This is a genomic window from Kribbella monticola (assembly GCF_003261635.1).
In the GTDB taxonomy this organism is placed as follows: domain Bacteria; phylum Actinomycetota; class Actinomycetes; order Propionibacteriales; family Kribbellaceae; genus Kribbella; species Kribbella monticola.
This window is the reverse complement of the sequence record NZ_QFXK01000009.1, coordinates 286,788-516,404: the sequence shown is the minus strand read 5'-3', so window position 1 is coordinate 516,404 and position 229,617 is coordinate 286,788. Positions and strand designations below refer to the sequence as shown.

202 protein-coding genes (2 of these 202 running past the window's edge) are annotated in these 229,617 nt (G+C 68.2%); 89 read left to right on the top strand and 113 right to left on the bottom strand.

What is annotated here, in order from left to right:
- Window positions 1-968, top strand: partial view of a substrate-binding and vWA domain-containing protein gene (locus tag DIZ26_RS05990; RefSeq protein WP_112238512.1) — the 3' portion only. Its footprint begins 853 nt before the window's first position; the window shows 968 of its 1,821 coding nt (coding positions 854-1,821); its start codon lies beyond the left edge, outside the window; its stop codon occupies window positions 966-968.
- The gene (locus tag DIZ26_RS05985; protein WP_112238510.1) at window positions 965-1,480 is read left to right on the top strand and encodes a hypothetical protein; all 516 of its coding nucleotides are present in this window, start codon (window positions 965-967) and stop codon (window positions 1,478-1,480) included. The genes DIZ26_RS05990 and DIZ26_RS05985 overlap by 4 nt, the downstream gene beginning before the upstream one ends.
- A gap of 4 nt (window positions 1,481-1,484) precedes the next feature.
- Here DIZ26_RS05985 and DIZ26_RS05980 read toward each other — a convergent pair whose 3' ends face one another.
- Both DIZ26_RS05980 and DIZ26_RS05975 read right to left on the bottom strand, forming a co-directional pair.
- Window positions 1,485-3,200, bottom strand: a complete 1,716-nt coding sequence (locus DIZ26_RS05980; RefSeq protein ID WP_112238508.1) for a cation:proton antiporter — start codon at window positions 3,198-3,200, stop codon at window positions 1,485-1,487.
- A 65-nt stretch (window positions 3,201-3,265) separates the two neighbouring features.
- Window positions 3,266-4,177: a GTP-binding protein LepA gene (locus DIZ26_RS05975; protein WP_198675917.1), complete on the bottom strand. Its 912-nt coding sequence runs from the start codon at window positions 4,175-4,177 to the stop codon at window positions 3,266-3,268.
- Window positions 4,178-4,345: 168 nt separating this feature from the next.
- Here DIZ26_RS05975 and DIZ26_RS05970 point away from each other — a divergent pair, with 168 nt between their 5' ends.
- Window positions 4,346-5,563: an MFS transporter gene (locus tag DIZ26_RS05970; protein ID WP_157979600.1), complete on the top strand. Its 1,218-nt coding sequence runs from the start codon at window positions 4,346-4,348 to the stop codon at window positions 5,561-5,563.
- A 32-nt stretch (window positions 5,564-5,595) separates the two neighbouring features.
- Entirely contained in the window at window positions 5,596-6,804 is a 1,209-nt protein-coding gene (locus tag DIZ26_RS05965) for an MFS transporter (RefSeq protein ID WP_112238504.1), read from the top strand.
- Between the two features lie 46 nt (window positions 6,805-6,850).
- Here DIZ26_RS05965 and DIZ26_RS05960 read toward each other — a convergent pair whose 3' ends face one another.
- On the bottom strand, window positions 6,851-8,881 hold the full coding sequence (locus tag DIZ26_RS05960; protein WP_198675916.1) for a S53 family peptidase: 2,031 nt from the start codon (window positions 8,879-8,881) through the stop codon (window positions 6,851-6,853).
- Window positions 8,882-9,120: 239 nt separating this feature from the next.
- On the opposite strand from DIZ26_RS05960, the gene DIZ26_RS05955 reads away from it, so the two are divergent.
- Entirely contained in the window at window positions 9,121-10,095 is a 975-nt protein-coding gene (locus tag DIZ26_RS05955; RefSeq protein ID WP_157979598.1) for a lysylphosphatidylglycerol synthase domain-containing protein, read from the top strand.
- Here the strand turns inward: DIZ26_RS05955 and DIZ26_RS05950 are convergent.
- The 9 genes from DIZ26_RS05950 to DIZ26_RS05910 all read right to left on the bottom strand — a co-directional run bounded on the left by DIZ26_RS05950 (window position 10,089) and on the right by DIZ26_RS05910 (window position 19,266).
- Window positions 10,089-10,508, bottom strand: coding sequence for a hypothetical protein (locus tag DIZ26_RS05950; protein ID WP_112238498.1), 420 nt, complete (start codon window positions 10,506-10,508; stop codon window positions 10,089-10,091). The genes DIZ26_RS05955 and DIZ26_RS05950 overlap by 7 nt on opposite strands.
- A gap of 64 nt (window positions 10,509-10,572) precedes the next feature.
- A complete protein-coding gene (gene groL / locus DIZ26_RS05945) occupies window positions 10,573-12,222 on the bottom strand; it encodes a chaperonin GroEL (RefSeq protein WP_112238497.1) in 1,650 nt (549 codons plus the stop codon).
- 11 nt (window positions 12,223-12,233) lie between these two features.
- A complete protein-coding gene (locus tag DIZ26_RS05940; protein ID WP_112238495.1) occupies window positions 12,234-13,259 on the bottom strand; it encodes an NAD(P)-dependent alcohol dehydrogenase in 1,026 nt (341 codons plus the stop codon).
- Window positions 13,256-14,002, bottom strand: a complete 747-nt coding sequence (locus tag DIZ26_RS05935) for an iron-sulfur cluster assembly protein (protein WP_112238493.1) — start codon at window positions 14,000-14,002, stop codon at window positions 13,256-13,258. The genes DIZ26_RS05940 and DIZ26_RS05935 overlap by 4 nt, the downstream gene beginning before the upstream one ends.
- The gene (locus tag DIZ26_RS05930; RefSeq protein WP_112238491.1) at window positions 13,999-15,042 is read right to left on the bottom strand and encodes an amidohydrolase family protein; all 1,044 of its coding nucleotides are present in this window, start codon (window positions 15,040-15,042) and stop codon (window positions 13,999-14,001) included. The genes DIZ26_RS05935 and DIZ26_RS05930 overlap by 4 nt, the downstream gene beginning before the upstream one ends.
- A gap of 6 nt (window positions 15,043-15,048) precedes the next feature.
- Entirely contained in the window at window positions 15,049-15,384 is a 336-nt protein-coding gene (mimD, locus tag DIZ26_RS05925) for a propane 2-monooxygenase effector subunit MimD (RefSeq protein WP_112238489.1), read from the bottom strand.
- Between the two features lie 2 nt (window positions 15,385-15,386).
- Window positions 15,387-16,493, bottom strand: coding sequence for an aromatic/alkene monooxygenase hydroxylase subunit beta (locus DIZ26_RS05920; protein ID WP_112238487.1), 1,107 nt, complete (start codon window positions 16,491-16,493; stop codon window positions 15,387-15,389).
- Between the two features lies 1 nt (window position 16,494).
- Window positions 16,495-17,529, bottom strand: coding sequence for an FAD-binding oxidoreductase (locus tag DIZ26_RS05915; protein WP_112238485.1), 1,035 nt, complete (start codon window positions 17,527-17,529; stop codon window positions 16,495-16,497).
- 99 nt (window positions 17,530-17,628) lie between these two features.
- Window positions 17,629-19,266 (bottom strand): ferritin family protein, encoded by a 1,638-nt coding sequence (locus tag DIZ26_RS05910; protein ID WP_112238483.1) that lies wholly within the window; start codon window positions 19,264-19,266, stop codon window positions 17,629-17,631.
- Window positions 19,267-19,413: 147 nt separating this feature from the next.
- On the opposite strand from DIZ26_RS05910, the gene DIZ26_RS05905 reads away from it, so the two are divergent.
- On the top strand, window positions 19,414-21,123 hold the full coding sequence (locus DIZ26_RS05905) for a sigma-54-dependent Fis family transcriptional regulator (protein ID WP_198675914.1): 1,710 nt from the start codon (window positions 19,414-19,416) through the stop codon (window positions 21,121-21,123).
- 144 nt (window positions 21,124-21,267) lie between these two features.
- Window positions 21,268-21,843 (top strand): dihydrofolate reductase family protein, encoded by a 576-nt coding sequence (locus tag DIZ26_RS05900; protein ID WP_112238481.1) that lies wholly within the window; start codon window positions 21,268-21,270, stop codon window positions 21,841-21,843.
- Here the strand turns inward: DIZ26_RS05900 and DIZ26_RS05895 are convergent.
- From DIZ26_RS05895 to DIZ26_RS05880, 5 genes are all read right to left on the bottom strand, one after another.
- On the bottom strand, window positions 21,833-22,501 hold the full coding sequence (locus tag DIZ26_RS05895; protein WP_112238478.1) for an NADPH-dependent F420 reductase: 669 nt from the start codon (window positions 22,499-22,501) through the stop codon (window positions 21,833-21,835). The genes DIZ26_RS05900 and DIZ26_RS05895 overlap by 11 nt on opposite strands.
- Window positions 22,498-23,526, bottom strand: coding sequence for an LLM class flavin-dependent oxidoreductase (locus tag DIZ26_RS05890; protein WP_112238476.1), 1,029 nt, complete (start codon window positions 23,524-23,526; stop codon window positions 22,498-22,500). Before DIZ26_RS05890 ends, DIZ26_RS05895 begins: the two co-directional genes overlap by 4 nt.
- A gap of 108 nt (window positions 23,527-23,634) precedes the next feature.
- Window positions 23,635-24,432 (bottom strand): endonuclease/exonuclease/phosphatase family protein, encoded by a 798-nt coding sequence (locus DIZ26_RS05885; RefSeq protein ID WP_157979597.1) that lies wholly within the window; start codon window positions 24,430-24,432, stop codon window positions 23,635-23,637.
- A gap of 24 nt (window positions 24,433-24,456) precedes the next feature.
- Window positions 24,457-24,594, bottom strand: a complete 138-nt coding sequence (locus DIZ26_RS37375) for a hypothetical protein (protein WP_157979596.1) — start codon at window positions 24,592-24,594, stop codon at window positions 24,457-24,459.
- A 60-nt stretch (window positions 24,595-24,654) separates the two neighbouring features.
- A complete protein-coding gene (locus tag DIZ26_RS05880; protein ID WP_112238472.1) occupies window positions 24,655-24,993 on the bottom strand; it encodes a hypothetical protein in 339 nt (112 codons plus the stop codon).
- Window positions 24,994-25,143: 150 nt separating this feature from the next.
- Here DIZ26_RS05880 and DIZ26_RS37370 point away from each other — a divergent pair, with 150 nt between their 5' ends.
- A complete protein-coding gene (locus tag DIZ26_RS37370; protein WP_157979595.1) occupies window positions 25,144-25,311 on the top strand; it encodes a hypothetical protein in 168 nt (55 codons plus the stop codon).
- 74 nt (window positions 25,312-25,385) lie between these two features.
- On the opposite strand, the gene DIZ26_RS05875 is transcribed toward DIZ26_RS37370, so the two are convergent.
- Window positions 25,386-25,595 (bottom strand): CDGSH iron-sulfur domain-containing protein, encoded by a 210-nt coding sequence (locus DIZ26_RS05875; RefSeq protein ID WP_112238470.1) that lies wholly within the window; start codon window positions 25,593-25,595, stop codon window positions 25,386-25,388.
- Window positions 25,596-25,668: 73 nt separating this feature from the next.
- On the opposite strand from DIZ26_RS05875, the gene DIZ26_RS05870 reads away from it, so the two are divergent.
- Together DIZ26_RS05870 and DIZ26_RS37365 are read left to right on the top strand one after the other, a co-directional pair.
- Entirely contained in the window at window positions 25,669-26,643 is a 975-nt protein-coding gene (locus tag DIZ26_RS05870; protein ID WP_112238468.1) for an iron-containing redox enzyme family protein, read from the top strand.
- A 125-nt stretch (window positions 26,644-26,768) separates the two neighbouring features.
- Window positions 26,769-26,939, top strand: a complete 171-nt coding sequence (locus tag DIZ26_RS37365) for a hypothetical protein (RefSeq protein WP_157979594.1) — start codon at window positions 26,769-26,771, stop codon at window positions 26,937-26,939.
- A 6-nt stretch (window positions 26,940-26,945) separates the two neighbouring features.
- Here DIZ26_RS37365 and DIZ26_RS05865 read toward each other — a convergent pair whose 3' ends face one another.
- A complete protein-coding gene (locus DIZ26_RS05865) occupies window positions 26,946-27,644 on the bottom strand; it encodes a hypothetical protein (protein WP_112238466.1) in 699 nt (232 codons plus the stop codon).
- An 87-nt stretch (window positions 27,645-27,731) separates the two neighbouring features.
- On the opposite strand from DIZ26_RS05865, the gene DIZ26_RS05860 reads away from it, so the two are divergent.
- Window positions 27,732-30,449, top strand: a complete 2,718-nt coding sequence (locus DIZ26_RS05860) for an ATP-binding protein (protein ID WP_112238464.1) — start codon at window positions 27,732-27,734, stop codon at window positions 30,447-30,449.
- A 14-nt stretch (window positions 30,450-30,463) separates the two neighbouring features.
- On the opposite strand, the gene DIZ26_RS05855 is transcribed toward DIZ26_RS05860, so the two are convergent.
- Window positions 30,464-31,063, bottom strand: coding sequence for a helix-turn-helix domain-containing protein (locus tag DIZ26_RS05855; protein WP_112238462.1), 600 nt, complete (start codon window positions 31,061-31,063; stop codon window positions 30,464-30,466).
- Between the two features lie 109 nt (window positions 31,064-31,172).
- On the opposite strand from DIZ26_RS05855, the gene DIZ26_RS05850 reads away from it, so the two are divergent.
- The gene (locus DIZ26_RS05850) at window positions 31,173-31,433 is read left to right on the top strand and encodes a hypothetical protein (RefSeq protein WP_232828160.1); all 261 of its coding nucleotides are present in this window, start codon (window positions 31,173-31,175) and stop codon (window positions 31,431-31,433) included.
- The gene (locus DIZ26_RS05845; RefSeq protein ID WP_112238460.1) at window positions 31,430-31,867 is read left to right on the top strand and encodes a hypothetical protein; all 438 of its coding nucleotides are present in this window, start codon (window positions 31,430-31,432) and stop codon (window positions 31,865-31,867) included. The genes DIZ26_RS05850 and DIZ26_RS05845 overlap by 4 nt, the downstream gene beginning before the upstream one ends.
- On the opposite strand, the gene DIZ26_RS05840 is transcribed toward DIZ26_RS05845, so the two are convergent.
- From DIZ26_RS05840 to DIZ26_RS05820, 4 genes are all read right to left on the bottom strand, one after another.
- Window positions 31,864-32,904, bottom strand: a complete 1,041-nt coding sequence (locus DIZ26_RS05840; RefSeq protein WP_112238459.1) for a ferritin-like domain-containing protein — start codon at window positions 32,902-32,904, stop codon at window positions 31,864-31,866. The two genes, DIZ26_RS05845 and DIZ26_RS05840, sit on opposite strands and share 4 nt — an antisense overlap.
- A 91-nt stretch (window positions 32,905-32,995) precedes the next feature.
- Entirely contained in the window at window positions 32,996-33,739 is a 744-nt protein-coding gene (locus DIZ26_RS05835) for an SDR family NAD(P)-dependent oxidoreductase (RefSeq protein ID WP_112238456.1), read from the bottom strand.
- Between the two features lie 103 nt (window positions 33,740-33,842).
- Window positions 33,843-36,356 (bottom strand): X2-like carbohydrate binding domain-containing protein, encoded by a 2,514-nt coding sequence (locus DIZ26_RS05830; RefSeq protein WP_232828159.1) that lies wholly within the window; start codon window positions 36,354-36,356, stop codon window positions 33,843-33,845.
- Between the two features lie 130 nt (window positions 36,357-36,486).
- Window positions 36,487-37,470 (bottom strand): zinc-binding dehydrogenase, encoded by a 984-nt coding sequence (locus DIZ26_RS05820; protein WP_112238451.1) that lies wholly within the window; start codon window positions 37,468-37,470, stop codon window positions 36,487-36,489.
- Between the two features lie 54 nt (window positions 37,471-37,524).
- Here DIZ26_RS05820 and DIZ26_RS05815 point away from each other — a divergent pair, with 54 nt between their 5' ends.
- Window positions 37,525-38,358 carry an AraC family transcriptional regulator gene (locus DIZ26_RS05815; protein ID WP_232828158.1) on the top strand — a complete coding sequence of 278 codons (834 nt, stop codon included), beginning with the start codon at window positions 37,525-37,527 and terminating at the stop codon, window positions 38,356-38,358.
- A gap of 16 nt (window positions 38,359-38,374) precedes the next feature.
- Here the strand turns inward: DIZ26_RS05815 and DIZ26_RS05810 are convergent, their stop codons facing one another.
- Window positions 38,375-39,145: a VOC family protein gene (locus DIZ26_RS05810; RefSeq protein WP_112238447.1), complete on the bottom strand. Its 771-nt coding sequence runs from the start codon at window positions 39,143-39,145 to the stop codon at window positions 38,375-38,377.
- A 174-nt stretch (window positions 39,146-39,319) separates the two neighbouring features.
- Window positions 39,320-39,781: a VOC family protein gene (locus DIZ26_RS05805; protein ID WP_112238445.1), complete on the bottom strand. Its 462-nt coding sequence runs from the start codon at window positions 39,779-39,781 to the stop codon at window positions 39,320-39,322.
- Window positions 39,782-39,872: 91 nt separating this feature from the next.
- On the opposite strand from DIZ26_RS05805, the gene DIZ26_RS05800 reads away from it, so the two are divergent.
- The 4 genes from DIZ26_RS05800 (at window position 39,873) to DIZ26_RS05785 (ending at window position 43,313) form a co-directional block, all read left to right on the top strand.
- On the top strand, window positions 39,873-40,826 hold the full coding sequence (locus DIZ26_RS05800) for a helix-turn-helix transcriptional regulator (protein ID WP_112238443.1): 954 nt from the start codon (window positions 39,873-39,875) through the stop codon (window positions 40,824-40,826).
- Window positions 40,827-40,889: 63 nt separating this feature from the next.
- Complete coding sequence (locus tag DIZ26_RS05795; protein WP_112238626.1) at window positions 40,890-41,243, top strand: hypothetical protein; 354 nt, start codon at window positions 40,890-40,892, stop codon at window positions 41,241-41,243.
- A 107-nt stretch (window positions 41,244-41,350) separates the two neighbouring features.
- Window positions 41,351-42,139 (top strand): GAF and ANTAR domain-containing protein, encoded by a 789-nt coding sequence (locus tag DIZ26_RS05790; RefSeq protein WP_112238441.1) that lies wholly within the window; start codon window positions 41,351-41,353, stop codon window positions 42,137-42,139.
- Between the two features lie 52 nt (window positions 42,140-42,191).
- A complete protein-coding gene (locus DIZ26_RS05785; protein WP_112238439.1) occupies window positions 42,192-43,313 on the top strand; it encodes a MalY/PatB family protein in 1,122 nt (373 codons plus the stop codon).
- Here DIZ26_RS05785 and DIZ26_RS05780 read toward each other — a convergent pair.
- Window positions 43,310-43,630 (bottom strand): cupin domain-containing protein, encoded by a 321-nt coding sequence (locus DIZ26_RS05780; RefSeq protein ID WP_198675913.1) that lies wholly within the window; start codon window positions 43,628-43,630, stop codon window positions 43,310-43,312. The genes DIZ26_RS05785 and DIZ26_RS05780 overlap by 4 nt on opposite strands.
- Before the next feature lie 62 nt (window positions 43,631-43,692).
- Between DIZ26_RS05780 and DIZ26_RS05775 the strand changes: the two genes are divergently transcribed.
- Window positions 43,693-44,640 carry a helix-turn-helix domain-containing protein gene (locus DIZ26_RS05775; protein ID WP_112238435.1) on the top strand — a complete coding sequence of 316 codons (948 nt, stop codon included), beginning with the start codon at window positions 43,693-43,695 and terminating at the stop codon, window positions 44,638-44,640.
- Here the strand turns inward: DIZ26_RS05775 and DIZ26_RS05770 are convergent.
- Complete coding sequence (locus DIZ26_RS05770; RefSeq protein ID WP_112238433.1) at window positions 44,609-45,514, bottom strand: alpha/beta hydrolase; 906 nt, start codon at window positions 45,512-45,514, stop codon at window positions 44,609-44,611. The two genes, DIZ26_RS05775 and DIZ26_RS05770, sit on opposite strands and share 32 nt — an antisense overlap.
- A gap of 123 nt (window positions 45,515-45,637) precedes the next feature.
- On the opposite strand from DIZ26_RS05770, the gene DIZ26_RS05765 reads away from it, so the two are divergent.
- Window positions 45,638-46,507 carry a helix-turn-helix transcriptional regulator gene (locus DIZ26_RS05765; protein ID WP_112238431.1) on the top strand — a complete coding sequence of 290 codons (870 nt, stop codon included), beginning with the start codon at window positions 45,638-45,640 and terminating at the stop codon, window positions 46,505-46,507.
- Entirely contained in the window at window positions 46,504-47,076 is a 573-nt protein-coding gene (locus DIZ26_RS05760) for a GNAT family N-acetyltransferase (RefSeq protein WP_112238429.1), read from the top strand. Before DIZ26_RS05765 ends, DIZ26_RS05760 begins: the two co-directional genes overlap by 4 nt.
- Here DIZ26_RS05760 and DIZ26_RS05755 read toward each other — a convergent pair.
- From DIZ26_RS05755 to DIZ26_RS05745, 3 genes are read right to left on the bottom strand one after another with little or no spacing between them, the layout of a single operon-like run.
- Window positions 47,069-47,536: a GNAT family N-acetyltransferase gene (locus DIZ26_RS05755; RefSeq protein ID WP_112238427.1), complete on the bottom strand. Its 468-nt coding sequence runs from the start codon at window positions 47,534-47,536 to the stop codon at window positions 47,069-47,071. The genes DIZ26_RS05760 and DIZ26_RS05755 overlap by 8 nt on opposite strands.
- Window positions 47,537-47,570: 34 nt before the next feature.
- The gene (locus tag DIZ26_RS05750) at window positions 47,571-48,692 is read right to left on the bottom strand and encodes a DUF6042 family protein (protein ID WP_112238426.1); all 1,122 of its coding nucleotides are present in this window, start codon (window positions 48,690-48,692) and stop codon (window positions 47,571-47,573) included.
- Between the two features lie 22 nt (window positions 48,693-48,714).
- Window positions 48,715-49,107: a PPOX class F420-dependent oxidoreductase gene (locus DIZ26_RS05745; protein WP_112238424.1), complete on the bottom strand. Its 393-nt coding sequence runs from the start codon at window positions 49,105-49,107 to the stop codon at window positions 48,715-48,717.
- 202 nt (window positions 49,108-49,309) lie between these two features.
- On the opposite strand from DIZ26_RS05745, the gene DIZ26_RS05740 reads away from it, so the two are divergent.
- Window positions 49,310-50,119, top strand: coding sequence for a hypothetical protein (locus DIZ26_RS05740; protein WP_112238422.1), 810 nt, complete (start codon window positions 49,310-49,312; stop codon window positions 50,117-50,119).
- A 42-nt stretch (window positions 50,120-50,161) separates the two neighbouring features.
- Window positions 50,162-51,868: an MOSC and FAD-binding oxidoreductase domain-containing protein gene (locus DIZ26_RS05735; protein ID WP_112238420.1), complete on the top strand. Its 1,707-nt coding sequence runs from the start codon at window positions 50,162-50,164 to the stop codon at window positions 51,866-51,868.
- Window positions 51,869-51,921: 53 nt separating this feature from the next.
- On the opposite strand, the gene DIZ26_RS05730 is transcribed toward DIZ26_RS05735, so the two are convergent.
- Together DIZ26_RS05730 and DIZ26_RS05725 are read right to left on the bottom strand one after the other, a co-directional pair.
- A complete protein-coding gene (locus tag DIZ26_RS05730) occupies window positions 51,922-52,152 on the bottom strand; it encodes a hypothetical protein (RefSeq protein ID WP_112238418.1) in 231 nt (76 codons plus the stop codon).
- 24 nt (window positions 52,153-52,176) lie between these two features.
- Window positions 52,177-52,917, bottom strand: a complete 741-nt coding sequence (locus DIZ26_RS05725; protein ID WP_112238416.1) for an SDR family oxidoreductase — start codon at window positions 52,915-52,917, stop codon at window positions 52,177-52,179.
- Between the two features lie 165 nt (window positions 52,918-53,082).
- Here DIZ26_RS05725 and DIZ26_RS05720 point away from each other — a divergent pair, with 165 nt between their 5' ends.
- Both DIZ26_RS05720 and DIZ26_RS05715 read left to right on the top strand, forming a co-directional pair.
- Window positions 53,083-54,279, top strand: a complete 1,197-nt coding sequence (locus DIZ26_RS05720) for a low temperature requirement protein A (RefSeq protein WP_232828157.1) — start codon at window positions 53,083-53,085, stop codon at window positions 54,277-54,279.
- Between the two features lie 9 nt (window positions 54,280-54,288).
- Window positions 54,289-54,663, top strand: coding sequence for a YchJ family protein (locus DIZ26_RS05715; protein WP_112238412.1), 375 nt, complete (start codon window positions 54,289-54,291; stop codon window positions 54,661-54,663).
- Here the strand turns inward: DIZ26_RS05715 and DIZ26_RS38550 are convergent.
- A complete protein-coding gene (locus DIZ26_RS38550) occupies window positions 54,642-55,565 on the bottom strand; it encodes a LysR family transcriptional regulator (RefSeq protein WP_112238624.1) in 924 nt (307 codons plus the stop codon). The genes DIZ26_RS05715 and DIZ26_RS38550 overlap by 22 nt on opposite strands.
- Window positions 55,566-55,707: 142 nt before the next feature.
- Here DIZ26_RS38550 and DIZ26_RS05705 point away from each other — a divergent pair, with 142 nt between their 5' ends.
- From DIZ26_RS05705 to DIZ26_RS05695, 3 genes are read left to right on the top strand one after another with little or no spacing between them, the layout of a single operon-like run.
- Window positions 55,708-56,412: an SDR family NAD(P)-dependent oxidoreductase gene (locus DIZ26_RS05705; protein ID WP_112238410.1), complete on the top strand. Its 705-nt coding sequence runs from the start codon at window positions 55,708-55,710 to the stop codon at window positions 56,410-56,412.
- A gap of 29 nt (window positions 56,413-56,441) precedes the next feature.
- On the top strand, window positions 56,442-57,617 hold the full coding sequence (locus DIZ26_RS05700) for a YbfB/YjiJ family MFS transporter (RefSeq protein WP_198675912.1): 1,176 nt from the start codon (window positions 56,442-56,444) through the stop codon (window positions 57,615-57,617).
- A complete protein-coding gene (locus DIZ26_RS05695; protein WP_112238408.1) occupies window positions 57,614-57,973 on the top strand; it encodes a YybH family protein in 360 nt (119 codons plus the stop codon). Before DIZ26_RS05700 ends, DIZ26_RS05695 begins: the two co-directional genes overlap by 4 nt.
- Before the next feature lie 3 nt (window positions 57,974-57,976).
- On the opposite strand, the gene DIZ26_RS05690 is transcribed toward DIZ26_RS05695, so the two are convergent.
- Both DIZ26_RS05690 and DIZ26_RS05685 read right to left on the bottom strand, forming a co-directional pair.
- Complete coding sequence (locus DIZ26_RS05690; protein ID WP_112238620.1) at window positions 57,977-58,399, bottom strand: hypothetical protein; 423 nt, start codon at window positions 58,397-58,399, stop codon at window positions 57,977-57,979.
- 71 nt (window positions 58,400-58,470) lie between these two features.
- Window positions 58,471-60,600 (bottom strand): hypothetical protein, encoded by a 2,130-nt coding sequence (locus tag DIZ26_RS05685; protein ID WP_232828156.1) that lies wholly within the window; start codon window positions 60,598-60,600, stop codon window positions 58,471-58,473.
- Window positions 60,601-60,831: 231 nt separating this feature from the next.
- Between DIZ26_RS05685 and DIZ26_RS05680 the strand changes: the two genes are divergently transcribed.
- Window positions 60,832-63,051 carry an NADP-dependent isocitrate dehydrogenase gene (locus tag DIZ26_RS05680; RefSeq protein WP_112238406.1) on the top strand — a complete coding sequence of 740 codons (2,220 nt, stop codon included), beginning with the start codon at window positions 60,832-60,834 and terminating at the stop codon, window positions 63,049-63,051.
- Between the two features lie 262 nt (window positions 63,052-63,313).
- Here the strand turns inward: DIZ26_RS05680 and DIZ26_RS05675 are convergent, their stop codons facing one another.
- Window positions 63,314-65,356, bottom strand: a complete 2,043-nt coding sequence (locus DIZ26_RS05675; protein ID WP_112238404.1) for a HelD family protein — start codon at window positions 65,354-65,356, stop codon at window positions 63,314-63,316.
- Between the two features lie 950 nt (window positions 65,357-66,306).
- On the opposite strand from DIZ26_RS05675, the gene DIZ26_RS05670 reads away from it, so the two are divergent.
- Genes DIZ26_RS05670 through DIZ26_RS05660 form a run of 3 tightly spaced genes read left to right on the top strand, consistent with a single transcriptional unit; the run spans window position 66,307 to window position 71,335 of the window.
- Entirely contained in the window at window positions 66,307-67,236 is a 930-nt protein-coding gene (locus tag DIZ26_RS05670; protein ID WP_112238402.1) for an ABC transporter ATP-binding protein, read from the top strand.
- Complete coding sequence (locus DIZ26_RS05665) at window positions 67,236-68,588, top strand: ABC transporter permease (RefSeq protein WP_112238400.1); 1,353 nt, start codon at window positions 67,236-67,238, stop codon at window positions 68,586-68,588. Before DIZ26_RS05670 ends, DIZ26_RS05665 begins: the two co-directional genes overlap by 1 nt.
- 5 nt (window positions 68,589-68,593) lie before the next feature.
- On the top strand, window positions 68,594-71,335 hold the full coding sequence (locus DIZ26_RS05660; protein ID WP_112238398.1) for an alkaline phosphatase family protein: 2,742 nt from the start codon (window positions 68,594-68,596) through the stop codon (window positions 71,333-71,335).
- A 54-nt stretch (window positions 71,336-71,389) separates the two neighbouring features.
- On the opposite strand, the gene DIZ26_RS05655 is transcribed toward DIZ26_RS05660, so the two are convergent.
- Window positions 71,390-72,583 (bottom strand): ROK family transcriptional regulator, encoded by a 1,194-nt coding sequence (locus DIZ26_RS05655; protein WP_112238396.1) that lies wholly within the window; start codon window positions 72,581-72,583, stop codon window positions 71,390-71,392.
- 121 nt (window positions 72,584-72,704) lie between these two features.
- On the opposite strand from DIZ26_RS05655, the gene DIZ26_RS05650 reads away from it, so the two are divergent.
- The 6 genes from DIZ26_RS05650 to DIZ26_RS05625 are packed head-to-tail and all read left to right on the top strand — an operon-like array spanning window position 72,705 to window position 79,410.
- Window positions 72,705-73,637: an ROK family protein gene (locus DIZ26_RS05650; RefSeq protein WP_112238394.1), complete on the top strand. Its 933-nt coding sequence runs from the start codon at window positions 72,705-72,707 to the stop codon at window positions 73,635-73,637.
- A gap of 32 nt (window positions 73,638-73,669) precedes the next feature.
- Window positions 73,670-75,379 (top strand): ABC transporter substrate-binding protein, encoded by a 1,710-nt coding sequence (locus tag DIZ26_RS05645; RefSeq protein ID WP_112238392.1) that lies wholly within the window; start codon window positions 73,670-73,672, stop codon window positions 75,377-75,379.
- A 37-nt stretch (window positions 75,380-75,416) separates the two neighbouring features.
- Window positions 75,417-76,415, top strand: coding sequence for an ABC transporter permease (locus DIZ26_RS05640; protein WP_112238390.1), 999 nt, complete (start codon window positions 75,417-75,419; stop codon window positions 76,413-76,415).
- 7 nt (window positions 76,416-76,422) lie between these two features.
- On the top strand, window positions 76,423-77,358 hold the full coding sequence (locus DIZ26_RS05635; protein ID WP_112238388.1) for an ABC transporter permease: 936 nt from the start codon (window positions 76,423-76,425) through the stop codon (window positions 77,356-77,358).
- The gene (locus tag DIZ26_RS05630; protein WP_112238386.1) at window positions 77,336-78,328 is read left to right on the top strand and encodes an ABC transporter ATP-binding protein; all 993 of its coding nucleotides are present in this window, start codon (window positions 77,336-77,338) and stop codon (window positions 78,326-78,328) included. Before DIZ26_RS05635 ends, DIZ26_RS05630 begins: the two co-directional genes overlap by 23 nt.
- Window positions 78,325-79,410 carry an ABC transporter ATP-binding protein gene (locus DIZ26_RS05625; RefSeq protein WP_112238384.1) on the top strand — a complete coding sequence of 362 codons (1,086 nt, stop codon included), beginning with the start codon at window positions 78,325-78,327 and terminating at the stop codon, window positions 79,408-79,410. Before DIZ26_RS05630 ends, DIZ26_RS05625 begins: the two co-directional genes overlap by 4 nt.
- A 38-nt stretch (window positions 79,411-79,448) precedes the next feature.
- Here DIZ26_RS05625 and DIZ26_RS05620 read toward each other — a convergent pair whose 3' ends face one another.
- From DIZ26_RS05620 to DIZ26_RS05585, 8 genes are all read right to left on the bottom strand, one after another.
- Window positions 79,449-80,762 (bottom strand): ABC transporter ATP-binding protein, encoded by a 1,314-nt coding sequence (locus DIZ26_RS05620; protein ID WP_232828155.1) that lies wholly within the window; start codon window positions 80,760-80,762, stop codon window positions 79,449-79,451.
- 92 nt (window positions 80,763-80,854) lie between these two features.
- Complete coding sequence (locus tag DIZ26_RS05615) at window positions 80,855-82,114, bottom strand: aminotransferase class I/II-fold pyridoxal phosphate-dependent enzyme (RefSeq protein ID WP_112238382.1); 1,260 nt, start codon at window positions 82,112-82,114, stop codon at window positions 80,855-80,857.
- Window positions 82,115-82,174: 60 nt separating this feature from the next.
- Window positions 82,175-82,999 carry a bifunctional allantoicase/(S)-ureidoglycine aminohydrolase gene (locus tag DIZ26_RS05610; protein WP_112238380.1) on the bottom strand — a complete coding sequence of 275 codons (825 nt, stop codon included), beginning with the start codon at window positions 82,997-82,999 and terminating at the stop codon, window positions 82,175-82,177.
- Window positions 82,996-84,339, bottom strand: a complete 1,344-nt coding sequence (gene allB / locus DIZ26_RS05605) for an allantoinase AllB (RefSeq protein ID WP_112238378.1) — start codon at window positions 84,337-84,339, stop codon at window positions 82,996-82,998. The genes DIZ26_RS05610 and allB overlap by 4 nt, the downstream gene beginning before the upstream one ends.
- A complete protein-coding gene (locus DIZ26_RS05600) occupies window positions 84,336-85,553 on the bottom strand; it encodes a glycerate kinase (RefSeq protein WP_112238376.1) in 1,218 nt (405 codons plus the stop codon). Before DIZ26_RS05600 ends, allB begins: the two co-directional genes overlap by 4 nt.
- Window positions 85,553-87,325 (bottom strand): glyoxylate carboligase, encoded by a 1,773-nt coding sequence (gene gcl, locus DIZ26_RS05595; RefSeq protein ID WP_112238375.1) that lies wholly within the window; start codon window positions 87,323-87,325, stop codon window positions 85,553-85,555. Before gcl ends, DIZ26_RS05600 begins: the two co-directional genes overlap by 1 nt.
- Window positions 87,325-88,209 (bottom strand): 2-hydroxy-3-oxopropionate reductase, encoded by an 885-nt coding sequence (locus DIZ26_RS05590; RefSeq protein WP_112238373.1) that lies wholly within the window; start codon window positions 88,207-88,209, stop codon window positions 87,325-87,327. The genes gcl and DIZ26_RS05590 overlap by 1 nt, the downstream gene beginning before the upstream one ends.
- Window positions 88,206-89,051, bottom strand: a complete 846-nt coding sequence (locus DIZ26_RS05585; protein WP_112238371.1) for a hydroxypyruvate isomerase family protein — start codon at window positions 89,049-89,051, stop codon at window positions 88,206-88,208. The genes DIZ26_RS05590 and DIZ26_RS05585 overlap by 4 nt, the downstream gene beginning before the upstream one ends.
- A 199-nt stretch (window positions 89,052-89,250) precedes the next feature.
- On the opposite strand from DIZ26_RS05585, the gene DIZ26_RS05580 reads away from it, so the two are divergent.
- From DIZ26_RS05580 to DIZ26_RS05535, 10 genes are all read left to right on the top strand, one after another.
- Window positions 89,251-90,783, top strand: coding sequence for a PucR family transcriptional regulator (locus tag DIZ26_RS05580; RefSeq protein WP_198675910.1), 1,533 nt, complete (start codon window positions 89,251-89,253; stop codon window positions 90,781-90,783).
- Window positions 90,784-90,925: 142 nt separating this feature from the next.
- Window positions 90,926-92,824, top strand: coding sequence for a 2-oxo-4-hydroxy-4-carboxy-5-ureidoimidazoline decarboxylase (gene uraD / locus DIZ26_RS05575; protein WP_112238367.1), 1,899 nt, complete (start codon window positions 90,926-90,928; stop codon window positions 92,822-92,824).
- Entirely contained in the window at window positions 92,821-94,275 is a 1,455-nt protein-coding gene (locus tag DIZ26_RS05570; RefSeq protein ID WP_112238365.1) for a xanthine dehydrogenase small subunit, read from the top strand. Before uraD (DIZ26_RS05575) ends, DIZ26_RS05570 begins: the two co-directional genes overlap by 4 nt.
- Window positions 94,272-96,668, top strand: coding sequence for a xanthine dehydrogenase molybdopterin binding subunit (gene xdhB / locus DIZ26_RS05565; RefSeq protein ID WP_112238363.1), 2,397 nt, complete (start codon window positions 94,272-94,274; stop codon window positions 96,666-96,668). Before DIZ26_RS05570 ends, xdhB begins: the two co-directional genes overlap by 4 nt.
- A gap of 5 nt (window positions 96,669-96,673) precedes the next feature.
- Entirely contained in the window at window positions 96,674-97,510 is an 837-nt protein-coding gene (xdhC, locus tag DIZ26_RS05560; protein ID WP_112238361.1) for a xanthine dehydrogenase accessory protein XdhC, read from the top strand.
- Window positions 97,507-98,802 (top strand): guanine deaminase, encoded by a 1,296-nt coding sequence (gene guaD / locus DIZ26_RS05555; protein ID WP_112238359.1) that lies wholly within the window; start codon window positions 97,507-97,509, stop codon window positions 98,800-98,802. Before xdhC ends, guaD begins: the two co-directional genes overlap by 4 nt.
- Window positions 98,803-98,805: 3 nt before the next feature.
- Entirely contained in the window at window positions 98,806-99,318 is a 513-nt protein-coding gene (gene uraD / locus DIZ26_RS05550) for a 2-oxo-4-hydroxy-4-carboxy-5-ureidoimidazoline decarboxylase (RefSeq protein WP_112238357.1), read from the top strand.
- Window positions 99,315-99,638 (top strand): hydroxyisourate hydrolase, encoded by a 324-nt coding sequence (gene uraH, locus DIZ26_RS05545; protein WP_112238355.1) that lies wholly within the window; start codon window positions 99,315-99,317, stop codon window positions 99,636-99,638. The genes uraD (DIZ26_RS05550) and uraH overlap by 4 nt, the downstream gene beginning before the upstream one ends.
- 5 nt (window positions 99,639-99,643) lie before the next feature.
- The gene (gene pucL, locus DIZ26_RS05540; RefSeq protein WP_112238353.1) at window positions 99,644-100,549 is read left to right on the top strand and encodes a factor-independent urate hydroxylase; all 906 of its coding nucleotides are present in this window, start codon (window positions 99,644-99,646) and stop codon (window positions 100,547-100,549) included.
- Complete coding sequence (locus DIZ26_RS05535) at window positions 100,546-101,895, top strand: 8-oxoguanine deaminase (RefSeq protein WP_112238351.1); 1,350 nt, start codon at window positions 100,546-100,548, stop codon at window positions 101,893-101,895. Before pucL ends, DIZ26_RS05535 begins: the two co-directional genes overlap by 4 nt.
- Before the next feature lie 225 nt (window positions 101,896-102,120).
- Here the strand turns inward: DIZ26_RS05535 and DIZ26_RS05530 are convergent, their stop codons facing one another.
- Window positions 102,121-103,371, bottom strand: coding sequence for a DUF6986 family protein (locus DIZ26_RS05530; protein ID WP_112238614.1), 1,251 nt, complete (start codon window positions 103,369-103,371; stop codon window positions 102,121-102,123).
- A 140-nt stretch (window positions 103,372-103,511) separates the two neighbouring features.
- Between DIZ26_RS05530 and DIZ26_RS05525 the strand changes: the two genes are divergently transcribed.
- On the top strand, window positions 103,512-104,276 hold the full coding sequence (locus DIZ26_RS05525; RefSeq protein WP_112238349.1) for an IclR family transcriptional regulator: 765 nt from the start codon (window positions 103,512-103,514) through the stop codon (window positions 104,274-104,276).
- 3 nt (window positions 104,277-104,279) lie between these two features.
- On the opposite strand, the gene DIZ26_RS05520 is transcribed toward DIZ26_RS05525, so the two are convergent.
- Entirely contained in the window at window positions 104,280-104,762 is a 483-nt protein-coding gene (locus DIZ26_RS05520) for a MarR family winged helix-turn-helix transcriptional regulator (protein ID WP_112238347.1), read from the bottom strand.
- 57 nt (window positions 104,763-104,819) lie between these two features.
- On the opposite strand from DIZ26_RS05520, the gene DIZ26_RS05515 reads away from it, so the two are divergent.
- From DIZ26_RS05515 to DIZ26_RS05480, 8 genes are all read left to right on the top strand, one after another.
- The gene (locus DIZ26_RS05515; RefSeq protein ID WP_112238345.1) at window positions 104,820-105,905 is read left to right on the top strand and encodes a glutamate-cysteine ligase family protein; all 1,086 of its coding nucleotides are present in this window, start codon (window positions 104,820-104,822) and stop codon (window positions 105,903-105,905) included.
- Entirely contained in the window at window positions 105,902-106,873 is a 972-nt protein-coding gene (locus DIZ26_RS05510; RefSeq protein WP_112238343.1) for an ATP-grasp domain-containing protein, read from the top strand. The genes DIZ26_RS05515 and DIZ26_RS05510 overlap by 4 nt, the downstream gene beginning before the upstream one ends.
- Window positions 106,870-107,268 (top strand): MAPEG family protein, encoded by a 399-nt coding sequence (locus DIZ26_RS05505; protein ID WP_112238341.1) that lies wholly within the window; start codon window positions 106,870-106,872, stop codon window positions 107,266-107,268. Before DIZ26_RS05510 ends, DIZ26_RS05505 begins: the two co-directional genes overlap by 4 nt.
- 38 nt (window positions 107,269-107,306) lie before the next feature.
- Entirely contained in the window at window positions 107,307-108,275 is a 969-nt protein-coding gene (locus DIZ26_RS05500) for a TIGR03885 family FMN-dependent LLM class oxidoreductase (RefSeq protein ID WP_112238339.1), read from the top strand.
- Window positions 108,272-109,945 carry an alpha-amylase family protein gene (locus DIZ26_RS05495; RefSeq protein ID WP_112238337.1) on the top strand — a complete coding sequence of 558 codons (1,674 nt, stop codon included), beginning with the start codon at window positions 108,272-108,274 and terminating at the stop codon, window positions 109,943-109,945. The genes DIZ26_RS05500 and DIZ26_RS05495 overlap by 4 nt, the downstream gene beginning before the upstream one ends.
- Before the next feature lie 37 nt (window positions 109,946-109,982).
- Entirely contained in the window at window positions 109,983-110,945 is a 963-nt protein-coding gene (locus tag DIZ26_RS05490) for a TIGR03557 family F420-dependent LLM class oxidoreductase (protein WP_112238335.1), read from the top strand.
- A gap of 30 nt (window positions 110,946-110,975) precedes the next feature.
- Window positions 110,976-111,842 (top strand): alpha/beta fold hydrolase, encoded by an 867-nt coding sequence (locus DIZ26_RS05485; RefSeq protein ID WP_112238333.1) that lies wholly within the window; start codon window positions 110,976-110,978, stop codon window positions 111,840-111,842.
- 124 nt (window positions 111,843-111,966) lie between these two features.
- Window positions 111,967-112,695 carry a GAF and ANTAR domain-containing protein gene (locus DIZ26_RS05480; protein WP_112238331.1) on the top strand — a complete coding sequence of 243 codons (729 nt, stop codon included), beginning with the start codon at window positions 111,967-111,969 and terminating at the stop codon, window positions 112,693-112,695.
- On the opposite strand, the gene DIZ26_RS05475 is transcribed toward DIZ26_RS05480, so the two are convergent.
- The 5 genes from DIZ26_RS05475 to DIZ26_RS05455 form a co-directional block, all read right to left on the bottom strand.
- Entirely contained in the window at window positions 112,684-113,475 is a 792-nt protein-coding gene (locus DIZ26_RS05475) for a CPBP family intramembrane glutamic endopeptidase (protein WP_112238329.1), read from the bottom strand. The genes DIZ26_RS05480 and DIZ26_RS05475 overlap by 12 nt on opposite strands.
- Before the next feature lie 22 nt (window positions 113,476-113,497).
- Entirely contained in the window at window positions 113,498-114,499 is a 1,002-nt protein-coding gene (locus DIZ26_RS05470; RefSeq protein ID WP_112238327.1) for a Gfo/Idh/MocA family protein, read from the bottom strand.
- A 22-nt stretch (window positions 114,500-114,521) separates the two neighbouring features.
- Entirely contained in the window at window positions 114,522-115,517 is a 996-nt protein-coding gene (locus tag DIZ26_RS05465) for a Gfo/Idh/MocA family protein (protein ID WP_112238325.1), read from the bottom strand.
- 150 nt (window positions 115,518-115,667) lie between these two features.
- Window positions 115,668-116,252, bottom strand: coding sequence for an AMIN-like domain-containing (lipo)protein (locus DIZ26_RS05460; RefSeq protein ID WP_198675909.1), 585 nt, complete (start codon window positions 116,250-116,252; stop codon window positions 115,668-115,670).
- A 144-nt stretch (window positions 116,253-116,396) separates the two neighbouring features.
- Window positions 116,397-117,164, bottom strand: coding sequence for a LysR family substrate-binding domain-containing protein (locus DIZ26_RS05455; protein WP_112238323.1), 768 nt, complete (start codon window positions 117,162-117,164; stop codon window positions 116,397-116,399).
- A 58-nt stretch (window positions 117,165-117,222) separates the two neighbouring features.
- On the opposite strand from DIZ26_RS05455, the gene DIZ26_RS05450 reads away from it, so the two are divergent.
- Entirely contained in the window at window positions 117,223-117,609 is a 387-nt protein-coding gene (locus DIZ26_RS05450; protein WP_112238321.1) for a DUF5997 family protein, read from the top strand.
- 60 nt (window positions 117,610-117,669) lie between these two features.
- Here the strand turns inward: DIZ26_RS05450 and DIZ26_RS05445 are convergent, their stop codons facing one another.
- On the bottom strand, window positions 117,670-118,815 hold the full coding sequence (locus DIZ26_RS05445; RefSeq protein ID WP_112238319.1) for a fatty acid desaturase family protein: 1,146 nt from the start codon (window positions 118,813-118,815) through the stop codon (window positions 117,670-117,672).
- A gap of 55 nt (window positions 118,816-118,870) precedes the next feature.
- Entirely contained in the window at window positions 118,871-119,959 is a 1,089-nt protein-coding gene (locus DIZ26_RS05440; RefSeq protein WP_112238317.1) for a ferredoxin reductase, read from the bottom strand.
- A gap of 86 nt (window positions 119,960-120,045) precedes the next feature.
- Here DIZ26_RS05440 and DIZ26_RS05435 point away from each other — a divergent pair, with 86 nt between their 5' ends.
- Entirely contained in the window at window positions 120,046-121,266 is a 1,221-nt protein-coding gene (locus DIZ26_RS05435) for a PucR family transcriptional regulator (RefSeq protein WP_112238315.1), read from the top strand.
- 12 nt (window positions 121,267-121,278) lie between these two features.
- Complete coding sequence (locus DIZ26_RS05430) at window positions 121,279-121,872, top strand: ArsR/SmtB family transcription factor (protein WP_112238313.1); 594 nt, start codon at window positions 121,279-121,281, stop codon at window positions 121,870-121,872.
- A 66-nt stretch (window positions 121,873-121,938) separates the two neighbouring features.
- Here DIZ26_RS05430 and DIZ26_RS05425 read toward each other — a convergent pair whose 3' ends face one another.
- The 3 genes from DIZ26_RS05425 to DIZ26_RS05415 all read right to left on the bottom strand — a co-directional run bounded on the left by DIZ26_RS05425 (window position 121,939) and on the right by DIZ26_RS05415 (window position 123,921).
- Entirely contained in the window at window positions 121,939-122,733 is a 795-nt protein-coding gene (locus DIZ26_RS05425; protein ID WP_112238311.1) for a helix-turn-helix domain-containing protein, read from the bottom strand.
- Window positions 122,726-123,295 (bottom strand): carboxymuconolactone decarboxylase family protein, encoded by a 570-nt coding sequence (locus DIZ26_RS05420; protein ID WP_112238309.1) that lies wholly within the window; start codon window positions 123,293-123,295, stop codon window positions 122,726-122,728. The genes DIZ26_RS05425 and DIZ26_RS05420 overlap by 8 nt, the downstream gene beginning before the upstream one ends.
- Window positions 123,296-123,450: 155 nt before the next feature.
- A complete protein-coding gene (locus DIZ26_RS05415) occupies window positions 123,451-123,921 on the bottom strand; it encodes a MarR family winged helix-turn-helix transcriptional regulator (RefSeq protein WP_198675907.1) in 471 nt (156 codons plus the stop codon).
- 79 nt (window positions 123,922-124,000) lie between these two features.
- Here DIZ26_RS05415 and DIZ26_RS05410 point away from each other — a divergent pair, with 79 nt between their 5' ends.
- Together DIZ26_RS05410 and DIZ26_RS05405 are read left to right on the top strand one after the other, a co-directional pair.
- On the top strand, window positions 124,001-124,612 hold the full coding sequence (locus tag DIZ26_RS05410; protein WP_112238308.1) for an NADPH-dependent F420 reductase: 612 nt from the start codon (window positions 124,001-124,003) through the stop codon (window positions 124,610-124,612).
- 19 nt (window positions 124,613-124,631) lie between these two features.
- The gene (locus tag DIZ26_RS05405; RefSeq protein WP_112238306.1) at window positions 124,632-125,261 is read left to right on the top strand and encodes a malonic semialdehyde reductase; all 630 of its coding nucleotides are present in this window, start codon (window positions 124,632-124,634) and stop codon (window positions 125,259-125,261) included.
- Between the two features lie 268 nt (window positions 125,262-125,529).
- Here the strand turns inward: DIZ26_RS05405 and DIZ26_RS05400 are convergent, their stop codons facing one another.
- Together DIZ26_RS05400 and DIZ26_RS05395 are read right to left on the bottom strand one after the other, a co-directional pair.
- Window positions 125,530-126,642 (bottom strand): epoxide hydrolase family protein, encoded by a 1,113-nt coding sequence (locus tag DIZ26_RS05400; protein ID WP_112238304.1) that lies wholly within the window; start codon window positions 126,640-126,642, stop codon window positions 125,530-125,532.
- Window positions 126,627-127,868: an MFS transporter gene (locus DIZ26_RS05395; RefSeq protein WP_157979593.1), complete on the bottom strand. Its 1,242-nt coding sequence runs from the start codon at window positions 127,866-127,868 to the stop codon at window positions 126,627-126,629. Before DIZ26_RS05395 ends, DIZ26_RS05400 begins: the two co-directional genes overlap by 16 nt.
- A 93-nt stretch (window positions 127,869-127,961) precedes the next feature.
- On the opposite strand from DIZ26_RS05395, the gene DIZ26_RS05390 reads away from it, so the two are divergent.
- The 6 genes from DIZ26_RS05390 to lexA all read left to right on the top strand — a co-directional run bounded on the left by DIZ26_RS05390 (window position 127,962) and on the right by lexA (window position 135,698).
- Window positions 127,962-128,519 carry a TetR/AcrR family transcriptional regulator gene (locus tag DIZ26_RS05390; protein ID WP_198675906.1) on the top strand — a complete coding sequence of 186 codons (558 nt, stop codon included), beginning with the start codon at window positions 127,962-127,964 and terminating at the stop codon, window positions 128,517-128,519.
- Window positions 128,520-128,621: 102 nt separating this feature from the next.
- Entirely contained in the window at window positions 128,622-130,829 is a 2,208-nt protein-coding gene (locus tag DIZ26_RS05385; RefSeq protein ID WP_112238298.1) for a glycoside hydrolase family 3 C-terminal domain-containing protein, read from the top strand.
- Window positions 130,830-130,978: 149 nt separating this feature from the next.
- Window positions 130,979-132,517 carry an alkaline phosphatase D family protein gene (locus DIZ26_RS05380; protein WP_112238296.1) on the top strand — a complete coding sequence of 513 codons (1,539 nt, stop codon included), beginning with the start codon at window positions 130,979-130,981 and terminating at the stop codon, window positions 132,515-132,517.
- Window positions 132,518-132,529: 12 nt separating this feature from the next.
- Entirely contained in the window at window positions 132,530-133,780 is a 1,251-nt protein-coding gene (locus DIZ26_RS05375; RefSeq protein WP_112238294.1) for a hypothetical protein, read from the top strand.
- A 73-nt stretch (window positions 133,781-133,853) separates the two neighbouring features.
- A complete protein-coding gene (locus DIZ26_RS05370) occupies window positions 133,854-134,978 on the top strand; it encodes a low temperature requirement protein A (RefSeq protein WP_112238293.1) in 1,125 nt (374 codons plus the stop codon).
- Between the two features lie 60 nt (window positions 134,979-135,038).
- Complete coding sequence (gene lexA, locus DIZ26_RS05365; protein ID WP_112238290.1) at window positions 135,039-135,698, top strand: transcriptional repressor LexA; 660 nt, start codon at window positions 135,039-135,041, stop codon at window positions 135,696-135,698.
- Here the strand turns inward: lexA and DIZ26_RS05360 are convergent.
- The 6 genes from DIZ26_RS05360 to DIZ26_RS05335 all read right to left on the bottom strand — a co-directional run bounded on the left by DIZ26_RS05360 (window position 135,684) and on the right by DIZ26_RS05335 (window position 142,208).
- Entirely contained in the window at window positions 135,684-136,751 is a 1,068-nt protein-coding gene (locus tag DIZ26_RS05360; RefSeq protein ID WP_112238288.1) for an acetate/propionate family kinase, read from the bottom strand. The genes lexA and DIZ26_RS05360 overlap by 15 nt on opposite strands.
- Window positions 136,748-139,126: a phosphoketolase family protein gene (locus DIZ26_RS05355; protein WP_198675905.1), complete on the bottom strand. Its 2,379-nt coding sequence runs from the start codon at window positions 139,124-139,126 to the stop codon at window positions 136,748-136,750. The genes DIZ26_RS05360 and DIZ26_RS05355 overlap by 4 nt, the downstream gene beginning before the upstream one ends.
- Window positions 139,127-139,202: 76 nt before the next feature.
- Window positions 139,203-139,958, bottom strand: coding sequence for a class I SAM-dependent methyltransferase (locus tag DIZ26_RS05350; RefSeq protein WP_157979592.1), 756 nt, complete (start codon window positions 139,956-139,958; stop codon window positions 139,203-139,205).
- Between the two features lie 84 nt (window positions 139,959-140,042).
- Entirely contained in the window at window positions 140,043-140,633 is a 591-nt protein-coding gene (locus tag DIZ26_RS05345; protein ID WP_232828154.1) for a YbaK/EbsC family protein, read from the bottom strand.
- A gap of 168 nt (window positions 140,634-140,801) precedes the next feature.
- Window positions 140,802-141,623 carry a hypothetical protein gene (locus DIZ26_RS05340; RefSeq protein WP_112238284.1) on the bottom strand — a complete coding sequence of 274 codons (822 nt, stop codon included), beginning with the start codon at window positions 141,621-141,623 and terminating at the stop codon, window positions 140,802-140,804.
- A gap of 3 nt (window positions 141,624-141,626) precedes the next feature.
- Entirely contained in the window at window positions 141,627-142,208 is a 582-nt protein-coding gene (locus DIZ26_RS05335) for a papain-like cysteine protease family protein (RefSeq protein WP_112238283.1), read from the bottom strand.
- Between the two features lie 194 nt (window positions 142,209-142,402).
- On the opposite strand from DIZ26_RS05335, the gene DIZ26_RS05330 reads away from it, so the two are divergent.
- Window positions 142,403-143,308 (top strand): XRE family transcriptional regulator, encoded by a 906-nt coding sequence (locus DIZ26_RS05330; RefSeq protein WP_112238281.1) that lies wholly within the window; start codon window positions 142,403-142,405, stop codon window positions 143,306-143,308.
- A gap of 79 nt (window positions 143,309-143,387) precedes the next feature.
- Here the strand turns inward: DIZ26_RS05330 and DIZ26_RS05325 are convergent, their stop codons facing one another.
- Entirely contained in the window at window positions 143,388-143,936 is a 549-nt protein-coding gene (locus DIZ26_RS05325; protein ID WP_157979591.1) for a flavodoxin, read from the bottom strand.
- 211 nt (window positions 143,937-144,147) lie between these two features.
- Here DIZ26_RS05325 and DIZ26_RS05320 point away from each other — a divergent pair, with 211 nt between their 5' ends.
- A complete protein-coding gene (locus DIZ26_RS05320; protein WP_198675904.1) occupies window positions 144,148-146,223 on the top strand; it encodes a M6 family metalloprotease domain-containing protein in 2,076 nt (691 codons plus the stop codon).
- 176 nt (window positions 146,224-146,399) lie between these two features.
- Complete coding sequence (locus DIZ26_RS05315; RefSeq protein WP_112238277.1) at window positions 146,400-148,454, top strand: phosphocholine-specific phospholipase C; 2,055 nt, start codon at window positions 146,400-146,402, stop codon at window positions 148,452-148,454.
- 25 nt (window positions 148,455-148,479) lie between these two features.
- On the opposite strand, the gene DIZ26_RS05310 is transcribed toward DIZ26_RS05315, so the two are convergent.
- The 15 genes from DIZ26_RS05310 to DIZ26_RS05240 all read right to left on the bottom strand — a co-directional run bounded on the left by DIZ26_RS05310 (window position 148,480) and on the right by DIZ26_RS05240 (window position 168,203).
- Window positions 148,480-151,146: an ATP-binding protein gene (locus DIZ26_RS05310; RefSeq protein ID WP_232828165.1), complete on the bottom strand. Its 2,667-nt coding sequence runs from the start codon at window positions 151,144-151,146 to the stop codon at window positions 148,480-148,482.
- Window positions 151,147-151,151: 5 nt separating this feature from the next.
- Window positions 151,152-152,327 carry a DUF6923 family protein gene (locus tag DIZ26_RS05305; RefSeq protein ID WP_112238273.1) on the bottom strand — a complete coding sequence of 392 codons (1,176 nt, stop codon included), beginning with the start codon at window positions 152,325-152,327 and terminating at the stop codon, window positions 151,152-151,154.
- 131 nt (window positions 152,328-152,458) lie between these two features.
- Complete coding sequence (locus DIZ26_RS05300; RefSeq protein ID WP_112238271.1) at window positions 152,459-153,226, bottom strand: bestrophin-like domain; 768 nt, start codon at window positions 153,224-153,226, stop codon at window positions 152,459-152,461.
- Window positions 153,223-154,161 (bottom strand): 4-hydroxy-3-methylbut-2-enyl diphosphate reductase, encoded by a 939-nt coding sequence (gene ispH, locus DIZ26_RS05295; protein ID WP_112238269.1) that lies wholly within the window; start codon window positions 154,159-154,161, stop codon window positions 153,223-153,225. The genes DIZ26_RS05300 and ispH overlap by 4 nt, the downstream gene beginning before the upstream one ends.
- A 14-nt stretch (window positions 154,162-154,175) precedes the next feature.
- Complete coding sequence (locus DIZ26_RS05290; RefSeq protein WP_112238267.1) at window positions 154,176-155,225, bottom strand: family 2 encapsulin nanocompartment cargo protein polyprenyl transferase; 1,050 nt, start codon at window positions 155,223-155,225, stop codon at window positions 154,176-154,178.
- 10 nt (window positions 155,226-155,235) lie between these two features.
- Window positions 155,236-156,615 carry a family 2B encapsulin nanocompartment shell protein gene (locus DIZ26_RS05285; RefSeq protein ID WP_112238604.1) on the bottom strand — a complete coding sequence of 460 codons (1,380 nt, stop codon included), beginning with the start codon at window positions 156,613-156,615 and terminating at the stop codon, window positions 155,236-155,238.
- A gap of 11 nt (window positions 156,616-156,626) precedes the next feature.
- Window positions 156,627-158,876, bottom strand: a complete 2,250-nt coding sequence (locus tag DIZ26_RS05280) for a terpene synthase family protein (RefSeq protein WP_112238265.1) — start codon at window positions 158,874-158,876, stop codon at window positions 156,627-156,629.
- Between the two features lie 3 nt (window positions 158,877-158,879).
- Window positions 158,880-160,301 carry a family 2B encapsulin nanocompartment shell protein gene (locus DIZ26_RS05275; protein WP_232828153.1) on the bottom strand — a complete coding sequence of 474 codons (1,422 nt, stop codon included), beginning with the start codon at window positions 160,299-160,301 and terminating at the stop codon, window positions 158,880-158,882.
- Window positions 160,302-160,778: 477 nt separating this feature from the next.
- Window positions 160,779-161,780 carry an alkaline phosphatase family protein gene (locus tag DIZ26_RS05270; RefSeq protein ID WP_112238261.1) on the bottom strand — a complete coding sequence of 334 codons (1,002 nt, stop codon included), beginning with the start codon at window positions 161,778-161,780 and terminating at the stop codon, window positions 160,779-160,781.
- Window positions 161,781-161,836: 56 nt separating this feature from the next.
- On the bottom strand, window positions 161,837-162,754 hold the full coding sequence (locus DIZ26_RS05265; protein WP_112238260.1) for a decaprenyl-phosphate phosphoribosyltransferase: 918 nt from the start codon (window positions 162,752-162,754) through the stop codon (window positions 161,837-161,839).
- Window positions 162,751-163,878, bottom strand: a complete 1,128-nt coding sequence (locus DIZ26_RS05260; RefSeq protein ID WP_157979589.1) for a hypothetical protein — start codon at window positions 163,876-163,878, stop codon at window positions 162,751-162,753. The genes DIZ26_RS05265 and DIZ26_RS05260 overlap by 4 nt, the downstream gene beginning before the upstream one ends.
- Before the next feature lie 48 nt (window positions 163,879-163,926).
- A complete protein-coding gene (locus DIZ26_RS05255) occupies window positions 163,927-164,652 on the bottom strand; it encodes an SDR family NAD(P)-dependent oxidoreductase (RefSeq protein ID WP_157979588.1) in 726 nt (241 codons plus the stop codon).
- Complete coding sequence (locus DIZ26_RS05250) at window positions 164,649-166,019, bottom strand: FAD-binding protein (protein WP_157979587.1); 1,371 nt, start codon at window positions 166,017-166,019, stop codon at window positions 164,649-164,651. The genes DIZ26_RS05255 and DIZ26_RS05250 overlap by 4 nt, the downstream gene beginning before the upstream one ends.
- A gap of 22 nt (window positions 166,020-166,041) precedes the next feature.
- Window positions 166,042-167,196: a glycosyltransferase family 4 protein gene (locus DIZ26_RS05245; protein WP_112238252.1), complete on the bottom strand. Its 1,155-nt coding sequence runs from the start codon at window positions 167,194-167,196 to the stop codon at window positions 166,042-166,044.
- A complete protein-coding gene (locus DIZ26_RS05240; protein ID WP_112238250.1) occupies window positions 167,193-168,203 on the bottom strand; it encodes a lysylphosphatidylglycerol synthase transmembrane domain-containing protein in 1,011 nt (336 codons plus the stop codon). Before DIZ26_RS05240 ends, DIZ26_RS05245 begins: the two co-directional genes overlap by 4 nt.
- A gap of 110 nt (window positions 168,204-168,313) precedes the next feature.
- Between DIZ26_RS05240 and DIZ26_RS05235 the strand changes: the two genes are divergently transcribed.
- The 4 genes from DIZ26_RS05235 (at window position 168,314) to DIZ26_RS05220 (ending at window position 171,923) form a co-directional block, all read left to right on the top strand.
- Complete coding sequence (locus DIZ26_RS05235; RefSeq protein ID WP_112238248.1) at window positions 168,314-169,123, top strand: PIG-L deacetylase family protein; 810 nt, start codon at window positions 168,314-168,316, stop codon at window positions 169,121-169,123.
- Between the two features lie 69 nt (window positions 169,124-169,192).
- On the top strand, window positions 169,193-169,870 hold the full coding sequence (locus tag DIZ26_RS05230; RefSeq protein WP_112238602.1) for a response regulator transcription factor: 678 nt from the start codon (window positions 169,193-169,195) through the stop codon (window positions 169,868-169,870).
- Window positions 169,863-170,570: a phosphatase PAP2 family protein gene (locus tag DIZ26_RS05225; RefSeq protein WP_112238246.1), complete on the top strand. Its 708-nt coding sequence runs from the start codon at window positions 169,863-169,865 to the stop codon at window positions 170,568-170,570. The genes DIZ26_RS05230 and DIZ26_RS05225 overlap by 8 nt, the downstream gene beginning before the upstream one ends.
- 57 nt (window positions 170,571-170,627) lie before the next feature.
- On the top strand, window positions 170,628-171,923 hold the full coding sequence (locus tag DIZ26_RS05220; RefSeq protein ID WP_112238244.1) for an alpha/beta hydrolase: 1,296 nt from the start codon (window positions 170,628-170,630) through the stop codon (window positions 171,921-171,923).
- Here the strand turns inward: DIZ26_RS05220 and DIZ26_RS05215 are convergent.
- The 8 genes from DIZ26_RS05215 to DIZ26_RS05180 form a co-directional block, all read right to left on the bottom strand.
- On the bottom strand, window positions 171,920-173,308 hold the full coding sequence (locus DIZ26_RS05215; protein ID WP_112238600.1) for a sensor histidine kinase: 1,389 nt from the start codon (window positions 173,306-173,308) through the stop codon (window positions 171,920-171,922). The genes DIZ26_RS05220 and DIZ26_RS05215 overlap by 4 nt on opposite strands.
- A gap of 40 nt (window positions 173,309-173,348) precedes the next feature.
- Window positions 173,349-174,158 (bottom strand): SGNH/GDSL hydrolase family protein, encoded by an 810-nt coding sequence (locus DIZ26_RS05210; protein ID WP_112238242.1) that lies wholly within the window; start codon window positions 174,156-174,158, stop codon window positions 173,349-173,351.
- Window positions 174,155-174,970: a hypothetical protein gene (locus DIZ26_RS05205; RefSeq protein WP_157979586.1), complete on the bottom strand. Its 816-nt coding sequence runs from the start codon at window positions 174,968-174,970 to the stop codon at window positions 174,155-174,157. Before DIZ26_RS05205 ends, DIZ26_RS05210 begins: the two co-directional genes overlap by 4 nt.
- 73 nt (window positions 174,971-175,043) lie before the next feature.
- Complete coding sequence (locus tag DIZ26_RS05200) at window positions 175,044-175,913, bottom strand: ABC transporter ATP-binding protein (RefSeq protein ID WP_112238238.1); 870 nt, start codon at window positions 175,911-175,913, stop codon at window positions 175,044-175,046.
- Window positions 175,910-176,740, bottom strand: a complete 831-nt coding sequence (locus DIZ26_RS05195) for an ABC transporter ATP-binding protein (protein WP_112238236.1) — start codon at window positions 176,738-176,740, stop codon at window positions 175,910-175,912. The genes DIZ26_RS05200 and DIZ26_RS05195 overlap by 4 nt, the downstream gene beginning before the upstream one ends.
- The gene (locus tag DIZ26_RS05190) at window positions 176,733-177,608 is read right to left on the bottom strand and encodes an ABC transporter permease (RefSeq protein ID WP_232828152.1); all 876 of its coding nucleotides are present in this window, start codon (window positions 177,606-177,608) and stop codon (window positions 176,733-176,735) included. The genes DIZ26_RS05195 and DIZ26_RS05190 overlap by 8 nt, the downstream gene beginning before the upstream one ends.
- A gap of 5 nt (window positions 177,609-177,613) precedes the next feature.
- Window positions 177,614-178,708, bottom strand: a complete 1,095-nt coding sequence (locus DIZ26_RS05185) for an ABC transporter permease (protein ID WP_112238232.1) — start codon at window positions 178,706-178,708, stop codon at window positions 177,614-177,616.
- Complete coding sequence (locus tag DIZ26_RS05180) at window positions 178,705-180,537, bottom strand: ABC transporter substrate-binding protein (RefSeq protein ID WP_112238230.1); 1,833 nt, start codon at window positions 180,535-180,537, stop codon at window positions 178,705-178,707. Before DIZ26_RS05180 ends, DIZ26_RS05185 begins: the two co-directional genes overlap by 4 nt.
- A 377-nt stretch (window positions 180,538-180,914) precedes the next feature.
- On the opposite strand from DIZ26_RS05180, the gene DIZ26_RS05175 reads away from it, so the two are divergent.
- Complete coding sequence (locus DIZ26_RS05175; RefSeq protein ID WP_112238228.1) at window positions 180,915-181,730, top strand: class I SAM-dependent methyltransferase; 816 nt, start codon at window positions 180,915-180,917, stop codon at window positions 181,728-181,730.
- 135 nt (window positions 181,731-181,865) lie between these two features.
- Window positions 181,866-183,659 carry a tetratricopeptide repeat protein gene (locus DIZ26_RS05170; protein WP_112238227.1) on the top strand — a complete coding sequence of 598 codons (1,794 nt, stop codon included), beginning with the start codon at window positions 181,866-181,868 and terminating at the stop codon, window positions 183,657-183,659.
- A gap of 113 nt (window positions 183,660-183,772) precedes the next feature.
- On the opposite strand, the gene DIZ26_RS05165 is transcribed toward DIZ26_RS05170, so the two are convergent.
- Together DIZ26_RS05165 and DIZ26_RS05160 are read right to left on the bottom strand one after the other, a co-directional pair.
- A complete protein-coding gene (locus DIZ26_RS05165; protein ID WP_112238225.1) occupies window positions 183,773-184,435 on the bottom strand; it encodes a hypothetical protein in 663 nt (220 codons plus the stop codon).
- A gap of 128 nt (window positions 184,436-184,563) precedes the next feature.
- The gene (locus DIZ26_RS05160; protein ID WP_112238223.1) at window positions 184,564-187,662 is read right to left on the bottom strand and encodes a sacsin N-terminal ATP-binding-like domain-containing protein; all 3,099 of its coding nucleotides are present in this window, start codon (window positions 187,660-187,662) and stop codon (window positions 184,564-184,566) included.
- Between the two features lie 102 nt (window positions 187,663-187,764).
- Between DIZ26_RS05160 and DIZ26_RS05155 the strand changes: the two genes are divergently transcribed.
- Window positions 187,765-188,592 carry a PHP domain-containing protein gene (locus DIZ26_RS05155; protein WP_112238221.1) on the top strand — a complete coding sequence of 276 codons (828 nt, stop codon included), beginning with the start codon at window positions 187,765-187,767 and terminating at the stop codon, window positions 188,590-188,592.
- Between the two features lie 112 nt (window positions 188,593-188,704).
- On the top strand, window positions 188,705-189,490 hold the full coding sequence (locus DIZ26_RS05150; protein WP_198675902.1) for an SGNH/GDSL hydrolase family protein: 786 nt from the start codon (window positions 188,705-188,707) through the stop codon (window positions 189,488-189,490).
- A gap of 92 nt (window positions 189,491-189,582) precedes the next feature.
- Here the strand turns inward: DIZ26_RS05150 and DIZ26_RS05145 are convergent, their stop codons facing one another.
- The 3 genes from DIZ26_RS05145 to DIZ26_RS05135 all read right to left on the bottom strand — a co-directional run bounded on the left by DIZ26_RS05145 (window position 189,583) and on the right by DIZ26_RS05135 (window position 191,669).
- On the bottom strand, window positions 189,583-189,972 hold the full coding sequence (locus tag DIZ26_RS05145) for a YciI family protein (protein ID WP_112238219.1): 390 nt from the start codon (window positions 189,970-189,972) through the stop codon (window positions 189,583-189,585).
- Between the two features lie 110 nt (window positions 189,973-190,082).
- Window positions 190,083-190,874 (bottom strand): GNAT family N-acetyltransferase, encoded by a 792-nt coding sequence (locus DIZ26_RS05140; RefSeq protein ID WP_112238217.1) that lies wholly within the window; start codon window positions 190,872-190,874, stop codon window positions 190,083-190,085.
- A 303-nt stretch (window positions 190,875-191,177) separates the two neighbouring features.
- Entirely contained in the window at window positions 191,178-191,669 is a 492-nt protein-coding gene (locus tag DIZ26_RS05135; RefSeq protein ID WP_112238215.1) for a MarR family winged helix-turn-helix transcriptional regulator, read from the bottom strand.
- Between the two features lie 66 nt (window positions 191,670-191,735).
- Between DIZ26_RS05135 and DIZ26_RS05130 the strand changes: the two genes are divergently transcribed.
- Window positions 191,736-192,521: a hypothetical protein gene (locus DIZ26_RS05130; RefSeq protein ID WP_112238212.1), complete on the top strand. Its 786-nt coding sequence runs from the start codon at window positions 191,736-191,738 to the stop codon at window positions 192,519-192,521.
- A 101-nt stretch (window positions 192,522-192,622) separates the two neighbouring features.
- Here DIZ26_RS05130 and DIZ26_RS05125 read toward each other — a convergent pair whose 3' ends face one another.
- Together DIZ26_RS05125 and DIZ26_RS05120 are read right to left on the bottom strand one after the other, a co-directional pair.
- Complete coding sequence (locus DIZ26_RS05125; RefSeq protein WP_112238210.1) at window positions 192,623-193,651, bottom strand: LacI family DNA-binding transcriptional regulator; 1,029 nt, start codon at window positions 193,649-193,651, stop codon at window positions 192,623-192,625.
- A 103-nt stretch (window positions 193,652-193,754) separates the two neighbouring features.
- A complete protein-coding gene (locus tag DIZ26_RS05120) occupies window positions 193,755-195,938 on the bottom strand; it encodes a discoidin domain-containing protein (RefSeq protein WP_112238208.1) in 2,184 nt (727 codons plus the stop codon).
- A gap of 318 nt (window positions 195,939-196,256) precedes the next feature.
- On the opposite strand from DIZ26_RS05120, the gene DIZ26_RS05115 reads away from it, so the two are divergent.
- Entirely contained in the window at window positions 196,257-197,204 is a 948-nt protein-coding gene (locus DIZ26_RS05115) for a DUF1996 domain-containing protein (protein ID WP_112238206.1), read from the top strand.
- Window positions 197,205-197,313: 109 nt separating this feature from the next.
- Here DIZ26_RS05115 and DIZ26_RS05110 read toward each other — a convergent pair whose 3' ends face one another.
- Window positions 197,314-198,225, bottom strand: a complete 912-nt coding sequence (locus DIZ26_RS05110) for a LysR family transcriptional regulator (RefSeq protein WP_112238204.1) — start codon at window positions 198,223-198,225, stop codon at window positions 197,314-197,316.
- A 112-nt stretch (window positions 198,226-198,337) separates the two neighbouring features.
- On the opposite strand from DIZ26_RS05110, the gene DIZ26_RS05105 reads away from it, so the two are divergent.
- Both DIZ26_RS05105 and DIZ26_RS05100 read left to right on the top strand, forming a co-directional pair.
- A complete protein-coding gene (locus tag DIZ26_RS05105) occupies window positions 198,338-198,892 on the top strand; it encodes a dihydrofolate reductase family protein (RefSeq protein WP_112238202.1) in 555 nt (184 codons plus the stop codon).
- Window positions 198,893-198,904: 12 nt separating this feature from the next.
- On the top strand, window positions 198,905-199,666 hold the full coding sequence (locus DIZ26_RS05100) for a maleate cis-trans isomerase family protein (protein ID WP_112238200.1): 762 nt from the start codon (window positions 198,905-198,907) through the stop codon (window positions 199,664-199,666).
- A gap of 78 nt (window positions 199,667-199,744) precedes the next feature.
- Here the strand turns inward: DIZ26_RS05100 and DIZ26_RS05095 are convergent, their stop codons facing one another.
- The 8 genes from DIZ26_RS05095 to DIZ26_RS05060 all read right to left on the bottom strand — a co-directional run bounded on the left by DIZ26_RS05095 (window position 199,745) and on the right by DIZ26_RS05060 (window position 213,867).
- On the bottom strand, window positions 199,745-200,746 hold the full coding sequence (locus DIZ26_RS05095; RefSeq protein ID WP_112238198.1) for a sugar phosphate isomerase/epimerase family protein: 1,002 nt from the start codon (window positions 200,744-200,746) through the stop codon (window positions 199,745-199,747).
- 229 nt (window positions 200,747-200,975) lie between these two features.
- Window positions 200,976-206,363: a ThuA domain-containing protein gene (locus DIZ26_RS05090; protein ID WP_112238196.1), complete on the bottom strand. Its 5,388-nt coding sequence runs from the start codon at window positions 206,361-206,363 to the stop codon at window positions 200,976-200,978.
- Between the two features lie 132 nt (window positions 206,364-206,495).
- The gene (xylA, locus tag DIZ26_RS05085) at window positions 206,496-207,656 is read right to left on the bottom strand and encodes a xylose isomerase (protein ID WP_112238194.1); all 1,161 of its coding nucleotides are present in this window, start codon (window positions 207,654-207,656) and stop codon (window positions 206,496-206,498) included.
- The gene (locus tag DIZ26_RS05080) at window positions 207,653-208,816 is read right to left on the bottom strand and encodes a Gfo/Idh/MocA family protein (protein ID WP_112238192.1); all 1,164 of its coding nucleotides are present in this window, start codon (window positions 208,814-208,816) and stop codon (window positions 207,653-207,655) included. The genes xylA and DIZ26_RS05080 overlap by 4 nt, the downstream gene beginning before the upstream one ends.
- A 19-nt stretch (window positions 208,817-208,835) precedes the next feature.
- A complete protein-coding gene (locus DIZ26_RS05075; protein WP_112238190.1) occupies window positions 208,836-209,879 on the bottom strand; it encodes a substrate-binding domain-containing protein in 1,044 nt (347 codons plus the stop codon).
- Window positions 209,880-209,946: 67 nt separating this feature from the next.
- A complete protein-coding gene (locus DIZ26_RS05070) occupies window positions 209,947-211,014 on the bottom strand; it encodes an ABC transporter permease (protein ID WP_112238188.1) in 1,068 nt (355 codons plus the stop codon).
- Window positions 211,014-212,534 carry a sugar ABC transporter ATP-binding protein gene (locus DIZ26_RS05065; protein ID WP_112238186.1) on the bottom strand — a complete coding sequence of 507 codons (1,521 nt, stop codon included), beginning with the start codon at window positions 212,532-212,534 and terminating at the stop codon, window positions 211,014-211,016. Before DIZ26_RS05065 ends, DIZ26_RS05070 begins: the two co-directional genes overlap by 1 nt.
- Before the next feature lie 52 nt (window positions 212,535-212,586).
- Window positions 212,587-213,867 (bottom strand): ROK family transcriptional regulator, encoded by a 1,281-nt coding sequence (locus tag DIZ26_RS05060; protein WP_112238184.1) that lies wholly within the window; start codon window positions 213,865-213,867, stop codon window positions 212,587-212,589.
- Between the two features lie 256 nt (window positions 213,868-214,123).
- Here DIZ26_RS05060 and DIZ26_RS05055 point away from each other — a divergent pair, with 256 nt between their 5' ends.
- The gene (locus tag DIZ26_RS05055; RefSeq protein ID WP_112238182.1) at window positions 214,124-215,665 is read left to right on the top strand and encodes a lectin; all 1,542 of its coding nucleotides are present in this window, start codon (window positions 214,124-214,126) and stop codon (window positions 215,663-215,665) included.
- 140 nt (window positions 215,666-215,805) lie between these two features.
- Here the strand turns inward: DIZ26_RS05055 and DIZ26_RS37360 are convergent, their stop codons facing one another.
- Together DIZ26_RS37360 and DIZ26_RS05040 are read right to left on the bottom strand one after the other, a co-directional pair.
- A complete protein-coding gene (locus DIZ26_RS37360) occupies window positions 215,806-216,870 on the bottom strand; it encodes a hypothetical protein (protein ID WP_157979585.1) in 1,065 nt (354 codons plus the stop codon).
- 338 nt (window positions 216,871-217,208) lie between these two features.
- Window positions 217,209-217,916: a dienelactone hydrolase family protein gene (locus DIZ26_RS05040; protein ID WP_198675901.1), complete on the bottom strand. Its 708-nt coding sequence runs from the start codon at window positions 217,914-217,916 to the stop codon at window positions 217,209-217,211.
- A 419-nt stretch (window positions 217,917-218,335) separates the two neighbouring features.
- Between DIZ26_RS05040 and DIZ26_RS05035 the strand changes: the two genes are divergently transcribed.
- Complete coding sequence (locus DIZ26_RS05035; protein WP_112238174.1) at window positions 218,336-220,078, top strand: glycoside hydrolase domain-containing protein; 1,743 nt, start codon at window positions 218,336-218,338, stop codon at window positions 220,076-220,078.
- 213 nt (window positions 220,079-220,291) lie between these two features.
- On the opposite strand, the gene DIZ26_RS05030 is transcribed toward DIZ26_RS05035, so the two are convergent.
- Window positions 220,292-220,630, bottom strand: a complete 339-nt coding sequence (locus tag DIZ26_RS05030; RefSeq protein ID WP_112238172.1) for a YciI family protein — start codon at window positions 220,628-220,630, stop codon at window positions 220,292-220,294.
- Window positions 220,631-220,830: 200 nt separating this feature from the next.
- Between DIZ26_RS05030 and DIZ26_RS05025 the strand changes: the two genes are divergently transcribed.
- Entirely contained in the window at window positions 220,831-223,662 is a 2,832-nt protein-coding gene (locus DIZ26_RS05025) for a S8 family serine peptidase (protein WP_232828151.1), read from the top strand.
- A gap of 53 nt (window positions 223,663-223,715) precedes the next feature.
- On the opposite strand, the gene DIZ26_RS05020 is transcribed toward DIZ26_RS05025, so the two are convergent.
- Entirely contained in the window at window positions 223,716-224,135 is a 420-nt protein-coding gene (locus DIZ26_RS05020; RefSeq protein ID WP_112238170.1) for a MarR family winged helix-turn-helix transcriptional regulator, read from the bottom strand.
- 51 nt (window positions 224,136-224,186) lie between these two features.
- Between DIZ26_RS05020 and DIZ26_RS05015 the strand changes: the two genes are divergently transcribed.
- Window positions 224,187-224,597: an SRPBCC family protein gene (locus DIZ26_RS05015; protein WP_112238168.1), complete on the top strand. Its 411-nt coding sequence runs from the start codon at window positions 224,187-224,189 to the stop codon at window positions 224,595-224,597.
- A 291-nt stretch (window positions 224,598-224,888) separates the two neighbouring features.
- Here DIZ26_RS05015 and DIZ26_RS05010 read toward each other — a convergent pair whose 3' ends face one another.
- Window positions 224,889-226,364, bottom strand: coding sequence for an amidohydrolase (locus DIZ26_RS05010; protein ID WP_112238166.1), 1,476 nt, complete (start codon window positions 226,362-226,364; stop codon window positions 224,889-224,891).
- 168 nt (window positions 226,365-226,532) lie between these two features.
- The gene (locus tag DIZ26_RS05005; protein WP_112238164.1) at window positions 226,533-227,177 is read right to left on the bottom strand and encodes an alpha-ketoglutarate-dependent dioxygenase AlkB; all 645 of its coding nucleotides are present in this window, start codon (window positions 227,175-227,177) and stop codon (window positions 226,533-226,535) included.
- 152 nt (window positions 227,178-227,329) lie between these two features.
- On the opposite strand from DIZ26_RS05005, the gene DIZ26_RS05000 reads away from it, so the two are divergent.
- Window positions 227,330-228,166 carry an MBL fold metallo-hydrolase gene (locus tag DIZ26_RS05000; RefSeq protein ID WP_112238162.1) on the top strand — a complete coding sequence of 279 codons (837 nt, stop codon included), beginning with the start codon at window positions 227,330-227,332 and terminating at the stop codon, window positions 228,164-228,166.
- A 197-nt stretch (window positions 228,167-228,363) separates the two neighbouring features.
- Here DIZ26_RS05000 and DIZ26_RS04995 read toward each other — a convergent pair whose 3' ends face one another.
- Entirely contained in the window at window positions 228,364-229,143 is a 780-nt protein-coding gene (locus DIZ26_RS04995; protein WP_112238160.1) for an NAD(P)H-dependent oxidoreductase, read from the bottom strand.
- 145 nt (window positions 229,144-229,288) lie between these two features.
- On the opposite strand from DIZ26_RS04995, the gene DIZ26_RS04990 reads away from it, so the two are divergent.
- Window positions 229,289-229,617 carry the start of a helix-turn-helix transcriptional regulator gene (locus tag DIZ26_RS04990; RefSeq protein WP_198675900.1) on the top strand. 538 nt of this gene lie beyond the right edge of the window, so the window shows 329 of its 867 coding nt (coding positions 1-329); the start codon lies at window positions 229,289-229,291; its stop codon lies beyond the right edge, outside the window.

Sequence of the window (229,617 nt, the reverse complement as noted above, 5' to 3'; positions counted from 1 at the left end):
CCTATCTGTACAACCGGGGCGCTCCCGGCGGCGATCCCGCGAAGATGAGCGCCGAGCGCGTCCCGCGCAACCCACTGCGGGTGGTGCATCCCGAGGACGGCACGCTGGAACTCGACCATCCCTACGTCGTGCTCGCCTCGGCCACGCCCGACCAGCGAGCGATCGCGCGGGACTTCTACCAGTTCCTGATCGATCCCGTTCAGCAGAAGGAGTTCGCGAACGTCGGGTTCCGGCCGCGGGACGACGCGACCAAGCCGACCGAGCAACTCGTGCACACCCTCGGGGTGCCGGCCGATCAGCACCTGAACTTCGTGCAGCCGCCCGACGGTAAACTGCTGGCCGCGATGGTGAACAGCTGGGACAAGGTACGGCGCAAGACCCGCGTGCTGCTGGTGCTGGACGTGTCCGGCTCCATGAACGAGATCGCCGACGATCCCAACCGGGCGCAGGATCCGACGAAGCTGCAACTGCTGATCCCGGCGGCTCAACGCGCCCTCGACCTTCTCGACGATGACGACGAAGTCGGCCTGTGGACGTTCTCGTCCGATCCGCCTTACACGCAGGTGATGCCGGTGTCGCGGGTAGGCGCCGTCCGCGCCCAGCTCAAGGCGAGGATCCAGCACCTGAAGGCGAGCGGGAACACGGCCCTGTACGCCGTGACCGACGCGGCCAGCCAGATGATGGCGAGGTCGCTCGATCCCGAGCGGATCAACGCGATCGTGCTGCTCAGCGACGGACAGAACACCGAGAACTACCCCGGTGGGGCCAAGGCGCTGCTGGACAGGCTGAATCCGGCCGGCCGGGACACCTCGGTCCGGATCTTCACCGTGCCGTACGGAAAGGCCGAGAACGCCGACGTCGCCACGCTCGCCCAGATCGCGAACCGCACCAAGGCCGCGCAGTACGACGCGAGCGATCCGCTCGATGTGGGCGACGCCTTCGTCCAAGTGTTCCGGAACTTCGGGTGAGGCGCGGGATCGGGCGCCGGTTCCGTGACCCCGTCGCCGTGGTCGAGGCGTCCGTGCTCGGTGTGACCGGCGCGATCGTCGCGCTGGCAGGACCGTGGCCGTGGCTCGCCGTACCGGCCGGACCGCTGATCGCCGGGGTGGTGCTGGTGATCGCGACCTGGCGCAGGCGGGTCCCGAAGCCACCCGAGCCCGAACGGAACATCCCGGCCCAGGTTCGCCGCTGGTCGAATCTGCTGGCGGACGACGACCCGGCCCGTGCGCAGGCCGACGAAGCCGTTCGGCTGATGGATCGGATCGAAGAACTGACCCTGCAGTGCAAACGCGCGATCACCCATGCCGACAGCTCCGCACAGGGACCGGCCACTGACAGGCTGGGCGAGATCACCGACTACGTCACCAAGTCCGTGGAAACCTACAGTGCACCGGTGCGCGCGTCCGAGTGGAGCGCGCTGGCCACCCGACTGGACCGGGCCCAGAAGTGGCTCGAGGAAGAACTCGAGGCGCTTCGGTGAGCGTCTACAGACTGGTCAGGCGTTGTTCGAGGCTGTCGAGGAAACCCTCGACCTGGCGGAAGGTCTCGGAGCTGTAGGCGCCGATGCTGCGCTCCGAGACCAGGGCGTCGCGCATCGCGTCGAGATAACGACGCTGGACGATGAGCATCTGCTCGTGACTGTCCGGCCTGGCCGAACGGAGCTGCCGAGTGCCTGCCACGAGGCGCGGCAGTACCCGGTCCTTCATGGTGCTGACCAGTTCCGGGTCGAGCGGTTCACCGTCGACGCTCTGTTCCTCCAGCGGACCGAGCGCGTCGATCGCGGTCTCTCCGACCCGCCGCAACAGCGCTTGCACGGAGTCCCGCTTGTCCTGCGCGTCCTCGGGACTGAAGTTCATCTTCGTGATCACCGCGGGCAGCGTGAGACCGAAGATCAGCAAGGTGATGAGGGCAACGAGGAAGGCGGCGAGGACGACGGTGGCGGCGTGCGGCGTACCGGGCGGGATCGTCTGGACGGCCGCCACGGTCACGACCCCACGCATGCCCGCCCAGGCGAGCACCAGCAGGCCCTTCGCGGTGATCGGCTCGCGCTCCTCGAACTCCACGTCTGCATTGCCGCGGGCCAGCCGCCGGCGCGCCCAGGCCAGCCGGTTCTCCTCCCGCTTGTCGGCCGGATCCATCGAGTCCAGCTTCTCCTCGAACTGGCTCAGCTGCGCACGGGTCTGCTCGGCTCGCTCCTTCCGGCCGAACCAGCTCGCCACCGCCGGCCACGCAAGCCCGAGGAACCTCAGGGCCACCAGCAGCGCGACAACGAGCAGGACGAGACCGGTGATCTCCTTGCCCGTGGTCTCCGACTTGGCAGCGTCGACCAGCTCGGGCAATTGGTAGCCCATGGCAACGAAGACGGCGCTCTCCAGGATGAAGCTGATCGTCGTCCAGGTGGTCGCCTGGGTCTGCCGGTCGCGGGCACTGAACCGCTTGCTTCCCAGCGCGCCGGTCAGCAGGCCCGCGACGACGACGGCGAGCACGCCGGAGGCATGGGCCTCCTCGGCCGGGAAGTACGCGAGGAACGGTACGGCGAACGAGATGGTCGTGTTGAGCACCGGATCGTCGAGCCGCTGTCGCAGCAACACCGTCGCCAGGCCGACGAGCAGCCCGATGATCACAGCGCCGGCGACTGCCCAGACGAAGCTGAGGATCGTGTCGCCGAGGCTGAACCCGGTCGTGGCCGCGATCGCGGCCACCGCCGTCCGCAGTACGACGAGCGCCGCGGCGTCGTTCACGAGGCTCTCGCCCTCGAGCACCGTCATCAACCGCGGCGGCAGTCCGGCCCGGTGGCCGATCGCAGTGGCGGCGACCGCGTCGGTGGGGCTGACCACGGCTCCGAGCGCGGTGGCCAGTGCGAACGAGATGCTCGGGAACAACGCGTGCACCAGGCCGCCGATGGCCAGCGCCGAGACGATCACCATCACCACCGACAACCAGGAGATCAGGCCGAAGTTGCGCCGTACGTCGAGCACGGGCAGCTGGACGGCCGAGGAGTAGAGCAGCGGCGGCAGCACCCCGGCCAGGATGATCTCCGGCTCCAGGTGAATGGCCGGCGTACTCGGCAGGTAGCTGGCTGCGATGCCGAGAGCAACCAGCAGCAGCGGCGCCGCGATGCCCGTCCGCCGGGCGAAGACGGACGCCGCGATCATGATCGCAAGCCCCGCGCCGGCAATCAGCAGAATCTCGTGGTCCACGGGACGACCCTAGAAGAGCACCGCCACCAATTCGCGCAGCCCGGCCGCGCTGGTTCAGCCGGTGCTCAGTTGCCGACGGTGGCGATCCGCTCGGCCGCGGCGAGCCGGGCGGCCGACCTGAGCGAGTCCACGACGTACGTCGGAACTCGCAGGCCTCGCCGCATCGCCCAGAGCAGCTCCATCTCGACCCGCCCGATCTGCTGGGCGTAGCGGGTCAGGCCGCTTTCACCGTCCGTGGTGATGCCGAGGTGGTGCATCACGGCACCGAACTCCGCCCACTGCTTCTTGGTGTAGGCGCCGACTGGTTCGAAGGTGTGCCGCCGGAGCGTTTGCACCAGCCATTTCTGCCAGCCGGTCATCTCGGTCCACAGGCCCTGCGCGGCGATCTTGTAGTAGGCGAAGTGGCCGGGCTCCTGGCGGCGGATCGGCGCCACGACGGTGGTTGCCACCGCGTGCTCGCCCAGCTCCACCAAACCTTGGTGAAGCTTGTTGTAGGCAAGGATCGCCGACTGTTCGGTCGCCACCCCGGTCAGGTAGTAGAGCATCCGGCTCACGTCCTGCACGGAACTCCAGCGACCGAGCGCACCGAGCACCCGGTAGCTGAACGCCATCGACGTGAGATCGGGCTTCGCCGGCGGCAGGCCGGCCAGCGACTGCAGGCGATCCAGCAACAACCCGTGATGGATCTCCTGCGGCAGCCAGACGTCGGCATAGAAATGCCGGTCCACAGCCGGTGGGTCCGGCAGCAGCAGGTTCAGCTCGAGGACGTTCCGTTCGACTTCGAGCTCGACCCGGGACATGTAGGTGAGCACCGGGCCGAACGCCTTGGCGAGCAGTTCCGGTCGCGCCATCGTGTAGTCCGCGCTGTCCACCGGGATCGGCGGATGCTCCTCGCCCAGCCGGTCCACATGCTCGGCCAGTCGCGCCTCGACCGAGAACGGCCGCCGCCGGCCACGTCCCTTGAACCCCTTGATCATGAAGATCCCACCCACCCCAGCAGGCCTCAGCTCACCCCAGGCCAACCGACCATGAGTAAGTCTCACCTTACTTCACCGCCCCAGCACACCCCAGCACTTTTCTGCCCGCGCCCTCCCGCTCCGAAGTGTCTTATTGCGACCTTGTCGCAGATAGCGCACGATGATCCGGTGAGGAAACTGCTTCCGCCCGCCGGCCCGCTGCGGCCACTCGCCTTGGCGACGCTGCTCAGCAGAGTGGGCAACGGCCTGCTGATGACGATCAGTGTTCTGTACTTCACCCGCGTAGCCGGCCTGTCGATCGGCGAGGTCGGTCTCGGTCTCACCGTCGCCGGATTCTGCGGCCTGCTGGCGGGTGTCCCGTTCGGGCACCTCGCGGACCGGCGAGGACCGCGGACCCTGTTCGTCGTCCTGAGTCTTGCCCAGGCCGTGCTGGCGTTGCTCTATCTGCTGGTCGGTTCGTTCTGGCAGTTCCTGGCCGTCGCGATCGTCGTCACCGTGCTGGACAGGGGCGCCAACGCGGTCCGGTTCGCCTTGATCGCCGGCGTGACCGAAGGATCGACCGCCCGGGTCGCCGCGCGCGCGTACCTGCGCTCGATGACCAACATCGGCGTCACCGCGGGCGCCGGGATCGGGGCCGTCGCGCTCGCCTCCGGTACCGCGACGGCGTACCGGATGATGTTCGGCCTGTACGCCGTACTGAGTGTGATCGCCGCCCTCGTCGTACTGCGGGTGGACCGCGTCGCGCCGCAGCCGAAGCAGACCGACGGGCCGGTCTGGATCGCGCTCCGGGATCGCGGCTACCTCGCCGTCGCGGGACTCAACGCCGCGATCTGCATCCACTACTCGGTGATCGACATCGCGATCCCGCTCTGGGTCGTCGAGCACACCGAGGCACCGCGCTGGGCCGCCGCGCTACCACTGTTCGTGAACGCCGCCGGTGTCGCGGTGCTCCAGGTCCGCGCTTCGCGAGGCATCGTCGACACGCGCACGGCCGCGCGCGCCACGCGCACTGCCGGATTGTTGCTGTTGGCATCCATGGTTTTGTTCGCCGGCGCCGGTTCCGGCGACGCAGTTGTGGCGATCATCGTCCTCGCAGTGGCTGCTCTGGTCCAGGTCGCCGGTGAGCTCCTGCAGTCCTCCGGATCGTTCCTGCTGGGATTCGATCTGGCGGCCGACCATGCGCAAGGTCAGTACCAGGGCGTCTGGAACACCAGCAGCTCGGTCAGTTCCATGCTCGCGCCGACCGTGATGGCCCTGCTCCCGCTCGGCCTCGGTGTGCCCGGCTGGCTGATCCTCGGCGCCTGGTTCGCGCTGGTGGGCATTCTCTTCGTCCCGGTAGTCCGGTGGGCGACCGCCCGCCGCGACGCCGTGGTTGCCGGCGGATAGGGTTTGGTGACAATTCTGCTCGTCTGGTGAGGATGCTGATGCTCGACCGGCCCGAGTCCGCGGTGGGCATCGTCGTCCGGTCGCGGGTCTACCGTTCGGCGTTCCTGTCGCTGCTGATCGCCGGGATCGGCATGTCAGCGGCGACGCCCCAGCTGACCCTGTTCCTGGTCCGCGAACTCGGTACGCCGCTGCCCGTGGCCGGCCTGTACTACGTGACGAACCTGGCCGCCCCGCTCGCGGGCTTCCTGGTCGGACGGCTGTCGGACCGCACTCCCGACCGGCTGCTCTGGTTCCGGCTCTGCGCGCTGATCGGTGCCGCCGGCTGGCTCGCCATGGCAGCCGCTCGATCGGTGTGGCTGCCCTTCGTGATCAGCGCGGTTGCGCTCAGCGTCGGCGGCGGAGCGATGGCCCAGCTCTTTGCCGCCTGCCGCGACGAGCTGAGCCGCCATCCGACCAGAGCCGACAACCGGGTCGTCGCCGCGATCCGGATGGCCTTCACGATCGGCTGGATCCTCGGCCCGGTCCTCGGCAGCTGGTACGGCGGTGTCTTCGGCCTCCGTTCGTTGCTGGTGGCAACGGCCGTCTGCGTGTTCGCCCAGGTGATCCCGTTCGGCCGGCAACGGGTGGCCCGTTTCCACAACCAGGCGGTCATCGAGCGTCCCGCGGGCAAGCGGCAGATCGACCACCTGATGCCGTTGCTGGTCTTCACCGCCGTCTGCATCCTGGCGATGACCGGTGACACGATCAAGTTCGGCTATCTGCCCATCTACATGGCCGAACAGTTGCACGTCTCCGACTCGATGCGCGGCGCGGTGATCGGCATCCAGCCGCTGCTGGAACTACTCCTGCTGCCGCTCGTCGCGGGCCTCGCCGACCGGTTCGGATCGCTGACGGTGATGACCGGAGGCGCCGCGATGGGCCTGGCCGGGAACCTCGCCTACGCCATCGGCGGTTCGGTCGGCATCCTGTTCCTCGGTCAGGCTCTGACGGCCGGCCTCTGGGCCTGCGTCGGCACCCTGGGTGTCTCGATCGCCCAGCACCTCTACCCCGAAGGCGTCGGCACGGCCTCTGGCGTGTTCCTCAGCGCCATCCCCGTCGGCTCCGCGATCGGCGGCGCCATCGGCGGGCTCGGCGTCGCGGCCATCGGCCTCCCCCACGTCTTCTTCGTCCCCGCCGCCCTCACCACGCTCGCCACCCTCGCCTTCGCCGTCCTCAGCAGGCGCCTCGAACACCGCGCCTAGAGCCCAGAAGCGGCCCCACCGGTGAGGTGGGGCCGCTCAGAGTCGGTCAGCGTTGGTAGGACTGGGCGTAGGTCGAGCTCGGCGTACCCACGCCGGTCACGTCGTCGTACCCCGTGACCGCCTTGATCGGGCCGTTCAGTCCGAAGGTGTAGAGGCGGGTCTTGATCGGGCTGCTCGGGTCGGTGATGTTGCTGTAGTCGTTGCGGACGACGTTCAGCAGTTCGTTCGGCCCGAAGGGGGTGTCGGTGACGTCGTCGAACGCCTTCGACCCGGCCCGCTGGTACAGCTGCGGATTGGCGAAGCCGATCGGCGAGCGCTGCGCCTGCTGTGCGACCGCTTGCAGACCAGCCATCAGCGGACTCGACAGGCTGGTCCCGCCGAGCCGGACCTCCAGATAGCCCACAGTGCCGTCGGCCTTCAGCCAGGTCTGGCCGACCATCATCCCGCTGTTGTTGTCGCCGTCCATCGCGACGTCCGGCACGACCCGCATTGGGTACGCCGACGTCTCACCGGTCAGCAGCGTCCGCGCCAGCTTCGCCGGTACGACACCGGCCTGGTACGCCGGCTGGCGCACCTTGGCGCTCGTGCCACCGCCGGACCCGCCGGTGAAGGCAGCCGGGTAGCCCGCCCGCGGATCCGGGTCCCAGCCAGTGCCGTCGGCCTTCTTCTCCGAGCGGATGTTGCCCCAGCCGGCCTCGAAGACCTTCCGGTAGTCCGGGCCGAGCGCCATCGTCGTACCGCCGACGCCGGTCACCCACACGCTCTCCGGCGGGTACTCGGTCTGCACGCCGTTGGAGTCCTCGTTGCGCCCGCAGCCCGTGATCGGGTCCTCGACCCCGCAGTCACCCGAGGAGAAGTAGACGCCGATGCCCTGGATCGCGGCCCGCTGGAACACGTCCTCGTACGCCTGCCGGATCGCCTCGGTGGCCGGCCCGTTCGCGCCGTCGCCCCACGAGTTGCTGACCATGTCGGCCAGGTGGTTGTCGACCAGCCGGTTCAGCGCGTCCAGCAGGCTCGGGTCGCTGCAGTCCTTGGCGCCGACGTACGCGACGTCCGCGTCCGGCGCCATCGCGTGTACGGCCTCGATGTCCAGCGCCTCCTCGACGTAGATCGCGTTCGGTGCCCCACCGAAGCAGTCGGGTGATCCGCCGGGCGTCGTGTACTGCTTCAGCTGACCCGGCCGCCAGCCCTGCGAGACATGCTTGTTCGCGTACGCCGCGACGTCGGCCTCGATCGTCGGCGACGCGTAGGCGTCGATGACCCCGACCGTCACGCCGCGACCGGTCAGACTGGTCCGGTCGAGTCCGTACGCCTTGCGCAGTTCCTGCGGGCCGTAACCGCACAACGTCCACGGCCGTGTCTTGCCGTCGGACTTGGGCTGGTCGGTGGCCGGCTTCTCGCCCCAGTAGTTCGAGCACGGCTCCGCGCGGTACAGCGCGGGACTCGGTCCCCACGGGTCCGGTTCGGCCGCCCGCGGAGCCGTCCGCGCCGCGACCTCGTCCGCCGATTTGGTCCGAACGCCTTGTTTTGCAGGGTCTTCCAGCCCGACAACACCCTGTACGGCGCCCGCGAGGCGGCCCGGGACCTTCACCTCACCCGTCGGTGCGCGGTGCAGCCCACGGGCATCGGCGAAGTTGTGCAGCTGCACATCGAACGCCCGCTGCACCTTCTCCACCGACCCACGAAAGCCGACGTAGTGCGAGTCGGTGCTGGTCACCTTCAGGCCGGACGACTTCAGCCACGAGGTGACGGCACGGGTCTGCTCAGGACTCGGCCCGAATCGCCGGTTCACCTCGGCAGCCGACAAGAAGTGCCGGTAGGCGGCATTGTGCGGATCGGTCACCGCCAGGGCGTACGCCGTCATCGCCTGCGGGTCTCGTCCGGCCAGATACACCCGCGCCTCGAGCTCCGTCCCCGGATCGGTCGGCCCCCGGTCGGCCGACGCGACGGCCCAGCTCGGGCGCCCGCCGGACACCTGTTCGTCGGCCGGTGCGGCCGACGCCACCGGCAGCGCGGCGACAGCCACCACCGCCCCGGCCGCCGCGATCGCCAGCGCGGTTCGCCTGGTTCTCTTCACGTCTTCGTCCCTCTCGCTCGAAGTCCCAACCGCGTCATCTTCGAGCGCCCGTCCAGTGGCCTCAACGCTTTCCAGCGCCGTGCAACACCCCGCGAGCGGAACATTTCGGCTCCTGTCCAAGCGTCCGGCGCGCGGACGGCGAGATGCGGGGGTAGTGCGCGGCGGTTATGGTCTGACCGGGTGGCGGGACGGGGAGAGTGCCCCGCCACCGCCGTTCGGTTGGCCGAGAGGAGGCCGTCGTGCGCGTGCGGCAAGAACACATCGGGACATTCCTGCGAGTAGCCAAGGCGGTCGTCACCAATCGCGCCGTTCAAGTCACCGCGCTGCTGGGTGCCGTGCTGCTGTCTCTGTGGAACGTCGAGCGGGTCCCGCACACCTCGGTCCTGCCCGCCGCCATCGGGCTGCTGCCGTTCGCGATCGGTAAGTACGTGCTGTGCCCGTTGCGCTGGCACGCGCTGGCGGCCAGTGGCCGGACCAGGGTCTGGCACGTGCGGGCGTACGCGGAGAGCGAGATCCTCGGCCTGATTTCACCGTGGCACGCCGGCGCCGACCTCTGGCGGGTGCACCGCCTGGAATCCACCGGCGTACGGCGCTCCGCCGCGGTGGCCGCGGTCGCGCTGGACCGGTTCGTCGGTGCCGTCGGACTCGTCGTGGCCGTCGCGGTCTGCGGGATCGCGCTGCCGCCGATCGTGCTCGTGGTCGCTCTCGGACTCGCCGCCCTGGTTCTGCTGGCCGCGATTCTGGTCCGCCGTCGGCGCCCCGGTCTCGCCGGTAGCTGGCCGTGGCCATCGACGGCGGTGTTCGCGGTCGGCGTCGTGTTGTCCATCGGCTACCAGGCCACGATCCTCGGGTTGCTGATCGGGGCGCTCCAAGCCGTCGGCGACTCCGTGTCGGCGTTCCAGTTGGTCGCCGTGTTCGGTGCCAGCCAGCTCGCCGGGGCACTGCCCGGCGTACACGGTGCCAGTCCGCGCGAAGGCGCTCTCGTCGCCGGCCTGGCATCGATCGGTGTTTCGTGGACAGCGGCCTTCGGTGCGGTGGCACTCACCGCCTTGCTCTACTGGGTTCCGGCGTTGTTGTTCGGTGGCGGCTGCTTCTTCCTGCGGTGGCGCGGCTGGTTCACCGAGCCACGGCCGGCGGCGGCCTTGTGCCCGAGCGGCACAGGCACCGGGCTTTTCACCGCGGCGCCTGTGCCCCGAGCGGCCGAAGGTCAGTAGCTGAACGTGCCTTCGACCACGTAGTCGGCGGCCTTCACGTGCTTTTGGAAGAGGATCAGGAAGCAGGTGCCGGCCGGCACCTTGGTCGCCAGCACGTGACTGGGCGCCTGCTTCGTGAAGACCGCGACGTCGCCGAGGTCCCTGCCCTCGCACTCCTCGACCAGCACCTCGGTGGCCTTCGGCAGCGTGGTCAGCTTCAGCTTGATGTCACCGCCGTGAGCGATGTACGTGCCCCCGCTGCCCCAACTGCTGCCCGTGACCAGCTGCTTGTACGGCTGGCTGAAAGTCTTGGCCTGAGCCACCGGGGCAGCGTGCGCGGCCAGCGGAGCCGCCGCCAGCGTCGTCACTGCCAGTACGGACACCACTGCTGCTCGCATCTTCATCATGTTCTCCTTGATCGGATCGATATACATACTCGGTATCTAGATACTAGGTATGCAGAGGGTCATCGATCCGATCAAGGAGAACCGGGGGAAATCAGTAGATGTTGGACGGGCGGACCATGCCCTCGGCCAGGTCGCCGAAGCCGGGAGCCATGATCGCGCCCGGGTTGCCGAGCACCTCCTCGACCACCGCGGTCTCCGTGGTGATGATCAGCGCCGCGATCGAGGCCGCGCTCTCCAGCGCCGCCCGGGTCACCTTGAGCGGGTCCATGATCCCCTCGTCGAACATGTCGGCGTAGTGACCGGTCAGCGCGTTGAAGCCGGTTCCCAACGGAAGCGTCGCCACCTTGGCGACCACCTCGTCGCCGTCGTACCCGGCGTTGATCGCGATCCAGCGCAACGGCTCGGGCAGTGCCCGGCGGACCACCTCACGGCCGACCGCGGCGTCGCCGATCAGCTCGACCCGCGAGACCGCCTCCTGGGCCTGGACCAGCGCCACTCCCCCGCCGGCCACCACGCCCTCCTCGAGCGCGGCCCGCGTCGCGGCCAGCGAGTCCTCGACCCGGAGCATCCGCTCCTTCAGCTCGACGCTGGTCGCACCGCCGACCCGGATCACGGCGACCCGTCCCGACAGCCGGGCCATCCGCAGCTGCAGATTGTCCTGGTCGGCCTCGATCCGGGCCCGCTCGAACTGCGTCTCCAACTGCGCCAGCCGGGCCGAGACCAGGTTCGCGTCGCCGTGTCCGCGGACGATCGTGGTGTCGTTCTCGGTGATCGTGATCCGGTCGCACGATCCGAGGTGGTCCAGCGTGACCTCGGACAGGTCCAGCCCGGTGTCCGTCGCGATCACCTGGCCACCGAGGGCCACCGCGAGATCCTCCAGCTCGGCGATCCGGCGGTGGCCGAAGCCGGGCGCCCGGACGACGACCGACCGCATCGTGTTGTGCATGTTGCCGCCCACCAGCAGCTGCAACGCGGGTCCGTCGACGTCCTCGGCCAGTACGACCAGCGGCCGGTCGGCACGCTTGGCCGCCTCGACGGTCGGCATGATGTCCTGCACCTGGGAGATCTTCTTGTTGGTGAGCAGGATGACCGGGTTGTCGTGCACGGCCTCCATCCGCTCCCGGTCGGTGACCATGTACATCGAGATGTAGCCGTGGTCGAAGTCGATGCCGTCGACAACGTTCACCGACAGGCCGAAGGTCTCGGACTCCTCGGTGGTGACGATGCCGTTGCGGCCGACCCGCTCGACCGCCTCGGCGACGACCTCGCCGATCGACTCGTCGTCGCTGGCCGCCAGCGTCGCGATGTGCCGCAGGTCCTGCGCCCCGCCGACCTCGGCCGCCCACGACCGCAGCGTCTCCACCACGACGGGAACGGTCTGCTCGATACCGCGCCGGACCCGCATCGGGTTGGCGCCGGCGTCGACGGCCCGCAGGCCTTCGCGGACCATCGCCTGGGCCAGCACGGTCGCCGTCGTGGTGCCGTCACCGACCACGCCGTTGGTCTTCATCGCGACTTCCTTGACCAGTTGCGCGCCCATGTTGGCGAACGGCTCGCGGAGCTGGATCTCCTTGGCGATCGTGACGCCGTCGTTGGTGATGGTCGGCGGCCCGGTCAGCTTCTCCAGTACCGCGTTGCGGCCCTTCGGCCCGAGCGTCACCTTGATCGCGTCGGCCAGAGCGTTCACCCCGGACTCCAGCAACCGCCTTGCCTCTGAGTTGAACCTCAGTTCCTTTGCCATGATTCAGCCTTTCAAGGGATGAGAATCGCCCGGCCGCGGACGAGTCCCGCGTCGAGGTCGTCGATCGCCTGCTGGAAGTCGGCCAGCGGGTACTTCGTGGTGTGCAGGGTGACCTTGCCCTGCGCGGCCAGCACCATCAGCTCCTGCAGGTCGTTGTAGGAGCCGACCAGGTTGCCGATGAAGTTGATCTCGGTGGAGATGATGTCGATCGTCGGGAGGTCGAGGTTCTCGCCGTACCCGACCACGTAGTAGTTGCCCGCCCGGCGCAGCATCGCCACGCCCGCGGCGGTCGCGCCGCCCTCGCCGACGAAGTCGACGACGGCCTCGGCGCCCTTGCCGGCGGTCAGTTCCAGCACCTGCTCGATCTGGGTGCCGTCGGCAACGATCCCGTGGTCCGCGCCGATCTCGACGGCGAGCTGGACGGCCGCCGGATTGCGGTCGACCACCACCACGGTGACCGGCGAGATCGCCTTCAGCACCTGGATGCCGATGTGACCGAGACCGCCGGCGCCGATCACCACGCAAACGTCCCCGGGCCTGGTCGCGCGGGCGACCTTCGCGACAGCGTGGTACGCCGTGAGGCCCGCGTCCGCGAGCGCCGCGACATCCGCGGGCTGGAGGCTGTCGTCGATCCGGACCACGCTGCGGGCCGTAGTACGGAGGTATTCGGCGTAGCCGCCGTCGGTATCGATACCGGGGAACCGGCTGTTCTCACAGTGCACGTCGTCACCGAACCGGCAGGCCCGGCACAGGCCGCAGGTGATAAGCGGATGCAGGATCACCTTGTCGCCGACCTGCACGTTGGTGACCGCGTCGCCGATCGCGTGCACCCAGCCGGCGTTCTCGTGACCGATCGTGTACGGCAGCGCGACGCCGCTCTTCTCGGCCCACTGCCCTTCGAGGATGTGCAGATCGGTCCGGCACACCCCGGCGCCACCGATCCTGACGACGACATCGAGCGGCCCGGTGAGCTGCGGCTCCGGCACTTCGGTGAGCTGCAACTTGGTGTGGTAGCCGACGACTTGTACCGCCCTCATGATGCTCTCCTCGTGTCGGTGATGTGAGTGGACAGCCCGCCCGGCTCGTCGTCGTACCTCGTCGCCAGCAGGCCGCGGCAGAAGTGCGCGTTGCCCTCGACGGAGACGCGCACCGCCTTGGCGTACCGAAGCCTTAGCGGTACGGCGGACTGCGCGACCGGCCGGCCGTCCTCGTCGACGACGACCAGGTCGTCCGGGCGGATGCCGAGCCCGATGTCGGTCCGGCGCCGCAACAGGGCTTCTTTGTGCGGACCGCCCGGAAGCTCGCCGAGCGTGAGCTCGTGCAGGTCCTCGAGATTCCGGTCGGTCGTGCGAAGCAGGGCCATCACGCAACGCTCCATGGCGGCCGTGTGCGCCTTGCGCTGGAAGATCCGGCGGAGCTCGTCCAGGCTGTCCTCCGCCTCGGGGCCGAAGGTGCCGCGGTAGCCGGCGTTCAGGGCCAGGCCGGCGTTGATCCGGTCCGAGTCGTGGTGATCGTCCAGCAGCACCATCACCCGGCCGGCGCCCGGGACGCGGCGCAGCGCGTCCTGGGCGTCGGCGGCCATCAGGTAGGCGAAGTTCGGTGCGCAGAACGACGTCGGCAGCCGTAGGTGGACGGTCACCCCGACGTCGTCGATCCGGATCGACCGGACGAATCCGAGGTCGGTGATCGGCTCGTCCAGTTCGGGGTCGACGACGGTCGCCAGGGCCGCCGTCACCTCGCTCGCCAAACCGGTCTGCGCGGCAGGGGTGACCGTACTCATGACGCCACGGCCTCCTTCGCCCCGGCTGCCACCTCGGCGCCGGTGTCACCGGCGTTGGTGGGCAGCCGCAGCTCCGCCGGTACGTCGAGGTCGTACAGCGCGGCCGCGTTCAGCCCGAGGATCTTCTTCTTCTGTTCGACCGTGATCGGCGCGTACTCCGACTGGCCGGCCGGAAGCTGGAAGTCGACGAATTTCTCGACCAGCCACTTGGGTGTCCAGATCGCGTAGTCGCTGGAGAACAGGATCTTGTCCTCGCCGATCCAGTACAGGAGCTCGCCGAGGATCTGGGCGAAGTAGCCGGGCCGGGTGTGGATGAACGGCATCGCGACCGCGAGCCCGCCGTACACGTTGGACTCCTGGGTGGCGATCCAGCAGAAGTCCTCCAGCCTGGGCAGGCCGACGTGCTCGACGATGAAGTTCAGGTCGGTGTAGTCGGTCGCCACCTTGTCGATGTCCGCCACGTCGAAGGCGTCGCGGTCCAGCGGCCGGATGGTGGGGCCCTTGTGGACATGGATGTTCTTGATGCCGAGCTCGAGGCACTCCTCGAGATAGCGACGCGCCCACGGGTCGTCGAGCTTCCAGCCGCGGGAGTCGCCGTGCCATTCCGCGGTGTAGAGCTTCACGCCCTTCAGGTTCATCCGGGCCGCGTCCTCGCGGAGCTGCCTGAGCCCTTCCTCGCCGAAGCGCGGATCCCAGGCGTGGTTGTAGGTCAGCTTGCCCGGGTTCTGCCGGGTCAGCTCGAGTGCTTCCTCGGTCTGACCGAAGCCGGTGCGGTAGAACTCGCCGAGGATGGCCGGCTGGAAGATCGCGTGATCGACGTAGCCGTCCTCGAACAGATCCTTCAGCAGCCGCTGGCCGCCGTAGTACGTGTAGGTGTCGTAGTCCCAGACGGCGTCTTCCGGGCTGAGGTTCTTGTGGTAGTCGTAGAAGCAGTCGATGAACTGCTTGCCGTGGATGTTCTTCTGGTTCGACTCGCGGCCGTCCCACAACGCGATGTGGGCGTCGACGACGAAGTACTTCTCACCGTCGTGCTCGTACATGGGCGATCACTTCCTGACCAGGTCGAAGCCGATGTACTCGGCGGCGTCCTCAGGACTGGCGAACAGGATGGTCTTGTCGTCCAGGTGCACCATCCGGCCGTAGTGGGTGGAGGAGATCTCCTCGAACACCGAGCCGTCGAACTCCGAGCCGAGCGCGTCGGTCAGCTCGGCGTAGTCGAAGTCGAGCAGGCCGGTGCCGTCGACACGGATCATCGACGGATACTCGGTCAGCTCGACGCCCTCCTTGGCGCCCATCACCTCGGCGACGACGCGGCCGATCGGAGTGTTCATCAAGGTGACCCCGCACTTGTTGGAGAACTCGGTGTCGGATCCGAAATGCATGCTCACTGGTCCAGCTCCTTCGGTGAGTCGAGCCCGAGGTCCTCGAGCAGCGAACGGAACTTCTGCTTGGCCGCGTCGAGACTCGACGCGAAGGTGACCGGCTTGTCGGCCGGCTGCGACCAGATCGGCTGCAGCGCCTGGGCCGCGTCGAGACAGCGCGGCACCCAGGTGGCGAGCCAGTCGCCGAACAGCGCCTTGTTGGTCTCGCCGAACTCTGCGTCCCTGGTCAGCAGCCGGAACAGGTTGCGGGTGTAGTTCAGGTCGCGGTCGTAGTCGTACTCGCCGGTGCCGACGATCGTCGGGGTGATGTAGTCGCCGTTGCGGGCCGCGATCTGCATCACCAGTTCGGTCCGGAACAGCGAACCGACCAGCTGCTCGAACACGATGTTGGTGGCGAAGAGCAACTCGCACCAGTCGCCCACCGCGGTCAGCCGCTCGACCACCTCACGCGTCGGCTGCCACTCGGGCGCGTCCTTCCAGACCCCGATGTGAGCGCTGCCGTCGAACGGTACATCGGCTTCCGACAGGTCGAGGTTGAAGAGTGCGAGGTCTTGCGCGAAGCGCATCTTGTGGGCGGCGTTGACGGCGACCGCGGTGTTGATCATGTTGGTCGGGCCGGACCGCTGGATGCTGGTGAAGACGTGCAGGGCCAGGCCGTTCTCGGCGTGCATCCAGGCGCCGAGGTTGCGCTCGACGAACTTGAGCCACGCCGGGTTCCAGCCGTCGTACGCCCTGGCCCGCTTGGCGTTCTGCAGGCACAGGTCGACCTGCCGGACGATCGCGGAGTTGTTCCGGTAGATCGTCTGGTTCCACTCCTCGTTCGGGTCGAGGAAGGCGTGCCAGTTCGACGACTTCGCGGCCGTCCACTCCTTCGGGTAGCCGCCGGGACCGTCGCCGAAGCCGTAGATCCAGCCCTGGCTGAGGTGCCGGTCCGGGTCCGGCTGCACGTCGACCGTGACGTCCTCGTACATCGTCGCGCGCAGCTTGGCCGGCTGGTAGTAGTTGTAGGCCCGGCTCTTCGAGCTCGGGAACTCCAGCGCGCCGGCCTCGGAGTCGGTGAACTCGATCTTCGGGAAACTGCGCTGCTTCGGTACTGCGGATTGCGTCATCTCAGGCTCCATCGGTCGCTGGGCTGGTGAATTTGTCGTAGAAGACCTGGTCGGTCGGCACGTTGCTTGCCTCCAGCAACGTCAAGGCGGCGTCCACCATCGGCGGCGGACCGCACAGGTAGACCTCGCTGCGGTGCAACTCGGCCTCGCGGCGCTCGACCACCTCGGTGACGTTGCCCTGTTCGGCGGAAGCATCGGCACCCTCCATCGACTCCGACAGGCAGGCGACGAACTCGAACCCGGCCAGGTCGGCACCGAGTTCGGAGATCACGTCCAGGTAGAAGAGATCGGCCGCGGTCCGGGCGCCGTAGTAGAACCGGACCGGCCGGGTGCTGCCCGTCTCCCGCAGATGCCGCAGGATGGACAGGATCGGTGCCATCCCCGCGCCACCGGCGATACAGATCACCGGCAGCACGTGGCCGTCCTTGAGCGTCGACGAGCCGTACGGGCCGGTCAGCGACACCACGTCGCCGACCTTCAGCTCGCCGTCGAGCAACGCCGAGAACCGGCCACCGGGGTACTTCTTGATCAGGAACTCGAGCTCGCCCGCGGTCGACGGCGTCGTCGCCATCGAGAACGAGCGGTGGTCTTCGGTCCCGGGGATGGTGATGTCGACGTATTGTCCCGGCTTGAAATCGAAGGCGTGCCCGGCCGTCAGGCGCAGCGAGACGATGTCGCGGGTGACCGGCTCGATGGCGCTGACCTCGGCGCTGACGGTTCCGATCGGGATGCCGCCGAGCAGTTCGTCGGGGTCGAAGTTGAGCAACTCGATCGTGCAGTCGCTGTAGGCGTGCGCCCGGCACAGCAGCACGTACCCTTCGGCGACCTCGGCGTCGTTGCAGGCGAAGGTCGAGTAGCGCTCCATCTGCAGGTCACCTTCGAGGACGTACGACTTGCAGGCAGAGCACTGGCCCTCCCTGCAGCCGTGCATCAGGTGGATGCCCTGCCGGAACGCCGCGTCGAGGATCTTGTCGTCCTCGGTGACGTCCATCTCGATGTCGACCGGTTCGAAGCGAATGCGATGGCTGTCGGCCACGACGGCCTCCTCACGCTGGCTGGTGGTTGGTACGGCTGGATGGAACGGCCGATGGCGCCGGACGACAGGGCAACACAGCGCCACCGGCCGGGTCAGGGGTCAGCCGGCGGCCTTCGTGCCGTTCGCCTTGTACGCCGCGACGTGGGCCTCGCGCTCGGCGTCCGACATCTGGTTCAGCAGCACGTTCGGGCTCATGAACGTGTTGCCGCGGACGTCGTCGAGGGTCCACATCTTCTTCGGGTCGTCCAGGTCCAGGTGCGGCTGGCCGATCAGCGTCTTGCCGTCGTCGCGGACGTAGCCGAGATCCGCCACGATGTCGGCCAGGTCCTTGTTGTGGTGCAGCGTCTCCCACTCGCGGAACCCGGTCAGCCGGCCCATGTTCGGCGTCGGCCGGCCCTCGTACTCGCTGCGGAACGCGACGGCATCGGTCCAGTAGCAGGTCTCCGAGCAGTAGGTGCGCCACTGGTCGTCGACCTTCTCGGTGACCATGTCCTCGCGGATCAGCGCCGGCACCATGCAGGTCCAGCAGCGGTGCGGGTACTGGTACCCGACCTCCTCGAACGCGATCGGCTTGTTCCGGCCCGGGTAGGCGAGCCGGTTGTAGTTCTCCCACCACTTGCCGTACTTGGAGTACCAGCCCGGGTACTTGTGCTCGAACCACTCGAAGTCGGTGTCGGTCATGGCGTCGATCCGCCAGTAGTTCACCGGCCAGCCGGTGGCGAAGAACCGCGCCACCTCGTGCACGTAGCCCTTGTTGGTGATCCGGTTCCAGGCCTCCTCGACCAGGTCGTGCGGGATCGTGAGCCCGTACTTCTCCAGCGGCAGCAGGTAGCTGCGGTAGTAGTCGTCGTAGATCCAGCGACGCCACATCTCCGCATAGCTCTCCCGGTCCTTGCGCCGGTCCTTCGTGCCGTACTCGATGAAGGTGCCGATCGCGGCGTCCACGACGCAGTGGTTGTTCCACCACGCGTAGCGCAGGTCGCGTTCGAGCAGCGGCCGGTTGCGCTCGTCGGCGAGTGCCATCAGCAGGATCGAGTACCCGTTGCTGATGTGCCGCGACTCGTCGGACTGGACCGAGTGGACCACCGTCGGCAGCAGGTAGTCGCCGTTGGCCGCCGCCTCGTCCGGCATGGCGACGAACAGCGTGTTCGTGAACGCGGTCTCGGCGACCACCGTCAGATAGATGTTCGCGGCGGTGATCGCGTCACCGGTGATGAACCCCTCGCCGAACTGCCGGCCGATGGTGCCCGCGTAGTTGTTCGCGAACGCCTTCTCGGTCATGTCGAAACCGGCCGGGTCGATGTAGTTGTTCATGTACAGCTTCTTGAGGTTCATCTGGATCGTCGAGTGCCGGACCTCGTCGATCATCTGCACCGCGAGACCGTTGTGGATCTCCGGGTTCGGGACCGCGTCGATCGCCATCGGCATCGCCCGGGCCGCGGAGATCTCCGGGAACGGGATGATGCTCAGGAACAGCTTCTGCCACTCCAGCCAGCGCTGCTGGACCTGGCGGAACATGTTCCCCCGGATCGCGCCGTCCATGGCGCCGTAGACCCGGTTGTCCTTCTCCTCCTCCATCGGGAAGTAGGACCGCATGATCTGCTTCAGCGGGTCCTTCTTGGGCGCCCGCTCGAACGTGTAGTCCGTCCCGAACCGGGTGGCCGGCGTGGCGAAGGTCGGCTCCCACGAGAGTTCGGTGATCTTGGCATGCGCCTTGGTGAGACTCTGCCTGCTCATCTCTGCCTCCAGAATCGGCTGTGTTGCAGCGATGAAAGCTGTCCGATGAGCGGGCCGCTGTCTCAATGTGAGACGCCGTTCTGCGCCGTGCGACCTACTGTTGGTGATGTTCCGCTGTCCATCAGTCGCCGAGCGGAGGGAGCCGGGATGCCCACCGACCTGCCTGTCCGGAACACGATCCGGATGTCCTGGCAGCGCTCTCAGGCGTCGCTCGTCGACGCCGACCAGCCGGCGCCGTCGTACTTCGCCGGGATCGACTACGACACCACGCTGACCAGGGCCGCCCGGCCGGTCATCGACGCGCTGTCGTCGGAGCTCACCAACGAACCGGTGTGCATCATCCTGACCGACGCCAAAGGGGTGGTGCTGGACCGTCGCGGCGGTGACCGCACGCTGATCCGGCGTCTGGACTCCGTCGACCTGGCCCCCGGGTTCCGCTATGCCGAGTCGGAGGTCGGCACCAACGGCATCGGCACCGCCCTGGAGGTCGGCGGGCCGATCCTGGTCCTCGGCGAGGAGCACTACACCGGCGTACTGCGGGGCTTCGCGTGCGCCGGGGCGCCGATCGCACACCCGGTCACCGGCGGGCTGCTCGGCGTACTCGACATCACCACGCAGGCGAAGAACTCGAATGCCGTGCTGCTGTCGTTCGCCAAGCTCGCGGCCCGGCGGATCCAGGAGCGCATCGTGGAGGAGGCGAACGCGCTGGACCAGGCGCTGCTGAGCGACTACTACGCGGTCTGCCGGCACACCGGCGGCTCCGTGATCGCGCTCGGCGACGAGGTCTTCATGATCAACTCGCACGCCCAGCAGCACTTCGACTCCACCGATCAGGCCGCTCTGATCGATCGCACCCGGGACGCCCGCGGTGGCACGAAACCGGTGACGTTCATCGCCGACCTGCCCAGCGGGACCATCGCCCGGCTCGCCTACAACCCGACGTTCCTGGGCGACACCCTGGCCGGTGGAGTCATCCAGATCAAGGAACAGCGGCCCGGACTGCGTACGACCAGCGAAGGGCGCGTACCGGCACTACCCGGTGTCGCCGGGACCAGCGCCTTGTGGCGGCACACGATCCAGGAGGTGCTGGACGCCACCGCCCGGGCCGAGTGGCTGGTCGCCGAGGGCGAGTCCGGCGTGGGCAAGCTGACTCTCTTGCGCAGCGTGCACGACTACACCTCGCCGAACGGCAGACTGGCGATCGTCGATGCAGCCGACCCCGCCTCGGCGGACGAGTTGCTCAGTCGCGCCGGGAACGAATTGGAGTCCGGCGCGGATCTGATCATCCAGCACGCCCATCTGCTCAGCGGCGAGACCATCGAAGGCCTGACCGAGTTGCTGCAGGGTGCCCGTGACGGCTCGATCGGCCGGGATCCGTGGGTCGCACTCACGATGCTGACCGGACAAACCGGCGGCTCCGAGCAGCTCGGCACCCAGCTCCTGCACTTCTTCCCGCGGACGGTCGCGGTGCCACCGTTGCGCCATCACCTGGAGGACGTCCCGGCGCTCGCGCGGCATCTCCTCAGCAGGGCCGGGATCACCGGCGTGACGATGTCGCCGGCCGCGACCAACCAGCTGATGCGACTTCCCTGGGCCGGTAACGTCACCCACCTGCGGCGGGTGCTGACCGAGGTCGCCCGTCGCCGCCGCTCCGGCGTCATCGAACTCGACGACCTGCCGGCCGAATGCCATGCGACGACGCGACGCCACCTGACCAGGATGGAAGCCCTCGAGCGCGACGCCGTCGTCGGTGCGCTGGCCGCCCACAACGGCGACAAGACCGCCGCGGCCGCCGCGCTCGGCATGTCCCGCGCGACCATCTATCGCAAGATCCGCGACTACGGCATCGTCAGCTGAGTCGTCGGCTCCAGGCCATGCTGCGATGCTCGAGCCGGCCGGTGGAGGTGATCCAGATCACTCCGTGTTGGATGTCCATCCGGGCACTGTGCGCTCGACGCAGTGACGACAGCACACCGGATCGAATCCCACGGAGGACAACAGATGCGCACCCTGATCGCCACCGCGTTCGTTTCACTCGACGGCGTCGTCGAGGCGCCCGGCGGAGAACCGGGCTACCGCAACTCGGGCTGGACCTTCAAAGCCGTCGCGTACGACGAGGCCGCGTACGAACTGAAGGGCCGCGAACAGAACGAGGCCACGGCCATGATGATGGGCCGCGTCAGCTACCAGGCGTTCGCGCCGGTCTGGCCCGGGATGACTGTCGACTTCGCCGGCTACAACGCGATGCCGAAGTACGTCGTATCGACCACCCTGCAGGACCAGGACCTGGTGTCCACCTGGGGCGAGACCACCATCCTGCGGTCGCTGGACGACGTCGCGGCGCTCAAGCAGACCGAGGGCGGTCCGATCATCATCCATGGCAGCGCCACCCTGAACCGCAACCTGTCCGACGCCGGCCTGATCGACCGCTACCACCTGCTGGTCTTCCCGGTCCTGCTCGGCGCCGGCAAGCGAATGTTCAGCGAAAGCGACAAGGACCAGCAGAACCTGACCCTCGTCGAGAGCCAGTCCTACCCGAACGGAATCCAGAAGCTGGTGTACGACGTCACCCGCTGACCGACCTGAGCCGGCCGCGCAGGGTGTCCGGGAAGCGGTCGAGCATTGCGCGGACCTCGTCGGCGTCGACGTTGGCGCCGAACAGTTCGGTGTCGGGGCCGAAGCGCACACCTTCGGCCAACGGACCGGCCGGCACCGGGTCGAAGCCGAGTGCGTCGACGATCCCCGCGACCACCTCGACGTCACCGGGCTCCCCCGCGACCGCGATCGCCTTGCGGTCCGGGGCTCCGGCCGGCCGGGCGCCGTCCTCGAGGTCGTGGTAGCCCATGTGGTTGAACGCCTTCACCACCCGCGCTCCCCGCAGGAACTCCTGGACGATCTCACTGGACGACGTCCGCGGATCGGTCAGGTCGTCGCGGCGGCCGTCGATCTCCCACCAGTAGTTCATCGCGTCGATGACCAGCTTGCCGTCCAGCGCCTCGGCCGGGATGCTCCGGTACTTGCCGAGCGGCAGCGCGAGGATCACCACATCGGCCTGTGCTGCTGCTTCGGCCGCCGTCGTCGCCACCGCACCGGGCGTGACGACCTCGACGATCAGCGCGATCTTCGACACCTCACCCGAGCCGGCGATGAGGACGTGGTACCCGGCAGCGACCGCGAGGCGGGCCAGAACCGTGCCGACCTTGCCGGCGCCGAGGATTCCGATCGTGGGCTTCATGCCAGCAGCTCCCGGACCATCGGGATCACCTTCGCGCCGTACAGCTCGACCGCTTTCAGCCGGGCACTGACCGGCACCGAACCGGCGCTGTAGATCAGGTCGAACCGGCCGACGTCCAGCTTCTTCACCGCGTCGGCGATCCGCTGCGCGACGGTGTCCGGCGAACCGACGTACATGGAACCGTGGGCAACCTCGGCGTCGAACTCGGACCGCTTCACCGGCGGCCAGCCGCGCAGCGCCCCGATCCGGTCCCGCATCACCTTGTACCGCGGCCAGAACACCTCCTTAGCCTCCTCGTCGGTGTCGGCGACGAAGCCCGGCGAGTGCATCCCGACCGGATGCGCGACGGTCCCGAACTGCTCGGCCGCCCGCCGGTACAGGTCGACGTACGACGAGAACCGCTCCGGCGACCCACCGATGATCGCGAGCATCAGCGGCAGCCCGTAGTACGCCGTACGCACGACCGACTGTGGTGTTCCGCCGACGCCGACCCAGGTCGTCAACCGGCCGGACTCGGTCTTGGGATAGACCTCCGCGTTCTCCAGCGCGGCGCGAGTGGTGCCGCTCCAGGTGACCGGCTTCTCCTCGAGCAGCCGCGCGAACAGCTGCAGCTTCTCCTCGAACAGGACCTCGTAGTCCTGCAGGTCGTAGCCGAACAGCGGGAACGACTCGGTGAACGAACCGCGGCCGAGAATGACCTCGGCCCGGCCGTTCGAGATCGCGTCGACGGTCGAGAACCGCTGGAACACCCGGACCGGATCGTCCGAGCTCAGCACCGTCACGCCGGAGCCGAGCTTGATCCGGGACGTGCGCGCCCCGATCGCGGCGAGCACCGTCTCCGGGGTGGAGATCGAGTACTCCGGCCGGTGGTGCTCGCCGAGCGCTATCGCGTCGACGCCGAGCTCGTCTGCGAGCACCGCCTCGTCGATCACCTGGCGGATCGCGGCCGCCGCCGACACCAGCCGGCCCTCGTCGTCCTCCGGAATGTCCCCGAAGGTGTCGAGGCCGAACAACAGCTCGCTCATCAAGCGTCCTTCCCTCTCGTTGGCAGGTCCAGTGTGCAAGATCTGGTTGACATGTCAACACGAGAGGAGGCGTGGTTCATTCCTGCAGGTCGGCCGGCAGGCGGAAGATCAGCGGTCGTGCCAGCGCAGGTCGCAGACGACCGCGCGATGGTCGGACGGGAACACACCGTCGACCGCCTCGCCGGCGATCATCGCCGACTCGACGTTGACCAGCTGGTCCTCGTGACCCGGCCGGTAGAAGATGTGGTCGATCCGCTGGTCGACGAGTTCCGGCCCGGCTTCGAGCGGAGCGCTCGGATGGCTCGACGGCAGCGTGACCGCGTCCTCGGCACCCCCGCCCGCGATCCACGCATCGATCAGCACCTCGCGCAGCGGCCGCAGTACGGCGCTGTCGGCGGCTGCGTTCAGATCGCCCATCGCGAGCGAAGGACACGGCCCGTCCGTCGCGGGATCGGTGGCGAGGTCAGCCAGCAGAGCGGCCTGGGCCAGCCGGTCGTCGCTGTAGGTAGTGGCGTGCTCGAGGCAGGCCACCAGGACGGGCAGCGGCCCGGCCGGATGTTCGACGGTCGCTCTGAGTACGACGGGGTCCCAGGCGCGATGGCGCGATGGCATCGCGATGGCTTCGTACTGCGTGATCGGCCAGCGGCTGAGCAGAGCAACCCCGAGCTCGACGCCTTCCTGGTCCGGATTCTCGGGTGACTCCGGCGCCACCGGATACGAAGGCGCCGCGAAGACAGCCTGCAGACCGAGAGCATCGGCGAGCTCGTCGGCCTGTGTTCCGGCTTCGGTGCCCCACACCTCCTGGAGCGCGATCACGTCCGGAGTGAACCGGCGGAGAGTCTCCAGGATGCCGGGCTGCCGCTCCCGCCAGCGGGGACCGAACCGCCACCAGATGTTCCAGGTCATCGCCCGGAGTTGGTGGTCCACCGGTCAGCGGTCCGACAGCTCGGGGTCCAGCGGGTCGGGCTGATCGTCGGGAGGTGAGCCGACCTCGGGGGTCTGCTCGGGCAGCCGGGTCTCGTCGACGAGGTCGTCGACCAACGGCTCTTCACCGGGGTGGTCGGTCATCACAGCGTCCTCTCGGGGTCGGAGCTCCCAGATTCCGGCGGCAGCGAGGGCTTCGCGGAGCTACCAGATTCCGGCGGTAGCGAGGGCTTCGCGGACCTCGGGGTCCGCGACGGTCAGGTCGAACCGGCGCCGGGCAGCCCAGCACCGCCGCTGCGCAACGTCGACCAGGTGCGGCAGCACATCGTGGTCCGCGGGATCCAGGATCGCCCTCAGATCCAGGATCACCGCGGCCGTCTTCAGTTCACAGGCGTCGACCAGCAACTCGCGAGCAGCCGCCGCGACCGCTTCGGTCAACACACCCTCGACTACGACTCGCGCGGTCTCGGCATCTACCTCGAGCCGTACGGCAGGCGTCGCCGTCGCAGCTTGGTCGTAGGTCTCACCATCGACGATGGTCATTTCCCCCGGCCCTTCCCTCACACATGCAACGAGTACCCGCACACTGCCCGACGAGTAGGAGCCCGGTACCCCGTTCATCCGCTGTCTAATCGGGGGTACTGGACAGGTATGGGAGAACCGCCACGACGTACCGGCAGGATCTCGAGTCAGGTGTGGAGATCGCTGCTGTTCACCGCTCTCGGCTTCACGATGACCGTGGCCGGGCTGATCCTCAGCGCCACCGGTGACGGACCGGTCGGTCTGGCCATCGCGCTGCTCGCCTTCGGCTCGATCCTGGTGGTCGCGGGCGCCTACCGCCGGCAGGGCGAACGGCCGTAGCCCCCGGCCCGGCGGCGCCCGGCCGCTGCGGTGACGTGCCCTGGCGGCTGGACGGCCGTGGCGGTGGGTCGCGGCTAGGGCTCGCGGCGCTTCTTGAGCAGGGAGTGGGTGCCGTCGCACAGCGGTTTGCGGGCCGAGCGCCCGCACCGGCACAACGCGATCGTGGCGCGGCCCGGATCGATCAGCTCGCCGGCCTCGTCGCGTAGTTCGAAGTCGCCGCGCACGAGCAGCGGCCCGTCGGCGTACGCCCGGATCACGGCGCCCTCGCTGTGTTTGTCGTCCATGACCAGTAGGTGCCCAAACTTATGCATACCGGTTTCGGACCGGGTACCGGCCGCTCGAACGAGGAGGGTGACGATGCGAGTACCGCCTGCACGGGGGCCACTGAGCGGCTGGCTGATCAGCCGCCTGGAAGGCCACTCGGATCCCATTCCGCCGGTCGACAGCGACCGCGCGGCACTGTGGGCCGACGAAGATTTCCAGCTGGCGCTGTGGTGCTGCTACGAACTCAGCTACCGCGGCTTCGACGGCGTACCCGCCGAGGCCGAGTGGGATCCGGACGTCCTGGCCTTCCGGGCCAGGCTCGAGGAGCCCTGGTCGGACTGGCTCCGCGCCACCTGGTGGCCGAAGGCAACGAGTGAGCCGGTGTCGACGCAGTTGCGCCGGATGATCGACGCCGACGACGGCCCGTCGCTGGCGGCGTACCTGCATCGGCACGCCGACCTGACCCAGTTCGCCGAGTTCGTCGCCAACCGGTCGGTCTACCAGTTGAAGGAGGCCGACCCGCACAGCTTCGGCATCCCCCGCCTGGACGGGGCGGCGAAGGCCGCGCTGGTGGAGATCCAGGCCGACGAGTACGGCGGCGGCCGGCCCGAGCGGATGCATGCCGAGTTGTTCCGTACGACGATGCGCTGGCTCGGGCTCGACGACAGCTACGGGTACTACGTTCCCGACGTACCGGCCGTGACGTTGGCGCTGTCCAACGTGATGTCGCTGTTCGCGTTCCATCGTCGCTGGGTCGGTGCGCTGGTCGGTCACCTCGCGGCGCTCGAGATGACCTCCACCCTGCCGAACCGCCGGTACGCCGCCGGTGCCGCACGCCTCGGCGCCACCGCGGACCAGGCACGCTACTTCACCGAGCACGTCGAGGCGGACGCCGTCCACGAGCAGATCGCCGCACACGACCTCTGCGACTCCTACGTCGCCGATCATCCCGAAGCGGCACCGGACGTGCTCTTCGGCGCGGCCTGCTCACTCGGCATCGACAATCTGTTCGCCACTCACCTGCTGACCAGGTGGAACGCCATCGGGGAGGAACAGGCAGCAAGCTGAGTTCGATGCCAGCCACTGAGCCAGATGAAGGTCCGTACTACGGTGTGATGGAGCTGTAAGGCGTGGAAACCTACGCACGGGGAACCGGGGAGGCACTGCGCAGCCTCTCTGGGGAAATGAGGACCGTGACCGATTCGTCGGCCGACTCGACCGGCCAGCAGGTGGTGGCCCACGGTCACGAGCTCGTCAGCAACCTCGACGACGGGCTCCTGTACTGCGTGCGCTGTCCCCTGGTCGCCTACGACCTGGACGACGTCGCCACCGAGCCGGAATGCCCCATGCCGCTCGGGAACTAGGGCCGCTCATTTCTGTAGCGCGCCGACGGCGAAGGACACCACCAGCACCGAGAGCATCAGCGCCGAGACCGACTCGACCGCCATCAGCAGCTTGGCGCGAACGCTCAGCGGCATGGTGTCGGTCGGGCTGAAGGCCGACGAGTTGGTGACCGAGATGTACAGGTAGTCGATGAACCCGGGCGCCCAGCCCGACTTGGCCGACGACCGCACCGCGACCTCGCTGATCGCGTCGTGGTCCTCGTCCTGCGGGAACCGGAAGTCGGCGTCGGGCAGCCCCGGCCGGGACACCCGGGCCCGCGTCACCGGACCACCGCGATCCAGCTCCCAGTACGCCAGCGCGAACACCAGGACGTTCGTCAGCCAGACCTGCCCCGCAGCCGCCAGCAGTTGCCCGCCGGCCACCGCGTCCCCGACGACCAGCGAGTGGATCAACAGCACCAGCGCGGTCGTGTTGGACAGCGCGATCAGCAGCACCAGACCGATCGACAGCCTGCGCAGCAACCGGTTCTGCCGGCTCATCCGGCGCGGGTTGGCCAGCATCAGCGGGATGAACAGCAACAACTCCAGGGCCGGGATCACGTAGCGCGGCCCGATCTGGAACGAGCGCGGCAGTACGGCGTACAGCCCGATCGCGACCATCACGCCCGCCGCTGCCGGCAGCCGGGGCTCCCCCGGGTGCGTCTGTCCTGCTCGCTCCTCGGCCATGCCAGCCACCCTGGCACAACCCAGCGCCCGAGGCGGGGCGACGGGGCCGCGTTGCGTCGCGGGTGGACCGGATGCGAGCCTGTCGCGGTGGTGGACACAGGGTTACGCGGCCGGCAGCGGGAACTCGCACTCCTCGACGGCTTGGTCAGTGCGGCCCGGTCCGGCCGGAGCGAGGCCCTGGTACTACGTGGCGAGGCGGGGGTCGGCAAGTCCGCCCTACTCGACTCGTTGGTGGCCCGTAACCAGAGCTGCCGGATCGCCAGGGCCGTCGGGATCGAGTCCGAGATGGAGCTCGCCTACTCCGGCCTTCATCAGCTCTGCCAGCCGTTCCTGGATTCGATCGACCGGCTCCCGCCGCCTCAGCACGACGCGCTCGGGACGGCGTTCGGCCTGCTGACCGGGCCGACGCCGGACCGGTTCCTGATCGGCCTGGCCGTCCTGAACCTACTCTCCGGCGCCGCAGACCAGCAGCCGGTGCTGTGCGTGGTCGACGACGCCCAGTGGCTCGATCTGATGTCGGCACGGATTCTCGCGTTCGTCGCCCGCCGGCTGGAGGCGGAGTCGGTGGTGATGATCTTCGCGGTTCGCGACGGCAGCGAGCACGAACTGACCGGGCTGGCCGAGCTGGAACTGAGCGGTCTCGGCGAGGCCGACGCGGCGGCACTGCTGGACTCCGTGCTGCCGGGGCCGGTCGACCCCCGCGTGCGGGACCGGATCGTGGCCGAGACGCGGGGCAATCCGCTGGCCCTGCTGGAACTGCCACAGAGCTGGAGTGCCGCCGAGTTGGCCGACGGCCTGACGCCGGACTCGCTGGCCGGCCGGATCGAGGACGGCTTCGTGCGTCGCCTCGAATCGCTGCCCACGGAGACCCGGATGCTGCTGCTGACCGCGGCCGCCGAACCACTCGGCGACGCGACCTTGCTCTGGCGCGCCGCGGAACACCTCGGGCTCGGGGCGGACCCGGCGACGCCCGCGATCGCGTCGGGGCTGATCACCTTCGGGCAGCGGGTTCAGTTCCGGCACCCGCTGGTGCGCTCGGCGGCGTACCGGACGGCTTCGCCGCAGGAGCGGCAGGCCGTTCATCGCGCGCTGGCCGAAGTGACCGATGCCGACACCGATCCGGACCGGCGGGCCTGGCACCGGTCGCAGGCGACGTCTCGGCCCGACGAAGAGGTCGCCGCCGAGCTCGAACAGTCGGCGATGCGAGCGCAGGCGCGCGGTGGCTTCCACGCGGCGGCCGCGTTCCTGGAGCGCGCCGCGGAACTGAGCCCGTCTCCTGGTCGCAGAGCCGATCGCGCGCTCGCAGCAGCGGCCGCGAAACGCGGGTCGGGAGCGCTCGAGGCAGCGCTGGCCCTACTCGGCAGTGTGGCCGCCGGGCCTGCCGACGCACTCCGGGCAGCTGAGGCCGAACAGCTGCGCGGACAGATCGCCCTGGACCTCGGCCACGCTCGCGACGCGGCCGGCCTGCTGCTCGAGGCCGCCCGAGGACTCGAACCGCTCGATGCCACCCGAGCCCGGACGGCCCACCTGGAAGCGATGTCGGCGGCGATCTGGGCCAGCGGGCCCGACGCTCCCGGCGTACTGGCTCAGGCTGCGAGCGCCGCTCCTCCCCCGGTGGAACCGGCTACCGCGGCCGATCTGCTGCTGCAGGCTTTCGCGAAGCGGGTCCTGCGTGGTTATACGGCTGCCGCACCGGACCTCACCAAGGCTCTGAGCGAGGCGCGCGATGCCATCGTCCGCGCCGAGGATGTCCGCAGCTGGCTCTGGCTGGCCGGGAACCGGGCCGCCGGGATCATCGCACTGGAGGTCTGGGACTTCGCCGCCGCTCAGGAGCTCGCCGTTCGGCAGGAGCGGATGGCCCGGGAGACCGGCGCGCTCGTCCAGTTGCAGTTCGCGCTCAATTTCCGCGCCAATCTCGACTGCCTGACCGGCGACCTCGCCGCCGTCGCCCGGCTGGTCGAGGAGGGCCGCCAGATCGCCATGGCGACCGGCAAACCCGAGGTCGGCTTCGGCGGACTCCTGCTGGCCGCCTTCCGCGGCACCGAGCAGCCGGCGACCGACCTGATCGAGGCGACCATCGCGGCGGCCACCGAGCGCGAGCAGGGCCGCATGGTCGACTTCGCGTTCGCTGCGAAGTCGGTGCTCTGCAACAGCCTCGGCCGGTACGACGAGGCCCGGGACGCAGCGCTCCGGGTCTTCGAGCAGGACGTCCTCGGGTACGGCGTACTGGTGGTCAGCGAGCTTGCCGAAGCGGCCTCCCGGACCGGCGCCACCGAACTCGTCGAGTCCGCTCTCGCCTGGCTGACCGAACGCACCGCTGCCACGCCGACCGATTGGGGACTCGGCATCGAGGCCAGGGTCCGTGCACTGCTCAGCGCCGACGAGAAGGCCTACCGCCGGTCGATCGAGCACCTGAGCCGGACCACCCTCCGCGTCGAAGTGGCCAGAACACAACTCCTGTACGGCGAATGGCTGCGTCGCGAAGGCCGCCGGGTCGACGCGCGCGAACAGCTCCGGTCGGCCCACACCGTTTTCACCGCCGGCGGACTCGAAGCCTTCGCCGAACGGGCCCGGCACGAGTTGCTCGCCACCGGTGAGACGGTCCGCAAGCGCTCACCGGAGACCAGCAGCGACCTCACGGCCCAGGAGGCGCAGATCGCCGGCCTGGCTCGCGACGGCCTGACCAACCCAGAGATCGCGGCGCAGCTGTTCATCAGCCCGCGCACGGTCGAGTGGCATCTCCGCAAGACGTTCGCAAAGCTCGGCATCACCTCCCGCCGACAGCTCCGCACTGCAGTGTCCTGAGCCTTACGGGTCTTCTACCCCAGCACTGCTGCGGTGCGGACTGTCATACGCTCGCCGGGGCGGGTGAAGATGCTCAGGATCTCCGCGGGCTCCTCACCGGTGCTGCCGAACCAGTGCGGGATCTGGGTGCCGAACTCGGCGATCTCGCCGGGTCCGAGCACCCAGTCCTGGTCGCCGAGAACGATCCGCATCCGGCCGGACAGCACGTAGATCCATTCGTGGCCGTCGTGTGCTCGTAGCTGTGGCGTGACGTTGCCGGAGGGGATGACGATCTTCCACGCCTGCGTGCCGTCCGGCTGGCGCGTCAGCGGGATCACCGTCCTGCCCTTGACCTGGCCGGCCTTGAGGTGGATGCGCGGATCGCCCTGCTCCGGTGCCGCGACCAGATCGCCCAGTGGTACGCGGTAGACGTGCGACAACGCCAGCAGCAGCTCCAGGGTGGGCCGCCGCTGTCCCGTTTCGAGCCGCGACAACGTGCTCTTCGAGATCCCCGTCGCCTCGGTCACCTCCGCGAGCGTGAGCCGGCGCCGGGTCCGGACGTCCTTGAGCCGGCCGGCGACCTGCTCGAGCACGCCGGCGATCTCGGTCGCTGAGGTGTCCTTCACGCGCCTCATCTGACGCCACTTTCCCAGTTTCGGCAACCTTCGTAGCCGAACACCGGCCTTGGCTCCAGCCTGGAAACACCAGCCGGTACGACGTACCGCCCGTTCCCAAGGAGTCCCCGTGACCACGCCCGACCCGACCACCGTCCCCGGCCCACCGAGCAAACATCAGCTCGCGCTGATGATCTGGCTCGCCGTCTTCCCGACCCTGACCGTGCTCAACCTCGCCCTCGGCGACTGGCTGCGGACCCTCACTCCGGTCGTCCGCACGTTCGTCCTCGCCACGATCGCCGTCCCGATCGTCATCTACGGCCTGATGCCCCAACTCCACCGAGCCCGCCGGTACCTCCTCATCCGCACCACCTCCAGGAGTGCATCGTGACCATCGCACCTGTCGTCGACGCGGACAGCACGGAACCGGCACTGACCGTCCGCCGCTCGAACGTCCTGCGGGTCGGCTACGCGTTCATGGGAGTTGGGCTCGCGATCGTCAAGTGGCCGCTGCTGATCCACGACGTTCGGTCGCTTCCGGTGCCGGCCGGAGTCGTCACCTGCCTGCTGACCGGCCTTTCGCTGCTGGTCTTCCTCGGCCTCAGATACCCCGTGAAGCTGCTGCCGATCCTGCTCTTCGAGGTGATCTGGAAGGTCATCTGGGTCGCCACGGTGGCGATCCCCCACCTCGTCGCCGGCGACCTGAACCCCGAGGCCCACGCGGTCTTGATCAACTGCCTCTTCGTGGTGGTCGTCGTGGCGGTCATCCCGTGGCGGTACACGTGGACCCGCTTCGTCCGCGCGCCAGGTGATCCTTGGCACTAAGGCTGTTGTTCGAAGGTGGGTCCGGCGAAGAGGCCGTCGCCGTCCGGGAGCTCCATCAGGGCGACGGCCTTTGCTTTCAGGCCGTACATCGCGCGGGTAGCGGCTCCGAGTAGCTCCGGGCGGCCGTTGAAGGCCTCCTCCAGTTGCCGGAGCAGCGCGCGGTACGTCTCGTTGAAATCCTCCTGGGCGACCCGGATCGGAGTGCCCACCGCGTGATCGGCCAACCGGGGATTGTGGCGCAGTGGGCGGACGCCTTCGAAGTCCACCCGCACGGCCTCACCGGTCGGACCGGACTGTGGCGTGTCACCGCGCTGGTAACGCCGGCCGACCTTCAGTTCCTGGAACCGGTAGTAGTGCGCGACCTCGTCATGGTCGGGATGGAAGATGTCCTGGTCGCCGTCCCAGACCTCACCTCGGGCGGTGCCCTCACCCTCGTCGACGATCTCCTCCAGTGCCGTCAGGGCCGACTCCAGATCCTTGACCGCGGCCACGTGGCCGCCACTGTGCCGGAACGGGCCCGCCGACACCTGGCGCGCCGGATCGCCGGAGAAGACGGCCTCCGCGCCGAGTTCGGTGCACAGGTACCGCAGCCCGTCCTCAATGGCGCTGTAGAACTGCCCGATCGTCTCGTACCGATCCGTTTCGGCCGGGCCGCCGGGCGGCGCGGGGCGTTCGAGGCGCAGGAACATCTCGAGCGCTTCCGGCCCGAACGGCACCAGCGACAACTCCAGGTCGCGATCGCCGTGCGGCAGCCGCCGAGGATGAGGCGGCAATATTCCCGGCTTGTCCAGTCGCGGTTTCCCGCCCACGGCGTTGAGCAGGTTGGCCGCCAGCGCGAGGTGGATCATCTCCTCGACGAAGACCCCGGCCACCGCCTGAACAGCGTCGGGATTGCGCGCTTCGTCGAGCGAGTACAACGCGTACAGATAGGGCGGCAGTGTGGCGTGCTCCAACTCGATCGCCCATTGCAGATGCTCCCGCAGGCTCTCCAACGTCCTGATCGGCGCCAGCACCGCGGTCCGCTCTTGCTGATCCATAAGGGTTTCACTCCGGTGATCGAAGAACGGTGACGCCAAGCGCCACCCGGTCACCAGCTAAGACAGTTCACCCCCGCGTGCTGTGACAGCTTCATTGCTCGAAGAGCATCGCGGTGGTGCCCGCGTCGACGAAGAGTTCGATACCGGTGATGGCGCGCGCCTCAGTGGAGAGCAGGAAGGCGACGGCATTGCCGATGTCGATGGACTCGATCGCGGTGGGGAGCATCTGCTTGGTGGCGACGAAATCGGCCAGCAGGTGTTCGTTGCCCCGGCTCTCCACCGCACCCGGGTGGACGATGTTGCAGCGGATGTTGCGCAGGCCGTAGTCCCGCGCGATTCCCCGGGTCAGCGCGGCGAGGGCGGCCTTCGTCGCGGCGTACAGGGTGAACGTCTCGGCGGCGCCGGCGGCGTGCACCGAACCGATGTTCACGATGCTGCCGCTGCCTCCTGCCAGCATGACCGGCAGGACCTCGCGGATACAGGTCCACGGCCCGCGGTAGTTGATCGCGTGCACGCGATCGAAGTCCTCCGGCGTCGCGTCGGCACCGAGCTTGCGCAACCCGACGCCGGCACTGTTGACCAAGGCATCGATCCGCCCGTACTCCCGCACCGTCGCGGCAACCACTTCCCGCACCGAGTCGGCGTCGGTCGCGTCCAGGAACATCGGTACGGCGTGAGCTCCCGCGCCGCGCAACTCCTCGACCACCGCCTCGGCCGCCGGCAGGTCCTGGTCCGCGACCACGACAGTCCATCCTTTGGCCGCGAGCGCCCGGCAGATCCCGTTGCCGATCCGAACCCCGCCGCCGCCCGTGACGATGCAGACCGACTCACTCATCCCGTATCCCTCCGCCGCTGTCCTGGTCGGCCTCATTCCATCAGGTCGGCACGCGAAGAATGCCCCCGCGGGCAGGCGGGGGCATTCTCCGGGATCGGACCGGCTACTTCGCCAGCGTGTAGCGGATCAGGTCGTTGCGCAGGACCTCCCCGGAGACCTTCACGATGCGCAGCGTGTGCTGAGCATCCGTCAGGCCGGTGCGGCTGAACACCTGCCGCGTCGTCACCCGTACGTCGTTGTGCAGGTTGACCCGGGTGACCAGCTTGCCGTCCAGGTACACGTCGGCCTCGCCCTGATCCGGCGCAAGTGCCGTGATCCAGTCGACACCGGTGCCCCGGAAGGTGAAGGTGATCGCCGCGCCGGCCGCCGTCGAGGCGTGCACGTCGTCGCGGTAGTCACCCCGGAAGCTGAAGTCCAGCTTCGTACTCCCGACGGGCTGCGCCGCCAGGTACGCCTTCTTGATCGTCACCACCTTGCCGTCGACGGTGTAGTCGGTCCCCTTCACGAGGGCCTTGTCACCGTTGGCGATCGAGACGAGTTCGCCCGGGTCCCGCCCGATCTCCGTCGTCACGTCGGTCTGGGCACCCTTGTCGAACGCCGCCGTACCGGGGTTCAGCAGACTCTCCTGCCGGACCACCAGCTTGTCGAGCAGCATGAACTGGCCGGACTTCTTCACCGCACGGATCGTGTGGCTCCCGTTCGGCAGGTCCGAGATGCTGTAGACCACCTGCTGCGCCGAGCGCGAGTCCGCATGGGTGTCCACGGTCGCCTTGAACGCACCGTCGACGTAGATGTCGACCTCGCCCTGCGACGGATCCTTCTCGGTGACGTAGTCGACGCCGTTACCGACGAAGCTGTACGAGAAGGCGTCGCCGTTGGTCTCGGTGTACTGCACGTCGTCCTGATAGTCCCCGAGCCCACGCCCGGTACTCCGGCTCCACGAACCCGTGTAGACGATGCCCGCGTCATCGTTGTTCAAGGCAACAGTCCGTACGCCGGACGTGCCGGCCGGCGTCGGCGCAGGCGCCGTACCCGAGTCGGTCACCGTGACCGTCAGCGGCTCCGAGACCGCGGGCACCTCGTAGTTGTTGTTGCGCTGCCAGGTTCCGTCGTACCCGACCCGCAGGTCGTCGTCGTTGACCCGGATCGCGGCCTGCTTCTGCGGCGTGACCTTGAACAGCCGGACACCGTGCGGAGGCACGACCGCCGCCGTGTAGCTGGAGGTGAACTTGCCCAGATCCTTGCGAGCCCACAGGTCGCGCACGGTCGCCGATCCGTCCAGCCCGAGATCCGCGAAGTTCGCCGTCATGTTCGCTTCGGTGGTCCCGAGGTTGAACAAGGCAACGGTGTACGAGCTGTCCGCGTTCAGCGAGTACCAGACCTGCTTGTTGGTCTTGGTCGACACCGGCTGCGCCGGCCGCCCGGCCTGGTTGACCCCGATCACCTCGGGATTCGTGAGCAGCTGCACGCCGTACGAATCCAGCTTGGTCATGTCGTTGCCGATGTAGAAGGGTGCGGCGGAGACGGCCCACAGCGTTGCCGCCGTACGGCGTTCGTCCTTCGTCAGACCGTCCATCGTGCCGTTGCCGACGTCGAGGGAGTCGAAGTCGTTCCAGCCACCCGGCCCCGCGTGCCGCCACCAGTCGGCCGCCTTCGGGAAGAGTCGCGCGATGTTCGGCCAGGCGGTCAGTGCCTCACCCGGGCAGTAGCACTCCACGTCCCACTCGACCCGCCAGCCGTTGGCCACGGACTTCCAGTAGTCGGCGTAGTTGATGTCGAGCGCCCAGGACAGCTCGAGCCAGATCTGGTGCCGCGCGAGGGCTTGCGACCAGCCCTTGACCTCGTCGCGGGCGTCCATCGACAGGTCGTTGTGCCCCGAGCCAGGCGTCACGCTGTCGAACTTGAGGAAGTCGATGCCCCAGGAGGCGAACAGGTCGGCGATCGAATCGATGTACGCCTGCGCGCACGGCTTCGTCATGTCGATGCGGTAGCCGAAGCCCCAGTAGTCGCCCTGCTGCAACGGCTGCTTGGCCAGGTCGCCGGTCTTGCACTCGGGATGACCGTAAACGGGAAGGTTGGCGTCGAGCATCGCCTTCGAGATGCCGGGGATGCTGTAGAGCCCGACCTTCTGGCCGTTCGCGTGGATGTGGTCGATCACCGCCTGCAGGCCGTTCGGGAACAGCTTCGCGCTCGGGACGGGCCGGCCGTACCCGTCGGTGCCACCGTTCCAGGCCGCGTCGATGTTGATGTACTTGTACCCGTACTGCTGAAGCTTCTGGTGCATCGCGTCCGACTGGGCCATCAACTGGGCCGCGTTGATCCAGCCACCACCGTCGTTGGAGTACACCTGCATGCTGTAACTGCTCCACCCCATGTACGGCTTGGCCGCCACAGCCCCCGCCGGCCCGAGCGAGGCGCTCGACGTGGTGACGTTCGCAGGGGTGGAGATGCTCGCGTTCGTAGTACTGGTCGTGGTCCTGGCGTCAGTTCGCGGCGCGGCCGGCGTACCGCGGGGATCCCGCGCGGCGGACGCGGTGATCCCGACCGGCAGCACAGCGGCGACGGCGACCCCCGCGAGCACGCCCCGCACCGCCTTGTTTCGAAGGAACCTGGTCATCAGGGTGTGACCTCACAAACCACATATCGAATAGGATATTGGAACCTTGTGGCCTGCCGGAGACGATGTCAAGATCCCGGACCCGAGATTCTTGATGAAGTTAACTAACCCCTGGCGCGGCCGACCGACGTCAGGGCAGGACGACCAGTTTTCCGGTGGCTTGGTTGGATTCCATGTAGGTGTGGGCGGCGACGATGTCGTCGAGGTGGAAGACCTGGTCGATGTTGGGGCGGTAGGTGCCTGCCTCGATCTCGCGGACGATCCGCTGGAGCGCCGGAGCGCCCGCGCTGCCCTTGAGGGTGTCGCTGTGGAAGGCGGTCAGCCGGGTGCCGGACGGGATCATCGCGATCGGTTCGAAGTCCTGGATCAGCCAGCCGCTGAGTGAGCCCGCGACACAGACGGTTCCGCCACGGCGTACGACCTGCAGTGAGTCCGCCACGGTGCTCGCGCCCACCAACTCCAGCACATACTCCGGACCTTCGGGCCAGGGCAGGCCCGTCGCCGTCGACCCGTCGGCGTCGATCAGCACGTGGTCGACACCGGCCGCCCTCAGCGCGTCGGCCTTGTCGGGACGCCGGGTCGTCGCTGCGACCTCCATCCCGTAGCCGGACGCGATCGACGCAGCCGCCATCCCCACCGACGAGGTCCCACCACGGATCAGCAACTTTCCCTGGCCACCTGACCCGATGCCCAGCGCCTCCAGCGCGCCGAACGCAGTCAGGTAGGTCTCCGGCAGCGCGGCCAGCACCTCCCACGGCAACGAAGTACTGATCGGCATCAGCAGCGCGTTGGGCAACAACGCGTACTGCGCATAGCCGCCGTCGAACGCACGGCCCATCTCACCCATCACCGCCGCGACCGTCGTCCCCTCCGGCAACGCGGGGTCGGTCGAGGACGCGACGACTCCCACACACTCGATTCCCAGCACCCGCGGAAACGTCACGCTCGGCGAATGACCCTGCCGTGTCCTCAACTCCGACCGGTTCAGCCCCACTCCCTTCACCTGCACCAGACTCCAGCCGTCCCGCACCTTCGGCACGGGCAGTTCACGGATCTCCAGGACTTCCGGGCCGCCCGCTCTGACACAGACCGCCGCTCGCATCGTCGTACTCATGTCTTCACTCTCGCGAGCGCGCCGTCTGACCGGCCACCGGTAAACTGCCAACTTATGCTCGTAGGCCGCCAAGCTCCCCGCTCGTCCCAGCTCTGGGCTTCCGGCGGAATGCACCTGTGGACCTCCGGTGGCACGAGCTCGGCGCACTCACATCGTCGCGGCCATCTCGTGTACGCGGCGAGCGGCGTGCTGACAGTGCACACGGAGCGCGGTACGTCGATCGTTCCGGCCAGCCGGGTCGGCTGGACGCCGGCCGGGTTCACGCACTACCACCGGGCGCACGGCGAGACGGAGATGCGAATCCTCTTCCTGCCGGCGTCGCTGGCCCGGCGGATCCTGGATCGCCCGGCCGTGTTCACGGTGTCCCCGCTCGCCCGTGAACTCCTGCTCGCACTGACCGGCCCGCGCAACTACGACCCCGGCAAACCGCCGTACGACCGGGCCGCGACCGCTCGCCTCAGCCGAGCTCTCGTCGACGAACTGCCCGAAGCACAAGAGCAACCGTTGCAACTCCCGGAGCCGCAGGACGATCGTCTACAAGCTCTCGCCCGCTTGCTGTACGACGACCCGTCGACCAACACCTCACTGGCCGAACTCGGCCAGAAGATCGGAGCCAGCGGCCGCACGCTCAGCCGCCTCCTGCACGACGAACTCGGGATGACCTTCTACGAGTGGCGCACCCAACTCCGCATCTACCACGCCCTCATCCTCCTTGCCCACGGCCACGACACCACGTACGTCGCGCATGCCTGCGGCTGGTCCAACCCCAGCAGCTTCATCACCGCCTTCACCACCCTCCTCGGCACCACCCCCGGCCGCTACCGGGCCCAGGGCCAGCTCAGAGGAACGCGCGAAGCAGACGCCGGCAGCGAACCGGGTCCTCGGTGAGATCGCCCTGGGCAGGCTAGCGGTCGACGGACCAGGGGGTGTCCGAGGTGTCGGCGGGGATGTCCGAGATTTCGGCGGGGGCGGCGGGTTCGCCGGCGGACAGGTAGGTGCAGATGCAGGCTTTGTTGCCGTCCTGGTCGGCGATGACGGTGAAGGACGGCGCCTGGGTGTCGTCGACGACGATGCCGCCGGCGGCGACGGCCGCGGCGATGCGGGACTCGGCGATCTCCGGCGGGACCCAGATGTCGAGGTGGAAGCGCTGCCGGGGCGTCTCGTGCTCGTCGGTCTGCTGGAACCACAGGATCGGTACCCTGCCGGTCGCATCGCGGATGTCGGTGCCGATCGTGCCGCGCCCTTGCGCCTCGGTGCTTCCGGTCAGCAGCGCCGCCCACACCGGCGCGATCGCCGCGGCCTGCGCGGTGTCGATCGCCAGCTCCACCACGGTGACCGCGCTCGGCGTCGCCACAATCCCTTGCTCAGCAGCGATTTCGGTGATCCGTCGCGCGAGCTCGACGTCCTTGCCGGTCACCCATTCGACGACGTGCTCACTGCCTTCGCCGTCGCGGTAGACCGCGTCCTCGCTGATCAGCTTGAGGTCGACGAACCCGTCCCCCATCGTCACCCGCGGATGATGCCCGAGCGCGTCGCCGGCCTGCCCGACGGCGGCGACGAACCGCACTCCCTCGCCGAACCCGTCCACTACGTACCGCGCATGGAACCCCTGCCCGAGTTTCCGCCAGTCCTTGAGGTCGGCCGCCTCGATCTGCTCAGTCGTCAGCATGTCCATGACCGCGACGATAGCCCTCGTTCCGGACGATCGCCGTCGGAAATTCGTCCACCGGCCGGTCATCCGGAGTCCAGGTTTGCCCCGAATGCCGACGGGGTACAGCGAGCGCGGTGGCCGGGGTCGAGCAGCTCACCTCCGGAAGAGCCGCTCGCCACCCCGGCCATCCCGCAGCTGTCAGTCCAGGCAGAACTCGTTGCCTTCCGGGTCGGTCATCACGATGAAGCCGAGGCTCATCGGCGGCGCCGGCTCGCTGCGCCGGACCCGCGTCGCTCCCAGCGCGACCAGCCGGGCGCATTCGGCTTCCAGCGTCGCCATCCGCTCGTCGCCTTCGAGTCCCGGCGCGGCCCGGACATCGAGGTGCACCCGGTTCTTGGCGACCTTGTCCTCCGGCACCTGCTGGAAGAAGAAACGAGGACCTCGCTTGTCGGGATCCTCCAACGCCGAGGCGGTGTTGCGCTCGCTCTCCGGCACGCCGGCCCGCTCGAGGAATTCGTCCCAGGCCGCCAGCGGATCGGCGCCCTCGGGCAGGTCGACCCCGGGCGGCCCCGGGTGGACATAGCCCAGCACGTCCCGCCAGAAGATCGACAACGCGGCCGGGTCGTGGGCATCGAAGGTGACCTGGATTTCACGGCTCATCGGTTCGCTCCGCTCGTAGCTGTCTTCATAGCTTCACCCTGACACCTCAAGCGGACAGAATCGGTCCGCTAGTTCTGGCAGGCTGGACCTCATGGAAGACGAGCTCGGTACGACGGAGCGCGTACTGACCCTGCTCGGGCTGCTCCAGCAGCGCCAGGTCTGGACGGGGCCCGAGCTGGCCGCACGCCTCGGGGTCACGCCACGCACCGTACGACGTGATGTCGAGCGACTCCGCACTCTCGGCTACCAGGTGCACGCCAGCCAGGGCGTCGGCTACCAACTGGGTCCCGGGCAGGACCTGCCGCCGCTGCTCCTCGACGACGAGGAGGCGATCGCCACGGCTGTCTCGCTGCTCGCCGGTGCGGGTGGCGGCGTGGCGAGCGCGAGTGACGCCGCCGTACGGGCGTTGACCAAGCTCGACCGGGTGCTGCCGACCCGGTTGCAGCACGAGGTGCGTGCTCTCGCCGGCTCGGTGGAGTCCTTCGGCGGGGGCCGCGCGCCGGTCGACGCCGAGGTGATCATGACGCTGGCCAGGGCGTGTCGCGACCAGGTCGAGGCCGGCTTCGACTACCCGTCCGGGAACGAGGTACGCCGACGCCGGGTCGAGCCCTATCGCCTGGTCTCCTCCGACCGGCGCTGGTACCTGTTCGCCTACGACCTCGACCGCGACGACTGGCGGAACTTCCGCGTCGACCGGATGACCGAGGTGGCCGCGCGGACCTGGCGATTCCGGCCGCGCCCGGCGCCGGACGCCGCGTCGTACGTGCAGGAAGCCGTGTCGAGCCGGGTCTACCCACACCAGGCCCGCTTCCTCGTGCACGCGTCGGCTGAGACCGTCCGCGCGCAGCTCCCGGCGGCCGCCGCCGTTGTGCGACCGCGTGACGGCGAGCGCTGCGAAGTACTGAGTGGCGGGGGCAGTCTCGACTTCGTGCTGATGCACATGGTCCTGCTGGGGCACCCCTTCGAAGTACTCGATCCGCCCGAGCTGACGGACCGCTGTCGCGTCCTGGCGGAGCGACTGCAGGCAGCGGCACGAAGTACCTGAGGTGTTTTCGGACCCTCCGGCTGGGCACTTGGGACGCGTCCGACAGTGGAGGAGCTGACCACGATGACGGTGAAACTCAACAAGGCCGCCTTCGACCACGCCAAGAGCCTGGCCCGCAAGAACCAGACGGTGATGGACGAGCGCGACGACTGGAGCGAGCACGCGCCGAGCGCCGACGACGAGAACGCGTACGTCGACAAGCACGGCTGGAGCGAGTACGGCAAGTGGTACCTCGGGGTCGACACCGAGGCAAGCGAGGAGACCAAGGGGCGCTACAAGTTCCCGTACGGCGACTTCCGTCGCGTGCACCGCTGCGGCGTGATCAGCGCCGAGTCGCGCGCCGCCCAGAACGACTACGAGGACATCACCAAGGCGGTCGCCGAACTCCACGAACTCCTCGACGGCGACCACGCCTGAGGCCCCCCGCGTAGCTGTTCTGCTACTCCGCGTAGCAGATCATCCGTGGACTGAGCCGGCGTCCGTGTCCGCGCCCGCCTTCGGCGTGGGCTTGGCATGATGTGCCCATGACTCAGTCCCCCCGGGTGGCTGCCGAGCAGGCACCCCTCGATGCAGCCGATCAGGCCGACGGCCAGCAGGTCGCCGACACGTTCGCACGGCTGGCGATCGAGCTGCACGACGCCGACGGCCTGGTGGAGACTGTCGAAGCGGTTGCCCAGTTCGCGCTGCAGGCGCTGAACTGCTCGTACGCCGGCATCGTGCTGAACGTCCGTGGCCGTCGCCCAGAGGTTGCCGCTGTCACCGATCCGGTCGTCGCCGAGGCGTACGAGATGCAGATCTCCAGTGACAACGGGCCACTGGTGACCTCGCTGCGGGAGCGGACGACCGTGCTGATCCCTGACACGAGTACCGAGCAGCGCTGGCCGGAATGGGCGGCCAAGGTCGCGGCGCTCGGAGTACGCAGCGTCCTCGACGTACCGCTGCTGACGGGCGGCACGCGGCCGCAGACCGTCGGCGTACTCGGGCTCTACAGTCCCGAGCCGGACGCGTTCGGTGCCGACGACGAGGCGATCGCCCACATCCTCGCCCGGCACGCCTCGGTCGCTGTCGCCACCGCGCGGCACGAGGTCTCGATGGCGCAGGCGGTGGACGCCCGCAAACTCGTCGGCCAGGCGATGGGCATCCTGATGGAGCGCTTCGACGTCGACGGCGACCGCGCGTTCGCGATCCTCAAGCGCTACTCGCAGGACACCAACACGAAGTTGCGCGACGTCGCCCAGCAGCTGATCGACACCCGCAAACTCCCGGCGGACGGCACGCACGCGGGGAACACCGAGCCGCGGCCGCCGGCCTGAAACCGGCCGGGCTGGGTACGGGGAGAAGCACTCAGCCGATCGAAGGAGGACCATGCCCAAGGTTCCGGCACTGGACGAATTGCAGCAGCGACGGAGCGAGAAGTGGTTCGGCTACGGCGACGGGGTGATCGCCGCGACCGTGGCGGAGATGGACTTCGAGCTGGCGGAGCCGATCGCCGCGGTCCTGCACGACGCGGTTTCGCGCAGCGACCTCGGCTACACGGCCGGAGTACCGGCTTCGCTGGGTGAGGCGTTCGCCGGGTTCGCGCGGCGACGGCTGGACTGGCAGGTCGATCCGGATCAGCTCGCCCTCGTGCCCGACGTGATGCTCGGCCTCATCGAGCTGTGCCGGATCGTCGCGCCGGGCGGCTCGGTCGGCTTCGCATCCGCCGCCTATCCCCCGTTCCTGCTGCAGTTGCCGCCGGCCGGTTTCTCGCTGGTGCCGATCCCGTTGGCCGCGGACGGGTCCTTCGATCTCGACAGGCTCGTCGCGCAGCTGCGGGACGGCCTCGATGTGTTGATCCTTGCCAACCCGCACAATCCGACCGGCCGGGTGCTGCCGCGCGAGGAACTGGAGCAGATCGCCGACCTCTGCGCGCAGTACGGCGCCTGGGTGTTTGCCGACGAGATCCACGCGCCGCTGGTCCTTCCGGGCGGCGCCAAGCATGTGCCCTGGCTGGAGGTGTCGGACGCTGCCCGGTCCTGCGGGATCTCGCTGACCTCGGCGTCCAAGGCCTTCAACCTGGCCGGGCTGAAGGCCGCGATGATGGTCACCGCCTCGGATCGCGCACAGGACGTCGTACGCCGATCGTCGATCGCCTCCGAACAGGCCGGCCTGCTCGGCGTGCTCGCGGCCGAGGTCGCGTTCTCGCAGTGCGACGACTGGCTCGACGACGTCCTGCGCCAACTCGACCGGAACCGCACCGTCATCGACACGGGGCTTCCGGCCGGAGTCTCGTGGACTCCCCCGCAAGCCACGTACGTCGGTTGGCTCGACTTCGCCGGTGCGCTCGACGAGGACCCGGCTCGCTTCCTGCTCTCGAAGGCCGGCGTCGCGCTCAGCCCGGGCACCAGCTACGACCCGGCGGCGACCACCTTCGCCCGGCTGAACTTCGGCACCAGCGAGGAGCTCGTCACCGAGATGCTCAACCGGATCGCCACGGGTCTCGGCTAACCCTCAGGGTAGAAGAGAAACAACGTGCAGCCCTCGGCCGACTGTGGGACATGGGACGAGCCGGCCGGGGCGTGGATGAACGAACCAGTGGGGTAGTCGCGGATCCCGTCGTTGAAGACGCCTTCGACGACGAACACCTCCTCCGGTCCCGGCTCGTGGACGTCGATGCCCTCCCAGCAGGAGCCGGGTTCCATTTGCAGCAGGTGCGCCGACGCGACCTCGCCCTTCCAGAGGGTCCGCAGTTTGATACCGGGGAACACCTCACGGCTCGGTACGTCGTCGGCCACCGCCCATTCGAAGTTCTGCATGTCGTCCATCCTGGAACGCTGCCGTGTCGCTTCCCAGTGTCTGAATAGTCCCGATCCGGTACTTTTCTGCCATGGTCGTGCATCGAGTAGTGGCCCTGGTGACGGCGCCCCAGTCCAGCTTCGAGCTGGGCTGTGTCGCCGCCGTCTTCCGTGACGAGCGCTATTCGTTCAGCGTGTGCACCGAACAGCCTGGCGCCGTTGCGACCCTTGAAGGTTTCGACATGGTGGTGCCGACAGGCCTGCGAAGACTGGAGCGCGCGGACACCATCGTCGTACCGGGCTGGTTGCCGCTCGATCGCGAGCCCTCCCCCGCCGTACTGCGTGCTCTGCGCCGGGCGCATCGGCGGGGCGCCCGCCTCGTCAGCATCTGTTCGGGTGCGGCCGCACTGGCTGCGACCGGGCTGCTCGACGGGCGCCGGATCACCACCCACTGGCGGTACGCCGACGAGCTGCAGCGCCGCTTCCCGGCCGTGCAGGTGGACCCGGATGTGCTCTACATCGACCACGGCGACATCGCGACCAGCGGCGGCTCCGGCACCGGGATCGACCTTTGCCTGCAGCTGATCCGTGCCGACCACGGCGCCGCGTACGCCGCCCGGATCGCGCGCCGGATGGTGATGCCGCCACACCGCGAAGGCGGCCAAGTCCAGTACCGCGCCGAAGCCGCCGTAGTACCGAACGAATCTCTCGGCGAACTCCTCGACTGGGCGACCGATCACCTTGCCGAACCGATCACGGTGGACGATCTCGCCGCCCGGATCAATGTCTCGCCACGAACCCTCGCTCGCCGCTTCGCCGAGCAGCTCGGGACGGCTCCGGGCCAATGGCTGCTCGCCCAGCGCATCGCCAGAACCCGTGTCCTGCTTGAGGAAACCGACCTGCCGATCGAGACCATCGCCACCCGGGTCGGCCTGTCCTCGGCCACCAACCTCCGCCGCCGCTTCCAGTCCGCCGTACGAACCACGCCGAGCGCCTACCGCCGCGCCTTCAGAGCGCAGCGTAGAACTCAGCCAGCTTAGCTACCGCCGGCGTGACGTACTCGTCCTTGTCGTACAGGTCGACGTGGCTCGCACCCTCGATCCAGAACAGCTCCTTCGGACCGTGTGCTCGCTGGAACGCCTCGACGGCCATCCACGCGGTGACGGCTTCGCGGCCGACGATCATCAACAACGGCCTCGGTGTGATCAGATCGGCCGCACGGAAGGCATCGAAGGTGGCGATCCGGTCGACGCTGCTCCACGGCATCGCCTTCGCCGATCGCGGATGCATGCCCCGCGGGCTGCTGTAGTACTCCCAGCCCTCGAAGACATGCGGTCCGCCCCGGCGCGCATCCTGCTCGGTCGCCGGGAAGAGGTCGAAGGTCTGCGGCTCCTTGCCCTGCGCTTCCGCGGTACGGGCTTGTGCTGCCGCGTCGAGCATGCTCTGCAGCACCGCCGGATCTTGGTTGCCATCGGCACCGAACCGGAACTGCCGGGCGATGTCGACACCGCTCACCGTCGCGAGCGCCTTGATCCGATGGTCGGTACCGGCGGCCGCGAGACCGTAGCCGCCGGAGGCGCAGATGCCCAGTACGCCGATCCGCTCCGGGTCAACCTGATCGCGCGTGGTCAAGAACGACACCGCCGCCTTGAGGTCCTCGACCCGCTGCGCCGGATCCTCCAGTCCCCGCGGCTCCCCTTCGCTCTCGCCCTGGTACGCGGCGTCGAAGGCGAGGGTGACGAGACCCTCGGCGGCCAGCCTGGCGGCGTACAGGCCCGCTGCTTGCTCCTTCACGCCGGTGCCCGGATGCCCGACCACGACCGCGGGCCCAGGTACACCCGTGTGCTGGTCGGGGACATAGAGGTGGCCGGCGATTTGCAGGCCGTTGCTCGGGAATGTGACATCAATTCTCATTGCGGCTCCTTGAACTCGGTGGCCACTCCACGGTCGCCGTCGTCGCGGGTGCGTTCCAGGGAGGGTTCTGCCTAGGCAAGCCAGTACCAGGCATTTCTCGCGGATCATGGGGACACTGGTGTCATGAATCAGCTCGGCGACTTCCTTCGGGCGCGTCGCGCCGCGGTCGATCCTCAGCAGGTGGGTATACCGGACGACGGCCGGCTGCGCCGCGTTCCCGGACTGCGCCGCGAGGAACTGGCCCAGCTCGCGCACGTGAGTGTCGACTACGTCGTGCGGCTGGAGCAGGGCCGGAGCCGACGGGTCTCCCGCCCGGTTCTGGATGCCCTCGCCGACGCGCTGGGGTTGGAGGCCGACGAGCGCGACTACCTGTTCGCCGCGGCGGACGTCGTACCAGGTGCTGCCGCACGCCAGCCGGCGCGGGCCGCGGTGTCGCCGCAGTTGCGGCAGCTGCTGGACACCATGCACGACGTACCGGCCATGGTGCTGAGTCGCACGATGGACGTTCTTGCCTGGAACGGCGGGGCCGCGGCACTGCTGATCGATTTCGAGCAGGTCGCGCCGCCACGACGCAACCTGATCTGGCTCACCTTCCTCGACAAGGACTTCAGGGCTCTGTACGCCGATTGGCCGCGCGCCGCGCGCGAGTGCGTCGCGGTACTGCGAATGGAGGCGGGCCGCAAACCCGATGACACCGCGTTGCACGCGCTGATCGACGAGCTGCAGGCCGGGGATGCCGACTTCCGCAACTGGTGGGCGACCCACCAGGTCCGCGGACCGCACCAGCTGACCAAGACCTATGTCCATCCGGTCGTCGGGGAGCTGACTCTCGAGGTCCAGCAGTTCACGGTCGACACCCATCCGGAGCAGTTCCTGATCGCCTACACGGCAGCGGCCGATTCCCAGTCGTCCGAAGGTCTTCGTTTCCTGCTGCAGTGGTCGGTTTCGAGGGCGCCGGCTGACGCTGGTACGTCGTACGATCCCTCGGTATGAGCATCGAGATTCGGCCGGCTTCGGTCTTCGAAGACGTGCGGGCGGTGATCGGGCCGAAGTCTCCGACCGCGACGGTGTGCTGGTGTCTAAGCCATCGGATCCCGTCCAAGCTGAACAACTCGCTGCACGGACCGGCTAGGGGTGAGTTCGTCGCCGAACTGTGCCGGGCGAAGCTCGCGCCGGGAGTGCTCGCCTACGACGGCGAGACCCCGGTTGGCTGGGCCGGTGTCGCGCCTCGCGCCGATACCACCTACGCCCGCAATCGCAGGATCCCCTACGTCGACGACCTACCGGTGTGGTCGTTGTGGTGCATCCGCGTCCGACCCGGCCACCGCGGCCAGGGCATCTCGCACCACCTCATCACCGGTGCGGTCGAGTTCGCCCGCGCCCACCAGGCACCGGCGATCGAGGCCTACCCTCTCGACAACGGCGACGCCAAGGTCGACCTCACGATGGCCTACGCCGGCCTCCGCAAGAACTTCGAACAGGCGGGCTTCACCAAGGCCGCCGACACCACTTCCACCCTGGCAGGCCACCCCCGGATCCTCATGCGCCTCGCCCTCAACTGACGAGCGCCTTCGCGTAGCACCGGGTCAGGGGCTGATCGACGTACTTACCCCAGGACGCAGTACGCACATAACCACTCGACTCGTACAACGCGATCGCCTCGGGCTGCAGTTCCCCGGTCGCCAACCGCAGTACCGGATGCCCACTCCCCCGCGCCAGGTCCTCCAACCCGGCCAACAGCGCCCGCGCATACCCACGCCCCCGCGCCGCCGGCACCACATACATCCGCTTGAGCTCACCATCCCCGGCATGCTCACTCTCATCCCCGAAGACCTGCACCGCCCCACACCCCACTGCCACCCCACCCTCCCCCAACACCACGAGAAACCGAGCCCCCTCCTTCACCCGCGACCGCCCCTCACCCCCATACCGCCCCACCAACTCCGCAAACGCCCCCTCCAGCAACTCACCCAGCTCCCGATCCCCCAGCAACCGCTCTTCACACTCGCCTCCACGCACCATTCACTTCCTCCTCATCACGCGGGGAAACGGCATGCTAGTAGCGCGAGTCCCGCTTGAGTGGCACCAGGATGACTTCGTCGTCCGACACCCACTCAACGCGCGCCTGGCCGACACGCTCGGCGTACCGGAGCGCACGTCGTACGTGGTCTTCGGAGGCCAGCGTGCGACTGGCCAACTCGGCGACGCTCTGCTCGGGCCGGGACCACAAGACGACAGAGATGAGATCCGCGGCGTACCCGGTGTACTGCTGCGCCAGCTGAGTCGCCTCGAGCACCTCCACCAACTTGGCGGGAAGTCGGAGGACCTCCTGCGCCGGCCGCGGTCGCTCGACGCCGACGTACCGAGTGCCTTCGAACCTCAGCAGCCCGAGCGCAACAGCCAGCGGTAGTACGTCGCGCCTGATGGTGGGCTCCGGAACACCTACCTGGGCGGCGATTTCGGCCAGGCTCGGATGGCCCGGGGTGGTGTAGGTCGACAACGGCTGATCGAGCCACTGGTCACCTCGGTAGTGGTCGATCGCCCACTGGCGCAGCTCGTCCATCGTCAAACCGTTCTCGCCACCGGCCCACAGCACCACGTTCGGAATCTCGAGCACCTGGAAGTCGAGCAGCGACCTCCAGCCCGGGTCGAGCGGCCGGACCGCTGGTCTGCGTCGCCGGATCCACTGCGGCGGCTCAGCCGGTTCGCGGACCTGCCAGAAGTCCAACTGCCAGAGTTCGGTCGGCTCCTGGTGCTCTTCGGCTTCCTCGTCGTCCATGTCCGGCATCGGTCCGACAGTTCGCGGCAGCGGGCGATGAGCCACCCGCAGGCGGTACAACCCCGGCTCGCCGAGACGTAGCTGCTCCAGGCCGCTGGAAGTTGTCAGCAACGACAGTTCGACGGCACCGGACAGGCTGCCGTACGGTACTTCGACCAGCTCTGCCCAGTCGTCGTCGTCAGCGGGCCGGTCGGCTTGCAGCCGTAGGCGTACCACGCACGGCCCGTCTCCTCCGCTCGCGTAGAGCCAACCCTGCCCCGTTCGCACGATCGTGCCGCACGGGTGCGCGTCGATCGCGGACCGCTCGTCCGCACCGAACCCGCCGCCTGCATCGCGTACGACGAGAACGCCGTCCTCCGGTGTGTAGTGATCGTTCTCGAACTGCCTCACGATCGTCATCCAGGCACCGTACTGAGTGGTTTCAGGGGAGGTTGCGGGTGGTGCTGTTGGGGAGGCCCCAGGTGAGGATGCGGGTGGGGTGGATTCGGATGATCTCGCGGCTGAAGCCGGGCATCGGTGGGTCGACGTCGGTCAGCGCCTCGGCGCGGCCGCGGAACTCGATGCCGCGGACCTGCCAGCCGTGCTCGGTGGAGAGGTCGTCCACGACCAGGCTGACCTGGGCGGCGAGCTGGACGTTGCGGAACTTCCGGCTGGCACCCATACCGTGTCCACCGATATCGAGGTAGCCCCCCGCCGCGTTGACGAAGTACCCGACGGGATTGTTCTGGAGCGTCCCGTCAGGCGCCTGCGTGGCCAGCCGGCCGAGTTTCTGCTTAGCCAGATAGGCGAGTTCCGATGCGGTGAAGATGCTCATGGCGACAGCCTGCAACCTGAACTGAAGTTGAGGTCAAGCACGGTCGAGCCGGTGCAACCGGAGGGTGAGGTCGTACGTCGTACCGGGCGTCCTGATCGGGTTTGGTCGAGATGGGGTGGCTGGTGGTTTCGGTGTGATCTGGTGAGTGCTGGATTTGACGATCGCCAACCGGCTGTGAGGCCGGGCTCTTGTGGAGGTGGAGATGGGTAGCAGGATCAGCAGGCGGCAGGCGCTCAGGCTCGGAGGTGGAGCGCTGGCCGGGGTCGCGGTGGCCGGGGCGGTGGGCGAGAGTGCCGTTGCGGCCGGTGAGTGGGTGCGGCTCCCGGTGATCACGGCGAACATCGGGCGGAAGAACCTCGGCGCCCGGGATGCCGCGATCCAGGCCGTGCGCAACGGTGACGGGACCAGGCCGTTCGTCGGCTGGCAGGAGATCAGCGAGGGCGACACGGGGGAGCCGGCGATGATCGCGCAGCACTTCGGGCCGTCGTACAACAACTTGTTCCTCAACGATCCGAGCTCGTTCCGCGTACCGATCTCGGTGCCGGCGCCGTGGACGGTCGTCAACTACAACTCGGTCTTCGTGCACGGCGTCGTCCCCGGGGAATCGCCGCCTCGCTGGATCAACGAGGTCGCCGTCCAGTACGGCACGAACTCGGCGCTCAAGTTCGTGCTGATCAACACGCACTACATGCACGATGCCTACAACGGCACGCAGAACCCGAACCTGCGCCAGTACTGGGATCTGCACAAGAAGACCCACCGCGAACGCGTGATGAACTACCACGACCGCGGTACGGCGGTGATCTGGACGGCGGACACCAACAACCCGAACTACGACCAGGCGACCGGCCAGCCGAACGAGGGCAAGGTCTTCGGCAGTGGCATCGACCGCATCGACTGGCTGCCGGGCGACGGCACGGTCCAGCTCGAGCTGCTCAACTCGAAGATCATTCCGCTCAACGTCGACAGCCACGACGCCCACGAGGCAATCTTCCGCATCCGCCTCGCCTGAGCTCATTGCGGCAGCACGCGGTGGCGTGGTGCAGTGTTGGGTGTGACGGGACAGGTTTCGTTCGACGCCGGCCGGTCGCACCCTTCGCTCGTGTCGGTGAACGTCGGCAAGCCGAAGGACGTGACCTGGAACGGGAAGACGGTCTACACCGGCGTCTGGAAGTATCCCGTCGACGGGCCGGCGACGGTCCGCCGGCTCAACCTCGACGGGGACGGCCAGGGCGACACAGCCGGGCACGGCGGCGAACAGCGGGCCGTGCTCGTCTACCAGCTCGACTCCTACCGGTACTGGCAGCAGTACTTCGGGCGCGACGACTTCAGCTACGGCCAGTTCGGCGAGAACTTCACCGTCCACGGGCTGCCCGACGACGAGGTCTGTATCGGTGACCGGTACCGGATCGGTACGGCGGAGTTCGAGGTCACCCAGCCGCGGGTCACCTGCTACCGGGTCGGCCTGCGGATGGGTGAGCCCGAACTGCCCGCCCTGCTGGTCAGCCATCATCGCCCCGGCTTCTACCTGCGCGTCATCGCCGAAGGAGAGGTCGCGGCCGGCGATCAGATCGTCAAGACCGCGACCGGTCCGCACGCCATGACTGTCGCCGCGATCGACGCGCTTCTCTACCTGCCCGACCGTGATCGGGCGGACCTCGTCCGCGCCACCCAGATCCCCGCCCTCAGCCCCGGTTGGCAAGGTTCGTTCCGGGATCTCCTCAAAGCATCCCCGAACGAGCCGTCCTGGAACGGCTTCCGCCCGTTGCAGGTCACCGACGTGGTCGCAGAGAGCGCGACGGTCTCCTCGATCTTCCTGGCCGCGCCCGACGGCACCCCCTTGCCGCCGGCGCTGGCCGGTCAGTACCTCACGCTCCGGATCGCCGACCCCGGCGTACGGGTGCCGGTGCGGAGCTACTCGTTGTCGTCGGCTCCCGGCGGCGAGCGGTATCGCATCAGCGTGAAGCACGAGCCGTACGGCGAAGTCAGCGGCTACCTGACCACCAAGTTGCACAAGGGCGCCGTCGTCGAGGCGGCCGCGCCGCGCGGGGACTTCGTGCTCGACGAACAGGCCGGCCCTGTGCTGCTGATCTCCGCCGGCATCGGAGTCACGCCGGTGCTCGCCATGCTGCACCAGCTCGCGAGCGTCCGCAGTACGCGGGAAGTGTGGTGGATCCACAGCGCCCGCAGTACGCAGGAGCATCCGCTGGCGGCGGAGGCACGTGCGTTGATCGAATCGCTGCCCAACGCGCGGGAACACTTGTACTACAGCGGAACCACTGGGCGGCTGACCAAGGAGAAGCTGCTGGAGCTCCAGCTTCCGGTCGACGCGAGTGCCTACATCTGCGGGCCGGCTTCGTTCATGGCCGACCTGCGGGAAGCGCTGACCGCAGCCGGGCTCGCGCCGGATCACATCCATACTGAGCTCTTCGGCGCCTTGCCGTCGACCAACCCCGGTGTCACCGGCCAGGTCAGCCGTCCACCGCATCAACCACCGGGCGCGCCCGGAACCGGCCCGATGGTGACCTTCGCCCGCAGTGGCATCTCGACGCCGTTCGACGGCACCAGTCTGCTGGAGCTCGCCGAGGCCTGCGATGTGCCGACCCGGTGGAGTTGCCGGACCGGCGTCTGCCATACCTGCGTCACCCCGCTGCTGTCCGGAGAGGTCAGCTACTCCCCCAGCCCACTCGAACCCGCGCCCGAGGGCCAGGCGCTGATCTGCTGCGCCCGCCCCACGGACGACGTCGTGCTCGACATGTAATACCCAAGCCCCGATGCTGCCGTAGCCAACTTGTTGCCTGCAGCATCCAGGAGCTATCGCCAGGGCTGCTGCTGGAGGTCCGCAGCGGTGTCGTGCTCCAGCGCCTCCACGGCACCCAGCAGGCTGTGGAGCGCGACCTCGTCGCGGACGGCGTCGGCCGGGTCCACCAGCCAGGTCGCCGGACCGGCGGTCTCGTCGGGCTGACCGGCCTCGGCCATCGTCACCTCGACCTCGACCTCGGTTTCGAGTTGGTGCAGGAAGTCGTTCTCAGCCGGCATGGTCATCGCTCCTCCCTCTCTCGGCACAGCTCACTTGGCGGCCCAGGCGGCGTAGGTGGTCTCGGCGAGGGTCGCGTCGTCGTCGGGGACGAGGGCGCGTTCGGTCGGCGAGATCCCGTAGTACACGGCGTCGGGGTCGGTGACGACCTCGCGCGGATCGTTGCGCTCGGCAAGTACTGTGCGGAAGAACTCGTCCATCCGGAAGCGCTCCGGGCCGGCGACCTCGACCTGTCCCTTCAGCGGGGTGCCGACCGCGACCCGGCCGACGGCCTGCGCCACGTCCTCGGCGGCGATCGGCTGGAAGAACACGTGCGCCAGCCGGACCGCGGTCCCGTCGAACGCCGCGTCCGCGATACTCGGCACGAACTCGAAGAACTGCGTCGCGCGCACGATCGAGTACGGGATCGAGGAATCCTCGATCAGCTTCTCCTGCGCCAGTTTCGCCCGGAAGTAGCCGCTCTCCTGGAGACGCTCGGTCCCGACCACGGACAGCGCGACATGGTGGCCGACGCCCGCGGCGGCCTCGGCCGCGAGCAGGTTGCTGGTGGAGGTCCGGAAGAACTCCATCACGGCGTCGTCCTCCCACGAGGGCGAGTTCGACACGTCGACCACGACGTCCGCGCCGGCCAGCGCGGCCTCGAGTCCCTCGCCGGTGATCGTGTTCACACCGGTGTTCGGCGAGGCCGCCACCGCGTCGTGTCCGTGTTCGCCGAGTTTCGCGACCAGCTTCGACCCGATCAGGCCCGTACCGCCGATAACCACGATCTTCATGGCACACCTTTCCTGTCCGCCGGCGGCTCTCGTCACCGCCCGGTCACCAGCTAAGACCGGACAGCGCCGGAGCCTGTGACAGCTCCGGCGCTGCGACTTTCGGGTGGCGCCTGTCACAGTGGTGGTCGCTGTGCTGTCTCAGCTGTCGACGACAGGAGAAGACCCTTGCCCGGAGCAAACGCCAGGATCCGGATCCGGGTGCCGATGAGCGCACGGCCGATCGACGAACCGCACCGCGTGTCCAGCCAGCTCGAGTTGCTGTTCGACCTGACCTTCGTGGTCGCGGTCGCGGCCGTCACGGCTGAGCTCGCGCACCAGATCGCCGATGCGCACGCGCTGGTCTCGATCGTGCCGTTCCTGCAGGTGTTCTTCGCGATCTGGTGGGCCTGGATGAACTTCACCTGGTTCGCCTCGTCCTACGACACCGACGACGTGGCCTACCGGCTGCTCACGATGCTGCAGATGGCGGGCGTCCTGGTGCTGGCTGCCGGCGTACCGGCGGCGGCCGACCACTCGGACTTCCGCGCCATCACGATCGGCTACGTGATCATGCGGATCGCCCTGGTCGCGCAATGGGTGCGAGCCGGAATCGAGGACCCGGCCAGCCGGCGTACGGCGTTCCGCTACGCGGCGGGGATCGCCGTCGTCCAGGTGGGATGGGTGCTCCGCCTCGTCCTGCTCGACACCGGTGCGCTGCCACCGTCGACCCAGCTTCCGTTGTTCTTGGTGCTGGCCGTCCTCGATCTTCTCGTCCCGCGCTGGGCCGAACGCACCGCGCCCACCAACTGGCACCCACACCACATCGCCGAGCGCTATGGCCTCTTCACGATCATCCTGCTCGGCGAGAGCGTCCTCGCCGCCGCGACCGGCGTACAAGGCGCCCTGGACGCGACCGGGATCAGCGGGGCGTTCATCACCGTCGCGATCTCGTCACTCGTCTTGTTGTTCGCGCTCTGGTGGCTCTACTTCCTCGAGCCGGCCGGCGAGGCCCTCAGCGCGCGCCGCGAACGCTCCTACCTGTGGGGCTACAGCCACTACGGCATCTTCGCCGCGCTAGCCGCCCTCGGCGCGGGCCTGGAGGTCGCTGTCGGGCAGACCGGCCACCACGTCGAGGCGCCGCCACTCGAAGTCACGTACGCCGTCGCCATCCCGGTCGCCGTCTTCCTCACCTTGCTGTGGGCGGTGCACGCTCCGCTGGTCGACGAGCCGGTCATCCCACCCGTCTTCCTGCTGAGCTGCGTTGCCGTCATCCTCCTGCTCCCCCTCACAGTCAGCTGGATCGGAGTCTCCGCGGTTATCGCCGCCATCGCCACAACCTCGGTGCTCCTGATCGCCGCCACCATCACACTTCGCACCGACTAGATTGTGGGCATGGCCGAACCCTGCCCTTGTGGACTCGACGCCGGTTATGACGACTGCTGTGGGCGCCTGCATCGGGGAAAGGCAGCGATGACCGCCGAGCAGTTGATGCGATCGCGGTACGTCGCTTACGTCGTCCGGGACGCGGCCTATCTGCTGCACACCTGGGCCGCGGCCACCCGCCCGCCGCACCTGACTTTCGAGGACAACCTCGAATGGACCGCGCTCGACATCCTGAACACGGTCGGCGGGACCGCCTTCCATACCGAAGGGACGGTCGAGTTCCGCGCCCACTACCTGGCCGACGGCCGACCCGGCGAGCAGCACGAGAACAGCCGCTTCGTCCGTGCGGACGGCCGCTGGGTCTACCTGGCACCCGCAGCGTAGGGATCCTTCGCCGGCAGCCAGGTCGTCGCCGGATCGAGGTCGAGCGGAGCGACGTCGTGGGTGAGCGCCTGCGCCGCGGCCCGGACGGCGGCCCGCGGCTCGTCCTGGCGCGAGATCAAGGACCACGTCCAGTACGGCGTGGGCGCGACGACCTCACGCTGGACGATGTCCGGCGGCAGCTCGAACGCGGTCCGCTTCGGCGAGTTCAGGACCGGACGGCCGAGTCTGCGGACGTGGTCGAAGAGCGACGGCGGGGTGATGCCACCGTCATCGGTGTACTCCAGCCGCGCACCGGTCGCGTGCGCGAACTCCTCGGCGTACTCGTTCCACGACGACCAGGTCGCCAGGTCGGCGTCGACCGGTACGGCGAGATCCTTCGCCCGGACCGGGCTGTCGTCGGGACCGACGGACAGCGCGTGCAGCCGGTCGACGCTGATGAAACTCGCTTCGAGGCGGTTGGCAGCGAGCGCATCGGTGGTGATCCAGGCGATCGCCAGGTCGACGCTGCCGTCGACGACCCGGGCGGCCTGGGTATGCGACGGCATCACCCAGGTGTCGATGTGCAACTGGGCGACCCCGGTCACCCGGGTGACCAGATCCGGCGGGTACCAGCTGACGTAGCCGAGGCGTACCGGCTCGGCCGCCGACAGCCCGGCCGCTGAGCGACGCAACTCGTCGGCTTCTGCCAGCAGCGCCCTGACCTTGGGCAGCAGGGCGTCGGCCGAGGCGGTCGGCGTGACGGATCGCCGGTTGCGATCGAACAGGCGTACGCCGAGGTCGCGCTCCAGCGCCTTGATCTGCTGGGACAGCGACGGACCCGCGATCTGCAGGCGGGCGGCGGCGCGGCTGAAGTTGAGCTCCTCAGCCACCGCGACGAAGTACCGCAGCTGCCGTAGTTCCATCCGCCGATCGTAGGCCAGTAGGAGCTTCAGCCTCTCAGCAGAGAGCCGATCGGTCGTGGTGAACCCCGGTGCACCGAGCCACCATCGGAGGCAGAGAACGATCGGTCTCCAGACCGGTCCGCAGACAGGAGAAACCACCACCATGAACCAGAAAGTCGCCGTCGTCACCGGCGCATCCCAAGGAATCGGCGCCGCCCTGGTGACCGCCTACCGCAAACTCGGGTACGCCGTGGTCGCCAACTCGCGCTCGATCCAGCCCTCCGACGACCCATGGGTGCTGAACGTTGCGGGCGACATCGCCACCCCCGGCGTGGGCACCAGGATCATCGAGCACGGCCTGGACGCCTTCGGCCGGATCGACTCGCTCGTCAACAACGCCGGTGTGTTCGTCGCGAAGCCGTTCACCGACTACACCGACGAGGACTTCGACCTCGTGGCCGGCGTGAACCTGCGCGGCTTCTTCGAGATCACCCGCCGCGCGGTCGAAACGATGGTCGCGCAGGGCAGCGGCCATATCGTCAACGTCTCGACCAGCCTGGTCGATCACGCCAACACCAACGTCCCGTCCGCGCTCGCCTCGCTGACCAAGGGCGGCCTCAACGCGGTCACCCGATCGCTGGCCGTCGAGTACGCCGCCCGCGGCATCCGGGTGAACACGGTCTCCCCCGGCATCATCAACACCCCGATGCACCCCGAGGAGACGCACGCGGCGCTGGCCGGCCTGCACCCGGTGGGCCGGATCGGCGAGATCAGCGATGTCGTCAACGCCATCACCTACCTCGAGGACGCCCCCTTCGTCACCGGCGAGATCCTCCACATCGACGGCGGCCAGAGCGCCGGCCACTGATCCACCCGCAAACCCGGAAGGAGTCCGCGATGCCAGCCAGCTATCCATCGGTCCGGCCGTGGCGCCTCGCGGGCGAAGCGGCGGCGGCGCTCGCGGTGGGGATGGGTATCGGCAGATTCGTGTTCACGCCGATCCTGCCCCTCATGCAGGCGCAGGCCGGGATGTCACCGCGGCTTGGTGCGGGACTCGCGACGGCCAACTACGTCGGCTATCTGATCGGTGCGCTGGCCGCGATCGTGATGCCGGCCCTGATCCGCTCGCGCCTGGTACTGCGGGGATCGCTGCTGGTGCTGATCGGCACACTCGCTCTGATGCCGATCACCACCAGCGGTGGTCACTGGGTTGTGCTGAGGCTCGTGGCCGGGATCGCCAGCGCGATGGTCTTCGTGATCGCGGTCAGTGGCCTGCTCACGAGTCCCGCAAAGCACCTCATCGGCTGGGCATTCGGCGGCATAGGAGCAGGTATCGCACTCTCGGGCGCAGCCGTCCTCCTACTCCGTACGACGGGTAGCTGGCGGGCCGCGTGGTGGTCAGCTGCGGCCTTGTCGGTCGCACTGACCATCCCGGCCTGGCAGCTCCGCGTTCCTCATCAGGGGAGCAACGACGAAACCCGACGCCGGCCCGGTGGACGATGGTTCGCGGCCCTGGTCACGAGCTACTCGCTGGAAGGCGTCGGCTATATCGTCGCGGGGACGTTCTTGGTTGCCGCGATCAACCAAACGGTCGACGGCCGGGCCGGCGCGGGCGCCTGGGTACTGGTCGGGCTGGCCGCCGTACCGTCCACCGCGCTGTGGGCCACGCTCAGCCGCACCTGGTCGCGTCCGACCCTGCTGTTCGCCGCACTGCTCGTCCAGGCCGTCGGCATCGCGCTACCGGCGATCGCCGGTGGTGTCTCCTCGGCACTCGTCTCGGCGACGCTGTTCGGCGCCACCTTCCTCGGAATCGGCAGTCTCGCCCTCGCGATCGGTGCGCATCTCCAGATCCCGCGGGCGGTCGCCATCCTCACGACCGGCTACAGCATCGGGCAGATCCTCGGCCCGCTCGCGGTCGCCCCACTACTCCACAACGGCTACCACCAGGCACTGCTGATCGGCTCTGGTGTGGTCGCCTTGGCAGCCGTCGCAGCCGGCGTCCTGAGACACCGGTTTCCTCATCACCTCGGCCCGTTGCCGAGCCGCGTTCACCTCAAGGAGATCCAAGCATGAGTACGACAAGCATCCTGCGTTCGGTCCTCGACCAGTGGAAGGCCGGTGTGGACGCCCACGACCCGGCTGCCGTCGGGAAGCTCCTCACCGACGACGCGATCTTCCAGGGTCTGCACCCGTACAGCGTCGGGCCGGTAGGCGTTGCGCAGTACTACGAGTCGCAGCCGCTGGGCATGAAGGCGCAGTACGACATCGTCGAGACCAGGCAGCTCAGCGAGGACCTCGTGCTGGGCTACCTCGAGGTGTCCTTCTCGTTCGTCGATCGCCCGACGCTCGAGGTCAACCTCAGCGTGATCGTCCGCCGGATCGGCGACGAGTGGCGCATCGCCCATTACCAGGTCTCGAAGCTCGCCTGACCGTCAGAGGCCGAGTTCCTCGAGGCGGAGCCGGAGGAGTTCCTTCAGCGGTAGGGATTCGCCGTCGCGAGCGCCGAGGCCGATGATCAAGGGCGGCTCCGACGGCAGGACCTGTACGCCGAGCACGCGGGCCTTCAAACCGGGCTGGACACCGAGGATGTAGAAGTTGCCCTCGGTGTCCAGGCCGAGCGACTTGTTGCGGCGCAAGTACCACCCGGTGATGCCGGTCCGGTAGCTCGTCCCCGATCCGACGACCGGCGCCCGGAGCGGCTGCGGCTCGACCCCCGCCGCCCGCAGCTTCTCGATGAATCCGGCCAGCAGTTCGCGGGCCTGCTGGGTCTCGGCGGCCTTGCGGCGATCGAGGGCCTCGGCGTGAGCGGCAGCCGCCTCGCGCCGTTGTTCGCGCCAACTCGCCTGGTCGTCCACGAACAACACCCTATGCGCAGCTCGTAGGAAGCCCGGCCGGTACCGGGCTCCCTACGACGGGTGGCTGACGGTTACGGGTAACTGACCACGTTCACCGGCACGGTGCCCGGTGGCGTCACCGCGCCGGTGTCGTTGATGACGTGAGTGATCACGCCTTGGTAGTTGAGCGACACGGTGCAGAGACTGTGGAAGCGCACCCCTGTGTTGTTCGGCACCTCGAAGGCGTTGTACGCGCTGACGGACGGGTTGACGTTGAAGAAGTTGTAGCTGCCCAGCCCCCAGGCCTCGTGCGAGGTCACGTTGTCCCCGACCTTGTACGCCGGGTAGCCGTTGCGGCCGCTCGGACGATTCCAGCTGGCCTGGTTCGGTACGTCGTACGGCATCTCGTTCTGGAAGAAGATCGTCTTGCCACCTTGGCCGTTCCAGATCACCTGACTCTTCTGGTAGTGCTCGACGAACAGCCCGCTCGCCAGCACATTGTTGCCGTTGACAAGCAATCCGGTGTCGGCGGTCGCCTGCGTCCAGCCCCAGGTCCCGGCATTGCCGTGGTCGGCCCGCCAGGCCCAGATGTGGTCGACGATCGTGTTGTTGCTGTTGACAACGAGACTGGTGGTCGCGTGGCCGGCGATCGAGCCGCCGATCCGGAAGAACACGTCCTGCAGCGTGGTCGGGTTCGCCGCGTGACTCGCCGAGGAACCGGACGGCCCGACGGTCAGCAGGGCCGCCGAGTTCGTCGTACCGGCGTCGAACAGCAGGCCCTTCAGCCGTACTCCGTCGACGTCGGCGACCTGCATCGCGTTGACGCCGTTGTCCGGGATCAACGTCGGGTAGCCGATGCCGAGGACGACGGTGTTGGCCTTCGTCACGTTCAGCGTCTGGTTCAGGTGGTAGACACCGGGCGTGAAGAAGAGGTTGCACCCCGAGGCCAGGGCCGAGTTGATGGACGACGCGGTGTCGCCGGCCTTCACCACGTAGAACTGGCTCATCGGGATCGACGTACCGGGAGTGGATCCGTTTGCCCAGCTCGCCCCCGACGCGTTGGTGCGCAGCGACGGCGTGAACACGCGATACTTGCCGGCGCCGTCGACGTACAGGTACGGAACATCGCGCGAGACCGGCGTGGTGGCGAGAGTAGTCTCGGGTGGGTTCGGGAACGTGGTCGCCGGAGCGCCCGTAGTACCGGAGAAGACCATGTTCCAGACGCCGCCGGACCAGCTGCCGAGGTTGCTGTCCCGGGTGTACCACTGCTGCTGGGAGATCGAGGCGGTCTGGCCCGACACCTTGGTGTCGGCGATGTAGCCGCCGCTGGCGAAGCCGTAGCTGGCCGGGTAGAGCTGCAGGTTGCCGCGGATGTCCATCCGGCGGAACGGCGCCGCCTGCGCGACCGCCCAGCGATCCGAGCCGCCGATCGGGTTCACGGCCATGTTCTCCGCGGAGCGCCAGAAGTTCTGCAGCGCGACGCCTTGGTCGGATTCGTTGAAGGCGTCGACGGTGATGGCTCCGTTGATGACGACGTCACCAGGGTTCTGGCCGAGACCGGCGACCGAGGTGTAGTAGCCGACGTCGTCGTGCACGCTGTAGCTGCCCGGCTTGAACAGGTGCGCGACCCGTCGGTTGGCCATCTGCGCGGTCAGCGTGTCCTTCTGGGCGTTGAAGTCCGCGTCGAGCTGCGCCTGGATGGTCGCGCTCGACATGCTCGGGTCGAAGATGCGGGTGTTCGGACCGAAGTTCGGTACGTCGGACTGCGTCGGGCAGCTCGTCGGCGTTGTCGGCGGGGTTGTGGGCGGCGTCGTAGGCGGGGTGGTCGGTGGTGTCGTCGGGCCGCCGTGGGTGTAGGAGAAGTGCGGTGTGTCGTACTGCGGGCCGTTCTTCTCGTACGTGAACCAGTAGTCGATGACGGTGCCGGTGGACAGCCCGCTGACCGTCGTCCGCCAGGTGCCGCCGCTGAGCGTCATGCGGACGTTCTGCTGACCCTGGGCGGTGCCGGTGTAGTGGACGTCGACGTACAGCGCCGCCGTGGTGGGGGTGAACGAGATCTGGGCCTGGGTCGCGTTCAGCGAGGTGGCCGACTGGGCGTAGTCGTCGGCAGCCGTCGCCACGCCGACCACCAGGAGGGTCGCGCAGACGGCCAGGACGAGGGCGACGAGACTCGCGCGCAGGCGTGTCCGGTGTGGGTGAGTTGGTGCGGGGCTCGGAATCACAGGTGCCACCTCCAGGGGGCGGAAGAACGAAGGCAGGAGGTGAGAGCGCTCTCACGTACCGCGAAGGTAGACCGTCCCGGCCGTCTGCGGAAGGGCTCGGCCGCTCCCGGTCCGGCCGGGCCGAGACCTTGACCACTCCCCGCCGGGCCCGGCCGGTCCGCCGACTAAGGTGGGGTTGCCTCCCCGGGGTGGCCCGAGGAGCGACATCGACGGAGCAGAGGACAGACGCGAGTGACTGAGTCGACCATCATCTACACCCATACGGACGAGGCCCCGGCCCTGGCGACGTACTCGTTCCTGCCGGTGATCCAGGCGTACGCCGCGCAGGCCGGTGTAGGCGTGGAGACCCGTGACATCTCGCTGGCCGGGCGGATCATCGCAGCCCTCGGCGACTACCTGCCGGAGGACCAGCGGACCCCGGACGCCCTCGCCGAACTCGGCGCGCTGACCAAGACGCCGGGTGCGAACATCATCAAGCTGCCGAACGTGTCGGCGTCGGCCCCGCAACTCAAGGCCGCGATCGCGGAACTGCAGAGCCACGGCTACGCGCTGCCGGAGTACCCGGACGAGCCGAAGACCGACGAGGAGCGCGACATCCGCGCCCGCTACGACAGCACCAAGGGCTCCGCGGTGAACCCGGTCCTGCGCGAGGGCAACTCGGACCGCCGCGCACCTGCCTCGGTGAAGAACTACGCCAAGACCCACCCGCACCGGATGGGCGCCTGGACGCCGGAGTCGAAGACCAACGTCGCCACGATGGGCGCCGACGACTTCCGCTCGACCGAGAAGTCGGCCGTGATGGAGGCCGACGGCTCGCTGCGGATCGAGTTCGTCGCCGCCGACGGCGAGACCTCCGTACTGCGTGAGTCGATCCCGGTACTGGCCGGTGAGGTCGTCGACTCCTCGGTGATGCACGTCGCGGCGCTGGACCGCTTCCTCAGCGAGCAGATCGCCCGGGCCAAGGCCGAGGGCGTGCTGTTCTCCGTGCACCTGAAGGCCACCATGATGAAGGTGTCCGACCCGATCGTGTTCGGGCACGTCGTCCGCGCGTTCTTCCCGAAGACCTTCGAGCAGTACGGCGAGACGCTGGCCGCGGCCGGGCTGTCCCCCAACGACGGGCTCGGCGGCATCTACACCGGGCTGGCCGCGCTGCCGGAAGGCGACGCGATCAAGGCCTCCTTCGACGCCGAACTGGCCGACGGGCCGGCGCTGGCGATGGTCGATTCCGACAAGGGCATCACCAACCTGCACGTCCCGTCCGACGTGATCGTCGACGCGTCGATGCCGGCGATGATCCGGACGTCCGGCCACATGTGGGGGCCGGACGGCAACGAGCACGACACCCTCGCCGTCCTGCCGGACAGCAGCTACGCCGGGATCTACCAGGTCGTCCTCGACGACTGCCGCGAGTACGGCGCCTTCGACCCGTCGACGATGGGCTCGGTGCCGAACGTCGGGCTGATGGCCCAGAAGGCCGAGGAGTACGGCAGCCACGACAAGACCTTCGAACTCCCGGCCGCCGGCACCGTCCGGCTGGTCGATGCCGACGGCAACGTCGTACTGGAGCAGTCGGTCGAGGCGGGCGACATCTTCCGCGCCTGCCAGACCAAGGACGCGCCGATCCGCGACTGGGTCAAGCTGGCCGTCACGCGGGCCCGGGCGACCGGCGACCCGGCCGTGTTCTGGCTGGACGAGACCCGTGCGCACGACGCCAACCTGATCGGCAAGGTCGTCAAGTACCTGACCGAGCACGACACCGAGGGCCTGATCATCAAGATCCTCGCCCCGGTGGACGCGATCAAGTTCTCGCTCGAGCGGATCCGGCGCGGCGAGAACACCATCTCCGTCACCGGCAACGTGCTGCGCGACTACCTGACCGACCTGTTCCCGATCCTCGAGCTCGGCACCAGCGCGAAGATGCTGTCGATCGTGCCGTTGATGGCCGGCGGCGGGCTGTTCGAGACCGGCGCCGGCGGTTCGGCCCCCAAGCACGTGCAGCAGCTGGTGAAGGAGAACTACCTGCGCTGGGACAGCCTCGGCGAGTTCTTCGCCCTGGCCGCGAGCTTCGAGCACCTCGCCCAGACCACCGGCAACGCCCGCGCGCAGGTCCTCGCCGACACCCTCGACCGGGCGACCGCGACGTTCCTCAACGAGGACAAGTCGCCCACCCGTCGCGTCGGCGGCATCGACAACCGCGGCAGCCACTTCTACCTGTCGCTGTACTGGGCGCAGGAGCTGGCCAAGCAGACCGACGACGCCGACCTGGCCAAGTCCTTCACCACGATCGCCGAAACCCTGGCCGCCAACGAGCAGAAGATCGTCGAGGAACTCCTCGCGGTCCAGGGCTCCCCCGTCGACCTCGGCGGCTACTACCAGCCCGACCCCGCCAAGGCCGCGGCCGTCATGCGCCCCTCCAAAACCTGGAACGACACGCTCGCAACCCTGAGCTGACACACCTCGAGAAAGGCGCCCGGTGACCCGTCACCGGGCGCCTTTCTCGTACCACGCCCGCTTCCCACCGACGTCCTGCACGTGGCTGTCGACGGCAAAACGATCCGCACCTTCACCGGCGCCCGATCGCGGCCATTCGTGTCATCGGTCCCATGATCATTCACCTTTCGCGTCAGCAAATCGTTGCCTTATGCAACGGATAACGACGCTGGTACCGGCTTGGAGGGCGAGGTAAACGCTTCGAGCAGAGCCGAGATGACCGTTACCGATCGAGGGCCTTGGGCAACGGTTCCGCGTGCACGATCTGGAGTCCACTGACCGCGCGGGTGAGGACGACGTACAGGCGTTGGAGGCCGCGCGGTTCGGCGGCGACGATGCGGGCCGGTTCGGCGACCACCACTGCGTCGAATTCGAGGCCCTTGGCGAGCGTGGCCGGGACACAGACCAAGCGGGACGAGTCCATCTCCTCCTCGCCCGTACCGAGAAGAGCCGGTTGGAGGCCAGCGGCCGAGAGCGCATCGCGGAGCTCCACGATCTGCGTGTCGGCGGCGATGAGGGCGACCGATCCCTCACCGGTGAGGGCGGTCTTGCAGGCGGTCACCACAGCCGAGGCCAGGTCGTCGGTGGAGACGATCGAGAGAGCATCGGCGACCGTCCGGACGCCGGTCGGTACGCCGAGCGTCGGGGCGATCTCGGGCAGCAGCCTCGCCGCGTAGCTGATGATCTGTTCCGGCACGCGGAAACCACGATCGAGCTCGGCGACGATCCCGTCCGCCTTGCCTAGGTGGCCGAGCACCAGGTCCCATGAGCCTGCGGCCCACGGCGTCGTCGCCTGGGCGACATCTCCGAGCACGGTCGCCGAACCGGTGCGGCAACGGCGACCGAGGGCGCGCAGTTGCATCGCCGACAGGTCCTGCGCCTCGTCCAGGACGAGGTGCCCGAGCGAGCCGGTACGACGCTCGATCAGGTCCTCCAGTTCGTCGAGCAGCACGGTGTCGGCGACCGACCATTTGGCCGACTTCCACGAGCGAGCCGGCTTCGCCCACAACAGCGCAGTACGTTCCTCTTCGGTCAGCTCCTCGGCCGACTCAGCAAGGAACGCGGCATCGGAGAGCAACCGGTGCAACACCTGCTCAGGCGTGACGGTCGGCCATACCGCGGCGAGCAGATCCTTCACCGGCTTCGAACGAGCCACGGCGTTCTGCACCCGATCGTCCGGCGAATCACCGCTCCGCTCCATCTGCACCAGTACGGCGTGCGCGACCCGCTGCGCCAGGGCGTTCCGTCCCGGTGCGTACCGCGTCGAGCCGCGCAAGGCCGAGACGATCTCCGCGAGCTCGTAGTCGTGGACCCGGAAGCGCCGGGATCCCTTGCTGTAAAGGATTCCCTCGACCGGCGTACCGACGTACGACCACAGCGCCCGCTCCAGTACGGCGGCCATCCGGGCGTCGCCCTTGACCCGCGCGGTCTCCGGCTCGTCGGACGCCGTGGTGGGGTGCGTGATCAGCTCCTCGATGGTGATCTGCCGGACGTTGACCTCACCGAGCGCGGGAAGCACCTTGCGGATGTAGGACAGGAACGAACTGTTCGGGCCGACGATGACGACACCGCCACGACTCAGCCACTCCCGCTCGGTGTAGAGCAGGTAGGCCACGCGGTGCAGCCCGACGGCCGTCTTCCCGGTGCCGGGCGCGCCCTGAACGCACACCGACGGATGCAGTGCCGCGCGGACCAGGTCGTCCTGCTCGGGCTGGATCGTCGCCACGATGTCGCGCATCGGCCCGGTGCGCGGCCGCTCGATCTCGGCCCGCAGGAACGCGTCGGCCTGATCGGACGCGACGGCTCCGACCAGCGGCTCGTCCTCGAACCCGGTCAGCTCGGCGGCATCGGAGAAGCCGTAGCGACGCCGCAGTACGACGTTCTGCCGGTCGCCCGCGGTCGCCCGGTAGAAGGGGACCGAGACGCGCGCCCGCCAGTCGATGACGAGTGGGACGCCGTTGCCGTCGTGGACGTGCCGGCGGCCGATGTGGATCCGGTCGATGCCCTCGATGGTGCCCGGCTCGTAGTCGAGCAGGCCGAAGAACAGCGGCACGTCGGGCAGGTCGACCAGAGCCAGCACACGTTGCTGGTGGGCGCGCTGGTTCGCTTCGTTGGTGAAGCGCTCGTCGTTGTCCTCGCCGCCGATGACGGGGATCTCCCGCACCAGTACGTCGGAGTGCATGCGCACCAGGGCGGCACGGGCCTGAGCGAGGAAGGCGCGCTCGGCCTCGAGTTCGGGAAGGTGGACAGGGACGGATTCGACCATGGAGGGGCCTCGACTCGCGTTGGCACGGATACGAACGACGGACTGATGGCGATCAACAGGGTCCCGCCCCGGACACCATCCGGTTCGATTCGATCCTTCACGCAGATACCGAAAAGGCAGGCCGAGGACGCTACCAGCCCACCCGCCACCCCGCCACCGAATTTCCGCCCACCCCGCGGCCCTCCCCACCCCGGCCCTCCCCGCTCTCCTCGCCACCGCGCCCACGCCGCCTCCCCACCGCGCGGCACTCGCCGCCACCGGCCCTCTCCACTCCGACCACCCCGCCTTACCCCGCGGCCCTCGCCACCCGGCCCTTCCCACCCCGACCACCCCCACCAATCCGTCCACCCAAGCACTCCCGTATCCCCACCCCTCGGCAAACCCACCGTTTGACGCGCCGACCCCCGAACGTGTGGGTTGGCGCGCGGTATGCAGGCAGACAACCCACCATTCCACCCGCCAACCTCCGAAGCGGTGGGTTCGCCGGCTTCGCACACGACAGCAAGCGAACAACCCGCCGGTTGAGGGGCTGCCCTCTGAAACGGTGGGTTGGCGCGCGGTATGCAGGCGGACAACCCACCAGTTGAGGGGTTGACCCCCGAAATGGTGGGTTCGCCGGAGGGTGAGTTCGCTGGAAAAGGTGGGCCGGGGCTTCGCCTACGGGGCGGCCTCGGTGAGGCGGGGGAAGTCGCGAGGGGTGATCCGATCGACGTCGCGGTGGCCGGCGGAGCTGTCGGGGACGGCAGTGGTCGGCGGCGCTGCGGATGGCTGGTGGTCGGCGGAGCTGTCGGGGACGGCACTGGTCGGCGGCGCTGCGGATGGCTGCGTTGCCGGCGGTTGTTGGTGACGGAGTGTCGTCTGACGTTTGCCCAACGTTCAACTAGACGTTTGAAGCAGGCGAGGGTGGAAAGCGTAACTATGTTCCGTAGAAGTCGGGAAAGAAGGAACTCATGGACAAGCCCGTCCGGGCTCGCGGGATCACCAAGTCCTTCGGTGAGGTGGTGGCGCTCGACGGTATCGATCTCGACGTGGCCGCCGGGCAGGTGCACGGCCTGGTCGGCCCGAACGGAGCAGGCAAGACGACGTTGCTCGGCCTCCTGCTCGGCCTGGCCGTCGCCGATAGCGGCCGGCTCGAAATCCTCGGTACGCCGGTAGGCCGCGCGCTCGCCGCTCCCGACGGAGTGGCCGGCTTCGTCGACGGCCCCGGCCTCTACCCCTCCCTCACCGCCCGGCAGAACCTCGCCGCCCTCGCCGCGCTGCGCGGAAAAGAGCAGACGGCCGGGATCGACGAGGTGCTCCATGAAGTCGGCCTCACCGATCTCGCCGACGACCGGGTCCGCGGCTTCTCCCTCGGCATGCGGCAGCGCCTCGGTCTCGCCGCCGCGCTACTCACCAAGCCTCGCCTGCTCGTCCTCGACGAACCTTCGAACGGCCTCGATCCCGCCGGGAAGAAGCACGTGCACGGCGTCCTCGCGAAGCTCGCCGCCGAGGGAACAGCCGTCGTCCTGTCCAGTCACCGGATGGACGACGTCGAGGCGCTGTGCTCGGACGTCACCATCCTGTCCACCGGCCGGGTCGCCTTCTCCGGCCCCCTGACCAAACTGGCCACCGAGACCCACGAACTCGACTACCGCCTCGTCACCTCGGACGCGGCGACCGCCCGCCGACTGGCCGGCGACACCTCCGGCATCCGGGTCGTCGACGACACCGGCGTACGGCGTGATGCCGAGCTGCTCGTGGTGTCCGCGCCGGTGCCCGCCTTGGACGACCTCGTGAAGAAGCTCGTGCTCGCGGGCGTCGCAGTCCGCGAACTCGCACCGGTGATCTCGCCACTCGAGGCCGCCTTCCTTGCCCTGACCGAGCAGCCGGAGTCCATCTGATGACCGCAACCGTCGCCACCCCGGCGGCAGTCCGTCCCGTCCCGGTACTGCGCGGCTACCGCTTCGAGCTGACCAAGCTCCTCTCGCAATGGCGGGTGCGCCTGCTCATCGTCGCCTGCTGGCTCGCGCCGGCGCTCTTCGTCGCCGTCATCAGCCGGCAGTCCTCATTGCCGGTCGACACCCTCTTCGGTCGCTGGATGCACGCCACCGGGTGGGCCGGACCACTGGTCATCCTCGGCTTCGCGGGTTCGTGGGCCCTTCCACTACTGACGTCGCTCGTCGCCGGGGACGTCTTCGCTGTCGAGGACCGGCTCGGCACCTGGCGGCACCTGCTGGTGGCGGTGCGGTCGCCGCGGCGCATCTTCGCGTCCAAGGCGCTCGCCAGCCTCACCGTGATCTTGGTGCTGGTGGTCGGCCTCGTCGCATCCAGTGCGATCAGCGGGGTCGTCGTGATCGGCAACCGGCCGCTGATCGGTCTCGACGGTCACGTGCTGTCCGCGGGCGACGCGGCCGGCAAGGTCGTGCTCGCCTGGCTCTGTGCGCTCGCCCCGACCTTGGCGCTCGCCGCCATCGGCCTGCTCGGCTCGGTCGCGTTCGGCCGGTCCCCGATGGGATTGTTGCTACCGGCAATGGTTGCGCTGGCGATGCAACTGGTTCAGCTGCTGCCGGTTCCGGTAGCCATCCGCCTCGCCCTGCCCGGCTATGCCTTCATCAGCTGGAACGTCCTGTTCACCAGCCCCGGCCAGCTTGAACCCCTGATGATCGGCGTGGTGGTCAGTCTCGTGTGGGCGGTTGTGGCGACCGCACTGGCCCTGTTCCTCTTCCTGCGCAGGGATTTCACCAACCCGGTCCACGACGGCTCGGGTCGTGCTGCGATCACGGCGGGACTGCTGCCGCTGGTCGCCCTGTTCGCAATCACCGTCGCGGTCGTCATCGGGACGACCGGGGCCACCGGTTCCGGGATCGATCAGGACAAGGTGCAGCAATCGGTCGCCACGTCCTTCGCTCACCTCTACCGTCTGCAGACCAGGCAGCTCAACCGGCCGGCCGTCACCGAGGAGCAGTTGCAGACCTCGGCCGCCTGCACCAAGGGCGGCGACCAGGTCGCCGCCGTCGGACCGGGCAACGACTGGCGCTGCGTCGTGAGCTGGCACCTGCCTGGTGTCGAAGCGGCCGGCTCGGCCATCTACCAACTCGACATCACCCCACTCGGTCGGTACGTCGCCGACGGGGACGGACCGAAGGAAGTCAACGGCTTCTTCCTGGTCCGGACCCCGGCGGGCGACGCACCGAACCCGCTTTGGCAGTTCGACGGCTCCATCGAACTGCTTCCGTCCACCCCGAAGGGATAGCCCCTATGCAGGTAACACGCCGTCGCAGGCGTGACGAAAAGGGCTTCACCAGCCGTTTTCGCCGCCGGATTCCGCTAGTCACGGCCGGGACGACCGCCGTCGCCGTGGCGCTGGCCGGCACCGCGGTCGCCTCGACCCAGCAGTTCGGCACCGAGCAGGTCGGCCAAATCACCGACAAGGGCCAGGTCATCTCCAGCGACCAGTACCTCGACCCGCTCGGCGACCGCCTCGTGCTCCAGAAGGGCAAGATCATGTCGTCCACCGTCAGCCCGGACGGCAGCCACCTGGCCGCCTCCGTCGCCGACGGCGGAATGGCGCTCGCGATCGTCGACCTGAAGAACTGGAAGGTCCAGCAGTACGTCGGCAACAACGCCGCCGCGGACCTGAAGATCCCTGGCAACGACGTGGGCCAGGAAGGCCCGACGTACTCCCCCGACGGCTCGCAGGTCTGGCTGGGCCAGGCCGACGGCTACCGGAAGTTCACGGTGAACCCGGACGGCTCGCTGGCCGACCCGACGTTCGTGGCGATCCCTGCCGACGGCACCAAGCGCGCTCTCGTCGGCGAGGCCGTGTTCTCATCGGACAGCACCACCGTGTACTCCGCGGTGAACGGCCAGAACAAGGTGGTCGCGATCGACACCGCGACCGGGACCGTCAAGCAGAGCTGGGCCGTCGGCAACGCGCCGCGGGACCTGGTGATGGTCGGCGACAAGCTCTACGTCAGCAACGAGGGCGGCCGTCCGGCCAGGCCCGGCGAGCCGACCATCGAGTCGTACGGCACTCAGGTCCCGGCCTCGCAGTTCACCGCGGCCACCACCACCGGCACGGTCAGCGTGATCGACCTGTCGAAGCCTGCCGCCGCGCCGGCGAGCATCGGCGTCGGGCTGCACCCGACCGCGATGTACGCCAAGAACGGCGCCGTCTTCGTGACGAACACGGCAAGCAACAACGTCTCGGTCATCGACACCCGGCGCGGCAGGGTCGTCCAGACCATCGCCACCCAGCCGTGGCCGGAAGCGTCGGTCGGCTACGAACCCAACAGCGTCACGCTCACCGACGACGGTCATCTGCTGGTGACACTCGGCCGGGCCAACGCGGTGGCCGTCTACAAGTACCGGAATCCGCTGGAGCCGGTCAGCTACGTCGGCCTGCTGCCGACGGACTACTTCCCCGCCGAGATCGCGACGGTCGGCAAGGACATCGTGGTGTCGAACACCCGCGGTGTCGACGCCCGCCGTACGACGACCGCCGCGGGCCACAGCACCCACGACACCACGTCGAGCCTCACCCGGTTCACGCTGCCGGACGACCACGCCATCCGGGCCGGCACCGACAAGGTCTTCCAGCAGAACGGCTGGACGAAGGACTCGGCTCACGGCGACGACAAGGCAGGGAAGAAGCCTGTTCCGGTGCCGGTGAAGCTCGGTGACCCGTCGACGATCAAGCACGTCTTCCTGATCGTCAAGGAGAACCGGACCTACGACCAGGTGTACGGCGACATCCCCGAGGGCAACGGAGATCCCGCGCTCGCGCAGTACGGCGAGAACGTCACGCCGAACCAGCACGCGATGGCCAAGCAGTTCGGGCTCTACGACAACACCTACGACATCGGCACGAACTCCGCCGAGGGGCACAACTGGCTCATGCAGGCCGACAACCCGGAGTACACCGAGTCGTCGGCCGGTGAGTACCTGCGCAGCTACGACACCGAGAACGACGCGCTCGGCCACCAGAAGAGCGGCTTCCTCTGGACCGGTGCGCAGGCAGCCGGTAAGTCCGTCAAGGACTACGGCGAGTTCCAGTCGATCGAGGTCAAGCCGGACGGCGCGACCTGGCAGAACCTGTACTGCGACACGTTGAACATGGCGAAGACCGGACAGGACACCGCCTATCCGATCCAGACCGGCTCGGCGATCCCGTCGCTGAACGCCGTCTCGGTGCCCGGCTTCCCGCTGTTCGACACCAGCGTGCCGGACATCTACAAGACCGAGATCTTCAAGCGCGACTTCGAGCGGACCGGACCGGCCGCGCTGAACATGTTCTGGCTGTCCAACGACCACACCGGCGGCCCGCCGAGCGGCCCCGCCCAGGTCGCGGACAACGACCTGGCCACCGCCCGGATCGTCGACCAGATCTCACACAGCAAGTACTGGAAGGACTCGGCGATCTTCATCCTCGAGGACGACTCCCAGGCGGGGCTGGACCACATCGACGGCCACCGGGCACCGATCCAGATCATCAGCCCGTGGGCCCAGCACGGCGTCGTCGACAGCCGCTACTACACCCAGATCACGGTGATCCGGACGATCGAGCAGATCCTCGGGATCAAGCCGATGAACCAGAAGGACACCGCGGCGACGCCGATGGCGACCGCCTTCACGACGAAGCCGGACTTCACGCCGTTCACCGCCGTGCCGAACCGGACCTCGCTGACGGCCGGTCTCAAGACACTGCCGCCGTGCGGCCCGGACGTTCCGGCGGCCCAGAACCCGAACGCGGCGCCGGCGCCGAAGGCCGTCGTACCGGCGGACCAGCAAGCGGTCGCGGCGCAGTGGGAAGCGTGGAAGTCCCAGCAGCGGACGACCGGACCCAACGCGCGGGCCGACTTCGCCAACCCCGCGCAGATGAACCACTTCGACTGGTACCAAGCACACGACTGGTCGACGCCGTACCCGGGTGAGACCAAGATCGTCGCCCCGGCCGACGTACCGGGTTCCTACCTCCCGGCACCGGAGTCCGACGGCTGATCGTTGTCCGGAGCCCCTGATCGGTGCTGTTCGCCGGTCAGGGGTTCCGGCGTCTCAGGCGGGTGAGATCTGGCCGACGAGCTGTTCCCAGGCCTGGTCGAGGCCGGCCGCGATACAGCCGGCGACGACTGTCTCGGTGCCGAGGACGCTGGCCTTCACGTCCGGCAGGACCGGGGCCAGCCGGCGGAGCTGGCCGACGACGGCCTCGAGGAAGCCCGGCGCCTGGCCGATGCCGCCGCCCAGCACGATCAGGTCGGGATCGACCACCGCGATGACCGAGCAGACCGCTTTCGCCACCAGCAACGCCTCTTCCGCGACGACAGCCGCAGCGACCGCATCGCCGCGGGCCGCCGCCGCGAACACCTTCTCCGCCGTGGACGCGCCGCGCAGACCCGCCCGCCTCGCGGCCCGTACGACGGCAGCAGCCGAAGCCGAGGCGTCGAAGCTGCCGCGTTTGCGCGCATCCCTGGCATCGCTACCGCTGCCCTCGGTGAACGGCAGGTAGGAGATCTCACCGGCCACGCCGTGCGAACCGTGCCGGAGTTTGCCGTCGAGCACCAGGCCCATCCCGATCCCGGTCCCGACCGAGACGAACGCGAAGCTGTCGACGCCGCGGCCATGACCGTGCACCCGCTCGGCCAGGGCGGCCGCGTCCACGTCGTTCTCGATCATCAGCGTCGCCCCGAAGCGGGCCCGCAGGGCCGTCAGCACGGCCGGTGAGTCCCAGCCCGACAGGCGGCCGGTCAGGGTCAGCGTGTCGAGCTTCGGGTCGTAGACCCCCGGACTGCCGATCACGGTCTGCACCAGCTGCGAGGCCTGGATGCCCGCTTCACCGAGCAGCTTCGTCGCCAGGTCGGCCAGCTCCTGGACCCGGGCCATCGCGTCACCGGCCTTCGTCCGCACGCTCAGCCGGCTGCGAACGGTGCCGGCCAGATCCGCGATCCCACCGCGCAGGTACTCACGTCCGACGTCGAGCCCGAGCACGAACCCGGCTTCCGGGCGCACCTCGTACAGGATCGCGGCCGGCCCGGGACTGCCGGTTCGCTGACCGGTGGCGTGCACCAGTCCGGCCCGCTCGATGCTGCTCAGGGCGGCGGACACCGTCGGCTTGGACAAACCGGTCAGCGTGGCGAGCTCGGACCGGGACACCGGCCCGGATCGCCGGATGTGATCGAGCAGTACCTGCTCGTTGATCGCCCGGATCAGACGCGGGCGGGCCGCGGCGGCACCTCCCGCGACAACGGTCACCAGATGCTCCTTACGTTGCGAAGTCTTAATACCGGCGTCACCGGAGACCCTTGTGCCGACGGTGATAGTTAACGTAGTTTCCGATTGATTCTATTTGGTAGGCACGAGGAGTTGCCAGCCCATGACTCGTACGCCGGTTGTCCTCGGACTCGACTTCGGTGGCACGAAGATCGCCACGGCGGTCTGCGACCTGACTGGCCGGCGCCTCGGCGCCACGACTGTCGACAGCCAGGACGGTGCAGGAGCAGCGGCGACCCTTGCCCGGAGCCTGGCCGCGGCCCACGAGTTGCTGGCGGACGTGGCACCGCAGGGAGAACTCGTCGCTGTGGGCGCGGCGACGCTCGGCATCCCGTACGACGACCGGGTCGACCTCGCGCCGACCTTTCCGGGCTGGGGCGAACTCCCCTTCGGGCAGTTGGTGAAGGACGCCTTCCCCGGCGTACCGGTCCAGCTCGGGAACGACGTGAAGGCGGCGGCCACCGCCGAACTGCGCTGGGGTGCCTTGCTCGGGTGCGATCCCGGCATCTATCTCAACCTGGGCACCGGTCTGGCCGTGGCGATCGTTGCCGGCGGCACGGTCATCTCCGGCGCACACGGCGCGTCGGGCGAGATCGGCTACAACCTGCGCAGCACAGCGGACGTCGGCATCGCCGAGGTGGAGCGCACGATCCTGGAAGAAGTGGTGAGCGGCCAGGCGCTCGAAGCGACCGGCACCGCCCGGCTCGGGCAGCCGGTGACCGCGGCCGAGGTCTTCGCGCTCGCGCAGACCCGGCCGGACGCGGCAGCGCTGACGACCGAGTTCGTCCGCGAACTGGCCCTGCACGTGGTGAATCTCGCCATCGCGATCGACCCGGTCCGGATCGTCGTCGCGGGCGGCATGGTGCGTTCGTGGGACCGGATCGAGCCGGACCTGCGGCGCGCCCTGGACGCGGCGGTGCCGTATCCACCGGAGTTGACGACTGCCCGATTTCCCTCGGACGCACCGCTGGTCGGGGCGCTCGCCCTGGGAGTCCAGGCCGCCGGCGCGGACCTCGGCGAGGAGGCCTTCGCATGATCATTCGTTCCAGTAGTGAAAGGCAGAAGAGGATGAGGGCCATCAAGCGTGTCGCCGTCACCGCGATTGCGGTCGGTCTACTGGCCGCGGGCTGTGGCGGTGGTGACAAACCGATCGGGGGCGCGTCGTCGGGCACCCCGCAGGCATCGAGCAGCGGCGGCGGCCAGGGGACGTACAAGAAGGGCGGCACGGTCACGATCGCCAACGTCGGCGGGCAGACCTGGCCGTGCCAGTTCAACCCGTTCAACCCGGCGGTCAACCAGCAGGCGCTCGGCTTCGTCTACGAGCCGCTGACCTTCGTCAACGTCCTCAAGAGCGGTGCCACCACCCCGATGCTCGCGACCGCGTTCGCCTGGTCGCCGAAGAAGGACTCGATCGTCTTCACGATCCGGTCCGGTGTGAAGTGGAGCGACGGCCAGCCCTTCACCGCCGACGACGTCGTCTACACCTTCAACCAGATGAAGGCGCAGCCGGCCCTCGACCTGTACTCGCTGTGGACCGGTGCGGGCCTGACCAGTGTCACCGCCAGCGGCGACAAGGTGACGATGAAGTTCAAGGCGGCCGCCGAGCCGTACTTCTTCAACTTCGCCAACCAGGTCGGCATCGTCCCCAAGCACATCTGGTCCACCGGCGAGGCGGCGTCCAAGCCGGGCACCTGGGCCGACACCAAGCCGATCGGCACCGGTCCGTTCACGGTCGGCTCGTGCAGCAGCAACAACATCTCCTACGTTGCCAACAGCAACTACTGGCAGCCGGGCAAGCCGTACGTCGACAAGGTGCAGTACCCGGCGTACCTGGACAACAACCCGGCCAACCTCGACCTGGCCAGCGGCAAGGCGCAATGGGGCGGCCAGTACATCCCGAACATCGACAAGTTCTACAAGTCGAAGTCGCCGCAGAACAACTACTGGTTCCCGCCGACCGCGAACGTCGCGATCATCCCCAACCTCGACCCGTCGCACAAGGTGACCAGCAACCTGGCCGTTCGCCAGGCCATCGCCTACGCCCTCGACCGCGAGCAGATCTCCAAGATCGGTGAGAGCGGCTACCAGCCGGCCGCCAACCAGACCGGCGTCGTCACCCCGACCTTCGACAAGTACTTCGACAAGGACGCGCTCGCGGCGGCCGGCTACGACAAGCCGAACCAGGACAAGGCCAAGCAACTGCTGCAGGGCGCCGGGTACTCGTCGTCCAACCCGCTCAAGCTCAACGTCATCACGGTCACCGGCTACACCGACTGGGACGCCTCGCTCGCGGTCGTCAAGCAGCAGCTCGCCAAGGTCGGGATCGAGCTGACCGTCCAGGACCTGCAGCAGCAGTCGTACAACCAGAAGCTCTTCACCGGTGACTACGACCTGGCCTACTCCAGCCTCTCCGGTGGCCCGACGCCGTACTACGAACTGCGGCAGCTGCTGTACTCCAAGAACAGCGCGCCGATCGGCAAGCAGGCCAGCAGCAACTACTCGCGCTACATGAAGCCCGAGGTGGACAAGCTGTTCGACCAGTACGCGAGTGCCGACCCGGACACGCAGGTCAAGCTGATCAAGCAGATCTCGTCGTACATGATCAAGGACGTGCCGCTCATCCCGACCACCGAGTCGGTCGACTGGTACCAGTACAACACCAAGGACCTCGAGGGCTGGCCGACGCAGGACAACCCCTATGCCCAGCCGGCGCCGTACAACATCCCCGACGTCGGTCAGGTGCTCGCGAACCTGTACTCGAAGTCCGCGCAGAAGTAAGTCGTCCGCGAGAGTGAGCACAAGGAGCTGACCCCCCGTGAGGTATCTGATCCGCCGCCTCGGTTTCTTCGTGCTCACTCTCTGGGCGGCCATGACGCTGAACTTCTTCATCCCCCGGATGATGCCGGGCAGTCCCGAGCAGGCCTTGCGGGAGAGGTTCAGCAAGGGCGGCTCGGTGGTCTCGCCGGAGCAGTTGCGCACCGTGCTGGCCGAGTTCGGCTTCGACCCGGACAAGAACATCCTGCTCCAGTACGTCGAGTACCTGAAGGCGATGGTGACCGGGCACTGGGGAGTGTCGATCGGCAGCAGCCTCGGCGTACCGGTCACCTCGCTGATCGGCCATGCGCTGCCGTGGACGCTCGGCCTGGTCGGCATCGCGACCATCCTGGCGTTCGTGCTCGGCACCCTGATCGGCACCATCGCGGGCTGGCGGCGCGGCGGGCTGATCGACGGGATCGTGCCGCCGGTCTTCATCGTCACCTCGGCACTGCCGTACTTCTGGGTGGCGCTGCTGCTGATCTCGTTGTTTGCCATTGGCAACAACCCGCTGCTGCCCAACGACTTCAACTACGAGCAGGGCCTGACGCCGGGCTTCAACGGTGAGTTCATCCTGAGCGTGCTCGAACACGGCATCCTGCCGGCCGGGACGATCTTGATCACCGCGGTCGGCGGCTGGATCCTGACCATGCGCAACAACATGATCGCCACGCTGGCCGAGGACTACGTCCGGATGGCCCGGGCCAAGGGCATCCCGAACCGGCGGATCATGTTCGGGTACGCCGGCCGCAACGCGTTCCTGCCCAACCTGTCCGGGTTCGCGATGTCGCTCGGCTTCGTCATCTCCGGCACGATCCTGGTCGAGTACGTCTTCAACTACCCCGGACTCGGTTACATGTTCTACAACGCCACCGTGAGTACGGACTATCCGTTGCTGCAGGCCCTCTTCCTGCTGGTGACGCTCGCCGTACTCATCTGTGTCCTGCTCTGCGACTTCGCGGTCTTCCTGCTCGATCCCCGAGCCCGGACGAAGGGGTGAGCCACCAATGAGTGCGATCGTCGCCGGTACTGCCACTACCGCGCCCAGTGCGGGCCGTCGCCCGCGGGGCGGACTGTTGCGGGCCGTCATGCGCAACCGCAAAGCCATGCTGGGCGCCGCTTTGCTGGTGCTGTTCGTCCTGCTCGCCGCGTTCCCGCACCTGTTCGTCCCCTGGCTGCACGGAGATCCACGCGCAATCGGCGACCTGCCGCTGGAAGGACCGTCGGGCAAGCACTGGCTCGGTACGACGGGCCTCGGCCAGGACGTGTACGCCGAACTGATCTACAGCACCCGTGAATCGCTCGTCATCGCCGTCGTCGCAGGGCTCGGGGCGACCATCCTGTCGGTGGTCATCGGCGTCTCGGCCGCCTACCTCGGCGGTTTCGCCGACGACGGTCTGTCGATGCTGACCGACATCTTCCTGGTGCTCCCGACCTTCCCGCTGATCATCGTGCTGGCGACGTACGCGGGCAAAGGCAATCTGACGGTCATCATCATCGTGCTGATCCTGACCGGCTGGTCGTACGGCGCCCGGCAGATGCGCGCGCAGGCGCTGTCGCTGCGCAACCGGGACTTCCTCGAATCGGCCCGGTGCCGCGGCGAGCGCCGGTCGTACATCATCGTGGTCGAGATGCTGCCGACGATGATCTCGCTGATCGTCGCGAACTTCCTCGGCGCCGCTCTGTACTCCGTTCTGACGGCGGCCGGCCTGCAGTTCCTCGGACTCGGCGATCCCAACTCGCTCAGCTGGGGCACGATGCTCTACTGGGCGCAGAACCAAGGTGCGCTGGTGAACGGACTACCGGCCTGGGCCCTGTCCCCCGGCCTCGCGGTCGCCCTGCTCGGCGTCGCCTTCGCCCTGCTCAACTACGCGTTCGACGAGATCAGCAACCCCGCCCTGCGCCCGGTTCGGAGGCGACGTGCCAAGTCAGCCAATTCTTGAGGTCCGCGATCTCACCGTCGAATACGACACCGGCGACCAGCCGGTGGTCGCGGTCGACCGGGTGGATCTCGAGGTGCACGCCGGTGAGTTCGTCGGCGTGGTCGGTGAGTCGGGCTGCGGCAAGTCGACGCTGCTGTTCGCCATCGCCCAACTGCTGAGTCCACCGGCCGCCATCACCGGCGGCAGCGTGCTGTTCCAGGGCCAGAACCTCGTGGCGATGAGCGAGAAGGAGCTGGCGGCGTTGCGCTGGCGCGACTTCTCCGTGGTGATGCAGAGCGCGATGAACGCGCTCAATCCGGTGAAGAGCATCGGCGCCCAGTTCCACGACGCGATCATGGCCCACGACGAGCCGGTGGCCGACGACCGTCCTGCCGAAGTACTGCGGTTGGTCGGCATCGACCCGATCCACTTGAAGAGCTACCCGCACCAGCTCAGCGGTGGCATGCGGCAGCGGGCGATGATCGCGATGGCGCTGCTGTTCACGCCCGATCTCATCATCATGGACGAGCCGACGTCGGCGCTCGATGTCGTCGCCCAGCGCTCGCTGATGGTGCAGATCAAGGAGTTGCAGCGGCAACTCGGCTTCGCGGTCGTCTTCGTCACCCACGACATGTCCCTGGTCAGCCACTTCTCCGACCAACTGCTGGTCATGTACGCCGGCCAGGTGGTCGAGCTCGGCGCGACCCGGGCCGTGTTCGATCATCCGGCCCACCCGTACAGCAAGGGATTGCTCGACGCCTTCCCGTCGATCCGCGGGCCGAAGGTCCCGCTGACCGGAATCCCGGGCAGCCCGCCGAACCTGGCCCATCCACCGAGCGGGTGCCGCTTCCATCCCCGGTGCCCGGTGGCGTTCGGCGACTGCCCCAAGATCGAGCCCGACCTCTACCAGGTCGGAGCCGTGCAGGCCCGGTGCCTGCTGCACGCACCCGACGGCGTACTGACCGAACCGAAGCAGGAGGCGACCTCATGACCGAGGTCAGCACCGACAGGCTCTCCCCCGCCGACTCGGCCGCGGACGCGTCGACCGGCCCGCTGCTGGAGACCAAGAACCTGACTCAGCACTTCCGGGTCGGCCGCGGCTTCTCCCGCAAGATGCTGCACGCGGTCGACGACGTGAACCTCACCGTCGAACGCCAGGAGATCGTCGCACTGGCCGGAGAGAGCGGCAGCGGCAAGAGCACGATCGCCCGGCTGCTGGCGGGCGTCTACAAGCCGACCAGCGGCGAGATCTACTACCAGGGTCGGCCCGTGTCTGCGATGCGGTCACGCCGGGAGCAACTCGCGTACCGCGGCGACGTTCCGATGGTCTTCCAGGATCCGTTCAGCTCGCTCAACCCCGCCTTCCGCGTCTCGCACGGCATCCTGCGCAGCCTGAAACTGCACAACCCCGACCTCACCCGCGACCAGCGGTACGACGAAGCCGCGCGGGTGGTCGAGCAGGTCGGCCTGGCACCGGCCGCCGACATCCTTCATCGCTATCCGTATGAACTCAGCGGTGGTCAGCGGCAGCGGATCGGCTTCGCGCAGGCACTCGCGCACCAGCCCAAGTTGATCCTGGCCGACGAGCCGGTCTCGATGCTCGACGTGTCGATCCGGATCGGCCTGCTCAACCTGATGGCCGAGCTACGCGAGTCGGCCGGGGTGTCGTTCCTCTACATCACGCACGACATCGCCAGCGCCCGGTACGTCGCCGACCGGCTGATGATCATGTACGCCGGTCACATCGTCGAGTCCGGTCCGGCGGAGTCCGTCCTGGCCGACCCGAAACACCCGTACACGGATCTGTTGCTCGGCGCGGTGCCCGATCCGCGCGCACCGCTCAGTGTCGGCGTCGAGGGTGACACGGGCGAACCGCCGAAGGTCATCGACCCGACCCCCGGTTGCCGGTTCCGCTGGCGCTGCCCGTTGGCGATCGACGAGTGCCACCACATCACGCCGAAGCTCCGGCTGCTCGGCGAACGCCACACCGCCGCTTGCCACGTCGCCCAACCCGACCCCGGCTTCACCTCCCCGGACCCGGCCGTCACCCCACCGGACACCGGCGCCGCCTGATCCGATCCCCACGTCGGTCCGCCCGGCGGCAAGAACGGCTAGCGTTTGACGCGGTCGACCCGGCGGCCTTGCTGGTCGAAGATGTGGATCCGGTTGACGTCGACCACCAGGTGGATCGTGTCGTGCGCTTTGAGATTCGCGACGTTGTCGATCTCGAGCACCAGGTCCGAGCGCCGGTGCGTCGCCGACGCGAGCGGCTCCAACGGCGGCGGCGTGTACTCGCGGCCGATCACGGACCGCACCTTGCCCGCCAACGCGGACACGCGCCCCGCCGAACGGTGCACCCGTGAGCCCGCGCTGTGCGAGGTCGGCCGGCCGCTTCTGACCCGACGACTCCGGGTGCGCCCGATGAGATCGGGGTTCAGTAGCTCGATTCCCGCGGTGACGAACGCGATCCACTGGTTCCCGTGGAATTCCAGCGTCCGGATCGTGCCGGACAACTGGTTGGCCTCCCCGCCGTCGAACGTCACCTTGAAGGCGTCCGAGCGAGCACCGACGACGACCTGCTCACCGGCGTGGTCGCGCAGGATCATGGATCGGCGATCGGTGGGCGGAAGCGCGATCGACTGGCTGCCGAAGTCCAGCGTGACCCGGTGGTGGCTGGCGACCCGGACCGTGGCGGTCATCAGGTTGATCCTCGGCGTACCGAGGAAGCCGGCGGTGAAGGCGGTCGCCGGGTCGTCGTAGATCTGCGACGGGGTGCCGACGTCCTCGATCTGGCCGTCGCGCATGATCGCGATCCGGTCGGCCAGCGTGAGCGCCTCCACCTGGTCGTGCGTGACGTAGACCGTCGTCACCTTCAGGTCCCGGGTCATCGACCCGATCTCCTGCCGCAACTCGGTGCGCATGGTGGCGTCCAGGTTCGACAGCGGCTCGTCCATCAGGAACACCTTGGGCTGCCGGACGATGGCCCGGCCGATCGCGACCCGCTGCCGCTGGCCACCCGACAGCGTGCGCGGCAACCGGTCGAGCGCGCCGTCGATGCCGAGGATGCGCGCCAGCCCCGAAGCCTTGGCGTTCGCCTCGACCAGGTCCTCGCCCGCCATCCGCAACGGGAAGATGATGTTCTCCCGGGCGGTCCGGTTGGGGTAGAGCGCGCCGTTCTGGAAGACCATCGCGACACCGCGGTCCCTGGGCGTCAGCCCGGTGCCCTCAGTGCGGTCGAACCAGACCGAACCGCTGGTCAGGTCCTCCAGCCCCGCGATCATCCGCAGGACGGTCGTTTTCCCGCACCCGGACGGCCCGAGCAGCACCATGAACTCGCCGTCCTCGATTTCCAGGGACAGCTCGTTGACGGCCAGCTGCCCACCGTCGTACACCTTGGACACGGAGTCCAGCCTGATTCCTGTCACGGCCCTCCCGGTCGATCAAGGGTGAGTAGACCGTGTCTGGGCCGTGCCTGTCCAGAGTTCACAAACCCCGAACACGCCGCGTCAGGGAAGGGTTACGCGTTCAAGAGCTTGTCAAGAGCAACTAGCCGGACGCAGGTGGCCAGACCGCTGATCGCGGTCTCGAGTTCGGCCGGATCGGGGTACGTCGGGGCGATCCGGATGGTGCGGTCCGCGGGCTCGTCGCCGTACGGGTGGGTCGCACCGGCCGGGGTCAGGGCGATGCCGGCCGCCTTCGCCTTCGCGACCACCTCGCGGGCACACCCCTCGGGGACCGTAAGGCTGATGAAGTAGCCGCCGGCCGGGCTGGTCCAGGACGCGAGGCCGGTGTCGCCGAGTTCGGCCGTGAGGATCTTGTCCACCACGTCGAACTTCGGCCGGATCACCGCGGCATGCCGGGCCATGTGCTCGCGCAGACCGTCGGCGTCCTTGAGGAACTGCACGTGCCGCAGCTGGTTGATCTTGTCCGGCCCGATGCTGCGCTTCACGGTGTGGCTCAGCCACCAGGTCACGTTGGCGGGCGACGAACCGAAGAACGCGACGCCCGCTCCGGCGAAGGTGATCTTCGAGGTGGAGCCGAACACGAACACCCGGTCGGCGTGACCGTGCTCGGCCGCGAGGGCGAGAACGTCGGCGATCTCGGCCGGCTCGTCGGTCAGGTGATGGACGGCGTACGCGTTGTCCCAGAAGATCCGGAAGTCCGGTGCTGCGGTCTCCATCGCGGCCAGCCGGCGGACGGTCTCGTCGGAGTACACGACACCGTCGGGGTTGCTGTACTTCGGTACGCACCAGATGCCTTTGACCGCAGGATTTTCGGCGACGAGGCGTTCCACCACGTCCATGTCCGGTCCCTCGGCCGTCATCGGCACAGGAATCATCGTGATGCCGTACCGCTCGCAGATGCCGTAGTGCCGGTCGTAGCCGGGCACCGGGCAGAGGAAGGCGACCTCAGGCTCCTCCACCCAGCGACGCTCGCCGCCCGGAAGCGTGCTGAGCATGGCGAAGACGACCGCGTCGTGCATCAACTCCAGGCTGGAGTTCCCGGCGGCCAGCAACTGCTCGACGGGAACTTGGAGCGCCTCGCTGAAGATCTCCCGCAACTCCGGCAGGCCGTGCAGACCGCCGTAGTTGCGCAGGTCGGTCCCGTCGGCCGCGGTCGGCGGACCTTGCAACTCCAGCAGTCCGTGCGCGAGGTCGAGCTGGTCCGGCGACGGCTTCCCCCGGGTGAGATCCAGCTTCAGCCCCCGGGCGACCAGCGCCTCGTAGTCCTGACGCGCTTGGTCGCGCTGAGCCGTCAACTCTTCATTGCTGGTCACGAGGGTCCCTTTCACCGTTAGGCGTACGCCGAAGAGCCTAACGACACAACCTCGCGACAGTCACAGGTGATGCCTAGGAAGCTTCGGATGCCGGTTGACGTCCTTGTAAAGCAGATAGCGGAACCGGCCCGGTCCACCGGCGTAGCAGGCCTGCGGGCAGAAGGACCGCAGCCACATGAAGTCGCCCTCCTGCACCTCGACCCAGTCCTTGTTGAGCAGGTAGACCGCCTTGCCCTCCAGCACGTAGAGCCCGTGTTCCATCACGTGCGTCTCCGGGAACGGGATCACCCCGCCGGGCTCGAAGGTGACGATGTTGACGTGCATGTCGTGCCGTACGTCGAGCGGGTCGGCGAACCGCTGGGTCTTCCAGCGCCCGTCCGTGCCCGGCATCTCGTGCCCCTCGACGTCGGCCTCGTTGGTGACGAACGCCTCCGGTACGTCGATGCCCTCCACGTGCTCGTAGGCCTTGCGGACGAAGTGGAACACTGCCCTGCTGTCGCTGGTGTTCCACACCGTCCAGTTGGCCGCCGGCGGCAGGAACGCATAGCCACCGGGTTCGAGTTCGTGCTTGTCACCTTCCACGGTGAGCGACAAGTTGCCCTCGACAACGAACAGGACGGCCTCGGCACCGGGATCCGTCTCCGGCTTGTCGCTGCCGCCGCCCGGCGCAACCTCCACGATGTACTGCGAGAACGTCTCCGCGAAGCCCGACAACGGCCGGGCCAGCACCCACAGCCGGGTGTTCTCCCAGAACGGCAACTGGCTGGTGACGATGTCGCGCATGGTCCCGCGCGGCAGAACGGCGTACGCCTCGGTGAAGACGGCGCGGTCGGTGGTCAGCTCGGTCTGAGCCGGCAGCCCACCGGCCGGTGCGTAGTACGTCATCGTTGTTCTCCTAGGGTCAGCAGGCGTCCCCGGTGGCCGGCTGCGAGGTCGACAGGCGCACCACGGAGCCAGGTCTCCCGGACGACTCCGGTGAGTGGCATCCCGTCGTACGGCGTGAGCGGGTTCTTGTGGTGCAGGGTGTGGGCGTCCGCGACGAAGGTCTCGTCCGGCGCGAGGACGCAGAAGTCCGCGTCGTACCCGGCCTCGATCCTGCCCTTGTGTCGCAGGCCCACCTGGTTCGCGGGCGCCTGGCACATCCAGCTCGCCACGTCGGTCAGCGTGAAGCCGCGGCGGCGGGCCTGCGTCCAGACGGCCGGCAGACCGAGTTGAAGCGACGCGATACCACCCCAGGCCGCGCCGAAATCGCCGGTGTCCAGGCACTTGAGGTCGACCGTCGACGGCGAGTGGTCCGAGACGACCAGGTCGATCACGCCGTCCCGCAAGCCTTCCCAGAGCAGCTCGCGGTTCTCCGCTTCGCGAATGGGCGGACAGCACTTGTACTGCGTGGCGCCGGCCGGGATCTCCTCGGCGGAAAAGGTGAGGTAGTGCGGACAGGTCTCCGCGGTGATCCGTACGCCGTCGCGACGCGCCTCCGCGAGCATCGGGAGCACATCCGCGCTCGAGACATGCAGGATGTGCACGCGGCACCCGGTCAACGCGGCGAGCCCGATGACGTCGGCGACGGCGGCGTACTCCGCTTCGCGCGGTCGCGAGCGGAGGAAGTCTTGATAGGCGGCTCCGTGCGGTGCGGGCGCGTCGTCGATCCGGTGGGCGTCCTCGGCGTGCACGATCAACAGTCCGTCGAACGCGCTGATCTCGCGCATCGCCAGTTCGAGCTCGGCCGGGTCGAGCGGTGGGAACTCGTCGACGCCCGAATGCAGCAGGAAGCACTTGAAGCCGAAGACCCCGGCGTCGTGCAACGGCCGCAACTGGCTGGCGTTGCCCGGGATCGCGCCGCCCCAGAAGCCGACGTCGACGTACGCCTGGCTTCCCGCGACCTTCTGCTTCAACTCCAGCGCGGGCACGTCGCAGGTCGGCGGGATGCTGTTGAGGGGCATGTCGATGATCGTGGTGACGCCGCCGGCCGCCGCTGCCCGGGTGGCGCTGGTGAAACCCTCCCAGTCGGTCCGGCCCGGGTCGTTGACGTGCACATGCGAATCGACCAGGCCCGGTAGCAGCACCTCGTCGTGGGCGAGGTGGTGTTCGCGGGCGCCTGCGAGCGCCGCCTCGTACGGCTCGACGGCGACGATCCGGCCGTCTTTCACACCGACGGCGCCGGACACTTCGCCCGTCGTACCGATAATCCGGTGGGCCCGGATGACGAGGTCCAGCGCAGTCATACGACGCCCCTCTCAGTTGCAGTCATCGTAAAGCTCCAGTCCTCGGCAATCCGCTCACCGAGCTGCCGCAGCAGCGGAACGGGCTCGGCGATGCACTTCCGTACGTCCGGTTCGAGCTCCGTCAACGCGTAGGCCTTTTCAATCCCAGCCTCCCGCAGCCGCTCCTCGCTGAGCCGGTTGCTCCCACACACTGCCACCACCGGTACGCCGGCCTTGCGCGCAGCCGCGGCGACACCAGCCACAGCCTTGCCACGCAACGTCTGCTCATCCAGCGCCCCTTCGCCGGTGATCACCAACTCAACATCCTCAACCCGCTCGTGAAACCCGACCAGCTCGAGCAGAAGCTCGATCCCAGGCCGCATCTCCGCCCCCAACACCGCCAACGCCGCAAACCCCACACCCCCAGCCGCACCAGCCCCCGGCGCCCCCCGAAGATCCGCCACTCCGCGGCGCGAAAAGCCGACGCCGAGGGCGCCCCCTGCGTCCACGGCACGGACGCCGGTCGGCGCGTGGGTGGTCCGGGCGACCAAGTCGGCCCAGTGGGTGAGGGCTGCGTCCAACTGGTCGACCTGCTCAGACGAGGCGCCCTTCTGGGGCCCGTAGATTGCAGCTGCCCCGGACGGGCCCGTCAAGGGGTTGTCTACGTCGCAGGCGACCGTGATCTCGACGCCGTTCAGGCGCTCGTGAAGTGCGGTCAGATCCAGCGAAGTGGCGGCCGCCAGCGCAGCGCCACCCTCTGCCAGTTCCTCGCCATCTGCATCCAACAGCCGGGCGCCGAGGGCGCGGATCAGGCCTGCTCCCCCGTCGGTACAGGCGCTGCCGCCGATGCCGAGGATCACTTGGGTGCAGCCGCTGTCGATGGCCGCGGCGATCAGCTCGCCCGTACCGCGGGAAGTCGCCGTCAGCGGAGCCGGCTCGCCCCCGGGCAGCCGGCTCAGCCCCGACACGTCGGCCAACTCGACAACGGCAACCTCGTCCCGCCGCGCGAAACCGGTGAACACCGGCTCACCCGTCGGACCGGTAGCGGTTCGCCGTACGAGCTCGAACCCCGCGGCGGCGGCGGCGGCCAGCGTGCCGTCGCCACCGTCGGCCACCGGCACCGACTCGATGACCGCGTCCGAGCAAACCATCCGCACCCCGTCACCCACCGCCGCCGCCACTTCGGCGCTGCTCAACGTGCCTTTGAACTTGTCAGAGGCAACCAAGATGCGCATCAGCTGAGCTGGGCTACGGCGGTCGGTGCGTCCTCGGGGCGTTCCGCAAGCGGCTCGAATTCGGTGACATTGTCGATTTCGGTGCCCATGGCAACGTTGGTTACGCGCTCCAGGATGACCTCGACCACGATCGGGACCCGGTGTTCGACCATCAGCTTCTTCGCCAGTTCGAGCGCGGGCAGGATCTCGTCCGGCGCAGACACCCGGACCGCCTTGCAGCCGAGGCCTTCCGCGACCTTGACGTGGTCGACGCCGTAGCCGTTCAGCTCGGGGCTGTTGATGTTCTCGAACGACAGCTGCACGCAGTAGTCCATGTCCAGCCCGCGTTGCGCCTGCCGGATCAACCCGAGGTACGAGTTGTTCACGACCACGTGGATGTAGGGGATGTTGAACTGCGCTCCGACCGCCAGCTCCTCGATCAGGAACTGGAAGTCGTAGTCGCCCGACAGCGCCACCACCGTGCTCTCCGGATCGGCGACGGCGACACCCAGCGTGGCCGGAATCGTCCACCCGAGCGGACCGGCCTGACCGGCGTTGATCCAGTGCCGCGGCCGATACACGTGCAGCATCTGCGCGGCCTGGATCTGCGAAAGCCCGATCGTCGACACATACCGGGTCTCGGGACCGAACGCCCGGTTCATCTCCTCGTACACCCGCTGCGGCTTGATCGGCACGTTGTCGAAGTGCGTCTTGCGCTGCAACGACGTCCTCCGCGCCCGGCACTCCTCGACCCAGCTCGAACGGTCGGTCAGCTTGCCGGCCGCCCACTCCCGAGCCACCTCGACGAAGACCTCCAACGCGGCACGCGCGTCGGAGACGATGCTGTAGTCCGGCGCGAACACCCGGCCGATCTGCGTCGGCTCGATGTCGACGTGCACGAACTTGCGTCCCTCGGTGTAGGTCCCGACCGAGCCGGTATGCCGGTTGGCCCACCGGTTGCCGATCCCGAACACCAGGTCCGACGCCAGCAGCGTGGCGTTGCCGTACCGGTGTGAGGTCTGCAGCCCGACCATCCCAGCCGCGAGCGGGTGGTCGTCCGGGATCGTGCCCCAACCCATCAGCGTCGGTACGACGGGCACGCCCACCAGCTCGGCGAACTCGACCAGGAGGTCGGCCGCGTCGGCGTTGACGACGCCACCACCGGAGACGATGAGCGGCCGCTCGGCCTCGTTCAGCAGCGCGAGTGCCTTCTCCGCCTGCGCCCGCGTCGCCGCCGGCCGGACGACCGGGAGCGGCTCGTACGTGTCGATGTCGAACTCGATCTCGGTCAGCTGGACGTCGATCGGCAGGTCGATGAGCACCGGTCCGGGACGACCGGAGCGCATCAGCTGGAAGGCCTGCTGGAACGTACCGGGCACCTGCGCCGGCTCCATCACCGTGACGGCCCACTTGGCGACCGCCTTGGCGATCGAGGCGATGTCGACAGCCTGGAAGTCCTCCTTGTGCAGCTTCGCCACGGGTGCCTGCCCGGTGATGCACAGGATCGGGATCGAGTCGGCCGAGGCGGAGTACAGGCCCGTGATCATGTCGGTGCCGGCGGGACCCGACGTACCGATGCACACGCCGATGTTGCCCGCCTTGGCCCGCGTGTAGCCCTCGGCCATGTGCGAGGCGCCCTCGACGTGGCGGGCCAGCACGTGCCTGATCCCGCCGTGCTTCTTCATCGCACTGTAGAAGGGGTTGATCGCCGCACCCGGCAGACCGAACGTCTGGGTGGCACCTTCCTTCTCCAGGATCAGGACCGCGGCGTCGACCGCGCGCATCCGGGCCATCAGTCCGACGCCTTTCCGGACAGCCGCTCGACGCCGCGCAGCAGAGCGGAGTGGTCGAGACCACCGTCGCCGTTCACCCGGGCGGACGCCACCAGCTGAGCGACCAGCGAACCGAGCGGTACGACGACCCCTCGCTCGCGGGCGGCCGCGGTGACGATGCCCATGTCCTTGTGGTGCAGGTCGATCCGGAAGCCCGGCTGGAAGGAGCGAGACAGCATGTTCTCCTTCTTCTGGTTCAGCACCGCCGACCCGGCCAGCCCGCCGCCCAGTACTTCGAGGGCCGCCTTGGTGTCCACGCCGTACGCCTCCAGGAAGACGACGGCCTCGGACAGCGCCTGGATGTTGGCGGCGACGATCAGCTGGTTCGCGGCCTTGACCGTCTGCCCAGCACCACTCGCACCGACGTGGACGATGGTCTTGCCGACCGCGTCGAGCAGCGGCTTCGCTTCCTGGAAGTCACTCTCCTCGCCGCCGACCATGATGGAGAGCGCCGCGTTCTTCGCGCCCGCCTCCCCACCGGAGACCGGTGCGTCGAGCAGCCGGAAGCCGCGCTCGCGGGCCTGCCGGGCGAGTTCGATGGTGACGTCGGGCCGGATGCTGGAGAAGTCGATGATCAGTGCGTCGGGCTGCGCGTTCTCGAACACGCCGCCCTCGCCCGCGAGCACCAGCTCGACGTCCGGCGAGTCCGGCACCATCACGCAGACCACGTCGGCGTTCTTGACCGCGTCCGCGATCGATTCCGCCGCGCGGCCGCCCGCCTCGACGAGCGGCCTGGCCCGGGACGGGTCGAGGTTCACGCCGGCGACCTGGTGACCGGCGGTGGCGAGGTGGACGGCCATCGGGCTGCCCATGATGCCTAGGCCGATGAAGGCGATGTTCGTCATGACTGAGTCTCCTTGGCGGGGTCGGCCGGGCCGCGGCGTTCGCGCGGCAGCCAGCCGAAACTGTCGACAGTGGTGGTGGCCGGCTTGTACTCCAAGCTGACCCAGCCGCCGTAACCGCCGGCCGCGAGCGCGGCCAGCTGGGAATCGAGCGGGAGCGTGCCGGTGCCGGGCTCGTTGCGCCCCGGTGCATCGGCGATCTGGACGTGTGCGATCCGGTCGGCGTACTGCGCGATCACGCGATCGACGTCGTCGCCGTTGACCGCGAGGTGGTAAAGATCGGCGAGCAGACCGACGTTCTGTACGCCGTACGCCGCTTGCACGCGATCGATGACGGTCAGTACGTCGGCAGCCGTGCGCAGCGGATACCTGTCGGCGCCGCTCACCGGCTCGATCAGCACCTGCGCATCGACCCGGGCAGCCGCTCGGGCGGCGAGACCGAGGTTCTCGACGGCGAGTTCGTCCTGCTCGGTCGCGGAGTGGTTGTCGTCCCGGTTGCCGTAGAGGGCGTTGAAGGCCCGGCAGCCGAGCCGGTCGCCGATGCCGAGGGTGGCCTCGATGTTGTCCCGGAACTCGCCGCCCCGCTTGGGCCAGGAGACCAGGCCGCGATCGCCGCCCGGCATGTCGCCGGCGAAGAAGTTCAGCCCGATCAGCTGGACACCGGCGTCCTGGACCGCGGTCACGAAGGCGTCTGCCTCGCGATCCGTCGGCACTGCCTCGGCGAACGGCCACCAGAACTCGACGGCGCCGAACCCGGCCTGCCGCGCGGCCGCCGGACGCTCCAGCAGCGGTAGCTCGGTGAACAGGATCGAGCAGTTCACCGCGTAGCGCAGCCCGTGGCTCATAGGATCCTTCTTTCGTATTTCCGCATTGTGGAAGCTTGCTTCTGCTATGCGAAATGACCATAGGATGGCTCGCAGCGGCCCGTCAAGCGCCGGGCGACCGGACCGGCCAGGTCTGGACGTTGCCCCCACAGACGTATCGCGCGCGCGGGCCCGCGTTGTACGTTCCTCCAAGGAGCTTCCCGGGCCGGAGGAGGTCGAGATGTTGCTCTCGGAGCTGTTCGACGCACCCGAACTGCGACTCCGGCTGCTGCACGCGGCCCAGGGCGCCTACGACCGTCCGATCGGCCGGATCATCACCACCGACCTGCTCGAACCGGGCAACTACCTCAACGGTGGCGAGCTGGTCCTGACCGGGCTGGTCTGGCGCCGCAGCGCCGCGGACAGCGAGACCTTCGTCGCCTCGGTGGCGGGCCGGGGCGCAACCACGATCCTGGCCGGCAAGGCACTGCTCGGCACGATCCCCGACGACCTGCTCGAGGCCTGCCGGCGTCACCAGGTCACCCTCGTCGAGGTGCCGACCGAGGTCGCCTTCGCGGACGTCACGGAGTACGTCGCGGCCGCCGGGTCGGCCGACACCGGCGCCCGGTTGTCGGCGAGTCTCGTCCGCCAGCGTCAGTTGCTCTCGGCCATCGCTTCCGGTCGCAGTCTCGACGAACTGACGGCCCGGATCTCGACCGAGATCGGGCACGACTGCCGGGTGATCACCTCCACCGGGCGGCACGTCGTACCGGGACCCGGGCCGCTGGACGACGACACCCTCGACGCGGTGACCCGGCGGTTCCTGACCGCCGAACGGACCCCAGCGGTCGCGGCGGCCGACGGTACGCCGTACAGCCTGTTCCCGATCGGGTCGGGACTCGGGAACCGGTTGACCGCCTGGCTGCTGGTCGTCGAGGGCGACCACACCCAGTGGTCCCGTGCCCATGTCGAGGCGGTGCAGGAACTGTCCGCGATCGCGGCCCTCGACCGCGTACGCCGCGACGAAGGCCGCCTCGCTCTGCGGCCGTTGGTCGCCGACGCGCTCGCCCTGATCGAGTCCGGCGGACCACCGGCCGAGGTCGCCACCCGGCTGCGGCAGGCGGGCGTGCACTCCGATCGGCCGATGGTTGTCGCGGTAGGGGAACTGCGCGAGGACGGGCCGGTCGAGATCGCGCTGACGATCTTCGAGGACGTCGCGCTCACGGTCGGTCCCGCGGTCGTCGCCACCGGGCGCGACGGGCTGCCGGTCGCCTTGCTGCCCGCGTCCCCCGATCTGCCGAATCTGCTTCGTCGCGCGTTCGGCCGGCTCTCCCCCGGCCTGGCCAGGGCAAGACTGACGATCGGCGTCAGCGGCGAGACGACGGCCGATGCCTTGACCGGTGCGCTGGAAGAAGCGCGCTTCGCGCAGCGGGCGGCCCTGGCCGGACGGACCCCGATCTCCGTCGTCACCTCCGACGAGGTTGCTTCGCATGTCCTGCTGCTGGCCACCGTCCCCGACGACGTACGACGGACGTATGCGCACCGGGTGCTCGGGCCGGTTCTCGAGCACGATCGGCGGACCCGCGCCGACCTGATCGCAACCCTCAGCGAGTTCCTCGCCTGTTCGGGCTCGTGGTCCCGGGCGGCCGAGACGCTGCACCTGCACGTCAACACGGTTCGGTACCGGATCGAACGCATCGAGCAACTGACCGGTCGCGATCTGTCGCGGTTCGAGGACCGGGTCGACGTGTTCTTGGCACTGAAGTCGCTCTGAGCCGCGCTGTTTGGATGATCCTCCAAAGCGTGAGGCCCTGAAGCGGGCCAAGTTCGGAGGTTCCTCGGGTGCAATCCGCGCCGCGCTGAGCCCAAGCTGTCGTGCAGGCCAGAACCGCCCGCGACCCCTTGGAAGGTGCCCGATGAAGGCAAAAACGCGAGCTTCCCGTCATCCGGTGGACCAGGTGCTCTCGCCCGGACGCCTCGCCGTGTACGGCACCCAGCACGTCCTCGCCTTCTACGCCGGCGCAGTGATCGTCCCGATCCTGCTGGCGAACTCGATCGGGCTCAGCACCGCGCAGCTGGTGCACCTGATCACCTGCGGTATCGCCTCGATCATCCAGTCCGTCGGCTTCTGGAAGGTCGGTGTCCGGCTGCCGCTGCTGCAAGGTGTCACCTTCACCGCGGTCTCGCCGATGATCGCGATCGGCCTCGCTGCCGGTGGCGGGACCGACGGCCTGCTGGTCATCTACGGCGCAGTACTCGTCGCCGGCCTGGCCACCTTCCTGATCGCCCCCTACTTCAGCCGGCTGATCCGGTTCTTCCCACCCGTCGTGACCGGTTCGGTCATCACGATCATCGGCCTCGCCCTGCTACCGGTGGCCGCCGGGGATGCCACTGGTGGCGCGGGCCCGACGTCCGACCCGACCAGCGGTAAGAACCTCGCCTACGCACTCGGGACCCTGGCGCTGATCGTCGCGATCCAGCGGATCTTCAAGGGGTTCCTGGCGACGATCGCCGTACTGGTCGGCCTCGTCGTCGGTACGGCGGTCGCCTGGGCCTTCGGCGATGCCCACTTCGGCGCGGTCAGCGGTGCGGACTGGGTCGGCGTGACCACGCCGTTCAACTTCGGCTGGCCGAAGTTCTCGGTCGCCGCGATCATCTCGATGATCGTGGTCATGCTGATCACCGCCGTCGAGACCACCGGCGACGTGTTCGCGACCGGCGAGATCGTCGAGAAGCGGATCGGCCGCGAGGACATCGCCCGCGCACTGCGCGCCGACGGCCTGGCCACCACCATCGGCGGGGTCTTCAACTCCTTCCCCTACACGTGTTTCGCCGAGAACGTCGGCCTGGTCCGGCTGACGCGGGTGAAGAGCCGCTGGGTGGTCGCGGCCGCCGGCGCGATCATGATCCTGCTCGGCCTGGTCCCCAAGGCCGGCGCCGTCGTCGCGGGGGTTCCGCACCCGGTGCTGGGCGGCGCCGCCCTGGCGATGTTCGCCACCGTCGCGGTCGTCGGCTTCCAGACGCTGGCCAAGGTCGACTTCCACGACCACCGCAACGTGGTGATCGTGGCGACCAGCGTCGGCCTGGCCATGTACGTCACCGCGCAGCCGCAGATCTCCCAGGCGGTGCCGGGCTGGGCCGAGATCATCTTCGGCAGCGGCATCACCCTCGGCAGCCTGACCGCGATCGGCCTCAACCTGCTGTTCCACCACGTCGGCAAGGACTTCGGCCCCGCCGTCGCCGGGCAGCCGGGCGACACCATCCGGCTGGACCAAGTGAACGAGATGACCCGCGCCGAGTTCGTCACCACCTTCTCCGACCTGTTCCAGGGACCCACCTGGATGGTCGAGCGGGCCTGGGAGATGCGGCCGTTCGCCGACACGCACGCGCTGCGCCGGTCGTTCCAGGAGGCGCTCTTCTCCGGATCGAAGGACGAGCAACGCGAGCTGATCGAGTCCTACCCGCAGCTCGGCTCGCAGTTCGTCGCCGACGGGCTGAGCGGCGAGGCGTCGCTGCGCGACCAGGCGACCCGCGGCCTGACCTACCTGTCCGAGCCGGATCGCGACGAGCTCGCCTCGATCACCGCCGCGTACCGCGAGCGCTTCGGCTTCCCGTTGGTCATCTCGGTCCGGGACGCGGAGTCGTTCGACCGGATCGTCGAGCAGGGCCGGGTCCGGCTCGGCAACTGCGAGAACCAGGAACACGCCGCCGCCCTGCTGGAGATCGCGAAGATCGCGGGGTACCGGTTCGACGACTTCCTGCAGGACGCGAACCCCATCCACAGCGCACGAACCCGCTGGAGCAGCAACCGATGAGTACACCGCAGACCCTCCGCGCGGCTGCCGTCAAGGTGAATGGCAAAGACACCCGGCTCGACGGCGTGCCCGTGCACACCACCCTGCTCGACTGGCTGCGCGACCGCGGCCTGACGGGAGCGAAGGAGGGCTGCGCCGAAGGCGAATGCGGCGCGTGCTCCGTCCTCGTCGCCCGCCCCGGCATCGACAGCCCGACCGAATGGACCGCGGTGAACGCGTGCCTGCTCCCGGCCGCCGCGCTTGACGGCCAGGAGATCATCACCTCCGAAGGCCTGGGCTCTCCGGCCGAACTCCACCCGGTGCAAGAGGAAATGGCCGTCCGCGGCGGATCCCAGTGCGGCTTCTGTACGCCGGGCTTCGTCTGCAGCATGGCCGCCGAGTACTACCGCCCAGCCCGTACGCCGTGCGCCGGTGACCACGAGCACGGCCCGAACGGCTTCGACCTGCACGCGCTCAGCGGGAACCTCTGCCGGTGCACCGGCTACCGGCCGATCCGCGACGCGGCGTACGCACTCGGCGTACCGGAGGAGAACGACGCGCTCGCGGCTCGCCGGTCCTCGCCGCCTCCCGCGGCGGCTGCCACGCGGCTGTCCTTCGACGGGGCAGAATTCCTGCGGCCGGCCAGCCTCGATGACGTGCTCGGGCTGCTGGCCGAACGGCCGGACGCGCGGATCGTCGCCGGGTCGACCGATGTCGGCGTGGAGGTGAACCTGCGCGGCGTACGGGCGCCCCTCGTCGTCGCTGTGGACCGGCTGGCCGAGCTGCGCGAATTCGAGGTCGGGACGGACGAGATCCGGATCGGGGCGGCGCTGACGTTGAGCGAGCTCGAGCGGCTGCTCGACGGCCGGGTGCCGTTGCTCGGGCAGTTGTTCCCGCAGTTCGCCTCCCGGCTGATCCGCAACGGCGCCACGATCGGCGGCAACCTCGGGACCGGCTCGCCGATCGGCGACACGCCACCCGCCTTGCTGGCCCTCGACGCCTCGCTCGTGCTGGCGTCGCACCGCGGCGAGCGGGTCGTTGCCCTGAGCGACTACTTCACCGGCTACCGGGAGACGCTGAAAGCACCCGACGAGCTGATCCGGGCCGTCCTGATTCCGTTGCCCTTGGCATCGATGACCGCCTTCCACAAGATCGCCAAGCGCCGGTTCGACGACATCTCCAGTGTCGCCGTCGGCTATGCGGTCGAGGTCGCGGACGGTGTGGTCAGCCAGGCGCGCATCGGCCTCGGCGGGGTGGCCGCCACCCCGCTGCGCGCCCACGCGACCGAGGACGCCTTGATCGGCAAGCCGTGGACCGAAGTCAGCGTCCGCGAAGCCGCTGCCGTGATGGCATCTGAGGGAACGCCGATGGACGATCATCGCGCGAGCGCGTCGTACCGCTCGGCGATGCTCGGCCAGTCACTACTCCGTTTCTATGCCCAGCAACTCTCGCCGGAGGGGGTGAGCGCATGAGCGCCCTGTCCCAACGACCGCAGCGAGCCGTGGTCGGCCTGCCACTTCCGCACGAAAGCGCGGCGCTGCATGTCACCGGTCAGGCTCTCTACACCGACGACCTCGTGATGCGGACCCGCGATGTCCTGCACGCTTTCCCGGTCCAGTCGCCGCACGCCCACGCGCGGATCCTTTCGCTGAAGGTGAAGCCCGCGTACGACGTACCGGGGGTGGTCCGGGTGCTCACCGGTGAGGACGTGCCCGGCGTGAACGACGCCGGGGTGAAGCACGACGAGCCGCTGTTCCCGGACGAGGTGATGTTCCACGGGCACGCGATCTGCTGGGTGCTCGCGGAGACGCTGGAGGCTGCCCGGCTCGGTGCGGCTGCGGTCGAGGTCGAGTACGAACCGCTGCCGTCGCTGGTGACCGTCCGCGAAGCCATTGCCGCAGGCAACTTCCAGGGCACCGGGCGGCACCTGGAGAGCGGTGACGTCGAAGGGGCGCTGGCCGCGGCGCCACACGTGTTCAGCGGTGAGTTCGAGTTCGCGGGGCAGGAACACTTCTACCTCGAGACCAATGCCGCGCTGGCGCTGGTCGACGAGGGCGGCCAGATCTTCGTGCAGAGCAGCACCCAGCATCCCTCGGAGACGCAGGAGATCGTCGCGCATGTCCTCGGCGTCGCGAGCCACGCCGTGACCGTGCAGTGCCTGCGGATGGGCGGTGGTTTCGGCGGCAAGGAGATGCAGCCGCACGGATTCGCCGCCATCGCGGCACTCGGCGCGACGCTGACCGGACGTCCGGTCCGGCTGCGGCTCAACCGCACCCAGGACATCACGATGACGGGCAAGCGGCACGGCTTCCACAGTGAATGGAGGGCTGGCTTCGACGACGACGGCCACCTGGTAGCGCTCGACGCGACCATCACCGCCGACGGCGGCTGGAGTCTCGACCTGTCCGAACCGGTACTGGCGCGCGCGATGTGCCACATCGACAATTCGTACTGGATCCCCAACGTCCGGGTCGACGGCCGGATCGCCAGGACCAACAAGACCTCCCAGACGGCCTTCCGCGGCTTCGGCGGCCCGCAGGGCATGCTCGTCGTGGAGGACCTGCTCGGCCGCTGCGCACCGCTGCTCGGGTACGACCCGATGGAGCTGCGCCGCCGCAACCTCTACCAGTCGCAGCACAGTACGCCGTACGGGATGCCCGTTCGGCATGCCGAGCGGTTGGAGGCGTGCTGGGGCGAGGTGCTCGAGCGGGGCGGGATCGAGCAGCGCAAGGCGGAGATCGACGCGTTCAACGCGACCCACCCGGACACCAAGCGTGCGATCGCGATGACGCCGGTGAAGTTCGGCATCTCGTTCAACCTGACCGCGTTCAACCAGGCCGGTGCGCTCGTGCACGTCTACAAGGACGGCTCGGTGCTGATCAACCACGGCGGCACCGAGATGGGACAAGGCCTGCACACGAAGATGCTGCAGGTGGCGGCCACCTGCCTCGGCGTACCGCTGTCGCGGGTCCGGCTGGCGCCCACCCGGACCGACAAGGTACCGAACACCTCGGCCACCGCGGCGAGTTCGGGCGCCGACCTCAACGGCGCAGCGATCAAGAACGCCTGTGAGCAGATCCGCGAACGGCTCGAACAAGTTGCCGCCGGCAAGCTCGGGATCAACCCCAAGGACGTCCGGTTCGTCGACGGTGCCGTCCGCGGGCTGAGCTTCGGCAGCGACACGCTCAGTTGGGACGAGGTCGTCCTCGCGGCGTACTTCCAGCGCGTCCAGTTGTGGGCGGCCGGGTTCTACCGCACCGAAGGCCTGCACTGGGATGCGAACGCGATGCGGGGCGAGCCCTTCAAGTACTTCGCGTACGGCGTGGCCGCGGCCGAGGTGGAGGTGGACGGCTTCACCGGTGCCTACAAACTGCGGCAGGTCGACATCGTCCACGACGTCGGCGACAGCCTCAGCCCGTTGATCGACCTCGGCCAGATCGAGGGCGGTTTCGTCCAGGGTGCCGGCTGGCTGACGCTCGAAGATCTCCGCTGGGACGAGAGCGACGGTCCGCACCGCGGCAGGTTGGCGACCCAGGCGGCCAGTACCTACAAGCTGCCGAGCTTCTCCGAGATGCCGGAGGTCTTCAACGTCCGGCTGCTGGAGAAGGCGCACGAGGACGGTGCCGTCTACGGTTCGAAGGCTGTGGGTGAACCGCCGTTGATGCTCGCCTTCTCCGTCCGGGAGGCGCTCCGGCAGGCCGCCGCGGCCTTCGGCCCGGCTGGGACCAGCGTCGATCTGCCGTCACCTGCCACGCCCGAAGCCGTCTACTGGGCGCTCGATCGCGCCCGTTCGAACTCGGACTCGCGCTCGCACTCGCACTCGCACTCGCACTCGCGAGAGTTCGTGGGATCGGAAGGGAGGTGAGCGAGATGGAGTGGATGAAGGCGGTCCAGCGGCTCCGCGAGCAGCGGCGTCCCGGCGTACTGGTGACGGTGATGTCGGTTCGTGGTCATGCGCCGCGCGAGGCGGGAGCCAAGATGGTGGTGGCCGCCGATCAGGTCTGGGCCACCGTCGGCGGTGGCAACCTGGAGTCGGTCGCGATCGAGCGTTCGCGGTCGTTGCTCGCTGCCGGAGCCGCCGAGCCGGAGGTGCTCGACTTCGCGTTGTCCGACAAAGCGCCGTACCAGCACGGGGTTCAGTGCTGCGGTGGCGAGGTGAAGCTCTTGCTGGAACCGCTGCCCGTGGTGCCGTCGGTCGCGATCTTCGGTGTCGGCCATGTCGGCCTGGAGCTCGCGCGGATTCTCGCCCGGCACGACCTCGAGCTGCACCTGGTCGACTCGCGACCGGACCAGCTCACACCCGAGCGACTGTCGGTGCTCGACGACGCCGTGGCGGGCATCCACGTGCACCACGTGCCGGTGCTCCCGGAACTGGTGATCGCCGAGCTGCCGCCGGGCACGCACGCGCTGGTGATGACCCACGACCATGCGGAGGACGCCGCCTTGTGCGACGCCACCCTGCGCAACGGGCAGCTGGCCACGATCGGGTTGATCGGGTCCAGCGCCAAGTGGTCCCGATTCCGCCGCAAGCTCGCCGAGGACGGCCACTCGTCCGAGGCGATCGACACCATCGTCACCCCGATCGGGCTGCCCGATCTGCCCGGCAAGGAGCCGGCCGTCATCGCGGTCAGCGTGGCCGCCCGGCTCCTCCAACTGTTCGTTGCCGAGCGCAACTCCGCGCCGGCTCCTAGTGAGGCAACAACATGACCCTGTTCAGAGGCACGTTCCTCGACACCCCGGACAATCCCTTCACCGGTGGCAGCCTGCGGGTCGCCACCGACGCCGGCCTGCTGGTCCAGGACGGTGTGATCGTTGCCCGGGGCCCGTTCGCGGAGATCCGTGCCGCCCACCCGGCCGAGCACATCGTCGATCTGACCGGCGGTCTGGTGCTGCCCGGGTTCGTCGACACCCACGTGCACTTCCCGCAGATCCGGGCGGTCGGCGGGATGGGGATGCCGCTACTGGAATGGCTCGACAAGTACGCGCTGCCCGAGGAGGCGCGGATGGCCGACGCGGCGTACGCCTCCAGCGTTGCCGACGAGTTCGTCCGCGGCCTGGCAGCAGCCGGAACGACGAGCGCGTTGGTCTTCGGAGCTCACTACGCCGCCGCGGTCGACACGCTCTTCGCCGCAGCGTCCCGGGTGGGTCTGCGGATCACCAGCGGACTCGTCGTCAGCGACCGGATCATCCGCGACGATCTGCTCACCACACCGCAACGCGCGTACGACGAATCGGTCGCGCTCGCCTCCCGCTGGCACGGCGTAGGCCGCAACCGGTACGCCGTGACGCCCCGGTTCTCCTTGTCCTGCACGGACGAGCTGCTCGCTTCCTGCCAGACCGTGCTGGAAGAGATCCCAGGCGCGCTGTTCACCTCGCACCTCAACGAGAACGAGGCCGAGATCGCGACCGTCGCCGAACTGTTCGCAGGCAGCGACTACGTCAGCACGTACGAACGACACGGGCTCGTCGACGACCGCAGCGTGTTCGCGCACAACGTGCACCCGACCGATGTCGAGCTCAAGCTGCTCGCTGAGAACGGGGCGACGGTCGCGCACTGCCCGACGAGCAACGCAGTACTGGGCAGCGGGTTGTTCCCGCTCGGGAGGCATCTCGACCACGGCGTACGGGTCGCGCTCGGTTCGGACGTAGGCGCCGGCACCGGATTCTCCTTGCTGAAGGAGGGATTGCAGGCGTACTTCTGCCAGCAACTGCTCGGGGATCACGGTCATCCGCTCAGCTCCGCCCACCTGCTGCACCTTGCGACGGCGGCCGGCGCCGAGGCGCTCGGGCTGAGCGACGTCGGGGATCTGAGCGTCGGCAAGCGGTTCGACGCGCAGTTGCTGCGGCCGGCCGAGGGTTCGCCGCTGGCGGTAGGGATCGAGCATGCCGCCGACGCCGAGGACACCCTGGCGCGCGTCTTCACGCTCGGGACGCCGGCCGACATCCGGGCCGTCTGGATCGACGGCCAACTGCTGGACGACTCCTCCGGAAAGGTGTGATCGGTGGACCTGCAGGAATTCAACTCCTCCCCGCCCGACCGGCTGCGGCCGCTGCTGGCCGCCTGCTGCGACGTACCCCGCTGGGTCGATCGCGTCCTCGCGGGGCGCCCGTACGACGACCTCGCGGCGATCACCGAAGTCGCCGATCGAGCCGCACGCGACCTTGACGACAGCGAAGTCGCGCAGGCACTCGCGGCTCACCCGCGGATCGGCGATCGCGCCGACGGCGAGAGCACGGAGGCTGCATGGTCGCGCAAGGAGCAGTCCGGTGTCGGCGACGATCCGGGAATCCGGGCAGCACTGGCGGCCGGGAACCGCGAGTACGAACAGCGCTTCGGCCGGGTCTTCCTGATCTGCGCCACCGGCCTGTCCGCCGAGGAGATGCTCGCCGACCTGCGCCACCGCCTGACCAACGACGAGCCCACCGAGGCGCACGTCGTACGGGACGAACTCCGCAAGATCGCCGTTCTGCGCCTGGAGAAACTCATTGCCCTCAGCAAGGAGATCCCCGCATGAGCACCGTCACCACCCACGTCCTCGACACCGCCCAAGGCCACCCCGCCGAAGGCATCCCCGTCCAGTTGCAGACAGCAGACTCTGCTGTGGTTGGAAAAAGTACGACGGATGCTGACGGCCGGGTCAGTGAATTCGGCTCGACTCAGTTGGTGCCCGGTGTCTATCAGCTTCGCTTCGACGTCGCCGCCTACGCGCGAGCTACCGGTCAAGAGTTCTTCTTTCCTGAGGTGACGGTCACGTTCACGATCACCGACGAGCGGCACTACCACGTCCCCTTGCTGCTCAGCCCGTTCGCCTATTCCACCTATCGAGGGAGCTGATCGCGATGGCGATCCACCTGGGAGCCAACCAGTACGGCAAGGCCGAGAGCCGCGTCGTCCGCATCTACCGAGACACCCCGCGGCACCAGATCCGCGACCTGAACGTCTCCTCCGCGCTCCGCGGCCGGTTCGAGAACGCGCACACGACCGGCGACCAGTCCGACGTGCTGCCGACCGACACCCAGAAGAACACCGCGTTCGCCTTCGCCAAGGAGAAGGGCGTCGGTGCGATCGAGGAGTTCGCGCTCACTCTCGGCGACCATTTCCTGCAGGCCTCCCCCGCCGCCGACGGCGCGCGGATCGAGATCGAGGAGTACCCGTGGGAACGGATCTCCGTCGACGGCGCCGGCCACGACCACTCGTTCGTCCGCAGCGGCGCCGGCATCCGCACGACGGTGGTCAACGTCGAAGGCCGCGGCGACGACCGTACGGCGTACGTCGTGTCGGGCATCCGCGATCTCACCGTGCTCAAGTCCACCGGCTCGGAGTTTCACGGCTTCCTCAAGGACAAGTACACGACGCTGCCGGAGACCAACGATCGCATCCTCGCGACCTCGCTGGTCGCGCGCTGGCGCTACGACCACACCGACGTCGACTGGGACAAGTCGTACGACGAGATCAAGGGCCTGCTGCTCGAACAGTTCGCCAAGATCCACAGCCTCGCGCTCCAGCAGAGCCTGTACGGGATGGGCGAGGCGGTCCTCGAACGGCACCCCGAGGTCGCCGAGATCAAGTTCTCCGCGCCGAACAAGCACCACTTCCTGGTCGACCTGTCGCCGTTCGACGTGGAGAACCCGGGCGAGGTGTTCATCGCGGCCGACCGTCCGTACGGGTTGATCGAGGCAACCGTCGTGCGCGACGACGCCAGCGACGCCGGGTCGGCCTGGCACGCCGTGCCGGGGTTCTGTTGATCGTCATCGAGTCGGCGGCGGTGGTCACGCTCGACCGCGAGCGGCGCGAGCTGACCACCGGCCATGTCGTTGTCGACGGCAACCGGATCGTTGCCGTCGACCCCGGTCCGGCACCGTCGTCCTTCCTGCGAAGCGGCGCGCGGGTCGTGGACGGACGGGGCTGTCTCGTCACCCCCGGCTTCGTCAACACCCATCAGCATCTCTATCAGTGGGTGACTCGCGGGCTCGCCACGGATGCCACCCTGTTCGGCTGGCTGACGACGCTGTACCCCGTGTGGGCTCGCATCGACGAGGAATCCGTTCACGTCGCGGCCCAGGGCGCGCTCGCGCAACTCGCGCGGACCGGCTGCACGACTGCCTCCGATCACCACTACGTGTTCCCCGACGGCGACCTGCTCGAAGCGGAGATCCTTGCCGCACGAGAGGTCGGGCTGCGGTTCCACCCGGCGCGGGGATCGATGGATCTGAGCGAGAAGGACGGCGGATTGCCGCCGGACTCGGTGGTGCAGGACCGCGACGAGATCCTGCTCGCCACCGAAGCTGCGATCGATCGCTGGCACGATCCTTCGCCGGAGTCGATGCTGCAGCTCGTGGTCGCACCCTGTTCGCCGTTCAGCGTCACCGGCGAGCTGATGCGGGAAGCCGCGGAACTCGCCCGGCGCAAGGGCGTCCGGCTGCACACGCACCTGGCCGAGACGACCGACGAGGCCGATTGGTGTGACGACAAGTTCGGCTGTACGCCGTCGGAGTACGCCGCGGATCTCGGCTGGACCGGTCCGGACGTCTGGTTCGCGCACGGCATCCACTTCGACGACGCCGAGATCAAGCGGCTCGGGCAGACGACCACTGGCGTCGCACACTGTCCGAGCTCCAATGCTCGGCTGGGCGCCGGGATCGCTCGAGTTGCAGATCTTCGGGCGGCCGGTTGCCCGGTCGGGCTCGGAGTGGACGGTGCCGCGAGCAACGAAGCCGGCAGTCTGCTCGAAGAACTGCGGCACGCGCTGCTCTTCGCCCGCGCCCGAGGCGGCCCGCAGGCGCTCGGCGTACGGGACGTCCTGGAGATGGCGACCCTCGACGGCGCCCGCATCCTCGGCCGCGAGAACGAGATCGGCTCGCTCGAGGTAGGCAAACTCGCCGACCTCGCCGTCTGGCGCCTGGACACCCTCCCCCACGCCGGCATCCCCGACCCGGTAGCCGCCCTGATCCTGGGCACCCCGCCCCCACTGGAACTCCTCCTCGTCAACGGCCGCCCAGTCGTCGAACACGACACGGTCACCACCATCGACGAGCCCACCATCGCCCGCCAGGTCGCCCACACCCAGCGCCGCCTTACCGCAACCACCTGACCCACTTCCACCCGCAGCCGCCCTGCCCCCACCCGGCCAAGGCGGCTGCTCCCACGCCCGCGACCCCCACCCGCCACAAAGAGGGGATGACTCCTCGTGGTGGGGTTACCCCACCACGAGAAGTGGACCCCACCGCCGGACGGCTCCGATGCCGGCCGGGGGGTGGGGCGGGGTGACAGAGGACCGGCCGGGTGACGGAGGGGCGGCGGGGCGGGGCGGCGTCGGTTAGGGGCGGAGGGGGCGGCGGGCGAGTTTGGCCAAGGTGGGGGTGTCTATGCCGATGAGGTCGTGCAGTTCGGTGTGGTCGAGGGCGCCGCAGTCGAGGGCTCGGAGGAGGTAGCCGGCCAGGGCTGCTGCGGTGGCGGGTTCGTCCAGGTAGCCGGAGTCGCCGCCGTCGACGTACGCGCGCAGTCTTGCGGCGGCAGACATGAGGCCCTCGCGGTAGAAGAGGTAGGTGGCGACGTAGCGGCTCGGGAGCTGGGCGGGGTGCATGTCCCAGCCCTGGTAGATGCCGCGCGCGAGCGAGCGGCGTACCAGCCGCAGGTGAAGCCGCCAGGCAGCGTGCACCGCTGAGCGATCGCCGATCGGGAGGACATTGGTCGAGCCGTCGCAGACGAAGACGCCCGTACCTGCCGCGGCCAGTTGCATCACGTCCTTGGCATGATCGGCGACCGGATGCTCCATGCTCTGGTACGCCGCTGCGACGCCGAGCGAAGCCGAGTAGTCATAGGTGCCGTAGTGCAGCCCGGTCACCCGGCCCGCGCCGGCCCGGATCATCCGGCCCAGCGGCGTCGTCCCGTCCGCGCCGAGAATCGCCTGCGGCGTCTCCACCTGGATCTCGAACTTGAGCGAACCCGCCGGCACCCCATGAGCTTTCTCGATCGAGTCGAGCACGAGCACCATCGCCTCGATCTGCTCCACCGACGTAACTTTGGCGAGCGTGATGACGAATCCGTCCGTCAATGCACCGGCACCAGCCAATTCACCGACGAACAAGTCGAGCGTCCGCACACCGCGCCGGCGACTGGGCGCCTCGAGCGACTTGATCCGAAGCCCGTGGTACGGCGGAGCTTCGGCAGTCTTCACCAGGTCCGCCAGGGCTCGCGCCGCGTCGACTGCCGCAGCGTCCTCCTGCTCGTCCGGCCTGGTCCCGTAGCCGTCCTCGAAGTCGATCCGCAGATCCTCGATCGGCTCGCTCTCCAGCTTCGCGTGCACCCGTTCGTAGACCTCGTCGGCCAGCTCCGGGGGCAACTCCAGCGCCTCGGCGAGCTCCGTCGGCGAGCCGCCATGTGTGCTGAGCGCGGCACGAGCTGCCGTGGCCCACTCACCGACCGTGCCGGCGTGGAACTTGTCGGCCGGCACATAGACGGTATGGACGGGTTGCCGGACGCCCCGGTCTCCCGGGTACAGCGTGGCGAGCTCGGTGTCGGCTTCGGCGAGCCGCCGATCCAGTTCGGCAAGGAGTGCATCTTCCACGGCGGACCGCACCTCATATCCTCGGGATTTCGTAATGCGGATACTAGTATCTGTATTACGGAAGTCGCAAGCATTCGCGCTTCCACTATCTGAGGGTAAACTTCCGTGATCCGGAAGCCTCGAGGACAAGGTGGACCACAGTGACCGAAGAGACCGGCAGCAAGAGTCGCTCCGGCAGCGTGCAGTCCATCGAGCGCGCGTTCGGGCTGCTCGAGGTGATGGCCGACGCCGGCGGGATGCTGGGGCTGTCCCAGTTGGCCACCGCGTCCGGACTGCCGTTGCCGACGATCCACCGGCTGGTCCGCACGCTCGTCGACCTCGGATACCTGCGGCAGGAGCCCTCTCGGCAGTACGTTCTCGGGCCGAAGTTGGTGCGGCTGGGTGAGAGTTCCTCGCGGATGCTGAGCGTCTGGGCCCGCCCGCACCTGGCGCATCTGGTCGACGAACTCGGCGAGTCGGCCAACATGGCGATGCTCGACGGCGACCAGATCGTGTACCTCGCGCAGGTCCCGTCGCGACACTCGATGCGGATGTTCACCGAGGTGGGGCGCCGCGTCCTCCCGCACTGTACGGCGGTCGGCAAGGCGATCTTCTCGCAGCTACCGGAGAGCGAGGTCCGCGAACTCCTCCAGCGCACCGGCATGCCCAAGCACACCGAGAACACGATCACCGATCCGGACGCGTTCATGACGCAGGTGCAGGGCACCCAGGAGCAGGGCTACGCCACCGACGAGGGAGAGCAGGAAGTCGGCGTCCGCTGCGTCGCCGTACCGGTGCCCGACGTACCGTCCCGGCTGGCCATCTCCATCTCAGGCCCAGCCGGCCGAATGACCGAAACCCTGGTCAGCCGCGCAGTCCCCCTCCTCACCGAGGCAGCCAAATCCCTCTCCGAAGACCTCCACTGACTTTCAGGCGGTTTCTTCTTCGTGGTCTTCTTCGGACCAGCGATCGAGAAGCCCCGCGATCCGGCCGATGACGTCGCGGGCGATGTCGTACTGCTCCGGACCGAACTCCTCGGCGAACCGGTCCTCGAGCTCGATCAGGCGCTCGCGGCCGTGTCCTGCGATCCAGCGGCCGTGCTCGGTGTAGGTGACGAGCTTGGCCCGCCGGTCCTCGGGATCCGGGCGCATCTCGAGAATGCCGAGGTCGACCATCTCGCGGATCACCTCCCCCATCGACTGCCGCGTCACCCCGGCCCGGACCGCCATGTCCGCGGCCCGCGAGCCGTTCTCGGACAGCGTCGAGAAGACGTAGTTGTGGGCAGCCTTCAGCTCCGGGTGACCACGCCGGTGCGCGGTCTGCACCATGTCGGCCTGCAGCGCGCGGTTCGCCCGGTCCATCAGCGCGACCAGCGGCTTGCGGCCGAGCCTGGGAAGCTCACCCCTTGACATCTTGTAAGGATTCCTTCCATTATTTCGACAGGAAACCTTACGGTATCAGGGGGAACGATGGACACCAAGGAGCAACCCCGGCTGGTCACCGGCCTCTTCACCCGAGCCCGTCACCGCACCACCCGGGTAGCGATCGAACAGGAGTTCATCACCACCGACACCAGCGGCCTCCCCGGCCCCATCGACCTGGTACGCCGGACTGCCGGAACCCCCACCACGACGCCGTCCCAGCCGGTACGCCGTCCAACCGGCGCACCCACCACCCCACCGACGCAGTCGGCCGGCGGGTCAACCAGCGCACCCATCACCCAGCCGGTCCGCCCTTCAACCGGAGCTGCGGCGTATTTGAGTTTCGAGCCCGGGGGGCAGGTCGAGTTGAGTTTGCCGTGTGTGGCCGGATCGGCGGCGATCACGCGTCTTCTCGGCGTTCTCACCGATGACCTCCGGCGGCACCTGGGCGCAGCCGGGATCCGCCTCGACGCGATCCCCTGCGACCCGCGCCAGAACGTCCCACTGCAGTTGACGACTCCGCGGTACGTCGCGATGCAAACCCACTTCGACACGATCGGCCCGGCCGGACGACGGATGATGCGCCGAACCGCGTCCACCCAGATCTGCCTGGACTGGTGGCCCGGAGACGCAGGCGCCGAACAGTGGCGAGTCCTCAATCTCGCCGCCCCGTTCCTGGCCGCCGCCTTCGCCAGAAGCGCCGGCCACGAAGGCAGACTCACCACCTGGCTGAACGTCGACCCCGACCGGACAGGCTTCGACAACCGCCTGCTGCCCGACCACCCCAGCACTTCCCCGATCCCGGCCTACATCGCCTTCGCCGCCCACGCGACCCCTTTCACCGACGGACCAGCCGAGCACTTGAGCACCCTCTTCCCACCCGTCCGCCCGCGCACCACCTACCTGGAAGTCCGCTTCCTCGACGCCCAGGAACCCACCGCAGTCGCACCAGTCGTCACGGCTCTGGCAAACCTGATGTACGACGACGACCTCCGCCGCCGTACGCTCCGGGCACTGGAGCCCGAACTCCCCCACCTGGCCGACCACTGGCGCGCAGCAGCCGCCGGCGACCCAGGCATCGCAAGCCGCGGCCGCGAACTCGCGCAGCTCCCGAATCTGGAGCTCGTCGCATGAACGCCGTGCTGTTCGTCACCGACCCGCTCGGCGGTTTGCGGGCCGACGTCGACGCCAGTATCGGCCTGATGAGCGCTACCCAAGACCTAGGCCTAGAGGTCTGGTGCTGTGAACCGAGCGACCTGGCGGTTGCCGACGGCAACGTTCTCGTCCACGCTCGCCGGATCCGCCTCCGTCCGCGGCACTGCGCGGCCGGCGATCATCGCTGGGTGGTCGACCCGATCTGGTGGGACGAAGCCGACCGGACCGTTGTCGACGCGGCCCGCTTCGACCTGGTGCACCTGCGCATCGATCCGCCGGTCGACCAGCGGTACCTGCACACGACGTACCTGCTGGATCTGGTCGAGGCAGCGGGCACCCGCGTGGTCAACCGGCCGGAGGGTGTCCGGGCGATGCACGAGAAGCTGATCGCGCTGCGGTTCCCGGAGCTCTGCCCACCGACGTACGTAGGCGCCGGGCTGTCCGGTCTGCGCGACTTCGTGGCCAGAGTTGGTACTGCGGTGGTCAAGCCGGTCGACGGTTTCGCGGGGCTCGACGTCTGGCTGATCGGCGACGACCACGCGGCCACCGCGTTGCTGGAGTCGGCCACTCACGGCGGCCGTCGTCAGGTGATCGCCCAGCAGTACCTCCCCGCTGTCGAGCACGGCAACAAGCGGCTGTTCCTGCTCGACGGCGACATCGTCGGCGCGGTACTGCGTCGCCCGTCGGCCGACGACTTCCGCATCGGACCGCCGGTCGCGGTCGCCGGGATCGACGACGCCGATCAGGCGATCGTCGCCGCCCTCCGGCCGCACCTGCGCCGGCACGGTCTCGCGATCGCCGGCCTCGATGTCATCGGCGGCCGGCTGATCGAGGTCAACGTGACCTGTCCCGGCGGCATGCACAAGACCGATGCCCTGCTCGGCACCCAGCTCAGCCGAGCGATGGTGCGCAAGCTGACCGAATCGACCCTAGGAGTTCTGACATGAGTACCGTCACCATCATCTCCATCGCCTTGATGGGCATCCTGCTGTTCCTGCTCGGCGCCAACGTCACGCGGCACCGCGCGATCATCGGCTCGAAGGGCGGCAACCAACAACCGACCGATCCTGCCGACCGTTTGCTGATCGCGATCCGGGCGCACGGCAACGCCGCGGAGTACATCCCGACCATGATCGTCCTGGTGCTGGTCTGCTCCGCGCTGTCGGACAGCTGGTGGGTCGACGCGCTCGCCGTCGCCGCTTTGGTGGTGCGGACGGTGCACGCCGCCGGAATGCTCACGTCGAAGACCCTTGCCACGCACGGCCCCCTGCGCGACGTCGGCGCCCTGGGTACTTATCTGGTCGGCATCACGCTCGGTGTCACAGCCATCGCCGTCATGTGACCCCGTGTACGACCGGCGGCGTCGGGGCACGGGGAGGCATGACCGCCTACGGCTTCCACGCCTCTCATGAACAGGTCCCGCCCGCCGACCTGCTGCAAGCGGTGGTGCGCGCCGAGCAAGCGGGCTTCACGGCAGCGATGTGCTCGGACCACTTCAGCCCGTGGAGTGTGCGCCAGGGAGAGTCCGGCTTCGCCTGGTCGTGGCTCGGCGCCGCGCTGCAGGCGACCGGACTCCCGTTCGGCGTGGTCAACGCACCAGGTCAGCGGTACCACCCGGCGATCATCGCGCAGGCGATCGGCACGCTGGCTTCGATGTACCCCGGCCGCTTCTGGGCCGCCCTGGGAACCGGCGAAGCCAGCAACGAGCACATCACCGGCGGCCCATGGCCTCGCAAGGAGCTGCGCAACCAGCGCCTCGAGGAGTCGGTCCAGGTGATCCGGAAGCTCTTGCAGGGCGACGAAGTGAGCCACGAAGGACTCGTGACTGTCGACCGCGCCCGGCTGTGGACCCTGCCGACCGAGCCACCCCCACTCCTCGCCGCCGCGGTCTCCACCAGTACGGCGAAGTGGTGCGCCGGCTGGGCCGACGGGCTGATCACCGTCGCCGCCGAGGAAGACCACCTACGTCAGATGATCTCGGCGTACAAGGAGAACGGTGGACGCGGGAAGGTCTGCCTGCAGGTCCATCTGAGCTACGCCGACGACGAGGACCGCGCCCTCCGGATCGCCCACGACCAATGGCGGACCAACGTCTTCGCGCCGCCGCTGTGCTGGGACGTCGACTCGGCCGAAGCGTTCGACCAGGCGGCCGAGCACGTGCCGCCGGAGGCGATGCGGCAGGCGGTACGGGTGTCGTCCGAGCCGGCCCAGCACGCCGAGTGGCTGAACGCGTACGCCGGCCTCGGCTTCGACGCGATCTTTCTGCACCACGTCGGGCGCGAGCAGTCGGAGTTCATCGACGTGTTCGGCGAGAAGGTCCTCCCCCAACTGGAAGTGAGCGCACTGTGAGGCTGACCGAGACTGCTGACCTGTGGTGGAAGAACGCTGTCATCTACTGCCTGGACATCGAGACGTTCTTCGACACCGACGGCGACGGCCGTGGTGACATCCGCGGCCTGTCGCAGCGGATCGACTACCTGGCCGAGCTCGGGGTCACCTGTTTGTGGCTGATGCCGTTCTACCCGACGCCGGACCGCGACGACGGTTACGACATCACCGACTTCTACGGCGTCGACTCGCGACTGGGCACCCACGGCGACCTGGTCGAGCTGATCACGCTGGCCCAGGACCGCGGCATCCGGGTGATCGCCGACCTGGTGGTGAACCACACCTCCGACCAGCACCCGTGGTTCCAGAGCGCGCGTGCGTCGCGGCAGTCGCCGTACCGGGACTGGTACGTCTGGCGCGACGAGCCGCCGGCGGACGCCGACAAGGGCATCGTGTTCCCGGACAAGGAGACCAGCCTGTGGCAGTACGACGAACAGGCCGGCCAGTACTACCTGCACCAGTTCTACAAGCAGCAGCCCGATCTCGACATCGCGAACCCGGCGGTCCGCGACGAGATCCTCAAGATCATCGGGTTCTGGATGCAGCTCGGACTGTCGGGGTTCCGGGTCGACGCGGTGCCGTTCCTGCTGGACACCAAGGGCGCGCAGGACGCCGGCCGGTTGCCGAGACCCCATGACTACCTGCGCGATCTGCGGGCCTTCCTCGGCCGGCGCGACGGCCAGGCGATGCTCCTCGGTGAGGTCAACCTGCCGTACAAGGACACCCGCAGGTTCTTCGGCGACGAGGACGGCGACGAGCTCACGATGTGCTTCGACTTCATCGGTATGCAGAAGCTCTATCTCTCGCTGGCCCGCTCCGAACCGGCCGAGCTGGTGAAGGCGCTGCGCGAACGGCCCGTGCCGCCGGAAGAAGCGCAGTGGGGAACCTTCGTCCGCAACCACGACGAACTCACCCTCGACAAGCTCACCGACGACGAGAAGCAGGAGGTCTTCGACGCCTTCGGACCCGACAAGAACATGCAGTTGTACGGCCGCGGGCTGCGCCGCCGGTTGCCGACCATGCTCGGCAACGACCAGGCCCGGCTCAAGATGGTCTACAGCCTGCTGTTCAGCATGCCCGGGACTCCGGTGCTGTTCTACGGCGAGGAGATCGGTATGGGCGAGAACCTGGAGATCGAAGGACGGAACGCGGTCCGGACGCCGATGCAATGGACCAAGGGCCTGAACGGTGGCTTCTCGGAGGCCGATCCGGACGAGCTGTTCCGGCCGATGGTCGAAGGGGAGCTGTCGGCGGAGTCGGTGAACGTCGCGGACCAGCGTCGCGACCCGGACTCGCTGTACAACTGGATCAAGTTGCTGATCCAGCGCTACCGGGAGAGCCCGGAGCTGTCCTGGGGCCAGTGCACGATCCTCGATCCGGGTGTCCCCTCGGTCTTCGCCCACCGGTCCGACTACGAGGACGGCACGGTCATCGCGCTGCACAACTTCGCCGCCGAGCCGACCGAGGTCAAGCTTGCGGTGGAAGGCGCAGCGGCCGGCCTGCGGGTCGCGGATCTCCTCAGCGGCAAGGTCACCGAGGTGGAGACCGACGGCACCCTCCGACACCCGGTCGGAGCCTACGGCTGCTGCTGGCTGCGCGTCCTGCACCCCGGCGATCGGTATCTGGTCTGAGGTGTTTGTGAGCCCGAGCGGCGGGCACCGGCAGGCCATGAACAAGATCGGATACTTCCTGTCCAGTGAGGAATACACGCCCGCGCAGTTGATCGAACAGGCGCGCCTGGCGGAGGAAGCCGGGTTCGACGCGTTGTGGATCAGCGACCACTACCACCCGTGGAACGACGAGCAGGGCCAGAGTGCGTTCGTGTGGTCGACGATCGGCGCCATCTCGCAGGTCTGCGAACTGCCCGTCACCACAGCCGTCACCTGTCCGACCGTGCGGATCCATCCGGCCGTGATCGCCCAGGCCGCGGCGACCAGCGCCGTACTGCTGAACGGCCGCTTCACGCTCGGGATCGGGACCGGTGAGGCCCTGAACGAGCACATCTTCGGCGACGCCTGGCCGACGGTCGACGTCCGGCTGGAGATGCTGGAAGAGGCCGTCGAGATCATCCGCCGGCTGTGGACCGAGGACGGTTTCGTCAGCCACCACGGCATGCACTATACCGTCGACAACGCCCGGATCTACACCCGGCCGGACTCGCCGGTGCCGATCTACATGTCCGGATTCGGGCCGGAGGCAACGGATGTGGCGGCGCGGATCGCGGACGGCTACATCACCACCTCAACGGACTCCGACCTGCTGAAGCGGTTCCGCGAGAACGGCGGCGGCGACAAGCCGACCCAGGTCGGCTTCAAGGTCAGCTACGCCCCGACCGAGGAGGAGGGCATCGAGCAGGCGCATCGGATCTGGGCCAACTCAGGGCTGCCCGGCGAGCTGTCGCAGGTGCTGCCCTCGCCGCGGCACTTCGAGCAGGCGAGCCAGCTCGTCACCAAGGAGCAGACCGCTCAGTCGGTGACCGGTGGTGCGAAGGCCGCCGATCACCTGAAGGCGTTCCAGCCGTACGTCGAGGCCGGCTTCGACGAGATCTACGTGGCCAACATGGGCCCGCACTCGATCGACATGATGAAGCTGTACCGCGAAGAGGTGCTCCCCGAGCTCCGCCGCGGCTGACCCCAGGAGCCGCTGAACCCCAGGAGAAGCATGTTCGAAGGATTCACCCTGGACCGGATCCAGGTCGGCGACGTCAGCCTGCGAGTCCGGTACGGCGGTTCGGGTCCGGCCGTGGTGTTGCTGCACGGGCACCCGCGGACGCACACCACGTGGTACCAGGTGGCGCCGGAACTGGCCCGGGACTACACCGTGGTCTGTCCGGACCTGCGCGGCTACGGCCAGTCGAGCAAACCGGCAGCGGACGACGAGCACACGCAGTACTCGAAGGCCGCCATGGCGGCGGACGTGGCGGGGCTGATGACCGCGCTCGGCCACGAGACGTACTCCGTGGTCGGCCACGATCGCGGCGCGCTGGTCGCCTTCAGGAGCGCGATGGACCATCCCGACCGGGTCAGCAAGCTGGTGGTGCTGGACGGGCTGCCGGTCGTCGAGCACCTGGAGCGCTGCAACGCCCGGTTCGCCACCGAGTGGTGGCACTGGTTCTTCTTCGCCCAGACCGCCAAACCCGCCGAGCGGGTGATCTGCGCGGATCCGGAGACCTGGTACAACGCCTGGACGCTCAACTCCCCCGACGCCCTCGGTCCGGAGAACCACGCCGACTTCCTGGCCGCCATCCGGGACCCGGCCACTGTGCACGGGATGGTCGAGGACTACCGGGCCGGACTCGGCATCGACCGGCGCACGGAAGAGGAGGACCGGGCGGCGGGCCGGCAGATCGAATGCCCGATGCTGATGCTCTGGTCGACCAAGGACGATCTCGAACAGCTGTACGGCGATCCGCTGGCCATCTGGCGGCCATGGTGCCCACACGTCATCGGACACGGCATCGACTCCACCCACCACGTCGCCGAACAGGCTCCCGGCGCGCTGGTCGACACCCTTCGCGGCTTCCTCTGAGCGTCTCGCCGTACCGGCGTGTCGCGCCCTGCCGACGACATTGTCGGAGCGGTGCACTACGTTGTAGCCGGATCACTCCGGAGATGAGGGTGCTCCTGGTGCTGACACCTGCCTGGAGCTTTCTATGCCCCCGCTTGACCCTGCCGCCGCCGACATCGCGGAGACGTTCGCGCGGCTCGCACTCGAGCTCCATGACGCCGACGGTGTCGAGGAGACCATCGACGCCGTCGTCCAGTTCGCCCTCCAGGCCCTGAGCTGCAGCTATGCCGGTGTCGCGCTCAACACGAGGGGCGCCAAGCCGCAGGTCGCAGCGGTGACCGACCCCGTGGTGGCCGATGTGTACGACCTGCAGCTCAACTCCTCGATCGGTCCGCTGGTGACCTCGTTGCGCGAGCGCAGGACCGTGCTGATCCGGGACACCGGCGCCGACGACCGCTGGCCCGAGTGGGCGGCGAAGGTGGCCGGCCTCGGGGTGCGCAGCGTGCTGGACGTCCCGCTGCTGACCGGCAACGACATGACCCGCGCGGTCGGCGTACTCGGTCTCTACAGCCCTTTTCCGGATGCGTTCAGCGAGGACGACGAGGCGATCGCGCACATCCTCGCGCGGCACGCCGCCGTCGCGGTCGCCTCGGCGCGACACGACGAGACCATGACGTCCGCGGTCGACGCCCGCAAACTCGTCGGCCAGGCGATGGGCATCCTGATGGAGCGGTTCGACGTCGACAGCGACCGGGCCTTCGCCATCCTGCGCCGCTACTCGCAGGACAACAACGTCAAGCTGCGCGACGTCGCCCAGCAGCTGATCGACACCCGTAAGCTGCCTCAGCACAGCTACGGCAGCTCAGCCGGGTAGCCAGCCCACCTTGCCGATCAGGTACGTCGCGCCCACCAGCGCGACAATGTCGATCAGCGTGTGCGCGGCCACCAACGGCATCACCCGGCCCCACCGGCGATACAGGTGGCAGAACAGCACCCCCATCACCACGTTCCCCGCGAAGCCACCAAGCCCTTGGTAGAGGTGGTACGACCCACGCAGTACGGCGCTTGCTGTCGTACGCCGGCGAAAGGACCAGCCCAGCTGCTCCAGTCGCCGGGTCAGGTAGCCGAGGACGATGACCTCCTCCAGTATCGCGTTCTGCGCCGCGACGGCGATCAGCACGGGCACCCGCCACCAGGTCCCGGGCAGTTGTGCGGGGTCGACGGCGAGATTCACCCCCGACGCGTGCGCGGCAAGGTAGAAGGCCAGGCCGGCGCCACCCACACAAGCAGCCACCGCCGCTCCACGTTCGAGATCCCGTACGGCGTCCCGTCGGTCGAACCCCAGAGTCCGCAGGGACTCACCGCCGCGCGCCAGCAGGTGCGCGACGAGCGCGACCGGGACCAGCGCGGTCACGATGGCGAAAACCTGCCAGGCAAGGTCGAGCCACGGCCGCCCCGGCGCACGCGAACCGACGATCACCGCCGTCTGATCACCGATCGGGTGGTGGGAGGTGAGCACGCCGGTGAAGGAGATCAGCGCCGAGACGGCCGATGCGCCGAGTGACAGCGCGAGGACCAGCCAGACCTCCTTCACCAGCACGCTGTCAGCTGTCGTCCGATCCAACGGCCCGGCACTGTCAGTGGAGCTGGTCACGCCTCAACTATCGCGCGTTCGTTCAACCGACTTGGAGCACGGGCGCGATGGTCTTGGTGCGCGCACCTTCATACGCGGCGAGCAGGATGCCCAGGACAGCGATCCCCTCCTCCTCGGTGTGCAGCGGTCGGGTCTTGCCGAGGAGTGAGTCGGCGAAGTGACCGATCTCGGCGACGAAGGTGTCGACCGGTTCCAGCTCGATGGTGGTGGTCTCACCGGAGCGCAGCCGAGTGGTGACGGAACTGCCGTCGCTGTGCAGAGCACCCAGTTCACCGACGACGGAGAAGCGCTCGGTGCTGGCGGCCGGCTGATAAGCCCAACTGGTCACCAGCTGACCGACGACGCCGTTGTCGAACCTGATCAGCACCTGCGCGGAGTCCTCGCCCTCCATGAACTTCAGCCGGTGCGTGGACAGCATCGCGGTCGCCTCGACCGGAGAGCCGCCGGCCAGGTGCAGCATCAGGTACGTCGGGTGGTACCCGGTGTCGATCAGCTCGCCACCACCGCTCGTCTTGGTGCTGGCGCGCCAGCCCATGTTCGCGGGGTCGAAGTCGTTGTAGAAGCTGTCGGTGGTCCGCACCTCGTACACAGTGCCCAGGGTGCCGGCGTCGAGCAGCTCCTTGGCCTTGGCGACGGCGGGCATGAAGAGCTGGTTGTGTGCGCACATCAACGTCACGCCGTTCGCGCTGACCGCCGTACGGACGGCCGCGGCCTCTTCCGCGGTGAGGCAGAGCGGTTTCTCGCACAGGATGTGCTTGCCTGCCTCGGCGGCGGCGACGATGGCGTCGCGGTGCAGGTGGTGCGGCAGGCAGATGTCGACGGCGTCGAGCTCCTCGGCTTCGAGCATCTGGCGATAGTCGCTGTACGGCGTAGCGCCGAGCTCGGTTCCGCGGGCAGCGGCCGTTTCCTGGACTGCGTCGGTCACCGCGGTAACGGCGATCTTGTCCGCGTGCTCGCGGTATCCCTTGATGTGCGCGGACGCGATTCCGCCGGCCCCGATCAGGCCGACCTTGAGCTGTGGCATGGCGGTCTCCTCGAAGATGGAGTCAGGCCGGCTGGCCGGCGTACGGGATTTTCCGGCCGGTGGCCGCGGCCTCGTTGGCGGCGACGACCATCCGGGTCAGTTCCACCGCCCGGGCGAGGTTGTCGTCGGCCCGGGTGCCATTGGTGATGTGGTCGACCCATTGACCGAAGGGATCCTGGCCGTGGTCGGGCACGGGGAGTTCCTTGCCGCCGACCCGTAGTACGTTGCCGTCGTCGGTGTAGGTGAGGCTGCCGGCGGTGCCGAAGAGCTCGATCGTGAACGGGTTCGGGCTGGCGAATCCGGCCTCGATCACGCCGATCTTCTGGTCGGCGTACCCGACCGTCACGACCGCGTTGTCCTCCAGGTCGCGGCCGGTCACCGACCGGTACGTCGCGCTGACGGTCTCCGCGTCCGCACCGAGGAAGAGCTGGATGAGGTAGACGGGGTGACAGCCGAGGTCGGTCAGCGCGCCACCGATGGCGGCTTCGGGCTCGAAGAACCGCCGCGGCAACCAGCCGTCCTCTCCCCCGTCCTTCGGGATGGCTCCGTCGTGCGAGAGCCGGACGCGACCGTAGGTGAGTTGCCCGAGCTCACCGCTGTCGAGCACCTCTTGGATCGCCTTGGTGTAACCGTGTGCGAGCCGTGGCAGCGAGACCACGAGCTTGACGTTGCCGGCGTCGGCGGCGGCGATGATCTCCTCCGCCTCCGCGACGGTCGGCGCGAGCAGCTTCTCGGTGAAGATGTGCTTGCCCGCGTTCGCCGCCTTGACCATCAGGTCGCGGTGCACGTTGGTCGCTGTGGTGATGATGACGCCGTCGAGGTCGTCACGACTCAGCAGAGCGTCGAGATCATCGACGTACGGTACGCCGAACTGGTCCGCGCCGGCCTGGCCGAGTGCGCTGTCGTCGTCCCACACGGCGACCAATTCCGTGCCGGGATGCTGCTCGGTCTGTTGTGCGTAGTCCTTCGCGTGAACGTGCCAGAACCCCAGGACCGCGAGCTTGAGCGGTTGCGACACAAGTTCCTCCTGACATAGTCGGACGACTCCATCCAACACCGGATGGCCGCCGGGCGACAGTTCACCGCGAGCCGCAACTGCTGGTAGTTATCTTTCGGCAGCAGGCCGGTCGGCACCTCCGATTGCCGGAGATGCCGACCGGGACAGGAACTACCAGGTGTGGGCGACGTCCACGACGATGCGACTGGTGTTGTTCGCGCCGGTGAGTGTGAACACCCGGAACGGGAGGCGGGCGCGGACGCCGAGGCCGATCGCGGTCTCACCTTCGAAGCTGCCGGCGTACGCGACCTGACGGAAGGTCCGGAAGCCGCTGACGTTGGTCAGTTCGTCACTGTTCGCCGGGTTGTAGGTGCTGTGGCCGGCGTCGTCGTACGTCGGCACGGACAGGATGATCTCCAGCTTGGCGCCACCGCGCAGTGGCACGAGCTCGCCTTGCCCGCTGGTGTAGACGTTCGGCACGTAGTGCACGCGGAACCAGGACGGCTTGCCACGGACGTCGAACACGATCCGGTCGAAGCAGTCGTGCCGGCCGGTCCGGACGTTCGTCAGCCGGCCGAGGCCGCGATAGGTACTTGCCTCAGGCAATGAACCCCACCGGGTGGAGCACGTGGTGTTGGCGTCCGCGACCGCCGGCACAGCGACCGCGGCTGCCGGGACGGCCGCGACAGCCAGGACGGCGAGAGCGGCTCGGAGAGGTCGGCGGATCGGTCTGCGGATGTGGTGGATCGACTTCATGATGTGTCCCCCCTTAGAGACACTTGGTAGATGCTCTCGGGGGGTCCGAAGTTGACATAACGCCACGGTGATTTCGGGTGGCCGCACGGACACGGATGGCGAACGGCGGAAAGAACGCGTCAGGAGCGGCGACGGAGGTTCAGTTCAGCGGCCACGGGGCTTACCGCGCCGCGCGGGCTGCCGTTTGGCAGGCTTGGCCGGCTGCTTCTTGGCCGACTGCTTCTTGGCCGACTGGTTCTTGGCGGACTGCTTCCTGGCCGGGGCCGCCTTCTTCTTCGGATCCGTCGTCGACGCGGGGGTTGCCGCCCCGCGCGTGCTGTTGACGCTGCGCCCGCGGACGATGCCGATGAACTGTTCCATCAGCTCGGTGGTCTCGGCCTCCGGCCAGGTCAGCGCGACCTGCGACTCGGGCGCGTCGGAGACCGGCCGATAGGTGAGGTCCTTGCGATGGTGCAACCGCGCCAGCGACTGCGGTACTACGAGGACGCCGGCGCCTGCCGCCACCAGCTCGATCGCGGCGGCCGTCGTCGCCGGCCGCTCGAACGCCGGTTCGCCCGGCAGTTCCGTCCAGCCCAAGGTGTCGTCGAGCGGATGCAGGACGAACTCGTCGGCCAGGTCCGCCACCGTCACCTCGTCGGCCGCGGTCACCAGGTGATCCTTCGGCACGACCACGACGGTCGTCTCCGTATAGAGAGGTATCGCGCTCAGCCCGGTCCGGTCGATCGGCAGCCGCACCAGCCCGGCGTCCGCCGTACCGGCCCGGACGACGTCGGCCGCTTCGGCGGCGGTCACGCCGATCAGGGTCAGCGCGACCCTGGGCAGCCGCTCGTTCCAGACCCGCACCCACTTGGTGGGCGTCACCCCAGGGACGTACGCGAGCCTGAAGGATGCCGGTCCGTCGGGAGCTGTCACCGGCTCAGGCTATCGGGCGTGGTCGGAGCCGGGGTGCGCGCTCGTTACCCTTGACCTCATGAGCCCGCAAAAGACGACCCAGACAATGAAGCCCGCGACCGCGGCGAAGAAGCTGGGCGTGTACCTCGAAGCCACCCCCGCGGAGTTCCAGGAGGGTGTCGTTTCGCGCGACGAGCTCAACTCCCTGCAGGCCGACCCGCCGGAGTGGCTGCGCGAACTGCGCCGTACCGGACCGCACCCGCGCCCGGTCGTCGCGGCGCGCCTCGGCGTCTCCATCTCCGGCCTCGCCCGCGGCGGCGTCACGGAAGCGTTGACCACCGAGCAGATCGAGGCCCTGCGGGAAGAGAACCCGGAGTGGCTCCAGCGCGAGCGCGAGACCCAGGCCGAAGTACAGAAGGAAGCCGAACGCATCAAGGCCGCGGCCGAATCGCGCCGCCGCAGCTGACGACCGCAGCTTCGTCGGCGCGGACCGGCCGGGGAACCAGACGAGGTTGCTTCCGGCTGATCAGCCGGCCGAGAGGGCCAGGCGGCGGACGCCCAGGCGCGAGGTGAGCTTCTTGGCGAAGTCGTTCGGGAGGGACAGCCGGACGACCTTGGCCCACGCCGACCCGACCTGCTTCGGCAGCGGGCCGGTGGTGTACTTCAGGCCGTACTCGTCGAAGATCGCCCGGACCTTCGGCGCGATCTCCTGGTACCGGTTGCTCGGCAGGTCCGGGAACAGGTGGTGCTCGATCTGGTACGACAGGTTGCCGGTCATGATGTGCATCGCGCGGCCGCCGGAGATGTTGGCCGAGCCGAGCATCTGCCGCAGGTACCACTCGCCGCGGGTCTCGCCGTCGATCGACTTCCGCTCGAAGGTCTCGACGCCTTCGGGGAAGTGACCGCACATGATGACCGAGTGCGCCCACACGTTGCGCACGATGTTGGCGGTGAAGTTGGCCGCCAGCGTGTGCAGGGCCGACGGGCCGGACAGCAGCGGGTGGACGACGTAGTCCTTCGTCATCTGGCCGCGGATCTTCTTGAAGACCTGCTTCGCCCGCGCCTTGAACTCGGGGTCGCGACGACTTTCCTTGCTGGCCAGGTTCTTGCCGAGCTCGAGGTCGTACGCCGCGATGCCGTACTCGAAGAACATCGCGTTGATGAAGTTCCACAACGGCTGGGCCAGGTAGAGCGGGTACCAGCGCTGGTCCTCGTCGACGCGCATGATGCCGTAGCCGAGGTCGTTGTCCTTGCCGACCACGTTCGTGTAGGTGTGGTGCAACTCGTTGTGCGAGTGCTTCCACTGGTCCGACGGCGAGGCGTGGTCCCACTCCCAGGTGGTGGAGTGGATCTTCTGGTCCCGCATCCAGTCCCACTGGCCGTGCATGACGTTGTGGCCGATCTCCATGTTCTCCAGGATCTTGGCCACCGACAGCCCCGCGGTACCGATCAGCCAGGCCGGCGGGAACAGGGACAGCAACAGCACCGCCCGGCTGGACAGCTCCAGCTTCCGCTGCACGTTGATGACCTTGCGGATGTACGCCGCGTCGGACGCGCCCCGGGCCTCGATCACCTCGGCCCGGATCTCGTCGAGCCGGCGACCGATCTCCTCGATGTCGTCCGCGCTCAGGTGGGCGATCGGGTTGTCAGCCTTCTTCTGCAGCACTGTCATAGGGAAATCTCTCTCAAGAAAGGAAGTAAGGAAGGAAGCCGGTGGAGGCGGGTGACTAGAGGTCGATGTCGCAGGAGCCGGCCGCGGCGGAGATGCAGGTCTGGATCAGTACGCCGTCGCCGGGCGCGGCCGTGGTGACCTCGCCGGAGCGCAGATCGCGGACCGAGCCTTCGCGTAGTGGCAGCACACACGAGAAACAGATACCCATCCGGCAACCCGACGGCATGAGGACGCCGGCATCCTCGCCGGCTTCGAGGATCGGGGTGGCACCATCGGCTTCGAGGGTGACGCCGGCCGCGGTGAAGCGGACGGTCCCCCCGTCGCCCGGCTCGGCCAGGGCGGTCCGGAACCGCTCGGTGTGCAGCAACTCAGGGTCTGCCCACTGCTCTTCGAGCGCGTCGAGAAGACCAGCCGGGCCACAGGCCCAGGTCTCCCGCTCAGCGAGGTCAGGTACGAGTTCGGCAAGCGCGGCCACGTCCAGGCGCCCGTGTGTGTCGGTGTGCTGCTCGACCAAGCGAAGCCGGCCGTCCTCGGCGAAGCGGCGGAGTTCGCTGCCGAAGATCACGTCGTCGGCGCAGGCCTCGGAGTGGACCAGTACGACGTCCTTCAGCCGGTCGAGGCCGGCGCGCAGCATGCCCATGACGGGGGTGATGCCGCTGCCACCGGTGACGAAGAGGACCTTGGTCGGCGCCGGGTCGGGCAGCACGAAGTCGCCGACAGCCTGGTCGAGATGGACCAGTTGGCCGGGACGCAACTCCTGCGCGAGGTGTGCGCTGACGACACCGTCGGGCACTGCCTTCGCGGTGATGGTGAGCAGCCCGTTCTCGGGTGCGGAGGTCAGTGAGTACGAGCGCCAGAGGCGGACGCCGTCGACCTCGATGCCGATCCGGACGTACTGACCGGGCTGGTGGCCGCGCCAGGCGCCGCCAGGCCGCAGTACGACGGTCACCGCGTCCGCGGTCTCCGGTCGGACGTCGACGACGCGGGCGCGCAGGTCGGCGCCGGATCGCAGCGGCCGGAACATGTCGAGGTAATCGGCCGGATCCCGCGGGTGCGTCGCGGCGGCGGCAAGCTGCCAGACCCGCTCGCGCAGCCGCCCGCGCGGGGTGGCCCGCGGGCTCTGATCGGGCACGAAAGTCGTCATACACTCCAATGTCCTCGACCGAGGGTGTAATTTCATGACCGTAGGCGGTGAATCTGTCTCCCGATTTTGTACGGAGCGAACAAAGAATGGCCGATCCCGATCCCATCCGTCACGCCAGCCGCACGGCTCGGGGTGCCGCCGACCTCGAACTCGGCGAGGCGGCGATGGACCTGTTGCGGTCCCGCCTGGTCGACATCGCGGAGAACACCGTCACGGCCATCATCGCCGAGGTGCCCGGCTACACCAACGCGCTGGCCGGCCCGATGGGCGCCAAGATCGAGGGTGCCGTCCAGCTCGCCCTGGGCGGATTCCTCCGCCTCGCCAGCAGCGGCGATCCCGGTACGCCGCTCACGCCGGCCTTGGAGGGTGCGTACATCCTCGGCCGCGGTGAGGCGCGCAGCGGCCGGAGCATGGACGCGTTGCTCGCCGCCTACCGCGTCGGAGCGCGCGTTTCGTGGCGAGAGCTGTCCGGTACTGCGGTAGAGGTCGGCCTGTCCGCAGAGACGCTGGCCAAGTTCGCCGAACTCGTCTTCGCCTACATCGACGAACTGTCCGCGGCGAGCGTCGCCGGGCACACCGACGAACTCGCGACGAGCGGCCAGGTCCGGCAGCGGTACTTGCAGGCGCTCGCGCGAAGTCTGTTGCAGGGCGATTCGGCTGATCAGCTTGCTGACCGGGCTGAGCGAGCCGACTGGCAACCGCCTAAGACGTTGACCGCCGTGATTCTGCCGAATGCTCATGTGCGCGGTGTGCTTGCCGCGTTGGATCCGCGCACGTTGAGGACTGAGGACGAGCTGCCCGGACTCGAGAAGGAGGACGTCGCAGTGCTGTTGGTCCCCGATGCGCACGGGCCGGCGCGACCCGCGCTCCTTCGAGCCTTGCGCGGACGGCAGGCCTGGGTCGGTCCCGACAAACCTTGGACCACCGTGCGTACGTCGTACGAGCGAGTTCTTCGAACCCGCGAACTCGGGCTGGTCCTGGAGACGAGCGCGCCGGTCGACACCGAGCACCACCTGGCCAGTCTGGTGGTGACATCGGATCCGGCGGCGCTGGAGGATCTCCGTGCTCGCGTGCTCGCGCCGTTCGCGAAGTTGCGGCCGGCGACGGCCGAGCGGCTCATCGAGACCTTGCGGGAATGGCTTCTGCAGCTGGGCCGGCGCGACGAGGTGGCGGCCGCGCTGCATGTCCATCCGCAGACCGTGCGCTACCGGATGGGCCAGGTGCGGGAGCTGTTCGGCGAGCGGCTCGACGACCCGCGGACCGTGCTCGACCTGACGATCGCACTCGCCGCCGAACCGCTTCGTTAGGCTGATCCGACCATGGCGACTGAAAACCCTCTTCGTTCCACCGGAGTGCCGGACTACGAGCTCGAGGAGACGATCGAGCTCACCACAGCCGAGCAGGTGCGGGCGATCAGCGACCCGCTCCGCACGACCATCCTCGGGCTGCTGCACGAACGCGCGGCGACCGTCACCGAACTGGCCGCCGCCGTCAAACGCCCCAAAAGCACCGTCGCACACCACGTCAACGTGCTGGCCACGGCGGGGCTGCTGCGCGTCGTCCGGACCAAGCGGGTGCGTGCGATCGACGAGCGGTACTACGGTCGCGCGGCGCGGATGTTCTACGTCGGACTCGGGCGGCAGGGGGAAGGTTCACCACTCCCCCACGACTTCAACGACTTCGAGGTCGCGATGAAGGAATCGGCCGCGGCGTACGACGCGGGGCAGATGCGATCGTTCATCCGGCACGCCCGCATCCCCGACGAGCGAGCGGCGGAGTTCTGGCAGAAGGTGGATCAGGTCATCCACGAGTTCGACCAACTGCCGCGCTCAGGCGACACGACATACGGCTTCACCGTCGGCCTCTACCCAATCCTCGACTACCCGATGCTGCCACCCGTCGCCGAAGACTGAGAAGTCCCTACGTCGCAAGCCCGATCGCCAACAAACCCGTGGTTCACGTCCGTTGGTGGTTGAAGGTCAGTCGACTAGTTTCTGGGCGGCTGTTCGGGTTTCGGCGTTGGCTGGGAAGAAGCATTCGATACGGAGTTCCTGCAGTGTTACGTCCTGGGGTGTGCCGAGTGTCGTCACCGTGGAGAAGTACTCGAACCGCCGGTCTCCGAACGCGTAGCGGATCGGGACGATCGGGAGCAGCGGTTGGGTGGCGTCGAGGGAGCGGAGGCTGCGCGGGACGCCTGGATAGTCGAGCACTTCGGCGAGGATTACCTGCGCGCGCTCGTCGATGAGGCCGCCGACCGCCTCGCGGCGTACACGTCGTACGAGGGCTTCGGCCACCTCTTGCCAGTTGGTGACATGACGTCGTACGCCGTCGGGGTGGAACATCCGGCGCAGTACATTCGGCGGCCCCGGCGGCTCCTGCGTCGACCCGTCCTGCAGCAGGGCGAAGAATCGCCGGGCCGCGGCGTTCGTACGACGGATGTCCCAGCTTCGGTCCATCACCAGCGCCGGGAACGGCTCCTGTTGCAGGAGGATCGTGTCCAGCGCCTGCCTGACCGCGGCGAGCTCCGGCTCCTCCAGCCCGGACTCTCGGTACTCCGGCGCGAACCCGGCGCTCAGCAGCAACGTGTTGCGCTCGCGCAGCGGTACGTCGAGTACCTCGGCGAGCTTGAGGACCATCTGGCGACTGGGGTTGGACCGGCCGGTCTCGACGAAGGACAGGTGACGGATGGAGACGTCGGCCTCGGAGGCCAGCGCCAGTTGGCTGAGCCTCCGGGCACCACGCCACTGCTTGAGCAGCGATCCGACCTCAGACACCTGCCGAGTATCCAGGTTTCCAGGCATGCGGCGCCACCGCTTCCTCGAGCTCGGGTTTCGCGGCGCTGGCGGTGTAGTTCGTCATTGCCGAGATCGCGACGCCGGTGATTGCCTCTAGCAACTGTTCGGCGGTGAAGCCGGCCGCCTCGAAGGTGGACACATCGGCGTCGTCCAGGTGCCCACGGTTCTCGATAAGTGCGCGGGTCAGCTGGGACAACGCCGCCATCCGCGGATCGGCCGGAAGCTCGCCGCGGCGCAGTGCCTCGACCGCCTCCGGTTCGACGCCGTCCGCCAGCGCCTCCAGCGTGTGGAAGGCGACCGCCCACTCGCTGCGGTTGGCGACCGCGTTCGACAGCAGCAGCACCTGACGCTCGGCGGCGGTGAAAGTACCGGTGTTCCGGAACAATCCGAAGGCGGAGAAGAAAGTGTTGAGCAACGGCGCCGAGTTTGCCATCAGACCGGCCGCGGCCGGCACGAACCCGAACGCCTGCTGCAGGATCTCGAGCGGCTCCCGCACCGTCTCGTCCGCGGACGCCGGGGTTTGGATCTGGTAACTGTTCATGCCCTCAACCCTGCGATCCCGCCGAAGGCAAACCAATTCCCTCGCAGGTAAACGTTCCTGCCTGCTCGTCCGCTCCGGCTCAACGACCGGAACAGGCTGGACGACCATGCGGGCTCGACGACCGGGACGCCAATACTGTCGCCCGGTGCTTGACCTCAGTCGTCGGGGTCGAGCTCTCCGAGTCGCTTCCGGACCTTGTCTCCGATGGTTGTGAGGGTCTCCAGCTCCTCGGCGGTCACGTGGTCGATGAAGGTGTTGCGGACCTCCGCGACGTGCAGCGGAGCGGCGGCCTCGATCAGCGCGCGGCCCTGCGGTGTGATCACAATGATCGCGCCGCGCTGATCGGTGAGACAGCGCTCGCGCGCCACGAGGCCGCGCTTCTCCATCCGACTCAGGTGCTGCGACAACCGGCTCTTCTCCCAGTGCAGCAACCGGCCCAGCTCGAACGGACGCAGCCTGCCATCGGCCGCCTCGGACAGGTGTGCCAGGACCTGGTAGTCCGGCGTCGACAGACCGGACCGCGTCCGCAGCTGGCGGTCGAGGTACTCGCTCAGCGCGTCCTGCATCGCCATCAGGCTCCGCCAGGCCCGGTCCTCCCGGTCGTCCAGCCACCGTGTCTGCGTCACCCGACGATCGTACACGACTGGTTGATGTGTGAACTACTTGTGCTAAGTTGGTTCACACGTTAACTACTTGGAGGAGATCATGGCTGCTGTACCGCAGTACTCGATCGTCGGCAGCGGGAGCGTCGGCTCGGCGCTGGCCCGGCTCTTCGCCCGCGCGGGCGTCGAGGTGAGCATCGCGAACACCCGCGAACCGGAGACGCTCCGCGAGCTCACCGACGAGCTCGGCGCGAGCGTCCACGCCGTACCGCTGGAGCAGGCGCTGGCGAGCGACGTCGTCCTGATGGCGATCCCGTTCCCGGCGATCGCGGAGTTCGGCCGATCGCTGCCGGACTGGACCGGCAAGACCGTCGTCGACGCGACCAACGCGCACTACGCACCGAACGCCGAGGACATCCTCGGCGGCCGGCCGTCGTCCCAGTACGTCGCGGCACAGCTACCCGGCGCGACAGTCGTCAAGGCGTTCAACCAGCTGCCCGCCAAGGTGCTGTCCGAAGCGCTCGACCCCGCCGTCGGACGGCGCGTCGTCTTCGTTGCCTCCGACAACCAGGAGGCCGGCGAGCGGATCGCGAAGCTCGTCGACTCGCTCGGCCTGTCGCCGGTCCAGGTGGGACGACTGGACGAAGGCGGCCGGCTGATCGAGGCGCCCAACGCGCTCGTGCTGCGCAACCTGGTCGAACGCCCACTCTCCTGACGTCGAAAGGCACCCAACGATGAACTCCAAGGAATACAGCGATCCGGACGCGCTTCGCCTCGGCCGGCTGGACGAGCAGGCCAAGCGCGTCCTGTTCACCGAGGCCCGGACCGCGAACACCTTCGCGGACACCCCGGTACCGGACACGGAGCTACGCGACATCTGGGAGCTCGCCAAGTGGGGTCCCACTGCGGCAAACACCCAGCCGCTCCGCGTGCTCTACGTCCATCCCGGTGAAGCGCGGGATCGGCTGGTCAAGCACATGGACGAAGGCAACCGGGCCAAGACCGCGTCCGCGCCGGCCGTGGCCGTGCTCGCGACCGACACGCGGTTCCACGAGCACATCCCGGACTTGCTGCCGTTCCGGCCGGAGCTGAAGGACACATTCGCGGCGAACGCGGAACTGCGCACCGAAGCGGCGAAGTTCAACGCGATCCTGCAGGCCGGCTACTTCATCCTGTCGGTCCGCGCACACGGCCTGGCGGTCGGCCCGATGGGCGGGTTCGACTCGGCCGGGATGGACAGCGAGTTCTTCCCTGACGGACGGTTGCACTCGATCCTGGTCGTCAACATCGGACACCCGGGCGAGGACCCCTGGTTCCCTCGCCTGCCGCGGCTGTCAGACGACGACGTGCTCCAGTGGGCCTGACAGTGCGAGGATCGGCGGATGGGATTCACTTCGGCGGCGGCCTGGGCTGCCCACGACCCGCTCACGGTGATGGCCCGCCACGCCGCGCTCCGGGCAGCCGCCGATCGCAGTCCCAACGGTGATGCTCGAGTCCGGTGCGGACGGCCTGCTCGGGCCGAGCCCAGCTGACGACCGGCCGCACTTCATCGGCCCCTACGAGCACCGAGTCCTCGAAAACACGGGACACAACTCCCGCAGGAAGCCCCGGACCGCTTCGCTGGCGCGGTGATCAGTCTGCTGTGAGTGCGGCGAAGGTTCGGATGTCGGCGGCGAGGAGGTCTGGCTCCTCGGTGGCCGCGAAGTGACCGCCGCGTGGCAGCTGCGTGTAATGGACGACGTTGTAGTTGCGTTCGGCCCACGATCGCGGCGGCTGGACCAGATCGGCCGGGAACACGGCCAGACCGGTCGGCACCGATACCTGCACGGCACCGGGCGGGTAGTGGTTGTGCTCCCAGTACGGTCGGAAGCTCGCCGCGATCGCTCCGGTGAACCAGTACAGGCTCGCCTGGGTCAGGATCAGGTCATCGCTGAGCCCCGAGAGCTGATCACCGTGGTCGGTCCAGACGCGGTACTTCTCCAGGAGCCACGCGAGTAACCCCACCGGGGAATCGTTGAGCCCGTACGCCGGTGTCAGCGGCCGCGTGCGCTGCAGGTGCTCGTACCCACCCTCGTCGGCGTACCACCGCTCGCCCTGCGCGGAGTACGCGGACTCCTCCTCGGTCGGCTGCGACCGATCCGTGGGGTCAGCAACCGCCAGCACGTGGATGCCGGCAACAGCCTCTGGATGCGCCTGGCCGAGCCGCGCGCTGATCCCAGCGCCGAGATCACCCCCATGCGCGAGATACCGCTCGAAGCCGAGCCCGGTCATCAACCCGTGCCACAGCTCATGCGTCGGAACACCGGGCATCGTCGGCTGCTCCGGTGTGAAGGGAAAGCCGGGCAGGGACGGCACGACAACGGTGAACGCGCGCGCCCCGGCCTCGCCGTACTCACTCGGCCGTGCCAGTCGCTTGGCGAGCTCCACCTCTTCGAGAAACGTGCTCGGCCATCCGTGCGTGAGCACGATCGGCAGCGCGTCGGCCGTCTCGCCGTCGAAACGCAAGTAGTGCAAGGGCAAGTCGTCGACCGTCGCCCAGTACGACGGCAGTGCATTGATCACTCGCTCCTGGGCGCGCCAGTCGAACCCGTCCGCCCACCACTCCGCCAGCCGCCGCAACGCCTCCGGCTCGGTCCCCGCTCCCCAGCCACTCATCGGCCAAGGACGGGGCCACCTGGTGGCACGAATCCGGCGGCGCAGTTCGTCCAGCTCTGCATCCGGTACTGCGATCAACTGGTCCGACATGGCAACTCCCCTTCGTCGACGACAGTGTGCTCCGTCGGCGACTCGTTCTTGCTGGCCTGTCGGACGATCCCGGCAGCTGCCGCGATGAGGATCAGGGCGACTTCCAAAGCGCCGTACGCGACGGCTGTCGGCTCGAGACCGAAGCGCTCGGTCGCGAGCCCCGCAGCCAGTGCGGGCACACTGAAGGCGAGGTAGCTGACGATGTACATCGTCGCGAACACCTCCCCGCGCTGGGTGTCCGGCGCGGCCTCGCCGAGTGCCTGAACCACGAAGCGGAACCCCGCACCGAAGCCGAGGCCGGCGACGGCCGATCCGGCCACGTAGAGCGGCAACGTGGTGAGCGGCATCGCCGCGATCGTGAGCAGGACGCCGACGGCGAGCGTTCCGTACCCGAGCCACTCGCGCCATCGCGGCGACAAGACCGTCGAGACGACGGTGCCGGCTGCCCCGGCGGCGAAGAACACTCCGAGCACGACGCCGACGACGAAATGACTGTGTACCTCGAGGACCTTGCCGAGTACCGACGAACCGAGGGACAGATACAGCCCGCCGAGCGCCCAGGTCGCCGCCATCGAAGGAACCAAGCCGAAGAAGACCGGCCGCACGGCCGGCGGAAGTCCGGCGCTCGGTCGCAGCGACCTCCAGAGCGACTCTCGCGAGCCCGGCTGCTGGCGAGCGCGCTCGGGGATCAGCCAAACTAGCGCTGCGAGCACCACGTAGACCACCGCGAGGATCCAGAAGACGAGCTGGCGAGGCAGCGGCGCGAACTCCACGAGCGCACCGGCGAGGACCGCTCCGATCACGATACCCAGGGACGGGACCGCACTGCTGACGACCGAGCCCAACCGTGGGTTCGGCGCCGAGTCCAGGATCATGGCCGTCGTCGTACCGGTGGCTGCGCCGACGGCAACACCCTGCACGATGCGCGCGACCACCAGCGCCCCGGTACCGCCGGCGATCGCGAACAGCACCATGCCCAGTGCGAGCAGCACCAGAGCACCGGAGGCGACCGGGCGACGGCCGACCCGGTCGGAGAGCGAGCCGACGGTCAGCAAAGCGGCGAGCAGCGCGAAGACATAGACGGCGAAAACGACGGTCAGCACGAACGCCGAGAACCCCCAGAGGCGCTGGTAGACGGGATAGAGCGGCGACGGCGCCGACGCGGCAGTCAGCGTGGCTGCGCCGGCTGCCCCGGCAACGACGAACGAAACTGAACGGCTGAACACAAGGACCTCCATCCAAAAGCAATAATCTTTGCTCTAAGAACATCCTGTGCCCCAACCAACCCAAAAGCAAACTTCTTTGCTTAGAATGGTGTCGTGCCTGATCGACCGAGTCGCCCTGGCGGGCGGAGCAACCGGGTGCTGACCGCGATCTACACCGCCGTCGGTGAGCTCGTCGGCCAGGGCGCCGACAAGATCAGCTTTCCGGTCATCGCCGAGCGCGCCGGTGTCAACCCGACGACGCTCTACCGGCGCTGGCCCGACGTCAACGCGCTGCTCGAGGACGTCGCCGTCGCGGCCCTGACGCGGGACGGCGAGTCCGTGCCCGACACCGGATCCCTCCAGCAGGACCTGACCGAATGGGCGAACATCATCGCCCGCGACATCAACCGTCCCGAGCGAGCCCGCTACCTGCGGGCGATGGTGGCGGCCCGCGTCGACCTGGTTGCGAACTGCGCGATCACCGACACGCGCCGCGACCAGGCGGCCGAAATGGTACGGCGCGCCACCGAGCGCGGGGAGAAGACACCGACCGTCGCGCAGATTCTCGACCACATCGTCGCGCCGCTGTACTACCCCGTCGTCTTCGCCTTGCCACTCGACCAAGACCACGCCGAGCGACTCGTCCGCGACGTACTCGCGCTGGCTCGCTGAGCCCTCCGGCATCGACCGCCTCGGACCGGCTGCGGTCCTTGCGGGCGAAGGTACAGTCTCGACTACCCGGTGCTTGCTCCTGTCTGTGAAGAGGGTTGAGTTATGGCTGAGTTGTCGACTGCTGAGCAGGCTGCGCTGGGAAGTGGGGCCGATTTCTGGACCACCAAGCAGGTCGGGGCGGTGCCGGCGATCGTGTTGACCGACGGGCCGCACGGGGTTCGCAAGCAGGTTGCTTCGAGTGATCAACTCGGGATTGCCGAGAACGAGCCGGCGACCTGTTTCCCGCCGGCCGCCGGGCTCGGGCAGAGCTGGGATCCGGAACTGGTCGAGCGGGTCGGTACGGCGCTCGGCCGGGAGTCGCAGGCCATGAACGTCCAGGTGCTTCTCGGTCCCGGCATCAACATCAAGCGTGACCCGCGCTGCGGCCGCAACTTCGAGTACTACTCCGAGGATCCCTATCTGAGCGGCGTCCTCGGTGCCGCCTGGGTTCGCGGCGTCCAGGGGGAAGGCGTCGGCGCGTGCGTGAAGCACTTCGCGGCCAACAACCAGGAGCACGACCGGATGCGGGTCAGCGCCGACGTCGATCCGCGCACCCTGCGCGAGATCTACCTGCGCGCCTTCCACCGCGTCGTCACCGAGGCGAATCCGTGGAGCCTGATGTGCTCCTACAACCGCATCAACGGCGTACTCGCCTCGCAGAACGAATGGCTGCTCACCAAGGTGCTCCGCGACGAATGGGGCTTCGAAGGCGTCGTCATCAGCGACTGGGGTGCTGTCGCCGATCGGCCCGCGGCCGTTGCTGCCGGCCTCGATCTCGAGATGCCCGGCGCCACCGGTACGACGGACAACGAGCTGGTCGTTGCCCTGAGCAACGGCACTGTCGACCCGGCGCACGTCGCGCGAGCCGCCGAGCGCGTCGCGGCGCTGGCGATCCGTACGACGGAAGCGCATCGCGCGGACGCCAGCTTCGATGCCGACGCGCATCACCAACTCGCCCGAGACGCCGCAGCACAAAGCATCGTCCTTCTCCAGAACGCGGATGAGCTCCTCCCGCTGGACAGCTCGGACCGCCTCGCCGTGATCGGTGAGTTCGCCGAGAAACCGCGGTACCAGGGCGGCGGAAGCTCGCACGTGACGCCCACTCGATTGGACGTGCCGCTGGACGAGATCCGCGCCCACGCCGAGGTGACGTACGCACCTGGCTTCAGCACCGACGGCTCGGGCGACGCGGCCGCCTTGCGCGACGACGCAGTACAGGCTGCCGCTGCGACCAACACCGCCGTCGTGTTTCTCGGCCTGGCCGCACGGCAGGAGTCCGAAGGTGCCGATCGCACCGACATCGAGATCCCGGCCGAGCAGCTCGAACTGCTCACCGCCGTTGTCGCAGCACAGCCGCGCACGGTGGTCGTGCTCATCCACGGTTCTGTACTACGTATCGCTCCCGTCGCCGCGATCGCTCCGGCAGTTCTCGACGCGGCCCTGCTCGGCCAAGGTGGCGGCGCGGCGATCGCCGAGGTGCTCTTCGGCCGCGTGAACCCGTCCGGCAAACTCACCGAGACCGTCCCGGTGCGCCTGCGCGACGTACCGGCGTACGGGAACTTCCCCGGGGAGAACGGGCACGTCCTGTACGGCGAAGGCCTGCACGTCGGCTATCGCTGGTACGACGCTCGCGACCTCGCCGTGGCTTTCCCGTTCGGGCACGGCCTGTCGTACACGACCTTCGACTACAGCGACCTCGTGGTCGAAGCAACGGATGCCGGCCTTCAGGCCAGTGTCACGATCACCAACACCGGCAAGCGCGAAGGCCGCGAAGTCGCTCAGTTCTACGTCTCGCTGCCCGGCTCGGCCGTAACGCGGGCCCCGCAGCAGCTGGTCGCGTTCGCCCATGCGAGCCCGGCACCCGGCGAAAGTACGACGATCCAGGTGACCATCGATCGCGGCGACCTCGCTTACTGGGACGTCCGAGCGGATCGCTGGGTCGTGGAGAGCGGCGAGTACGTCGTGTCCGTCGGCTCCTCCAGCAGGGATCTGCGAGCCAACGCGGCCGTATCCGTCACGGGTGACGAGATTCGCCTGCCGATCACCCTCGACTCCACGATCGCGGAGATTCTGCGCGACCCGATCGGCGCCGAGGCGCTCGGCGGCCTGATCGAGTCCGTCTTCGGCACCACGATGGGCGAAGAGGCGGCCGGCGCGGACATGGGCGCGATGCTCGGTGCGCTGCCGGTCGGGCGCCTGGTCGGCTTCTCCGGCGGCCGGCTCACCCGCGCCGAACTCGAACAACTGCTGGTCGCCGCCAATCCTGATTGAGCAGCGGCTCGCGGCGCGCCGTAGAAAAGTTACATAAAACCGGGAACTATGGGAACGCACTACCACCGCCCACAAGGTTCCCGGATGTTTCCGCCCGCTTCATCTGTCCGAGGGGCCTGCCGCCATGCGCTCTCCTGAAGGTGAGGCCCATGAAACCTCTCAGTCGTCGAACTCTCGTCCTCGGTGGACTCGCGGCTGCCGGAGCAACCGCCCTGCCAGCCCATTCCAGTGTCATCACCGCCACCGCAGCAGTGCCCTACCCCTTCCAGCTGGGGATCGCCTCCGGTGAGCCCGACCCGAGCAGCGTCGTGCTATGGACGCGACTCGCACCGGTCCCCCTGAACGCCGACGGCCACGGCGGCATGGCCAACGCCGACGTGGTCGTCGACTGGCAGGTCGCCAGTGACGAACTCTTCACCAACCTCGTCGCCTCGGGATCCGTCACAGCGACCTACGCCGCCGCGCACTCGGTGCACGTCATCGCCGGCGGCCTCAACCCCGACTCGGACTACTTCTACCGATTCCGCGCCCAGGGCCACCTCTCCCCCGTCGGCCGCACCCGTACTACGCCCGCGCTCGGCGCCGCCGGTCGCGATCTGCTGATGGCGTTCACCTCCTGCTCGCACTACGAGGAGGGCTATTTCACCGTCTACCGGCGGATGGCCGAGGACAACCCGGGCGTCATCCTGCACCTCGGCGACTACATCTACGAGTACGGTCCGACGGCGGGCCGGACGCGGTTGCACGCGGGTACCGCCGAGATCACGACGCTCGCGGAATACCGGGTTCGCTACGCGCAGTACAAGACGGACCCAGACCTGCAAGCGGCGCACGCGGTCGCGCCGTGGATCGTCGTACCGGACGACCACGAGGTCGAGAACAACCGGGCCGGCAACATCCGCGAGAACAACGTGCCGGCGCTGACCGCGGCGCAGTGGACGGCGCGACAGGCCGGCGCCTACCAGGCGTACTACGAGAACATGCCGCTGCGGCCTGCGCAGGCCAGCAACGGTGCCAGCATTCCCTTGTTCCGAAGGATTCGCTGGGGCAACCTGGCCACCTTCCACATGCTCGACACCCGGCAGTACCGCGACGACCAGGCCTGCGGCGACGGCTGGAAGATCTGCTCGGACGCGGATCTGGCGTCGCGCAGCCTGCCGGGCAACGCTCAGGAGTCCTGGCTGCTGGACGGTCTGTCCCAGCACCAGGGGACGTGGGACATCATCGGCCAGCAGGTGTTCTTCGCCCGGCGGTTCAACTCGACCGGCGCGAGCATGGACTCGTGGGACGGGTACCGCGCGTCCCGGGCCCGGATCCAGCAGGGCTGGGTCGATCGCGGCGTCCGCAACCCGCTCGTCCTGACCGGTGACGTGCACCGGGCCTGGGCCAGCAATTTGGTTGCCGACTACAACAATCCGTCCTCGGCCGTGATCGGCACCGAACTCGTCACCAGCTCCGTCACCTCCAGCGGTGACGGCGACGGCGCGACGACGATCCCGGACGTCGGAACCAACCCATGGCTGAAGTTCTACAACAACCGCCGCGGCTATGTGCGGACAGCGATCAGCCCGACCCAGGTACGCGCGGACTTCCGGGCCGTGGCCAAGGTGTCCGAACACGGCGCCGCGGCGTCCACGGTGAAGTCGTTCGTCGTCCAAGAGGGCCAGCCCGGCCTTCAGGCAGTCTGAGAGGGCCGGCTCATGAAGAAGCTCATCGCCCTGGCCGTGGTGGCATCGTCGGTCGTCTTCACCGCGACGAACGCAAGTGCCGCTGTGGCGACACCGACGTGGCAGACGGCGAACAGTGTCGCGACAGGCGACCAGGACACGCCGTCGATCGCAACCAACCGCAACGGCTACGTCGCGGTCGTCTGGGAGGACGACCGGGACAGCACCGACGCGACCGACAACGCCCACAGCGAGATCTTCCTGCGGATGTTCCACAACGGCACAGCGACGTACGAGGTGAAGCTGTCCGCCGGCGGCAGCAGCGGGGTCACCAACTGGCGCCATCTGCACCCGGATGTCGGCCTCGACGACAAGGGCAATGCTGTCGTGGTCTGGGCCGACGACCCGGACGGCAACGGCTACTACAACATCCCGTACCGCGTGGTGAACACCGCCGGCACCGTCACTGCTTCAGGCAATGCCAACAGCAGTTCGACGGGCCAGCAGATCAATCCGCGCGTGGCTGTCGATCCGGACGGTGCACCCTCTGGTGCGGCGGTGGCATTCACCGTGGTGTGGGAGGACATTCAGACCGGCGCGCAGGCGATGGTCAAGGCGGCCGGGTTCACCGGTCCGACCACGCGGGCCTGGGAGGTGACGGCTTCGCAGACCACGGGTCAGCACCACAACCCGGACGTCGGCGTATCCGCTTCCGGCGAGGCGGTCGTGGTCTGGGACGAGGACGGTGACGCCAACGGCGCCTACAACGTCGGCCTGATCCGGTTGGCTCGCACGAACGGCGCGGCCACCCTGTCCCGCCGTACAGCGAACGCCCTCGGGAGCGGGCAGGAGCGGCACGCGTCGGTGGCGGCCAACTTCAACGGCGACTTCGCCGTCGCCTGGGAATCCGACCACACCGGTACTGCGGGCGCGTGGACCCGGACCTTCGACGTAACCGGGGCTGCTCGCTTCTCCGATGTGGAGGTCGCTGTCGGCGGCACGGCACCGTCGATCGGGATCGACGACCAGTCGAACTCGGTCGTCGGATGGACAGTGCAGGGGGCCGACCCCGACGTATGGCTCCGCGGCTTCAACACCACCGGAACGGACGCGGGTCGACTCTCGGCCCAACGCCTCAGCCAGGTCACGGCAGGCCGCCAGGAACAGCAGACCGTGGCAGTCTCGCCGTACTCCGAAGTGGCCGTCGCCTACACCGACGACAACGACGGCAACACCTACGACCAGGTCATCCTCGGCCAGGACATCTCGAACAACAGCTGGTGATCGACAGAGAGCCCAGAGTTCGCTCTGGGCTCTCTCCACCTGGCTGGCCTCGCCAAGTGGCACACTGTCGCCGATGAGCGAGACAGCGGCCGAGCCGGAAAAGAAGGTCAGCTGGGCCGAGCTGTTCTTCGACCTGGTGTTCGTGTTCGCCGTCACCGAAGTCTCGTCACTGCTGAGCTCCGATCACTCCTGGACCGGACTCCTGCGGGCCCTCATCGTCTTCGTACCGGTCTACTGGGTCTGGGTCGGTACGGCGGTGCTGACCAACCAGCGCGACGTGGCGAGTCCCCGGCTGCGACTGATGGTCTTCGCGGTCGCTCTCGCCGCCATCTTCCTCGCGATCGCGATTCCGGAGGCCTACGGAAGACTCGGGCTGCTGCTCGCTATCGCCTACTGGCTGGCGCGAATCGCCCTGGCACTGGAACTGGCGGCCGGACGCGGGCGGATCAATCCGTACACGATCAGCATCTTCGTCACCGGCCCCCTGTTGGTCGTCGGCGCCCTGCTCGACGAGTGGCCGCGCACCGCCGTGTGGGCACTCGCCGCGTTCATCGACCTGGCGACGCCGACGCTGCTGCGCGCCCGCTTGCTGCGGATGCACGTCAACCCGTCGCACCTGGCCGAGCGCTTCGGCCTGTTCGTGCTGATCGCGCTGGGCGAATCCGTCGTCGCGATCGGCGCCTCGGCCCAGGCCGGGCACCTCGGCGTCGCGGTCGGCGCGGCGGTGGCGGCGGCCTTCGCGCTGACCGCCGGGTTGTGGTGGGTCTACTTCCACTTCGCCGCCGACGCGATGCGGCATTCGTTGGCGACGGCAACCATTCAGCTGGACATCATCCGGCTCGTGCTGAGCTACGGCCACCTGATGTTCATCGGTGCGATCATCGCGATCGCCGTCGGCCTGCACGACGCCGTCGCCCATCCGGGCCACCACCTCTCCTGGGCGATCACCGGCCTCCTGTACGGCGGTACCGCGCTCTACCTCGCCGGCTTCGGCTTCACCCGCTGGGCGATGTTCCGCCTCGTCTCCCGCACCCGGCTCACAGCGGCAGCCGCAGTACTGGTTCTGCTGCCACTTGCTCCCCTGCTCCCGGCGCTCGCCGCCGTTCTCGGTCTGGCAGCAGTCGTCGGCGCCCTCAACCTCTACGAAGCGCTCACCAATGACCGCACTGGCTGGCGCGCCCGCACGGCCACGGAGTGAACACTCGGATCCCGCGAGGCGGTGCCGGGCGGAGGTGTTCCTGCCTCTAGGATTCCGCGGGTGAGCTACGACGATCTTGAGCCGTTCGGTCAGTTGGACACCTCGACGCTGCCGGAGCGGCAGCAGCGGATTCTGGTGGCGATCCGGGACTGCGTGGTCAAGAACGGGTACTCGCCGAGCACCCGGCAGATCGGCGCCGCCGTCGGGCTGCGGTCGACCTCTTCGGTCTCGAAGCACCTGACAGCGCTGGAGGAGAAGGGGTTCCTGCGGCGCAGCGAGTCGGTGTCGCGCCCGATCGACGTCCGGGCGTTCCTCAAGGAGGGTCCGGCGCAAGCGAGCAACGACCAGTCGATCGCGGTGCCCGTCGTCGGTGACATCGCCGCCGGTACGCCGATCTCCGCGGTCGAGCACGTCGACGACTTCATCACGCTGCCGCGCGAACTAACCGGCCGCGGCACCATCTTCGCCCTGCGGGTCCGCGGCGAGTCGATGATCGACGCGGCGATCTGCGACGGCGACACGGTCGTGGTCCGGCAGCAGTCCGAGGCCCACTCCGGCCAGATCGTGGCGGCGATGATCGACGACGAGGCGACCGTGAAGGTCTACCGCCGGCGCAACGGTCACGTCTACCTGGAGCCGCGCAACCCGGCGTACGAGGTCATCGACGGCGACAACGCCACCATCCTCGGCGTCGTCGTGTCCGTCCTACGAAGCGTCTGACCCGAGCACCTCGCGGGCCTGCGCGGCCATTGTGAGGTCCTCGCGCGACTCGATGACGCAGAGCGCGATCGGGGCGCCGGGAGCACTGATCACCGGCGCCGACGATTCGTTGCTCTCGGCATCGAGTACGATGCCCAGCCAGTCGAGTCGCCGGGCGACCGCGGCCCGCAGCGGCGCCGAGTGCTCACCAACCCCACCGGTGAAGACGAGTGCATCGACGCCGCCGAGAGCCGCCGCCATCCGGGCGATCTCACCGACGAGCCGGTGCACGTATACGTCGTACGCCAGCCGGCAGGTCTCGTCGCCGTGCTCGACGCCAGCCAGTACCTCGCGCAGGTCACCGGATCGCGAACTCAACGCCAGCAGGCCGGAACTGTGCTCCAACGCATCGGCGATCTCCTCGGCCGCGAGGCCGCCGGACGTCTGCAACCACAGCAACAGCCCCGGATCCACCGACCCCGGCCGGGTCCCCATCACCAGCCCGTCCAGCGGGGTGAACCCCATCGTCGTGTCCACCGACCGCCCGTCCTCGATCGCACACAACGACGCCCCCGAGCCCAGATGACAACTGATCAGCCGCGGCACTTCGCGATCGAGCAGTTCGGGCGCCCGACGAGCGACGTACGCATGCGACAACCCGTGGAACCCGAACTTCCGCAGCCCGAACCGCTCCCGCCATCCCGCTGGTAACGCATACGTCGCCGCGGCGTCCGGAATCGTCCGGTGGTACGACGTATCGAAGCAGGCCACCACCGGCCGGCCACCCGACCGGCTGGCCCGGATGAGTTCCAGCGCCTTCGGCTGATGCAAGGGGGCGAGTGAGACCAGGTCCTCGATGGCGGCCTCGACCTCGTCGTCGACCACGGCGGCGCCGTCGAACCGGTCCCCACCGTGCACGACCCGGTGCACCACCGCATCGCCGGCCATCGCGTCGATCGGTCCCGGCGATCCGTCCCAGTCGGAGACGTCCTTCTCGTCGATCACCTGGTCCTCGTCGTCGAGGACCCGCAACTTCAGGCTCGACGACCCGGCGTTGACGATCAGCAGGTTCATCCCTGCCGGCTCCAGCGCCAGTCCCGGACCTCAGGGAGATCCTCACCGACCGAGGTCACATGAGCGCGGTGACGCGCGCGCTGGTCGGCGAAGTGCTGGCGAACCGAGACGGCCCGGCTGCGCAGCGACGGCACCCGGTCGATGACATCCATCGCGAGGTGGTACCGGTCCAGGTTGTTCAGCACCACCATGTCGAACGGCGTCGTCGTGGTGCCCTCCTCGATGTACCCGCGAACGTGCAGGTTCTCGTGGTTCGCCCGCCGGTAGGTCAACCGGTGGATCAGCCACGGGTAGCCGTGGTACGCGAAGATCACCGGCTTGTCGGGCGTGAACAACGCGTCGAAGTCCGGATCGGTCAGCCCGTGCGGATGTTCGGTGGCGTCCTGCAGCCGCATCAGGTCGACCACGTTCACCACCCGGATCTTCAACTCCGGCAGGTGTTCGCGCAACAGGTCGACCGCGGCCAGCGTCTCCATCGTCGGCACGTCACCCGCACACGCCATCACCACGTCCGGATCGCCGGCGTCGTTGCTGGCGAAGTCCCAGACCCCGATCCCCCGCGCGCAGTGCAGTTGCGCGGCCTCCCAGTCGAGCCAGTTCGGCTGCGGCTGCTTGCCTGCGACAACGACATTGATGTAGTTGCGGGTCCGCAGGCAGTGATCCATCGTCGACAACAGGGTGTTGGTGTCCGGCGGCAGGTAGACGCGGACGACCTCCGCCTTCTTGTTCACCACGTGATCGATGAAGCCGGGATCCTGGTGCGAGAAGCCGTTGTGGTCCTGCCGCCAGACGTGCGAGGTGAGCAGGTAGTTCAGCGACGGGATCGGCCGCCGCCAGTCCAGCCGGTTCACGGTCTTCAGCCACTTGGCGTGCTGGTTCACCATCGAGTCCACGATGTGAACGAACGCCTCGTACGACGAGAACAACCCGTGCCGCCCGGTGAGCAGGTACCCCTCCAACCAGCCCTGACAGGTGTGCTCGCTGAGCATCTCCATGACCCGGCCGTCGACGGCCAGATGCTCGTCGGTGTCGCGCCGGTCCGCGTTCCAGGCCTTCGCGGTCACCTCGTAGACCGACGAGAGCCGGTTCGACTCGGTCTCGTCCGGACCGACCATCCGGAAGTTCCGCTGGTCGGCGTTCAGCGTGAACACGTCACGCAGGAACCCACCGAGCACCTTGGTCGGCTCGCCGTCCTCGGCACCCGGAGACTTCACCGGTACGGCGTACTCCGCGGCCGCGGGCAGCTCGAGATCGCGGGTGATCACGCCGCCGTTCGCGTGCGGGCTCGACCCCATCCGCAAACTGGCCGGCGGAGCCAACTCGGCGAGTCCCGGCATCGGCCGGCCGCTACTGTCGAACAACTCCTCTGGCCGATAGCTGCGCAGCCAGTCCTCCAGTTGCCGCAGATGCTCCTCGTTCGTCCGTACGCCGGACAGCGGGACCTGGTGCGATCGCCAGGTGTCTTCGACCGGTTCGCCGTCGACCGTGTGCGGACCGGTCCAGCCCTTCGGCGTACGGAGCACGACCATCGGCCACGCCGAGCGCGCCGGAGCAGCGTCCGCAGTACGGGCTTCCAGCTGGATCTCGTCGATGCGGTCCAGGCAGCGATCCATCGCCGCGGCCAGGGCCTGGTGTACTTCGGCCGGTTCGGATCCCTCGACGAGGTACGGCTCGTGGCCGTAGCCGCGCAGGAGCGCGGTGAGCTCTTCGTCGCCGATCCGGGCGAGCACGGTCGGGTTCGCGATCTTGTAGCCGTTCAGGTGCAGGATCGGCAGCACTGCGCCGTCGCGGCGCGGATCGAGGAACTTGTTCGAGTGCCAGGAGGTGGCCAGCGGCCCGGTCTCCGCCTCGCCGTCGCCGACGACGCAAGCGACGACCAGGCGCGGGTTGTCGAAGGCGGCGCCGTAGGCGTGACTGAGCGAGTAGCCGAGTTCGCCGCCCTCGTTGATCGACCCGGGTACCTCCGGCGCGACATGGCTGGGGATACCGCCTGGGAACGAGAACTGCTTGAACAGCCTGGTCATACCGGACTCGTCCTGCGTGACTTCCGGGTACGTCGCGGTCCAGCTGCCCTCGAGCCAGCTGTTCGCCACGATCGCGGGGCCGCCGTGCCCCGGGCCGATCACGTACATGAGCTCCCGCTCACGTTGGCGGATCACCCGGTTGAGGTGGGTGTAGACCAGATTCAGGCCTGGCGTGGTGCCCCAGTGGCCGAGCAGCCGCGGCTTGATGTGTTCGGGTCGCAGCGGCTCTGTCAGCAGCGGGTTCGCGAGCAGGTAGATCTGGCCCACGGACAAGTAATTCGCGGCCCGCCAGTAGGCGTCCAATCCCTGCAGTTCGTCGTCGGTCAGCGGCCGTCCCTCAGCGTGCTCCACGGTTCTCCCATCGAAGATCGGTCGGCACGCGTCAGGCCAGGCGATCACGCGCCCGGTGTCTGGTACCCATCGCCGATCAGTCCAACCGGACGGCGTGCAGCAACTGGGAACTGACCTGACCGGTGGACAGCAGCTGACCGAGCCGGTGCTGTTGCTCGGCTTCCTGGGAGTACGCCTCTTCTCCCTCGTGCCGCTCGCGGATCAGGTCGTCGACCCGCCCTGACCGTTTGGTCCAGGAGGCGGGGGTGTCCCCCGGATCGTCGACCTGCTCCTCGACCGCGAAGCCACTCTTGTCCAGCACGGCGACCAGCTCCTCCTGCGATGGGAACGAGTTCCCCTCCGGCACCGGTTCGAGGTCCGGTGTCTGCGCGACCAGGACGAGGAGCCCGAGGTGGGCGCCCGGCGTGAGCACCCGATGCAGCTCCGCCAGCAGAGCAGCCTTGTCCTGCACAGTACACAGCACCCCGAGGCACCACGCCGTACCGATCGATGCCGTCCGCAACGGAACGACCAACCCGTCCGCCCGGATCGCCGGCAGTCCGAACAATCCGGCGGCGGCCCGGCAGGCACCCTCCATCGGATCGACCAGAACAGGCCGTACGCCGTACCGCCGAGCCGCCCAGGCCGCCGGACCGCCGATCCCGGCACCCAGGTCGAGCAGTGTGGTCGAAGGACCGAACTCGAGCGCCTCGGCCAGCCAGGCGAGCGCCGAGGGGCTGGCACTGCCCCGGCAGCCCGCAGGAATCGCGTGCTCGTCGCCGAGGTCCTCGACCGCTGCCCGGGTCCACTCGGCGACCACATCGAACTCGGCTTCCATCTTTTCGCTGTTCATCGCCAGGTCGGTACCCAGCGTCAATCGACGGCACCGCCATGCCCCAGGTGATGAGGCCGAGGCATGGCGGTGGAACGAGGAGGTCTAGAAACCGGACAGGGCAGGACGCGCGACCTCGATGTCGGCGTCGGTCGTGGGCAGGGCGAGGCTGAGAATCTGGGCGGCCGGCAGGCGGCGCAGGGCCGAGCCTTCGACCAGCAGCTTGGAGCCCCGGATCCCGCTGCCGAGGATCACCGAGCCCGCCGTGGTGACGGCCTCGTCCACGAGGACCGGCCAGTCGGCCGGCAATCCGAGCGGGGTGATCCCGCCGTACTCCATCCCCGTCCGGCCGAGCGCGTCGTCGTGGGCGGTGAAGGAGAGTTTGCGAACGTCGAGATGTCGCCGGACGACGCCACGGACGTCCGCGCGGGCGGTCGCCAGGACGACCACGGCGGCCACTCGCGTGACGGCCGACCGGCGGCCCTCGACGATCAGGCAGTTCGCGGAGGCGTCGAGCGGTACGCCGTACTCGGCGCAGAACGCGGCCGTGTCCGCGAGATCCGGGTCGATCGGCGCGACCAGGGCGTCCAGGTCGTCGAGTACCGAACGGACGGCGACCGCGGCGAGATCGGGCCGGTGTTTCAGCGGCTGCCACTGCAGTCGCCTTGCCATCAGCCGGCCGACCTTGTGGTCCACCGGGAACAGTGGGTGCAGGAGGGGTCAGTACGCGTGGGCTTCATACCCCGCGACGGTAGGCAGACCGCCTTGCAGCATTCTCTATCCAGCTTGTGGGACGACAGCATGTGGGGCGACGAAAAGCTGCGAGCCCCAGACGATGGGACCCGCAGCCTTTGCGTTCGGTGATCAGCTCAGCGAGCGCCGCCGCGCGAAGAGCACGACACCGGCAGCCAGTACGACGGCCGTCGCGCCGGTTGCAGGGACGAGCCAACTGTCGCCGTCCGCGGGCACCGCCATCGCGGGTGCGGTCGCGGTTGCGGGGGCTGCGGCAACGTCGTACCCGCCCGCGGTGCCGTTCTTCGCGTACGTGCTGCCCGCCTGCTTGTCGGCGTATCGGGCAGCGACCTGCTGACGGTACGCCGTGATGCTGATCGGCTTGGTCCCGATCGCCTTGGTGGCATCGGCATCGAGGGCGCGGATCTGGCTGCCTGCGACGACGTACCAGGCGTCAAGCTGTGGCTCGATGAGCAGCTTGCCGCCGTGTGCCGCCGCGGCCATCCTCGCCTCGGTGTCACCGGTCGCGATGTTGACCGGCTGCCATGCGCCGGCCTGGTCCGGAGCGGTGTAGACGGTCATGATCGCAGTCCCCTTGGTCGCCTTGGTGGCGACGTACCAGAGCGTGCCGACCTCGGCCGACCGGGACCGAACGAAGTCGGGGTTCAGCGCGTACACAGGCACGACGTCCTGCTGTACTACGAGTGCCGCTTTCGCCGTCGCCGCCTTGGCGGACGCCGACTGGCCGGATCGCTGGGACATCTGGACGGCGACCTTGTCGAGCAGTTGGCCGGCCTGGGCGGAGTGCGCCGCACCGGAGGCCGCGGCGAGATCCGGACCTGGGGTCGCGGCTCCGGCCGTCGCGGCCGCCGAGAAGGCGAACAGGGTGCCGACGCCGAGCGCGGTGGCGGTGAGACGTGCTACCCGCAGTACCTGATGCTTGAGGGGCGACATGGCTCAGGCTCCGATCCGGTAGAGCGAGTGGGTCCAGGTGAACTGCGAGTTGGACCGGTACCAGTTGTAGGTCGAGTAGTTGTACCGCTGGTCGTCCGGCCAGGGGTTGTAGTACTCGATCGTGCTGTTCGAGGAGTCGTAGCCGATGATGTCCATCATGTGGCCGCCGCCGGAGGTCCAGCCGATCCGCGTCATCACCGGCCGGTTGTTCGACAGTTCGGTGACGAGCGTGCTGAAGCTCAGCGTGCCGGAAACGTAGTTGCCCTGACTGATGCCGATCGACGAGAACGCGCGCTGGTCGTTGCCCAGGGTGGCCTGGTTGTTCGGGCAGGTGGCGTTCATGGAGTAGCCGAAGGCAAGGTTGCAGAACTGGTTCTGCGAGTAGCCGTAGCCGTAGTACGTCGCGACGCTGTTGCCGGACGCGGCCCAGCACCAGTTCGTCTTCTGTTGCGCCTGGCCGGTGATGTTCAGATACCAGCTGCCGGGCGCGGCCGAGGCCGCCGGGGCGAGTGGCACCAGCGTTGCCAGTCCGATGATCGTTGCCAGCAGCAATGACCAGGTACGGCGGATCCTGACCCTCCTCATGGGTCCTCCTCTGTGGGGGCGGGGTGAGAGCACTCATCGTGATCACCTGCTCACCGGCCGACAAGACGGCCCGCGGGCTCCGCGCGCCCGGTGTGAACGGCCGACCCGTGGTGAACGGCAGGTGACGGCTGTCACCAAGGTCCAGCTGTGAACGTTTACACTGACGCCGGACCAGGCCTTTGCGAGGGATCACCATGACCGAAGCGCGGTTCCACGTCCCGGACGTCAGCCCGGACGCGCCCTTCGCGGACGCCCTCCGGACCGCGATCGCGAACCGCGGGCTCGCCCTGAACCGGATCCAGGCCAAACTCGCCTGCCGCGGGCTGCACGTCGGCGTCGCCACGCTCAGTACCTGGCAGAACGGCAGCCGCCATCCCCGGCCGGGCTCGCTGGCCGTAGTCACCGCGCTCGAGGAACTGCTGGACCTCCCGGCAGGCTGGCTGGCGGTCCGCATCCCGCCGGCGCGACCCGAGTCGCCCGCCGACGATCCGCCGTACGCCGTCGTCGACTACGCGCCGACGCTGGCCCGCCTGCTGAACGAAGTACGGCGGGACGCCCACGGGCGGTTGCGCGGTGTCACCGTGGTCGAGGAGATCATCCTCGGCGCGGATCACAGCGTGACGTCGAAGCGGGTCGTGCAGACGCTGGTCGCGGTGAAGGAAACCGACCGGCAGATCGTCGTCCACCAAGGCGAGCCGGGCTGCGACGTCACGCTCATCGCGCTGCGCGGCGTGACCGGCTGCCGGACCGGCCGGATCGCCCGCGACCCCGACGACGGCGCCGTACTCGGCGAACTGCTGCTCGACCGGATGCTGGCGGTCGGCGACACCGCGGTCGTCCGCTACGAAGTCGAGGACCGCAGCGGGATCGAGTCGCAGCAGTACTACCGCTTCCACGAATGGCCCGGCACCCACTACGTGCTCGAGGTGCAGTTCCACCGCGAAGCGCTGCCGGTCCGCGTCAGCGAGTTCCGCCGCCACCACTCCGGCGGCGAAGACATCGCCCGCCGAGAACTGATGATGACCCCCGACAACCGAGTCCACGTAGTAGCCCCCGCCGTACCCCGAGGCCTCATCGGCATCGACTGGGAATGGGACTAGCACACCCACGCGCAACCGGAGGCAGGCTTCTCTTCCCGCAGGCGAAAGTGATCCGTCGTACAGGGTGGACGGTGTGAAGTCAGCCCGTGTGGCCGGCGGTGCGGCGGTAGGGGGCGGGGCCGGGGTTGCGGAGTTTTTCCAGGGCGGCGGCGAGGTCGTCGCCCCAGCGGCGGGCTCGGGCGGCTTCGCCGATGGCGAGGGTTTCGGTGGCGTCCTTGAGCCAGAAGCTGTGCGGCGTGGAGACCAGGGTGTAGCCGCGTTTGGCCAGCAGGGTGGCGGCGCCGTTCGCTGCCGAACCGGGCAGGCGGCGACTGTGCATCGGGCGGGTGTCGAACGCGGCGGCGGCGAGATTGGCCGAGCCGGTCAGGCCGCCGAGCCACTTGCGCAGACCGCTGTCCGGCGTCGGCACCGGGCGGTCCGCGGTCGGCCGGGTGCTGCCGAACGCCTGCGGCGCACCGCCGATGATCAGCAGCGCCACGGATCCGTACAACTGCTCCGGTGCCTTGCTCACCTCGACGATCTCGATCATCAGGTCCTTGCCGATCCCCTTGCCGATCTCCTCGGCGACCAGCCGGGTCGATCCGGCCAGGGACTCGCACACGATAAGAGCTTTTGCTTTGCCGGACATAGAGGCACCTCAGGTGCTGATCGGGGAGAGCCGGCAGGACGATCGCTAGCTCCTTTGACCGTACGGCAACCACGAACCGCGATGTGCACCGGGGCAGCCAGGGCCAGCAGCTGATCGGCTGAGACAGGCCGGATCGACTGTCGTCGCCCGGCCGCGCAGGGCAAGCTGTCAGGAACCGTTCTCCCGCCCTCGTAGATCGGATCTCCGCCCCGTGAAACTCCACCTCCCGTTGCGGCTGATCGCAGTACTCGCCGCAGTGTCGGTCCCCAGTCTCGCCCTCGCGGCACCGTCGCCCTCGAAGCCGGATCCGGCCAACGCCTGGCAGTACGACCACTGGCCGCAGACCCAGCCCTGGCAGCAGTCGGCCTCACCCGCCCGGCTCGCAACCTCGACCTCGCCGATCGACCCGCAGCACTGGGTCAACCCCGACCAGATGACCTGGTCCGACTACAAGCAGCCGCCGGGAACGAACTGGGCGGACCCGAGCAAGACCGGGTCGGTCCGCACCTTCAAGGGCGCCCTGGTCGTGGTCGACTACCCGAACCAGCCGTTCGTCATCACGCGGCCGAAGCACTCGACGCCGTTCGGGAATCCGAGCGCCGAGGCGAACGGCGTACCGCGCGACCAGGTGCCCGCGTTCTATCGGGACTTCCTGAACAAGCCCGGCGCGCTCAACCGCGGGCACACCATCCACGAGTACTGGATGGAGGACTCGGGCGGCCGGTACGGCGTACAGCTGACTGCTTTCGGGCCGTACCGGATGCCTGGCAAGTCGCACGAGTACGGCATGGAGTTCCAGGGCGGGACCGCCTGCCCGGCCGGGGACAACTGCAACCGGAACATCCGCACCGACGCGCGCGCGGCGTGGGTCGCCGATGTCGGCACCGAGGTTCCGGCCGGCTTCGACTTCGTTTACTACCTCGGCGCAGGCCAGGACGAATCGTCGACCTGGCAGGAGTTCGGGCCGATCAAGTTCCCGACCAAGGAGGACGTCACCGACGACTTCGGACCGCCGGACCCGAGCCTGCCGAACTGGTCGAAGACCCGGTACGTCGAGTGGACCTCGTGGGCCTCCGGTGCGTCGCTGTGGCCGAACGCGGGTGGCGGCTCGACCACGCAGGCGGAGAGCTCCGGCATGTCGACGTACGCGCACGAGTTGAGCCACGTGCTGGGGATCGGGGACAACTACAACAACCCGTTCGGCGTACCGGCGCAGCGCGACTACTCCGGTCCGTGGGAGATGCTCAGCCGCGGCACGTTCAACGGGCCGGGCGGTCCACACAGCCGCTGGATGATCCCGGCGACAGGCGGCTCGTCGATGGGCGCGCAACACATGCTGCGCAACAAGATCAAGCTCGGCATGGTCGACGAGAAGAACGTACTCCGGCTGAACCGTGAGGCGCTCGCGCAGTCCGGTGTGGTCGTCGCCGATGTCACCGCCCGCGAGATCGAGCCGGGCGCCACCGGGTTGTCAGGCATCAACGTCCAACTGGGTGGCGGCGATCTGGCGCCGCCCTGCGACGTGAAGACCGACCCGATGTGCGACGGCCGCGGCTACAACAACTACACCGTCGAGGTGGTCGACCGTGTCGGTACCGATTCCTTCACCCCGGACTCGGGAGTGCTGCTGGCGAAGACGAAAGACGTCGACGCCGCCCCGTTCGAGTGGGTGATCGACGCCAACCCGCAGAACATCGGGATGACCGACTACGTACTCCCCGACGGCACCAAGGTCCCGATCACGATCGGCGACTACCGCCAACTGTCGGATGCACTGTTCCACGCGGGGACGAACTCGGGCAGTGAGTACGAGTACGTCGACGCGGCCAACCGGCTGCACTTCTACATCACCAACGTGCACCGCGACGGCACGGGCGTCCTCTCGTACACGGTCGCGATCAAGTCTCTCGACGGAGCCGGGCCCGCGCGGCGCGGCGTACGGGTGCTGCCGACGGTCGGCGTACCGGCTCAGGGCGTGGCCACCTGCACCTTCCCGCTGATTAATACGGGCAAGGCCGCGGCACCAGCCGGTCGGCATCCGGAGGACGTCAGCAGCTACCTCAATGCAGACGTCTACCGCCTGTCCGCCAAGGCAACCGGCCGCGGCTGGTCGGTCAACCTCCCGAACGCCCTTGCGACCGCCAAGACAGGCCAGAGCATCCGCGTCCCGGTCCAGGCTCTCCACACCTCCACCGCAGCCCCCGTAGGCCGCATCACCCTGACCGCGACCTCGGAAAGCGACCCGACCAAGATCTCCACCGCCACCTGCCTCAGCATCGCCAAGTAGGGCCACCTGCGTCCCCGAGCCCTCCCCGGGGACGCAGAGCGGTTGCCGAGCGCTCTGCAGAAAAGTGTTCATTTGATCTTGTTCGGCGCATTCTCGCGCGTTAAGGTCCGAGGCGCGCACGCGAAGCACCATGCGCACTGAACACTCCGACCGTCCCGCCCACGAGGAGCTCAGTCATGCCAGACCTGAACCGCCGGCGATTCCTCCAACTGGCCGGCGGCAGTGCCGCTCTGGCCGCGATGTCGAACAGCATCGAGCAGGCGGCCGCGATCCCGCCGCATCGGCTCAACGGCGACATTACCGACGTCGAGCACATCGTCGTACTGATGCAGGAGAACCGTTCGTTCGACCACTACTTCGGCACCCTCAACGGGGTTCGTGGGTACGGCGACCCGCGGCCGGTCACGCTGCCGAGCGGCAAGTCGGTCTTCCACCAGACGAACGGTGGCAAGGAAGTCCTGCCGTTCCGCCCGGACGCCGACAACCTCGGCCTGCAATTCATCCAGGATCTCGCGCACAGCTGGCCGGACGGGCACCGCGCGTTCAACAACGGCAAGTACGACCAGTGGGTGCCGGCCAAGACGTCCACGACGATGGCGTATCTGACCCGCGGGGACATCCCGTTCCACTACGCGCTGGCGGACAAGTTCACCATCTGCGACTCGTACCACTGCTCGTTCATCGGCTCGACGGACCCGAACCGGTACTACATGTGGACGGGCTACACCGGCAACGACGGCACCGGCGGCGGTCCCGTCCTCGGCAACGACGAGGCCGGCTACGGCTGGACGACGTACCCCGAACGGCTGGAGCAGGCCGGCGTGTCCTGGAAGATCTACCAGGACATCGGTGACGGTCTCGACGCCGCCGGCAGCTGGGGCTGGATCGACGACGCGTACCGCGGCAACTACGGCGACAACTCGCTGCTCTACTTCAACAACTACCGCAACGCTGCACCCGGCAACCCGCTCTATGACAAGGCCCGGACCGGTACGAACGCGAAAGCCGGCGACGGCTTGTTCGACCAGCTGCGCGCCGATGTGAAGGCGGGCACGCTGCCGAAGATCTCCTGGATCGCGGCGCCGGAAGCCTTCACCGAGCACCCGAACTGGCCGGTGAACTACGGCGCCTGGTACATCTCCCAGGTCCTCGACGCGCTGACGTCGGACCCGGCCACGTGGAGCAAGACCGCACTCTTCATCACCTACGACGAGAACGACGGCTTCTTCGACCACATCGTCCCGCCCTTCCCACCCGGCTCGGCGAACCAGGGCCTGTCCACGGTCAACGTCCAGCCCGACCTGTTCCCCGGCAGTTCGAAGTACGCCGCCGGTCCGTACGGTCTCGGCCAGCGCGTTCCGATGCTCGTGCTGTCGCCGTGGAGTACCGGCGGCTTTGTCTGCTCCGAGACGCTCGACCACACCTCGATCATCCGGTTCATGGAACGGCGCTTCGGCGTCCACGAGCCGAACATCTCACCCTGGCGGCGGGCGATCTGCGGCGATCTCACTTCGGCTTTCGACTTCAGCGGCTTGTCCACGACCGTCGGTCGGCTGCCCGACACCTCGGCGTACCAGCCTCCGGACCACGACCGGCACCCCGACTACGTGCCGACGCCACCGGCGGTCGGCAAGCTGCCGGTGCAGGAGCGCGGCCGTCGCCGTACCAGGCCGTTGCCCTACGCACCCAGTGTGGACGGTACGGCGGTGCCGAGCACCGGCAAGTTCACCTTGACCTTCGCCTCGGGGACCAAGGCGGGCGCGCAGTTCCTGGTCACCTCGGCCAACCGCACCGACGGCCCGTGGACCTACACGACCGAGGCGGGCAAGACCTTGGCCGACTCGTGGAACACCGCCTACTCCAACGGTGTCACCGACCTCACCGTCTTCGGTCCGAACGGCTTCCTGCGCACCTTCAAGGGCAAGCCGGTCGCCGGTCCGGAGGTGAAGGCGCGGCACAACGGTGCCGACGGCAACCTCGACCTGACCCTCACCAACAGTGGTAGCGGCCCGGTCACCTTCACCATCACGAACGCCTATGACGGCCGCACGAAGGTCCTGAAGGTCCGCGCCGGCGCCACGGCGTCGTACAAGGTCGACCTCGGCTACACCAGCCGCTGGTACGACGTGTCCGTGGTCGTTGCCAACGACAACAGCTTCCTGCGCCGCTTCGCCGGCCATGTCGAAACCGGCAAGCCCGGCGTCAGCGACCCGGCCATCATCACCGCCTGACGTCGACCGCCGCTCGCTCCTCTCCTCATTCTGTGACGAGAGGAGCGAGCGCGTGCCGGGAGCGCACCTCGAGTTTGCGCATCGCCCGGGAGAGATGGTCTTCGACCGTACTGACCGACAACGACAACGCCGTCGCGATGCCGTTGTTGCTCAACCCTCTCGCGGCCAGCCGGGCAACCTCCAGTTCCCGCGGCGACAAGGCCATGCCGTAACCGCGCCGGCCTCGTCGCGACGGCACCTGCACACCGGCCTCGCGAAGAGCATCGCGACACCTCCGCGCATCGCCGCGAGCACCAAGCGTCTCGTACGCCGCCGCCATCGCCACCAGCTCCTCCGGCTCACCCGCCGCGAGCAGACACAACCCGCGTCCTTCCAGCGCGGCGTACTGGTCGTACTTGCGCCCGATCACCTCGTACTCCGTGGCGGCCTGCCCGAACAACTCGGCGGATCCGGCCAATCCGGCACGGACCATCGTCGCCGCCGCCCGGCTCGCTGGTGCATCTCGCCCGGCGATGGCTGACGCGAACTCGGCCGCCAACCGCTCGGCTTCCGCACGCCGCCCAGCCTGAACCATCACCGCGCAGGTGGCGATCATCAACTCACCCGCCCAAGCCCAGCCGTCCTTCCGCCGAATCACGGCGACGCAATCCTCCAAGACATCCAGCTCCGCCAGGCCACGTCGGCCCAAAGCCGCCAGTGCTGCCGCGCGCACCGTGATCGGCCCGCTGATCGTTGCCCCGATCACCGCCTCGAGTACTTGCTTGCCTCCAGCAACGTCGCCCTGGGCGAGGCGATACTTGCCGTCGACAAGGTCGACCTCGGTCTGCACCAACGGCAGCACGGCCGCATCCGTCCGTGCCCGTGACAACCGCTCGGCCAATCCGCCCCACTCCCCCGCCGCGAACGCCACCCGCATTCGGATCCCCGCACCAGCAGCCGGCGGGAACCGCTCCCATCCCGCGGTGGCCCGCTCCAGCAACGCAGTACTGCGCCTGTCGTGCCCCAGCCACGCCAGCCCACTCGCCGCTTCCGCGCCCACCTCCTCAACTCCTTCCGTACTTCCTGTCGCCAACCGGAACCGCGCTCGATTCACCCGTACTGCGTGCTTCGCGTCCGCGTCGTGATCCTGCTGCAGGTCCCCCAGCAACCGCTCCGCGTCGTCGAGCCGCTCGCGGTGCTCGCTGATCTCCTCGTCGCCGAAGAACGGCACCGCAAGCGCCGAGGTCGCCCAGGCTGCTCCCGCCGGATCGCCGGCGAGTTCGGCAGAAGCCGCTGCGAGTTCGCGACGCCCGGCGCGGACATCACCACCTCTTTCGTGCAGCAACAGTCCTAGCGCGAGCCGCAATCGGCCACGCCGTCGACCCGGCCGGGTAGCCTCCGCCAAAATCGCGCTCATCGTCTCCACCGCGTCCTGCCAGCGCAGCCCAGCCGAAACCGCAGTACCGAGCTTCACCGCGAGCCGCGCGCGATCCGCCCACGGCAGTGCCTCAACTCGGAGCATCTCGGTCAACTTCTCGACGGCACTCTCGTTGTCCTGGGCAACCATCAGTTGATCGACCGCGGTCTCGGCGTGCGTCAGCCACTCGCCGATCAGTCCACCCAGCCGGAAGTGCTCCGCAATCCGTGCGTGCGGCGGTGGCTCCGTCGCAGCCAACGCAGTGGCCGTACGCCGATGCAGCCGGCGCAACTCGTCCGGCGGGATCGTCTCGTACACCGCCCGCTGCGCCAGCGTATGGCGCAGGTCGTACAGGCCGGGCCCTTTCTGGCCCAGCAGCCCCCGAGCCAGCCCGACATCGACCGCTTCCACCAACTGCGCTCCGGATGTTTCGGCGATGATGCCGAGCAGGGTGTCCGGAGCTGATGAGTTCAGCACGGCTGCCGCGCAGACCACCCGCCGGCAGGCATCGGGCACTTGCTCCAGCCGGATGCTCACCGAAGCCCGCACCGCGACCGGCGTACGCGCCTCCTCCACCGCACGAGCAATCGCCGGAGGCTCGAGCGGACCATCGGCCGACAGGTCGCGCAGGAGCTCCTCGAGAACGAACGGCAGCCCGCCCGTCCGCTCCAGCAAGTTGCGGACCAAGGAAGGAGGCAACGATTCCACTCCGAGCAACTCGGCAGCGAGCTCGTGGACCGCGGACGCCCCGAACGGATGCAGGCGCACTTCTGTCGTCCGTGTCCCCACGGGTACGCAGCCGGCCAGCGCGGTGATCTCGCCCGGTTGCGGCGTCTCCTCGGGCCGATAGGTCCCGATCAACTGGAGATCGCGAGGCAGTCTGCCGGCCACGAACCGCAACAGCTGCAAGGTCGCTGGATCGGCCCAGTGCAAGTCCTCGATCACCAGCACCGTCGGCCCGAGGCTGGTCAGGCTCTCGATCAAGCTGGTCCAGGCCTGGTACCGGGCGATGCGAGGCTCGGCGCCGACGGCGAGGAACTTGCTCAGGGCATCGATGCCTCGGAAGGCTTCCGCCAATGCCGCCAGCGGGGCCTGTTCCTGCAGTGGATGGCAGTGACCGGTCAGCCAGTGGACCTGTTCGCGAGCCAGCTCCGCAATGAGCCGACTCTTGCCGACGCCCGCTTCTCCGACCACCAGCGCCAGGGCCGGTGCGGTGCGCAGAGCCGCGCGCAGCACTCGGAGTTCCTGCTCGCGGCCGACCAGCCTGGCAAGCTCCTGCCGCGCCGGCCCCACCATCACGCTCACCGCCGCATCCTGCGTTGGGCAGCCATCGCGGCCCCGCCGGTGAGCACGACCAGCAGCGTCGCTATCGACCAGCGGCGTAGTACCTGAACGGTGTGGTCCATCGGCTTCGGCGTTGCCGCTGCCTGCGGCGCGATGCTGATCACGGCCGGCGACGGGAGCACGGACGGTCGTGCCGGCGGGCCTGTCGGCATGTCCGGAGGTGGTGGCAGGAGCTGCCGGTGGGACGGTCGTGGCGCCGGGGTCGGACTCAGCGTGGGTGTCGGCGCCGGCGTCGGCGTGGGTGTGCGAGCCGGCTTCGGAGTCGGCGGGTGACTCGGAGGCGGTGTCCGGCTCGGAGTCGGCGGGTGGCTCGCGGTCGGCGGGTGGCTCGCGGTCGACGGGTGGCTTGGGGGCGACGGCAACGTTGTGGGCGGCGCGGTGGGTGGCGGCGGGGTGGTGGGTGGAGGTGGCGGCGGCGCCTGCCTGAGGCAACCGGCCGCATCGCTGCCGGCCACGGCGCTCCACGACGTCAGCTCAGTACTGGACCCGTCGAAGCCGATTCGGAACACCCGGGTTCGCTGCCCGTGGCCGGTGTGGATCGCGACCACCGATCGCGCATCCGTCATCACCACCGACGTGTAGGAGTCCTGGGCGGGCACTCCTGGCACCGAGGTGACAACCTGGGTCATCCCCGTCCGCGGATCGATGCTCACCACCTTCGCGACGGCTCCGAACGTGGAGACCCCGTACAGCAACCCGTCGCCGGGCGAGACCGCGAAGTCGTCCACCGACATCGTCAGCCAGACCGGCGACGGCCGGACCACCCGCAAGACGTGCTTGTACGTCGGACTCGCGGGATCGATGTCCATCGTGAACAACCGGTGCTGATCGCGCAGGTACAGCCGCGACCCGGCGACCGCCCCGGCCGTCGGATCCGCGATCCCGCCGACGCCTTCGCGCACCGGCCCGAGATCCGCTACGGCGCCGCGCCGATCGATGGTCACCAGATGCGGCCGGCGTCCGAGCCACCCGTGCCGGTCCCGCCCGGCGATCCCGTACGCCAGGTCCTGGTCCCGCGCATACCCCAGGGCGTTGACCTGGTAAGCGAGCTGCCCCAGCTCCGTGCTCCGTCCGGAGGGCAGCTCGACAACCGACAGCACCGACAACGAGTTGTTCGCACTGGACCGGACCACCAGGAAAATCGCACTCCGAGGCCGCTGACGACCGGCCAACCACCATCACCGTCGCCAGCGAAGCCAGAAGCAACGCGGCCGATCCCGCGAGCGCCCGTCGTACGGGCTGAGGCCGCCACGACGCCCGAGCACTAGCCACCACGGCTCAATCGGCTGAGGGCGGACACGAAGGCGTCCGGCCCGACGCTTGCCCCGCCACCGAACGGGTTCTGCAGCTGGTAGATCGCGAACAGCAACAGCCCGATCGCGCCGGACAGCATCGAGACGATGATCGCGTACGAGTAGACGCCCGGGCCGCCGAACATGAACATCAGGGCCACCGACATCAGGCTGCCGACGGCGATGGCGAACCAGACGACCGAGCTGACCCCGCTGCCACTCGAGTTCAGCCGGACCTGTCGCGCCTGGTACACGTTCCAGACCTGCTGAGCCGCGTCGACGCGGGCGTTCTCCTGCCGCTCGGTGGTCGTTCGCGCGTGCTCGACCTCGTTCTGCAGGTTCGACAGCAGTTGCCAGCCGCTGTCGCCGACCGGCCGGCCGGACTTCATCGCGGGCCACTCCTGCTGCGAGACGATCGTCGCGTACGACGTGGTCAGCTCCTGCACCTTCGATCTGGCCGGCTCGGCCAGCGAGTCGCTCGCCCATTGCACCGCGACCAACGCGTTCGCCTCGTCGTACGTCGTGTCCTGCGCCTTGTCCATCGCGTCGAACAGCGAGATCAGCACGAACGCCGCGATCACCACGTTCACCCCACCGACCACGGTGAAGACCTGGCCGGCGACCTCGTTGTTCGCCACCCTCCCTTCGCGATGCCGCGCCTTTCGCAGGACGACGGCGAGGACCGCTGTCAGCACCATCACGCCGACGACCCAGAACAACCCACTGAGATAGAGATTCATCGGCTCTCCCGCACCGCGGACGGCAACGTGAAGTGGACGGTCTCTCGCGTGAGCTCCCGCTCGACCACCTCGACCGGTCCGAGCTGACCCAACAACTCCACCACTTCATCGACCAGCCTGGGCGGGGCCGACGCCCCAGCGGTCAGCCCGACCACCCGTACGCCGTCCAGCCACTCACCTCTGATCCCGCCGGCATCATCGATCAGGTACGCCGGGGTGTCGCGCCGGCGGGCAAGTTCCACCAATCGCCGGGAGTTCGACGAGTTCGCCGAGCCGACCACCAGAACCAGGTCGGCCTCGTCCGCGATCGCCGCGAGCGCTTCCTGCCGGTTGGTGGTGGCATAGCAGATGTCGGCCGACTCCGGCCCGCGCAAGCCGCGAAACTTGTTGCGTAGGGCATCCAGTACCGCAGACGTCTCGTCCACTGCGAGCGTGGTCTGGGTCAGGTAGGACACACGCTCCGGATCGTCTACTTGCAGCGCGGCGACGTCCTCGACCGTTTCCACCAGCACGGTCCGGTCCCGGGCCTCGCCCAGCGTTCCTTCGACCTCTTCGTGGCCCGCATGCCCGATCAGCACCACGGTGTCCCCGCGAGCGGCGTACCGGCGGGCCTCGGCGTGCACCTTGGTCACCAGCGGGCAGGTCGCGTCGACCACGTCGAGCCCCCGGCGGTCCGCCTCGTTGCGGACCGCCGGGGCGACGCCGTGCGCCGAGAAGACGACGGTCGCGCCGTCCGGGACACCGTCCAGCTCGTCGACGAAGACCGCGCCCCGACGTTCGAGGTCAGCGACGACGTGGGTGTTGTGGACGATCTGCTTGCGCACGTAGACGGGGCCGGGCCGGTGGGCGAGCAACTGCTCGACCACTTCGATCGCGCGTTCGACACCGGCGCAGAACGAGCGTGGCGAGGCCAGCAGGATGGTGCGTTTCGGCATTGGTTCCCCCCATTTCAGTGATCACGACGAGTCGCCAGTCGCGCCAGTTGCTCCAGCCCGGCCGCGGCCGCGGCAGTCGAGCCGGCGGACGCCAACTCCCCCAGCGCGGACAACAGCAACGCATCGGCCTGGGCGTGGCTTTGCTCCCTTGCTCCGGTCCTCTCGATCAGGTCGGCCGCGCGCCCGAGCTGCTCGTCCGACAACTCGTCGCGCTGTTGGTAGAGCGCCGCCAGCTCGCGGGCCTCCGCCGTTTCGGAGGTCAGCGCGGCGACCGCGGGCAGCGACTTCTTGCGGCGGCGCAGGTCGGAGTGCACCGGCTTGCCGGTGACCTTCGGGTCTCCCCAGATCCCGAGCAGGTCGTCGGTGTACTGATAGGCCAGCCCGAGATCCTCACCGAACAACCGCAAGTGGTCGACCTGGTCCGGCCGTCCGCCACCGAAGAGCGCACCCAGCGCGCTGGAACAACCCAGCAGCGCCCCCGTCTTCAACTGCGCCATCCGGACGCACTCCGCCATCACCACGTCGTCTCGGGTCTCGAAGTGCGAGTCCGCCAACTGCCCGTCGACCAGCTCCTGAACCGCGGAGCCCAGCATCCGGGCCGCGTCGTCGGCCCGCTGGTTCCCGCTGTTGACCAGGACGTCGAACGCCAGGCTGAGCAAGGCGTCTCCGGCCAGGATCGCGGCACCGAGACCGAACACCGACCACGCGGTCGCCCGATGTCTGCGCGTGGTGTCGCAGTCCATCACATCGTCGTGCAGCAAGGAGAAGTTGTGCACCAGTTCGACTGCGACCGCGGCGGGCACGGCCGACTCCGGCGTACCGCCGACCGCCTCGGCCGACAGCAACGCCAGCGCCGGGCGCAAGGCCTTGCCACTGTCGGCGTGCGCCGCCGTACCGTCCTCGTCCTCCCAGCCGAAGTGGTAGTTGGTGATCCGCTGGGTCGCCAGCGGCATCCCTCCTACCGCTTCGCGAAGAGCCGGTTCGACCTGCTGCCGGCTCCAGGCCAGTACTTCGGACGCCGAACGCGCGCCGGCTTGCCGCCCTGCCTCTTGAAGAGTGGACATCGCATGCTCCTCATCCACCGAGTTCGACGTTTTCCAGGACACCGAGGGCATCCGGGACGAGCACAGCCACCGAGTAGTACGTGCTGACCAGGTACGAGGTCACGGCGTTGGAGTTGATGCCCATGAAGCGCGCGTTCAGCCCGGGCTCCACCTCATCGGGCAGACCGGTCTGACGTAGCCCGATCACGCCTTCGTCGTCGAGCCCGGTGCGCAGGACCAGCACCGAGGTGGTGTTGGTCGGGGAGATCGGGATCTTGTTGCAGGGCAGGATCGGTACGCCGCGCCACGCGGTCACCCGCCGGCCTTCGAGCTCTACCGTCTCCGGGTAGACACCGGCGGTGGTGCACTCGCGGCCGAAGGCGGCGATCGCCTTCGGATGGGCGAGCAGTAGCCGGGGTTTGCGTCGCCTGGTCAGGAGTTCGTCGAAGTCGTCGGGGGTCGGTGGTCCGGTCCTGGTGTAGATGCACTGCTTGAAGTCCGCGTTGTGCAGCAGGCCGAAGTCGCGATTGTTGATCAACTCGTGTTCCTGCCGCTCGCGGAGCGCCTCGATGGTCAGCCGGAGCTGCTGCTCGGTCTGGTCCATCGGCTTGCTGTAGAGGTCCGCCACCCGGGTCTGCACTCGCAGGATCGTCTGGGCGACGCTCAGCTCGTACTCGCGCGGCGCGGGATCGTAGTCGACGAAGGTGCCGGGCAGGTCCTCCTCGCCCGCGTGTCCCGAGCTCAGCGCGATCTCCGCCTCACCCGCCTTGTTCTGCGGCGGCTTCGGCCTGGCCCGGTACTCGTCGAGATGGTCGCGGAGCGAGTCGGACCGCCGCAGCAGGTCGTCGAAATCGTCCCGGCTGAGTCTCAGCACCGTGCACCGGGTCGTCGCCTTCGCCGTGAACTCCCAGAGGTTCTCCGGCGGTTCGGTCAGCAGCTGCTCGCCGAGATAGTCGCCGTCGGCAACTGTTCCGAGGTCGGTGTTGTTGCCGTACTCACCGATGCCGGTCAGTCCGACCTTGCCGTGGGCGATCAGCACGATGTCGTCCACCCGGCTGCCGAATTCCGTGATCACCTGGCCGGCGTCGTACTCCTGCTGCCGGAACCGCCCGGCCAGCGCGGCGAGCACCTCCTCGTCGGCATACTCCCGCAGCGGCGGCAGTTCGGTCAGCTCGGCGGGGATCACCTGTACTTCGGCGCCGGTGGCCGAGAAGCTCAGCCGACCGTCGCCGACCGCGAAGGTGGTCCGCCGGTTCACCCGGTAGGTGCCGCCCTGCGTCTCCACCCACGGGAGCAGCTTGAGCAGCCAGCGAGGCGAGATGCCCTGCATCTGCGGGACCGACTTCGTCGTACTGGCCAGCTTCCGCGCCGCCGCGGTACCGAGGCTGAGTTGGGGTTTCGCTGTGTCCACGTCGGATCCGATCACCGTGCACCGTCCGTTCTGCGCGCGCCCGCGGCCGTTCCCGCGAGCTGTCTGCTGAAGTGGTGGATCCTGGCCGCCGACGTACCCAATCCGGTCGGGCCGCTCGGAACCGTCGTGACCGGCTTCCCGGCCCGGCGCAGCAGCGACGGCTCGTCGTACCGGTCGCAGCCTCGGTGCCAGACGAGGATGCCGGACATCCAGTTCTGCAGCTCCTCGGCGTAGCCGGTCAACGTACGGCGTACTTCGTCGGACACCCCGAAGTCGTCGAACATGGTCGGCAGGTCGACGGTCACGAGCTGCTCGAACTGCTGCATCCGGGCGGTCATCAGGTTGTTCACCAGGCCGAGAGCGGTGCCCCTGTCGCAGCCGAGGAAGTTCTGCACCACCAGCACGGCGTTGTGGAACTCACCTTCGAACTGGATCTCCTTCTGGTACGAGAAGACGTCGTTCAGCAGGCAGGCGTAGTCCGCGGCCGAGTTCTCCATCGCCCGGACCACCCGGGACCGGTAGATCTCAGCCGGCACCGAGCGGCCGTGGCCGATCCGGCACAGACTCATGGTGAGATCCGAGCCGAACGTTCTCCGGCGCATCTCCAGGTAGTCGACAGGGTCGGGGATCCGGTTCTGGAACTGGTTCGCCAGCTCCCACAACCAGCTGTCGGTCATCGTGTCGACCGCCGCCCGGAAGGTCCGCCGGTCCTCGAGCGTCATCGGGGCGGCCGTTCGCACCCAGAGATCGAAGAGAGCGCGTTCCAGGCCGTTCACCGGCACCGGCGTCGGCGAGGAATCGACCGGCATGAATTCCGACAATCGCCGAGTGGTCGCCTTCGCGCCGGCCAGGTCCTTGGTACGGCCGAACACCACCGGGTAGTAATCGTCGGCGTACGTCCCCCAGGCGAGCCAGCCGCTGGCTAGGTCGAGCTCGTCCGGAGTCGCGCCGGGGTTGATTCCGGCCGCGCACAGCGGCAGGTCGAATCCCTTGAGCATCTCGGTATTCCAGACCACGCCATCGGTGATCCCGATGCGCTCGCCCCACTCCAGCAGGTTCTTCCGCGCGGATTCGAGATGCGGGTTGAGCTTCGCGGCGTACGGGAGATAGAACTCCGGCAGCGGTGTCTCCCCCACGACTTGATGCGGCACGAAGCTGTGACTGCGGATCCGGTACGGCGCCGTCGACACCAGTGACGACAGGATTCGCGCGGCCGCAGTACCCAGTCCGGTCGGGCCGCCCAGCGTGTTCGCCGCCTTGCCGCCTTTGTTCATGTAGCGGCTCGACCGCAGGTGCCACTCGTGCCCACCGGACTGCCAGTCCTGCAGACCTTTCACATACGCCAGGACGTCGAGCCGGCCCTGCGGATCGACCTGGTGTTCCTCGAGCAGGGGCGGGATCTCGGTCACGGCCGTGTTCTCGAACTGGTGCAGCCGCGAGGTCAGGATGTCGTTCACCAGGTTCGCGGCTTGTTGCGGTGGGCAACCGAGAAAGCGCTCCACGACCAGGACGCCGTTGTTCACCTCACCCTCGGTCTCCACCTCGCGCTGGTAGGAGAAGAGGTCGTTGCGCAGGTGCACGGAGTCGGAGAACGTGTCGCTGAGCACCCGCATCGGCCTGGTGTCCGCGATCTCCACCGGCACCTCGGCGTTCACGGCGTACTCGACCAGGTTGGCCGACCACGGCGCCCCGCCGACCTTGCGGCGCATCTCGACGTACTCGATCGGGTTGGCGATCCGGCCGGTGCTGATGTTGGTCAGCTCCCAGAGCGACTCGGCCAGCAGAGCCTCCGTCGTACCGACGAATCGCCGGCGCCAGCCCGGTGACATCGACGGCACGGTGCGGTTCCAGAGATCCACGAGGCCGCGCTCAACCGGGTTCTCGGGCTGCGCTGTGATCGGCCCCTCGATGGGCATGAAGAGGGGCAACCGATCGAGATAGGCCTTCGCGCCGGCGAGGTCCTGGGTCTTCTTGTAGAGCTCCAGGAAGTGGTCGTCGAAGTAGAAGACCCACACGTACCAGTCGGTGACGAGGTCGAGCGCCGGCCCGGGCGCGTCGGGATGGGTGTAGGCGCAGAGCAGCGCGTAGTCGTGACTGTCGAAGTCGCGCTCGTCCCAGATCGCCTTGCCCTGCTGGGGAACGTCGATCATGTCGAACTCGTGGGCCCAGGCCTTGCTGTGCGCCCGGGCTCCTTCCAGGTGAGGGCTGATCCTGGCCGGATAGGGCACATAGAAGTCGGGCAGCTCGTACGGCTGCGCCATGGTCTAGCCTTCCCTGCCGATCTCGACACCTTCGAGGATGCCGAGCGCGTCGGGGACCAGGACCGCAGCGGAGTAGTAGGCGCTGACCAGGTAGTTGATGATCGCCTTCTCGCTGATGTTCATGAACCGCACCGACAGCCCGGGCTCGAGCTCGTCGGGCAGCGTGGTCGGCTGCAGCCCGATCACGCCCTGGCTGGCCTCGCCCGTGCGCATCAGCATGATCGAGCTGGTCCGGGTGTCGCTGATCCCGAGCTTGTTGCAGGGAAAGATCGGTACGCCGCGCCAAGCGGGCAACCGGTGACCCCCGAAGTCGACGCTGTCCGGGTAGACGCCCGCCTTCGTACACTCCCGGCCGAACGCCGCGATCGACCGCGGATGGGCCAGGAAGAAGGCTGGCTCCTTCCACACCAGGCTGAGCAACTCGTCGAAGTCACCGGGCGTCGGCGGCCCCGAGCGGGTCGGGATCCGCATGCCGAGGTCCGCGTTGTGCAGCAGCCCGAAGTCGCGGTTGTTGATCATCTCGTGTTCTTGTCGCTCGCGCAGCGCCTCGACGGTCAGCCTGAGCTGCTGCTCGGTCTGGTCCATCGGGTGGTTGTAGAGATCCGCGACCCGGCTGTGCACCCGCAGTACGGTCTGGGCGACGCTCAGCTCGTATTCGCGTGGCGTCGTCTCGTAGTCGACGTACGTGCCGGGCAGCTCCGCTTCACCTTCGTGGCCGGCGGCCAGCTCGATCGCGGCCTCGCCGTACTCGTCCTTCGGCTGCTCGGGGCTGTTGCGGAAGTGCTCGATGTGCCGGCGCAGGCTCTCGGCCTGGCCGACGAGTTCCTCGAACGAGTCCTGCGAGAGCGTGAGCAGCGTGCACGGCGTGATCGCCTTGACGGTGAACTCCCAGAAGTCGTCCGACTCCAGGACGGCCCGGTAGGTGAAGTGGTCACCGTCGACGAGTGTCTCGAGCACCGACTCGTCGCCGTACTCGCCGACGCCGATCTTGTTCACCTTGCCGTGCGCGATCAGGCAGACCTGGTCGGCCGGACGGCCGCGCTCGACGATGACGTCGCCGGGCTGGAACTCCTGCTGGACAAAGCGATCCGCCAGCGCGGACAGCACCTCGACGTCGTCGTAGCTGCGCAGCAAGGCGAGTTCGCACAGCTCCTGCGGGATCACCCGGACCTCGGATCCCGTGGTAGTGAAGGTGACCCTGCCGTCGCCGACGGCGTAGCTGAGCCGGCGGTTCACCCGGTAGGTACCACCACCGACCTGCACCCAGGGCAGCATCTTCAGCAGCCAGCGCGACGTCTTGCCCTGCATCTGCGGCTCGGACTTGGTCGTCGTCGCCAGGTTCCGCGCGGCCGCGGTGCCCAGGCTCAGTTGCGGTCGCTGCCCAGAGGCGTCGACGTCCGACGAGGCCGGCTCGGTCAAAGTCACACTACCCACCACCATTCGCTCGCTTGTTCACAGTGCGGTTCGGAGACGCAGGGTGGCTCCGGGCAGGCGTCAGCACGCCGGCGGTCCCCCGCGCACGGCTCAGGGCAGGCAGGGGTGAGTGTCCCCGTGCCACCAGAAGTGGTTGATTCAGCTCATTCGGACGATCGGTCGCTGACGTGCAGGCGTCCTTGAAGAACCCCCCGGTCGGACCACAGACCCCGGCGCCCAGTTCGCCCTGCGTCCCACCTTGCGACCGTTACATCACACACCGTAACCGAGGCCGCACCAGTGCCGTCAAGACGCGCACCCCTGCAACTTTTTCCAAACCTTCCAAACCCCCGAAACAATGCCCGACGGCCACGCATCAATTCGCCGAGCTGCCCGGAATCCAACGAAAAATTGCCCCGGGCAACCGCACCGCAAGCCTGGGCGACGACCTGTTGTGGAATCGATACCAACGAACAGGCCGCCGATCGGTCAGTGCGTCAGGCCGAGGGTGGTGTAGAGGTCGGGGGCGTTGGCGGCCTCGCGCAGGGGTGGGGCGGAGACGAGGGTGGAGACGGCCTTGCTGGTGGCGGTGTGGTCGAGGCGGGTGTCGACGACCAGGTGGTGCAGGGACGGGTTGACGGCGACCATCAGGACGCGGTTGCCGGCGTGCTTGTCGTCCTCGTCGAACGTGACCAGGACAAGCAAGTGGCCGGAGGTGAAGTCAGGGCCGGCCAGCAATGGCCCGAACCAGGTCTTCATCCACGTATTGGCCGAGTCGAGCGGGCAGTCGTGCGCGTCGTCGCACAGGTTCGGCGCCAGGAAGCCGAACGTCGGCAGGGTCCCGTTCGCGACGTCGTCGTGGAACTCCCCCGCTTCCGGAGTCCCCGCCGGTACGTCGTACTGCTGGCAGCCCTGGCGCTCGGTGTCCGAGACGAAGTAGAGCCACGGGTTGTGCCGTACGGCGTACGTGTCGTGCTTGCCCTGCTCGAGCTGGCAGTTCGACTTCATGTCCTCGGCGTAGGTCTTCGCGATCTCGCCGGCCGCGAGGACCTGGCCGAAGACCGACTGGCCCGGCAGTTTGTGCGCAGCCGGCGAGCGGTCGTCGCGGATGCCGAAGGTGGAGCCGCCGGCCAGCGTGAGGTAGTTCGGCAACGACGGGTGCGCCATCGCGTAGTACCGGGCGGCCGTCGCGTACTTGTCCGCCAGCCCGGCGAGGTACGGCATGCCCTTGACCGTCGCGCAGGCGTTCTTGTTCTCCAGGACCACCACCAGGAGCTTGGTGATCTTGGCCGGGTTGATCGGCGGCGCGACCGGCTGACCGGGCGCGGCCGGCGGACACTTGTCGTCCTTGCTGGTCACCTCGGCCTTCGGTGCACTCGGCGACGGCGCCGGAGCCTGCGAGCCCTGGGTGGCGGCATGTGCGCCGCAGGCGACCGCTGTCGCGATGAGCGCGGCGACGACGCCGCCTCGGATCAGATCCTGCAAACCCATATGTCCCCCTCGAGATCCTTCGACGGTAGCCCCGTCCTGCTGAGAAGTCGCTGAGTTCAGGCCAGATAGAGGCCGGCCCCGACGAGCAGGGCCCAGAGGAACCCCGCGGCCAGCAGCACCCGGTCGCGGAAGATCTCGTGTTCGGGCAGTTCGCCGGAGCCGGTCGACACCAGCAGGCCGTAGCGGAGGAGTCCGGTGAGGAACGGCAGGAACGAAACCGTCAGCAGCTGCCGATAGACGTCATGACCGAGATATTGGAAGGCCCACAGCCCATAAGACATCGAGGCACCCAGCAGGGCCACCGTCATCAGCTGATCGAGCCATGCCGTCGAGTATGCCGCCAGGACCGGCCTGGTCTGCCCGTTGCCCGGGGGTGCGGCTCGCTCGGCCCGCCGCTTCCCCGCCACCAGGAACAACGCACCGAACAGCGAGACGAGCAGGAACCAGCTGGAAACCGGCACTCGTACGGCGGCCGCGCCCGCCGCTGCACGGAGTACGAACCCCAGGGCCACGATCACCACGTCGACGACCGCCACCTGCTTCAAGCCGTAGACATACAGCAGCTGTGAGCCGGCATAGCCGAAGCCGAGAAGGACGACCGGCCACCCCAGCGGTACCAGAGCCACCAGTCCCGCCAGGCCGGTCCCGACGGCCCAGGCGATGGCGAGCCGGGGACTGATCGTGCCGGCTGCGACCGGGCGGTTCAGTTTCCGCGGATGCCGGCGATCGTCGGGCGCGTCGCGGACGTCGTTGAGTGCGTAGACGGCCACGGACAGCAGGGTGAACGCCACTGCCGCCCAAGAGACTCGGATGAGGGCCGGGTACCGATCGATCACCCCGGCAGCGAAGGGCGCGGCGAACAGCATCGCGCCCTTGTGCCACTGCTGTGGACGGCTCAGTTGCAGCAACGCCCGCAGTCTCATCGACCGTCCGGTCGGCGGGGCGATCGAGGGCCCATCGCGGAGCGAGGTCATCGTGCCACGACGTAGAAGAAGTCACGCTGGTCGGAAGTGAGGTAGCGATCCGGGCCGGACGCCATCGACGCGAGCAGGCGCCGGCCGGTGACCCCGCCGGACGGTCCGGGTTGTTCGATGTCGAAACTGACCATCGCGGAGTGGATGTCGAGCTCCATGCCCTCCCGGATGCCCGCGTCGTGCATCGCGGCCGCCAGGGTCGCCAGGGTCAGGTGGTTGCCGGCCACGTAGATGAGGTTGCCTCGGGCATCGGTCCCGACGCCGGAGCGCCAGGTGTACTGGAACTGACTGCGAGCGCTCCCCCAACGGCCGCTGGCGTTGTCGGCAAGCCCGGCGGCGACGACTCCACCGGCGATCACCGGGTCCAGGTTCTGGCGTACCGCCGCGACATCCGGTGTCATCCGGACGGTCGAGTTCCAGGCTCCCACCTTGGCCGAGCCGTCACGAAGGATGACCAGCGACGCGCGCCCGTCGACCAGTGGAACAGCGGCGGACCGGGTGGTCCACCAGCCACCGTGGGCATCTTTCATCTTGAAGCCGGAGTTGAAGACCGCCACCAGTTTCGGATACACCGCGGACGGCACCGAGTAGCCGACCGGCGACGCCATTCCGACCACCGGCTCCCGCGTGCCCGGCATCAACCGGAGACCGTCCACCCCACGCGGGATCAGAGCCGCGGCGACGGTCACCGGCTGATGCGCCGGATCCGGCCGGAACCAGGTCGTCCACAGCAGTATCCGGCCCTTCGCATCCCGCCGGGCCGATGCCCAGGTCGCCTCGTGCGCGATGGGTGGCAACCCGCCCGGCCGGATCACCTCGGGTAACCGGGCCGCCGCCCGGCCGGCCCGCGAATCGGGCGCGGCGGCCGTGATGTCCTGCGGCCGCCCGGACGCGGGCGGTGCCTGATGGGAGTACCTCCAGGTCTCGATGGTGTCGATGAGCCTGCCACCGCCGTGGTCGCGGACCCACTCGACCGACCGGACGGCGAAGGTCGCGTTGCCGGGGTACGTGAGCGCCCGGACGTAGGAAACCACCGGTACGACGAGCAGCAGGCAGACGACGAGCGCGGCCCACCGCAACCGGCGCCGACGGCGCGCCCTCCGCAACGGGGGCTGGAGCTTCATGGCCCCAGTAGAACGATCCGGTGCTGAGAGGATCCGGAGAGCGTCCGATCAGCGCAGACTCGGCGGAACCAGGACACTGGGCAGCCGTCGCAGTACCCGGACCGCAAGGGCCGTCGTTCGCGGCACCCACACCACGACGCGGTGCCCCGGGATCGCGCGGGCAACCCGGCTCGCGACCTTCGCGGGCGTCGTCCACAGGGCCGGCCGGTCCAGGCCCTCGGTCATCCTCGTGGTGACGAACGCGGGCCGGACCACCAGGACCCGGACGCCGGCAGCCGCCGCCGCCGGGGCGAGCAGCAAAGCCGTCGAATCCGCCAGTTGCTTGCCGAGCGAGTACGCCATGACGGACCTTCTGGGCCGGGCGGCCGCGGCGGACGAGAGCAACACCAGTTGCCCCGAGCCCGCCGTACTCATCCGCAACACCAGGGCCTGGACGAGCACCGCCACGGCCAGGCCGTTCACGGCCAGCGAGTCGGCGAAGGAGGCCGCCGTCATCGTGCCGACCGCGATCACCACCAGACCGAGCCGATGCTCGGCGGTGAGATGTTCGAGCAGCGGGTCGATCCCGCCGAGCGGAAGCGATGCGTCGTACTGCGTGGTCGAGACCTGGTACCCGAGGTCCCGCAGCTGATCGGCATGCCGCCAGAGCTCTTCGCTCGGGCGGCCTGCCAGCACCACCCGGCGCGGTGGCGGCCCGAGCAACCCCGTCAGGACCGCGAAACCGAGTTGTGACGAACCGCCCACCAGCAAGGCGGTACCGGTGTCCGGGGTCACGGGAGCAACCGCAACCGTTGGGCCAGCGCCGACGTCAGCCGGTGGTCCGGATCCAGCCTGGCCCGGGTCCGGCGCCAGTCGTCCAGTCGTGGGTACATCCGTGGGATCAGTTCGGCGTCGACGACGGAGTCCTTGGCCAGATAGACGCGGCCACCGGCCTCGGCGACGATGCTGTCCACGACGCGCAGCGTGTCGCCGCCGTGAAGCCATCGGGCCGGCAGGTCGGCCGCCAGGGTCATCCCGGGAATCGGGAAGGACAGCGGCCCGGCCGTGCCGTAGCCCAGATTCTTCAGCGTGCTCAGGGCCGGCACCATCCGCCGCCCGATCAGGGTCGCGAGGACGTGGAACACCGAGGAGGCAGCGCCGACCGGGACTGCGAACTGGTACTGGATCAGTCCTTGCCGGCCGAAGGCTGCCGGCCAGGACCGGACCTGGTCGAGCGGACACCAGGCCGCGGCCAACGGCAGGATCCGCTTCTCCTCGGAGCCGGCCAGGTGCCATCTCGCCGCCGTCGCAGCGGCGATGGTGGGCCCGAAGACGACACCCGGCCCGGGCAGCGATCTGGCGGCCGGCCGGCCGGCCCAGTTGTCCAGCGGCGGCATCAGGTCGAGGGCCGGTGGAAGGTCGGTGACGAGCGCGGGACGCGACTCGTCGACGATGCCCCGGCCCAGCCGTCGCCCGGAGGCATGGGTGTCCAGCCAGGCGACCACGTGCAGGTCCGGGTCCAGTTCCTGCCTGGTCCGCGCCGCTTGCATCAACTCGACCGTCTCGTCCCATGAACGGGTCCGGGTCCGTCGCCGCAGGGCCCAGCCGGTCTGCATGCGCTGCAGCTGGATCGCGGTTCGCAGGATGACACCGGTCAGTCCCATCCCACCGACAGTGGCCCAGAAGCCGTCCGCGTCCTCACCCGGAGACAGGTGAACGACAACGCCGTCCGGCCGCAGCAGCGACAGCCACAGCACATGGAGACCGAAGGAGCCGCTGCCTGGATGGTTCTTGCCGTGCACGTCGCAAGCGATGGCACCGCCGACGGTGACGCCGGCGGTGCCGGGCACGACCGGTGGGAACCAGCCCTTCGGTAACGCTTCTCGGACGATGTCGGCCAGCGTCGCGCCCGCCTCCGCCACGATGACGCCGGTGGTCTGGTCGAACGACAGCACCTTGCACCGCGCGGTCATGTCCAGGAGGGTGCCTCGCTCCGGCAGTGCGGCGTCCCCATAGCTCAGGCCGGCTCCGCGAACGGTCAGCCAAGGTGCCGACCTGACTGCGCGGACAACGTCCTCCTCCGACAGCGGCCGCCGGACCAGGCACTGCCGATGCGTCGCTCTCCCCCAGCCCGAGAGGGTCACCCGGGGCTCGTCCGGCATCACGACGGCCGCCTCGCGGTGCTCATCGAGCCGGCTCCGTCGGGTGGTAGGCCTCGAAGTCCATGACATGCGACGTTAGGACCGAAGCGCTGAGCGCCGGCTGAGGAGCGAGCTGCCGGTAGAGCTGCAGATGCCTGCCGATCACGGTCTGCCAGGCCATGCCGGACGCCGTCCGCCGGTTGTGCGCCTGCATCCGATGCAGCCGGACCGGGTCCTTCAGCAGGTCGCCGGTGACGCGGGCCATCTCCGGATCGGAGTCGACGAGAAACCCCTCCAGTCCGGGGCGGACGAACTCACCGACGCCGCCCGACCCCATCGCCACCACCACCAGCCCGGCGCACCGTGCCTCCAGCGCCGCCACCCCGAACGATTCCAGCCTGGCCGGTGCGAGGAAGATGTCGGCGTCGGCGTAGAGCCGTTGGATCTCTTCTCGCCGCAGCCGGCCGGGGAGGTCGACCCAGTCCGCCAGGCCACGTCGTTCGACGGCTCTGGCCAGCGCCGGAGCCTTCGGGCCGCTGCCGATGATCACCGCCCGCAGGCGCAACTGGTCCGGCAGCTGCGACCGGACGTCCTGGAGAACCCGGAGCAAGGCGAGCGGGCGCTTGCGCCGTACCAGCCGCATCGTGCTGACCACCGTCAGCGTGCTGTCGCCGTGCCCGATCCGGCGCCACGGCACCGGATCGATGCCGTTGTGGAGGATCTCGACCGGGCGCCCGGGCAAGGTCCCTCGGAGTGACGCGGCGACCACCTCGCTGACCGCCGTCCACGACACCCGCCGGCCGAGCCGCGCGTCGAGGGCGGCCAGCAGCCGCGGAGCCAGCATCCCCCTGGCCGCCGGCAGCGAGTGCAGCGTGAGAACCGTCGGTACGCCGGCCGCCGCGCCGATCCGCGCCGCGCTCCACGCCAGTGGCGAGAAGAACGAGGTGTGCGCGTGAACGACGTCGTACGCCCCTGAGCACAGCTCGCGGTGGAGCCGGTCGATTGCCTCGGGCAACGGTATGTCGCCGATCGCCGGCAGCCGGAACACCGGGCCCTGATCGGGCTCTGCCGAACCGGTGAGAGTGAAGACGGCGACAGAGTGACCGGCCAGCCGCAACTGCGCCGCCAGGTCGTGAAGGTGCAGTTCGATGCCACCCAGGCGGGGCAGGTAGCAGTCGCTGACGAGCGCGATCCTCATCCGGCGCGCACCGGACGGCGATGGCAGACCAGCCAGACGGCCAGCGTCGTGCCGCCGACTGGTATCTCCAGCAGGTAGGTGAAACCGCGGAACAGCAGCAGCCCGGCGGTGACGAGGGGTGGGTCACCGCCGAGCGCCACCAGCGCCGCGATGGTGCCGACCTCGACGACGCCGGCACCTCCCGGCGTGACCGGGACGAGCGTCAGCAGTCGTTCGACCGCCAGCCCGGTGATCAGCAGCGGAAGCCCCAGCGAGGCTCCGACAGCTCGGAAGCAGAGCCAGAGCAGGACTGCCTGCAGGCCAAGGTAGGCGAGCATGCCAAGGCTCAGTGGACGCCAGCTGCGCCGGACGATGCGCAGAACGGACAGCCTCAACTCGGGGAGGGAGGACCCGAGACTCGATCGGCGGCCGGACCGGACCAGGCCGATGGCCCGGTCCAGCGCCCGGCCGGTGCGCTCGGCGACCGGCCCGCTGCCGAGAATCCAGAGGACGAGACCAAGTACTGCCAGCACCGGCAACAGGAGAAGGCCGGTCCACCCGGCCGGCAGCGCCGTCGTACTGCCGAGCGCCGGGCTGAGCGCCAGCGCGATGGCGACGACTCCGAGCTTGGCCAGCACGTTGACCAGGGTGGAAACCGCCAGAAAGGCTGCGAAGGCTGCTGCAGTGAAACCCCAGCGTCGGGTCATCGCGAAGTTCAGCCCGGTCCCGACCGCGCCACCCAACGGCAGCACGTTCGACACTGCACTGCCGGTCAGGCTCATCGTCAGGCCGCGCCGCTTGGTCAGACCGGGGAGCGATGCCGCCAGCACGAACGAGTGCGAGCACAACCCGGCGATCCACACGCCGCCGAGCAGCGCGAGCTCGAGCAGGGAGACCCTGGCCAGCGACCCGGTGACCAGGCGCCACGTCGTACCGACCGTGCGCGGCAGCAGCACGACAAGTCCCACCGTCGCCGCTGCCGCCAAGAGTGAGACGGCCACTCGCTGGGATGCGCCTGACTTCGCCATGTCGTCTTCTCGATCGGGGGCCGGTCTGTTCGACCCATCGTGGAAGGCGGGCGCTGAGAGACCGCTGAGGGCCGACCTGGTGGCCGCGCGGTTCGTGCGATGCTCGGCAGGTGCCCTACACGCTGGTCTCCTTCCACGCGCATCCTGATGACGAGGTGCTCCTCACCGGTGGCACCCTGGCTCGCGCCGCGGCCGAGGGACACCGGGTGGTTCTCGCGGTGGCGACCGATGGAGAAGCCGGCCTCGCCGCCGGGTCGTACCGTGCCGACGGCCGCCTGGCCGAACGCCGCCGCGACGAACTGGACCGCTCCGCGGCCGCTCTGGGGTGTGCCCGGGTCGTGCGATTCGGCTTTCCCGACTCGGGCTGGTCGCGCTCGGACAGGCCGGCGCGGGACTCCTTCAGCGGCCTGCCCGTCGAGCAGGCGGCCGCGCCGCTGGCCGCGCTGCTACGCCAGGAACGCGCTGACGCGCTGACGATCTACGACCCGGCCGGCGGCTACGGGCATCCCGACCATCGGCAGGTCCACACCGCGGGCCTGGCCGCGGCCCGGCTGGCCGGCACCCCTTTGGTGCTGGAGGCCACGATCGACCGGACCGCGATCCGGCGGTTGATCCGGTTGGTCGAACTGCTGCCCGGCATCCTTCCGGAGGTTCGCAGCTCGGACTACGACACCGCGTACGCGGCCACGAGCGAGATCACCCACCGCATCGACGTCCGCCGGTACGCCGATGCGAAGCGCGCGGCGATGCGGGCCCATGCGAGCCAGGCCAGCGCTGACGAGGGAGCGCGAACCCTGTCGCTGCTGCTGAGGCTGCCGCCTGCCTTGTTCCGGCGGGCGCTCGGCCGGGAATGGTTCGTCGAACGCGGGCGCACCGTCGCGGCGGACGATCTCTTCGCGACCCTGCGCGCCGGCTCCTGACCGACCGCGAACTCGGCCGCAGGGAGCGCACTCAGCGGATTCTCAGTGAAGCGGCGGCACACTGGTCAGGTGCGAGTGCTGATAGTGGAGGACGAGGTGCGGCTGGCCGATACGGTCCGCCGTGGCCTGACCGACGCCGGATTCGTGGTCGAACTCGTGCACGACGGCGAGGACGCGATCTGGGCCGCCAGCGAGAGCAGCTTCGACGTGATCGTGCTCGACATCATGTTGCCCAAGGTCAACGGCTACAAGGTGCTCGAGGAACTGCGCAACCGCGGCGTCTGGACTCCGGTGCTGATGCTGACCGCGAAGGACGGCGAGTACGACCAGACGGACGCATTCGACCTCGGCGCGGACGACTACCTCACCAAGCCGTTCAGCTTCCTGGTCCTGGTCGCCCGGCTCCGGGCGTTGATCCGGCGCGGCGGCCCGGAACGGCCAGTGGTGCTGGTAGCGGGCGACCTGACCCTGGACCCGGCCCGCAAGCGGGTCGAGCGAGCCGGGCAGGAAGTGATGCTGACGCCGCGCGAATACGGCCTGCTGGAGTTCCTGATGCGGCACCGCGGCGACACCGTGACCAAGATGGAGATCCTGGAGAGCGTCTGGGATCCGGCCTTCGACGGCGACCCGAACGTCGTCGAGGTCTACATCCGCTACCTGCGGCTGAAGCTCGACGCACCGTTCGGGCGGCACACGATCGAGACCGTCCGCGGCATGGGCTACCGGTTGGCGACCGACGGTGGCTGAACCGACCCCGGTCACCGGGCGAACCGCCTCGCGGCGTCAGTACGCCGTACCGGTGGCGGGCGCGGTCATGGCCGTCGCCGGCACGACCGCGGTGGCTGGACTGGCAGACAGCGCGACCGAGTCCAACGGGCTGGCGGCATTCGATCCGCGGCTGACCACGGACGTCCTGGGAGTGCGCTCCACCCCCTTGACCGACCTGGCCCGGGCCTTGACCTTCATCGGCGACGTCCCCGTCCTGTGCGTCCTGGTGGTGGTGGCGGCGTACCTGTTCTGGCGCCGGACCGGCTCGTACCGCGCGCCAGGACTGTTGCTGGCAGCAATGGCCGGCTCGGCGGTGCTCACCACCGGCCTCAAGTCGCTGGTCGGCCGGCATCGGCCCGGGATCGCCTACGTCCTGGGCCCGGTGGACACCGGCTACGCCTTTCCGTCCGGCCACACCCTGAACTCGGCGGTCTTCTTCGGCACCGTCGCGGCGCTGGTGCTCGGCGGGCTCCAGTCCCGGCGCGCCCGCGTGAGCGTGGTCCTCGGCGCGGCACTGATCAGCCTCGGCATCGGCCTGAGCCGGCTCTATCTCGGCTACCACTGGGCGACCGACGTCCTGGCCGGCTGGCTGGTCGCCATGACGTGGCTCATCATCGTCGGCACGGTCGCCTACCTGACCCGGCCGGTGCCGGAACCTGGAGAGGATCTCATCCGTTGAGGAAACGGCGAACGAGTCCCCGCACAGCGGGAGTCCTGGGGCGCGACGGAGGCACGAATGGTTGACCAGGTATCACTGCTGACCGGCTGGCTCCCGCTGACTCTGCAGCTCGGCGCGGGGCTGGCCCTGATCGTGGCGGTCGGATGGCGGGATCCGCGCTGGCGCACCCGTCGGGTCCCGATCATAGCTGCCTGCACCGTCTTGTTCGGAGCGCTGGCTGCCTGGGTCGTCGCGCCGTCCGTCGGGATGACCGATCCCTTGCCGGTGACGGTCTGGATCTGGCTCAGTGCCGCGTTCGGTGCACTGCTGGTGCTGGCTGTCGGCTGGTCCAGCGCGCGATGGCACCGGAGACTGACCGCCGTCGTCGCGGCGGTGCTGGCCGCCGTGGTCGGCGCCAACGGGATCAACCAGTTCGTCGGCTACTTCCCCACCGTCAATGACGCGGTCTCGGGTCTGCAGGGAGACACCGTCCCTGGGCAGGTCTCGTTGTCACAGGTGAAGGGCAGGCCGGATCCTGCCGGAGCCCGCTCGGGCGAACTGGTCGTGGTGACCGTTCCCGCCGTACCGAGCGGGTTCACCCACCGCCAGGAGCTCGTCTATCTCCCGCCCGTGTGGTTCCGTGGTCCGCGGCACCCGGTGCTGCCGGCGGTCGAGATGATCGGCGCCGAGCACTCCAAGCCGGAGAACTGGGTCCGGATCGGCGACGCGGTCAAGACCGCCCAGGCCTACGCGGCCCGCCACCACGGGCTCGCGCCGATCCTGGTGTTCGTCGACGCCACCGCGCAGTTCAGCAACGACACCGAATGCGTCAACGGGCCGCACGGGCAGGCCGAGGATCACCTGTTCCGCGACATCCCGGCCTACATCAGCGCGACCTTCGGAGCCTCGAGGAATCCGAGCTCGTGGGCGGTGGCCGGCTTCTCGATGGGCGGCACCTGTGCCATCGGCCTGACCACCGAGCACCCGGACATCTTCGGCCACTTCGTCGACATCTCCGGCGACCTGGCTCCGAACACCGGCGACAAGGCGCAGACCATCGCCAACCTGTTCGGTGGGTCCGCAGCGGCGTACGCGGCGCACGACCCGCTGACCGTGATCGCCCGGCACAGCCACTACCTCGCACTGACCGGGCAGTTCCTGGACGGCTCACAGGAACGCCTGCACACCCACGAGGCGCACCTGCTGGCCACCGCGGGGAAGAAGCAGGGAATCGTCTCCAAGGTGACCATCCTTCCCGGCACCCACAACTGGCAGTTCGCCCAGGAGGCCTTCGCCTACGTCTTCCCGTGGCTGTGCGACCAACTGGGCCTCGGCAGCCACTCCCGGGTCACACCGGCACACCGGGTGGCCTAGCCGGCCCCCTCCGCCGGAAGGGTGACTACGAACCTGGCCCCGCCCAAGGACGACTCGGTGATCCGGACCGTCCCGCCGTGGCCGCGGACCACCTCCTGGACGATGGACAGCCCGAGCCCGGAGCCGCCGCTGCCGCGGTCCCGGCTCGCGTCCAGCCGGACGAACCGCTCGAACACCCGGTACCGCTCGGCGGCGGGCACGCCCGGCCCGTCGTCCTCGACCGTCAGGATCGCCTGGCCGTTCTCGGCGGAGAGCGAGAACAGGATCACCGACCTGGCCGCCCGGGCGGCGTTGTCGGCGAGGTTGCGGATCACCTGGCTGAGCTTGTCCGGATCCCCTGACACCCGGACGGCGCTGACGTCCTGGCGAACCTCCAGCCCGGAGCCGCTCCGCAGCCGGCGTACCTCTGCCTCCACCAGGTCGTCCAGATCGACGTCCGTACGACGCATCCGCAGGCCCTCGTCATCGGCCTTGGCCAGCAGCAGCAGGTCCTCGACGAGCCGCCGCATCCGTTCCGTCTCGGCCCCCATCACCAACTGCAGGTCCTGCCAGGCCCGCCCCGTGGTGTCGGCGACGACCACCTCCAGGGCGGCCGTCAGGGTGGCGATCGGCGACCGCAACTCGTGGCTGGCGTCCGCGACGAACCGCCGTTGGGTCTCCTGGCCGGTCTGCAGGCGATCGAGCATCTCGTTCATCGTCACGGCCAGCCGGGCGATCTCGTCCTGGGTCGGCGGCACCGGGACCCGCTCGGACAACTGGTCGGCGCCGATCCCGTGCACCCTCGCCCGGATCCGCTCGACCGGCCGGAGCGCGCGGCCGACCAGAACCCAGGTCGCCGCGCCGACCAGCAGCAACAGCAGCGGATAGCCGATCAGCAGGTACTCCGCGACCGTGCTGACCGTCTCGCGCTGCGCCTCGATCGAGGAGGCGACGACGACCGTGTACAGGGTCTCCTCGTGCTGAGCCCCTCTGGCGACGACGAGATAGGCGTGCTCGTCATCGAGCAGCGGCATCTCGCCGACCTGGCTGCGCAGGACCTGGCCCGCTGCGGGCCGGAGCGTGCTGAGTGGCCTGGCGGCCGTCCGGGACGACGAACTGGCGACCACGTCGCCGTCGGGTTCCAGCACCTGGATGAGCTGGCTGGCCCGGGTGTTCTCGAGCAGATCCTGGCTCAGCCCGGCCAGTCCCTCCTCCTGCACCTGGCTCGCGATCTCGAACGCGCGGCCGTCGGCCGCGTCGGAGACGCTGGTGATCAACGCCCGTTGCAGCAACAGCACCAGGACCACCGCACCGATCGCGAGGGCCACCGCGACCACCACGACAGCCGCAGCCGTCGACCGGCCCCGCACGCCGGGGCGCCTGGCCGCCGCGAGCAGGGCCATCATGTTGCCTCCAGCAACGGCCACCTGCCGGCGAGGAGCCGCGTCATGGTCGTGACCTCATCGCGGGCAAGCCTGCCTTCAGCAGAACCTGGGCCACCAGGCGGTGCCCGGCCGCGTTGGGATGATCGCCGTCCGGGGCGAGCAGTTCGGTGACGTCGTCGCGCTGGAACGGGCCGGCCAGGTCGACAGGGGTCGCGCCTTCAGCGAGCGCGGCCGCGGCGACGACCGCGTTCACCCGCTTCGTCAGCTCGACGGTCGCGGCGATTCCGTCGGCGCTGAAGTTCTGCCGGGCGACCTGGCCGTCCTCGAAGACGTTCCAGTAGCCGGTCACCAAGGCCGTGGTCGGCCGATCGGCACGGAGTTGGCGAATGCGTTGCAGGATGTGGCGCAGCGTGCCGGACAGCTCGTCCAGTTCCTCGCTCACACAGTCCCGCGAACACGATGCGGCCACCACCTCGTCATGATGGTCGCCGAAGTCGTTCGCGCCGATCGTGATCAGGTCGACGTCGGCCGACCCGACAGCCTTCGCCACGGCCGGCTGGTCCAGCTGCCGCAGCAAACCTTCCGAATCGAGACCACTCACCCCGCGATTCTCGACAGTGACCTGTACTCCGGTCCGTTGGCTCAGCAGCCGGCCATAGATCGCCGGAAACGCTGTGCACCCACAAGCAGCTCCAGCGGTCACCGAGTCGCCCAGTGCCAGCACCCGCAACGGCTTCCCGCCGGGTGATGGCGTCGCGGGAAGACTCGTGGTCTCCCGGTCGGCAGTGCCACCCGCGCCGAGCGTGGCGAGCAGCCCGGCTGCACACAGCATCATCGCGACGGTCACCACCGCCATCCGCTGCCTGGTCATGGCTCGAGGACCGCGAACCTGGCCAGCCGGACCGATCCACCCAGCGTCAACACGAACCCGAGCACGGTCAGCCAGGCGAACCCGTGCCGAACCTCGTCACCCAGCCACATCAGCCCGACGGCCGCCGGTACAACGGTCTCGATGCTGAAGGTCACCGCCGCCACCACCGTGACGGAACCGCGTTCCAAGGCGAGCCCGAAGGCTGCCAGGGCGAGACCTCCGTAGACCACCAGGGACCAGGCGACCGGATCTGTGAGGACTTTCCAGCCGTCGAGACTCAGCGTCCGGGCCGCAACCCCGGCGCCGCCGAATCCCAGCCCGGCCACGACGGCCAGCAGCGCCACTCCGCGCTCGGCCGGCAGCCGGTAGCCGACCAACCCGAGAACCGCTGTCGGAACCGTGAGCAGAAGCAGCAGAACGGCGGCCGATCCGCTGAGTGCCTTAGCCGGCCCTTCGACGGCACTCGCCGCGAGACCGACCAGTCCGATGCCGACCACCACCAGCGCCAGGACGGTCGGCCGATCGAGCCGTCCACCGAGGAAGATCGCGGCCAGGATCGCGGTCACGGCCACACTCGACGCGACGGCCGACTCGACGATGAACAGCGGGAGCGATCTCAGGGCCGCCACGGAGGCGAGAAATCCGGCTCCGTCGAGCGCCAGGCCCACGGCGTACAGCCAGCCTGCTTGGATCCGTCCCCACCACGTGGTGGCTGTCGAGCGGGCCGAGCGGCGCAGCCCTTCGGCCTGCAGGACTGTGCCCACGCCGTACAGGACAGCCGCACCGAACGCACCCACCAGAGCAAGAATCACCCGACCACTGTCTCAGGCCCGGAACCCCCGCGGGCACCGACACCCGGCTCAGCTTGCTCTCAGCAACCACCCGTCACACTACGGGCTCCTGCGGCGCCGAGTCCGGGGTCTGGGTGCCGGAGTCGTCGACGTGGATGCGGTTGGTCCAGCGCTGGTCGGGGTCCGGTTGCGGGATGGAGTCGAGGAGCAGCTGGGTGTAGGGGTGGGAGGGCTCGTGCATCACGCTCTCCACCGCGCCTCGCTCGACGATGGAGCCTTTGTTGATCACCATCACCCCGCCGCCGAGGTAGTAAACGGTGGACAGGTCATGGGTGATGAAGAGCGTCGTCATCCCGTGGTCGCGACGGAAGTCCAGCAGGATGTCGAGGAACGTCTTGCGGATCTGGGCATCCAGCATCGACACCGGCTCGTCGGCGATCACGAACGCCGGGCGGAGCATGTGGATCCGGGCCAGCATGATGCGCTGGCGCTGGCCGCCGGAGAGTTGATGCGGGTAGCGGCCGAGGACGCCTGCGGGATCGAGGCTGACGGCGTCGAGCGATTCCTCGATCATCGCGAGGCCTTTGGTGCGGTCGGGCGCGAGGCCGAACTTCTTCACTGCCTTCCACAGCACGCGGTCTACCCGGTAGAACGGGTTGAAGATCGAATACGGGTCCTGGAAGACCGGTTGCACGTTGCGGCGGTAGTTGTCGTACTCCGCCCGGGAGAGCTTGAAGATGTCCTTGCCGTCGAAACTGATGGTGCCCGCGGTCGGCTTCTGCAGACCGAGGATGTTGCGGGCGATGGTCGACTTCCCGCTGCCGCTCTGGCCGACCAGGCTGACGATCTGGGGCGGCTCGGACTGCAGGGTGAAGGTGGCGTCCTTGAGGGCGGTCAGGTAGCCGTCGGGGGTGCCGCGGGCGTGGAAGCGTTGCTCGACGCCCTGCAGCTCGATGACGCTCATGACGCTCTCCTTCCGAGCTTCGGGATCGAATCGATCAGCTGCCGGGTGTAGGAGTGCTGAGGGTCCTTGAAGACCTGGTGGACGTCGCCGACCTCGACCAGCCGGCCTTCGTACATGACCGCCACCCGGTCGACCAACTGTGCGTGCACGCCCATGTCGTGCGAGATCACCATCAGCGTGACGCCGAAGTCGCGGCGCAGATCCGCGAGGCTCTGCAGGATCACCCGCTGGATGGTGACGTCGAGCGCGGTCGTCGGCTCGTCGGCGATCACCAGGTCGGGTTCGAGCGCGACGCAGATCGCCATCAGGACGCGTTGCTTCATCCCGCCGGACAGCTCGTGCGGGTACATCCGGGCCACCCGCGGCTCCAGGCCGACCTGGCCGAGCAACCGCGGGATCAGCTCGGAGAGCGCTTCCTTGCGTTCCGGCGCGTGCTCCAGGATGACGTCGCGGAACTGGTCCTGGATCCGCATCACCGGGTTGAGGGAGTTCATCGAGCCCTGCGGGAGATAGGAGAGAGCGCTCCACCGCAGCACCCGGAGTTGCTCGCCGTGGATCTTCAGCAGGTCGACCGGCGACTGCCCGGCCGGACGGAAGACGACACTCCCGGCCGTCACGCGGCCGGGCGGCTTGAGCAACCGGAGCAGAGCCACCGCGAGCGTGCTCTTGCCGCTGCCCGACTCCCCCGCGATACCGAGAATCTCGCCCCGGCGTACGGACAGATCCAGGCCGTCCACAGCGCGCACATCGCCTCGGTTGGTCGAGTAGGTGACTTCGAGGCCGTTGACCTCCAGCACGGTGTCTTTGCTGGGCTCTGTGTCACTCACCGGCCACTCCTCTCAGCCGTGGGTTGTAGACCTCTTCGAGCCCGATGTTGACCATGTTCAAAGCCGCGAACAGCAAGGTCAGCAACACGATCGGTACGACGAACATCGGCCACGCGCCCAGCGTCAGCGCGCCGGTGTTGATCGCGTTGAAGATGATCTGGCCGAGGTCGATCACGCCACCGGGGCCGAGCCCGATCACCTCCAGGCCGACCAGGCCGAAGATCGCGCCGAGCGCCGAGGACGCGAACCCGACGCCGATGAACGGCAACAGGTTCGGCAGCAGCTCGGTGCCGATGATCTCCAGGTCACGCGCCTTGCTCACCCGCGCCAGGTCGACGTACGGCCGCGACCGCAGGCTGAGCACCTGCGAGCGGATCGTCTTCGCCGCGAACGGCCAGCTGAAGATCGAGATCATCACGCCGACCTGGAACAGGCTGACGTTCTTGGCGTACGCGGAGAGCGCGATCAGCAGCGGGAACGTCGGGATCACCAGCAGGATCCCGGTGAACGTGGACAGCACTCCGTCTACCCAGCCGCCCTTGTAACCGGCGACGAACGCGACGATCACGCCGACCACGGTCGAGATCACCCCGGCGATCGCGCCGATCTGCAAGGACACCGACATCGCGCTCACCACCATCGCCAGCACGTCGCGGCCGAACTGGTCGGTGCCGAGCAGGTGATCGGGCGACGGCACCAGCCACTTCTGGTACGCGGCGAGCGCTATCGGGTCGTTGCCGTGGCCGATGGAATGCACGATCAACGGGCTGAAGACGGCGAGCAGCACCATCAGCGCCAGGATCACCAGTCCCGTCGCCAATCGCCTGCTGTCGCGGACGGTTCGCAGTACGGCGGTCAGCAGTCGCATCGTCATCACTTCCAGTACTTGACCCGAGGGTCAAGCAGAGGCAGGAGGAGGTCGAGCAGCAGCACAGCGGTCAGTACCGAGAAGATCGCCATGTCCGTGACGCCGAGGATCGTGTTGAAGTCGAGCTGCTGGATCGCTGTGACCAGAGTGGTCCCGAGCCCGGGATAGTTGAACAGCTGCTCCACCAGGACGTTGCCGTTGAAGATGAAGCCGAGCGAGATGCCGAACGCGGTCACCTGCGGCAGATAGCAGTTCCGCAGCGCGTAGCGGGTCAGGATCCGCCACGGCTTGAGGCCCTTCGCCTCGGCGTACGTGAGGTAGTCCTCGCCGAGCACCGGGACCATCAGCATCCGGGTGGACAGGATCCAGCCGAACGCACCGATCACCACGATCGACAACCCGGGCAGCAACCCGTACTTCAGCACGCTACCGATGAATGCCGGACTGAACCCAGGACTGATGTTCGAGTCGTACGCCGATCGCGCGGGCAGCATCCCGAGCGAATAGGCGAAGACGTAGACCAGGATCAGCGCGACGAAGAAGAACGGAACGTGCGAGAGCGCGATCGACAGGTTCGTGATGATCGCCGAACCCGCCTTGCCGCGTCGCCAGCCGGCGACCGCGCCGACGATGATGCCCAGCCCCCACGCCAGCACCGCGGAGATGCCGAGCAAACCGATTGTCCAGGGCAACGAATGCAGGATCACGTTCTGCGCCGGCGTCGGATAGTTGATCAGCGACGGCCCCAGATCTCCGTGCAGGATCAGGTTGTTCATGTACTTCAGGTACTGCGTGAAGATGTTGCCGTCGAGCCCGAACTCGTGCTGGTACCGGGCGATCACCTCCGCACTGGCCTGCTGGTTGTAGACGTAGTTCTGCTGCAGGGTCTGGATCAGCGTCTGGATCGGGTCGCCCGGGATCATCCGGAAGAAGAAGAACGCAACGGTCAGCGCGCCCCACAGCTCGATCAGGTACAACCCGAACCGGCGCAATGCGTACGCCGCCAGCGGATGCCGCGACAGCCAGGGGCGCAGCCCGCTACGGGGAGCGCTCTCTGCTGACGCCTCGACGGCCTCCGCGGGCGGGGCCGCCGCGGTCACGACGGGCCCTTCTGACCGGTGGCCTTCAGCTTGCCGAGGACGAACAGGAAGTGCGGCCACCAGTTGAGTGGGACCTGGTACAGGTTGTCGTCGGTCGGCCAGCCGGTCCAGAACGTGGTGTTGAAGTACGACGGGTAGCCGGTCTGGATGGTCGGGATCAGCGGCAGCTTCTGGAAGTAGATCTCCAGCGCCTGGTCGAGGTACGGCTTGGCCTCCGCGCTGGTCGGATCGAGCTGGGCCAGCTTGGCCGACAGCTCGTCCAGCTTCGGGTCCCGGAACCGCGCCTTGTTCTTGTCGACGGCGTTCACGCCGATCTTCTTGGCTTTGCTGCTCTCCCAGTCGGTGTAGAGCTGCTCGGGGTCGAAGGCGGCACCGGCCCACTGGGAGTCGATGTCGTACTCACCGCGCTGGAACTTCTCGTCGTGCACCGACCCGCTCAGGCTGCGCAGCGTGGTCGGCACCCCGACCTTGTTCAGCTCCGTCTTCAGCAGGTTTCCGATCGCGTACTCCTGCCCGTCGACCGGCGACGGCGTGATCATCTCCAGGCTGATCGCCTTGCCCTGGTACATCCGCTTGCCGCCGGCACCTTTCGGTGCGATCTCGTCGAGCAGCTTCACGGCCTTGTCCGGCGAGTACTCGAACTTGTACTTCTCCGCCAGCTCCTTGTTCGTCCACTTGTCGTTGCTCGGGTAGTCGGCCCACAGGTACTGCGCGGGCGGCACCTTCACCGGCCAGATGTTGTTGCCGATCTTGTCCCGGTCGATCAGGTAGTTGATCGCCCAGTGCATCTTCGGCTCGGCGATCACCCCGCGGGCCGGGTCGTTGTTCAGCCAGAACACCCGCGGGTTCGGGTCATGGAACTGCGTGGTGACCAGGTTCGGGTAGCCGGTGTTGCGCAGTTGCTTGGCGTGCTCCTCGTCGATCGAGCCGACATCGAACTCCGCCCGCTCGAAGGCGAGTGCCGCCGAGTCGGCCTGCTTGGCGGTGCTCTGGAAGATCACGTACTTCGGCGCCGGGTCGAGCTTGTCCTTGTTCCAGTAGTCCGGATTGCGTTCCCAGACGAACATCTTCTGGCTCTGGATCGCCTGCTTCAAAACGTAGGGCCCGCTGGCGACCGGCGGGTTCGCCCGGAATTTGGTCGGGTCCTGTCCCTTCCAGATGTGCTCGGGCATGATCGAGTACTGCGGACCCGCGATGGCGGCGATGAATCCGTAGTGCAGCCGCGGCGTCGGCTTGACCATCTTGATCACCGCGGTGTGCGCGTCCGGCGTCTCGACGTCCTTCACGAACTCCGACAGGTCACCCCCGCCGCCGAGCAGATCCTTGCGATCCCTGAGCAGCAGGACGGTGAACTTGAAGTCGCTGGACGTCAGCGGCTGCCCGTCGCTCCACTTCGCCTTCGGGTCGAAGGTGAAGGTCAGCTCCGAGAAATTGGCGTTGTACTTGTAGCCGGTGGAAAGCCAGTTGACGAGTTCACCCGTGGCCAGGTTGAGCAGGAACATCGGCTCCTGCGCGAGCGTCTCCAGGCCGGCGGAGTGCGGCATGCCGTTCGGGATGAACCCGTTCCAGCTGTTGTAGACGGTGTAGTCCACCTGGGCGATCGTCACCGTCTGGTCGCGCGGCGTCGGGATGTTCGCCTTGCCGATCTGCACCGACTTGGTGGCGGCGGGCTTGTTGGCCGGCTTGTCGGAGTACGAGCCTTTACCGGAACAAGCGGCGAGGAAGGCGGTCAGGGCGGCCGCACCGCCTCCGATCGCGGTCCGGCGGCTCAGCTGATGGCGCAGGACGTCTGCTACGTCTTCGAATTGCGGGCGCGGCGCATCGTTCACGATGTGTTCCCTTCGGCCTCGAGCCCCCGGCGGGACTCTCCTCACTCGACGCGTCCTCACGCGTCGTCCCTAGGTGCGAAGCCACCTCCATCTCACCTGCTGTCATCCGGCCGTCACTGGCTGGAAACGTTTCCTCGGACTATAAATACGGATGACAACGTTGGCAAGACGTCAGCTATAACGTTGCAATGCGCTCGCCCAACCTGCTGATCAGTGCGATTACCAACCAATGACAACGATGGTTAGCGCTGCGTAGTTGCCGGCAGGCTTGAGCTTTCACACGCCTCGTCACACGGCGTACCGGAAGGCTGCACTACACACCGCGCAGCGCGGTGGCGTGGCTGGGGGACGTACTTCTTCTCTTTTGGGGGCATCGGATGACGAGTACGGCTGTGGATTTCGCGGCGATCAAGGACAAGCAGCGGTCCGGCTGGGAGACCGGGGACTATCCCCGGGTCGGCAACACGTTGCAGATCATCGCCGAGCTGCTGGCAGAGGCCGCCGACGTACGGGCGGACCAGAAAGTGCTGGATGTGGCTTGTGGGCAGGGAAACGCGGCGCTCGCGGCAGCCCGCCGGTTCGCCGAGGCGACCGGGGTCGACTACGCGGCGAACCTGCTGGAGCAGGGGCGTGAGCGGGCCGTCGCCGAGCATCTGCCGGTGACTTTCCTCGAAGGGGACGCCGAGCAACTGCCGGTACCGGACGCGTCCTTCGACCGGGTACTCAGCACGGTCGGCGTGATGTTCGCGCCCGACCACCAGCAGGCAGCGGACGAGCTCGTCCGCGTGACCGCGCCGGGTGGCCGGATCGCGCTCGCTTCGTGGACGCCGACCGGGATGGTCGGGCAGATGTTCAAGACGGTATCGAAGTGGGCACCGCCGCCGGCCGGCGTCCAGCCCGCGACCTTGTGGGGCACCGAGGAGCACTTGGCCGAACTGTTCGGCGACCGGGTCGAATGGGTGACGCTGACCAAGCGCGACTTCGTCTTCCGCTACCGCTCGGCAGAGCACTTCTCGGAGTGGTTCCGCCAGTTCTACGGTCCGATCACGAAGCTGGCGGGAGCGCTCTCCGACGCAGATCGCGTCCAGTTCGCGGCCGACCTCGCCGACGTACCGCGAGCGTTCAACGACAACACCGACCACACCCTCGCGGCCCACGCCGAATACCTGGAAGCAGTAGGCATCAAACACTGACCCACCGCCCCGGCCGCGCAACCACGGCCGGGGCGCACGGGTTGCACAACCGCCCGGCCCGCGCGGCCCTCGGCTGGCCAGTGGCTGGTGGAGGGGGTGGGGCTGGGTGAGACTGGGGATTGGGGAGGGGGTGTGATGACCAGAATCAGGTTGATGGGGTTGCCGGGGATCGAGGCCGGTGGCGGGATGGCTCGGGTTCTACGGGGGCGGAAGGCCTGGGTGTTGCTCGCGTACTTGTTGCTGGCAGATCGCCCACCCAGTCGCAAACGCCTGGCCGAATTGCTGTTCGCCGATGCGGATGATCCGCTCGGCGCCCTGCGGTGGACGCTCGCCGAACTCCGGCGCAACCTCGGCGCCGGCGTCGTCCTCACCGGCGACCCGATCGTCACCACACTCGGCACCGACGCTTCCGCCGATGTGCTGATGCTCACCGACGGCTCCGGCGATCCAGCGACCCTGCTGGATCTCGGCGGTGAGCTGCTTGAAGGAGTGCAACTCCCCTCCTGCCCGGAGATCGAGTCCTGGCTCTTGGCCGAACGCCACCGCCTCTCGAGCATGATCGAAGCGAAGCTCCGCGAAGCCGCCGTTTCCCTGGTCGCGAGCGGCCAGGCGAAGGAGGCGATTCCGTTTGCCAGCAAGGCCGTTTCGATCAACCCACTCGAACAGGGCAACCACGAACTACTCGTCCGCTGTCTCGCGCTGACCGGGGACCGACCAGCCGCGCTCCGACAGGTCGCCGTCTGCGAAGACCTCCTCCGCCGCGAACTCGCCATCGCAGCCTCCCCGGCGCTCCTGGCGGCGTCAACCGTCAGCCCGGGCTCACCATCGAGCCCCGCGCTCAGCGGTCGGGCCGCTGCGATGAGCCAACTCGAAGCGGGTCGCGCAGCCATCGGCGCCGGAGCTGTCGACGCAGGTATCCAGTGCCTCCGGCGCGCGGTCGCGGAGGCCGAGCATTGCAACGACGCCGTACTGCGAGGTCGCGCTCTCTCCGCTCTCGGCAGTGCTCTCGTCCACGCGATTCGCGGGCACGACGAGGAGGGCGCCATCGTCCTGCACGAAGCGATCCAGGTCGCCACTCAGGCAGGCGATCGAGCCACCTCGGTGGACGCGCATCGCGAACTCGCATTCGTCGAGGTCCAGGCCGGGCGACGCAGTACGGCGGTCGCCTGGCTGACGAAGGCACGAGAGCTCGCCGAGACCGATGCGGAGTACGCCGCGATCCTCGGCGTACAGGGGATGAACTCGTCGGACACCGGCGACTATCCAGCCGCGTTCGAGCACCTCGGCGAGTCGGTCGAGTTGGCCACGAAATGCGGCAACCGTCGCCAGCAAGCCTGGTCGCTGTCGATCATGGGCCGCGCACATCTCCTCCGCGGCGAGCAGAGCCAGGCAGCGGCCACGGTCCAGCAATCACTCGAGTTGGTCAGGCAAGAGCGCTGGATCGCCTTCCTTCCTTGGCCGCAGGCGCTCAACGCAGAACTCGACTGGTACGCCGGCGATCTCGAAGCCGCGACCGACGGCTTCGAACAGGCCTGGGTCCTCAGCTGCCAACTCAACGATCCTTGCTGGGAAGGCATGGCCGCCCGCGGACTCGGCCTCCTCAGCGCCGGCCGCGGTGACGACGCAGGCGCGACCTCGTGGCTCGACCAGGCCGCCACCAGATCCAGCCGCGAACCAGACCGCTACCAATGGGTCCATGCTCACGTCCTCGACACCGCCATCACAGCTGCCCTGGCCCGCGACGACGAAGCGCGAGCCCGCCCCCTCGTCACCCGCCTCACCGCCTTGGCCGCCCGCTGCGAACTAAGAGAACTAACTGTCCGCGCCAACCTCCACCAGGCCCGCCTAGGCGACCCCAAAGCCGCCACAACCGCCCGCCACCTGGCCACCACCATCAACAACCCCGCCCTGACCACCCTGCTCCGCTGACAGCTTCCAGCAAGTTGTGACGTACGGGGACCGGCCTTCGGAGCCTCGGTGGATCAGGTCTCGACGCCCAATGCGTCAAGCCGCGCTGGCCCAAGCCGCGGCGCCGACCTGCGTCAAGCGTCGGTGCTTCGCTGAGTCAGGCTGCGGGCTGTTTCGCGGGCTGCCTGCGCGGTCTCGGTATCGCCGGCCCGGGCGGCGCGGCGGGACAGTTCGAGCATCGCGTCGGCGCCACTCATCGCCAGGCTGAGCCGCAGCCGGGCGTAGAGCCAGCCGATCAAGAATCCGACCACGACGAAGTAGATGACGACGCTGCCCGCGAACGCAGCCGCACCGTCGGCGCCACCGACTGCCGGAGCCAGCGAGTGGAACAGCCGCCCGGCCTCGCGCCTGATTGCGCCGAACTGGGTCAGAGTGACGCCGACGATGATCTTGGTCAGCCAGTCGGAGATCTGCTCGAGATTCGTGTTGGCACCGATCAGCGTGGTCGCCGGCTTCCCGTCGACCTGCTGCGCGGCCGCGATGCTCCGCGGCACGCCGAACAGGATCCCGATCAACCCGCCGCTGACCAGAGACGCCGCCGAGATCATCACCGAAGCGGACAGCGACCCCCAGGTGCCGTTGGTACCGAGCGCATACACGATGGTTCCCAGCAGGCCGGCGTTCACCGCGATGATCTCGATCATCAGCATCGACGACAGTCCGGCGAACCTACCGCGCGACTTCTTGCCACTCGCCCTCGCTGCGGACGGTACGTCGGCTTCTTCGGCTAGTGACATGTCGGTGCCCTCCCCTGGCTCCGATGACAAGATCCCCCGCCGGCCGGCTGGGCCGATCGGCGCCTCTGAGAATCTCGTCTCTGTGGGGTCCTGTAAAGGGGAAGGCTGTCAGGTTGATGAATCGCGGCCTATTCGTTGCCGCCGTCATCGTCGAAGGCCGCGTCGATCAGTAGTTCCGAGGCGCGGGTGGGGTCGGAGAGGATGGCTAGGATGACGTGGCGCTGGTCCCAACGGCCGGCGGACCAGGCGAGGGCTTTCGCCAGGCCGTCGAAGGTCGCGGCGTGGGGTTCGCCGTTCTCGCTCACCCACCAGGAGACCTCGACGCCGTCGACGGTGAGTTCCTCGTGTTCCCACCACTGGGCGGGCGTCTGCGGCACGAGCTCGCGCACGATCGCCGGTACGTCGGCCTCGGTACCCGGTCCGTCGACCTTGCCCTCGGCAACTTCTTGCGCCATCGGCAGATCGAGCAGGTCGCTCAGCCCGTCGGCGACCACCCCCGACCCGACCACGAAACCGCCGAGATCCCCACGCTGCAACCACATCGGCGCATCCGCCACCACGGCCTCGCCCGCCGCGACGATCGCCGTACGAGGGGCCGACGATCGCCGGCCGCCCTCCGGCTCGTCGCCTTCGCCAAGCCACTCCTGAGGAGCATCGGCTTCGGCGGTGAGAACTCGGATATGGGTGGGAGGCTCTGAAGCGTAGACCGTGAGGCGGCCGAGGTGGTTCCAGAGGCGCAGGAGCGCGCTCTCTCCCACCTTTCGGGCCGGATCCGCCAACCGGGCAAGGACCTGCGCGACGCCCTCGGCCTCGAGATCGCCGACCTCGCGAACCAGACCGACCGCGGTACGCACCTCCGGATCCAAGCCGGCCGTCCACTCCGGCGCTTCGTCCAGATATTCCGCGAGGACCGGATCCGCCTCGGGATCCGCGCGGCCCGCCAGCGGTTCACCGTCAGGCAGGATCAGATGCTCCCGGATCCACCAGGCCGAGTACGACGGTCCGCCGACCGCCCGGTCGTCAGGACCGACCACGCGGACCCGTTCCACCAGCGCCCGCCGGAGTTCCGGTGTCGCGCCGATCAACTCGAGCACCTGCGGCCACGCGTCGTCGACCACCCAGTCGAGATCGCGGATCGCCGCGACCTCCCCCACCGTCGCGCCGAATCTCGACCCGCCCGGCGCCACGTCGTACGCCCAGTCCTCGATCCCGTCCAGATCGGCGAGCGACTCCGGCAGGTCGTCGAGCACGACCTCGGAGGCAGCGACGGTCCCGAGCGAGTCGAGGACCCCGATCGCTTCCAGAGCAGGGATTCCGAACCGGTCGACGACCGCCTGACCGATCGGCGCCACCTCTTCGTCGTCGAGTATCTCCGCCGCTACGGAGCCGGGAATCACGAGCGCGTTCGCGGGCACCAGTTCGCCTTCGGCATCCCGCAGTACGAGGTCCGACAGCCACCACAAGCCTTCCGCCTGGGATGGGTCGGCGGCGACCATGGTCAGCACGGCATCAGCGATCGCCTCGGGATCATCGGCATCGCCGGAGTGCTCGACTGCCGACCGGACCGCACTGTCCTCCAGCAACGCCCGCGGCGTCGTGGGAAGCGCTCCCAGCCGTTCCAGCGTCCCGTGCACGGCATCCGGATGCACGACCCGCACGCCGTACTCGCCGAAGACAGCCAGTACGTCGGTTGCCAGCTCCTGGCCGGGCAGAAGCAGCCCACGGACTCCGCGGACCAGTCGGCCATCCGCCAATGGGACCGGCAGGGTTCCGAGGGACTCACGGAGCAGCGGATCCGTGACCATCTCCGAGAGCGCTCCATAGATTTCCCGCCACCACTCGGGCGGCCGCGTCTCTGCCACCGTGCCCAACTGGTCGACGAGGTCGGCGAGTTCGAGCCGCCGGACGCCGAGGGCATCCAGCGCCGTCCGGTCCTGGCGAGGTGAGGCGATCAGGCCGGGGACGAGCGGCGCCATGACGGCGTTGAACGCGTCGTCCGATCCGTCGATGGCGACCGCATCCTCAGGCGGCAGTATCGATCCGTCCTCGACCGCCCGAAGCAAGGGAGTCGTCGGCAGAGCCGCGAGGATCGCCTCCCGCACCGCCCGGTCAAGCCCGCCCGCCGCCAGTCCAACGGGCACCAGCGGAAAGATGTTCGCGCCTTGCTCGGCACGGTTTCGCAGCAGCTCCGCGTAGGCCGTCGCCGCTTCGGCGACGAGCCGGTCGGTCAGCGGTCCGGCAGCGACATGCCGCCGGGACGGATCGAGCGGAAAAGTTGCCAACAGCAACGCCGGCAGGGACAACGGCTCGTCCGTCGGCGTCGGAGCGTGCACCGTTCCCGGCACCGCGGCCAGCGGATCGCGTGGCAGCGCCCAGAGGACGGACCAGTGCGGACGCCAGCGCTCCTCGGTCGGCCGATCCGCGAGCAAGCGCTCTCTGTCGTTCTCGTCGAGGATCCCGCTCGCGCGCTGCACGTACCACCGGGACTCCGCGTCGACGAGTTCCCGGACGTCGCCGTCGAGGTCGATCTCGATCCGCTCCAGGCCGGGAAGCGCGAGCGGCAAGGCATCATCGGCTTCGCCGAGCAACCTGCGTACGAGTTCTGAAGCCGCCTCGTCGCGCAGCGGCAGGATCACCGCCGTGTCGTACCCCTCCGGCGGTTCCCCGTCAGCTTCGAATGGCAGGCGCAGTACCGGCACCTGCCCATCCCGACGCCGTACTTCGTCTGCCAGGCCTGGCGAACCGACACCGGCCTCGGCGACCGCGGCCGCACTGTCTGCTCGCGAGAACCGCACACCACCGGTCCTGGACAGGATCACCGGCTCATCGGTCACCGCCAGCACTGCCGAGAACCCGACGCCGAACCGGCCGACGCTGGTCGACGGGAACGGCGAGATCGCGCTCTCTGGCGTCGCCTCCACGTCGTCGCGCTTGGCCGACGCCCGCAAGGTGGCGAGCGATTCGACTCCCTCGGCGGACAACGGCGTACCGGTGTTCGCGACGACCAGGGTGCCGTTGCGGAAGGAGAACTGCACGCGACCGGGAACACCTGCCCGGACGGCCGCATCCGCGGCGTTCTGGGCCAGCTCGACCACGACCCGGTCAAGGTAACCGCCGAGCGCCAGGTCCTCCTCGGCGTTCGCGTCCTCCCGGAATCGCACCGGCGCGGAGGCCCAGGCGGTCAACACTCGTTCACGAATTGCTGCGGTCCCGAAGACGTCGATCACCCGAGGAGTATGCCTGCCCGGCTCACCGCTGCCCGCGCCGGTCCCGGAAGGTGACGACTAGATTGACCGGGTGAACTTCCGACCGCTGATGCGAGGTGAGCGATGACGCTGCCGGCTGATGGACATGTGCACAGTGAGTGGTCGTGGGATGCCGACCGTGGCGCGATGGAGGCGACCTGTGCGCGGGCGGTCGAGCTCGGCGTACCGGCGGTGTCGTTCACGGAGCATGTGGACTTCACACCGTTCCGGGCCGGCTTCCTGGTCGAGAACTTCGGGCATCTGGTCACTGATGGGATCTTGAATGCACCCGTGCTCGATGTCGCCGGATACCAGGAATCCGTGGCGAAGTGCCGAGCGAAGTTCCCTCAGTTGCGGATCCTGGCGGGGATGGAGGTCGGTCAACCGCACCTCCATGTGCCCGAGGTCGCCGAACTCCTTGCCCAGGGCACCTTTCAGCGCGTGATCGGCTCGCTGCACTGCCTGCTCGACGGTGATGAGTTCGCCGAGCCGTGGGAACTGTTTCCGCACCGGCCGGCCGACGAGGTGTTCCGGGAGTACCTGGCGGAGATTCCGCGGATGGTGAGCGGGTCGGAGGCGTTCGAGGTGTTCGCCCACATCGACTATCCGGTGCGCTCCTGGCCCGGCGGCAGCGATGCCTTCGAGCCGGGCGACTTCGAGGACGAACTCCGGCAGGCGCTGAGCGCGCTGGCCGCGGGAGAGCGCGTTCTCGAGATCAACACCCGCGTTCCCCTCCACCCGACAATCCTCACGTGGTGGCGAGAGTGCGGCGGTCGCCGAGTGACGTTCGGCAGCGACGCTCACTCACCGGACGCACTCGGCCTCGGTCTCGCCGAGGCCGCCGCCCTGGCCGAGTCCGCAGGCTTCCAGCCCGACCGGAAACCCGAGGACCCCTGGACGATCGCGAACTGAAACTCCCGATCGGAACTTATCCGAACGGGCAGCCCGGGTTTGGCGGCATCCTCCGTGCCGTGTTGGAGCAACGCCCGCACATCGTGACAGGAGACCGGCTATCTTCGGTGCGGTGATCTCACCTGGCAGTCGCTATGTCGCTCTGGGCAGTTCGTTCGCTGCCGGGCCTGGAATCGAACCGCAACTCGACAAGGCCGCCGGGCGGTCTGGCCGTAACTACGCGCATCTCGTCGCCGAGGCGCTCGAGCTGGATCTCGTCGACGTCACGTACTCCGGTGCGACGACGGCCAACCTGCTGTCCGAACGGCAGAACGACGCGGCACCGCAGATCGATGCCGTCGGCCCCGAAACCGCACTCGTCACGGTGACTGCCGGCGGCAACGACCTCGACTACATCGGGACGTTCCTCCGCGGCAGCCTGATGAACACGTTGGCACGGCCGGTCGGCCTGGTCGCCAAACGGCTCGGCAACCGGATCCGCGCCCGGGTCAGCTACCTGAAGGATCAGAGCGAGTACGACGCCGTGGCCGACTCGCTGACGGAGGTCGTGACACGGATCCGGGAGAGCGCTCCACGGAGCCGCATCCTGCTGGTCGACTACCACACGCTCGTCGGACCGGGGACTCGGCCGAGGCTCGACGTACCGCTCAACGAGGAGCAACTGCCCAGCGTCGTACTGATGGCCGAAGGGCTCGCCGCAGCCTTCGCCAAAGCCGCCGAGAGGACCGGCGCCGACCTGATCGCCGCCTCAACCGCAAGCCTCGACCACGCCCTCGGCTCCCCTGAGCCGTGGACCACCGGCTTCCGCCTGACCCGCGGCACTCCCTACCACCCCAACGAAGCCGGCATGCAGGCCGTAGCAGACCTGATCCTCACCCACCTCCGCACCAAAGCCTGATCCCACCGCGCCAGCACCGCCGATGGTGGAGGAGCGCTGGTCAGGCTCTGACGGGCGGTAGGCGAGATCTGCCCTCGGCAGTAGGTGCGGGATCAGGCGGGGGCTACGCCTTCGGGGTGGATTTCTACCGGTTGGTTGAGGGGCCGGCCGCCGGGGCCTGGAGTACGGGAGATGTGGAGAGCGATCTCCAGGACCCGCTCCTCCGAGGCGACGTCGACGACCCAGTAGCCGGCCAGGACCTCCTTGGTCTCTGAGAACGGCCCGTCGGTCACGATCGGCTCGCCGTCGTCGCGCGCCTGCAGCGTCTTCATCTGGTCGGGACCGGCCAGTCCGCGGTCCTCGACCAGTTCGCCTGCCGCCGCCAGTTCGCGATCGAGATCCTTCATGTACCGGACCATGACACCGAGATCCTCCTGCGACCACGCCGCGGGCATCTCGTCCCACCCTTGCTTGTTGGTGTGCATCAACAGCATGTACTTCATCAGTTCGCTTCCTCCAGGTCGGCCCACGCAGCGACACCTCGGCGCCGTTCACGGGCAACGTCGGAGCCGGTTGCCGGTCCTCGACAGGTCCGCGCCCAGCGCTCTGTCTATCAGCTCTGTGGCGTGTAGACGTACGGCGTGGTGGTGGTGACCGCGAGGAATCCCAGTCGCTGCAAGATCGGCGAACTGTCGTCCGAGGCATCCACTTGGAGGTATTTGTAACCGAGGTCCACCGCTCGGGCGGCACGCACAGCGACCAACGCCTTGTAGATCCCCTTGCCGCGCCACTCGGCCAAGGTCGAGCCGCCCCACAACCCCGTGAAGTCCGTGCCCTTCTTGTAGACCGCCCAGGCGGCGGAGACGACTTCGCCGCCTGCCTCCGCGACGAAGATGTCCGTGAGACCGGTCGCCTGCCGCCGGATCAGATCGGCGGTGAGCCAGGACCAGTCCTGGTTCCAGACCGTCGACTCCATCGCCGCGATCCGCGCGAAGTCGGACTCCTCGGCGGTACGCCGGATGGTGACGCCGTCGACGTGGTCACGCCCGTGCAGCCGCTCGACGATGTCCGCGCTCTCCGCGATCACCACGGTTTCCCGCTCTTCGGGGACGAACCCGGCGGCGATCAACCGCTCAGGCAGATCCGCGGGCAGGTCGTGGCCGCGAGTCTTCCACTCAACCGGCTGGTTCTTCGCCGCGAAGTAGTCACGTTGCCGCGCGATCAACGCATCGAGATCCTCGACGCCGCCCAGAGAGCGGTAACTCACGAAGCCGCGGTTCGGGTACTCGACCCGGATCACCGGCCCGTCGGTACTGGTCGGCACGTCGGCCGCCTCGGAGCCGCCGCGCAGTTGGTCGTCGTACGCCGCCAGCAGGACGGTCGCCTTGTTCGTCGTATCAGTCACCGCAAGACTCTGACACGACTCTGGGTCGAGTCACCCGCTTTTCCATTGCCCTCGAACGACTCGTCACTGCCTGGCGAATCAAGTGCGACAGCCGGTGACGAGTGATTCGCGTCGTACGGCGTGCTTCGCCGGGCGCACCGGGGTTCACGCGGCGGCGCATGTCGTCGGCGACGCGCTGTCGTGCCAGCAAAAGGTGCATCGGTTCCATCGGTCTGCGCTCCTGTCCCGGGGCTCCCTGGTGGGTGCCTTCACCGAGTACGTCGGAGCCGACAGACCGAACTTGCCATCGCCGGTGCGGAATTCTCACGGCTTTTCGGTGGCCAGCACCAACCGGCGGAGCAGAACGATGAGTTGCTCCTGCTCTGCCCGGCTGAGTTCGCCGACCAGTTCCTGCTCGACCCGGCTGATGTCGCCGATGCCCTGCTGCCAGATCTTGAGACCGGCTTCGGTGAGCATCGCGACCACCTTGCGGCGGTCGTCGCGGTCGTTCTCCCGCACCACATAGCCCTGCCGCACCAGCGCGTCCAACCTGTTGGTGAGCGTCGCCGGCGACAGATTCAGCTGGGATGCCAACTCCCCCGGCGTCGCCCGGTACGGCGAACCACCGCGCCGGAGCATGTGCAGGGTCTTGAACTCCCACCACTGCAGGCCATGGCCGGCCAGCACGGCATCGCGGCGCCGATCGAGGTACTTGGTCAGCACCTGCAGCCGGGTCGCGACGGCCTCGACCCGCAGGTCCATCTCCGGCAGTTCGCGGGCCCACAGGTCGATGTGGTCGTCGATGAAATCCTTCATGAGCCGAAGTATTCAGTGGCCAAAGGTTTGTTGTCAAAACATTCGATGTCGAAATACTCTGCCGGCATGACTCAGATCGCGCTCTCTCCCGTTCTCCAGTCCGCCAGTGCTCTGATGCGAGCCGGCCGCTGGGATGAAGCCGGCCAGCTCCTCGAAGCCATCACTCCTGCCGATCCCGCAGAGGCCGTCGCCGTCGCGGCCGTGCGCGCCGAGGTCGCCGTCGACCAGGACTTCGCCCAAGCAGTCGACACGGCGCAGGGTCCACTGGAGCGCTTCGAGAAAGCACTCACTGCGGCTTACGACGACACACTTCGCTGGGATCTCGCCTTCCTCAAACTCCGCAAGGCCTACGGGATGGCGCTCCGCACCCGCGATCAGGTGACGGCGGAAGCAAGTCTCGAGCTGAGCGAGCGGGCCGTGAAGTTGCAGGACAGCGCTCCCGACGACGGCCGCGCCGGGCACGCGGCGTTCTATGCGGGGATGATCGCCGAGCACCTCCTCGAACTTCCCGAGCAAGCCTTTGCGCACCTGACGGTCGCCCTGGAACTCGGCGAACGCTCAGGCGACAAGATGGTGATCTCGCTCGCACTGCGGCATCTCGGCGATCACGCCCACACGTCCGGCGACCTCAAACTCGCCCGCGCCCAGTGGGAACGCTCGACCGAACTCCGCCAGCAACTCGGTCACCTCCTCGGCGCGCTGGCCCAGCAGACGCTCCTCGCCGTCGTCACCCGCGACGAGGGCAACCCCGCCGGCGCAGCCGCCATCGCCACCGAAGTCAACCGCTGGTCCCGCCAGGCAAACCTCCCCTGGCTGATCAGGGAGTCCGCAACGCTCATCTCCACTACCTGAATCCTCTGCAGGGCGGAAGTCGTGCCCCAAGGAGGCGACGCAATGCGCCTCCAGCGCGTGTTCGGTGGCCGGAGATCCCAGGGGCCACCTGACTTCGGGTGTCAGGCGGATTCCCGGATGACGAGGCGCGGGGCGAAGATGACTGAGGTGGGTTGGACGGTGGGGTCGGCGATGCGGGCGAGGAGGAGGCGGGCCATTTCGGCGGCCATCTCCTCCAGGGGCTGGGCGATGGTGGTGAGACCTGGCTCGGCCTGGCGGGCCGGGAGGCTGTCGTCGAAGCCGACCACGGCGACATCGTCGGGGACCCGGCGACCGTGATCCCGTAGTACCTGGAGAGCGCCTTCGGCCATCAGGTCGTTGGCGACGAAGACACCGTCCAAACTCGGGTGGTCGCGCAGCAACTCCGCCATCGCGACCTCGCCGCTCTCCCGGGTGAAGTTGCCGATGGCAACTGGTACGTACGGCCGGCCGTGCTGGGCCATCGCCTGGCGGAAGCCCTTCTCGCGATCCTGCGCGGCCAGTACGGCGGGTGGACCCGAGATGGTGGCGATGTTCCGGCAGCCTCGAGCGACCAACCGCTCGGCGGCGAGCGCGGCACCTTTGTCATGGTCGAGATCGACGAAGCTGATCGGCGTCGGGCGCCCCGGCCTGGCGAAGAGCACGGCGGGCAGCCGTTCGTCGACGAACAACCCGGGCAGCGGATCGTCGGCATGGGTGGACACCAGGAGCGCACCGTCGGCGCCGCCCCGGCGTACGTAGGAGATCGCCTTGGCGCGCGCCTCGTCGGAATCGGCCAGCACCAGCGAAGGGTGAATCCCTTCATTGCTGAGATGTTTGACGACTCCGCCGGTGACGCGACCGAAGAACGGGTCGCCGAACACCTGCTCGGCCGATCCGTCGGACCCGGACAGCACCAGCGCGATCGAGCCGGTCTTGCCGTTCACCAGCGTGCGCGCTGCCGTGTTGGGGACGTAGCCGGTCGTCTTGACGGCCCGCTGCACGTCCCGGATCATCTGGGCGTTGACCTTCTTGCTCCCGTTGATCACCCGGGACGCGGTCGCCCGCGAAACGCCGGCCACCAAGGCGACATCTTCCAAGGTGGGCTTGCGATCCGCAGACTTCGTGCTCATGGCACCGGATCGTATCTCTGTCAACGCCGTCTCCCCTGTCCTTCATCCACAGGCCCGGCGACTGCTGCCGCGCAATGGCAGAGCCGCCGGGCTCAGTGAATTCTCAGCGCCGGTAGATGCCGAACTCGTACAGCGAATACCCGAAACCACTCCCCCGCTGCGTACCGGTGAGCCGCACGTACCGGCCCGACCCGGCGAGCGCGAGATCGTCCACGTCACCGTTCCCGTCAGCGGCGCTGTAGAGCGCTCTCCACGCGTTCCCGTCGTCGGAGACCTCGATCCGGTAGGACCGCGCGAACGCGCTCTCCCAGATCAGCTGGACCCGATCGAACGACTGCACCGAGCCCAGATCCACCTGGATCCACTGCGGATCCGACCAGTCGCTCGCCCAGCGGGTGCTGTTGTTCCCGTCCGTCACGTTCGACGGCGGGTACGGCGCTTCGTTGCCGACCTGCTGGTACGACGACGCCGTCGCGGGCCGGCCGCGTGCGATGTTGGTGCCTTGGACAGGTGGTGCGACGACCCGGAACGACCTGGTCTCGATCCCCACGTTTCCATGGCCGTCCCGCACGTAGTCGTAGAGCTTCCACACCCCGAGCCGCTGCGGCACGGTCACTGTGAACGGGCCGTTCCCGGACGACGGCGTGGTCACCAGAGCCCCGCTGCCGTCGATGTACTTCCCACCGACCTTGAACTCGTGCGTCAGCGCATCCCCGTCGGGGTCGGTCACGTTGACGTTCACCGAGATGGTTCCGCCGGCCGGGACATCCGTCGTACGGCTCAGCGTCATGCTGGTGATCACCGGAGCTGTGTTGCCGCCCTGCTGACCACCGAAGGCCTGGCGTACGGCGTACCACGACAGCCGCTTCTCGCCGGCCGGCGTGAGGTTGAACCATACGGCGCCGAAGTCGTTCTCGGTGCCGTAGTGGAAGAGCGTTGCACCCAGTGCGACTCCCGCATGCCCGGTGATGCAGTTCCACGCCTGCAGGTAGCCGTCGCGCTTCTGTACGTCAGTGGGCTCGTCCGGTACTCCGTTGGCGTCGTTCGGAACCTCCCACTCCCCGGCGGGTCCGGCCTCGGTGACGATGTACGGCTTGGTGTAGCCACCGTTGATCCAATCCTGCTTCACCTGGCAGATGTGCCCGTACGAGTTCACCGCCAGCAGGTCGAGGTCAGGCGTGTACTGCTTGAAGTACGGCCACGCCCCGGTCCAGGCGTCGGTCGAGGTGACCGGGTGGTTCGGATCGATCGCGTGGATCGCCTTCGTCGCTTCGTTGACGAACTTGGCGTACGCGATGCGCTGGTTCTCCAACTCGGTGCCGGAGAAGCAGTTCTGCATGCCGAGCACGGATTCGTTGCCGACATTCCAGAGCAGCACGCCCTGGTTGTCCTTGTACGCCGTCGTCCAGCGCTGGATCTCGGCCAGCATGTTGGCCTTGTACGTCGTGTCGCTGACGTAATTGACGCAGCCACCGCTACCGGGTCCACCACCAGGCTGGAGCCAGTAGCCGGCAATCACCCGCATCCCGTTCGAGGCCGCGGCATCGAAGAGCGGCTTCGAACTCGCGTCCGTCCCCCAGGTCCGGACGGTGTTGACGCCGATCGACTTCAGCTCGGGCAGCCGCTGCGCCGCCTCGCTGGCCGGTGGACCCCAGGTCAGGCCCTTGATCTGGAAGGGCGCGTTGTTCACCAGTAGTTGCCAGTTGCCCTGACTACCTGCGATCCGGACGGTACCGGTGCCCTGCGAGGGACCGCCGTTGCCCGGCGTGCCGTGGACTTCGAACTCCCACAGCGAATATCCGTAGCCGCCAACGCGCTGGGTGCCGTAGAAGCGCACATAACGGCCGTTGCCGGTCACGTTGAGCGTCTCGGTACCGCCGTGGCCGGTGGTGGTGCTGTAGATCGGGCTCCAGTTCTGCGCGTCGTTCGAAACCTCGATCCGGTACGCCGTCGCGTAGGCGGCCTCCCAGCGCAGGACCACCTGGCTGACATCAGCCGCTGCGCCGAGGTCGACCTGCAGCCACTGGGGGTCGCTGAAGGGCGTCGACCAGCGGGTGCTGAGATCACCGTCGACGGCCGCGGCGGCCGGCGTACCGGCGCCTTCGATCGCTGAAGCGGTGACCGGTTTTCCCTGTGACAGAAGGGTCGCGGCGTGGGCCGGTTCGGCGAGCAGGATGACGTTGCCGAGCAGCACGGTGGCCGCAGCGACCGTGGCTGCGATCACCGAGCGGACACGACGTCTGCGCCTTGCCGGGCGTGGGCGGCCGTGACTTGTCACGAAGTTCATCGGGGTACTCCTCGCTGTGAGGGCGGAACGGCACAGCGACCGGCGGGAGGGGACGATGCCGGTGGCCGAGAGGTCAGAGAGCGCTCTCTCGTGGAGCTGATGGTTGCCGCTGCGCTAGCTGGTTGTCAACGCCTCGTCACGCTCAGCCGGTTCCGGAACCACGCGACTCTTGACAGCCGGAAGGGCCGGACCGAGGCTGTTTCAGAGAGCGCTCTCCCGCGATGTGTCCCACCGCGGGCCAGCCGCCGTAGTAGCACTGCCGTAGTCGCATTGCCGATGGCAACCGCCCCGCGGAAATCCCCCGACAGGAGGAGCTCCGTGTTCACACGAAGGAAGAAAGCCCTGTCCGCCGGCGGCGTCGCCGCCCTGACCCTGTCCGCCCTGACCGTCGCCGCCCTGCTGACGGCCGCAACCGGTAACCCGGCCCAAGCCGACGACCTGGTCACCCACCACGAGTTCCAGGTCAACTGCACGGTTCACCACCGCGCGACCAACGACCCGATCGTGTTCCCGAACATGCCGGGTGCCTCGCACGAACACAGTTTCGTGGGCAACACCACCACGAACGCCGCCACCACGCTAGATTCGCTGACCGCGGCCGGCGCCTACTCGACGACCTGCCTCAACCCGGACGACCTCTCGGCGTACTGGTGGCCGACCATGTTCCGCGGCGACCAGCCGATCATCCAGACGTGGGCGCAGACGATCTACTACAAGTCGGGCATCCTGAGGTACCAGGATGTTCGTCCGTTCCCGCCGGGTATCCGGTTCGTCGTCGGCAGTCCGGCCGCGACCCAGGATCAGTTCCGGACCTCACCCGGTGCCGTCGAGGGCTGGGAGTGCGGCGACAGCTCGCACAACTGGGACTTCCCGGCGAACTGCCCGGCGGGTACCCAGCTCAACGTCCGCTATCAGGCGCCGAGTTGCTGGGACGGCGTGCACCTGGACTCGGCCGATCACAAGAGCCACATGGCCTACCCGGTCAACTATGTCTGCCCAGCCGACCACCCGGTCGCCGTACCGATGCTGGAATTCAAGATCGCGTTCCCCGCTGACGGAGACGAGAGCCAGATCCACCTCGCCAGCGGTCGTGGGTACTCCTGGCACTACGACTTCTTCAACGCCTGGGACCCGCAGACACTCGCCGCCCTGGTGAGCCACTGCATCAATGGCGGCCTCCAGTGCAACTCCCGCGGGTTCGACCTCTACAAACCCGACCGAGGCCAGGTCCTCGGCGACAACTACCGCTTGCCCGGCCGACCGTAGTACCGACTGTCCTGTGGTGCTGGGGCAAGAGCAGAGCCCCAGCACCACAGGCAATCCGAGCGCGTTTCGCCTTCTGCCGTTGAGGAAACGACCGGGCCCTTGGCGGGAATCACGCGCGCAGGTGTGTCGCGACGACTTGTTCGACGGTAGCCACGAAGGTGTCCCGGGCGGGATGTTCGTACCCCTTCAGCCAGGCCAGCGCGGTCGACGAGGGCGGTAGGTCCCGGACCGGTACGACCGCGATGCCCGGATGCCGGAAATGCTCGGCGAACGGGGCCACGGTCGGGTGGACCAGCCGCCCCTGGGCGATGAGCAGCAGCAACTCGGAGACATCGTTGACCTCGATGTCGGAGGGCACGATCGGGCGACCGCTGGGCGTGTGGCTCGGACAGCCGGCCTCCGCCAATTCGGGGACGTCCGCCGGTCTCCGCACCGGGTAGTCCGCGAAGTCTTCCACCGAGACATCGCGCCGCGCGGCGAGCGGATGATCGGCCGCCACCATGACCACGCGGCGATCGTCCTCCGACAGCAGGGGGCCGATCACGATGTCGGGTTGGTCGTTAGGCAGTCGCGTCACAAACAGGTCCACCTCGCGTCGGCGGACCGGCCCGAGCCGGTCGTTCAGCGGGGTCGCGACCAGGCGCACCGCCGCGCCCTCGTGTGCCGCTTCGAAGAGCGTGATCGCCTCGTTCAGAACCAGCGTCCCGGAAGCCGCATTGAGGACGCCTAGACGGATCGTCCCCGGCCCAGCCGCTCGCATTCGGGCCCGGGCGAGCGTGGAGTCCAAGCCGGTCACGACAGGTGCGAGCTCGTCGTACAGAGCACGTCCGGCCGCGGTCAGGCTGACGACGCGGCTCGTGCGCTCGAACAGGCGTCGCCCGCCGAGCTTGCGCTCCAGGGCTCGCAGCGTCTGGCTGGCTCGCGACGTGGTAAGCCCGAGCCGTTCCGCGGTGCGGCCGAAGTGCAACTCCTCGGCCAGCACGAGGAACATCCGGAGTTCTCGCAGCTCGATCTCGGCCATCGCGAAGTCACGCTACACGGTGGAGGACCGAAAGCGGTCTTGATGCCCGGCGGGCGGCCTGCGACCGTCGAGGCAAGGAGTTACGCAGCCAACAGCACCACGAGAGGCAGCCATGCGAGAGGTCATCTTGTACATGTCGATGTCGCTGGACGGTCTGGTCGACAGCGACCGCGAGCATCCCGGGACGGCGATACCGGAGAGCAGCGAGCTCAAGCAGTGGAAGCTCGACCGGATCAGCGAAGCCGGCGCGCATCTGATGGGCCGGGTGACCTACGAACAGATGTCGTCGTACTGGCCGCACTCGGACGACGCCTACGCGGCTCCGATGAACGAGATCCCGAAGATCGCGTTCTCCACGACGCTCAGCGACTCCGAGGCGTCCTGGCCGGTCAGCCGGGTCGCGCGGGGAGAGCTCGCGACCGAGATCGCCGCGATCAAGGCCGAGCCGGGCCCGGACGTGATCGCGTGGGGCGGTGCCCGATTCGCCGGCGCCCTGGCCGCCGCGGATCTGATCGACGAGTACCGCCTCTTCATCCAGCCACTGGTCCTCGGCCGCGGACAGGCCCTCTTCGACCAATTGCCGAAGTCCCGGCACTTGAACCTCGTCGAGGCCATCCCCTTCCCCGGCGGCGTCGTCGTCCACACCTACCGACCGCAGCACACCTGAGGAGGAACGACCGTGGACAAGGCGGCGCTGACAGTCGGAGTGTTGACGCCGCACGCCGCAACCGGGCCCGAGGTCGAGATTCCCGTCATGGCGTCAGCAACTCTCGAGGTGAAAGTCGCGCGCATCCCGCGACACGGCGACAGCACGACGACCATTCCGAAGCCCGCTTCCACGGCCGCATACCTTCGCGCAGTGGCGACACCGGCGGCCCTGCGGCCCGCCGTCGAATCGCTCCGCGACGCGTCGGTCGACGCCATCGCCTACGCCTCGACCACCTCCGGCTACGCGATCGGGCCCGCGGCCGAGGCCGACCTGACCGAACACCTTCGCCAATTGGCCGGCGTCCCTGTTGTGACCAGCGGTCTCGCCGCCACGCAGGCGTTGAAGACCTTCGGTATACGCCGAATCACCCTGGTCCATCCACCGTGGTTCGAGGAGGAGATGGCGAAGCTCGGCGCAAGATACTTCCAGGATCAAGACATCGAGGTCGTCACGGTGACCGCGACATCGCTACCCCAACACCCGGACCAAGTGCGACCCGAGCAAGTGATCGCCTTCGTCAGTGAGCAGGTCGACGTCTCGACCGAGGCGGTGTTCATTGCCGGCAACGGCTTTCGCGCGGCAGCGGCGATCGAGGAGCTCGAACGCCGCACCGGCCGCTTGATTCTCGAGGCCAACCAAGTGCTGCTCTGGTCGATCCTGGCCGCGACCGGGACGAAGCTGCAGATCGAGGGCAACGGCACGCTGTTCCGCACAGGCCTCGCGAACGCCTGAGGTAGGTAGTACTACGGCGGTGCGCCGTGGCTGGGGACTCCAGCCGCGGCGCACCATTGCGTTGTCAGCAGATCGTGGTCAGGAAGAGAAGGCCGCGTCGAAGGAGGCGGTCGGTGGGTCGAAGGCCAGCGACTTCACGAACTGCAGCGCCTCGGCGGCTCCGACCAGACGGTCCATGCCCGCGTCTTCCCACTCGACCGAGATCGGGCCGTCGTACCCGATCGTGTTGAGCATCCGGAAGCAGGCCTCCCACGGGACGTCGCCGTGGCCGGTGGAGACGAAGTCCCAGCCGCGCCGCGGGTCACCCCAGACCAGGTGCGAACCCATCCGCCCGTTGCGGCCGTTGCCGACCTGGCGCTTCGCGTCCTTGCAGTCGACGTGGTAGATCCGGTCCTTGAAGTCCCAGAGGAAGCCGACCGGGTCGAGGTCCTGCCAGACGAAGTGGCTCGGGTCCCAGTTCAGCCCGAACGCCTCCCGGTGCCCGATCGCCTCCAGCGTCGCGGTGGTCGACCAGTAGTCGTAGGCGATCTCCGACGGGTGCACCTCGTGGGCGAACCGCACGCCGACCTCGTCGAACACGTCGAGGATCGGGTTCCACCGATCGGCGAAGTCCCGGTAGCCGGCGTCGACCATCGCCTGCGGTACCGGCGGGAACATCGCCACGGTCTTCCAGATCGACGACCCGGTGAAGCCGACGACGACGTCCACGCCGAGCGCTCGGGCAGCGCGTGCGGTGGTGGCCATCTCCTCGGCGGCGCGCTGCCGCACGCCCTCCGGCGAGCCGTCGCCCCAGATGTGCGCGGGCAGGATCGCCTGGTGGCGCTGGTCGATCGGGTCGTCGCAGACCGCCTGGCCGAGCAGGTGGTTCGAGATGGTCCAGACCTTGAGGTTGTACTTCTCGAGGATGTCCAGCCGGTTGCGGACGTAGGCCTCGTCCTCGGCGGCCTTGCGGACGTCCAGGTGATCACCCCAGCAGGCGATCTCCAGCCCTTCGTACCCCCACTCGGAGGCCAGCCGGGCCACCTCCTCGAACGGCAGGTCGGCCCATTGGCCGGTGAACAGGGTGATCGGTCGTGCCATGACGGTCTACTCCTTCTCGATGACTGATGTTCGGGTGTCCCCGGCGCCGGATGCGGAGCGCAGCCCCGGCGCCGGGGACGAGGACCGGACGGGCCGGTCCCCCGCCGACCGCGCGAAACCGCTCTCCCGCGTTCCGGGTGCGGGGCCGAACCGCTCCGGGACGGCGAGAGTTCCTGTACGCCTCTCCGCGTCGGACAGGATGCGGTTTCGCACGGCGACGATCATCGGGTCAGATCCTCTGTGACAAGGTCTGACCCACAGCGGTGAGCAGCGTCCGGGCCGGCACGTCGCGAACCGTCTTCACCTGGGCGAGGAAGGTGTTCATTGCGACGATCGCCACCGCACGATGGCCCTTGTTCTGCTGCTGTTCGGCCAGCGTGAGCTGCACCTTGAGAACCGTTGCCGTTGCCAATGGCAACGTCTTGGCGACCCGGTACCGCTCGACCAGCTTGGTTGCCTCGGCATACGAAACGGTGACCGTGAACGGAACTTTGGTCACCACGGTGTTGCCGGCCTTGTCCTTCGAGGTGACCGCGAGCTCGTGGGCGCCGAGCCCGAGTGCCACCCCATCCAGTTTCCCGGTCGCAGGGAGCGCTCTCCCGTCGACGGTCAACGTCACCGAAGCCACACCGGACAGCGCATCCGTCGCGGTCGCGGCGACCGTTGTCACCGAAGCGACGCCGAGTTCACCACCACTGGTCATCCCCGTCACCGTCGTCTTCGGCGCCGACCGGTCCAGCTTCACCGTGACGGACTCCACCGGCGACACATTGCCGGCGGTGTCACTCGCCCGCACCTGAACGGAGTGCGTCCCCTCGGCCGAGACGGTGATCGGAGCCGTGTACTCCGCCCAGCCCCCGTCATCGACCTTCCGCTCCAGGTAGACCTGGCCTGGCTGGTCGTCCGTGCCCATCGCCGTGGCGACCACCGCATCGTTCCACCAGCCGTCGAGACCGGACGGGGTGGACGGGTTCACCGACAGGTTGACCTGCGGTGCCACCGTGTCCCGGACGAGCTTGAAGTAGTCGAACTTCGCCGTCTTCGAGGCGGCCTGGTCCACCCCGAAGGCATAGATCCCGAACTTGGCCGACCCGACGGCCGTGTTTGTCACGGCCGGCAAGGCCGTCCAGGTCAGGCCATCGGCGGAGTACGAACCGGTGAAGGTGGTGCCGTTCTTGGCCAGCCTCAGGTACCAGACGCCCTGGGTGGGCGCCGGCGAGGCGTTCGGGGCCGGATCGACGATCGCGTTGGCGACCTCACTGCGCAACTCGATCCCGCGGCTGACCGCGCTGCCGGAGGTGTTGGTGGTGAGGAAGTCGAGCTTCACGTAGTTCGCGTCGTCGGCGTACAGCATCAGGCCGGCCTGCTGGTACGCCTCGTTGAAGGCCGACGCGTCCACCTTGGTCTCGATCGTCCAGTTGCCGTCCGGAGCCGGCTGCAGCAGCAGGTTCTTCGGGTTCGTGGCCGTGCCCTGGTAGATGTCGCCCTTGCTGGTGTCGATCTCGACCGCCCCACCGGTCACCCGGTACGCCGACGGGTCGGGGCGCACGATCGCGGACCAGCGGCACGCGTCCAGCGTCGTACCGGTGAACTCGTCGTCCGGTGCGGGCTGCTCGGCGGTGTCGTCCGGAGTGATGGTGAAGTAGTCGAATTGTGCGGTGATGGGCAGCGCCTCGGTCCGGTTCGCCAAGCCGAAGAGGCCGATACGAGGGTTGGTGATCCCGGCCAACTGCTTGGTCTCCGGCATCTCGGTGAAGGTCGCGCCATCGGCGCTGTACGACGCCTTCAGGTTGGCCCCGTCACTGGTGAACCGCACCCAGACGGTGTCCGGGTAAGCCGCGCCGAGGTTGGCCGTGTTGGAGTCCGCGACCTCGTTCGGTACGCCGTTCTCCTCGCGGATGAACTGGAAGATCCGGTCCGCCGCCGAAGCCGTGGTGTTGCGGCCCTGGAGCACGATCTTGGCGTAGTTGTCGTCGTCGCCGTACACGATCAACCCGGCCTGCTGGTAGGCGAGACGGGCCGGCAGCGTGAACTTGGTGGTCGCTTGCCAGGCTCCGGCCGGAAGTGGCTGGAGCACGATGTTCGGCGTACCGGTGTTGCCGGTTCCGTAGATGTCCGTCGCGGTCAGCGGAAGCACCAGGTTTCCGTTGCTGACGGCAAGTTCTTGGTTGCCTCGGACAATCGAGTTCCACCGCGACGTGTCGACCGAGGTGCCGTCGAAGCCGTCGGATCGGCCGGTGAGACAGGTCGGTGGCGCCGAGGCGTCCACCTTGACCGAGACAGTCGCAGTACCGGCTGCTCCTCGTGCGTCTGTCACCTTCACGGTCGCCACATGGGTGCCCGCGGTGGTGTAGGTGTGGCTCACCGACGCGCCGGTCGCGGTGGCGCCGTCGCCGAAGGTCCAGGCGTAGGACAACGGCAGATCGCCTTCGGGATCAGTCGCCGCGGCCGTGAAGTCCACCTTCAGCGGAGCCGGCCCCTGAACCGTGGACGCTGTGACCGTGACGGCCGGCCGCTGGTTCTCTGTCACGCCCTTTCCGATGAACTTCACCCAGTTGACGTTCAGCTGCCCGGTCGTCTTCACGAAGTACAGCGGACCGCTGGCCAGCGACGCGCCACTCACCGGTGCGGTGAAGTTGCCGTAGGTCTGCCACGCACCCGTCGGCGTGACCTGGATGGTCGCAACGACAGGCCCGTCGGTCGGCGACCCCTGTCGCACCTGCACGGTCGCTCCCGCATCCGGCGATGCAGCACGCAACTGGATCTGGTCGATCCCAGTCAGGTTGGTCGGCTTCCAGCTCCACCAGTCGCCGTCCTCGATGAACCCGATGTTCTTGCCGCCACCGGCCACATCGCCGGTGTCCTCGACCTGTACGCCGGGAGTCGCGCCCGGCCCACCGGTCTCGCTGAAGAACTCCGCCTCGCGCGTCTTCGGCTGCAGCTGGACCACCTTCTGGGTGGTGATCTTGCCCGTCCCCGGCGCACCCTTGTCGGTGTACGTCACGGTCACGATGCCGAAGATGTTCGCACCGACATGGCCCTCGTCACCGGGCAGCGGGAAGGTGCCCTCACACCCGTGGTACTGCTCGTACGGATGCGCGTGCTCGTCATGGCCGAGCGCCGGCTGGGTGATCACGTCATTGCAGTCGACCGTGCCGTCCTCGGGATCCGTGACTGTCACCTTGTAGTGGATCGTGTCGCCGAAGTCGAAGAACCCGCCGTCGACCGGGCCTTCGACCGTGATCGTCGGCGCGGTGTTGCCTGCGGTGATCGTCTTGTTCGAGACGGCCGTCCGGCCATCGCTGTCGGTCACGGTCAACCGGGCGGTGAAGACTCCCGGTGTCGTGTAGGTGTGCGACGGTTTCGCCTCGGTGCTGTCCGTCGTCCCGTTGCCGTCGAAGTCCCAGGCCAGCGTGATCGCCTGTCCGTCGGGATCTCGCGAGCCGGTGGAGTCGAAGGCAACGGTCAACGGCACCTGACCGGAGGTCTTGTCCGTCGTGAACTGTGCCAGTGGCGCCCGATTTCCTTGCACATAGTCGATCCGGTAGAGCCCGGAGTCGGCGTTGTTGCCGCCGAACCCGCTCCCCCACTCGATCACGTACAGAGCCCCGTCCGGCCCGAACTGCAGGGCATGTGGCCGGATGAAGTTCATCTCCTGCAGCATCCGGGAGACGTCCGCGACCTTACTGCGGTCGTCGGTGAGCTGCACCGAGAACAACCGGTTGTCGTTCCAGTCGGCGAAGACCGCCTTGCCGTCGAAGTACTCCGGCCACTTGCGATCCGACGTACTGTCCGGGTTGAACTTGTACGCGCCGCTCGTCATCGGCGCACCACTGCCACCGATCTCCGGTACGCCGGAACTGGACTTCCCCATCCACATCGTTGCCGGGATCGCGGCCGGCAACTGCGTCAGACCGGTGTTGTTGGGCGAGTTGTTCACCGGCGCGTTGCAGTCGAAGGTGGCGCCCGACGTACCGGTGGCGAAGTCGTAGTCGTTGTACGGCGTGTTGTTGCCCACGCAGTACGGCCAGCCGTAGAAGCCGGGCTTGGAGAGGATGTTCCACTCCACCCGGCCGTCGGGACCGCGGGTCGGCGAGGACTGGCCGGCGTCCGGGCCGTAGTCAGCCACGAACAGGTGGTTGGTGGTCGGGTCGATGCCGATCCGGAACGGGTTGCGGAAGCCCATCGCGTAGATCTCGGGCCGCGTCTTCGCCGTACCGGCCGGGAAGAGGTTGCCTGCCGGGACCGTGTACGAGCCGTCCGGCTCGGGGTGGATTCGCAGTACCTTGCCGTTCAGGACGTTGCTGTTGGCGGCACTGCGCTGGGAGTCCCAGGCCGATCGGCCGGGCCGCTCGTCCAGCGGCGCATAGCCGTCGGAGTCGAACGGGTTGCTGTTGTCGCCGGTGGCAACGAAAAGGTTGCCCTGGCCATCGAATTCGAGCGCGCCGCCGGCGTGGCAGCACTGCTCGCGCTGGGTGTCGATCCGCAGTACCTGCTTCTCACTGGCCAGATCGAGCGTGTCGCCGTTGACCTTGAATCTGGACACCTTGTCGTAGGCATCGGATCCGGTCGGCGAGTAATACAGATAGAGGAAGCCATTGGTGGCGAAGGCGGGATCCAGCGCGATCCCGAGCAGGCCGAACTCCTGGCCGGTGTAGACGTCCAGGGTGCCCGCGGTGGCCACGCTGCCGTCGGTCTTGACGATCTTCACCGCGCCGTTGCGGTCGATGTAGAAGACCCGCCCGTCGTCGGCGATCGACAACTCCATCGGGTTGGACGTGTTGTCGTCCAGGGTGACCTTCTCGTAGCTCGCCGTCAGCGACGCGCCGCAGTCGGCCGGCTCCACCCCGGCCGCGGTCTTGATCCCGCCGAGGATGTGCTTGAGGAAGGTCGGATCGGAGTACGACTCGATCGTGTGCCCCATCCCGGTGTACCAGGCGCGGCCGCCGTCGTAGTCCTGGCACCACGCGATCGGGTGCTCCACGCCCATGTTGCCGCCGGTGTACGACGCTTCGTCCATCGAGGCGAGCACGTGGACAGCACCGCACGGGTTCGACCGGTAGTTGTACCACTCGTCGGTGCGCGGCCACAGCGTCGGCGCGTCCTTGGTCGACGGGTGCGCGTGATCCTCGACCTTGACGGTCGCGTTCGGCGTACCGGCGGGGTGACTGTCGAAGTACGCCCCGACCAGCTTCCCGTACCACGGCCAGTCGTACTCCGTGTCCGACGCGGAGTGGATCCCGGCGTACCCACCACCGTTGCGGATGTAGCGCTCGAACGCCGCCTGCTGATCGGCATTGAGCACATCGCCGGTGGTGGACAGCCAGATGACCACCTCGTACTTCGCCAGCTCGGTGTCGTTGAACATCGCCGCGTCCTCGGTCGCGGTGACGGTGAAGTTGTTCGCGGCGGCGAGGTCCTTGATCGCCTGGATCCCGGCCGGGATCGAGTCGTGCCGGAACCCGGCGGTCTTGCTGAAGACCAGTGCGTTGAAGGTTTCGTCGCCGTGCCCGGGATGGGCCTGCGCGGTGGTCGCGGTGAACGGGATCGCCAGCGTGGCGATCAGGGCGAGCACGAGGGCACGGATGAATGTGCCGTGCCGGCGTAGCTGGATCATGGGGTTGCTCCTCATGGGTCGGATAAGGCGCGCGCTCCATAGGTCTCCGGGGCGGGTCCCCGGATTTTTCGGCCCTGGTACTGCTGGTTCAGCTACTGCGGCTCCCGTGCTCTGCCCTGCGCGGGAGCTAACTCAGCGGATGCCGAGCAAGTGGTCCATCGCCAACTGGTCGAGGTACTCGAAGCCGAGGCCACGAGCGGCCAGGGCATCCGGGTCGTAAGTTGCCTTGCGCAACTCCTCCAGCGATTCGCCGGCGGCCAGCGTCGGTACTGCGAGTTCGCCGACCCGGGCTGCCGCCAGCGCCTCGATCACCTCGGGATCCGCGCGGAAGGCCTGCACCTTCTCGCGCAGGACGAGGTAGTTGCGCATGCAGGCGCGAGCGGTCTCCCAGACGCCGTCCATGTCCTCGGTGCGCGGCGGCTTGTAGTCGAAGTGCACGAAGCCGTCGTACCCCGGCCGGTCCTCCGAGCCGAGCAGGGTGTCGACCGTCCAGAACGCCTCCCGGAGGTTCCCGGCGCCGAACCGCAGGTCCTGGTCGAACCGGGGGCCGTGCTGGCCGTTCAGGTCGATGTGGAACAGCTTGCCGTGCCACATCGCCTGGGCGATGCCGTGCGCGTAGTTCAGGCCGGCCATCTGCTCGTGCCCGACCTCGGGGTTGATGCCGACCAGGTCGGGATCGGCCAGGTCGTTGATGAACGCGATCGCGTGCCCGATCGTCGGCAACAGGATGTCGCCGCGCGGCTCGTTCGGCTTCGGCTCGAGCGCGAACCGGATGTCGTAGCCCTGTTCCCGGACGTAGCCGGTGAGCAGGTCCATCGACTCCTTGTACCGGTCGAGGGCGGCGCGAACGTCTTTCGAGCCACCGGACTCGGCGCCCTCGCGGCCACCCCACAGCACGTACGTCTTGGCCCCGAGCTCGGCGGCCAGGTCGACGTTGCGCAGGATCTTGGCCAGCGCGTACCGGCGTACGTCCCGGTCGTTGGCGGTCAGGCCACCGTCCTTGAAGACCGGGTGCGCGAACAGGTTGGTGGTCGCCATCTCGACCACCAGGCCGGTGTCGGCGAGAGCCTTGGTGAAGCGCTCCAGCGTCTGCTCACGTTTGGCGTCGTCCGGCACCAGATCGTCGTCGTGGAACGAGATCGCGGCGGCGCCGAGCTCGGCGAGCTTCTCGACGGCTGCGACGGGGTCGAGCGGCGCGCGGACCGCCGTACCGAAGACGTCGACGCCCTCCCAGCCCACGGTCCACAGTCCGAACGAGAACTTGTCGTTCTTGGTCGGCGTATATGAGTTCATCCAGGAATCTCCTGCCATTCTCGGGAGGTCGAACTGTCCTCGACTGCCGCGAGTACTCGCTGTACCTGCAGCCCGTCGGCGAACGACGGTGTCGGATCGGCGCCATCGGCGATCGCGGTGACCAGATCGACCACTTGGTGGGTGAAACCGTGCTCGTAACCGAGCAGGTGTCCGGGCGGCCACCAGGCCGCCACGTAGGGGTGGACCGGCTCGGTGGCGAGGATCCGGCGGAAGCCCGCCGTCTCGGCCGGCTCGGTCGCGTCGTAGAAGTGCAACAGGTTCATGTCCTCGAAATCGAACGCCAGACTGCCTTTGCTGCCGTTGATCTCGATCCGGATCGCGTTCTTCCGGCCGGTGGCGAACCGGGTCGCCTCGAAGACGCCGAGGGCGCCGTCACCGAACCGGGCCAGGAAGATCGCGGCGTCGTCGACGGTGACCGGCCCCCGCTCGGAGCCCGCCGTACCGGCCAGGCCGCTGTGCTCGGCGGCGACCGGGCGCTCCTTGACGAACGTCTCGAGCTGTCCACTGACCTCGGTGATCCGGTCGCCGGTGATGTACTGCGTCAGGTCGACGATGTGCGCGCCGATGTCGCCGAGCGCGCCGGAGCCGGCCTTCTCCTTGTCCAGCCGCCACGACAGCGGCGCCTCGGGATCGGCGATCCAGTCCTGCAGGTACTGCGCACGGACGTGCCGGATCTGACCGATCTTGCCCTCGGCAACGAGTTTGCGGGCCAGCCCGATCGCGGGCACCCGCCGGTAGGTGAACCCGACCATCGACCTGATCCCCTGCGCGGCCGCCTTCTCCGCCGCGGCCGCCATCGCCTCGGCCTCGGCGACCGTATTGGCCAGCGGCTTCTCGCAGAGCACGTGCTTGCCCGCCTCGAGGGCAGCGATCGCGATCTCGGCGTGGCTGTCGCCCGGCGTACAGACGTCGACCAGCTGGACGTCGTCGCGGGTGAGCAACTTGCGCCAGTCGGTCTCGGTCTGCGCCCAGCCGAGCTTGCCGGCGGCCGCCTGTACTGCGTCGGCGTTACGCCCGCAGAGCACGTTCATCGCCGGGTTCAGTGGCAGGTCGAAGAAACGCGGCGCGTTCCGCCAGGCTTGCGAGTGGGCGGCACCCATGAAGGCATACCCGATCAGGCCGATGCCCAGATTCGTCATACTCCGTGTTCTCCTCTTGTCAGCTTTCAAACGCAGACGGCAAGTACTGGTCCACGTTGTCCTTTGTCACAACCGGGGCGTAGAGCTGGACGGTGCGCGGGACCTCGACCTCCACCAGGTCGCCGAGGGCCTTCTTCTGCACCAGCAGACGCGCGAGCCGGACGCCGTCCGCACCTTGCGTCGACGGGTAGATGACGGTGGCGCGCATCAGCGTGTTGCCCGCCTTGATGTCACGCATCACGTTCGCCGAACCGGCACCGCCGACGACGAAGAATTCCTTGCGGCCGGAGTTCTTGATCGCGGCCATCACGCCGACACCCTGGTCGTCGTCGTGGTTCCAGATCGCGTCGATCTTCGGCGCGGCCTGCAGCAGGTTCGCCGCCGCCTTCTCACCGGACTCGACGGTGAACTCGGCGGCCACCCGGTTGCTCACCTTCTGCCCGCAATCGGCGAGCGCCTCCTTGAAGCCGGTACTCCGGGCCTGCGTCAGCGGCAGCGAGTCGATACCGGCGATCTCCGCGATCACCGCGTCCTTCTTGCCCTTCAGCTGGTCGCAGATGTACTTGCCCGCGGACACGCCCATTCCGTGGTTGTCACCGAGGATCGTGGTCCGGGCCGCGAACGAACTGTCGAACTCGCGGTCGACGTTCACCACCGTGATCCCGGCCTGCATCGCCTTGGTCGCCACCGCGGTCAGCGCCGCGCCGTCGAACGGCAGCAGCACGATCGCGTCCACCTTCTGGTTGATGAACGTTTCCACCTGGCTGATCTGCAGGTTGACGTCATTAGTGCCCTCGGCAACGACCAGTTCGACGTCGGGGTACTTGGCCGCCTCGGCCTTGGTCGCCTTGGTGATCGCGCCCATCCAGCCGTGGTCGGCGGCCGGGGCGGAGAAGCCGATCTTGACCTTCTTGCCGGGTTCGTCGTTCTTGCCGGCCGCGACCTTGGTGGCCGACTCGGTCTTGGCCGCTTCCGGGGTGTTGCCGGTACAGGCGATCAGTGCCATCGAGCTCAGGCCGACCAGGCCTGCCGTGATCAGGAACCGAGCGGATCGTGCGGACATCTTTCTCCTCCAAAATGACGGGCCGTGCTTGTCGACGTTGTCGCGAGGCAACTCCCCCCACCCCCCATCAGGTGGCTCGAGAGGCCAGTCGTTGCTGGAGGAGGACGGCGATCACGATGATCAGGCCCTTCGCCACCGACTGGGCGGAGATGCTCAGATTGTTCAGGGTGAAGACGTTGTTCAGGGTGGTGAAGATCAGTACGCCGATCACCGTGCCGACGATCGTGCCGCGGCCACCGGACAGCAGCGTGCCGCCGATCACCACCGCCGCGATCGCGTCCAGCTCGTACAACTGGCCGTGCGTCGAACTGCCGGTCGTCGTCCGCGCCATCAGCATCACCGCGGCGATCCCGCAGCACAGGCCGGCCAGGATGTAGAGCGCGACCGTGTGCCGCTGCACCTTGATACCCGCGAGCCGCGCCGCCTCGGCGTTACCGCCGACCGCGAACGTCCGGCGGCCGAAGGTGGTCCGGTTGAGCAGCACCCAGCCGGCCGCGGCGACCAGGACGAACATCCACACCAGCACCGGTACGCCGAGCAGCGAGCCGCCGAAGAAGTCGACGAACGAGTTGACGGTGATGATCTGGGTCTTGCGATCGGAGATGATCTCGGCCAGCCCGCGCGCGCCGGCCAGCATCGCCAGCGTCGCGATGAACGGCACTATCTTGCCGTAGGCAACCAATAGCCCGTTCACCAGCCCGCAGGCGGCACCGACCAGGAGTGCGGTGCTGACCATGAACATCCAGTGGTAGTCCGCGGCCAGCTGCTGTGTGGCCAGGGTGGTCGCCCAGACGGAAGCGAGCGCGACCATCGCGCCGACCGACAGGTCGATCCCGCCGCCGGTGATCACGAACGTCATCCCGATGCTGACCACGCCGATCACGGCGGCCAGCCGTAGAATGGTGAGCACGTTGGCGCCACTCGCGAACCGGTCCCCCGCCGTTGCGACGCCGACGATGCAGAGCAGCACCAGCGCGATCACGAGGCCGAGGTTGCGGCCGAATCCCCCTCTGAACAAGCTGCCCGCGCTCCGGCTGCCGGTCGTCCCCGGCGCCTGGATCACCGTCGCCTGAGTGGACGCGGTGGTGACCGTCTCCTCGGTCGTTGCTTCGGGTCGTGCGACTTCCTCACTCATCACACGGCACTTCCTTCCATCACCAGATCGAGGACCCGGTGCTCGTCGATGTCTTGCGCGGGTCCGGTGTGAACGGCCCGCCCCTCCCGCATCACCACGACCCGGTCCGCCAGACCGAGCACCTCCTCGACCTCGCTGGAGACCAGCACGATCGCGACCCCGTTGGCGGCCAGCTTGCGCACCAGCGCATAGATCTCGGAACGCGCTCCCACGTCGACTCCGCGCGTGGGTTCGTCGAGCAGCAGCACCCGGCAGTCCCGCAGCAACCAGCGGGCCAGCACGACCTTCTGCTGATTCCCACCGGACAGGTTGCGGACGGGATGGTCCACCCCAGCCGGCCGGACGTCGAGCGCCTTGGTCAACTCCTCAGCCGCTTCCCGCTCGGCCTTGCCGTTCAGGAACCCGGCGCTGGCGAACCGGCGGAGAGTCGAAACGGTGATGTTCTTGTACACCGCTTCGTCGAGCAGCAACGCCTGACTCTTCCGCTCCTCCGGAGCCAACCCGACCCCAGCCCGTACTGCGCTTTGCACCCGCCCGGGCTGCAGTTCCTTGCCATCGACCCGTACGACGCCGGTCGCCGACCGCCGCGCGCCGTACACGGTCTCCAGTACTTCGGAGCGCCCGGAGCCGACGAGTCCGGCCAGCCCGAGGATCTCCCCCGCCCGGACCGAGAATTCGATGTCGGCGAACTCGCCGGGGCGGGACAGGTTCTCGACCTCGAGGACGACCGGCGCAGTACTGGCGATCTCGGCTCGCGGCGGGAACACGTACTCGATCGAGCGGCCGGTCATCAGCCGGATCAGCTCGGCGGTCGGGGTCTCCCGCGCGTCGAGGCCGGTCGCCACGGTCGCGCCGTCCTTGAGGACGGTGACCCGGTCGCCGATCGCGCGGATCTCCTCCAGGCGGTGCGAGATGTAGACCACGGCGACGCCGCGAGCCGTGAGACCGCGGATCACGCGGAAGAGGTTGGCCACCTCCTCGGAGTCGAGCACGGCCGACGGCTCGTCCATCACGATCAGCTGAGCGTCACGAGAGAGCGCTCTTGCCATGCTCACGACTTGCTGCCCGGCGGCCGACAGTAAGCCGACCGTGCGGCCGGGCGGGATCTCGCCATGGCCGAGGCCGTTCAGCAGTTCGCGCGCGCGGGTGTTCGCCTCGTGCCGGCGGGTCAGCCCGAACCTGGCCGGTTCGTGGCCGAGGAACACGTTCTCTGCGACGGTGAGATCGGGTACCAGGTCGAGCTCCTGGTAGATCGCGGCGATCCCGAGGTCGATCGAATCCGTCGGACTGTTCAGCGACACTTCGTTGCCGTCGACCTGGATCGTGCCCGCGTCGGGCTGGTGGGCACCGGTGAGGACCCGGATCAGCGTCGACTTCCCGGCGCCGTTCTGTCCCAGCAGACAGTGCACTTCTCCCCGCCGTACATCGAGGTCCACGCCGTCGAGCGCGCGCACGCCCGGGAACTCCTTGACGATCCCGGTCATCCGCAGCAGCTCACCACCACTGGCTTGCGTGCTCATCGCCCCACTCCGATCGGTCCACCCCGTGCGGCTGTCCTTCGAATGCCTGTAGTCATTGGGCCAGCCCCGTCGCCGCGCGGCCGACCAGCGTCGGGTCGAGGAAGACCTGATCCAAGGAGATCTGGGCACCACCGCGAACCGCCGCGGTGAATCCGAGCTCCGACTGGACCACCCGGCAACCGCCGCCCTCCGGGGCGATCACGCGATCGGCGATCGCGCTCTCCAGCGGTTGTTTCAGCCACGGGCCGAGTACTGCGAAGTACCCGCCGAGCACCAGCACGTCGGGATTCAGGACGTTCACCAGGATCGCGCCGCCGATGCCGAGCCAGTGGCCCACCTCGGCCAGCGCCTTGAGCGTTCGCGCCTCGCCCGCCTCCGCCCGCCGGGTGATTTCGGCGAGCCGCTGCTCGACATCGAGTGACGGGTCGCGGGCCGGATCGTCCGGTTCCGTTGCCTTGTGCAACAAAGCGGTCAGGCCGACGACGGTCTCCCAGCATCCGGTCCGGCCGCAGCCGCAGGTGCCGCCGGCCGGGGCGACCGGCATGTGCCCGACCTCGCCGCTGAACCCGTGCCCGCCCCGCAGCAGATGCCCGCCGGTGACCATGCCGCCACCGACGCCGACAGCGCCGGTGAGCAACACGAGATCCTGGATCCTGTCCTCCGACCCGATCTGCATCTCGGCGTACGCCGCGAGCGCGGCAAGGTTCGCCTCGTTGTCCACCCGCAAGGGATACGCCGGATCGCCGAGCCGCTCCCGCATCGACTCGACGACAGGCACCTCGGCCCAGCCGAGGTTCGGGGCCAGCTTGAGGGAGCCGGTCGCGCTCTGCACCAGGCCGGGCACCGCCAGGGTGACACCAGCCGTCTGCCCGCCACGCACATCGACAGCCGCGACGGCATGGAGGATCAGCTTGGCGAGCTGGTCGAGCGTCGTACCGGGGTCCAGGTGGGCGACGTCCAACGGGAGGCGACGCTCGATCACGGTCTCGCCGCTGAGATCGAGCGCCGTGACGGCGAGGTAGTCGACGTTGATCTCCGCACCTACGCCGCAGACGCCGCTGCCGTCGAGCTCGACCAATTGGCCCGGGCGGCCGAGGGCGCCGCGTTCGGACTCGGCCAGACCTTCGCGTAGCAGGCCGCGTTCGACCAGCTCGGCAACCAGGCTGCTGACGGTCGCCTTGTTGAGGCCGGTGTCGGCGGCGATCCGGGCGCGAGAGCGCGATCCCATTTCCCGCACGTGCCGCAGCACGACAGACAGATTGTTCCGCCGGAGTGAGACGTGATCGGCAGCCACAACGCCACGGCCTGGACGGCTGCCGTCGGTCAAAGTCATGCCGGTCCCACCCCTTCTCCCCCGACCGGAGACAGCGCCTGTGACCCCAGTCACAGACTTTGTCTGTTGAACCAACAAACTAAGTAGCGGGACGCGCGGCGTCAAGATGTTGCGAGCATGTTTCTTGAGCGGTCTTCGATCATGATCTTGCAGTTCTTCGTCAAGGATTTGCAATCAACCCTTGCGCGGCACCGCAGCCGTTTGTACGCTCGCGCCACTCTCCGCAGTCCTGCCCGCCCCCCACAGGAGCCTGCACATGTCACTCACCAGACGCACTTTCCTGGCCGCCTCAGCAGCCACCGCCGCCGCGGGAACCACCGTCGGCAACGCCCTGGCGGCGCGCGCCAGTTCCAGTACCACGGCGACGCCGGTCGCCAGTCCGGTCGGCGATGTCGTCGGCAAGATCACCGTCGGCTACCAGGGCTGGTTCGCCTGTATCGGCGACGGTGCCCCGATCAACAGTTGGTGGCACTACAGCCAGAATGCGAGTCAGCCACCTTCACCGGGCAACACCACGATCGTCAGCTGGCCGGATGTCCGCGACTTCTCGGCCACCTACCAAACGGCGTACGCGAATCTCGGCAACGGCCAGCCGGCCAAGCTGTTCTCGTCGTACGACCAGCAGACCGTCAACACGCATTTCCAGTGGATGCAGCAGAACGGCTGCGACACCGCCGCGCTGCAACGGTTCAACCCGACCGGCGGCGAAGGCCCGACCCGGGACGCGATGGCGGCCAAGGTCCGCCAAGCCGCCGAACAGTACGGCCGGAAGTTCTACATCATGTACGACGCGACCGACTGGACGAACATGCAGTCGGAGATGAAGGCCGACTGGATCAACAAGATGCGCGCGTACACCTCGTCGCCTGCGTACGCGAAACAGAACGGGAAGCCGGTCGTCTGCATCTGGGGCTTCGGCTTCAACGAGGCCAACAAAGCCTTCCCCGCTTCGGTTTGTCTCGATGTCGTCAACTGGTTCAAGGGCCAGGGCTGCTACGTCATCGGTGGCGTTCCGACGCACTGGCTGCCGGGCAACGAGGACTCGCGAGCCGGGTATCTCGAGGTGTACCACGCGTTCAACATGATCTCGCCGTGGATGGTCGGCCGAATCAGCGACCTCGCCGGCGCGGATCACTACTACAACAACGTGAATCAGCAGGACCAGGCGGACTGCAACGCTCACGGGATCGACTACCAGCCGTGCGTGATTCCGGGCGATCTGCAGTCCGGGCACCGGCGGCATGGTGAGCTGATGTGGCGGCAGTTCTACAACCTGACGCGGGCCGGCGTGCAGGGGATGTACATCTCCATGTTCGACGAGTTCAACGAGGGCAACCAGATCGCGAAGACCGCGGAGAGCGCGGCCTGGGTTCCCAGTGGGTCAGGGATCCGGGCGCTCGACGAGGACGGTACGGCGTGCTCGTCGGACTACTACCTGCGGCTGACCAACGACGGTGGCCGGATGTTCAAGGGACAGATCGCGCTCACCGCGACCAGGCCGACCCCGCCGATGCCGAGCCAAGGTGGTGGCGCGGTGACGTTCTACGAGCACGTCGACTATCTCGGTGCCGCTGGCCAACCGCTTGCCAAGGGCAACTACACGCGAGCGCAGTTGCTGGCGGCCGGCGTACAGGACAACTGGGCGTCGTCGGTACGCGTTCCAGCCGGCTGGTCGGTGACGATCTATGCCGACGACAACTTCTCCGGTCAAAGCTGGACCCGGACCGCGGACACACCGAACTTCACCACGCTCACCCCCAACGCCAACGACCAACTCACCTCCTGCCGCATCCAGTAAGCGCTCTCGCGCTCTCCCGCTCTCCCGCTCTCCCGCTGCGAGCGTCGATGCGTGGCGGACCGAGGTCGGGTTGACCTGGTCGCGGTTGATCCCGCACGAAGCGTAAAGGTTGGTCCGGCGCGGCGGACCAACCTGCCGGCTCAGAGCACTTCGAGGCTGTCGGAGGCGAGGGTGATGACTGCACCGTCGAGGTGCAGCCGGCAGGCGATCGCGTGACCGGCACAGGTCATCACGGCCGGCCCGGCGGCGTCGACGACCCGGTAGGCGACCGGTTGGGTGCAACGCTCGATGACGCCCTCGTACTCGCGGTGACAGCCGAGCACGTGGCAGGTGACGACCTCACCGACATTCATCAGCGTGAGACCGTGATCGGGACAGTCGCCCCAGACGACACCGCAGGTCTCACCTTCGCTGGCAGCAAGCCGAAGGAGCTTGCCTGCGGTCGATTCCAGCTCGTTGGCAGCTTCGCGGAACGTGTCGGCGGCCTCGTCCAGATCGCGCCGGAACTGCCGCGACTCAACAGACTCCGGTAGACCACGAGCGGCAGCCTGAAGATTCTCGGACAACGTCATCGCCGCGATGGCGATCTCGTCCACCTTCACCGGCGTACCGAGATCCGCAGGTCTGTTCTGCTGCGGCTGGCCGTTCGACGGCAGACTCTGCGGCCGCTGCACGGTCCGCCACACCGCCGTCGAAACCTGCCCCCGCTGCCCGTTCTGTCCTTGGGGCTCCTGACCTTCGTGGCCTCGCTGTCCCTGCAATCCGTACTGTCCCTGCTGCCCGCTGTGGCCTTGCTGGCCGTTCTGTCCCTGCTGGCCGTTCTGGCCTTGCTGCGTCCGATCCTGGGCCTGTCGACCGCGAGCCTGCTCGTCCTGACGACCGGACTGCGGAAAGGACCCGTTCTGCGGCCCGTACTGCGGCGGCCGAGCACCCTCCGCGCTCTGCGCGACCGGACGATCACTCACCGATCCAACGCCCCCCGAAGCATCCGCATCGTGGCCATTGGCACCATTGCCACCATCGGCACGGTTCCCGCCTCGGCCGTTGCCACCCTCGCCGTTGCCACCTTTGCCGTTGCCACCGTTCTGGCCGGTGTAGCCGTTGGTACCCGGACCGGTGTTTCCGGTACCGGCCGCAGACTCCCAGCCCGGTTCGTCGACGTGCTCCGAACCGGTCCGGTGGTTCGCCCGCTTGGCTTTCGCCATTCGTCTGCCCCCTGGTGACATATCTCCCCCGACGGCCGATGGTGCCATGCCCGCGGGGGCTGCGGCCAGAGCAAATCCACGAGGTTCACGCACGGCTCCTGTCACCTTGCGTAGAGCAACGGAATCCCCGGCGGTACGGGCCGGAAAGCGCGCTCGTCCTCGATTTTGCTATTCCAGGTTCCCGCTCGACACCCGCCCCAATCACACCCGAGGAATTCCATACCGTCCCTTAACACTCCCCCCACCCACCGTCACCACCCCACTCCACCCGGCTCTTGTTACCCACGAGCAACCAGCACCCAACCAGGCACACGAATCGGTGGTACTGGCGGGTTGGGTCAGGTGGTGGGGGTGAGGTGTTCTCGGAGGAACTCGACTGTGCGGGTGCGTGCGGCGAGGGCTGGGTGGCCCGGAGCTTCGCGGACCTCGGCGGTGAGGACTGCGTGCGCGCTCTTCTTGAAGCCGCCGGGGTTGCCGGGGCTCGAGTCGAGTTCGATCACCTCGAAGGCGTCGCCGAGGTGTTCTCGCAGCGTCGCGAAACGCTCGGGCGGTACTGCCCGGTCCTCGCTGAACCGCAGTCCGAGAACACAAAGACCGTCCGTACGAGAGCGCTCCACGACGCGCTCGAGTTCTTCGTGCGAGACCCCGGGATCACGCCGTCGGGCCGCGCCGAGCGGGAACGGTGCGGCCGGCTGACTCATCACCGGCGCCAGTACGACGTCGTCCACCGCGGTCGCCAGTGCGAACCCGCCGGTGAAGCACATCCCGATCACGCCGACCCCGCGCCCCGGCGTACGGGCGGCGAGATCGGCAGCAACCGCTCTCAGGTACGCCGTTATCGGTCGCTTCGCGTCGACCGCGAACGCCCGGACCTCCTTGCTGACACAGAGCCGCGCGAACACGCCCATCGTGTACCCCATCGTCTCCGGCCGCCCCGGCGTCCCGAACGGCGACGGGATCACCACCGTGAACCCCTCGTCGACCAGATGATCCGCAAGCCCCAGCACCGGCGGCGTGATCCCAGGAATCTCCGGAATCAGCACCACCCCCGGCCCCGACCCCTTCTCATAACAGTCATAGGTCAACCCCGCCCCCGTGAACGGCCCCTTCCGCCACCCACCCAACCCAGAACCAGGCGCACCGTCACCCATCACCAACTCCAACCACTCGGGCTCCCACCTTAAAACCACCAACTACTCCAACGTCCCGACCCGCCGCACCCGCAACCCACCTGAACCCACTGCCTCGTCCGCCCGACCCGCCGCACCCGCAGCCCACGTGGGCCCACTGCTCGTCCGCTCGACTTGCGACACCCCGCCGGGCACAGCCCCGCCCTGCACCTGCATTTCACCCCGCTTCGCTCGTTACGTGCGGTGAGGGTTTTGTCTGGTTCGAAAGGGTGGCGGGGTTGGGTGGGTCGGTGGACCGTGGGGGCGTCGCACCTCGCCGCCCACGAAGGATCACCATGAAACGTTCCCGAAGAGCGCTCTCCCTGATCTCGGCCGCCGGTCTCGCCGTGGTCGGTTTGTCCGCCGGCATCACTCCTGCCCAAGGCGCCTCAGTCGACCGGATCGTGAAGTACCACGGCTACCAGGTCGCCGTACCGTCCGATTGGAAGGTGGTCGACCTCGCCGCCGATCCGTCAGCTTGTGTCCGGTTCGACCAGCCGGCCGTCTACCTCGGTCACCCCGCGGCGCAGCAGAACTGCCCGGCTCACCTCGTCGGACGCACCGCCGGCTTGGTGATCGAGCCACTCAACGGCTCGGCGCCCCGGCGTACGGCAGTCGCTTCAATGCCCCGTACTGCGACGGCGCCCGCGACCGCGGCCTCCTCGGACAACGAGATCCAGGTCGCCGTCGAAGACGCCGGTGTCCTGGTCACCGCAGTACACGGCTTCGACCAGGAATCGTCCGTACGGCAGATCCTTGGCAAGGCGCGACTGACCAGCGGCGGTACGCCGGCCAAGCTCGCCCCACCACCCGCTCAGCCCCCAGCACCGCCGAAGACCACGACCCAGCCGAAAGCGACCGCCCAGCCCAACGCCACGACCTCCACTGTCGTTGCTCCAGGCAACATGATCAACCAGCAGGCGTTCGATCAGTGCACCGCGCCGTCGCTCGGTGCAATGAACGCGTGGAAGGCTTCGCCGTTCAAGGCCGTCGGCATCTACATCAGCGGCGCCTCGCGTTCTTGCAGCCAAGCGAATCTGACCGCATCATGGGTCTCCTCGAACGCCGCCAACGGCTGGTCGTTCATGCCGATCGACGTGGGCTACCAGGCTCCGTGCGGCACCCGGAACCCGAAGATGTCCTTCGATCCCGCCACGGCGAGAAGCCAGGGAGCGCAATCCGCCGGTGTCTCGGCGCAGGCGGCGCTGAACCTCGGGATCGGCCCAGGGAGCGCTCTCTACTCCGACATCGAGGCCTACCCGACGACCGCGGCCTGCAAGGATGCAGTGCTCTCTTATGTGAGCGGCTGGACCAACGAGCTTCGCGCTCGCGGTTTCCTCGGCGGCGTTTACAGCAGCGCGGGCTCCGGTGGCCGGGACCTCGCCAGCGGCGCCGGTGACAGCCGCTACACGTCGCCCGATCACATCTGGTTCGCGTGGTGGAACGGGGCTGCGAACACCGACGGCGGCCAGTACATCCCGAGTGGCCTGTGGGTGAACCATCAGCGACTGCACCAGTACAAGGGCGACCACAACGAGACCTGGGGTGGCGTCACGATCAATATCGACAGCAACTTCCTCGATGTCTCCAGCGGTACTCCCCCGCCGATGACCGACGGTATCTACCGGCTCAGGGCGGAGGCCGGCGGTTTCGACCTGGACGTCGTCGACTGCCAGAGCCAGAACGGCGCCGACGTACGGATGTGGGACCGGATCGCCGGAAGCCCGTGTCAGAAATGGCATATCGAGAACGTCACCGGGACTACCTTCAAGATCATCGACGGGAACACGGGCAAGGCGCTGGAGGCATCCGGCTGCTCGACCGCCGACGTGACGCCGGTGGATCTGTGGGATTACACCGGAGCCGACTGCCAGACCTGGACGATCGAGCCGATCGTCGGTGGTGCCTACAAGATCATCGGCACGGGCAGCGGCAAGTCCCTCGACGTCGCAGGCTGCTCAACTGATCGCGGCGCCGACGTGATCATCTGGCCCTTCCACGGCGGCTCCTGCCAGCGCTGGTACTTCGACCCCGCCTGACAACTTCTTCTGCGGCAGCACCGGCTCCCCCTCCCAAGCAGCCGGTACTGCGCGGCGCCGGGCCCCTGTCCCGAGGGGCCCGGCCCGCCGCGCTCGCGGGCTGCGGTGCCGACCCGCAGTGCTCTCCAGGCGACCATCAATCGCAGCACAAGGGACTAGAGCAACAACTGCCCGCAGTAGGGGCCGACGGCGACCACAGACCCGCAGTACGGGTCAGGCGATCTCTGCGACGGGGCGGACTTCTACGACGCCGATCTCGGCGACCGGGTGCTTGGACGCGATCTCGATCGCTTCCTCCAGATCGCGGCACTCGAGCATGTCGTACCCGCCCATCTGTTCCTTCGCCTCCGCGTACGGACCGTCGGTGGTGACCACCTTGCCGCCGCGCCGGCGGACGCCAACCCCCTCCGACGCAGGACGGATCGCGTCACCGTGTAATCGCACGCCACGCTCCGTCATCTCCTCCACCCAGGCAACGGTCGCAGCGACCATGTCGGCCGGCACCTCACCGGTGAAGTCGACGTCCGGGCGGATCAACAGCATGTACTTCATGGGTTCTCCTCGCGAGCTCGCGGATATCCGCCTCCTGCGGCGGTCCAGCCGGGACGTCGGAGCGCGATTGCAGCTTTTGACATCGAGACAGCCGGGAAAGTTGGTCCCACCCTCTGACATACTCCGGCAAGAATGTCACTCTTAGACCCTTGGGGGGGTCCGTGATTCCCGTCCGCCCAGTCCATCTCCTGAGCCTCGGAGTGCCCGCTGCCCTGGTAGCCGCCACCCTGATCACTCTCACCGGCTCGTCCGGTAACGCCGCCCAGCCGCAACCCGGCCCGTACGCCGTCAAGCACACCGCGCGCACCGCGAAGCCGGCCAAGGACGCCTACACGCCGAACACCGTGCTGGTGAAGTTCAAGAAGACCGCCTCCGCCTCGGCGAAGTCCAAGGCACTCGGCAAGGTCAAGAGCCGCTCGTCGGCCGCCGTCGGTTCCGGCATCGTCGCGGTGAAGAGCGAGCTCGCCGCGCCGGACATGCTGAAGACGCTGAAGGCCGACGCGAGCGTCGAGAAGGCTTCGCTGGACTACATCCGTACGGCGTCGTCCGCGCCGAACGACACGTACTACGGCTCCGACCAAGCCGGCGCGCTCGGCGCCATCCGGATGCCGCAGGCGTGGGACCTGACCAAGACGGCAGGTGCGCAGACGGTCGCCGTACTGGACACCGGCATCGACGCCGGTCACCCCGACCTGGCGGGCCGCGTACTGGCCGGATACAACGAGATCCGGCCGGGCACGTCCCCGAACGACGACAACGGCCACGGCACGATGACCGCCGGCATCATCGGCGCGAACACCAACAACGGTGTCGGCGTCGCCGGTGTCGCCTGGAACGTGAAGATCCTCCCGGTCAAGGTGCTCGACTCGAGCGGCTCCGGCCCCGACTCCGGCATCATCGCCGGCATCAACTGGGCCGCGAGCAACGGCGCCAAGGTGATCAACATGTCACTGGGCGGCGACGGTGACGACAGCCTGCTGCACGACGCGGTCAAGTCCGCAGTCGCCAAGGGCGTCGTCGTCGTGGCGGCCGCCGGCAACACCGGCGTCAACGTGCCGCACTTCCCCGCGTCGTACCCGGAGGTCCTCTCCGTCGCGGCGACCGACAACAACGGCGCGCTGACCAGCTTCAGCACGCAGGGCGACTGGGTCGACATCGCAGCGCCGGGCTGGAACATCATCTCCACCGGTCCCCGCAGCCTGACGCCGGCTGGCTACCTGCCGTACTGGACCGGGAGCGGCACGTCGTTCTCCGCCCCGATGGTCGCGGGCGTCGCCGCTCTGGTGCGGAACAAGTACCCGAGCTACACGCCGGCCCAGGTCATGGCACGTCTCAAGTCGACGGCTCGTGACGCGGGCCCGCGCGGCCTCGACCCGTTCTACGGCGCCGGCATTCTCGACGCCTACAACGCTCTTGGCGGCTCGTGGGCGCCGGAGTTCTGGAGTGCCGGACCGGATGGCAACGACGTCCCGGCCCGCGCCACCGCGATCACCGGCAGCTCGATCACCGGCACGACCGGCCCAGAAGGGGACGTCGACTGGTACAAGATCACTTCGGCCTCCGCGCGCAGCGTGGTGGTCAACGTGACCAGCCCGGTCTACGACTTCGAGAACCGGGCGCAGAACTTCGCTCCCGTCGTCAAGGTCTACGACAAGGACCTGCAGCAGATCGGCGGCGCCGAGATCAACTACGAGCCGGACACGGCGCAGACGCTGACAGCGAGCGTCAACGTCAACCTCGTGGTCGGCGACAACTACATCTCCGTGCGCAACTACAACGGTTCGCGCGACAGCCGGGCGTACACCGTGTCGTACGCCGCGTCCTCGGCCGGACCTGCTCCCTTCGACCACGCCTGGGTGCAGAACTCGTCGGTGCCCGATTACTCCAACGGTGTTGCGCAGACGGTGAAGCCCGTCATCACCTCGGCGACCGACCTGTCGCCGGCGAGCGTCATCGACAGTACTGTCCAACTGCTCAACGGCAAGACTGGCGCTGTTGTGCCGAGCACGGTCGACTACGCGGTCGACACGAAGCAAATCACCATCACGCCGACCGCGGAGTTGCTCGACAACACGCCGTACCGGATCTCGATCGACGGTGTGCAGGAGACCAGCGGGGCAACCGCGTCGACCTTCACCTCGGTCTTCCGCACGGTTGACCAGGCTCCGGCCCCGTTGAGCGCCTTCGATGCGACCGGTGGCTACACCACGGCTGCGCTGAGCTGGACCCTCCCCGGCATCACGGACCTCGACCAGGTCGTCGTACGAGGTGCAGCCGGAACCACTCCGCCTGCTTCACCGACCGCCGGTACCGCGTATGCGCCGGGCGCAACCACATCCGGTACTGCGACCGGGCTGGCCAATGCGACCAGCTACGCCTTCAGCGCATGGGTGAAGGACCGGAGCGGCAAGCTCAGCGCCACTCCTGCCACCACTCAGCTGATCGGCACGGCCACGAGCCTCACCTCAGCCAGTGCATCGATCGTCAACTTCGGTGGCTCGGTCACGCTGAACGGCAAGGCGAGCCGGATCGACACCAAGGCAGCGCTCGCCGGCGTCCCGCTCTCGCTCTACGGCCGCAACAAGAACAGCACGGTCTGGCGCGAGATCGCCCGCAGGACAACCGCCGCCGACGGAACGGCCAGCGTGGTCTACGCCCCGTCGGTTTCGACCGTGTTCGCGTGGGGCTACAACGGCTCGGCTGATCTGTTGGGCTCCCGCACCGGCAACTTCACCGTCGAGGTTCGTCCGACCATCGCGTCGTACGTCTCCCCGACCGCGATCAAGCTCGGTGCCTCGACCAACTTCTACGGCTACGTCCGCCCGCAGCACGCCGGCTCGCTGGTCTACCTCCAGCGGCTCAGCGGTTCGACCTGGTCGACCATCACGTCCACCAAGCTCAACAGCACCGGCAACTACGCCTTCGCCATCAAGCCGACGGCCAAGGGCACCTACACCTACCGAGTGGTCTTCGTAGCAGACGCAGACCACGCCACCGCCGTCTCCCCCTCCAAGACCTTCACGGTCAGCTAAACCCGTCGTACGAACGGCGGCCCCGGACTCATCATCAGAGTCCGGGGCCGCTGTTATTCGTCGGGGGTTTGGGCTAGGCGGGGTAGGGCTGTCAGGAGGTGGCGGCGTTCGGTGGGGGTCAGGGGGGCTAGGAGGTCTTCTTCCATGGCTCGGATGTCGGCCTTGGCTGCGCGGAGGCGAGACTTGCCGGTGGGGGTGAGGGTGACGGTGCGGGCGCGGCGGTCCGAGGGGTCGGGCTGGCGGGTGAGGAGGCCATCGGCCTCCAGGTCGTCGAGGAGCGCGATCAGGCGGGACTTGTCGTAGCCGATGGATTTCGCGAGCGCCTGCTGGGTCTCCATCGGCTGGTCCGCGAGGCGGGTCAGGACGGAGTAGCCCCACATCGAGAGACCGTGCGCCTCCAGCAGCGGGCGCTCCGCCTCCATGATGCGGCGGATCAGCCGGGCGAGCAGGGCTCCGAGGTCTTCGCGTTCCACCCGGTCATGATAGGTAGTGACAGATGATACGCAGATGCATATGATCTACACATGCTTACTAATTTCTCCCGCGCCGAGACGCGGACCATTTCCATTGCCGCCTCCCCGGAGACTGTCTTCGAGTACGTGGCCGACGCGCGGAACCTGCCGGAGTGGGCGCCGGGGTTCGCGCCGAAGATCGAGCAAAGTGGTGACGAGTGGGTCATCGACAGCGAGGCGGGTCAGCTGCGCGTCGTGGTGCGCACCTCGTCGGAGTACGGGACGGTGGACTTCCTTCGCGCCCATGACCTCCGGGTCGGTGGGTTCAGCCGGGTGCTGCCCAATGGGGAGGGCAGCGAGTACCAGTTCACGATCTTGTTCCCTCCCGGTACGCCGGAGGAGGCGGTCGGGGATCAGCTCAAGTTCATCGACGAAGAACTGGAGACGGTCCGGAGGATCTGCGAAGGCGATCAGGCAGCGTAGGTCAGGGGCCTCGAGTCAGGGGCCTCGAGTCACGGGCCTCGAGTCAGGGGGCTCGGGTCAGGGGCTTGAGCCAGGCGCTCGGGTCATTGGCCAGGCGCTCGGGTCAGGGGCTTGAGCCAGGCGCTCGGGTCATTGGCCAGGCGCTCGGGTCAGGGGCTTGAGCCAGGCGCTCGGGTCATTGGCCAGGCGCTCGGGTCAGGGCTTGAGCCAGGCGCTCGGGTCATTGGCCAGGCGCTCGGGTCAGGGCTTGAGCCAGGCGCTCGGGTAAGGGGCTTGAACCAGGCGGTCGGGTCAGGGGGCGTAGGTCTGGATTGTGCTGTTTGCGGTGAGGTCCACGAGGGTGTGCGCGACGGCGCGGGCATCCTCGAGGATCTCGGCGAGGTCGACGGTGGTGAGTGTTCGGTCGCGGACGACTATGTTGCCGTCGACAACGACATGGACCACGTCGGATGCTCGGGTGGAGTAGACGAGGCTCGCCCGGGCGTCGTGGGTCGGCTGGTGGTGTGGCGCTGAGAGGTCGACAAGGGTGATGTCGGCCCGGCCGCCTGGTTCGAGGGCGCCTGTGAGGTGGCCCGAGGCGGTCGCTCCGCCTCGCGTGGCGAGGCGGAGCGTGTCCGAGACGGTCATCCACTCGGCGTTCTGTTCGCGTTGTTTCTGGGTGAGGGCGACGAGGCGCAGTGATTCCCAGAGGTCCAAGGTGTTGTGGACCGCCGCTCCGTCGGTGCCGATGCCGACGGGGATGGCGGCCGATTGCAGCGACTTGATCGGGGTGGTCGAGCCCATCGCGAGTTTGAGATAGACCTTGGGGCAGCAGGCGACCGCCGTACGGTCAGCGAAGGGTGCCAGCAAGGCGAGGTCGGCTTCGCGGATGCCGCAGCCGTGGGCGATCAGGGCACCAGCTTCCAGTACGCCGGTACGCGCGAGCACCTCGATCGGGGTGACGCCGTGGCGGTCGATCGACGACTGCGTCTGGTCCTCCGTCTCGGCTGCGTGCAGGTGGATCCGAAATCCTTCGGCACGCGCGACTTCCGCAGTACGGCGGAGGTCTTCGTCGGAGACTGTGTAAGGCGCATGTGGGCCGAGGGATGCCGTGATGCGTGGCGGTTGTTTGTTTGCGGCTGCTTCGCCTCGTGCGCGGATCTCGCGGGCTGCTGCGAAGGCGGCTTCTCGTGCTTCGGTGCCGGTGGAGGAGAAGAAGGTCGGAGCGAGGTCGGCGCGGATACCGGATTCGAGGGCTGCTTCGGCGATCTGGTCGGCGTGGAAGTAGTGGTCGACGAAGGTGGTGACGCCGGCGAGCAGCATCTCCGCACAGGCGAGCCGGGCGCCGACCCGGACGCGCTCGGGAGTGAGGTTCACTTCCATCGGCCAGATCTTGCGATTGAACCAGTCGTCGATCGACACATCCTCCGCCGCACCCCGCATCATCACCATCGGACTGTGCGTATGCGAATTGGTCAACCCCGGCACAGCAACCAACCCGCTCCCATCGAGCACCTCCAGTACTCCGGCGTCGACCGAACGCGCGTCGACCGCGCGAGTATCGGCCGGAAGCCCTGAATCAGAGCGGGTGTCGACCCACCGGGCATCGCCCGGACGTGCGTCAGCCGGATGCACGGGATCAGGGCGCCGGTCATCTGGCGTACCGGTGTTGGTGATCGCGGTAATCGCGCCGTCCTGGATGTGGATGTCCTGGGCTTCGTCGAGACGGCACTCCCCTGTTTCGGGGACGACCAGGACAGAACAGTTCCGGATCAGCAGTTGCCGCATACATCCTCCAACTCGCCCGCGCACATGCCTCCAGTCTCATTCATCCACGGTCCAGCCGATCCTTCTGGGCAAGGATGTCAGCTACTCGGCCAACGGCTTGGGCAGGTCGGCGGCTCGGGTGGCTCGGGTGGCTCGGCGGCTCGGGTGGCGAGAGGGCCGCTTGGGGATTCAGCGGACGCCGCGGGGGCGGTATTGGATGCTGATTCTGGGGCCGGTGTGGGTGGTGGATTTGGGGATGGCGTGTTCCCAGGTGCGTTGGCAGGAGCCGCCCATGACGATGAGGTCGCCGTGGCCGAGGGGGTAGCGGATGGTGGAGGCGACCTTTGCCGATGTGCTGCCGGGGCGCGGGCGGAGGGCTAGGACTCGTGGTTCGCCGACGGAGAGGATGGCGACCATGGTGTCCTCGCGGGCGCCGCGACCGATCTTGTCGCCGTGCCAGGCGACGCTGTCCCGTCCGTCGCGGTAGTAACAGAGACCCGCCGTGCGGAACGGCTCCCCCAGTTCCTCGGCGTACCAATCGCTGAGCGCGTCGCGCGCCTCGTCGAGGATCGGCAACGGGAGATTGTCGGTCTCGCCGTAGAAGCAGAGCAGGCGAGGGACGTCGACCATCCGGTCGTACATCTGCCGCCGCTCCTCGCGCCACGGCACCTCGACCGCAAGACGATCGAAAACCTGGTCCGCACCGGTCAACCACCCCGGCAGCACGTCGATCCAGGCGCCCTGACCCAACTCTGTCCGCTGCAGCCCTTCAAGAGATCCCAGCGCAGGATCCTCGAACGCATCCAGCAACGAAGCCTGAAGCCCTCCAGCCATGCGAACCAGAGTACACCCTGATTCGAACACCTGTTCCCTTACGCAGCGTAGCCGCTCCGGAGGAGTCGTCTGGGATGTGTTGAGCCGTAGATCGGCGGCACGGCGGTTCGTGCGCCACTCGACGTACGCCGTGCGCTGTGGTCAGGTGAGGCATGGAGCCTCGGGGTGGGACGACCAACCGGATCACGGTCCTCCACGACGCGTTCGGGCGGCGACCCGGCCTGATCAAGGAGTGGGGGTTCGCTGCTCTTGTGGAGTTCGAGGGTCAGCGGATTCTCTTCGACACCGGGAACGACTCGCGGACGTTCGCCGCCAACACCGACGCCCTGGGTGTCGACCTGCGCACGATCGATCTCGTCGTGGTCTCGCACCGACACGGCGACCACACGTCCGGGCTCGATCACCTGCTGCACGTCAACCCCGACGTGCCGGTCTACGCGCCGGCCGAACTGTACGGCGTGTTCGGCTCGAGCCTTCCCGGCCACTTCTACCCGCGCCGCCCGTCGCTGCCGCGATCCATGCAGTACTACGACGGCGAGCCGCCCGACGTCATCCGCCACGGCACGCCGTGGCCGGGCGCACGATTCACCTGGATCGAGGAGTCGACCCCGCTGGGAAGCGGCGCATGGCTGATCGCCGTCGTCTCGGAAGTGGCGGGAACGCGTGAGTTGCGCGAGATCTCCCTCGCGCTGCGGACCTCGCAGGGACTGGTGCTGGTGGTGGGATGCTCGCACCCGGGCATCGAGCGGATCCTGGAGGCCGCTGCCGCGATCGACGACCGTGTCCACTGCATCGCCGGCGGGCTCCACCTCGTCCTGACCGAGGAGCCCGAAGTGCGTCGCGTCGCGCAGGCACTCCGCGACGAGTGGCACGTACAAACCGTCGCCCCGGGCCACTGCACGGGTGAACCCGCCTTCCTGGCACTGAGCGAGGCGTTCGGCAACCGCTACCTGTACGCCGGTCTGGGTGACTCGATTCCCGTCCCGTGACGCGCGCCAAGTTGAGGCGGACGAAGTCCACGATGAGGCAGCTGATGCCCCATTGGATGTTGGTCAACCGCGCCGTCCTGGCCTGGATGGGTCGGATGGCGCGGCCGATGCTCGCTGTCGGCAGGGGCGCTCTCGGGAACGATGCCCAAAGGGCCAGCGATTCACCGCAGCGCCGGCGCCGGACGACCGCGACACGGCTAAGCGTGGACGTGGAGGCCGAAGCCGCGGCGGCCGGGGAGTTCGAGGTGTGGTTTGAGTTGGAGGGAGGGGATTTCGTAGTCGCCGAAGTTTTGTGGTCTGAAGGGGATCGGGTCGGTTGTCTCCAGTGAGAGCAGGCGCTCGGTCCACATCTTCGCGGCGTCCTTGAACTCGTCAGGCGTCATTCGGTCCGTGCCGTAGAGGACGAACGGCGGGAGGACCTCCAGACCTGGGTAGTAGAGGATCCCGTGGTGGATCGGGAAGAGCAGGTCCTCGATGGGGCCGTTGATTCCGCGATCGCTGTAGTGGGATTCGGGACCGCCGGCTGTGACCGAGAGCATCGCCCGCCGGCCCTGCAAAGTGCCTTCGCCGAAGCGTTCGCCGTACCGGGTCTCGTCGTGGACACCGACGCCGTAGGCGAAGTGGTACGAGAACACCCGGTCGACCCAGCCCTTGAGGATGGCCGGCATCGCGTACCACCACAGGGGGAACTGGAAGATCACCGTGTCGGCCCACAGCAGCTTCTGCTGCTCGGCCACCACATCGGGCGTGAGCGCGCCGGCGTCGTACGCCGCACCGGAACTCCGCACTACCTGAAGCGGACTGGTGGCTTGCGCACCGAAGTCGGCCGCGTCGACCACGGCTTTCCAGTTCATCGCGTACAGGTCGCTCACCTGCACCTCGTGTCCCGCGGCTTCGAGCGTGGTCACGGCGAGGTCCCTCAGTGAACCGTTCAGCGAACGCGGCTCGGGGTGGGCGTAGACGATGAGCGTCTTCATAGCTATTCCTTTCGATGAGTGCTGTTGCCATCGATGCTCGGCCTTCGAGACCGCCTTGTTCAGGGACGCTTTCACCGTCGGACGAGACTTCCTGGTATCGGCAGGGCCACCTTCACGGCCACCATCCGAGGCCATAATTGGTGGCATGGACGATCTCGCGGGCTTCCTGCGCACCCGGCGCTCCCGGGTCGACCCTGCTTCCGTCGGCATCCCCACCGACAGCCGCCGTCGCGTCGAAGGTCTGCGCCGCGAAGAGGTCGCGCATCTGTCCGGGGTGAGCGTCGACTACTACGTCCGCCTGGAGCAGGGCCGCGCCACCCAGCCCTCCGAACAGATCCTCGACGCACTCGCCGGCGTCCTCGGCCTCGACGAGACCGAACGCGCGCACCTCTACCGGCTCGCCCGGCAGCGTCGCCGTCGCGCGAAAGCGCCGAGCGGACGACTGCGACCCGAACTTCTGCGCGTGCTCGACCT

Coding starts and splice junctions, on each gene's coding strand:
- DIZ26_RS05370 (WP_112238293.1), top strand. CDS start 133,854: ATGAGCGAGACAGCGGCCGAGCCGGAAAAGAAGGTCAGCTGGGCCGAG.
- DIZ26_RS05935 (WP_112238493.1), bottom strand. CDS start 14,002: ATGAGTACGGTCACCCCTGCCGCGCAGACCGGTTTGGCGAGCGAGGTG.
- DIZ26_RS05340 (WP_112238284.1), bottom strand. CDS start 141,623: ATGTCGCCCCTCAAGCATCAGGTACTGCGGGTAGCACGTCTCACCGCC.
- DIZ26_RS05645 (WP_112238392.1), top strand. CDS start 73,670: ATGAGGGCCATCAAGCGTGTCGCCGTCACCGCGATTGCGGTCGGTCTA.
- DIZ26_RS05485 (WP_112238333.1), top strand. CDS start 110,976: ATGTTCGAAGGATTCACCCTGGACCGGATCCAGGTCGGCGACGTCAGC.
- DIZ26_RS05700 (WP_198675912.1), top strand. CDS start 56,442: ATGCCAGCCAGCTATCCATCGGTCCGGCCGTGGCGCCTCGCGGGCGAA.
- DIZ26_RS05445 (WP_112238319.1), bottom strand. CDS start 118,815: ATGACAGTGCTGCAGAAGAAGGCTGACAACCCGATCGCCCACCTGAGC.
- DIZ26_RS05730 (WP_112238418.1), bottom strand. CDS start 52,152: ATGACCATGCCGGCTGAGAACGACTTCCTGCACCAACTCGAAACCGAG.
- DIZ26_RS05350 (WP_157979592.1), bottom strand. CDS start 139,958: ATGAACAGCGAAAAGATGGAAGCCGAGTTCGATGTGGTCGCCGAGTGG.
- DIZ26_RS05570 (WP_112238365.1), top strand. CDS start 92,821: ATGAGTACACCGCAGACCCTCCGCGCGGCTGCCGTCAAGGTGAATGGC.
- DIZ26_RS05290 (WP_112238267.1), bottom strand. CDS start 155,225: ATGTCCACTCTTCAAGAGGCAGGGCGGCAAGCCGGCGCGCGTTCGGCG.
- DIZ26_RS05260 (WP_157979589.1), bottom strand. CDS start 163,878: ATGAAGCTCCAGCCCCCGTTGCGGAGGGCGCGCCGTCGGCGCCGGTTG.
- DIZ26_RS05775 (WP_112238435.1), top strand. CDS start 43,693: ATGGTCGTGCATCGAGTAGTGGCCCTGGTGACGGCGCCCCAGTCCAGC.
- DIZ26_RS05635 (WP_112238388.1), top strand. CDS start 76,423: ATGAGTGCGATCGTCGCCGGTACTGCCACTACCGCGCCCAGTGCGGGC.
- DIZ26_RS05330 (WP_112238281.1), top strand. CDS start 142,403: ATGACCGAAGCGCGGTTCCACGTCCCGGACGTCAGCCCGGACGCGCCC.
- DIZ26_RS05905 (WP_198675914.1), top strand. CDS start 19,414: ATGCCCACCGACCTGCCTGTCCGGAACACGATCCGGATGTCCTGGCAG.
- DIZ26_RS05300 (WP_112238271.1), bottom strand. CDS start 153,226: ATGAATCTCTATCTCAGTGGGTTGTTCTGGGTCGTCGGCGTGATGGTG.
- DIZ26_RS05240 (WP_112238250.1), bottom strand. CDS start 168,203: ATGGCGAAGTCAGGCGCATCCCAGCGAGTGGCCGTCTCACTCTTGGCG.
- gcl (WP_112238375.1), bottom strand. CDS start 87,325: ATGGCCCGGATGCGCGCGGTCGACGCCGCGGTCCTGATCCTGGAGAAG.
- DIZ26_RS05280 (WP_112238265.1), bottom strand. CDS start 158,876: ATGGCGCAGCCGTACGAGCTGCCCGACTTCTATGTGCCCTATCCGGCC.
- DIZ26_RS05815 (WP_232828158.1), top strand. CDS start 37,525: ATGCTCGTAGGCCGCCAAGCTCCCCGCTCGTCCCAGCTCTGGGCTTCC.
- DIZ26_RS04995 (WP_112238160.1), bottom strand. CDS start 229,143: ATGAAGACGCTCATCGTCTACGCCCACCCCGAGCCGCGTTCGCTGAAC.
- DIZ26_RS05035 (WP_112238174.1), top strand. CDS start 218,336: ATGAAACGTTCCCGAAGAGCGCTCTCCCTGATCTCGGCCGCCGGTCTC.
- DIZ26_RS05310 (WP_232828165.1), bottom strand. CDS start 151,146: ATGGTGGGGCCGGCGCGGCAGGAGCTTGCCAGGCTGGTCGGCCGCGAG.
- pucL (WP_112238353.1), top strand. CDS start 99,644: ATGGCGATCCACCTGGGAGCCAACCAGTACGGCAAGGCCGAGAGCCGC.
- DIZ26_RS05245 (WP_112238252.1), bottom strand. CDS start 167,196: ATGAGGATCGCGCTCGTCAGCGACTGCTACCTGCCCCGCCTGGGTGGC.
- DIZ26_RS05360 (WP_112238288.1), bottom strand. CDS start 136,751: ATGAACCTGCTGATCGTCAACGCCGGGTCGTCGAGCCTGAAGTTGCGG.
- DIZ26_RS05745 (WP_112238424.1), bottom strand. CDS start 49,107: ATGAGCATCTTCACCGCATCGGAACTCGCCTATCTGGCTAAGCAGAAA.
- DIZ26_RS05200 (WP_112238238.1), bottom strand. CDS start 175,913: ATGAGCGTCATCGAGCTGCAGGGCGTCGAGCAACGCTTCCACGCCCGC.
- DIZ26_RS05095 (WP_112238198.1), bottom strand. CDS start 200,746: ATGGCACGACCGATCACCCTGTTCACCGGCCAATGGGCCGACCTGCCG.
- DIZ26_RS05610 (WP_112238380.1), bottom strand. CDS start 82,999: ATGACGTACTACGCACCGGCCGGTGGGCTGCCGGCTCAGACCGAGCTG.
- DIZ26_RS05380 (WP_112238296.1), top strand. CDS start 130,979: ATGAAACCTCTCAGTCGTCGAACTCTCGTCCTCGGTGGACTCGCGGCT.
- DIZ26_RS05910 (WP_112238483.1), bottom strand. CDS start 19,266: ATGAGCAGGCAGAGTCTCACCAAGGCGCATGCCAAGATCACCGAACTC.
- DIZ26_RS05490 (WP_112238335.1), top strand. CDS start 109,983: ATGAACAAGATCGGATACTTCCTGTCCAGTGAGGAATACACGCCCGCG.
- DIZ26_RS05120 (WP_112238208.1), bottom strand. CDS start 195,938: ATGAACTTCGTGACAAGTCACGGCCGCCCACGCCCGGCAAGGCGCAGA.
- DIZ26_RS05875 (WP_112238470.1), bottom strand. CDS start 25,595: ATGGACGACAAACACAGCGAGGGCGCCGTGATCCGGGCGTACGCCGAC.
- DIZ26_RS05175 (WP_112238228.1), top strand. CDS start 180,915: ATGACGAGTACGGCTGTGGATTTCGCGGCGATCAAGGACAAGCAGCGG.
- DIZ26_RS05500 (WP_112238339.1), top strand. CDS start 107,307: ATGACCGCCTACGGCTTCCACGCCTCTCATGAACAGGTCCCGCCCGCC.
- DIZ26_RS05725 (WP_112238416.1), bottom strand. CDS start 52,917: ATGAAGATCGTGGTTATCGGCGGTACGGGCCTGATCGGGTCGAAGCTG.
- xdhC (WP_112238361.1), top strand. CDS start 96,674: ATGGAGTGGATGAAGGCGGTCCAGCGGCTCCGCGAGCAGCGGCGTCCC.
- uraD (WP_112238367.1), top strand. CDS start 90,926: ATGAAGGCAAAAACGCGAGCTTCCCGTCATCCGGTGGACCAGGTGCTC.
- DIZ26_RS05405 (WP_112238306.1), top strand. CDS start 124,632: ATGAACTCCAAGGAATACAGCGATCCGGACGCGCTTCGCCTCGGCCGG.
- DIZ26_RS05870 (WP_112238468.1), top strand. CDS start 25,669: ATGCGAGTACCGCCTGCACGGGGGCCACTGAGCGGCTGGCTGATCAGC.
- DIZ26_RS05760 (WP_112238429.1), top strand. CDS start 46,504: ATGAGCATCGAGATTCGGCCGGCTTCGGTCTTCGAAGACGTGCGGGCG.
- DIZ26_RS05695 (WP_112238408.1), top strand. CDS start 57,614: ATGAGTACGACAAGCATCCTGCGTTCGGTCCTCGACCAGTGGAAGGCC.
- DIZ26_RS05070 (WP_112238188.1), bottom strand. CDS start 211,014: ATGAGTGAGGAAGTCGCACGACCCGAAGCAACGACCGAGGAGACGGTC.
- DIZ26_RS05335 (WP_112238283.1), bottom strand. CDS start 142,208: ATGAGGAGGGTCAGGATCCGCCGTACCTGGTCATTGCTGCTGGCAACG.
- DIZ26_RS05580 (WP_198675910.1), top strand. CDS start 89,251: ATGTTGCTCTCGGAGCTGTTCGACGCACCCGAACTGCGACTCCGGCTG.
- DIZ26_RS05885 (WP_157979597.1), bottom strand. CDS start 24,432: ATGACCTGGAACATCTGGTGGCGGTTCGGTCCCCGCTGGCGGGAGCGG.
- DIZ26_RS05810 (WP_112238447.1), bottom strand. CDS start 39,145: ATGGACATGCTGACGACTGAGCAGATCGAGGCGGCCGACCTCAAGGAC.
- uraH (WP_112238355.1), top strand. CDS start 99,315: ATGAGCACCGTCACCACCCACGTCCTCGACACCGCCCAAGGCCACCCC.
- DIZ26_RS05265 (WP_112238260.1), bottom strand. CDS start 162,754: ATGACCTCGCTCCGCGATGGGCCCTCGATCGCCCCGCCGACCGGACGG.
- DIZ26_RS05420 (WP_112238309.1), bottom strand. CDS start 123,295: ATGAACAGTTACCAGATCCAAACCCCGGCGTCCGCGGACGAGACGGTG.
- DIZ26_RS05315 (WP_112238277.1), top strand. CDS start 146,400: ATGCCAGACCTGAACCGCCGGCGATTCCTCCAACTGGCCGGCGGCAGT.
- DIZ26_RS05705 (WP_112238410.1), top strand. CDS start 55,708: ATGAACCAGAAAGTCGCCGTCGTCACCGGCGCATCCCAAGGAATCGGC.
- mimD (WP_112238489.1), bottom strand. CDS start 15,384: ATGCATTTCGGATCCGACACCGAGTTCTCCAACAAGTGCGGGGTCACC.
- DIZ26_RS05750 (WP_112238426.1), bottom strand. CDS start 48,692: ATGACGATCGTGAGGCAGTTCGAGAACGATCACTACACACCGGAGGAC.
- DIZ26_RS05805 (WP_112238445.1), bottom strand. CDS start 39,781: ATGAGCCGTGAAATCCAGGTCACCTTCGATGCCCACGACCCGGCCGCG.
- DIZ26_RS05625 (WP_112238384.1), top strand. CDS start 78,325: ATGACCGAGGTCAGCACCGACAGGCTCTCCCCCGCCGACTCGGCCGCG.
- DIZ26_RS05820 (WP_112238451.1), bottom strand. CDS start 37,470: ATGAGTACGACGATGCGAGCGGCGGTCTGTGTCAGAGCGGGCGGCCCG.
- DIZ26_RS05105 (WP_112238202.1), top strand. CDS start 198,338: ATGCGAGAGGTCATCTTGTACATGTCGATGTCGCTGGACGGTCTGGTC.
- DIZ26_RS05755 (WP_112238427.1), bottom strand. CDS start 47,536: ATGGTGCGTGGAGGCGAGTGTGAAGAGCGGTTGCTGGGGGATCGGGAG.
- DIZ26_RS05155 (WP_112238221.1), top strand. CDS start 187,765: ATGACGCTGCCGGCTGATGGACATGTGCACAGTGAGTGGTCGTGGGAT.
- DIZ26_RS05880 (WP_112238472.1), bottom strand. CDS start 24,993: ATGACCATCGTCGATGGTGAGACCTACGACCAAGCTGCGACGGCGACG.
- DIZ26_RS05975 (WP_198675917.1), bottom strand. CDS start 4,177: ATGATCAAGGGGTTCAAGGGACGTGGCCGGCGGCGGCCGTTCTCGGTC.
- DIZ26_RS05900 (WP_112238481.1), top strand. CDS start 21,268: ATGCGCACCCTGATCGCCACCGCGTTCGTTTCACTCGACGGCGTCGTC.
- DIZ26_RS05590 (WP_112238373.1), bottom strand. CDS start 88,209: ATGACGAACATCGCCTTCATCGGCCTAGGCATCATGGGCAGCCCGATG.
- DIZ26_RS05930 (WP_112238491.1), bottom strand. CDS start 15,042: ATGTACGAGCACGACGGTGAGAAGTACTTCGTCGTCGACGCCCACATC.
- DIZ26_RS05835 (WP_112238456.1), bottom strand. CDS start 33,739: ATGAGTGAGTCGGTCTGCATCGTCACGGGCGGCGGCGGGGTTCGGATC.
- DIZ26_RS05410 (WP_112238308.1), top strand. CDS start 124,001: ATGGCTGCTGTACCGCAGTACTCGATCGTCGGCAGCGGGAGCGTCGGC.
- DIZ26_RS05190 (WP_232828152.1), bottom strand. CDS start 177,608: ATGCGACTGCTGACCGCCGTACTGCGAACCGTCCGCGACAGCAGGCGA.
- DIZ26_RS05740 (WP_112238422.1), top strand. CDS start 49,310: ATGGGTAGCAGGATCAGCAGGCGGCAGGCGCTCAGGCTCGGAGGTGGA.
- DIZ26_RS05385 (WP_112238298.1), top strand. CDS start 128,622: ATGGCTGAGTTGTCGACTGCTGAGCAGGCTGCGCTGGGAAGTGGGGCC.
- DIZ26_RS05510 (WP_112238343.1), top strand. CDS start 105,902: ATGAACGCCGTGCTGTTCGTCACCGACCCGCTCGGCGGTTTGCGGGCC.
- DIZ26_RS05000 (WP_112238162.1), top strand. CDS start 227,330: ATGGAGCCTCGGGGTGGGACGACCAACCGGATCACGGTCCTCCACGAC.
- DIZ26_RS05010 (WP_112238166.1), bottom strand. CDS start 226,364: ATGCGGCAACTGCTGATCCGGAACTGTTCTGTCCTGGTCGTCCCCGAA.
- DIZ26_RS05505 (WP_112238341.1), top strand. CDS start 106,870: ATGAGTACCGTCACCATCATCTCCATCGCCTTGATGGGCATCCTGCTG.
- allB (WP_112238378.1), bottom strand. CDS start 84,339: ATGACTGCGCTGGACCTCGTCATCCGGGCCCACCGGATTATCGGTACG.
- xylA (WP_112238194.1), bottom strand. CDS start 207,656: ATGAACTCATATACGCCGACCAAGAACGACAAGTTCTCGTTCGGACTG.
- DIZ26_RS05830 (WP_232828159.1), bottom strand. CDS start 36,356: ATGACCAGGTTCCTTCGAAACAAGGCGGTGCGGGGCGTGCTCGCGGGG.
- DIZ26_RS37360 (WP_157979585.1), bottom strand. CDS start 216,870: ATGGCGAAAGCCAAGCGGGCGAACCACCGGACCGGTTCGGAGCACGTC.
- DIZ26_RS05450 (WP_112238321.1), top strand. CDS start 117,223: ATGAGCCCGCAAAAGACGACCCAGACAATGAAGCCCGCGACCGCGGCG.
- DIZ26_RS37375 (WP_157979596.1), bottom strand. CDS start 24,594: ATGACCGACCACCCCGGTGAAGAGCCGTTGGTCGACGACCTCGTCGAC.
- DIZ26_RS05375 (WP_112238294.1), top strand. CDS start 132,530: ATGAAGAAGCTCATCGCCCTGGCCGTGGTGGCATCGTCGGTCGTCTTC.
- DIZ26_RS05005 (WP_112238164.1), bottom strand. CDS start 227,177: ATGGCTGGAGGGCTTCAGGCTTCGTTGCTGGATGCGTTCGAGGATCCT.
- DIZ26_RS05670 (WP_112238402.1), top strand. CDS start 66,307: ATGGACAAGCCCGTCCGGGCTCGCGGGATCACCAAGTCCTTCGGTGAG.
- DIZ26_RS05780 (WP_198675913.1), bottom strand. CDS start 43,630: ATGGACGACATGCAGAACTTCGAATGGGCGGTGGCCGACGACGTACCG.
- DIZ26_RS05060 (WP_112238184.1), bottom strand. CDS start 213,867: ATGACTTTGACCGACGGCAGCCGTCCAGGCCGTGGCGTTGTGGCTGCC.
- groL (WP_112238497.1), bottom strand. CDS start 12,222: ATGGCAAAGGAACTGAGGTTCAACTCAGAGGCAAGGCGGTTGCTGGAG.
- DIZ26_RS05435 (WP_112238315.1), top strand. CDS start 120,046: ATGGCCGATCCCGATCCCATCCGTCACGCCAGCCGCACGGCTCGGGGT.
- DIZ26_RS05515 (WP_112238345.1), top strand. CDS start 104,820: ATGGACACCAAGGAGCAACCCCGGCTGGTCACCGGCCTCTTCACCCGA.
- DIZ26_RS05430 (WP_112238313.1), top strand. CDS start 121,279: ATGGCGACTGAAAACCCTCTTCGTTCCACCGGAGTGCCGGACTACGAG.
- DIZ26_RS05795 (WP_112238626.1), top strand. CDS start 40,890: ATGACGGTGAAACTCAACAAGGCCGCCTTCGACCACGCCAAGAGCCTG.
- DIZ26_RS05920 (WP_112238487.1), bottom strand. CDS start 16,493: ATGACGCAATCCGCAGTACCGAAGCAGCGCAGTTTCCCGAAGATCGAG.
- DIZ26_RS05800 (WP_112238443.1), top strand. CDS start 39,873: ATGGAAGACGAGCTCGGTACGACGGAGCGCGTACTGACCCTGCTCGGG.
- DIZ26_RS05715 (WP_112238412.1), top strand. CDS start 54,289: ATGGCCGAACCCTGCCCTTGTGGACTCGACGCCGGTTATGACGACTGC.
- xdhB (WP_112238363.1), top strand. CDS start 94,272: ATGAGCGCCCTGTCCCAACGACCGCAGCGAGCCGTGGTCGGCCTGCCA.
- DIZ26_RS05765 (WP_112238431.1), top strand. CDS start 45,638: ATGAATCAGCTCGGCGACTTCCTTCGGGCGCGTCGCGCCGCGGTCGAT.
- DIZ26_RS05110 (WP_112238204.1), bottom strand. CDS start 198,225: ATGGCCGAGATCGAGCTGCGAGAACTCCGGATGTTCCTCGTGCTGGCC.
- DIZ26_RS05135 (WP_112238215.1), bottom strand. CDS start 191,669: ATGAAGGATTTCATCGACGACCACATCGACCTGTGGGCCCGCGAACTG.
- DIZ26_RS05125 (WP_112238210.1), bottom strand. CDS start 193,651: ATGAGCACGAAGTCTGCGGATCGCAAGCCCACCTTGGAAGATGTCGCC.
- DIZ26_RS05785 (WP_112238439.1), top strand. CDS start 42,192: ATGCCCAAGGTTCCGGCACTGGACGAATTGCAGCAGCGACGGAGCGAG.
- DIZ26_RS05215 (WP_112238600.1), bottom strand. CDS start 173,308: ATGATGGCCCTGCTCGCGGCGGCCAGGCGCCCCGGCGTGCGGGGCCGG.
- DIZ26_RS05400 (WP_112238304.1), bottom strand. CDS start 126,642: ATGTCGGACCAGTTGATCGCAGTACCGGATGCAGAGCTGGACGAACTG.
- DIZ26_RS05675 (WP_112238404.1), bottom strand. CDS start 65,356: ATGGTCGAATCCGTCCCTGTCCACCTTCCCGAACTCGAGGCCGAGCGC.
- DIZ26_RS05865 (WP_112238466.1), bottom strand. CDS start 27,644: ATGGCCGAGGAGCGAGCAGGACAGACGCACCCGGGGGAGCCCCGGCTG.
- DIZ26_RS05585 (WP_112238371.1), bottom strand. CDS start 89,051: ATGAGCCACGGGCTGCGCTACGCGGTGAACTGCTCGATCCTGTTCACC.
- DIZ26_RS05130 (WP_112238212.1), top strand. CDS start 191,736: ATGACTCAGATCGCGCTCTCTCCCGTTCTCCAGTCCGCCAGTGCTCTG.
- DIZ26_RS05895 (WP_112238478.1), bottom strand. CDS start 22,501: ATGAAGCCCACGATCGGAATCCTCGGCGCCGGCAAGGTCGGCACGGTT.
- DIZ26_RS38550 (WP_112238624.1), bottom strand. CDS start 55,565: ATGGAACTACGGCAGCTGCGGTACTTCGTCGCGGTGGCTGAGGAGCTC.
- DIZ26_RS05470 (WP_112238327.1), bottom strand. CDS start 114,499: ATGCCACAGCTCAAGGTCGGCCTGATCGGGGCCGGCGGAATCGCGTCC.
- DIZ26_RS05650 (WP_112238394.1), top strand. CDS start 72,705: ATGACTCGTACGCCGGTTGTCCTCGGACTCGACTTCGGTGGCACGAAG.
- DIZ26_RS05145 (WP_112238219.1), bottom strand. CDS start 189,972: ATGAAGTACATGCTGTTGATGCACACCAACAAGCAAGGGTGGGACGAG.
- DIZ26_RS05325 (WP_157979591.1), bottom strand. CDS start 143,936: ATGTCCGGCAAAGCAAAAGCTCTTATCGTGTGCGAGTCCCTGGCCGGA.
- DIZ26_RS05965 (WP_112238504.1), top strand. CDS start 5,596: ATGCTGATGCTCGACCGGCCCGAGTCCGCGGTGGGCATCGTCGTCCGG.
- DIZ26_RS05165 (WP_112238225.1), bottom strand. CDS start 184,435: ATGTCACTAGCCGAAGAAGCCGACGTACCGTCCGCAGCGAGGGCGAGT.
- ispH (WP_112238269.1), bottom strand. CDS start 154,161: ATGCCGAAACGCACCATCCTGCTGGCCTCGCCACGCTCGTTCTGCGCC.
- DIZ26_RS05220 (WP_112238244.1), top strand. CDS start 170,628: ATGGTTGACCAGGTATCACTGCTGACCGGCTGGCTCCCGCTGACTCTG.
- DIZ26_RS05170 (WP_112238227.1), top strand. CDS start 181,866: ATGACCAGAATCAGGTTGATGGGGTTGCCGGGGATCGAGGCCGGTGGC.
- DIZ26_RS05210 (WP_112238242.1), bottom strand. CDS start 174,158: ATGACCAGGCAGCGGATGGCGGTGGTGACCGTCGCGATGATGCTGTGT.
- DIZ26_RS05950 (WP_112238498.1), bottom strand. CDS start 10,508: ATGTATATCGATCCGATCAAGGAGAACATGATGAAGATGCGAGCAGCA.
- DIZ26_RS05890 (WP_112238476.1), bottom strand. CDS start 23,526: ATGAGCGAGCTGTTGTTCGGCCTCGACACCTTCGGGGACATTCCGGAG.
- DIZ26_RS05790 (WP_112238441.1), top strand. CDS start 41,351: ATGACTCAGTCCCCCCGGGTGGCTGCCGAGCAGGCACCCCTCGATGCA.
- DIZ26_RS05090 (WP_112238196.1), bottom strand. CDS start 206,363: ATGATCCAGCTACGCCGGCACGGCACATTCATCCGTGCCCTCGTGCTC.
- DIZ26_RS05075 (WP_112238190.1), bottom strand. CDS start 209,879: ATGTCCGCACGATCCGCTCGGTTCCTGATCACGGCAGGCCTGGTCGGC.
- DIZ26_RS05600 (WP_112238376.1), bottom strand. CDS start 85,553: ATGCGCATCTTGGTTGCCTCTGACAAGTTCAAAGGCACGTTGAGCAGC.
- DIZ26_RS05770 (WP_112238433.1), bottom strand. CDS start 45,514: ATGAGAATTGATGTCACATTCCCGAGCAACGGCCTGCAAATCGCCGGC.
- DIZ26_RS05030 (WP_112238172.1), bottom strand. CDS start 220,630: ATGAAGTACATGCTGTTGATCCGCCCGGACGTCGACTTCACCGGTGAG.
- DIZ26_RS05840 (WP_112238459.1), bottom strand. CDS start 32,904: ATGGATCAGCAAGAGCGGACCGCGGTGCTGGCGCCGATCAGGACGTTG.
- DIZ26_RS05270 (WP_112238261.1), bottom strand. CDS start 161,780: ATGGGTTTGCAGGATCTGATCCGAGGCGGCGTCGTCGCCGCGCTCATC.
- DIZ26_RS05250 (WP_157979587.1), bottom strand. CDS start 166,019: ATGCCGGACGAGCCCCGGGTGACCCTCTCGGGCTGGGGGAGAGCGACG.
- DIZ26_RS05480 (WP_112238331.1), top strand. CDS start 111,967: ATGCCCCCGCTTGACCCTGCCGCCGCCGACATCGCGGAGACGTTCGCG.
- DIZ26_RS05660 (WP_112238398.1), top strand. CDS start 68,594: ATGCAGGTAACACGCCGTCGCAGGCGTGACGAAAAGGGCTTCACCAGC.
- DIZ26_RS05080 (WP_112238192.1), bottom strand. CDS start 208,816: ATGACGAATCTGGGCATCGGCCTGATCGGGTATGCCTTCATGGGTGCC.
- DIZ26_RS05855 (WP_112238462.1), bottom strand. CDS start 31,063: ATGAGGCGCGTGAAGGACACCTCAGCGACCGAGATCGCCGGCGTGCTC.
- DIZ26_RS05065 (WP_112238186.1), bottom strand. CDS start 212,534: ATGAGCACGCAAGCCAGTGGTGGTGAGCTGCTGCGGATGACCGGGATC.
- DIZ26_RS05520 (WP_112238347.1), bottom strand. CDS start 104,762: ATGTCAAGGGGTGAGCTTCCCAGGCTCGGCCGCAAGCCGCTGGTCGCG.
- DIZ26_RS05940 (WP_112238495.1), bottom strand. CDS start 13,259: ATGAGGGCGGTACAAGTCGTCGGCTACCACACCAAGTTGCAGCTCACC.
- DIZ26_RS05440 (WP_112238317.1), bottom strand. CDS start 119,959: ATGACGACTTTCGTGCCCGATCAGAGCCCGCGGGCCACCCCGCGCGGG.
- DIZ26_RS05055 (WP_112238182.1), top strand. CDS start 214,124: ATGTCACTCACCAGACGCACTTTCCTGGCCGCCTCAGCAGCCACCGCC.
- DIZ26_RS05665 (WP_112238400.1), top strand. CDS start 67,236: ATGACCGCAACCGTCGCCACCCCGGCGGCAGTCCGTCCCGTCCCGGTA.
- guaD (WP_112238359.1), top strand. CDS start 97,507: ATGACCCTGTTCAGAGGCACGTTCCTCGACACCCCGGACAATCCCTTC.
- DIZ26_RS05460 (WP_198675909.1), bottom strand. CDS start 116,252: ATGAAGTCGATCCACCACATCCGCAGACCGATCCGCCGACCTCTCCGA.
- DIZ26_RS05015 (WP_112238168.1), top strand. CDS start 224,187: ATGCTTACTAATTTCTCCCGCGCCGAGACGCGGACCATTTCCATTGCC.